We start from the raw sequence: 218188 nt of genomic DNA, 5'->3' as shown, positions 1-218188 counted from the left end.
GGAGCCAGAGAGGCGATCACACGCTTTGGGCTGGGCTTCCTCACCACCTCGAACTGGGACCCGATCGGCGAGCACTACGGAGCCTTCACCGCCATCTACGGAACGGTGGTGAGCTCGCTGCTGGCCCTGGCCATCGCAGTACCGCTGGGCGTCGGCACCGCGATCTTTCTCACCGAGAACTTCATCCCTCTGCCGGTCCGTCAGGTTTTGGGTCTGATGGTGGAACTCCTGGCCGCGATTCCCTCGGTGGTGCTCGGGCTCTGGGGCATCTTTGTGATGGAGCCCTTCCTGAGGCCGGGGCTCATGGGCCTGCATCAGCTGCTCGGCTGGCTCCCCTTCTTCTCCACCACGCCACTGGGCCCTGGCATGGCCCCAGCGGTGTTGATCCTTGTGGTGATGATCCTGCCGATCATCACGGCCATCTCCCGCGACTCGCTGCAGCAAGTGCCGCTGGCCCTGCGTCAGGCTGCCTACGGCGTGGGCACCACCCGCTGGGGCGCGATCGTGCACGTGATTCTGCCGGCAGCCATCTCAGGCATCACGGGTGGCGTGATGCTCGCTTTGGGCAGGGCCATGGGCGAAACCATGGCCGTGACCATGCTGATCGGCAATTCCAATAACTTCAGCCTCAGCCTGCTGGCTCCGGCCAACACGATTTCGTCGATGCTGGCCAACCAGTTCGGTGAAGCCGATGGCCTGCAGGTGTCGGCGTTGATGTACGCCGCCCTCGTGCTGATGCTGCTCACCTTGGTGGTGAACCTCCTCGCCCAGGTGATCGTGCGGCGCCTGAGCCTCAAGTACTGAGCCCTGATGACCTCCTTCAGCCGCGGCTCCCTCACGCTCCAACCCTCGCTGGCGCGCAACCGCTGGAATCTGCTGCTTACGCTCACAGCTGGCCTGTTCACGGCCCTGGCGGTGCTGCCACTGATCGTGGTGATCGCCTATGTGCTGTTAAAGGGCGGTTCGCTGATCACCCTGCAACTGCTCACCGCACTGCCACCCCCTCCCGGACTCGATGGCGGTGGCATTGGCAATGCCATCCTCGGCACCTTGATCGTCACCTTGGTGGCAGCACTGATCGCCGTACCCGTTGGTGTGGGAGCAGGGGTCTACCTGGCCGAATTCGCCTCAGCCGGCTGGTTCGCCCGCTTCGTTCGTTTTGGCACCAACGTGCTGGCCGGGGTGCCTTCGATCATCTGCGGGGTGTTTGTTTACGGCCTGATCGTGAGCACCAGGCTGTTCTTCAACCAGAGCTACAGCGCCCTGGCCGGGGGGATCGCCTTGGCCGTGCTGATGCTGCCCACGGTGATCAAAACCACCGATGAAGCGCTCAAGCTGGTGCCACAAGAACTGCGCTGGGGCGCCATGGGTGTGGGCGCATCCCGGTTCATCACGATCACCCGTGTCACCCTGCCAGCCGCCTTCTCCTCGATTGCCACGGGTGTGGTGCTCGCGGTAGCGAGAGCTGCCGGTGAAACGGCTCCCTTGATCTTCACAGCCCTGTTCTCACCCTTCTGGCCAGAAGGGTTGTTCAACCCGATCGCTTCGATGTCGGTGTTGATCTACAACTTCGCGATCATGCCCTACGAAGCTCAGATCGCTTTGGCCTGGGCCTCTTCGTTTGTGTTGGTGGTGATGATTCTGTTGGCCAATCTGCTGGCCCGCTGGCTGGGCCGCTTCAGCAGCACCTGAACGCACCGGTTCGCCTCCTCCCCCCAGCCCCAAACACTATGTCGCCCAGCTCCTCCAGCCCTTGCTTCACCCTCGAGAACGTGAGCATCAGCTACGGCACCAATGTGGCCGTGCGGGGTGTCTACATGGAGATTCCCCGCGGCAAGGTGACGGCCTTCATCGGGCCATCGGGCTGCGGCAAAAGCACGGTGCTGCGCTCGCTCAATCGCATGAACGATCTGATCGAGGGCTGCTCGCTCAAGGGTCGCGTGCTGTTTGAAAACCAGGACCTCTACACCCGCGACGTTGACCCAGTGGAGGTGAGGCGGCGCATCGGCATGGTGTTTCAGAAGCCCAACCCCTTTCCGAAGAGCATCTACGAAAACATCGCCTTCGGTGCTCGGATCAATGGATTCCGCGGCGATATGGATGAGCTGGTGGAGCGTTCCCTGCGCAAGGCCGCGATCTGGGATGAAACCAAGGACAAACTCAAGGTGAGTGGTTACTCCCTCTCCGGCGGCCAGCAGCAACGGCTCTGCATCGCCAGAGCGATTGCCATCGAGCCTGAGGTGATCCTGATGGATGAACCCTGTTCAGCCCTCGATCCGATCTCCACGCTGAAGATCGAAGAGATGATGCATGAGCTCAAGAAGAGCTACACGATCGTGATCGTGACCCACAACATGCAGCAGGCGGTCCGGGTGAGCGACATGACGGGCTTCTTCAATGTCACCGCCAACCCCGACAGCGACGGCAAGGTGGGCTGCCTCGAGGAGTTCGCGGACACCGAGATGATTTTCAACTCACCCAAACAGAAAGCCACGCAGGATTACGTCACCGGACGATTCGGCTAACAGCAGTAGCTGAGGGCGGGCGATTTCAAGGCACAAAAAAAACCGCCCATTGGGCGGCTGGTCTGTTGAATCTGAAAATCAGGTTCGTTGACCTTGTGAACGGAGAGGGAGGGATTCGAACCCTCGATAGAGTTGCCCCTATACAGCATTTCCAGTGCTGCGCCTTCGACCACTCGGCCACCTCTCCGCGGGAGGGGGGCTTTTGCTGCGTTGCAACGCCAACCCACGAAGAGCTGGTTTTGAAACGCGGCTGCGCGGGGCAACAATGAGAATGTAGCAGTCACCACGTCCTTCGCTGGTTGCGGCTATGCGCACCTATCCGATCACGGTCCATTGGCGGCAGGAAAACCGCACCATTGCGCTGGACGTGCCGGAAGGGGAGTACATCCTGCGCAGTTTTGAGCAGCAGGGCGAGCCGCTGCCCTTCAGCTGCCGCAATGGTTGTTGCACAGCCTGTGCGGTGCGGGTGCTGGAGGGCTCCATCGATCAGCGCGAAGCCCTGGGTCTTTCGCGGGAGCTGCGCAGCCAGGGCTACGGCCTGCTGTGCGTCGCTCGGGCCACGGGCGCCCTCGAGGTGGAAACCCAGGACGAGGACGAGGTCTACGACCTGCAGTTCGGGCGCCACTTCGGACGTGGCAAGGTGCGTGCCGGCCTGCCCCTCGACGAGGAATGAGCGCACCGGATCTTCAGCGACTCACAGATCAGAGCGCCCAGCAGTGCGGCCTTACGGCTGGGGAGATCGAACGCCTGGCTGGGGTGGCTCGCCGTGCCGCCGAAGCGGGTGCCTCCCAGCTGCTCACCCATTTCGGCCGATTGGAATCGATCCGGGAGAAGGGCCGCGCCGGCGATCTGGTGACCGAGGCCGATGTGGCCGCCGAACAGGCAGTGCTCTCGGTGCTCGAGCGCGAGACCCCGGAATTAGGAGTGTTGGCGGAAGAGAGCGGCCGCCGTCCGGGCCGTGGCTCTGAGCTCGAATGGTGCGTGGATCCCCTCGATGGCACCACCAACTACGCCCATCGTTATCCCTTCTTCGGCACCTCGATCGGGCTCACCTGGAGGGGCCAACCCCTGCTCGGAGCACTGGCTGTGCCTGCACTGCAACAGCTCTACTGGGCGGCACCAGGGCTCGGTGCCTGGTGCAACAGCAGTCGGATTGCGGTGAGCGACTGTTCCAACCTGGCCAGCTCGTTGCTGGTGACCGGCTTTGCCTATGACCGGCATGACCGGCTCGACAACAACTACGCCGAATTCGCCTGGTTCACCCATCGCACCCGGGGCGTGAGGCGTGGCGGAGCCGCAGCGGTGGACCTGGCCTTTGTGGCCGACGGGCGACTGGATGGCTACTGGGAGCGCGGCCTCTCCCCCTGGGATCTGGCGGCCGGTGTCGCCCTCGTGGAGCAGGCGGGGGGAGTGGTGTGTGCCTACGACGGTGGGCCGGCCAGGCTGGCGGAAGGTCGGCTGATCGCCTGCACACCCGGCCTGCGTCAGGCCTTACTGGATGGATTGGGGGCCTGCCGCCCGCTGAGTGGTGCCAGTTTCGGTGCACCGGAGCTCGATCGGGCCGCTCCATAGGATCAGCGCCAATACGAGCGCTGTGATCCGATGGCCCTGAAACCCGCTGCCGGCGCCAGGGATCTCAACCCGCGGGAAGTGGACAGCAACCGCTGGCTGTGTGAACAGTTGGCGGAGGTGTACCGGCGATGGGGCTATGCCGAGGTGGCTCCACCCCTGGTGGAGCGCTTGGAAACGCTGGAAGCCGGCGGGGGCATCCGCGATCGCGAGCTGGTGCGGCTGGCCTCCGATGAGCCGCTGGGCCTGCGGCCGGAGATGACCGCGTCCATCGCCAGAGCCGCTTGCACGCGCCTGGCCAGCCGCCCGCGGCCCCTGAGGTTGTGGAGCAGTGGGCCTGTCTTGCGCAGCGCGATCAGCGATGTGGGGCAACCTCGCTTGGAGGAGCGGCTTCAAAGTGGCGTGGAGCTGCTGGGTGCCGATGCCAGCCAGGCGTTGGTGGCGGATGCCGAGCTGTTGCGGCTGCTGCTGGCCTGCCTGCGCCAACTTCGGATCACGGCGGAGCACAAGCCCACGCTGCTGATCGGCCACCACGCTGTACTCAGCGCCCTGCTCGATCAGGTGCCGGCGGAGCAGAGGCTGGCCACCCGCCAGGCCCTGGTGAGCTTTGATCCGCTCGCCCTGGCCGAGCTGCAGCTGCCGGCCCACCAGCGCCAGGGCTTGCAGCAGTTGCTGCGGCTTCGGGGCGACACCAAGGCTGTGCTGTATCAGCTCGAGCAGCTGCTCGGCCCCTCGGAATTGCTGGAGCAGCTGGCGGGCACCCTGAACAGCGTGGCTGCCACGGCCGCTGCCCAGGGGGTGCGAGTGCAATTGGATCCAAGCTTCCAACCCCATTTCGACCTGTACGACGGCCTGGTGCTGAAGCTGGTCTGCCAGGGCCCGGTCGCGCCCCTGGCTCTTGCGAGCGGTGGGCGCTACGACGCCCTGGTGGCCCGCTTCGGCGGCGTAGCCGGAGGGATGGGCTTCGGTTTCGACGTGGAAGCCATCCGCGACCTGTTGGGCACTGAGGCCACGGCGCCGCAGCGCCCCGGCACCACCTTGGTGGCTTACGCCGAGGCCGGCCAACTCAGCGCGGCTCTGGATCAACTCGAAGGCCTGCATCGCCAGGGCGAGCCTGCGGAGCTGCTGCAAAACCCCATCGCCACCCGTGAAGACGCTGAAGCGATCGCGGCCGAACGCGGTTGCGCCGCCTGCCTCTGGGTCGCTTCCTAGGATCCGCCCACCTGAACGGCAGTACCGATGGCCCACACGATCGTCACCGACATCTGCGAAGGGGTGGCCGATTGCGTGGATGCCTGCCCCGTGGCCTGCATCAACCCCGGCAGCGGCGCCAACGCCAAGGGCACAGCCTTCTATTGGATCGATTTCGACACCTGCATCGATTGCGGCATCTGCCTGCAGGTCTGTCCTGTGGCAGGCGCGATCGTGCCTGAAGAGAAACCGGATCTGCAGCGCGCCGGCTGAGATCGAGTCAGCTCATGTCGAGTCAGTGGGACAACTTTCTCCGCAACCTGGGAGAGTGGCGCGGCAGCTTTGCCAGCCTTGATGCCAGCGGCGCCGTGGTCGACTCAACGCCCTCCATCCTCACGTTGGAGCAGGGGGAGGAAGAGCGGCTGGTGCACTTTCGCCTACGCCGCTTCGCCGATGGTGATCTGAACGGCGAACCCAGCCGCGACATGAGCGAGGACTACCGCAACCTCGGGCGGCAGGTGGTGTTCTTCGAGAGCGGCACCTTCTGCAAAGGGCGCCTGCAGGTGGCACCGGGTACACCCTTCGGCGGCGAATTCGGATTCATCAATGGCGACCGCCGCCACCGCCTGGTGCAGCTGCACAACGACGACGGCGCCTTCGCCAACCTGGTGCTGATCCGCGAATTTCGGGCGGGCAGCAACGCCCAAGAACGGCCTTCACTCACGCTCGATCAGCTGCAAGGAAGCTGGAGCGGCAACGCCTCCACGATCACAGCCGATTGGCCCGAACCCGACCAGGCCAGCTGCCGCTTTGAGGTGAGTGGCAGCGGTCAGGGCGGCCTACGCATCCAAACCAGCACCGGTGCCAGCAGCGAGAGCGTGGAGGCGGGGAATACAGACCCGCTGCTCCAACTCACCTGGATGGCGGATGGCGGCTATCACCTCACACCGCGCCGCGTGGATCACCGCACTGCCTTTGCGGTCGAGGCCGGATGGCTCACCGCTCCGAATCGGCTGGAACGGCTGATCCGCCGCTACGACGCCAGCGGCGCCTGGACATCAGCCACCCAGATCATCGCCACGCGTGACTGAAGCCACCGGCCAAGACCGGCTGCAGCAGCTGGGACGCTTCGGACTGCGAGCCCTGCGCATCGCCGCCAGCACTGTGTCGCTGATTGAGCTGCTCCGCTCTGAGTGGACCGGTGGCATCGCCGCCGGCGTGGCCTGGCTGGTGTTCGTTCAGGTGGAACGCCGCTTGCCACCCCAGACACCAGGTGCGTAATTGATCCCAAATGGGAGCTTGTGCTCCATCCGCGGCCGGAAGAGGGTTGCTGCGTCTGGAGCGAGGTTCCATGTCCGCACCCACCTTCACAGCCGCGCTCACCGTTGGCGAACTGGAGGCGAGCTATCCCCTCTACTGCAAGGCGTTGCGCATCCTCATCCGTGATGGCGTCACGCGCAGCAAAGCAAGCCGCACGGTGTGCTGGAGCCGCCTTGAAACGCTGCACCATTCGCTGCCTCGCCAATATCGCCACCCTGAGCAGCTGTTCTTTCTGTTGAGCCGCGAGGTCAAAACAGCCAGCTGAGCTACACCAACCGAACAACGCCCGCTGAGTGGTCGGTTTCCTGCCCATGGCAGCCCCTTGGCGGGCTGGCCTGCCCCGGGTGAGTCTGGATCCACGTTGCTTTTTCACGCTGTGGTGCTGCAGGCGGAACAGGGCCAGATCCAGATCCACACCGAGAACATCTTCCCGATCATCAAAAAGGCCGTCTACAGCGGCCATGAGGTGTTCCTGCGGGAGTTGGTGAGCAACGGCGTGGATGCCATCAGCAAGCGCCGCATGGCGGCCATGGCCGGCGACTGCAGCGAAGGAACTGAAGGCAAGATCTCGATCCGCATCGATCGCGACGCCAAGACCCTCACCATTTCCGACAACGGCATCGGCATGAGCGCCGACGAGGTGAAGCGCTACATCAACCAGGTGGCCTTCTCCAGCGCCGAAGACTTCCTCGAGAAATACAAACAGGAAGACGACGCCATCATTGGCCACTTCGGCCTGGGCTTCTACTCCAGCTTCATGGTGGCCAAGCAGGTGGAGCTGGTCACGCTGTCGGCCCGCGATGGCAGTGAAGCCGTGCGCTGGAGCTGTGATGGTTCCCCCAACTTCATCCTGGAAGCCGCTGAGCGCAGTGAGCCCGGCACCGACGTGATCCTGCATCTGATGGAGGAGGAGCTCGAATACATCGAGCCGGCCCGCATCCGCACCCTGATCACCACCTACTGCGACTTCATGCCAGTGGAGGTGCAGCTTGAGGGTGAAACCGTGAACAAGCGGGAAGCCCCCTGGCGCAAGAGCCCCCGCGACCTGAGCGACGACGACTACATCGAGCTCTACCGCTACCTCTACCCCTTCCAGGGCGACCCACTGCTGTGGGTGCACCTCAACACCGACTACCCCTACAACCTGCAGGGCATCCTCTACTTCCCCAAATTCAGCGGCCGCGCCGACTGGGAGAAGGGCGAGATCAAGCTCTACTGCAACAACGTGTTCGTGAGCGACTCGATCAAGGAGGTGGTGCCCCGCTACCTACTGCCCCTGCGCGGCGTGATCGATTCTCCCGACATCCCGCTGAATGTGAGCCGTTCAGCCCTGCAAACCGACCGCCGCGTGCGCTCCATCGGCGGCTTCGTAGCCAAGAAGGTGGCAGATCGGCTCAAGCAGCTGCACCGCGATGAGCCCAAGCGCTACGCCGAGATCTGGGAATCCCTGGCCCCCTTCATCAAGATCGGCGCCATGGAGGACGACAAGTTCGCCGAGCAGGTGGCCGACCTCGTGCTGTTCGGCACCACCGCCGCTGCCGGTGAGGGCGACAGCCCTGATCCGATCCCGGGCGACAACAACAAAACCTTCACCACCCTGGCGGGCTACCGCTCACGCCTGAGCGCCGACAACGACAAGCGCATCCTGTACTGCACCGATGAGGCCGGTCAGGCCGGTGCTCTCGCCCTCTGGAAGGGCCAGGGCGCTGAGGTGCTCCTGGCCGACACCTTCATCGATACCCAGTTCATTCCCTGGCTGGAATACCGCCACGAGGAGCTGAAATTCCAGCGCGTCGACAGCGAACTCGACGACTCCTTGCAAGAGAAGGAGAGCGAACTGGCCGATGCCGATGGCAAAGACAGCTCCGAAAAGGTGCGAGACCTGTTCAAGAACGCCTTGAACAACGACAAGGTGACCATCCAGGTGCAGGCCCTCAAGGGCGACAACGCTCCCGCCGCTCTGATCCTGCTGCCGGAGCAAATGCGCCGCATCAATGACATGGGCGCCCTGATGGAGCAACGCCTGCCCGGCCTACCCGATCACCACGTGCTGCTCGTGAATCGCAAGCACCGGCTGGTGGAGGGCCTGCTCAAGCTCTCGGCTGGCTCGGTGATCACCGGCGCCAGCGGCAGCTCTCCCAGCCAGCAGTTGGCCGACGATCTCAGCCGCCATGTGTACGAAATGGCACGGCTGGCCGTGGGCGGCCTGGAGCCCAACCAACTCGCCGGCTTCCAGCAACGCAGCTGCGATCTGATGGGCCAGCTGATGGAGCGCGGTTTGTAAACCAACTGGTGGTTGGACAGGCTCAACAGTTCAAAGAAGGTGGAAGGAGCCACTCCGATCCACCTTCTTTTTTTGCACCCAATTTGGCTGCATGCAGGAAGGGAATGGACAGCAGACTGGCGTCGTAGGACATAGCAGCAGGATCCGGTGCGATGAAAGGCGCTGTGCTCACCACCCCTGGTTCGCATCGCCGCATGGATGAGGCAATCGAAGCGGCGCTGGCGATGCCAATGGCTCTGCAGATCAAACCGTTACGGGCGACCCAGCCGGAAAACCAGGCACTGGCTCGCTGATGGCGTTGCGCTGGCGCCTGCTGCTGGTCACCCTCACGGCGGCACTGCTGATCGGCTTCGGAGCGCTGGCTCGAGCGAGGGTTGAGCCTGTGTCTGTGTTGATGCCAGCGCCCTTTGCCGATGCCAGCGCTGACCTGGTGCAGGAGTTCAACAGCAGCCATCAAGGCATTCAGCTGACAGTTACGCGGGGGCCGCTGGAAACGGAAGCCGTTTCAGACCTAGCCATCAGCAGCCTCCTGCTGGAGAACAGCCCCTACGACCTCCTGCTGATGGATGTCACCTGGACCCCGAAATATGCAGCAGCTGGATGGCTCGAGCCCTTAGAGAGCTGGCTGGGCACCGATGCCATGGAGGATCTCGCCGCAGGTGCTGAACTCGGCAATGCCTTCAGCGGTCACCTCTGGCGGTTTCCGCTGGTGGCCGATATGGGTCTGCTCTATTGGCGAACCGATCTGATGGAGGCTCCACCGCGGACGCCGGCGGAGCTTGTGGCGATCAGCCGCCGATTGCAACGCGAGAGCCGTGTGACCTGGGGCTACGTGTGGCAGGGCAAGCAATACGAGGGGCTGAGTTGCGTGTACCTCGAAGTGCTGCGCGGCTTTGGCGGCAGTTGGCTGATGGACGACCAACCGCAGCTCGATTCCCCTGCTGCCCTGGCCGCCACCGGCTGGCTGCAGGATCTCGTGCGCCAGGGCGTGACACCAGCCGCAGTCGCCAACATGGGCGAACCGGAAGCGCTGCAGCTCTTCCAGGCCGGTGATGCCGCCTTCATGCGCAACTGGCCCTACGCCTGGGCCGAACTCAACAAGCCGGAGTCGCCGTTGCGGGGCAAGGTGGCCTTCACCACGATGGTGAGCGACGTTGGCAACCCCCATGCCGCCACCCAGGGCAGCTGGGGGTTCTCGCTGCTGGCGGGTTCGAAACACAAGGCGGCCGCCGTGGAAGTGCTGCGCTACCTCACCAGCGCGGAGGCCCAGAAACAACTCAACCTGCGCTGGGGCTATACCCCTACGCGGCTGAGTGTGTTTGAGGATCCAGAGCTCTTGGCCGCCAACCCTGCCTTGGGGGATCTACAGCAGGCCCTAGCGGCATCGGTGCTCCGCCCCTTGAGCCCCGTGTATGCCCAGCTCAGCGATCTGCTTTACCGCGAGCTCAACACGGTGATCACAGGCGATCGCGCCGATCAAACGGCCATGCAACAGGTGCAGAGCAACAGTGAACGGCTCCTGCGCACTAGCGGAGGCCAAGGCTGATGCGCTGGCGCCTATGGCTGCTGATGGCACCGGCTCTCGCGCTGTTGCTGGCGGTGTTCGCGGCCCCATTGCTGCACTACTTGTGGCTGAGTACCCAGGCCCAGACCGTGCTCACCGGCCTGAGGCCCCAACCGATTGGCGCCCAGCAATGGCTGCGGCTCTGGAACGATGGCCGCTTCTGGCAGGACACCTGGCAGACGCTGCGCTTCAGCGCTGCCTCAGTGAGCTTGGAGATGCTGTTGGGCCTGGTGGTGGCACTTCTGCTGAATCAACCGCTGCGAGGGCGAGCCCTGTTACGCACCATCAGCCTGTTGCCCTGGGCACTGCCCACCACGGTGATGGCTCTGGGCTGGCGCTGGATCTTCAACGATCCCTATGGCCCGATCAACCGCCTCTTGGCCTGGTTGGGGCTCGGTGCGATCCCGTTTCTCTCCAATCCAGCCATCACCTGGATGGCGGCGGTGGGAGCCGACACCTGGAAAACCACGCCGTTTGTGGCGTTGCTGCTGTTGGCGGGTCTGCAAACCATCCCGGCCGATCTCTACGAAGCAGCTGCGCTGGAGGGTGCCACCCCCTGGCAAGCCTTGCAGCGCATCACCCTGCCACTGCTGACCCCGTATGTGCTGATTGCCCTGCTGTTCCGCCTGGCCCAGGCATTGGGGGTGTTTGATCTGATTCAGGTGCTCACCGGTGGCGGCCCCGCCGGCAGCACCGAAAGCCTGGCGCTGTACGCCTACCTCAACGCCATGCGTTTTCTCGACTTCGGCTACAGCGCCACGCTGCTGCTGGGGTCGTTCGCGATCCTGCTGTTGCTCTGCAGCACGGCGGCGCTGGCTTGGCGGTGGAGTAGCCGCCTGCAAGGGGAACTGCGCTGATGGCCAGGCTGCTGTTGCTCCTGTGGAGCCTGGGACCAATGCTCTGGCAGCTCTATTCCTCGTTGCGGCCCAGCGAAGCCCTGAGCGGCGTGGATGCCGGTGGCTGGACCCTTGAGCACTACCGGCAACTGCTCCAAGGCGATCCACCCTTTCTCACCTATCTGATCAACAGCGTGGTGGTGGGCGGGAGCAGCACGGCCCTCACCCTGGCGCTGGCGGTGCCCTGCGCCTATGCCCTCAGCCGTCTTGGCCGCCGTCAGGCCCGTTCTCTCACCGCGCTGGTGGCGGCGGCCGCCGCCTTTCCGGCGGTCCTGCTGTTTCTGGCGCTGCTGGAGCTCGCCCGCGACTGGCATCTGGCTAACCAGCTCATGGCCCTCAGCCTTCCCTATGCAGGCTTATGCCTTCCCCTCGCGATCCTGTTACTGCAGGCGGCCTTTGCCGACATCCCAATGGAGCTGGAAGAAGCCGCCTTGATCGAGGGGATGGGGCTTTGGCAACGGCTGCGCTGGATCCTGCTGCCGCTGATGGCACCGGCCATCGCGAGCAGTGCTCTGCTGGTGTTCCTGTTCAGTTGGAACGAATACCCGATTGCCCTCACCTGGTTGAGCCGAACTGAGCTGCTCACCCTGGCGCCGGCCATGGCCCGCATCGCAGGATCCTCCGTGTACACGATTCCCTATGGCGCCTTCGCCGCCGCCACGGTGCTTGGCAGTGCGCCCTTGATCCTGCTGATGCTCCTGTTTCAGCGGCAGATCATCAGTGGACTCACTCAAGGAGCCATCAAGGGATGAGCGGCTCCATCTCCGATGACGACGGCTTCAAGGGCCTGGAGCTGCGTCAGCTCAGCCGCCGGGTGGACAACCACACACTGGTGGATCAGCTCAGCCTGACGGTGGCTGCCGGCGAAATCCTGGCGGTGCTTGGCCCCAGCGGCTGCGGCAAAAGCAGCACGCTGCGGCTCATCGCCGGCCTGGATCCCGTCAGCTCCGGCGACATCCGGCTGGGCGGGCGCTCCATCACGGCTCTGCCGCCGGCTGAGCGGCAGGTGGCGATGGTGTTTCAGAGCTATGCCCTGTTTCCCCACCTCAGCGTGGAGCGCAACCTGAGCCTCGGCTTGGAGCTGCGGGGGGTGGACAAGGCCGAGATCAAACGTGAGCTGGATCAGGTGCTGACCCTGATGCAGCTGGAAGGGCTACGCCAGCGCAAACCCGCCGAGCTTTCGGGCGGGCAACGGCAACGGGTAGCCCTGGCACGGGCCCTGATCCGGCGGCCAGCGCTGTTCCTGCTGGATGAGCCGATGAGCAATCTTGATGCCCAGTTGCGCGACAATCTGCGCGCCGAGTTGCGCACCCTGCTGCGCAGCACGGGCGTTCCAGTGGTGTACGTCACCCACGACCAACACGAGGCCATGGGCTTAGCGGATCGGATCGCTGTATTGCGTGAAGGCCGGCTGCAGCAGCTGGGCAGCGCTGAAACGCTCTATCGAGATCCGGCCAATCGCTTTGTGGCCCGCTTCCTGGGCAGCCCCTCCATCAATCTGATCGAGCGGGGCGCCACGCAGCTGGGCTTAAGGCCGGAGCTGCTGGAACTGGCGGATGCGGGCAGTGCGGTGCCTGCAGGGTGGGAAGCCCTGGAGGGGCAGCTCAGCCACAGCGAATGGTTGGGCGATCGCGTGATCACTCACGTGCAGTGCCCCGGCCAGGCAACCCTCAAGGTGCTGAGCCGCGAGGCGCCGGCCAGCGAAACCCTGCAAGTGCGCTGGCGAAAGTCTCAGGCGTTGCACTTTGACGCCCGCAGCGGCGAGCGGCTGCCAGGCTCGAGCGACCCGCACACCGTCTGACCAAGCCCACCATGGCCATGCCCATCACCATCGTTCTTCCAGCCCTGCTGACGCTGGTGGGTGGAGGCCTGCTTGGGATGCTGCTGGCCAAGCTGGTGCAGCGCGCCACCAGCAGGCTCAGCCGGCGCAGCACCGAGGCTGGCGAGGATCTCGTGGCAGCGATTCTGGTGGACACGATCCCACCGGTGGCCTGGGTGCTCAGCGCCAGCCTGGCCTGGCAAATCCTGCCCACGGATGCCGCCAGCGACCGGGTTGTGTACGGGTTGGCCAAACTGATCCTGGTGGTGCTGATCGTGCGGGTGGTGAACCGCATCGGTCTGCGCCTGTTGCAGCGCTGGGCCAACCGCGCCGGTGACACGGAGGTGGCGAACCTGATCCGCTCCCTGGCACCGATGCTCAAAGCCCTGGTGTGGTGCCTTGGGGCGGTGGTCTACCTGCAGAACATCGGTGTGCAGATGGCCGCGATCTGGGCACTGCTCAGCGCTGGCGGCATCGGAGCCGGCCTGGCCTTGAAGGAGCCGGTCTCCCAGTTTTTTGAATACATCACGATCCTGCTGGATAAACCCTTTCAACCGGGCCAATTGATCCAGGTGGGCCAGGTGTGGGGCACGGTGGAGAAAGTGGGTGTGAGGAGCACCCGCCTGCGCAGCATCAACGGTGAAGCGATCGTGATGAGCAACAGTGCTCTCACTGGAGCTGTGGTGGCGAATTTTGGCGAGATGCAACGCCGGCGTCTGATCGTGCGCCTGGGGGTCTGCTACGACACCCCTCTGGAGCAGCTGCAGCGCATCCCACCCATGCTCGAAACCATCGTGAACGCCGGTGCTGATGCCAGCTTTGACCGCTGCCATTTCGTCAGCTTCAACGACAGCAGCCTTGATTTCGAGCTGGTGTATTACGTGCCAACCAACGATTTCAACCGAGCGATGGATGTGCAGCAGCGCATCAACCTGGAGATCATGCGCTGCTTCGCTCATGCAGGGATTGCCTTCGCCTTTCCCACACGAACCCTTCAGATGGTGGGGCAGAAGCCCGGCTGATAAGCTTTTGCCTTGGCTCCAAGCGGAGTCGAGTCGTCAACATCCTTTGAACGGTCGGTCATGTCCCGGGTCTGCCAACTCACCGGCAAGCGCGCCAACAACGGCATGGCCGTGTCCCACTCCCACGTGCGGACCAAAAAGCTCCAGCAGGTGAACCTCCAGGAGCGACGCCTGTGGTGGGCTGAGGGCAATCGCTTCGTGAAGCTGCGCGTGTCCACTCGCGCCCTCAAGACCATCCAGAAGAAAGGTCTGGGTGCCTATGCGAAGGAGCTGGGCATCAACCTGGCCAAGATCTGAATCACGGATCCTTCGATGCAGCGCCGCCAGATTCTGAGCGGACTCTCCATCACCGCACTGGGCCTGCTCGGATTACCCCGGCAGGCCTTTTGCCTTGGAGGGGTTCTGCCCGCTATTGACCAAGCAGCTCCCGGTTTCACCCTTCAAGGCGTGGTGCCCAGCAGCAGTGGCGAAGCTGAAGCCGCACAGCGCAGCCTCAGCGACTTCGCCGGCCGCTGGCTGGTGCTGTACTTCTATCCGCGCGATTTCACGGAAGGCTGCACGATCGAAGCCCGCGGCTTCCAGCGCGATCTCAAGGCGTTCCACCAAGCAGGCGCCGACGTGGTGGGCATCAGTGCCGATACCGCTGAATCCCACGCCGAGTTCTGCGGCAGCGAAGCGCTGGCCTACCCACTGCTTTCCGATCCAGGCGGACGCGTGAGCAAGGCCTATGGAAGCTGGATTTCGCCCTTTTCGCAGCGCCACACCTTTCTGATCGACCCCCAGGGGGTGCTGCGGCAGACATGGGTGGCGGTGCGCCCCAGCGGCCACAGCCAGGAGGTTCTCGCCAGCCTCAAGCAACTGGCGGCAGACCATCCGAGCGCCTGAAGGTCATCAGCCAGCCACTGCCAGGGCCTTCCACCTCCCAACGGGGCAGCCAGTGGCGCCAGCTGTAGACCACGTTGTGGCCGCCTGATCCCACCCGCACGTAGCCGCCGTTGATGGTGTCGAGCTCGCCGTAGGGGTCGTTGAAGATCCCGGCGCCAGGCTCAAACCCCACCGCCAGGATCCAATGGCCCCCGCCGTGCGGGGCCGAGGAGGGGCCATGGTGCAGAAATCCTGTGCCAACGGGATAGCCCGCCTTCAGCTCAGCCTCCAGCAGGGCGCGATCGCCGGTGGTGCTGTAGCGAGCGATCACCCCGTAATCGGCGCAGGCCTGAATCTGTGCCTGGGCTGAGGTGGTGTCGCCATAGCGGCGCAGGGTGTGCAAGTAGGTGTCGTCGGCATTGGAGCCCTTGAGGGCATCAGGCCGCAGATACTTGACCGCCATGGCGCAGGTGCTGGAAAAACACATGCGGTAGGCCTGGCCGGGGATCCGGCTATCGGTCTGCACGTAGTACTGGCGCACGGGCAGCAGCAAGCGCTGGCCGGTGGAGAGAGTCATTGGCCTTCAGGCCGCTTCTTTCCTGGTAGCACGCTCCATCCGATTCAGGTGCGCCAGACCCACATGCAGGCTGTCGCAGTAGAGGCAGGTGCCCTGAAAGCACACCTGAAATAACTCACCGCCACTGGCTTTGAGTTGATGGATCGTGCCTCCGAGGGCACCAATCAGCACCGGTTGAGAGGCCATGCTGCACGCCGAGCAACCAACGGCCAGAGCGTCGCGTGGCGATCAGGCGTGCACCATCGGTAGAAATACCGGCGCTGACCGTTCAGCCATCCAGCCCCACCTGGCGCTCCCAATCGGTGAGCTGTGAGCGGAACCGGCTCCACTGGCGCCGGCGCAGTTGTTCATAAGCCCCGCAGAACCCCTCCCCGAGGCCGCTCCGCAACCTTTGATCGGCTGCGAAGGCATCGAGCGCTTCCCCAAGATCACGCGGCAATCGTCCAAAGGTGCCGTCCGGCAGGGGATCGGCGTAATTGTCGTTGTCATGGCGGGGGCCAGGATCCAGCTGGTGCTCAATCCCATCGAGCCCCGCCGCCAGAACGGCGGCCTGCAACAGGTAGGGGTGGGCAGCGCCATCCGGCAACCGCAATTCCAGCCGCTGATCATCGGGAATGCGCACCATATGGGTGCGGTTGTTGCCGCAGTAGCTGATGCCGCCGGGGCTCCAAGTGGAACCGGAGGCGGTGGGAGGCGCCGCAAGCCGCCGGTAGCTGTTCACCGTTGGGTTGGTGAGACAGGCCAGCGCCGGTGCATGGTGCAGCAGACCAGCGAGGAACTGATAGGCGAGATCGGAGAGCCCCAGCTCCCCGGCTGGATCGTGAAAAGCGTTGCGGCCAGCCTGGTCCCAGAGCGAGATGTGCGTGTGACAGCCATTGCCGGTGAGCTGCTGGAACGGCTTGGGCATGAAGGAAGCCCGCAGCCCCTCCCGCTCCGCCAGCGACTTCACCATCACCTTGAAAAAGGCATGGCGATCAGCGGTGGTGAGCGCATCGGCATAGGTCCAGTTGAGTTCGAACTGGCCGTTGGCATCTTCGTGGTCGGCCTGATAAGGCCCCCACCCCAACTGCTCCATGCCATCCAGCAGAGCTGACACCAGCGGATAGCGGCGCATCAACGCCAGCTGGTCGTAGCAGGGTTTCTCCTGGGAATCAGCCCCATCAGCCAGCGCATCGCCGCTGGGATCCAACAGGAAAAATTCAGCCTCCACGCCACTGCGCAGTTCGTAGCCGAGCGCTGCGGCCCGTTGGATCTGGCGCTGCAACACCCGCCGCGGACACTGATCCATTGGCTCACTGTTGAGCGTCAGCTCGGTGGCCACCCAGGCCACATCGCTTTGCCAGGGCAGGGGTGTGAAGCTGCGCGGATCCGGGATCGCCATCACATCGCCATCGGCCGAGCTGAGATCCAACCAGGCGGCAAAGCCGGCAAAACCAGCCCCGTCGCGGCTCATCCCGGCAACAGCGGAACACGGAACCAACTTGGCCCGCTGAATCCCGAACAGATCGGTGAAGGAGAACAGCAGAAAGCGAACGCCACTCTCGAGGGCAAGGCTGATCAGATCGGTCATGGAGGTCTGGCGGTCAGCTGTCGAGCAGCTGATCCACGATTCGGCGCAGGTGCTGCTGCTCGGCAGGGCTGCTGTGGGGATTACCAGCGCGATGGCCGAGCACTGAATCGATCACATGGAAGTGCGCACCAGGAATCGCAGCGGCGTCGGCGGCCATGTCGTCAACCGTGAAGTAGAGGTCACGGTTGCAAGCCACCACGGCGGTGCGCGCCTGAATCTCAGCCAGTGCCGCAGCGAGATCCCCACCGGGCGCCACATCGTGAGCCAGCCACGTATCGAGCATGGCGATCAGATCGCGTGGGTCATGGCGGCGGTAGTTGGGCAGCCAGTGTTGCTCCACGTGCTCCTCCACCGGCTGATCGAGGGTTTGGAAAAACGGCTGTGAGGCAGCCCAGCTTGCATAGATCAGCGCATAGGTGCGCAGCCCCTGATCCGGGACCCCATCGAATCCAGATCCTGTCCAGCTGGCATCGGCCGTGAGGGCCTGACGCAGGCTCAGGCAGAACAGACGGTTATGCGGTGAGGTGCGGCTGGTGCCGCACACGCAACACAGCCGTTGGACCTGATCGGGATAATCGACAGCCCATTGATAGGCCTGCTGCGCGCCCATCGACCAGCCAAAGATCAGTGGCAGGGTCTCCACGCCGAAACACTCGGCCAGAAATCGCCGCTGGGCTGCGACGTTGTCGCGGTGGTGCACGAGCCAACCCTGCTCCGCCAGACCCATGCCGCCATGGCTGGGGCTGGTGGAATCACCATTGCCGAACATGCCGGCGATCACGATGCACCATCGCGATGGATCGAGCACCGGCCCCGCCAGCCAGGACAGATCCACAGGCCTGGCGCCGTAGGAGGTGGGGATGAGCACCAGATTGGAGCGATCCCGGTTGAGCTCGCCGATCTGCACGTAGCCAATGCGGGCGTCCTCAATGCGGTGGCCGCAGTGCAGGGGCGCAGAACCGAGGGCAAAGTGCCGAGGTCGATGCCGGCTCATGCCGTCGGGGCGAGGCTGGGCAACCGCTGGAGCAGTTGGCGATGCACCGCGAGGTAGCCGCGGTCGAGGTGCCGAAGCTGAGGCGCGAGCTCTAGATGCGCCAGCGCCAGGGCATGGAACGGCAACGAGGGGTAGAGGTGATGCTCCGCGTGGAACGGCATGTTCCACATCAGCCAACGCACAGGAGCCACGGTGAGGGTGGTGCGGGTGTTGGCGAGGCCATCAGCGCTGAAACTGCAGCCGCTGTGCTCCGCCAGCAGAAACACCCGCAGAAAGGGCTGGCCCAAGGCCAGTGGCAGTAGCCACGACCAGAACAAAAAACCATTGGCCTGCCAGAGCGATGCAGCCAACGCGATCGCATACACCGCAAACTGCAGCCGCACTGAGCGGCGCACCTGAGGAATCAGCTCAGGGCTGAGATAGGGAAGTTGGGAGAGATCACCGAACAGCAGCCGCTGATAGCCGCGAACCTTGCCGATCCACCAGTTGATGCCGCTGATTTCGAGGGCATAGCTCATCAGCGTGGTGGGAACGGGATCGTCAAGCTCCGGATCCAGGCCGGGCTGGTGCGTAAAGCGGTGATGCCATTGGTGATAGCGGCGATAAAACGTGGCGTTGTAGAAACTCAGCAGCCCCATCAACCAAGCCACACGGTCGTTGGTGGCCTTGGAGCGGAAGGCCGTGCGGTGGCAGCACTCGTGCAAGCCGGAGAAGCAGGTGGCCAGGGCGACCCCACTGAGCACCAGGCAGACCAGCCGCAGCAGCCAGGGCAACTCCGGCTGACGCCAGAGCACCCCAGCAACGCCAATCACCATCAAATGGCCGCTGAGCTGGAGCCAGGCGGGCCGGTCCTGCAGTTGATTCAGCTGCGCCAGGCGTTCGCGGGAAATCAGGTGGGAACTGCTCATCCCGCCAGTTCATCAGCGGGAGCAGCCAGGCTTCGGTAGGGAATGCAACGGTTTAGGCGCTGCGTGGTGCGGCCCTCAACCGGTGCGACCCTCAACCCCAGCCGCTCAACACCAACTTGCCGACTGTGCGGCCACCCTCCAGCTGGCGATGGGCAGAGCGGAGATGAGCAGCATCGATCGGACCCAGCGATTGAGTCGCGGTACTGCGAATCAAGCCGCGATCCACCAGAGCTGCCAGCTCCGCCAACAGCTCGCCCTGGCGTGCCATGTCCGGCGTGTGGAACAGCGAGCGGGTGAACATCAACTCCCAATGGAGCGACAAACTTTTGCGCTTCATGGCCAGCACATCAATCGCCTGAGGCGGCGGATCATCGATCAAGGCCAATGCTCCCTGGGGCTCGAGCAGATCCACCAGCTGGTGGAAGTGATCGCCGGTGTGGGTGAGGCTGATCACCGAGCGCAGCGGCGGCAAAGCAAGCCTCGCCAGTTGATCCGCCAGCGGAGCGTGGTGATCCACCACATAGTCCACACCCAGCTGTTGCAGCCAGGCCTGGCTCTCGGGCCTGGAGGCGGTGGCCACCAGCACAAGGTCTGTCAGTTGACGCACCAACTGCACCAGGATCGAGCCAACACCGCCTGCAGCCCCAACCACCAGCAGGCTTTGGTGCTCACCGCTCTGCCCCTGGCGGGGCAACTTCAGGCGATCGAACACAAGCTCCCAGGCGGTAATCGCCGTGAGCGGCAGGGCAGCGGCATCCGCTGCGCCGAGGCTCTGAGGAGCACGCGCGGCCAATCGGTGATCGACGCAGTGCAGGCTGCTGTTGCAGCCAGGACGCTGCAGCGCCCCGGCGTACCAAACCCGATCTCCAGGCGAAAAGCCCTGAACCGCCGAGCCGCAAGACACCACCGTGCCAACGGCATCCCAGCCCAGCACCCGCCAGGCACCGGCAGCGGGCTGCTCGCGGCGACGCACCTTGGTATCCACTGGATTCACGCTCACAGCCTCCACGGCCACCAGCAGGTCGTGCTCCAGCGGGGAGGGATCTGGCAGGGTGATGTCGAGCAAACAGTCGACATCAGTGCTGATCCGCTCACTGCTGTAGCCAATCGCCTTCATCCTTCAGGCCTCGAGGGTGGTGAGCAGATCGCGATGCACGGTTGTGGCCTGAGCCATGGCCTGCAGGGAGGCCAGTGCAGGTGGGTGCTCAAAGGCCTCAAGCCAGCTGCTGAGCAAAGCAGCCGCTGCGGGGGCTGAATCCGCCAGATCGATGCAGCTGCAGCCGAGCTCGGTGGCACAGGCCTGCACCTTCGGGTCATAGCTCAGTGCACTCACCGGGCTGCCGGCCAGGGCGGCCAGGATCAGGGCATGCAGCCGCATCGCCAGCACCAGCGATGCACCACGGAACAGGGCCATCGCTTCGCTGGGGGTGGTGGCCTCCACCACTCGGCTGCGCCGCGCTAAAGCGGCACCCACCACCCCCTGCTGCTGCAATTGATCCAGCAGCGACTGATCCTGATCGCGGTGGAAGGGAAGCCAGATCACATCACGCTGGGTCTGCTCCGCCAGATCCTCCAGGGCTTGGAGATAGGGCTTCCAGGCCTGGCCCTGCAGATGCGGGGTGGGGCGCCAGCACACCACGATGGGCCCTCCCAGCCCCAACCAGTGCTGCCGCGGCAGGCTCCAGACCGCATCAGTGCCATGGGGTGCCGACACACCCAGCTGCCGCGCCAAGTGCGCGGAGGCTGAATCCCGCCAGGTGATGGCCGTGGCCAGCGGCAACAACAAACGCACCAGGGCACGGCTACGCCGGCGCCGCAAGGGGCCAAGCCCCTGGGCCCAGAGCAACACCGGCTTGCCTTGCAAGCGAGCGGCCGTGATCAAGGCGGCGTAATAGAGAAGGCTGCGGAAGCTGGTGGAGTCTTGGAGCAGGCTGCCGCCGCCCAGCACCAGGGCACGGCAACGGCTCAAGGCATCGACCACCGCCCGAAGGCTGCGGCGATTCACGCTGGCGACGCCGTGCTGCAGCGTGATCTGCTCTTGATCAAACGCGGTCACCAGCGGTGTGACGGACGGCGGGAGCTGCGCCAGCAAAGCGTTCAGCAGCGCATCGTCTCCGAGGTTGTGCTCGCCGTAGTAACCGCACAGCAGCACGGATGTCGTCACACGGGTCGGCGCGGAACCGGACCAGCTTGACACCAGCCTTCAGGCTCAGGCTGCGGCCGCCAGCCGTTGCCGCAACAGGGGGATCTGTTCATCGATCAGCAGGCGGGCAGCCGTCAGGCTGGCCGTACGACCAAGCACGGCGCCGCTGCAGTGCTGAATGAGGTAAGCGCCCTCGCAGCGCGGATAGCCGATCAGCTGGATGCGGCAACCGCGGTGGAGCCAGCAGGGCGTGGGCGTTGGAGCAGGCATGGTCGGATGCAGCTGCACCCGCACTGCAACGCAGCCCAGTCAGAACACAATCACCCCTGTGCCCGTTGGGCAGCTGGCTTCAGCGTTGGCCCAAGAGCTCCAGCCAGGTCAGGCGATCGGACTGGGTGGCCATGGCGGGATGGCTGGGGCAGGGGATGGTGATCACCGGCTCAGGGTGCTGAAACACGTCTTGGCTGTGGCAGGGCTCGAGGGTCACAACCACAGGCCAAGGGGCAGCGGGTGCAGGAGTCATGGGGGTGCTGTCATAGGCCCATGCTCAAACGAAACAGCAGCGGTCCACGCTGCCTGGATTGCTGCACGGGGTGCTCAGGCACACAGTCGAAATGCGCTAGGGGATCAGGCGATCGGAACGCCGGCATGCAGCCGTTCAGCCAAGGCGAGAGCCTCCTGAGCCAGACGCTGTTCATGGGCAACGCGATCGGTCACGTCGCGCTGCACGGACACCCAATGGGTGTGCCAACCCGTGGGGTCGGCCAGGGGAGCCACCTTCAGGTCGATCCAGCAGGTGGAACCGTCGCGCCGGTAGTTGAGCACCTGCATCCGGGATGGCTGCCACTGATCCATGGCGCGCCGTAACCGGGCTGTGCTGTCGCGGCAGGTGTCTGGCCCTTGAAACAGCCTTGGACTACGCCCCAGCACTTCATGCAGGCCATAGCCGGTTTGATCGAGGAGCGATTGATTGGCAAACACAATCAGCGGCCCGGGAGAATCCAACGGTTCGGCCAGGGTCACCAACACCGCGTCCTGGGCCGTATCGAGAACCGCCTCCAGCAAGAGGCGATAGGTGTCTTCCGGCGCATCGGGTTCGACGTCATGCAAACGCTGGGTGCGGCGCCGCAGGATGCCGGCACCGAAGCCGCAATCCGTGCGGAAGAGGCGAATGCGTGTGGCCAACTCAATCTGGGTGGGTTGGGCCAGCGCCACCACGTGGTCGCGGGGGCCCGCCCGCAGCCGGTCCCGTTCCTGAATGATCAGGTCGGCCAACGCAGGCCAGACCTGCTTCAGGCTCTGGCCGCACCAACTCTCCGCCTTGATGCCGAGCCGAATCGCGGCGGTGCGGTCCAGATGACTGATCGAGCCATCGGGACCGCAGAGCAGCAGCCCATCTCCAGGTTCGAGCAGGAAGTAAGGACGCACGCAGCCGAAGGAGCAGGTCAGACGCTAATCAGAACGCCACTGCTGCGGCTCCAGCTGCCATAAAAAACAGCCCATGCGGGCTGTGTGAGGAGGCTTCGGCGCCAGCAAAGCGGGCCAAGCGAAGAGCAGCCATGAGCACCACTACCTAAAGATTCAGCGCGCGTGAGCTTATTGAACTTCCAAGCGGTTGGTGACATCCGCCATCGCCTTGCCGTCGCTCCCCCAGGAGCCCTGCGGCAACAACGGTGCGGCGCCGGGACTGGGCTTCACCGCAGTGCCGGCTGCAAAGGCGCGATTGGTCCACTCCAGCAGCAGCGGTGCCACGGGCCCACCGCCGCTGGATTGACCAGGCCGCAAGTTGAAGTGATCTCCCCCTTGCACAAGCACCAGCTGGTTGCCCTGGGGGTTGGAGGTTGTGAAGGGCTCCACCGCTTCCGGATCCGGGGGAACCACCCAATCGTGGGTGCCGCTCACCAGCAGCACGCGAGCGGTGATTTGCTTGGCAGATCCCTTGGGAAACAGCAACGACACCGGAGGGCTCACCGCCGCAACGGCGATCACACGCGGATCATCCACTGCGGCTTGATCCACCGCGGAGATCCAACTGCATTGCAGCGTCCAGCTGAGATTGCGATCGGGATCGGAAAGGTTGTCGCAGCGTGCCTTCAGGGCGCGATCCTCCGGTTTCACACCCGCCAGTTGAAGCGCCGTGGTGGCACCCCAGGAATGGCCGATCACCACCACCCGATCGGCGTTCACCCCAGCCAACGCCGGCAGGCGGCCCTGAGCCACCCCATCGTTGATCGCAGTCACATCCTTGGCCCGCAGCGCGAGCTCTGCCGGTGAAGGCGGTGGTGCCTGGCCGGAGAGCACCTCGTGCTGTTGATGCTTGTCGCTGCCTGGATGGCGGGGCAGCACCACCGCATAGCCCTGCTCGGCCAAGCGTTGCCCCCAGCCCTCGAAGTTGGTGGGGCTATCCCAGAGGCCATGGGAAATCACAACCAGGCCGCGCGGGGAGCCGCTGCTGGGTTGCATCACCACCAAGTCCAGCGGATCAGGTCGATGCGACACCGCCAGGGTTGTGCGGCTCACGGCAACGGCGGAGCGGGGTGCAGCGGGCGTAGCCACCGGTGCGGGAACCGCCGCAGCCATCAACTGATCCGCACGGCGGCGATGGCGCAGCATCCGCGCCAGAACGACCTGCGCTTGCGACATGTTGAGCCGCACCCGTTCACCGGGAATCGCTTCCATCAATTGAAGAAGCGTGGGCTGACCATCCGCTGATGCCGCCGTGGCCTTCTCCAGGGCTTGCTTGAGCGTCTCGCCAGTGAGGTCGGGGCTGCGGCCTTCCACCGTGCCGAAGGACGACACCAGCAACAGGGTTTGCTCCAGCAGCGGTGAGCCAACGGAACTCTCCGCCAACTGGCGAAAACTCACCGGAACTGGGTGGTTGAGCAACTTGAGCAATTTGCGGCCCAGCTCGCCATCACTGGCACGATCCAGTTCCGCCAAATCGCTGCTGCCCTGCATCAGAGCTGCGGGATCCTTCAACTCGCTCAGCTTCACCGTGAGCGTGTTCTCCACCAGCGGCAGCTCCACCACCACCTCTTCCAGCGCCCGCACCGGCGCCGTGGAGATCACCAGAGCCGCCAGGGCCAAGGCTGAACGGAACAGGTTGCGCATCACCAGGCCCAAGGAGGAGGCAGGTTAGGCGGGGTCGACGGGCTCGATCCGGTAGTACTCCCGATCATCCGAGCAGCACAGGTCGGCGTAGTAGCGCTCGAGCACGGCATAGGCCTCTTCATAGGTGGCAAAGCAGCGGCCGGCGATCGCGTCGGTGGCGCCGTCATCGCGGCAGATGCGATAGCGCGAGGAAGCTCCAGAACGCGTCATCAACACACCATGGCGTCAAGGGCAGCGCCCAGATCCTCGTGGCTCAACCCCTCGCCATGGGCGCGCATCAAGGCAGACACTCCGATGCTCTGGCGATCAGGGTGCAGCTGATGAAAGGGCACCAGCCAGAAACGCCACTGCTCTGGATCGAGCGGATCGATGCCAAGAGAGCGCGCAGCTCTCTCCCCTGGATCGAGCAGACAAAACAACTGAGCCCGCAGGGAACGATCTCCCAATCGAAACGATGCGGGCCGCTGTTCAGACGCTCTGGCGGAGGCAACAGCCAGCAGGCAGCCGCCCCACTCCAAGTGGCTCAGAGGCCAACGGGCCGGAGGCGGGAGATCAGCGGCAGGTGCCGCCAATGCTGCCTTCACCTGCCAGAGGGCAGAAGCATGCAGCAGGCGCTCCTCGAGCAGATCGGGATGGCACCAAGCCAGGAAGGCAGCTCGCGTCATCGCAGCAACAGCCAGAGAACAAGCACCACCAGCAGAGCCATCAGCGCCGCAACGGCAGCCACAACACCCATCAGCAGGCGACGGGTGGTAACCGGCCACCAGAGAAACCCAAGCCAGAGCGGCACCAATGGCCAGAACAGCGGGATCAACAGCGACAGTGCCGCCAGCAGCAGCAACGTGCGCCGCCTCTGGGCACGACGTTGCTCACTGACTGCCAGTTCGGCGCGCTCGTCATCACTGAGCCAACGGCCCTGTTGACGCGCCAGTTCGAGCTCGTGTTCAAGGTTGCCTGAACGGCCCTGAGGAGCAGCCAGCTCAGCGACGGCATCGAGAACACCGGCACTCGCTTCCCGCAACAGCGAAGCTCCAACGAGCACGGTGTGGCGCATCCCGTGGCGCAGACGACTCATCGGCAGTGATAGCGATGATTGAACCAACAATGACCATGCTGATGCCAAGGTTCTGGATCCGGCGAGCCCTGGCGGCCCTCACCGGATTGCTGATCAGCCTGGTGTTGATGCTGCCGGGGCTCACTCAGGTTCGAGAAGCACCGCGAGCGCCTGTGGCCGAGGGTGTACCCCTGAGCAGCCAACCCTTCTATCCCGCCTTGCTCGAGGCGGTGGAAACCTGGGAAGCAGTGCCTCTCGGCGAGGTGATCGGCGATAACCCCCGTTCGACCCTGCTGAATTTCTATGTGGTGATGGCCGAAGTGGGCCATCAGATGCGCACCATCAGTGCCAGCGCCGAAAAGGATCCAGGGTTCAATTGGAGCCCGGCAGCCCAGCAACGCATTAACAGACTGCAGAAGCGGTTCAATCTGGCTGTCGAAGCACTGAACAGCTCTGATTTCGCGAAGAGCGTCAGAACCGACCGCGCCGAAGAAGCGGCAATCCAGCTCAAACAGATTCTAGATTATGTCTTCGGCAATAGTCGAAAGACATTTAACATCCCCAACCACGATGCCATTCTCAGACTGAATGAATCACTCGAGAAAGATGTCTCCGAATGGCGCCTGCCTGGCACAGCCATTGTCTTAAGACTGGACGACGGCAATGATTCCCAAAGCGGCAACTACCTGTTCTCAGCAGGCACCGTTCAACAGGTCGAACGGATGTACGAGGAGATCAGCACGTTGCCCGTCAGATCGACACCGTTTACAACTCCAGGCCTGTACGACTTCTATTCACTCACGCCGGGTTACCTTGTTCCACCGAAGTGGTACCTGCGTCTACCCAGCAACCTAAGACAGCTGATTGAAGTGCAGATCTGGGGACAAACACTTTTCCAGATCCTATTTTCCCTGCTAACCATCTCTTTACTTCTATTGATCATCGCCTGGCTCGGTCGGCGGTTGATCGGGACCTACCGCGACCCAGCCAGCAGCAAGAGCGGGGAACCATGCGGGCTCCAGGCCGACAACATCGCCTGGTGGAGGGTGTTGCTGATGGTTCCGATCCTGCCCTTGACCCGATTGAGCTTGATCACCGTTGACTCCACCATCAACATCACTGGCACGCCGCTGGTCGTAGCAACCTTCGGCTTTTACATCATCTACTTTCTGTCGGCGAGCGTGTTGGCCTACCTCTTTTTTGAGGCCCTCGGACGCACCAGCGCTGAATGGATGATGTATCTCAGAGGCGGCACCTCAACGCTGCGTCTGCAACGGATCAGCAATTTCGTCATGCCGATCTGCCGCACGCTTGGGGCTGTCGCGATGGTGGGACTGATCTACCAACTACTGTTGTTTCTGGGATTACCCGCGGAAACGGTTCTGGCCTTTTCGGCCGTCCCCGGTCTGGCGATCGGCCTAGGCGCCTCCAAGCTCCTGGGCAATCTCTTTGCAGGCCTCTCGATCCAAACCGATCGGCCGCTGCGGGTCGGCGAGTTTTGCCGTGTGGGAGACAACCTTGGCTTTGTGACCAAGATCGGCCTGCGATCCCTGGAGCTGCAGACCCTCGATAGCCGGATCACGATTCCCAACGCCATCGCCGATGACGCCACGATCGTGAATTTCTCACAGCGATCGCAGCGATCAGACCTGGCGCCCAGGCAGGGCATCGAGATGCGCTACGCCCTCAACCAACCGCTCACCCCGGAACAGGTGGAAGACCTGCTGCACTACACCCGTGCCGAGGTGAAGCAACGGCCCGAGCTCCTGCACAGCCTGATGAGCGTGGAACGCAATCAGGAGGATGGCCTTGAGCTGGTGTGCTTCGCCACCGTTGAGCTGCACGGCTGGCAGGCCTACCTGGAGCTGCGGGAATCGGTGCTGTTGCGCATGCAGCAGATCGAGGATCAGGTGGCGAAATCAAGGGTGGTGATCGGCGTGTCGTACGACACAACCGCCGAACAGCTCCGCCAGATTCCGATCTGGATCAAGGAGGTTGTGGAATCAGACCCCGCCTTCACGCTGCGCTCCTGCCGGCTAATGGCGATCTCGGACTTCAGTTACGACTACGAGTTTGATTTCCGCAGCAGCCACAGCAGCTATGCCGCCTTCAAAGATGGGATCAACCGGATGAACCAAGACCTACTGGCCAGCTTTGCCCTCCATCAGGTGGAGATTCCGTTCCCAACCCAGATGGAGATCCAGAAGGACTGAACACCCCAAACAGGTCCATCCCACGGCGAGCTGTGTTCGACAACACGGCACTCCTTCAACGATGGATGTTGGAGTGAGTCCATTGCCCGCAGGGAGCCGCAGCGGTGATTCCAGCCGGATTTCTGATCCTGGTCAGAGCACTGCCCTGGATCGTGCTGTGCAGTGTCGTGGCTGCAGCGGCAGCCCTGAGCCTCGAACTGGCTTGGTCCGCCTGGAGTGCCTGAACCACCCAGCGCAGGGGCTGCCGCCCAGATCTCTGTAAAGAGATCGGAAGCCCGCCCCCATGGCGGGGGCAAGAGGCGACAAACGCCCACCACCCGTCTTAAGGTTTTCTCAAGACCTGACAGGTTCCGTTGAACGAAAACAACCCCGTGCTCCACGCCATGCGCCAGGAGCTGCACGAGCTGAGGGGTCGCTATCACCGCCAGCCCAGTGACTTCAACCGTTACCAGCTGGTCCGCCATGAGCAGCGCCTGGCTCAGTGGGTACCCTCGGAGCTCATCAGCGCCTGATCAGTCATGCGGGCTCTGCCCATCCATCTCGAAGCGGGCTCAGATCTGCGGGCCAGCCTCGAGCAACTGGCGGCACGCGAGAGCTCTTCGGGTTTTGTGCTCAGCGTGGTCGGCAATCTCAGCCAGGCCTCCTTTGCCTGCCCTGGGCTGGATGAGCCCACCGTGTTGCGCGGTGAGTTGGAGATCATCACCCTGCAGGGAACACTGTCTCCCCAGGGTGTGCACCTTCATCTGAGTTTTTCTGACCCCGGCTGTCAGGTGTGGGGCGGCCATCTCGAGCACGGCAGCCTGGTGCTCAAGGGCGCTGATCTGTTGGTGGGTTTCCTGGAAGCAGGCGGAGCCCAGACCGAAGCCGCTGCACCGGTCAGCCAGGCCCGAGTTCAGGTGTCCCTCGCCGAGGGATGTGCCTGGTCGCGCCGTACGGAACGGTTGCTCCAGGGACTTGGCCTTCCCTACGACGTGGTGGCTGCAGGCCCTGGCCCCCTGCCGCAGATTCGGATCGATGGCCAATGGATCGGTGGTTACAACGAGCTTGCCGCCCTGCACGCCCGAGGATCCCTGCAGGCTTTGCGCCATGGCTGAGTGTCAGCTCACAACCCTGGAGGGCTGTGAGCTGGTGATCGGCCGCTACCCCCGATTTCTCTACAACGCCCGGGGAGGCAGCGCGGCGGGTGAAGCCCAGCGCGCTGATCGAGGGGATATCAGCCTGAGCTTTGCGTCAGAAACCACGGCCATTCCGGCCTTAAGCGGGCGCACCGCCCGCTTTCTGGGCCTGCCGCTTCCGCCCGGCCTCTCCGTGGAGATTCACCCGATCCGCTTGAACGGAACCCTGCAACCAGCCACAGGCCAACTCGAGCTGCAGTTCTGCGCACAGTTCCGCTTTCAGGTTGGCTTCGGCCCGGGCCTCCGTTACTGCGCACCTGATCTGTTGGTGAACGCGCTGCTCACCACCGAAACGATCTGCAGCCAGCGCCACGACCGCCAAGGCGTCCGCCTCGAGGGCACCAACACCGGCGTGTTGGTGGGAGCCGCCGTGATCGAACCCACGGGCGAGGCATGGCTCGATCGTTTCCTGGGCTTGCCGGATGAAGCACTTGCCGTTCTGGAATGCCAGCTGAGCCTGGCTGGAGGCCTTGATGCCTGAGAGCCTCGGACAACGGCTGGACCGGAACCTGGCCCGGCTTGGCACCAACCTGCTCATCCCGCCATTGCTGCTGGTGATCCCCTGGGCGCAGGAGTTGATCGATCAGCTGCTGTTCGGTGGCCACTGGAATCTGCCGATGACACCGCGGGGGCCCATCTGGGGGGTGCTCACAGCGCCCTTCAGCCACAGCGGGTTTGGCCATCTGCTGGCCAACAGCCTGATGTTCCTGCCCCTCTCGTGGTTGGTGCTCGCCAAAAGCCGTCGCGATTACATCGCAGTGTGGCTCGGGGTGTACGTCACCGCGATTCCGATTTGGCTGTTCTGGCCCACGGCAAGCCATGGCCTCTCGGGCGTTGTGTATGGCTTGCTGGGCTATTTGCTGTTAATCGGATGGCTAGAGAAGCGGCCTCTATCGCTGCTGCTTTCAGTGCTGTGCCTGGTGAGTTACGGCGGTGTGCTGCCGAGCCTGATTCCGCTGTTCTCACCGGCAGGGGTGAGCTGGATCGGCCATACCAGTGGCTTCGCAGGGGGTTTGCTGGCGGCCTGGGCTGTGCAACGGGGAGCTGAGCCCGCGGGCGGCAGCGGACGGTAAAACGTGCTGCAGGCACCCACCTCAGGCATGCCCCGATTCAGCCGTGTTCTGGGCACGCTGCTGCTAGCAGCCATCAGCGCTCCATCGAATCTGCTGGCGCAGCCCTGGGCTCCAGGCCAGGGCCCGCCGCCGGGATTGAACCTGCCAACCGCCGCAGAAGCCCGGCAACTGGAGCAGTTGCGCCTCAGCGCTGAGCCGCAGGGGCTGCGGGAGCGCTACCTGCGCGAGGCCCATGCGCTCTTACACCGCTTCTGGAGCAGCCATGAGCAGCCCAAATTGCTGCTGCCGGGGGATCGCGCCGAGGGCTGCGGCGTGCAACGCGTGGCGCACCCAATGGCCTACTACTGCCCGCCCAGCCAGGAACTCGCCATGGGGCTCAACCTGCGCAAAAGCGTGCGCAGTGCTCGGGGCAAAACCGATCGGGAGCTCCTGCTGCTGGATCTGGCTGTGCTGGCCCACGAGTGGGGCCACCACGTGAACCGGGAGAAGGGCCGCGGGCCCTTCCAAGGGGGCATGGGCCTCACCGTGAAACAGGAGGAACTGGCAGCCGACTGGAGAACAGGGGTGTTTCTCGGCTGGATGCTCAACACTGGCGCCCTCGGTGTGGACGACTTCACCCAGACGGCAAACCTGATGTTCGAAATGGGGGATTACGAACGACTTGCGGCGCAGCATCACGGTTACCCCAAGGACCGCTTTGAAGCCCTCACCCGCGGACTGACCAGCCAGCTCAAGGTTGGCCAGCAACTGGGCGGTTGGCGGATCGACACCGCCGAAACCTTCAGCCGGCCGCTCCAACTCAGCGCCGACGATCTTCAATTGAACCGGCGCCGGTATGAAGTGCGCCGCTTCGAAATTGATCGAGGTCAGCAGATTGCCACCAACCTGATCGGTGGCTTGCTCGGTGCTGCCAGCTGCGTCTGGGGGAACCAGCAGCAGTGCATCGGCATGGCCGCCCAACAGGGCAAGGGCCGAGCTGATGGCACCTACACGCAGCGGCAGCTCACGCTGCACTGCGCCACACGCACCTTTGATGTGAGCGACGACGCCTTTGACCCCCAACCCGCCGAACGGGATGGCAAAGGCCAAGCGGCGGTGCTGCTGGATCGGGATTGCCCCAAGCCAGGCAGCCTCAACTGAAGCGGGTGTGCCGAGCCTCCAGCAGCGACTGCACAAAACGGCGGCGTTGAAAACGGGTCCACAGATCAGCCGCTGCAAACGCTGGCCGTTGCTGATACCGCTGCCACCAGCTCTGGAGATCTGCTCTGCTGAGCAACGCGAGTTCGCCGGCCATGGCCAGGCGCGAGCAGAGCACGGCGAGCACCACATCAGCTGAGCTGATGCGAGCACCAAACAACCAGCCGCTCGCCACCACCGGCGGCAGCGATGCCAGATAAGCCGCCACCTGATCCTGTTGCTCGGCCAACACGGCTGGGGCTGGCCGGTCGCGGAACACAGCCAGCCGTGCCCGGTTCTGCTGCACCTTCGCCTCCAGAAGCGCAGCCTGATCGGGCTTGCCAGCGATGTCGCGCTCAAGCTTGGCGTTGATGCCGCTGAGCATCCGCACCATCACCGCCTTGAACCAGGGGCGAGTGGCCAGCACCTTGCCGAAGGTGAGCGTTTCGATCGAGAGGGCGTAGTGCCCCGCCACGGCACGCTGAATGGCCTCGGCGCGGCTGGCATCGACATCAGCCCAGGACTGCTCCGGCCGTTGCGCGGCCTGCTGGGCTGCATAGATCAGGATCTGCGCGCTGTCGGTGAGCAGCAACCCGGGGCCCCGCAGGGTCGGCACGGTCATGTGGGGGTTGAGCTTCCGGTAAGCCGGGCTCAGCTGCTGCTTGGCCAGATGGATGTCCATCAGCCGACTGACGTAAGCCACGCCCGCTTCCGCCAGGGCCAGGCGCGCCACCATCGAGTAGTACGACGGTGCTGCGTGAAAGAGTTCCAACATCGGGCTCAAGAGAGATGCAGCAGCAACTCCAGCTGCAGCTTGTCGGCAAGACCTGCATCGATGGCGCGGAACTGGGCAAGGGCGCGGCGGCGTTGCTGGGGATGCAGCATCAGCAGATCGGCCAGGGCCAACTCCAGACAGTGTTGATCGAGCTCTCGGTTCACAGGATGGGCTCAGCGACCGGATCACATCAGCCGGCGGGGGCAGCGGCCAGGGGCCAGGGCCAGATCAGCAGGCTGCCTGCATTGGCTTGCCGGCGCCTTTTGCTACGAGCTGTGTCCACTTCCACCGTGATGGGCCGGTGATCTCTTATCAACAACCTTGCCGCAGTCCGGCGGATGGGCTTCTTCGTTCAACTCACTGAAGCCATCGCCGAGCGCCAGTCGCTCCTGATGACGGGTCTTGACCCGAACCCGGAGATGCTGCAGAGCTGGGCGCTGCGCCACGGCATGGGCAACCGCTCCTTTTTGAGCCAGGCTCGCCACTGGATCAAAGCCGTGGTGGAAGCTACGAGCCCCCATGTGTGCGCGATCAAGGCCAGCCTCGGCTTCTACCAGGCCCTGGGGCCATTGGGCCTTGAGCTGCTGCTGGAGGTGCGCGATCTGGTGCCGCGGGATCTGCCCCTGATCATCGACGCCAAGCACGGCGATCTCAACTCCTCCACGGCCCTGGCCCACTACCTGTTCAAAGACTTGGGGGTGGATGCGGTGACCCTGTCGCCCCTGGCCGGGCAGGACATCGCTGCACCGTTTCTGCTTTATGCCGACAAGGCGGTGGTGATCACCTGCCGCAGCTCCAACCCAGCTGCCAAACGCATCCAATACCACCCCAGCGAGAGCGATCCGCTGTTCCTGCAGATCGTGCGCGAGAGCCAGCTGTGGGGCACGCCCGATCAATTGCTGCTGGAAGTGGGCACCAGTGATCCAGCCGTGTTGGCGCAGGTGCGCCAGGCAGCGCCGGAGCGGGTGTTGATGCTGCGCAGCATCTGGAGCGAAGAAGAGCGGCTCGATGGTCTGCTGGAGGCGGGGCTCAACCAGGCGGCCGATGGCCTGCTGCTGCCGCTGCCGCAGAACCTGCTGGTGGAAGACGACCTGAGTGAACAGGCCGCCGCACTCAAGGGACTGATTAACCGTCGCCGGCAACGCTGGCTGGCGAACCAGCCAACCGACACCAACACCAGCTGCGACGTCTGGCTGGCAGGGCCGCCTGAACACCCTGGCAATCAAGACCCCATGGCCGACCTGATCCTCGATCTGTTCGACATCGGCTGCCTGCTGTTCGGGGAGTATGTGCAGGCATCCGGAGCGGTGTTCAACTACTACATCGACCTGCGCCAGATCATCTCCGACCCGAACCTGTTCCATCGGGTGTTGCATGGCTACAGCGGCCTGCTGGAGCAGCTGGATTTCGATCGCATCGCCGGCATTCCCTACGGCTCACTGCCCACGGCCACGGGCCTCTCACTGGCGCTGCACAAACCGCTGATCTATCCGCGCAAGGAGGTGAAGGCCCACGGCGCCCGGCGCCTGATCGAGGGCGACTTCAACGAAGGCGATCAGGTGGTGGTGGTCGACGACATCTTGATCACCGGCGGCAGCGTGCTCGAAGGCATCGCCAAGCTGGAGAGTTCAGGCCTGGTGGTGAACGATGTGGTGGTGTTCATCGACCATGGCGGCCGCAAAGACCGCAAAGCCCGCGAGCGACTGGAAAGCCAGGGCTACCGGGTGCATGCGGTGCTCGACATCGAGCGGATCACCCAGGTGCTGCTGCAGGCCGGCCGCCTCAGCCCCGAACAAGCCGCGGTGCTGGGCTGACAATGGTGGGCATGACCTACCGGCTCAAGCTGCTGTTGTTAGCGGCCCTGGCCTGCAGCATCAGCGCCTGCACACCCAAGCCCAAGCCCCCGGCTGATCCAGCGACCGCGCCGGTGGTGCCCGCTGCACCCAAACCCAGCCCCGAGGACGCAGCCACCACGCCGCGGCTGCTGGAAGCGGTGGAGACGGCGACCGATCTGTTCAACCGCGGTGAGAACGACCTGGCCTGCGAACAGGTGAACCGCGCTGAGGGGGTGAAGGGATCGGGTTCCCCTGCGGACGCCGAGCTCACCAAGCGGTTGGAGCGCTACCGCCAGGCCTGCGAGCCCAACGAATGAGCGAGGCGATCGTGCTCGCCGAGGGGCTGAGCAAGAGCTTCCGGGTGGCTAATAAGCAACCGGGGTTGGCGGGCACCGTGCGCCATGCGTTGCGGCGTCGCTACCGCGATGTGGAGGCGGTGCGGGAGTTGAGCTTTGCCATCCAGCCCGGTGAGGTGGTGGGTTTTCTGGGTCCCAACGGCGCCGGCAAAACCACCACGCTGAAAATGCTCAGTGGCCTGATTCACCCCAGCGGCGGCCGGGTGCAGGTGGCGGGCTGCCAGCCGCAGCGGCGCCAGGAGCGATTCCTGCAGCAGATCACGCTGGTGATGGGCAATCGCCAACAGCTGATCTGGGATCTGCCGCCGCTCGATTCCCTGCGGGTGAATGCAGCGGTGTACGGGATCGATGCGATCGAAGCCAAGCGGCGCATCACAGAACTGGCCGAGATGCTCGAGCTGGGGGAAGAGCTGCATCGGCCTGTGCGCAAGCTCTCCCTGGGCCAGCGCATGAAGGCGGAGCTCCTGGCGGCGCTGCTGCATCAGCCGGCGGTGTTGTTTCTGGATGAGCCCACCCTGGGGCTGGATGTGAACGCCCAGGCGCGAGTGCGCGATTTCCTGGCCGACTACAACCGCCGCACCGGCGCCACGGTGCTCCTCACCAGCCACTACATGGGCGACATCACCGCACTGTGCGAGCGGGTGCTGCTGATTCATCAGGGCCGTCTGTTTCATGATGGATCCCTTGATGCGCTCACCAGCCGCCTGGCCCCCTGCAGGGAGGTGCGGCTCGAGCTGCGGCAGGCGCATGCGCGCGAGGCGTTTGAACGCTTCGGCACGGTCGAGGCCCATCAAGGCCACCAGGTGCGGCTGCTGATACCGCGCGATCAGCTCACTCAGCAGGTGGGATTGCTGCTGTCGCGCTTCGAGGTGGTGGATCTGGAAGTGAGCGATCCACCGATCGAAGAGCTGATCGGTGGCCTGTTCCGGCAGCAGGGCTGAGATGGCGCGCCGCAGCGTTCTCCAATCGGTCCAACGCGCCATGCGGATCGCCGCAGCGCTGCTCTCGAGCCAATACGCCTACATGCTCGAGTACAGGGCTGAGATCGCCCTCTGGGCCCTCTCAGGGGTGTTGCCGCTGATCATGCTGGCGGTGTGGCAGGGCTCCGATGGAGCCGCCGCCGCGGGGCTCACACCCCAGGGATTGGGGCGATATTTCCTGGCTGCCTTTGTGGTGCGGCAGTTCAGCGTCGTGTGGCTGATCCACGTGTTTGAAGAAGACGCCTTGCAGGGCAAGCTCTCGCCCCAATTGCTGCAGCCCCTTCAGCCCCTCTGGCGCTACCTGGCGGCCCATGTGGCAGAGCAGGCCACACGCGTGCCGTTTGTGGCGCTGATGCTGGCAGGGGTGGTGGTGCTGCAGCCCGAGTGGCTGTGGCTGCCCTCGCTGGGGCAGCTGCTGCTGGGGATCGTGGCGATTCAAGCAGCGTTCGTGATGCGCTTTCTGCTGCAAACGCTGGTGGCCATGCTTTGTTTCTGGAGCGAGCGAGCGGCCGCCCTCGATCGGCTGCTGCTGATTCCTTATCTGTTCCTCTCGGGATTGGTAGCGCCGCTGGAGTCGTTCCCGCCGGCCGTGCGTCGCCTCGCGGAGTGCACGCCGTTTCCAGCGATGGTGTCGTTCCCGGCAAAGCTGCTGGCCGGCGAGAGCGTGGATGTGGGAGCTGGCTTTCTCAACATCGCCCTGTGGTGCGCCGTTCTGTTCCCGCTCAGCCGGCTGCTGTGGCGCGCTGGTGTGCGCCGCTATTCGGCGATGGGGGCCTGATGGCACACCGTGTTCGCCGTTACTGGCGCAGCCTGCTCAGCTTCTGGGCGACCTCGATGGAAGCAGAGCTCGAATACCAGCTGAACCTGGTGATCGAACTGGTGGCGGTGCTCGGCAACCTGGCCGGCAGCCTGTTTGTGCTGGTGTTGCTGGCCGGACCCAGGGGCGAACTGGGGGGATGGAGCTGGAACAGCGCCCTGGTGGTGCTGGGGATCTACACGCTGCTCGACGGCTTCACCAGCTGCGTGCTGCAGCCCAACCTCAGCAAGATCGTGAGCCATGTGCAGAACGGCACCCTCGATTTCGTGTTGCTCAAACCGATCGACAGTCAGTTCTGGCTGTCGACCCGCAGCTTTTCTCCCTGGGGATTGCCGGGGGTTGTGGCAGGCATCGCTCTGATCGGTTGGGCCCTGGCCCACAGCGAGGAGGCGCTGTCGTTGGAGGGCATGGCCCTGGCATTGGCGCTGCTCACGGCTGGAGGCCTGATCCTCTACAGCCTCTGGTTTCTGCTGGCGGGGCTCTCGATCTGGTTCGTGAAGGTGTGGAATGCCACCGAGGTGCTGCGCTACACGCTGGTGGCAGGCCGCTATCCGATCAGCGCCTACCCACCGGCATTACGGGTCTTGTTCACTCTCGTGCTGCCGGTGGCCTTTCTCACCACGGTTCCCGCAGAGGCCCTGTTGGGGCGAGCCTCAGCAGCCTGGGCCCTTGGTTCGCTGACAGCGGCGTCGAGCAGCATGGTGGCAACACGGCTGTTCTGGCAGTTCGCACTCCGCCACTACACGTCGGCATCAAGCTGAGGCGTTCCTGGGTGATCCCCCTTGCGTTTCAGCCCAAGCAGGTGTTCGCGGCTGTGATGTGAATGGCGATCAACAGCTCTTGCGCCTGCCGCTCCCCAGGCTGAGGCTATGGGGGTTGATCCCTTCTGCTCAGGGGCCATGCACAGCGCCGATGACCTGCGTGATCGCTACCTCCAAGGGGTCAGCAGCCCGGGCGAGATCAATGCGATCGCGCGCACCTATGCCGCGCTGCGGCAGATTCCGTTCGCCCAAGCCCTTGAAGATGTGCACGAAGGGCTGGGCAGCGAGCTCAGCGGTGATGGTGATGCAACCGGGCAAGCCTTTCCATGGTGCGAGGTGAGTCGCTCGCTGGTGCCCCTGGGCCGGCAGTGGATCAACGGCCTCTAAGGCGTGGGCGGGCGAGAAGGCCGTTCTGGCCTCTTGCGGCCCTGGGCCTGATCGGGCTCAGCAGCGGCTCACCCCTCCTGGCTCAGATCACCCCCAGCCAATCGCTGCAGCAGCGCCTGCAGGAAGACCAGCTCCGCCTGAGATTGCTCGAGCTTGAAGACGACGACGCAATCGAAGACAGCGCTCCGCTGATCCAGGGCGCGCCCCAAGGCCCATTGACCTGGAGCGGCTCCCTCGAACTCAGGAGGCTCGAGCTCCAGGGCACACTCCCCGAGATTGAGGCTCTGGAGCAAAGCCTGCAGGGGTGGATCGGCCGCCGGATCGAGGCTGAACAGCTGCGGGAGATCCAGCGTGCCATCGAAGCCTGGTTCTGGCAGCGCGATCAGGTGGTGGGCATCCATCGGATCGCGGCGGACCCTGAACAGGGTGTGCTCACACTGGCGATCGCCCCCCTCACCCTGGCGGCGGTGACGGTGGATCCAAGCAACGCCCACCAGTTCAACGAGGCCCGGGCCATCGGCTTTGTGACCGCCGCTGTTCCGCTCGGCACAGCCCTGAGACCGGGAAAACTGGAATCAGCCCTCCTCAAGCTCAACGATCTCTGGGGCGTGCAGGTGCGCGGCCGCTTGCAGAGCGGCGCTGATGCCGATACACGCATCCTGGTACTCGAGCTGGCGGATCTCAAGCGGCAGAGCGTTCTGTTGGAGGTTGATAACGATTTGAACCGCTACGTGGGCACGGTGCGCACCCTCGCAACGTGGAGCTCAGCCAACAACCTCGGCCGCGGCGAGCGCTTCTGGCTCAACCCCTCCTCGTGGGGCAGTGGGCAAGGCACCGGCACGGCTCCGCTGCAGTGGGGCCTCGATTGGCCCGTGGGCCTCGATGGCCTGCTGTTCAGCGCCTCAGCGAATGCGGGGCGCTACCGGTTGGTGAACACCGGCGAGGTGCTCTACACCGGTGAAACTGGCGGAGTGAGCCTGAGCCTGCAGCAACCGCTGTGGCGCCGCGATGCCCGCAGCATGTGGCTGCGGCTGAGCACAGAAGGCTTTCACTTCCGCGATGAACGCAACCGGCTCAATCTCGATGACAAGCAGGGAGGCGTGCTGCGGGGCTCCTTGGTGGGCACCAGCAGCGATCAGTTTTGGGGTCAGGGGAACACCACCTTGGTGCTGGGCGGCTCGTTCGGCTCGATCAACCTCAACGGAAACAGCTCCTTCAAGCAGTTCGATCAATTCACCACCCGGCTACAGGGCGACTACGGCGCGCTCAACCTGAGCCTGCTTAGGCAACAGGTGTTCAGCGAGAACTGGAGCGCCAGCTGGCTGCTGCTCGGCCAGATGGCGGCCACCAACCTCTCGGGCTACGAGCAGTGCGGCCTCGGATGGCCCAACGGTGTGCGGGCCTATCCGCCTGGGGAAAACTCCTCCAGCAGCTGCCTTGTGAGTCAGCTGGATCTGATGTGGCGATGGAAGCCGTGGCTGAAGTTGGTGGGCTTCGCCGATGTGGGCTGGGGTGAGCGCTGGCGCCAGCCCTTTCGCGGCTCGCTCCAACCGAACACCTACAGCCTTGCGGGCGCAGGGGTGGGGATCGATCTGGGCCGTGTCAGCCGCTGGCTGGTGTCGCTGCGGGCAGCCTTTCCCATCGGCGGCAATCCCGCTCAGAGCAGCCTGATCGATCTGGAGGCGAGCAGCCCAAGCCCACGGCTGTGGGCGGCCTTGCAGCTGTGGTTGTGAAGCTGAAGCGGAGCCTGCGCCGAACAGTGCTACAGCACACCTGCATTTCCCCAATCAGCCCCCTCAGCTCGCGTACGGTGAGACAACCGCAACGCCGGGCAGGCCTCCGATGAGCGACAGCCAAGGACTCACCATCGCTGAACTGGAGGCCAAATACTTCCTGTACCGCAAGGCACTCAAGCAATTGCTCCTGGAAGGAAGGCCCGCTGCAAACATTGAAAAAACACTCTGTTGGAGCCGGCTGGAAACCCTGCATAACTGCCTGCCCCGCCAATACAAATCACCGGATCACATTCGCCATCAACTTCGGCGTGAAATCGAGCGGGAACAGGGTGAGAAACTCGAGCGCGAAGCTCTGACGCGCTGAATCCGGCCCAACGACTGGCCCTCGCACGCCGATAAGGCGAGGGTGTACTGGCAGGTTGAAGTCAAGTCCTGTCCAAACGTGTGCCTGCACCGTCTCAGCCTGAGCTGATTGCCATCGCCGAAGCATTCCATGGCGGCGGCAGCGTGCATGCGGTGCAGCCCCTGGGCAACGGCAATGTGAACGACACCTATCTGGTGCAGTCCGTCGATGGTCCGTCGGTGCTGCAGCGGATCAACACGCAAGTGTTCACCGAGCCCCAGCTGGTGATCCAGAACCTCCAAGTGCTGGGTGAGCACATCGAACGCAAGCTCCAGGAGGGGGGCGCCCATCCCTTGCTGCAACAACGCCGCTGGCAATTGCCGCAGGTGGTGTGCACTAAAAAGGAGGGCAAAGCCTGGCATTGCTGCACCGCCGGTGGTGTGTGGCGCACGATCACCTACGTGCCCGACAGCCACTGCGTCGATGTGGTGGAAGGTGCTGATCAGGCGCGGGAGCTGGGGCTGGGCCTTGGGCTGTTTCACCTGTTGATCAGTGATCTCGCCCCATCCGCCCTGGCGGACACCCTGGAGGGCTTTCACATCACGCCCGGCTACCTCGCGGCCTACCACCGGACCCTGGTGAAGACCGATCGCCAGCCCAGCGCCGGCAGCGATCGCTGCATGGCCTTCATTCGCGAGCGCGAGGTGTTGTGCGATCTGCTGGAGCGTGCCAAACAGCGCGGGGAGCTGCCGCTCCGGCCCATTCACGGCGATCCCAAGATCAACAACGTGCTGCTCGATCGCCACACCGGTGAGGCTGTGGCGCTGATCGACCTGGACACCGTGAAACCAGGTCTCGTGCATTACGACATCGGCGACTGCCTGCGCTCCTGCTGCAATCCGCTGGGCGAAGAAACCGATGCGATCGATGCGGTGCACTTTGATCTCAAGCTCGCCGAGGCTGTTCTCGAGGGGTATCTCGGGGTAGCCGGTTGCTTCCTCACTGAGGCCGAGCTGCGCTACATCCCCGATGCAGCCCAGCTGATCAGCTTTGAACTGGGGCTGCGCTTCTTCAGCGATTACCTGCAGGGCAACACCTACTTCAAAGCCAACCACCCCGATCACAACCTGCAGCGGGCCCTGGTTCAGTTCCAACTCACCGCCAGCATTGAATCCCAGATGCCGGCGCTCAGACATCTGGTGGAGCGTCATGCAGCCCCTGCATCCGTTTGAGCCAAGGACCGAGCTGGCCTGCATCGAGCTCAAGGGCGAAGCCATCTGGCGCGGTGGACTGCTGCACGGGCGTTTTGAGCTGCGCAGCCCGGAGAGCAGCGTGCGCTGGCCGAGGATCGCGCTGCCGCCCGCTCGGCGCGATGGGTTGTGGCAAAGCACCTGCCTGGAAGCCTTCATCGCCGCCAAGGGCCAAGCCCCCTACTGGGAGGTCAACCTGGCAACAAATGGGAACTGGAACGTTTACGCCCTCTCGGGATACCGGGACAACCTCCAGCCCGTAGCCGAGGTCACCAGCCTTCCCTACACCTTGCGGCGATTGGAGGGCGCCCTGCAGATGCACTTCCAGCTCGATCTCAGCCACTGGATCCCAGCCGATCAGTCGCTGGAGGTCTCCCTCACCGCTGTACTGGAGCATCCCAAGCGGGGCCTGAGCTATTGGGCCTGGCAGCACAGCGGCGATCAACCCGACTTTCACCGGCGCGACAGTTTCCAGCCACTGCACCCCGAAGGATGTGAACGCGTCGGCGCGTGATCCCAAAGCGGAAATGAACCTGCAGATTTCGGCAGGCGCTCTCACACTCCGTAGCGTGCGATACATCCACACCCGGTTCCGTGCGCGTTACCCACTGCGGCGATGAGCATCTGATCCAGCTCAGCAGCGCTGAGGCCGCGCAGCTGGTGGATGCCTGTGCCCTGCTGCTGTTGGCTTCGAACAGCGCTCCAGGTTGCACGCTCAACAGCGGCATGAGCCGGCTGCTGCAAACGGTGTTCGAGCAGTTCAGCAGCCACAGCGTGTAAGACGGGCCCCTAGAACGAGAGCATGCACGCGCTCTCCCTGCCCACCTGGTGGATTCATGTGGCTTCGGTCCTGGAGTGGGGCCTGGCGATGCTGGCCATTCAGCGCTGGGGGGAACGGCGCCAGGAACCGGAGTGGAATTGGTTGGCCCTGGCCATGACTCCGGCACTAATCAGTGCGATGGCCGCCTGCACCTGGCATCTGTTCGATAACCCCGCTGAGCTGCAGGGGCTGGTGGTGTTGCAGGCCGCCTGCACCACCGTGGGCAACACCGCCATGGCCGGTGCGGCCTGGAATCTGGCGCGGCGCAGCCAATGAGCCTATTCACCCCCGAAGGATTGCTCGAGGCCCTGGCTGGCGTGGATCCAGCACCGTTCTTTGGGCTGTCGCTCCTGCCTTACCTCGCCTTTCTCTGGTGGAGCTGGCGCTCCAGGCGGATGCCGCGGCTGGCGTTCTGGGGCTTCTGCCTCACGTTGCTGTTTGTGCTCGTCACAATCGCCGCGGCGATCGTGGCGGAGCTGCGTTACGGGCGGCAGCTGGCCGATGTGGATCCGCTGCACGGCGGAGCGGAGCTGTTTCTCACCCTCAGCAACGTGCTGGTGTTGCTGGGCTTCAGCCGCTCACCGGGCCAGGAGGAGCAGTGAACAAGTCTTAAGCGGAGCGTGCAGCAGGGCGTTCTCGCTCGGAAGATGAAGCGTCGCCCGTGAATCCGATGCTCGCTCCCCTGCTGGCCATCGCCCCTGCATCTGTGTCCTGGTCGCCCAAGGTGGGCCTGGTGATGATCGTTGCCAACGTGATCGCCATCGGCATCGGCAAGGCCACCATCAAGTACCCCAACGAAGGTGCGCAGCTGCCCAACGCCGCCATGTTCGGTGGCATGAGCCATGCCTCGCTGCTGGCCACCACCTCCTTCGGCCACGTGCTCGGCATGGGCGCGATTCTCGGTCTGGCTGCACGCGGCGTGCTCTGAAACCCGCGGATCAGCCCGCCAACTGAACCGGTTCAGCGCCAGCCCAGCAGATAGGGCAGGGCTTTCAAGCCGTAGCGCTCGAAGCGGTAATCGAACAGCAGTGCCGAAAGCTCTTCGGCACTTCTGTTTTGTTGGAGCCCCACCAACAGGCGCTCCAAGCGTTGATCCCCCGCAGGGCTGTGCAGGCCCAGCCAGGTGCGGCGAGCCAAACGCCCACTGAGCGACCAGCGCCAGCCGAGGCGCCGCTTCAGCCTGGGGGCATAGCGCCGCAGCCGCCCTGGCCGGCCGGCCAAGGCCTCGAGCAGCAACGGGGCGAGCACCTCACTGCTAGCCATCGCGTGGCGAATGCCTTCACCACCGAGCAGATTGCCGGTGCTCACGGCATCACCGAGCCCGAGCAGGACCCCCCGCTGATGCGGTTCGCGGCGCCTGATCGTGCTGCGGATCAAGCCACCGTGGCGATCGAGCACCGTTGCCCCCTCCAGCTCCAACCGTTGCTGCAGGCCACGCAGCAGCTGGTGCAGGGGTGGTTGGCTGCGGCGACCGTCGTGCAGGCGGCACACCCCGAGCTTGAGTTGGCCGCACTGCATCGGAAACACCCAGCCGTACCCCTGGGGAACCCAGCTGCTGCCAAGCATGAAACTGAGGCGATGGGCCCAGCGCTGCCACTGCGGCGTGGGCACCTGCAACAGCCACTCCACCCCCTCGCCCGACACCAGCGAACCAGCCGCCGCCGGTGGATCGCCGAGCAAGGCCCGCCGTTGCCCGGTGGCATCCACCAGCCAGCGGCAGTGCTGGATCTGCTCCACACCACCGGGCCCGCGCAAGCTGGCGCTGGCACCACAACCGCTGGCCTGCCACTGGCGAACGGCCCAGCCCAGCTGCAACCGGGCGCCTGCCGCTTGAGCCTGAGCCGCCAGCCAGTGGCGCAGCTCACCAAAATCGAGCACAGCCCCCAGGCTCTGCTCGGCGAACCACCTGTAGGGCTCTTCGCCAGGACCATGCAGTTCCCATCCCTGCCAATGAGCCGCCTGCACCTGCTCGGGCAACTGGAAATGCCGCACCGCCTCAAGCGGTAGGGCCGCACTGCTGAACGCACCGTGGCGAAGATCCCACAACGGATCCACCACGAGCACCGAAACCCCGCCCTGAGCCAACAGCCGAGCCAGCAGCAAACCCGCCGGCCCGGCTCCAGCGATCAGAACATCACACGCCTGAAGATCAGACACCCACCGGCTGGCGGCGGAGGGAACCAAAACGCTTGAGGATGCTGTCGGCCATCTGGGCCGGGGTGAGCCCAAGGGCCTGCTTGCTCTGATCCGGGGTGGCGTGATCCACAAGCTGATCGGGGATGCCGATGCGGTGCACGGGCACCAGCACGTCGTGATCGTTGAGGGTTTCCACCACGGCGGCGCCGAAGCCACCGGGCAGGCAACCCTCTTCCATGGTCACCACCCGGCCGATCCGGCGAGCCATCGGCAGAATCAGCGCCTCATCCAGCGGGCGCAGGAAGCGGGCATTGATCACGGCAGCCCGCACGCCCTGCTCCTGCAGCAAGCCAGCCGTGGCCATGGCGGGGTACACCATGGCGCCATAGGCCACGATCAGCAGATCATCGCCATCGGCCAGCAGTTCCCCGCGGCCGATTTCCAGTGGCTCCCAGCCCTCTTCCATCAGAGCGGCGCCTTCGCCTTCCCCACGCGGGATGCGCAGGGCGGTGGGGCCGTTGTGCTGCAAGCAGGTGATCATCATCCGTTGCAGCTCGGCCTCATCCTTCGGTGCCATCACCGTGAAGTTGGGCACGCAGCGCAGGTAGCTGATGTCGTACTGGCCCTGGTGGGTGGGGCCGTCGGCGCCAACGATGCCGGCCCGGTCCATCACAAAGGTGACGGGCAGCTTCTGGATGCCCACATCGTGAATCAGCTGGTCGTAGGCCCGCTGCAGGAAGGTGCTGTAGATGGCACAGACGGGGCGCAGGCCCTCACAGGCCATGCCAGCCGCCATGGTGACGGCGTGCTGCTCGGCGATACCCACATCGAAATATTGGTTCGGTCGGGCCTTCTCCAGGAGATCTAGGCCGGTGCCGGTGGCCATGGCGGCGGTGATGCCCACCACGCGGGGATCCTGCTCGCAGATCTTCACCAGCGTTTGGCCAAAGACCTTGCTGTAGCTGGGGGGCTTTGGCTTGCTGGAGGGATAGGCCTTACCGGTGGCCAGGTCGAAGGCGCTCTGGGCGTGGTAGCCAACCTGGTCTTCCTCGGCGTAGGCATAGCCCTTGCCCTTGGTGGTGGCCACATGCACCAGCACCGGCCCCTCATGGGCGTGGGCCTGCTGGAACACCTGGATCATCCCGGCGATGTCATGCCCATCGACGGGCCCCATGTAGGTGAAGCCCAGCTCCTCGAACACGGCGCCCAGTTTGGGCACCGCCAGGCGCTTCATGCTCTCCTTGAGGTTCTTCAGCTCGGTGGGCAATTCACCGTGCAGGAAGGGCAGATGCTTGATCGCCTCCTCGGCGTTGTCTTGCAAGAACTGCAGCGGCTTGCTGTGCCGCATGCGGTTCAAGTGAGTGCTCAGCGCTCCCACCGGGGGACTGATCGACATGTCGTTGTCGTTCAGCACCACCAGCAGGCGAGTGTGGGGCAGGTGGCCGGCGTGGTTGATCGCCTCCAGCGCCATGCCGCCGGTGAGCGAGCCATCACCGATCACAGCAACACACTTGAAGTCTTCGCCGCGCTGGTCCCGGGCCAGGGCCATCCCCAGGGCAGCGGAGATCGAGGTGCTGGCGTGGCCAGCACCGAAGTGATCAAACCGGCTTTCGCAGCGCTTCAGGTAGCCCGCCACACCGTTCTGCTGACGCAGGGTGTGGAAGTCGTTGTAACGACCGGTGATCAGCTTGTGGGGATAGGCCTGGTGCCCCACATCCCACACCACCCGGTCGTGATCGAGATCAAGGGTTTGGTACAGGGCGAGGGTGAGCTCCACCACACCCAGGCCGGGGCCCAGGTGGCCGCCGCTGGTGCTCACCACCTCCAGGTGGCGTTCACGGATCTGACGAGCGATCCCTTCGAGCTCCGCCATGCTCAGGCCGTGCAGCTGATTCGGATGCGTCAGCTCGCTGAGATGCATGCCCTGGGCCTTGATTGCGGTTCAGCCTACGGTCTGCACTCAGGCGATTGGTTGTGCTTAGCCCGATTCCCAGAGCCTTGTCAGGGGGTTGTCACACTGGGGGAACGGTCAGGCAGCGATGAGCGACACCACCAGTCAGGACGGTTCCCTGCCGATGCTGCTGCGGATCCTGCGGGCGCGTGTGTACGACGTGGCGTTCGAATCGCCGCTCGACCCAGCCCCGAATCTGTCGCGGCGGCTGGAGAACACGGTGCTGCTGAAGCGGGAAGACCTGCAGCCCGTGTTCAGTTTCAAGCTGCGCGGCGCTTACAACAAGATGGCCGGCCTCAGCCGCGCGGAGCTGGAGCGGGGCGTGATCGCAGCCAGTGCTGGCAACCACGCCCAGGGCGTGGCGCTCGGAGCCCAGCGCCTGGGCTGCCGGGCCGTGATCGTGATGCCGGTCACCACACCGGAGATGAAAGTGCGGGCCGTGGCGGGCCGCGGGGCCGAGGTGGTGCTCCATGGCGACAACTACGACGCCGCCTGCGGGGAGGCCTACCGGCTGGCGGAAGAGCGCGGGCTCACCTTCATCCATCCGTTTGATGACCCGGATGTGATCGCCGGCCAGGGCACGATCGGCCTGGAAATCCTGCGCCAGTGCTCCGCGCCGCCCGATGCCATCTATGTGGCAGTGGGCGGTGGCGGCCTGATCGCCGGCATTGCCGCCTACGTGAAGGCGCTCTGGCCTCAAGTGGAGGTGATCGGTGTGGAACCGGAGGATGCCGATGCCATGACCCGCTCGCTCGCGCTCGGCGAGCGGGTGAAGCTGGAGCAGGTGGGCCTGTTCGCCGATGGCGTGGCCGTGCGGGAGGTGGGTGAACAAACCTTCGCGCTGGCGCGGCAACACGTGGACGCGATGGTGACGGTGAACACCGATGCCATTTGCGCCGCCATCAAGGACGTGTTTGAGGACACCCGCTCGATCCTTGAACCCGCCGGTGCCCTGGCCGTAGCCGGCATGAAGGCCGATGTGGCCCGGCGCGGGCTGCAAGGCCGCACGTTGGTGGCGGTGGCCTGCGGCGCCAACATGAACTTCGATCGGCTGCGCTTTGTGGCCGAGCGCACCGAGATCAGCGAAGACCGTGAAGCGATGCTGGCGGTGGAGATCCCGGAACGGGCCGGCAGCCTGCGGGAGTTCTGCACGTTGCTGGGCAACCGCAACCTCACCGAGTTCAGCTACCGGTTGGCCGATCCTGCTCGGGCCCATATCTTCGTGGGCGTGCAGACCAGCGGCAGCACTGATGAACAGGATCTGATTCACGATCTCAACAGCGCAGGCTTCCCCTGCCTCGATCTCTCCAACGACGAGCTCTCGAAGCTGCACCTGCGCCACATGGTGGGGGGACGCATGCCGGCGGCAGCGGCTGAAGCCTGCAGCCACACGCGCGAGCTGCTCTATCGCTTCGAATTCCCGGAGCGGCCCGGCGCGCTGATGCGCTTCCTCACGAGCCTGCATCCCAACTGGAATATCAGCATTTTTCACTACCGCAACCACGGCGCCGATGTGGGTCGAATCGTGGTGGGTGTGCAGGTGCCGCCAGAGGAATCCGCCGAGTGGCAAACCTTCCTCGACGGGCTGGGCTACCAATACGTGGATGAAACCGAGAACCCCGCTTACCGCCTCTTTTTGGGAGAAGTGGCCGGCACGGTGGGCGTGGGATAAGTTGCGAACACAGCTGGGGGCGTGATGGACGACACAACCCAGGACGCCCCGGCCGCTAAGCCCCCCTCCGCCGAGCTGTCACTGCCGGCACGCCTGGAGGCGATTCTCTACCTGAAGGGCCGCTCGATGACCCTCGGCGAGTTAGCCGAGATCAGTGGCGTGGCCAGGGATGCGGTGGAAATGGGCTTGATCACCTTGATGGCCGATTACGCCCATCGCGACACCGCCCTGGAGATCCGGCAGGAGGGCCAGCGCTACAGCCTGCAGCTGCGCGATGGCCTGGGAGAACTGGTGCAGAACCTGCTGCCGGTGGATCTCTCCACCGCCGCCTTGCGCACCCTGGCCACCATCGCTCTGAAGAAGCGGATCCTGCAATCGGACCTGGTGGAACTACGGGGTTCCGGGGCCTACGACCACATCAAGGAGCTGCTGGCCCAGAACTTCATCGAGCGCAAACGCCAGAGCGAAGGCCGCTCCTACTGGCTCACCCTCAGCGAAAAATTCCACCGCACGTTTGCGATCAAAACCGATGAACTCAGGCCCAAGCGGGCTGAGCCTGTCGCGAAAGCTCCCACTGACGACGAGGCCTGGGAGCAGGCCGCCTGATCGGCCATGAGCCAGGCCGGCAGCCCGCGGCCCAGCTCCATACACTCGGTCTAAGGCGCACCCTTCCCATGTCTGCTTTGGTCGGCGATCTGATCGGCGTTCTCGCCCAGACCATCTCGATCTACACGCTGATCCTGCTGGTGCGAGTGCTGCTGAGCTGGTTCCCCAACCTCGATTGGGGCAACCCGGTGCTCTCCACCGTGAGCGCCGTCACCGATCCCTATCTGAATGCCTTTCGCGGATTGATCCCCCCTCTGGGTGGCCTCGACCTCTCCGCGATCCTGGCCTTCCTGGCGCTGCAGCTGATCCAAACGCTGCTGGAGCAGAGCCGCGGCTTCTTCTATCCCAGCTTCTACTGAGCGTCAGCCACGGCCTGCTCCAGCGGGAGCAGATCGTCGAATTCACCAGCGCGGGTGCGTACGGGAGAGGCAAATCCGCGCGCTTTCACATTGGAGAAGGTGAAGGGCCCCGGGGTGCCAGCCGGAATGGCCAACCGCAGGGCGAAGCTCGAGTCGCCGGGGGGCACATCCCCGATCGAGCCAACGCGAGAGCGGTTCTGCAAGACCGGCTCGCCGCTGGCATCCAGGATCTGGGCAAACACATCGGTGTCGACCACCGGCTTGCGGCCCGGGTTGTTCACTGTGCCCCTGAGCACGTAGCAGCTTGCACCGCTGGGGCGACGCAGCTGCGGCTGCGCACCGATATCGGCGCTGGGGCAGGGCTCGAGGCTCACCTCACCCACGCTCAGATTGGCGGCCAGGGCCGGCTCAACCCAGACACCAGCCAGCACCAGCCAGATGACAGCAACAGCACCGAGCAGGGAACGGAGCGGCCGGAAATGCACAGAACACACGGTGAACAACCTGGCAGCCCACCCCGCAATCAGCGATGGTCGCCACTGCCTCCGATCACGTTACGGGCGGCGCGGCTGGCCAGCTTGCTGAGGTTCGCCTCGGCCACGTCGTTCAGCTCGAAGCCGAGTTCACTGGCGAGCTGAGCCACGTACCAGAGCACGTCGCCGAGCTCGAGCTTGAGCGCTTCACGCACGTCCGGCGTGAAGGTGCCCCCCTGATCGCGCAGCACCTTCTTCACTTTGTCGGCCACCTCACCGGACTCACCACAGAGGCCGAGAGTGGGGTAGATGGGATTGGCGCCCACATCGGGATAGCGGGCCGTGCTGCGAGCACCCTGCTGATAGTCATTCAGATCCATTGGCAGAACAGGGCTGGCGGCCGTCGATGATAGGGTCGCTGGCATCTTTGGCTCTGCCGAATGGCCCTGCCCGATCTCACGCGTCGCACCAAGATCGTGGCCACCATCGGCCCTGCCACCGAGTCTCCGGAACAGCTGCGCCGGCTGATTGAAGCCGGCGCCACCACCTTCCGGCTCAATTTCTCCCACGGCGATCACAGCGAGCACGCCGCCCGCATCCGCACCATCCGCCAGGTGGCGGAGGAGATGCGCGTGCACATCGGCATCCTGCAAGACCTGCAGGGCCCGAAGATCCGCCTCGGTCGGTTCAAGGAAGGTCCGATCACCGTGGCCAACGGGGATGCGTTCACCCTCACCTCCCGCGATGTGGCCTGCACCCAGGACATTGCCACTGTCACCTACGACAAGCTGGCGGACGAGGTGGTGAGCGGCAGCCGCATCCTCTTGGATGACGGCCGCGTGGAAATGGTGGTGGATCGCGTCGACAAGAGCGATCAAACCCTCTATTGCACCGTCACCGTGGGGGGGGTGCTCTCCAACAACAAAGGGGTGAATTTCCCCGATGTGCAGCTCTCGATCCGCGCCCTCACCGACAAAGACCGCACCGATCTGGCCTTCGGCCTGGAGCAGGGCGTCGACTGGGTGGCCCTCAGCTTCGTGCGCAATCCCTCCGACATGGAGGAGATCAAGGCCCTGATCGCCTCCCACGGCCACAACACACCGGTTGTGGCGAAGATCGAGAAATTCGAGGCCATCGATCAGATCGACGCGATCCTGCCGCTCTGCGATGGCGTGATGGTGGCGCGCGGCGACCTGGGCGTGGAGATGCCGGCCGAAGAAGTACCGCTGCTGCAGAAGGAACTGATCCGCAAGTGCAACGGCCTCGGCATTCCGGTGATCACCGCCACCCAGATGCTCGATTCAATGGTGAGCTGCCCCCGCCCCACCCGCGCCGAGGTGAGCGATGTGGCCAATGCGATCCTCGATGGCACCGATGCCGTGATGCTCTCCAATGAGAGCGCCGTGGGTGATTTCCCGGTGGAGGCGGTGGCCACGATGAGCCAGATCGCCCGTCGCATCGAGCGCGACTATCCCCGCCGGGAGAACGACAGCCAGCTGGCCTCCACAATTCCCAATGCCATCAGCCATGCCGTGAGCGCGATTGCCCGGCAACTGGAAGCTGCAGCGATCCTGCCCCTCACCAAGAGCGGTGCCACGGCCCGCAACGTGAGCAAGTTCCGCCCGAGCACCCCGATCCTGGCCATCACCAGCGAGAAGAAGGTGGCCTCCCAGTTGCAGCTGGTGTGGGGTGTGCACCCGCTCCTCGTGGACGATGCCAAGAACGCCACCGCCAGCTTCAACCGCGCCATGGAGATGGCCACCGAGGAGGCCCTGCTACGGGATGGCGATCTCGTCATTCAGACCGCCGGCACCGTGGCTGATGTGAGTGGCTCCACCGACCTGGTGAAGGTGAGCATCGTGGGCAAAGGCACCGTGCTCGACCCCACAATCATGTGAGTTGAGCTGCAGGATGGTTGTCCTGCACCAACCGCCGACCATCCCGGCACCCAACAGCATGGCCGCCAAACTGGCGATGGGCGAGACCGTGGGCATGGCGCTTGCCACCCTCCGGTCGAACCGCCTCCGTTCCTTGCTCACGATGCTCGGCATCGTGATCGGCAACGCCTCCGTGATCACCCTGGTGGGGGTGGGCCGCGGTGCTCAGAACCTGGCCGAGGGGCAGCTGAACACCCTCGGCGCCAATGTGCTGTTTGTGGTGCCTGGCAACAACGACAGCCGCCGACAGGGCATCGACTTCCCAAAAACCCTCGTGCTCGAAGACGCCGAGGCGATTGCCGAGCAGGTGCCATCGGTGAAACGGGTGGTACCCCAGATCACGCTGAGTGCGGTGCTCCAGGCCGGCTCCAAGAGTTCCAGCGCCACCGTGTCGGGCATCACGCCCGACTTCCTCACCGTGCGCCGCTTCGAGGTGGCACAGGGCCGCTTCATCGACAAGCGAGATCTCGATGGAGCGCGCAACGTGGTGGTGATCGGCCCGGATCTTCGCGACAAGCTGCTGCCGATGGGGTCCGCCATCGGCAAGCAGCTGCGCATCCGCGATCAGAGCTTTGAGGTGATCGGTGTGATGGCGCCCAAGGGGGCCGTGTTCGGCCAGAACCAAGACGAGGCCGCTTACATCCCGCTCTCCACCATGGTGAGCAAACTCTCGGGCCGCGATCCCACCTACGGCGTGAGCCTCAACTTCATCAGCGTGGAAGCGCGCGATGAAGCGAGCACCGGCGCGGCGAAATTTCAGATCACCAATCTGCTGCGCCAGCGCCACAACATCCTGCGGGAAGACGATTTCGCCGTGCGCTCCCAAAAAGATGCCCTCTCGATCGTGGGAACGATCACGGGTGGCCTCACCTTGATGCTGGGTGCAATCGGCGCGATCTCGCTGCTGGTGGGCGGCATCGGGATCATGAACATCATGTTGGTGTCGGTGAGTGAGCGCACCTCCGAAATCGGTCTGCGCAAAGCGATCGGAGCCCGCAGCAGCGATGTACTGGCGCAGTTCCTGGTGGAAGCCCTGGTGCTCTCCAGCCTCGGCGGCGTGATCGGCAGTGCTCTGGGCCTCTCTGCCGTAGCGGCCGTGGCGGCTCTCACGCCGCTGCCCGCCGCCATCGGCGGCACCAGCGTTTTGATCACCGTGGGACTCTCCGGCTCGATCGGCCTGGTGTTCGGCGTGCTTCCAGCCCGGCGGGCAGCACGGCTTGATCCGATCACGGCCTTGCGGAGCCTGTGAACCCGCTGCAGCACGCCTGCCTTACCACCCCAACGCGCAAAGGCGAAGAAATCCCAAAGAAGCCCGCCAGCCGCTCAAACGGTTTCAACTGCGACCAACTGCGCCGCTGGCGGATGGCTTGATAAGGGTCCCTTTCGGCAAGCCTTCCCTTGGCGCAGCTCACCTGTGGCTACCGCAACAGCAGCGATCGCATGGTGATCGTTCGCTGCATCGGCCCGGATGAGTTTTTCCTGGAACGGGTGGTGTTCCCGTTCGAGCTGCTCAGTTTTCTGGCGCCACCGGAATCCGTGGTGCAGATCTGGACCCACAGCCTGGGCGGGGCTGAGCTGCGCGAAAGCCTTGCGGTTGAGGATCTCTGTGTTGATCGATCGGGCCTGGAGGCAGCAGCTGCAGGCCATGCCGAAACAGAAGCGGTAGCACCTCCGGTCGTCGAAGCGCCGGCCATGCAGATGGATTGGCAGAAAGCCTCCTGAATGAGAGGCATTTCGGGCCGAAAATCCCGATCCAGGCAGGAGCCGCTTTACACTTGTTAAACATCTCCACCTGTTTCTGAGGCGGCCATGAATCAGCGCTGGCGCACGATTGCCCTCTGGGTGCTGCCGATCGGGGTGGCCCTTTTCCTCGGTTGGCAGGTGCTCGGCAGTGGCGCCAGCCGCCTCAGCGCTCCCAATGGCCCCACCGTGGCCCCGAGCAATGCCGCCGTGGCGCGGATGAGCTACGGCCGCTTCCTCGATTACGTGGACGCGGGTCGCGTCACCGCTGTCGACATTTTTGATGGCGGCCGCACCGCTGTTGTCGAAGCCGTCGATCCCGACCTCGACAACCGCGTGCAGCGCCTGCGCGTGGATCTTCCCGGCCTCGCCCCTGAGCTGGTGAACAACCTCAAGGAACAAGGCATCAGCTTCGATATTCATCCTCCTCGTCAGGCGCCGCCGGCCCTCGGCCTGTTGGGGAACCTGCTCTTCCCGCTGCTGCTGATCGGCGTGCTGGTGTTCCTGGCTCGCCGCGGGAATGGCATGCCCGGCGGCCCCGGCCAGGCCATGCAGTTCGGCAAAACCAAGGCCCGCTTCCTGATGGAAGCCGAAACCGGCGTCAAATTTGACGATGTGGCCGGTGTGGAAGAGGCCAAGCAAGACCTCCAGGAGGTGGTCACCTTCCTCAAGACCCCTGAGCGCTTCACCTCCGTGGGCGCCAAGATCCCCAAAGGCGTGCTGCTGGTGGGCCCTCCCGGCACCGGTAAAACCCTGCTGGCCAAAGCCATCGCTGGTGAAGCCGGTGTGCCCTTCTTCTCCCTCTCCGGTTCGGAATTTGTGGAGATGTTCGTGGGCGTGGGTGCCAGCCGTGTGCGCGATCTGTTCAAGCGCGCCAAGGAAAACAGCCCTTGCCTGATCTTCATCGACGAGATCGATGCAGTGGGCCGTCAGCGTGGCGCCGGTGTGGGCGGCGGCAACGACGAGCGGGAGCAGACCCTCAATCAGCTCCTCACGGAGATGGACGGCTTTGAGGGCAACAGCGGCATCATCATCATTGCCGCCACCAACCGCGCCGACGTACTCGATTCAGCGCTGCTGCGCCCCGGCCGTTTTGATCGCCAGGTGCAGGTGGATGTGCCCGACATCAAGGGCCGCCTCTCTGTGCTGAAGGTGCACTCCCGCGACAAGAAACTCGCAGAAGACGTGAGTCTCGAGGCCATCGCCCGCCGCACCCCCGGCTTCTCCGGTGCCGACCTGGCCAACCTGCTCAATGAGGCCGCCATTCTCACGGCACGCCGCCGCAAGGAAGCCACCAGCCTGGCTGAGATCGACGACGCCGTCGACCGAATCATCGCCGGCATGGAGGGCAAGCCCCTCACCGATGGCCGCAGCAAGCGCCTGATCGCCTATCACGAAGTAGGCCACGCCCTGGTGGGCACCCTGGTGAAAGCCCACGACCCTGTCCAGAAGGTCACCTTGATTCCGCGCGGCCAGGCCCAGGGCCTCACCTGGTTCTCCCCCGACGAGGAGCAGATGCTGGTGAGCCGCGCGCAACTCCGGGCCCGGATCATGGGAGCCCTGGGCGGCCGTGCTGCAGAAGACGTGGTGTTCGGCCACGCTGAAGTGACCACCGGCGCCGGCGGCGACATCCAACAGGTGGCCTCGATCGCCCGCCAGATGGTGACCCGTTTTGGCATGAGCGAAGTGGGCCAGCTCTCCCTCGAGGCTGGTAACCAGGAAGTGTTCCTGGGCCGCGACCTGATGACCCGCAGCGACGGCTCCGATGCCACCGCCGCCCGCGTCGACCTAGCCGTCCGCCAGATCGTGCAGAACTGCTATGAGGAAACCGTGAAGCTCGTGGCCGCAAACCGCGCCTGCATGGACCGCGTGGTGGATGTGCTGATCGAGAAGGAAAGCCTCGATGGTGATGAGTTCCGTGCCCTCGTGGGTGAATTCACGGCCATCCCTGAGAAAGAGCGTTTTTCTCCCTTCATCAGTGATGGTGAGGTGGTGAGCGAAACCAAGGCTGAGCCGGAAGCTGCACAGGCCTAAACCCTCCTCTCACCCCAACCAACAGCCCGTGCTTTGACGCACGGGCTTTTTTTGTGCACCATCAAGGGCACTGAAACCAACCGAGAGGATCCAGCATCCACCATGGGATTCCGCTACCTCAATCAGATTGCATCCAAAGAGCACATCGCTGAATTTCTCGAACTGGCCGACCTAGCAGCTGGAGGCGGGGAGAGTGCCAACAATGTGTTTGAGCTGTCGCGGCGGATCACCGGCAATCCGATGGTGGTGTGTGAGCGCAAACTCAAACAGGATCCAGCTGCGGCTGCCTTGATCAGGCAACGCCGCTTAAGTGGGCCCTACAACGTGGAGGCGATGAAGCAACTCCCGAAGGGAAGCCTCGGGTACACCTACGCCAAGGTGATGGAAGCGATGGGCTACGACATCGATTTTTTCCCTGATCCGGCGTTCTACAACAGCCTTGAAAGTGATGCTGATTACATCAACTACAGGGTCTACGCCACCCATGACCTACACCATATTCTGAGCGGCTTCAGTCTCGACAACTTTGGCGAGATCGGTGTGGTGAGTATCAGTGTGAGCCAGTTCAGCTTTCCCGGTTTCCTCTTTCTCGATCTGGTGAGTCTGATGCTGAGCTTTTTCCAGACCGACAAGCTTGACGAGGAGTTCACCAATGAACTGGAGCGTGCAGGCAGCATCGGCTACAGCTTTGACCTGATCACCCAGGGCATGGACATGGGGATCAAAGCCAAACCCCTCTTTCCGATCATTTGGGAAGAGCGCATGGCCGACAACCTCGACGATCTGCGCCATGAACTCGGAATCGAGCCGGTTCGTGAAGGCCCCTACAGCTGGTACAGCAATGCTGCCATTCAGGACGCCCTGAGTTAGGGCGCCCCTCATCATGACCAGCAGATTCAGGGAGATGATTCCGCATGCCCTTGTGATGGCGATCGATGCCCTCTGGGGGTGGACGCTCTCTGCCTTCGGACAGCCCCTGTTGATCGAACTGCTTGATCACCGTCAATGGAAGGCCGTCGAGGTGTTTGACGGCCTGATTCTTCCGAGGCTGTGGGTGTCGTATGTCGTGGTGCTGAGCACTCAGCTTGTGTGGGTGATGCTGGTGTCACCCCGTCAGCTCCAATCCAGAAGCCTTCGACAGCTTTGGTGGCTCGGGTGCGGCATCAGCTTGGCCAGTGCACTGACCGTGCAGGTTCAACTCAATCTGCCTGGATCCGCCTCAATCCTTCTGCTGGCGGCGCAGCTGATGGATGTCACCTTGCTCTACTGGCTCTCCACAGCTCTTCTCACCCCGTCCGCAAAGCGCAGGGGGGTCATTCCTGGCTGGGGATGAACATCATTCGGATGCGCATCGCAAGGGATGTCATCTGTCGACTTTCATCAACACACCCACAGCCTTGATGGAACGCTAGCCAAACTTTTAAGCGAATAACACAAACGCTGTTGTGACCGTCACTCGCCGCAATGCCCTGCAGATGTTCGGAGCCACTGCAGGCTTTGGGATGGCGGGAGCCCTGGGGCTCGCACCATCCGCAAGAGTGAGAGCGGCTGGTGCCTCAGAGAGCCGCGATCTCGAACTCGCTTACATGACGGCGACGGAGCAGCTCCAGCTGTTCCGCCAGAAAAAGCTCTCACCGGTGGAGGTGCTGAAGGCGCAGCTTCGGCTCACCGAGCAGCGCGGCAAGGTGGTGAACTGCTTCACCTACCTCCATCCCAAGGAGGCGATGGCGCAGGCCCAGGAATCTGAACAGCGCTGGCAGCAGGGCAATCCGCGCGCGCTTGAGGGCATCACGGTGGCCCTCAAAGATGAGATGGCGGTGAAGGGCTGGACCATGACGTCCGGCTCGAAGGTGTTTCGGGATCGGGTGATGACCACGAACGACCCCATCGTGGTGAAACTTCTCGAAGCAGGGGCTGTGTTGCACGCACAGACCACGGTGCCCGAGATGTATTTCCTGATCGTGACCTGGAGTGAACTCTGGGGCGTCACGCGCAACCCTTGGAATCTGCAGTATGCCGTTGGGGGATCCTCGGGCGGTAGCGGCGCTGCACTGGCAGCAGGTCTCACCACCCTGGCCACTGGCTCAGATCAAGGAGGCTCCATTCGAATTCCAGCGGCGTTTAACGGCCTGTGGGGCTTCAAGCCGCCCTACGGACGGGTGCCAGTGGAGCCCACCTACGTGAGCCTGCTTCCTTCTGTGCTGGGGCCCCTGGCGCGCACCCTGCCGGACATGATCCGCCTGGAGAACGTGATTTCCGGCCCAGCGCCCGGCGTGATGAACTCCCTGCGCCCGAAGCTGGACCTCCCCCTCACCTATGCCGGGGTGAAGGGCATGCGAATTGCCTACTCACCGAATCAGGGCTGGGCCCGGGTGAGTGAGAACGTGCGGCGCAACACCGAGGCCGCGCTGGCAGCACTGGAACGACAGGGCGCCGAGATCACCAAGGTTGACCTGGACTTGGGTGTGGATGGCAGTGACATCCGCAAGGTGTTGTTTGAAGTGTTGCTCACGGGGATTCAGGGAGCCGACATGGCCGATCTGCTCAGCCAGAAAGAGCAGCTCACCAGCTATGCACGCCACTTCGCCGAACTCGCTGCCACGTCGATGGGACCCAAACAGGCCCGTGATGCAGCACAGGTCTCGGCAGAGATCTATCGCCGAGTTGACGCTCAGGTGTTCCAGAGCGGATATCAGGCACTGATCATGCCGACACTCACCACCAGCGAAATCCCTGCTGATCTCGACCCCTTCCGGGACAAGGTGCTGGTGGATGGTGTGGAGGTGGATGCCCTTGGAGGCTGGGCCCTCACCCCCCTCTGGAACCTGCTCAATTGGAACCCCGTGCTGGCTGCACCCACAGGGCTGGATCCCGACAACATGCCCACCAGCATCCAGATCGTTGCGCCCACCTATGAGGACGCCACCTGCATGCGTGTGGGATCAGCCCTGGCCTCGGCGATGCCGCAGCTCTACACCGGCAACCGCTTCCCCACCCTCACCAGCAGCTGATCCTCAGCGGCGTTTGCGGCAACGGTCGGAGCAGTAGATCACCTCCTCCCACACCGTTGCCCATTTCTTACGCCATGAAAAAGGCCTGCCGCACACGGGGCAGACCTTGCTGGGCCGCTCCGAAGGAGGCCGGCCCTTGCCCATCGGGCGCTGCTTAGACGGCACGCACCGGACGCTTGTCGATCACCTTGTCGATCAAGCCATACTCGGCGGCTTCAGCCGGCGACATGAAGAAGTCGCGGTCGGTGTCTTCTTCGATGCGGCTCAGGGGTTGGCCGGTGCGATCGGCGAGCTCCTGGTTGAGCTTCTTCTTGAGATAGAGGATCTCATCAGCCTGGATGCGGATGTCGCTGGCCTGGCCGCGGGCACCACCGAGGGGCTGGTGGATCATGATCCGGGAATGGGTGAGGCTGCTGCGCTTGCCTTTGGCACCAGCACAGAGCAGGAAGGCACCCATCGAAGCGGCCAGGCCAACACACACCGTGTGCACATCCGGCTTGATGTGCTGCATGGTGTCGAAGATGCCCAGACCGTCGTAAACAGAGCCGCCGGGGGAATTGATGTAGAGGAAGATGTCCTTCTCGGGGTCTTCTGCTTCAAGGAAGAGAAGCTGAGCCACGATCCGGTTTGCGGACTCGGAGGTGACAGGCTCACCGAGGAAAATGATCCGCTCGCGCAGCAGGCGCGAATAGATATCGAACGCCCGCTCGCCCCGGCCCGACTCTTCGATCACGATCGGGATCATCGACACAAGGGGCTCAGCAGCTGGCGGGATCCTACTGAGCTCCAGCCGAGTTCAGCGATCCTCGCGAGCTAGGGTCCCAGCACGTCGATCGATGAGAACGTGGGCGTGAGCCTCACTGTTGCGGATAGCAAGCGTGCCTTCCACAACGCTTTCCCCTATGTGATCGCGCCGATCTACCGGCGCCTGGTGGATGAGCTGCTGGTGGAACTGCACCTGCTCAGTCATCAGAAGGGGTTTCAAGCCGACGGCCTGTTCGCTGTGGGCCTCACCCAGGTGTTCGACAGCTTCTCCAAGGGCTACCGCCCCGAGGAACAGCGCGAGCCTCTGTTCGAAGCGCTGTGTAGCGCCAATGGTTTCGATGGTGGTGCGCTGCGCTTCCAGGCGCAACAGGCCCGCGACCAGGTGGGCCACCACAGCCTTGAAGACGTGAAGGGCTGGCTCTCCAACCAGGGCCAGGGCGCACCGGAGGTGATCGCCTCTCTGCTGGGCAGCGTGCAGCGGGATGATTTCCACTACTCCCGCTTGGTGGCGGTGGGCCTGCTGAGCCTGCTGCAGAGTGCCCAGGGCGCCGATGCCCTGGATCCACAGGCGTTGCGCAGCTCAGCCCATGAGATCGGCGAGGCCATGGGGTTGATCAAAGACCGCCTGGACAAAGACCTGAGCCTTTACGCCGGCAACATCGAAAAGATGAGCCAGGCTGTTGAGCTGATGGAAGAAACGGTGGCCGCCGAGCGCCGTCGCCGCGAGCGTGCCGCCGAGGGGAGCGCTACCTGAGCTCCAGGCGTCCTGCCAGGGCTGTGGATCCAGAACCACGGCCCAGCAACACCAGCTGTGCAGCGCGTTTCACCACCAGCGGTAAACCCGGGGGCAGCAATTGCAGCGCTTCAAGCTCCGCGGGCTGCACCGCCAATTGCCAGTCGCCCTCTGCTGGTGCCTGCAGGGTTGGAGCCTGGACGGGATTGGGGCCCAGGAACAGAAGCAGTTGATCAGGTGCCAGCCAGCGCCAACCTCCCACCACAGCGCCATCCTCACGGTTCCAGAGACTGAGCGCGGGCTGCGGTTGCAGGCGGGTGAGCCCCTGCTGTTCAAGGGCGGTGCTCAGGTCGAGCAGCCAGCGCTCCCACAGCTTGCGATCACCGGGTAAACGCACAACCAACTGGAGGCCAGCGCGGTAGGCCCCTTTGGGCTGGGCCTGAAGCCGCAAGCTGAAGGGAGCGCTCTGCAGCTGGCGCAGTTGCTCAGCACCGAGGCCATAGCGCTCGGCCAGGGCGGTGCGCAGCAGGGCCGTACTGAGCAGGCCTCGCAGCAACAGATCGAGCCGCTGGCCGCGTAGCTCCAGCGGTTGGGCCGTCGAGGGATTGAGTGGCAGGGCAGGCACGCTGAGCCGATTGGGGGCGGCGCCGTGGGCATCGGGGCTGGCCTCAGCTTCCCCCTGCCAGAGCAGCGACGAACGCTCACTGCGCAGGCTGAGGCAGCCCTGCTGGAGTGTCATCGCCAGAGGTGCCAGGGGGCCCAGCATCTGGGCCAAGGCTGCGGGGTTCCAGTGCACCGCTTCCTCTTGCAGCAGCGCCTGGCTGCAGCGCAGATCAAGGCCCCTTGGCGGGCGTCGCCGGAGCTTGAGTTGCTCCTGCAGCAGCTGGCGAGCCAGGGGGCTCGGAGCCACCACGATCAAATCATCGACCCGCAAACCATCTGTAGGGAGCGGCTCAGTGGACGACGCCGAAAACACCAAATAGGCGCCGGCATCACCATGGGGGCCCCAGAACTGCCACCACAGGCGCCGCTGGGCACGCCAATAGCGCTGCGCGAGCTCTGGTCCAAGCCGTTGCTGCCAAAGGGCTGGCGCTGGTTGCGCTGGCCGGGCCGCAAAGCTCTGCAGCAGAGCTGCGTCGGGCATCAGCCGGTCGAGGCCGCTGGCCAGGCGACGGGGCACGAGCAGAACCAGAGTTGCGGGCACAACTAGCAGCACCGCGCTGGTGAGGGCCGTGACCCGCAGGGGTAGATCCTTCAGACGCACGCTGGCACAACCCCATAGAGGGTGGTGCGCTCCCGCACTGGGCGCTGCAGCGATCTGGCAGCCGCCCGCAGCGCTGCCACCGATTGCGCTGTACCGCCCAAGGCGCCGGCCGCACTGGTGATGCTCTCTTCCATCAGGGTGCCGCCGAGGTCGTTGCAACCCCAGCGCAGCGCCTCGGTCGCTCCGGCCAGGGTGAGCTTCACCCAGCTGGGCTGGTGATTCACAATCCAGCGCTCCAGCAGCAGCCTCGCCTGAGCCGTCAGCGCGAGCATCGCGGGTCGATCAGGCTGATCACGACCCACGCGCTGGCGCAGCGCTGCCGGAGCCTGCGCACCGATAAAAGGGAGCAACACGAACTCGCTGAAACCAGCCTGTGAATGCTGCCAGGCCACCTGCTGAAGAGCCACCAGCGTGAGCAGATGCCCCGCGCGTTGGCGACTGGTTTCCAGATGGCCCGCCATCAATGTGGCTGTGCTGCGGAGACCACTGCGGTGCACCTGAAGCACCACAGCGCACCACTCACGGGCGGTGAGCTTTTCAGGGCAAAGCCGTGCGCGAACCGCCTCATCGAGCACCTCAGCCGCCGTGCCCGGAATCGAGCCAAGGCCGGAAGCCATCAGTCCATCGATCACCGCCTGCAGCGGCACCTGATCCTGCTGCGCCATGAACAGCAACTCCTGGGGGGAGAAGGCATGCAGATGCAACCCCGGCGCTGCCTGCTGAAGCGCTTGAAGGAGAGCCTGGTAGTAGCGCAGAGCTGATCCATTCAGCCGCGCTTCTGGGTTGAGCCCACCTTGAATGCATAGCTCCGTGGCACCGAGCTGGGCGGCTTCAGCGGCACGCTCCTGCAGCGTGTCAAAACTGTGCCAGTAAGCCCCGTCAGCGCCGGGATCGCGGCGAAAGGCACAGAAGCTGCAGTGCTGCAGGCAGTGGTTGGTGAAATTGAGATTACGGTTCACCACGTAGGTGACCGTGTCACCCACCAAGCCGCGGCGAAGCCGATCAGCCTGCTGCTGCAATGACTCCGAAGGCGGCTGAGCCAACAGAGAAGCCGCCAATGCGAGCGAATGAGCGCTTGTGGGGGCAGCCGCGACGTGGTCGGCAAGCTGCTGTTGCAGGTCGACGTTCCAGACCACTGAGGTGGCGGGAGACGCTTCTGATGCGAGCTGTGACGGCGCCAACACCGCCTTCGAGGTGCGCCAAGCCCAGGGGTCGAACGACTCCTGCGTTGCGATCACCGAAGGGCCTTGGCTTTGGTGCGGGGCTTCGGTGAGGCAGCCACGGGTTGCTGCCGGCGCCTGCGATCGCGCCATTCAATGGTGGAGAGGTAGATCACCCCCCCACTCACAAACACAAGCAGAAAAGCCGCCAGGATGGCCAGCACGTTGTTGAGCGTGAGGCCAGCAACAACAACGTCGGTCACATTCAGAAGTTGATGGAACCGTCGCCGTTACGACCCCACACCACCATGGCGATCGAGAAGGTAAAGACGGCGCAAAGGGCGGCCCAACCCACGGTGACCAGCATGGTGCGGTTGCAAAGGTGTGTGGAGTTTAGCCAGCGCCGGGGGCCAGACTGATGCTCCCAAGCGGCTTGTGATCTGATGGCACAACAGGCGGTTCAGGAGCGGCAGCGGGTAGAGGCCCCCTACCCGAATGGCCGCGTGATCGTGCTCGATGACGACCACAACACCTTTCAGCATGTGGTGGAGGTACTGGTGCGTTACATCCCAGGGATGGGTGCCGATCGCGCCTGGGAGCTTGCGCACCAGATCGATGGCCAGGGATCAGCTGTGGTGTGGAGCGGACCACTCGAGCAGGCCGAGCTCTATCACCAGCAGCTGGGAGCTGAAGGGCTCACCATGGCCTCGCTGGAGCGCGGCTGATCAGCGGCGGCTGCGCAGGAGCAGATCAAACAAGGGCCTGGTGCGAAGCCGCTGCGATTGGGCATCCAGCACATAACTGAGCACTCGCCCTGAGCACACGGCCAGGCCGCGCAGATGCCCTTCATCGGGCTGCTCGCAGCTGATCAGTTGCGACGGAGAACCCAGCTCCCGCAGCAGTTCTCGCCGCAACAGCTCGCGCATCTCCGGATTGGCCCGGGCTGCCATCGCAATGACAAAGCGGCTCATGGTTTAGCAGGAATCCCTAGGGTTGACGACCACATGCGGCAGCGATGGGCCGGCTGGTGATCACCCACAGCACCTACCTGGAGGGGCTGATCCCACTGCTCAAGCGGCTGGTGCAGGATCCGGCCATCGACACAATCACTCCAGCGGTGATTGCGAGGGTGAAGGGCCGATCGCCGGAGCTGCGACTGAGGGTGTCCACGCCAATCACGGGGGGCTGGAAGCTGGTGGCCCGGCGCGGATCGAGCGCACAGGAGGTGTTTGTGGTGACAGCTCTGAATGCCGAAGCCCTCGAAGAGCGGATCGATCAGGTGCTCAGCCGCTGAGCCCAGCCAGCGCTCAGGACTCAACGCTCCCGATTCCCCGGATACTGGAGGGTTGGCACAGCCATTCAGCCCCACTACGGTTGAAGAGCAAGAATTCAGGCGATGCAGCAGTACGCGATCAGCGGAGACTGGGACCGCGAAGGCACAAGCAAACGCAGGCTGGAATGGTCGAAAGGCGAAACGGATGCGATCACCGGCTGGTTTGAGGTGAAAGGGCGCCGCATCCGGATGTTCAGTAGCGATGCAGCCGGCAGACCCGAGAGCCGTATTGCCAGCGGCAGGGTGGAACAACCCAAGCTGTTGCGCTCCCTCGACGACGGCTTTTGGGGCAGCAACCCAGCCGCGCTGGGCGCCAGCGACGCCTCACGAGCCGTTGTGGATGTATGGGGCGATGGCATCAACAAGTTGGCCAGCCTGGTGGTGACCAACGAGCAGCTTTACAACGCAATCTTTGGTATCTGAGAAGTCTCAAGAGCTGTATTGAGAGCTTAAAAACAGATTGAAAGAGGGTGAACCGCTGTGCCGTTCTGCCCCAGATTCCGACCTGGATAAACCAGAAGGGGAGTCAAAGCGAAGATTCGTTTCCGGCTACGAGGCCGGTCTACGGCACTGTCGCGACAGACGCCCCAAGTCGAAAAGGGAGTCAGATCAGAAAACTGTAGAAGGCAGTCACCAACACAGCAGTCCGGCGAAATCCTAGGACGACTGCCCCGCGTCAGAACCGGGCGGCAGAGGCCAGATCTGCCGCACCTGTTCGAGGCGCTGCATCGCTTCCTGCCGCCGAGCCGCAGGGTCCTGCTGCTGCAGAAGCAGGGTGACATGGCCCAGCTTGCGTCCCACCGATGCGCCTGCCTTGCCGTACCAATGCAGGTGGGCATCCGGCAATGCCGCGAGCGCCTGTCGCTGCAGCTCGTAGGCGGCAAGGGGATCCTCGGCGCTGCGCTGCTCAAACCCCAGCAGATTCACCATCAAGGCACCAGGAGCCTGCAGGGCTGGTTCCCTCAGCTGCTGACCCGAGACAGCCAGGAGTTGGAGGTCGAACTGGCTGAGGTCGCAGGCTTCGATCGAGTAGTGGCCTGAGTTGTGAGTGCGCGGCGCCAGCTCGTTGATCATCAGGCCGCGAGGCCCATAGAACAGCTCAATCGAGAGCACACCCACGTAGTTCAGCGCGGTGAGCAGGGAAGCGGCCATGTTGCGCACGGCCTGCTGCAGGGCGTGGTTGGCCTCATAGGGAGCCAGGACCCAGTCACACACCTGCTGATGTTGGTGGGTCTGGACCACAGGCAGGCACACCACATCGCCCATCTGATCGCGGGCAGCCACCACGGCCAGCTCCAGATCGAAGGCCACGAACTCCTCGACGATCCAGTTGCTGGCTTCGACCCGCTCCAGCAGCGCCTCCAGATCGGCATCGCTGCGCAACACAGCAGTGCCCTTGCCGTCGTAACCACCGCTAGCAGCCTTGGCCATCAGCGGATAGGCAAAACCTTGAGGCAACTGGGGGGGAGCCTCAGTTGCCGGTGGGGCAGAAGCAGCAGCGGGATCCTCCCCAGCAGCTGGCACTTCGGGGAGCTCCATCACGCGATCCAGCGGGAACCAGGCCGGTGAGGGCAGGTTGAAGCGGTTCAGTAACTCGCGCTGGCTGCGCTTGCACACCAGCGGCCGCAGGGCCTCAAGATCAGGCACAAATGGCACGCCATCGGCAGCCAGGGCCTTCAGGCCCTCAAGATCCACCCACTCGTTTTCAAAGCTGATGGCGCTGCAGCGGCTGGCCAGCTCACGGGTGGCCGCCACATCGCGCACCTCGGCCTGCACCACACTGGAGGCCAGGCCAACGGCCGGATCCTGAGGGCCAGGGGTCTGCACATGCAGCTCCACACCACGCCGGCGGGCGGCCTGCGCCAGCATCCAGGCCAGCTGGCCACCACCCACGATTCCGATCGAGGTGGCTGGGCCCATCAATGCGCGTGATCAATGGATCAATGTCGCATCCACAGGGCCGAAGCCGTGGAAGCGCGGGTTAGCTGAAACCTTTGTCGCCGGCGAAGGCAAAGCGCACCAGGCTGAGCAGCAACACGATCACAAACAGGGCCAGCCCCACCGTGCAGGCGTAGCTGATCTCCAGTTCGGCAAAGGCCTGGTCATACACGTAATACACCAGGGTTTTGGTGGCATCAGCCGGACCGCCCTGAGTCATCAGATACACCTCCTCGAACACCTTGGTGGCGGCGATGGCGGAGATCACCGCCACCAGGGTCACATAGGGGCGCAGCAGCGGCAGGGTGATGTCGAGGTGCTTACGCCAGCCCTCGCTGCCATCGAGCTCAGCAGCCTCGTAGAGATCAGCACTGATGCCCTGGAGCCCCGCCAGGAAGATCACCATGTAGTAGCCGAGGCCCTTCCAGAGGGTCACCACCATCACCGAGGGCAAGGCGAGCAGCGGGTTGGTGAGAAAGCCAATGGGCTGAAAGCCAGCGGGGAAGAGCGCGCTCAGCCAGCCGTTAATCAGGCCGGTTTCGGCGTAGAGCCAGCGAAAGGCGATGGCCGCCACCACAATCGACACCAACACCGGCGTGTAGAAAGCGGCTCGGAACCAGTGGATCCCCGGCAACTGCCGATTCACCAGCACCGCCAGGGCCAGCGAACCGAGCACCACCGGCGGCACCACGCCCACCAGATAGAGCAGCGTGGTGCCGAGCACCTTGAAGAACATCGGGTCGCTCAGTAGGCGATGGATGTTGGCCAGCCCCACAAACTGCAGGGGTTCGCTCACATCGAGACCGCTCTGGGTGAAGCTCATCACCAGGGCCATGGCGGCAGGGATCAGCACCGAGAGGCTGATCAACGCCAGCCCCGGCGCCAGGAAGCCCCAGGCGGTTGCGGATGCAGCCCCGGTGCGGGGGGAAGGCTCAGACATGCAACCAGCCGTGATCGCGCCATTGTGGGAGATCCATTCCGACCTGCCAGCCGCCCGATGTTGAGCAGCCCAGCCGCGCTGAGCAGCGATCCGCTCGAGGTGCTGCAACGGGTGTTCGGCTACGCCAGCTTCCGCGGCCCGCAGGAGGCGATCGTGCGCCACGTGATCGCCGGCGGGTCGGGCCTGGTGCTGATGCCCACCGGCGGCGGCAAATCGCTCTGCTATCAGGTGCCGGCCCTGTGCCGGCCAGGGCTGGCGGTAGTGATCTCGCCGCTGATCGCCCTGATGCAGGACCAGGTGGAAGCGCTGCAGCAACTCGGCATCGCGGCCGCCGCCCTGCACTCCGGCCTCGAGGCCGAGGAGAACCAGCGGGTGTGGCGGCAGCTGAACGAAGGCCAGCTGGATCTGCTCTACGTGTCGCCGGAGCGGCTGCTGAGCGGCGATCTGCTGGAGCGGCTGGGCGGCGCACCCCTGGCGCTGTTCGCCATCGATGAAGCCCATTGCGTGTCGCAGTGGGGACACGACTTCCGTCCGGAATACCGCCAGCTCGATCAACTGGCGCAGCGCTTTCCCCATGTGCCGCGCCTGGCCCTCACCGCCACCGCCGACCCGCGCACCCAGGCCGACATCCGCGAACGCTTGCAGCTGCAGCAGGGCGAGGTGTTCCTGGCCAGCTTCGATCGGCCCAACATCCGCTATCTGCTGCGCCATAAACAAAGCGGCAACGCTCAGCTGCTGCAGTTCCTGGCGGAACACCGGGGTGTATCCGGGATCGTGTATGCCCGCTCGCGCAGCCGGGTGGATCGGGTGGCCGCGGAACTCAAGGCCGCGGGCTACGACGCAATCGGCTACCACGCAGGCATGGACGCCGAGGCGCGGCGCCAGGCATTGCAGCGCTTCCGTTTAGGCAGCGGCGTGGTGGTGGTGGCCACGATCGCCTTCGGCATGGGGATCGACAAACCCGACGTGCGCTTCGTGGCCCACGTGGATCTGCCCAAGAGCCTTGAGGCCTACTACCAGGAAACAGGCCGGGCGGGCCGCGATGGTTTGCCGGCGGTGGCCTGGATGGCCCATGGCGCCGGCGATATCCCCCAGCTTCGCCGCTTCATCGACGACTCGGGCGCCAGTGAGGAGCAGAAGCGGATCGAGCACGGCAAGCTCGAGGCACTGATCGCTTACAGCGAAGCCAGCGGCTGCCGGCGCCAGGTGCTGCTGCGCCACTTCGGCGAAGGGCTGGCCAAGCCCTGCAACAACTGTGATGGCTGTCTGGAGCCACAGCAGCGCAGCGACTGCCGCGTGGCCGCACAGAAAGCGCTATCTGCCGTGTATCGCACCGGGCAGCGCTTCGGTGCAGCCCACGTGGTGGATGTGCTGCTCGGCGGCAACACCGAGCGCATCCGCACGCTGGGGCACGACCAACTGAGTGTGTACGGCATCGGCAAAGAGCTGGACCGGGGGCAGTGGCGGGCGCTGCTGCGTCAGCTGGTGAGCCTCGGGGCGCTCGTGTCACCGGCAGACGCCAAAGGGGGCCTGTGTTTTGGTCCACCCGAGCTGGTGCAACCGCTGTTGAAAGGGGAGCGGGATCTGGAGCTGGTGCTGCCGCCACCAGCGAAGGAGCAGCGCCGACGCAGCGCCGGCAGCGCCGGCAGCGCGGTGGGCGCAAGCGCGGCCGTGGATGCCGACGATCCGCTGCTGGCCGCCTTGAAAACCTGGCGACGCGAGCAGGCCCGCGATCAGGGGGTGCCGCCCTATGTGGTGTTCCACGACCGCACCCTGGTGGAGCTGGCGGCCGTGCGTCCCGGATCCCTGAGCGAGCTCGGAAGCGTGAGCGGCATCGGCACAGCCAAGCTGGAGCGCTACGGCACCGCACTGCTGGAGGTGCTGGCAGCCGCAGGCGACCGATAGCCTCAGGCGACAGCAGCGTTGTTTCATGAGCGCCACGGCCGCCGCGATCCGCACCATCGAGGTGGCGCTCAGCGCCAATCCCTATCCGGTGGTGATCGGGCGGGGTGCGCTCTCGGCCCTCGGCGAACAGATCCTGGCCCAGGGCATCAAAACGGGCACCAAGGTGCTGGTGGTGACCAACCCGGTGGTGCATGAGCACTACGGGGCCAAGGCACTGGCGAGCCTGGAAGCGGCAGGCTTGAACGCCAGCCTGCTGGTGATCGAGGCCGGTGAAGACCAGAAAACCCCTGCAACCGTTGGGCTGATCCACGACGCCGCCTTTGCGCGCAAGCTGGAGCGCGGTTCGCTGATCGTGGCCCTCGGTGGCGGCGTCGTGGGCGACATGGCGGGATTTGCTGCGGCCAGCTGGCTGCGGGGCATTGCCGTGGTGCAGGTGCCCACCACCCTGCTGGCGATGGTGGATGCCTCCATCGGCGGTAAAACCGGGGTGAACCATCCCGGCGGCAAAAACCTGATCGGCGCCTTCCATCAGCCGCGCCTGGTGCTGATCGATCCCGACACCCTCGCCACCCTGCCGGAGCGGGAATTCCGCGCTGGCATGGCGGAAGTGATCAAGTACGGGGTGATCGGCGATCCCGAGCTGTTCCGCGAGCTGGAAGCAGCCGGGGAGCGGCTGACCTCGATGGACACCCTCCCGGCCGCCTTGCTGCAGAGCGTGCTCGAGCGCTCCGCCGCCGCGAAAGCCAAGGTGGTGGCAGCGGATGAAAAGGAGGGTGGCCTGCGGGCGATCCTCAATTACGGCCACACCCTCGGGCACGTGGTGGAAGCCCTGTGCGGCTATGGCACCTACTTGCACGGGGAAGCCGTGGCCATTGGGATGGTGGCCGCCGGCGAGTTAGCCCTGGAGCTGGGCCTGTGGAGCGCTAACGACCAAGCCCGCCAGCGGGCGGTGATCGCCGCCGCCGGGCTACCAGGCCGCTGGCCGGAGCTGGAGAGCTCAGCCGTGCTGGAGTGCCTGCAGGGGGATAAGAAGGTGCGCGATGGCTGCGTGCGCTTCGTGCTGCCCACCAGCCTGGGCACGGTGGAGATCCGCAGCGACGTGAGCGGCGAACAGGTGTTGGCGGCACTGGCGCGCTGCCACGACTAGCGCCCAGCCACGCTCAGTTGATCGAACTGGCCGCTCTGGCAATCAGCACGGTGAGGATCAGGATTGCCAGCAACACCTGAAGCGACATCACCAGCTTGGCTGGCCGCGACACCAGATCCTCACTAGTCGGGCCGTAGGTGGAATTCACGTTCAGTGAAATGAACAAATAATCGATCAGATGGGGAACAGGTGGCGGTTCACCTTCTCGACTGGGCCACACAAACGCCCCTCCAGGAGTGCTCACATCAATGAAGACATAGATGAACATGAACACCAGAACGCTCTCCATGTACACCGCAGCCACATCCCAGAGACTGGTGAGTCCGGCACCTTGATGATGGCCGCTGGTGAAGATCATCGCCATCACATTGGCAATCACCTGCAGCACGGAAAATGATAAGTACACCAGCCCCCAACGAAACAAAGAGCGGCGCAGACCACGCAACAAGGCGATCACAAGTCCAAGGGTGACCACGACAAACACCAGCGTGCCCGCTCGCTCAATGCCTGTGACCACAGCCTTAAGCGACGGCTCAATCACCTGATCGCGTTCCAGATGCTGCGCCAGCAGCAGATCCATCAGCCACACCAGCGTGGTGGCGGCAATGACCGCCATTCGGCCCCCACCGCGGGTGAGCCGATCGCGCAGCAGATCGGCAGGGGCCTGGGCAGGTGCAGTGGACTCTGAATGCACGGCGAAAGGCCTGAATGCAGCTCTGAGCCGCAGGATGCCGCGGTTCAGGTCAGAGGGGGATCCTGGAGAAACAAGGCGTCGCTCGGGCCCGGATCACCGGAGGCAGCGGACCTTGCAAACGCGGCCCAGCGGAAATCACCGAGGGTGTGGGGATCCACCAGGCGCAGCAGCGCTTCGCGGCGCCCGAGCAAGGCATCGAGGCCCACACCGCTCTGCTGCTGAAGCCCATGCAGCCGCTGCGCCAACCCCAGCGCCAACAGAGCCTCCCCCTGGCGGCGCTGGCCGAGCGACCGCCAGCCGGCTTCCGCCGCCGCTTGCTCCAGGGTCTCTAGGCAGAGATGAGCCGTGAGATCCCAGCAACCCGGCTCCTGGAGGAGCTCAGTGCTGGCCTGTTGGTTGCGGTAGGCCATCAAGGTGCCATTGCTGCGCTGGGGGGCGTAATAGCGCCAGGCCTCATGGGCGTAATCAATCACCAGCAGCACACCAGAACCCAGCGCGGCGGCGGCGGCCTCCAGCCAGAGGGCCTGCTCGGGATGGAGCTCGGTGCACCAGCCTGGCTGTCGCTGGGAACCCGGCTGGAGTAGCCCGAGCGGTTCGAGCTGGGCGAGCTCCTGCGGCGCCAGGGGTTGGCCGGGCTCGAGTCGCAGGGAGAGCTCAGCGTTCGGCACTTCGTGTAGAGCCACCTGCTGGCGACGCCAGAGGGTTCCGTCCCACACGATCCGCTCCACCGCCAGGGCATCCAGCACCTCATGGGCCAGGAGCACGCCGCACACGGGCTGAGCAGCCAGCTCCGCGAAGCTCTTCCAGCGGCAAGGTAGCGGGCACTCACGCAGGCGCTCCCGCTGCCGCTCGGCCATGCCGGCATTGGGTTCGATCAACACCAGCGTGGTCCGCGCCGCCAGCTCGGGCCAGCCAGCCACCAGCTCCCGGGCCAGTTGCAGAGCCAAATCGCCTTCACCCGGGCCGGCTTCCAGAAGGGCCAGTGCCTGATCAGCAGATTGCTGCTGGAGCCACTGAGCGATCTGGGGGGCCAGCAGGGCAGCGAAATCCGGGCCGAGGGAAGGAGAGGTGACGAAATCGCCGCGGGGGCCCACCTGCAAACGGCCGCTGCCATAAGCGCCGTGCTCGGGGTCATGCAGCGCCCACTGCATGTAGGTGCGGAAAGGCACGGCGCCGCCAGCAGCCCGAAGGCGCTCCGCCAGCCAGGCGGGCGCGGGATGGGCAGGAGCGGCAGCAGAGCTCACGGGCGGGCGATCGACTCAGGGAGAATGCTCGCCACTGAAGCAGGCGCGATGGCTCGAGTGATGGGCTGGTTCACCGGAGCGATCCTCAGCCTGGTGCTGCTGCTGGGCCTGGGCGCCGGGCCGGCACTGGCCTACGACAACCCCGACCTCCTGCCCGATCACCCCACCCCGGTGATCGACCTGGCCAAGATCCTCACCGACACCCAGCGCGCGGCCCTCGAAGCCGAACTCAACGACTTCGAGGCAGTGAGCGGCTGGAAGCTGCGGGTGCTCACCCAGTACGACCGCACGCCCGGCCTGGCGGTGAAGGATTTCTGGGGCCTCGATGAGCGCAGCCTGCTGCTGATTGCCGATGAACGCGGCGGCAACCTGCTCAACTTCAACGTGGGCGATGCCCTGTTCGCCCTGATGCCCCGCACCTACTGGGTGGAGCTACAGACGCGCTTCGGCAACGTGTACTACGTGCGCGACCACGGCCAGGACGCTTCAATCATCGACTCCCTCCACACCGTGAAGGGTTGCCTGGAGATTGGCGGCTGCCAGGTGGTGCCAGGGCTACCCCAGGAGCAGTGGCTGCTGACGCTGGCCACATCCGTGATCGGCGGGCTGATCGTGGGCTTTGCCGCCTACCCCCGCAAGCCGGAGCACACGGTGGAGTGGGCCTGGGTGCTGCTGCTCTCGCCGCTGTGGGTGATTCTCTTCGGCGTGTTCGGGATCGCCCCGATCATCACGCGCACCCCGGATCTCCTGCCCCTGCTGCGCAATGCCCTGGGATTTGTGGGGGCCATCGTGGCGGCCTACCTGATCGCGCAGAACACCGTGGGCAAGCAGAGGCTCAAGGACAGTGAAGGCTGATCTGCCCCTTCAGCGGCCCTGAGCCACGCTGCGTGGACCGACGCGATCGAGCTTCTTCAAGCGACAGCGCAAGGAATCAACCGGTTCGCAGGCCGGCTCTGCAGCAATCGGTGTGGCCGAACCAGCCAGGGCGCGCAGCTCAGCCAGGTTGGCTTCGTAGAAGGCTTTAAGGGCTACATAACGCTTCACCGGCTGGCCGTAGTAGCTCTGGCCCGCCAGGGTGGGAAACGAGGCCCATTCGGGAGCCAGCTTGGCGGCCAGATGGGCCGTGAACTCGCCGCGATCAGCGAGGTGCAGAGCTCCACGGCGCTGGATCAAAAACAGGGCGGCCTGATCCTGGACCTCAGGGCCGAAGCCCTGAAGGCTGAGGCTGCGGCTGGCCAGGGCCCAGGTGAAGGGCATGAACTGGTAGGCACCGGCAGCGGCGCTGGCGTAACGCCCCGTGGAAATGACCCGATCAGGATGGCGATCCAGGCCCGGCATCAGACCACCACCAAACATGATCCGGTAGCCCACATCGTCACCGCGGGCCCAGGTGCCCTCGGCGTAGCGGATGGTGTTCAGCAGAGCGCGCCGCTCAGGGGTGAGGGCGTAACGAAAGAAGCGCTCGAGCGCTGAAGGTCCATCGCTCCCATTGAGCATGGCGAGCTGAGAGCGAGGGCGGCCGAGCTCAAGCGCCGAAGCGGGGCGAGCTGCCATCAGCAACTCCGTTGAGGTGTTAGCCCTGGCAGGCACACTCAGCGCTGCACCCAGCAGCACAAGCCCACCAACCAAAAGCGCAGAACTAGAGCGCAGCGAGTGAGAAAAAACAGACAGCAAAGCCAATCAAGAGGTGAACAACAAACCTTGCGAGCGGATCAATGCCACAAGAAAACGACAGTTGTGCAGCTCCTGATCAACAACCAGAAGAACAACAGCAGTTCAGAAGAACTGAGCCGAGAGCCACAAACAACCAGTCATGCAGAAGCTTTCTGAAAAGAAGATGCTGATGCGACTAGCATTTGAATGTGCAGAGTTTGACTCACAAACCAGCGCATGGGAATCTCATTCGTGCCAGCGAAAAAACCGTCTACCACCATCAAGAACACGAGTGGCAGATTCAAATCACTGAACTGCACTGGGTTTCGTAAGAGAACCCGCAAGTGAATTCCTATTGCGCAGATGCCGCATTTGCGCGTTGCGCTGTAGCCAAAATCACAGCAGCAGCTTGCTCGGCCCCTTCACGGCCAAGCGGGGAGCCACTGGGTGCCAGCAACGGCTGATCCAGCTGCCAATCCCCCCGCTCGAGCTGTTCGCGGCTGAGAAGCCGATTCCAGCTGTGTTGCTGCAGCGCTTTCTCCAGCACCGGTGCCTCGGCAAAACCCTCACGCCGCACCAGGTGAATGCCGATCCCGGCGGCCATGGCCTCGCAGAACGTGCTGTAACCGGGTTTGGTGAGAATCCGGCTGCAGAGCGGCATCAATTCGAGCGGCCGTAGATCTGGCGGGATCAAGCTGGCGTTAGCGGCCTGGGCCAAGGCGGTGTCGCTGACCAGGAAATGGTGCTCCGGCCAACGCTGCAGCAGCTGCGGCTCGAGGGCCAGCCCCAGCCCGCCGAACCCCACCAGCACCGTGCGCTCCGGCGCCGACTCGAGCTGCAATCGCTTGAGCAAGGTCTCTGGAGCATGGCGGGCGCGCCCAGGAGTGAGTCCCACCTCCGTCACCGGAACATCCCAGGGCATGGGCATGGCAAAGGGGCAGCGGATCACGGCGTCGCCCTGGCGGTAAGCCGCAAGGGCGCGATCGGCCCAGGCGGTGAAGGCACCGCCCATGGGCCGGTAGATGGCATCCCAGCCGAAATTGGCCATCCACACCAGCGGTGCCCCCAGCTGGCTAGCCAGCGAGGCTGCCGCTGGAGCTACGTCCCCGAGCACCAGGATCGGTTGCCGCTGGGCCCTGAGCCAGCGCACCTCCGCCTCGATCTGCGCAGGCAACTGCTGCTCGAGATGGCTGAGGGCGGCCAGGGTGGATTCAGCATCAGCGCCCAGGGCATCGGCCTGGATCACCCCGACATCCCAACGGCAGGGGCGCTGCTCAAAGGGAACCGATCCGAAAGCGAGGTTGAGGAACGCTGGTGCCAGGGGGGTGGAGAGCACCAGGCGCCAACGGGGACGCACCTGATGGAGTGCGGTGAGCACCGCGGCCACCCGCGAGCCATGGCCGAAGCCATGGCCGCTCACACAGGCATAGATCAGCACGGCTGCAGCTCCGGGGCCCGCATCAGGGTCTGGCGGTAACGCAGGGCGCCATCAGGGGCGTACCAGCGATGGCTGATCTCATGCAGCTGGCCCCCGCGCAGCTCCACCCAGCTGAAATGGCGCAGCGGCCGGCCTTGCTCATCGTGGCTGTGGCGCGGCACGAAGGCGGTGTTGAGATAGGCGGTACCAGCACGATCCATGCAATAGCTGAGGCGGTCGCCCTGGCCGCGCTTGAGCTTGTGATGCATGTGGCCAAACACCACCAGCGGCACAGGCCTGTGGCGTCTGATTTGGTCGATCGCCAGGGCCAGATCCTGATCGCCCCAATCGCAAGCCGGTGCTTTCCAATCGCGGCCGCAGGGGTCGGCGGCAGCACTGCCGAGGCCACTGGGGCCGCTATGGGCCAACAGGATCAGGGGCAGGCTTGGATCAGCGCGCAGGGCCGCCGCTGTGATTCGCGCCGCCGACTCCTGCAGCGTGACGGGTCCGAATACGGCCTGCGCCGCCTGGTTGAGGTGAAAACCGCCGCCGGCACTGGCCGGCCGGCCGCCCACCACGGCGAGGCCAGGGGGCTCCAGCTCGCGCAGATCCCAGCCGCAGTGGCGGCTGCCCAGGGCGTCGAGTTGGAGTTGCAGGGTGCGGCCACTGGCATCACGGCCGGTGTCGTGGTTGCCCAGGATGCAGGCGAGCGGCAGGGGCAACTGGGCCAAACGCGCCGGGATGCGGGCCTGACCATCACTGAGGTCGCCCACCACCAGCAAGGCGTCGGGGGCGAGCTGCGCCAACAGCTGTTCATCCACCCCGTCCCATTGCCCATGCAGATCTCCGGCGATGGCGATGCGGAGCTCTGCCAAACGGATGCCTAGGCTCACGCCATCCTGCATCAGGTAGGGCCTGAGCCTTGGTTTTCGCGGCTGCCCAGAACACCACCGGCGGTTGCCCGCCTCACGCCGAGCTACCGGCGGCCATTGCCGAGCTGAAGCGGCAGCGCAAGGCCGTGATCCTGGCGCACTACTACCAGGAACCCGAAATCCAGGACATCGCTGATTTCATCGGCGATTCGCTTGAGCTCTCCCGCAAAGCGGCTGCCACCGACGCCGAGGTGATCGTGTTCTGCGGCGTGCACTTCATGGCGGAGGTGGCCAAGATCCTTAGCCCGGAGAAAACGGTGTTGTTGCCGGATCTGGAGGCGGGCTGCACGTTGGCGGATGCCTGCCCCGCCGATGCCTTCGCCTCGTTTCGCGCTGAGCACCCCGATCACCTGGTGGTGAGCTACATCAACTGCTCAGCGGCGGTGAAGGCCCAGAGCGACCTGATCTGCACCAGCAGCAACGCAGTGGCGTTGGTGAAGCAACTGCCCGCCGATCGCCCGATCCTGTTTGCGCCCGATCAGAACCTCGGGCGCTGGGTGCAGAACCAGAGCGGCCGCGAGCTCACCCTCTGGCCCGGCAGCTGCATCGTGCATGAAACCTTCAGCGAGCAGGCCCTGCTGCAGCTGAAGCTCGAGCACCCCGGCGCAGAAGTGCTCGCCCACCCGGAGTGCCAGCAGCACCTGCTCGATCACGCTGATTTCATCGGCTCCACCAGCGCTCTGCTGCGCCGATCAGAAGCCAGTGAAGCCAGCAGCTTCATTGTGCTCACCGAGCCGGGGATCCTGCACCAGATGCGCAAGGCCGTGCCCGGCAAACAGTTTTTTGAGGTACCCGGGGCTGACGGCTGCAGCTGCAACGCCTGCCCCTACATGCGCCTCAACACCCTCGAAAAGCTCTGGCAGTGCCTCACCGACATGGCACCGGCCATCGAACTCGATGAGGCCATGCGGCAGCGCGCCCTGGCTCCAATCCAGAAGATGCTCGAGATGAGCCGCTAGTAGCTGTAGTTGGCCACAAACAAGCTGGCGTCATCCGACGGCTCAGAACCGGCCACGTACGTGCCCTGGCTGGCCGCTCCATTGGCACGGGCGCGCGCCATCAGCGCAGCCTGGCCCGCCGCCACATCACTGCCGCCCCAATGTTTGATGCAGGAGTGCTGCAGGGCTCGGCCATAGGAAAAACCGAGGTGCCAGGGCGCATAGCCCTGGGCTGCGGCCTGGTTGACGGCGTTGAGACATAGGCTGGCGTCCTCCTCACTGAGGCCGCCGCTCAAAAACAAGATGGCGGGTACGGCGGCCGGCACCGTGCGGCTGAGGGTGCGCACAGTGAAGGCACCCACCTCTTCAGCGGAGGGTTGCTGGGGGCAATCGGCCCCGGCGCACGTCATCGAGGGTTTGAGCAAGCTGCCCTCGAGAAACACACCATTCACCGCCAGGGCCTCATAGGTGGTGCGCAGCACCCATTCCTGCACCGAGGCGGTGGTGGTGATGTCGTGCTCACCATCCATCAGAATCTCAGGCTCCACGATCGGCACCAGACCGTGCTCCTGCACGGTGCGGGCGTAGCGAGCCAGACCCCAGGCGTTCTCGCGCACGGCGAGCTCGGAAGGCGCCCCATTACCGCTGATCTGCAGAACAGCCCGCCATTTGGCGAAACGGGCGCCGCGGGCGTAGTAGCGAGCAGCGCGCTCGCCCAGCCCCTTGAGGCCGGTGCACCAGCTCTCGCCCACCACACCACCGGCGAGGGGTTCCACCCCCTGATCCACCTTGATCCCGGGCACGATCCCCTGCTTCTGGAAGAGCTCCACGATCGGGGCGCCTCCCACCTCGGCCGTGCTGTCTTGAAAGAGCGTTTCCTCGTAGAGGATCACGCCGGAGATGTGGTCGCCCAGGCCCTCCGTGGTGGCCAGCAGGCTGCGGTAGGCACGTCGGTTCTCTTCGGTGTTCTCGAGGCCAATGGCATCGAAGCGCTTGCCGATCGTGCCGGTGGATTCATCGGCTGCCAGCAGCCCTGTGCCCGGTGTTGCCAGGGCCGCAGCAGTAGCCGCCAGTTCATCGCGAAAATCGTTGAGGGCCATGGCGGCGGGCCGCAGGGGTTCACCCCCTGGCTAGAGACGGTGGCCGCAAGCGTCAACCGGGCGACGCAGAGGTGCAACGCGGCTGGTCATGATTCAGTCCCGAACCCACACAACACGCCCCACCGCTGATGCCCCTCGCCCCAGGCGGCCTGCTGCAGCTCAGCCCGGAAGGGCTCTACTGCCCGGCAGCGCGCGCCTGGATCGATCCCTGGCGGCCCGTGCCGCGCGCCTTGATCACCCACGCCCATGCCGACCACGCCCGGCCGGGCTGCGGCGAGTACTGGGCGATCGGGGCGAGCGAAGGAATCCTGCGGGAGCGGCTCGGCGCCGAGATCCAGCTGCTGCCGGTGGACTACGGCCAACTCCATCGCATCGGTGATGCGCGGGTGTCGTTTCATTCAGCCGGCCATGTGCTGGGCAGTGCCCAGATCCGCTTGGAGGCCGGTGGCGAGAGCTGGTTGGTGAGCGGCGATTACAAACGTTGCGCCGATCCGAGCTGTACGCCGTTTGAGCCGGTGCAGGCGGATGTTCTGATCAGCGAAGCCACCTTCGGCCTGCCGATTTACCGCTGGCAGAGCGGCGCGGAGGTGGCGGCAGAGATCCTCGAGTGGTGGCGCACCGCTCCCGAGCGGCCATCGGTGCTGTTCTGTTATGCCTTCGGCAAAGCGCAGCGAGTGCTGGCGGAGTTGCATCGCCTCGGCGTCGGCGACGAGGTACTGCTGCATGGCGCCGTTGACCGGCTGATGGGGCCTTACCGGGATTCCGGAGTGGCCATGCCGCCAACCCGGCCGCTGACGCAACTGGAGCGCGGCGCCGATCTGGCTGGCCGCCTGCTGATCGCCCCCCCGGCGGCCCACCGCAGCCGCGGTTTGGGGCGCTTCGCCAAAGCTCAGAACGGCTTCGTGAGCGGCTGGATGGCGGTTCGCGGCGCCCGGCGGCGGCGCGGCTACGGCCGCGGCTTTGTGATGAGCGACCACGCCGATTGGGGCGGCCTGCTGCAGAGCGTGAAAGACAGCCAGGCGCAGCAGGTGTACGTGACCCACGGCCAGAGCAGCGTGCTGGCGCGCTATCTGCAGGAGGTGGAGGGCATCAGCGCCGAACCGCTGGAAGGCCACTTCGAGGCCGAACGCTTCGACGACGACGAGGCCACACCCGCAGGCGCTGAGGCGGCTGCCATCGCAGCCAGTTCTCCAGCGAACTGATGCAAGCGTTCGCCGCCCTTTTCCGTCAGCTGGATGGCACCGGCAGCACGAGCGCCAAGCTGGAGGCGCTGCAGGCCTATTTCCTCAGTGCGGCTCCCGCCGATGCCGCCTGGGCTCTGGCGCTGCTATTGGGCAAGCGGCGCCGTCGCCTGATCACCGGCCGGCGCCTGCGGGAGATCTGCCTGGCGGGTACGGAGCTGCCGGAGTGGTTGTTTGAGGCCTGCCACGCCCAGGTTGGCGATTCGGCAGAAACGGTGGCGTTGCTGTGGCAACAGCGAGCCGACGGCACGGGCGAGCCAAGCCGCTGGGATAGCAACCCTGGCCGCGTCACCTTTGAAGATCCCCTGGCCCTGTGGATGGACGAACGGCTGCCTCAGTTGGCGGCTCTGGATGGGGAGAAACAGACCAAAGCAGTGCAGGCCTGTTGGCGCAGCCTGCCGCCAGATCAGCTGCTGCTGGTGAACAAGCTGCTCAGCGGGGGATTCCGAGTGGGAGTCTCCACGGGACTGGTGACCCGGGCCCTGGCCCAGAGCGCCGAACTGGATGAAGCATTGGTGGCGCACCGGCTGATGGGTGGATTCACGCCCAGTGCCGCGGCGTTTGCAGAGCTCACGGCCGCTGATGCCCAGGGCGAGAGCCTGTCTGCCCGGCCGTATCCCTTCTTTCTGGCTAGCCCCCTTGAGGCCGGCCAACTGGAGCAGACGCCACCGGAAGGTTGGCAACTGGAGTGGAAATGGGATGGCATCCGCGGCCAGCTCATCCACCGCTCCGGCGGCTGCAGCCTGTGGAGCCGCGGCGAGGAGCTGATCAATGAGGCATTCCCTGAGCTGATCGCCCTGGCGGAGCAGTTACCTCAGGGAACGGCGCTGGATGGGGAGGTGATCGTGTGGCACGGCGATGCCGAAACACCGGAAGCCTTTACCAGCCTGCAGCGAAGGCTGGGGCGCAAAGCACCGAGCCGCAGCCTGCAGCGCGACTGCCCGGCCGCTTTCGTGGCCTACGACCTGCTGGAAGATCAGGGGACAGACCTGCGCCAGCAACCGCTGCAGCGTCGGCGGGAGCAGCTGGAGCAGCTCTATGAAAACTGGCAGGACGTGCAGGGCGCCGAGGGGAAGGGCCGCATGCGACTCTCCCCAACCCAGACGCTGCGGAGCTGGGGCGACTTGGATCATCTGCGCGATCAGGCCCGTGGGCAGCGGGCGGAGGGGCTGATGCTCAAGGCGCTCGACTCCCCCTATCTGGTGGGGCGCAAACGCGGCCACTGGTGGAAGCACAAACTCGAGCCATTGCGGCTGGATGCCGTGCTGCTGTATGCCCAGGCAGGTAGCGGTAAGCGCGCCAACCTCTACACCGACTACAGCTTTGGCCTCTGGAACAGCGACGGGGAGTTGGTGACCTTCGCCAAGGCCTACTCCGGCCTCGACAATGCCGAGATCCGCGAGCTCGATCGCTGGATCCGCGCGCACACCACCGAGCGGTTCGGGCCTGTGCGGGCGGTGGAGCCGTTGCAGGTGTTTGAACTCGCGTTCGAGGGCATCCAACCCTCGAAACGCCACAAATGTGGCTTCGCCGTGCGCTTCCCGCGCATCAGCCGCTGGCGCACCGACAAACCCGCCAGCGAGGCCGACAGCCTGGCCAACGCCATGGCCCTGATGGAGCAGCAGCCGTGAGCGAGGCCCTGGCGCCGATCGAGGCCTGGTTCACTCAGCAAGGCTGGACGCCGATGGCCTTCCAGCGCCAGTGCTGGCGGGCCTACCTGGCGGGCGAGAGCGGGCTGCTACAGGTCCCCACCGGCTCCGGCAAGACCTACGCCGCCGTGATGGGACCGATCGCGGAACTGTTGGCCGCGGAACAACAGCCAACCCAACAACCACAGCCGCCGAGCAGCGCAGCAAGCGAGGCCATGCACGCAAGCGCCAACGCCTCGGGTTATGAACAGGATGCACAGAAAACCGGATATCAGTGTGAGCGCGTCCTCCCAGCGCTTCCGGAGCCAGTGGCCCCCCAGGGAGTTGAGCTCCAGAACGCTGAAACCAAGCCGCGCCGCAGAGCCCGTCGCACCACCACTCCCTCCCGCGGCCTGCGCCTGCTGGTGATCACACCGCTGCGGGCCCTTAGCCGTGATCTGGCCCTGGCGATTGAACAACCGATTGCGGCGATGGGTTGGCCGCTGCGGGTGGCGATTCGCAATGGCGATACCAGCACCCATGAGCGCAGCAAACAGCTGCGCACACCGCCCGAGATCCTGATCACCACGCCGGAATCCCTCAGCGTGCTGCTGGCAAACGCCAAGGCACCGGAGCTGTTCGCCCAGCTGCAGGCGGTCGTGCTCGATGAATGGCACGAGCTGATGGGGAGTAAACGCGGCTCGCAAACGGAGCTCTGCCTCAGCTGGCTGCGGCGCCATCGCCCGATGCTGCGCACCTGGGCCATCAGTGCCACCATCGGCAATCTCGACGAAGCCGCCCGTGCGGCCCTCGGCCTACCGACAACCCCGCGGATCATCACCGCCGACATCCAGCGGGCAACGGCGATCCGTTCGCTCCTGCCCGACACGATCGATGGTTTCCCCTGGGGCGGTCACCTGGGGCTGCGCATGTATGAGGAGCTGGTGGCGGGACTGGAGCCCGGGGTGAGCACGCTGCTGTTCACCAACACCCGCAACCAGGCCGAGCGGTGGCACCAGTGCCTGCGCTTTGCCTGCCCGGAGATGGAAGATTGTCTGGCGCTTCACCACAGCGCCATCGACCGCGCCGAGCGTGAAGCGATCGAAGCCCGCGTGAAAGCTGGGGAGCTGCGCTGGGTGGTGTGCACCAGTTCTCTGGATCTGGGGGTCGACTTCCAGCCCGTGGAGCGGGTGGTGCAGATCGGCAGCGCCAAAAACCTGGCGCGGCTGCTGCAGCGGGCCGGCCGCAGCGCCCACTGCCCGGGAGGCACCTCCCAGGTGCTGTTTATGCCCACCAACGCCCTTGAGCTGCTTGAGGTGAGCGCCATGCGGCGGGGCCTGGAGAACGGCCTGGTGGAGCACCGCCGACCACCGCAGCTTCCCCTCGATGTGCTGCTGCAGCACCTCACCAGCCTGGCCTGCGGAGCCGGTTTCCAACCGGAGGAGGAGCTGGCCACGGTGCGCCAGTGCTGGAGCTTTCGCCACCTCACCGACGCCCAATGGCAGTGGTGCCTCGATTTTCTGGAGCACGGCGGCCAATGCCTCAGCGCCTATCCCCGCTACCGCAAACTGGTGCGCTGCCGCCTGCACGACGACGAGCCGGCCGCTCCCGCAGAACCCTGGCGCTTCCGCGTTCTCGACAAAACAATCGCCCGGCTGCATCGCTTCAACATCGGCACGATCACAGCCGATCGATCCGTGACCGTGCGCTTCGTGCGCGGCGCGGTGATTGGCCATGTGGAGGAGGCCTTCATCGGACGGCTCAAGCCGGGGGATGTGTTTTTCTTCGCCGGCCGCCAGCTGGAATTCGTGCGGCTGCGGGAAATGACGGCCCAGGTGAAGGCCACGAGCAAGAAAAGCTCCACCGTGCCGGCCTGGGCTGGCGGACAGATGGCGCTGTCGGATCTGCTCAGCTCCCATCTGCGCCAGGAAGTGGACCGCTGCGCCCGCGCCCTCGATGGCGAAGCCAGGCTCGACACGCCGGAACTGCAGGCGCTCGAACCGCTGCTGCTGAGGCAGGCCAACCTCTCCGGCCTACCGCGCAGCGATCAGCTGCTGGTGGAGCTGTGCCGCAGCCGCGAAGGCAGCCATCTGTTTGTGTATCCCTTCGAGGGGCGCTTCGTGCACGAAGGCATCGGCTTCCTCTGGGCCTGGCGGCTGGCGAGGCAGCAGGCCAGCACGATCACGGTGTCGGTGAACGACTACGGCTTCGAGCTCCTGGCCCCGAAGACCTATCCCTTTGAAGAGCTGCTGGATCTACACGGCGACGATCTGCTCGATCTCAGCAACCTCGAGAGCGACCTTCAGCAGGCGCTGAATTTTTCTGAGCTCTGCCGGCGCCGCTTCCGCGCCATCGCCCAGGTGAGCGGCCTGATCAGCCAGGCGATGCCGGGGCAGAACAAAACAGGTGGGCAGCTGCAGATCAGCGCGGCGCTGCTGTTCGATGTGTTCCAGAAGCACGAACCCGGCAGCCTGCTGCTGGAGCAGGCCCAACGCGAGGTGCTCGAGGAGCAACTGGAAGCGCAGCGGCTGCAGGCGGCGCTGGAGCGAATGGCATCGTGCACCTGGCGGGTGGAGCGCATCGCCCGGCCAGGACCCTTGGCCTTCCCACTGCTCGTCGAGCGGTTGAACAGCCGCCTCAGCAATGAATCACTGCTGGATCGCGTGCAACGCCTGATCAACGAAGCGCAACGGGCCGAAGCGCTTTGAGCGGCTCCAAGAAGAAGATGGCGTGATGGTCAGCGCCCTTCTCAACATTCTCTGGGTGGTGCTCGGCGGCCTGGTGATGGCCCTGGGTTGGTGGCTGGCGGGCCTGGTGTGCGCGATCACCATCGTGGGCCTGCCTTGGGCCCGTTCCTGTTTTGTGATCGGCGCGTTCGCGCTGTGGCCGTTTGGCCAGGAAGCGATCAGCCGGCGTGATCTCACCGGCCGCCACGATCTGGGCACCGGGGCGCTGGGGCTGATCGGCAATGTGGTGTGGTTCCTGGTAGCCGGCTGGTGGCTGGCGATCGGCCATCTCACCTCAGCGCTGGCCTGCTTCATCACGATCATTGGTATTCCCTTCGGCATCCAGCACATCAAGCTCGCGCTGATCGCCCTGGCGCCTGTGGGGATGACCGTGGTGCCGGTGCGCCGCTGATCGCAAGGGCGTTGATGAAGTTTCTGCAGGAAACGCTTCAGCCCGAAGCGATTGCATAAAGCTGGCTGCATGAGCCTGATGCACTGCCCCCTCTGCCTTGGCCTGGCGGTTTTATCCGTGTGCAGAGCCATGGCCCATCTCAGCCTGGTAGCCCTCACGCCGCTGAAGCGGCTGGCCTGAAGCGATCAGGTCGTCCTGATTGCGACAGTGTGCGCATCGATCGAGGCGACGATGCGCACACTCACTTGGCAGGATTTCGAGCGGGCGGTCGACACGATCGTGGAGCGTTGCCAAGGCCAACGGTTCTGCGGCGTGCATGGCATTCCCCGCGGCGGCTTGGTCCTGGCGGTGACGCTCAGCCATCGCCTGGATCTGCCTCTACTGAGCAGCGCACAGCCGGGCTGTCTGCTGGTAGACGATGTGTATGAAACGGGGCTCACCCTCGAGGCCTATCGCCAGCTCGAGAACTGCACAACCATGGTGTGGTTGAGCAAGGTCGAGCCGCAGTGGTGGCAGGCGGTGGATGTGACCGAAACGGATGAATGGATTGTGTTTCCCTGGGAGAACGCTGCCGCGGCGGCGCTGGATGAACAGCTGTATCGCGCTTCCCGCTGATGGGTCAGCCCACGTTGTATCTGGCCTCTCCTTACGGGTTTTCACCCCACTGGCGTGAGCGACTGTTGCCGGATTTCATCACCGCACTGGAGCAGCTCGGGCTGGAGGTTTGGGAACCGTTCAGTCGGAATGGTCAGGTGGATCTAGCGCAGCCTGGTTGGGCCTGGCGTGTGGCCCAGGCGGACCTCCAGGATGTTCGCGATGCCGATGCTCTGCTGGCCATCGTGAATGGAACACCCCCGGATGAAGGGGTGATGCTGGAACTGGGAGCGGCGATCGCACTGGGGAAGCCGGTGTTCCTCTATCGCGACGACTTTCGGCGCTGCAGCGACTCAGAGGACTATCCACTCAATCTGATGGTGTTCAGTGGATTGCCACAACACGGCTGGCAGGACTGGCTCTATGGCTCGATCGCGGAGTTGAGCGATCCGGCAAAAGCACTGATGCGCTGGATCAGCAGCTGTTAGGCGATCAGTCGTCGAAGTCTTGATCGTGCTTGTTCATGGCCTCCACCACCATGTCCTGGATCATGTGGCGGGTATCCTCACGGCTGTGATGCCCCGCGGTGCGTTGAATCGTGTAGTAGGCGATCAGAAGCAGCGGCAGGATCGCGAGACAGGCGATCAGAAACATGACGGAGATCATTGGTCAGGGGATGGCACAGTACCGCCCGAGCGTTATTGTTGGATTGATTCAATTCCGATCCATGCTCACCGGCTCTGAACTGCTGGCCAAGGTCAAAGAACTTGGCGACGTGTCCAAATCCGATCTGGTGCGCAGCTGCGGCTATGTGAGCACCAAGAAGGATGGTGGCGAACGCCTGAACTTCACCGCCTTCTACGAAGCTCTGCTGGAAGCCAAAGGTCTCAGCCTCGGCAACGATGGCGTGGGCCGTGGCAAAGGTGGTCGCAAGCTGAGCTACACCGCCACAGTGCAGGGCAACGGCAACCTGCTGATTGGCAAGGCCTACACCGCCATGCTCGACCTCAAGCCCGGCGACGAGTTCGAGATCAAACTGGGTCGCAAGCAGATCAAACTGATCCCCGCCGGCGCCACCGAAGAAGAGTGATTGCCGTCTTGGCCATTCACCTCAAGCAAAGCCCCGGCAGTTGCCGGGGCTTTTTTGTTGGCACGCCTTAAGCCGCCAGGGGAGCCGGCTGGCGCAGGGTGCGCCACTCACCTGAACGCGTACACACCTCCACCCCGATCGCAGCCTGAGCCGACGACGTATGAGACGCCAACCAGGCCGCCGCATCCGTGAGCGCATCCTCGAGGGAGTCGTAGATGGCATCGAGGTGAGGATGTACCTCGAAGCTGGCGTTGATCAGCCGATAACGCTTAGCGATGGGCTGTCCGAATTGAGCCAGTAATGAGTGGGATGGCATCAGCGACCCTCCTTCAACAGCCCAAAGCTCCCAGATTCCAGCGGCAGAGATCTGTGTCATGAGGCACGCAGGAGCGGATCGGTTCGTAGTGACGGTGACCATCGCCCCAGGAGCGATCCCCTTGAGTGCCCGAAACGGTTCGCACCATGGTGCTGCTCTCCACTGAAACAGCTCTGGTTGGGAAGGCACCACGACAAACCGAACTGCGTGGCCTTGAGCTGCTACGCCAACCAGCCCTCAACAAAGGCACGGCCTTCAGCGCGGAAGAACGCCGGATCTTTGCCTTGGAAGGGTTGCTCCCGGCCCAGTGTGAACGTCTGGACCAGCAGGTGGAGCGCTGCTGGCAAGCGTTTCAATCGATCAACCAGCCACTGGAGCAATTCACCTTTGTGGATGGATTGCGGCGCAGCAACGTGGTGCTGTTCCACGCCTTCCTGCGCACGCACCTCGAAGCCGTGCTGCCGGTGGTCTACACACCAACGGTTGGAGCTGTGATCCAGCGCTTCAGCCAGACCTACCGAACACCCCAGGATGGACTGTTTCTGAATGCGAGTCAGGCTGGACGCCTGGAGCAAGTGCTGCGCACTGGATCCAACGCTGGAATCGGCCTGGTGCAGGTGACCGATGCGGAGGGCATTCTCGGAATTGGCGATCAGGGCGTTGGCGGCATTCATATCTGTCAAGGCAAGCTTGCGGTGTACACGCTGTGCGCTGGCCTGAACCCGGAATCTGTGCTCCCCGTGGTGCTGGATGTGGGCACCAACCGGGAGAGTCTGCTCAACGATCCTCTGTATCCAGGCCTGCGGCAACCGCGATTGCAGGGTGCTGCTTACGCAGCCTTCATTGATGAGTTCGTGGAGGCAGTGGCAGCGGTGTTGCCAGGTGCCTGCCTGCACTGGGAAGACTTCGGCCGCAACACCGCAAAAACGATCCTGGATCGCTATCGCAACCGGCTTCCAAGCTTCAACGACGACATTCAGGGCACCAGTGGCGTGGCGAGTGCGGCCGTACTTGCCGGATGCCAGGGGCTAGGCCAACAGCTCAAAGATCAGCGGATTGTGATCTTCGGTGCGGGCACAGCAGGCTGCGGAATTGCAGAAGGTCTACTCAGGTTGCTGCAAGCCGAGGGACTGAGCGCATGCGAAGCAAGGCAGCGGATCTGGGCGGTCGATCGATGCGGCCTGGTCACCCGGGAGAGCGTGGATGTGAGCCCAGCAGCTCTGGAACTCGGGCGGGATCCAGCGGAAACAGAGGGGTGGCCGCGCAGCAGCAGCGGGGTGATGGATCTGCAGACCGTGGTGGATCAGGTAAAGCCAACGGTGCTGATCGGAACATCCACCGTGGCTGGAGCCTTCAGCCAGCCAGTGGTGGAAAGCATGCTGAGCGCATGCGAGCACCCGATCATCCTGCCGCTCTCCAATCCAACCCATCTGGCCGAAGCAGCGCCGGCCGATGTGTGGCGTTGGACAAGCGGTCGCGCACTGGTGGCGACCGGCAGCCCGTTCAAACCGGTGAATGGACGGGTCGTGGGGCAGTGCAACAACTGCTTCCTCTTCCCGGGGCTGGGATTTGCGGCTGTAGCCCTCGGCATCACGCGCATGACCGATGCGTTGATTGATTCGGGCCTGCATGCCCTAGCGCAGCAGATTCCCGCCAGCCGGGATCCATCCGAGGCCTTGATGCCAGCCTTGTGCGATGCCCCCCGCATCGGCCGGGTGGTGGCTGATGCGGTGGCCATGGAAGCCGTAGAAGCGGGGCTGGCCAGGTTTGCCCGCACACCCGACGAGGCGATGCAATGTCTGGATGCAGCTGAATGGACGCCGACTTATCAACCCTTGATCGAGAAGGTGTAGTGGCAAACACACCACAGCCCAGACAAGAACAACAGCATTGAATCAAGATCTGAATTCAGGATCGTCATGGCCACATTCACAATCACGCTCGAAAGCGGCGAATCCTTCAGCTGCGCTGACGATGCGTACATCCTCGATGCCGCTGAAGAGCAAGGGATTGACCTCCCTTACTCCTGCCGGGCTGGAGCCTGCAGCACGTGCGCCGGCAAGCTCCTGGTGGGCAGCGTGGATCAACAGGATCAGTCGTATCTCGATGATGAGCAGATGAGCCAGGGTTACGCCCTGCTCTGCGTGAGCTACCCCACCAGCGACTGCACAATCCGCCCGAACGCAGAAGAAGAACTGATCTAAAAAGGCCCAAGCAAGGCCACTTCTGTAGCGGTTAGCACCAGTTAGGGGTCGAACCGATCCATAGGGTCAAGGCCGTGAAGAACAGCCATGGTTCAGTCCCGCTCCACCAACCAAGAACCCACCCCAGGCCTTGAACGGGAAGCCGATCCGCAATCCGCGCCCATGGCCCAGTTCAGCCAGGCCACGGCGGAAGGCGGACGGGCGGCTGCGATCCGAGGCCGTCGCCCCCTTGGCGCAGACCTGGTGCACTACATCACCACCTCCTGGTGAAGGCGGGCTCAGAGATCGGAGTGGAGAGCATCCATCACCCGCATCACTTCAAAGGTGAAGTCGTCGCTGAGCTGAAGCACGCCGGCAAGGTGACTGAGGATATTGAGTTCATCCTGTTCATAACGGCCATCTGAGCGCATGATCTGAGCGGCAACAGCAAAGGCCGTCATCCGCTGTTCAGGCTTCAGCACTTCGGCCGATTCCACCATCATGTGCTGAGCTCCTTTTTGTCGGAGCTCAGCAACCAAGGAATCCATCAAGGCAACCATGGTGGTGTCGTCGTAGCTCTTGAACGGCTGGCGATAGTCGAGGGCATGCCGCAGGGCCCGGGAGCCCGCCATGGTGAGGCGGCCATCCCAGAACACAGCGGCCAATGCGATCGCAGCAAACGCGGTAGAGGGTTCCATCGGCATCACAAGACCACGACGACAAACAACGATCAGCGCTGGAAGAGCATCTCCTGATAAGTGGGCAACGGCCATTGCTCATCGTCGACGAGCACTTCCAGAGCATCAACGGCACCACGCACCTCGCTCATCAACGGCAGCAGCACATCCGCGCAATGGCGGAGATGGTGATGGGCGTCCGCTGGCGTAGCCACGAGCGCATCCTGCAAGCGTTCACAGGCCGACAACAGCTGCTGTGTGACTGCCGCCATCTGATCCAGCATGCTGCGGTCAACCACCAAACCGAGCGACTCCTGCGCGCCAATCGAGCCAGCCAGTTGCTCGAGAGAAGCCATCACCGCGGGATAGATCTGGGTGCGCGCCATCCGCAGCACCAACTTGGCCTCCACATCAATGGCCAGGTTGTACTGCTCGGCATAGACCTCAAAGCGGCTTTCCAACTCAACGGCACTGAGCACGCCCGTGCGCTCGAACAAGGCACGAATCTCAGGGCGTTGCAAGACAGGCAACGCATCCGCACTCGTGCGCAGATTCTCCAGACCGCGCTGCTCCACGGCCATCTGATGCCATTCAGCTGAATAACCATCACCGCCGAACACCACGGCACCGTGGTCCTCCATGGTGCGTTGCAGCACTGCGAAGGCCGCTTCCTCCAAGGGCATTCCGCTCTGCAGCCGTTGCTCCAGCTGATCGGCAATCCATTGCATGGAATCCGCCAGGATCGTGTTCAACACCACCAGTGGACCAGCCACCGACTGACCGGATCCCACAGCCCGGAATTCAAAGCGGTTGCCGGTGAAGGCAAATGGTGAGGTGCGGTTGCGATCGCCGGGATCCTTGTTGAGGTCTGGCAATGTATCCACCCCCAGCGACATCAGCGCCGCCTTGGCCGAACCCTGCAGGCTGCCGCTGCGGATCTGGCTGAAGACATCCTCGAGCTGGCTGCCGAGGTACACCGAAATGATCGCCGGTGGGGCTTCATTGGCACCAAGGCGGTGATCATTGCTCGCCGTGGCAATCGCGGCGCGCATCAGTGGTCCGTATTGATGCACGCCACGAATCACGGCCCCGCAGAAGAGCAGGAATTGGAGGTTCTCGTGTGGCGTGCTGCCGGGATCGAGCAGATTGCCCTGGGTGCTATTGCCGATCGACCAGTTCACGTGTTTGCCACTGCCGTTCACACCGGCAAAGGGCTTTTCGTGCAACAGACAGGTGAAGCCATGCTTCTTGGCCGTGGCCTTCAGCACGGTCATGATCAGCTGTTGGTGATCCGTGGCCACATTGGCGGCCTCGTGGAACGGGGCGATTTCGAACTGACCAGGTGCCACCTCGTTATGGCGGGTCTTGGCGGGAATGCCCAGGCGGTAGAGCTGATGCTCCACGTCTTGCATGAACACCTGCACCCGCTCCGGGATCGCGCCGAAATAGTGATCATCAAACTGCTGCCCCTTGGCCGGTGGCGCGCCAAACAGGGTGCGCCCGGCCAGCTGGAGATCGGGCCGCAGGGCTGTGAACGCGGCATCCACCAGGAAATATTCCTGTTCGGCGCCGCAGCTGGAATTCACCGGAGCAATCTCGGTTTCCCCCAACAAGGCCAGCAAGCGCTGCGCCTGGCGATCCATGGCGGCATTGGAGCGCAGCAAGGGCGTTTTCTTGTCGAGCGCTTCACCGGTCCAGCTCACAAACACCGTGGGGATGCAGAGCGTGGTGCCGTTGGGCGTCTGCATCAGATAGGCGGGGCTGGTCACATCCCAGGCCGTGTAGCCACGCGCCTCAAAGGTAGAGCGGATCCCGCCATTCGGAAACGAGGAGCCATCGGGCTCACCCTGCACCAACAACTTGCCGGTGAATTCGCTGATCACCGAGCCATCCGATTGGGGCGCGATGAAGCCATCGTGCTTTTCAGCGGTGAGGTTGGTGAGTGGATAGAACACGTGGGCGTAATAGAGCGCCCCACGACTCGTCGCCCAGTCCTTCATGGCCTGAGCGACCACATCAGCCACAGAGGTGTCGAGCTTGCCGCCGCGGGTGATGGTGCGCTGCAGCGACTTGAACACAGCCTTGGGCAGCGCTGATTTCATCGCGGCCAGGCTGAACACATCACTGGCCCAGAGCTCCTCCAACGCACCAGGGGATGCCGCGGGCGTTGCCGCACGATGCTGAATGGTTTGAAGAGCCTGTAGGCGAGCGCTGGAAGGCATGAAGCGAGCAATCAGTGCAACCACCTAACGCAGCCGAGGCCGTCTGTCCAGGCAGCTATCGCTACCGAATCACCATTCAGATGCCGTCCTGGTAGCCGTAGGTACACAAACCATCGATCCAGCAGGGAATGCTTGGAGCTCACGCCGGCTGCCCGAAGCGGGCTGCCCTCAGCAACGATCTCGGATGGCTCTTCTCTATAAAAATCCCGCCATTGCAACCCTGGTGCACAAGGAGACGCCTTATCGCGGCCAGTGGGTGATTTATCAGGTGCCGAATCTGCTGTTCAGCGCCTGCCACGAGGTGGAACAGCTCAATGGAGACCGTAGAGTGGTAGAGGAAGTGGCGCTCCACTCGCTGGCCGATGCCCAAGCGTTCTCCAGCTATCTGAGCAGCTATGGATGGTCGCGGGTGTGGAAACCCTGAGCACCCGGATGACGAGCCAGGTTGATCCCAATTGAGGCCTTAAGGATTCGGGCATCAAGCTTCGCCATCGGCATGGTGAAGCAAAGATCAAAGATCCATGTATCGCCTGGAGATCCAACGGGAGAACCAGTGGAAGCCCGTGGCCCGCGGCCTGTATCGCACCCGCATCAGGGCAGTGACCGCGGCCCTCTGGCGCACAGCAGAAGCAGGCTCCGCCCACCGCGTGGTGGATGTGGAGCTGAAAGCCATCACCGATGTGATTCCGGAGGGATCCATCCAACGGGGCAACCAGAGCTGGCGAGGCACTGAACCTCCGTCCTAAAAACTGCGTTTTGGTGCGGATAGGCACAGCACCAACCGCCGCACTCCGTTTCGGTGGATGGATCAATGTCGTCGACGCTCAACGTCGACGCGAGGAGGCGATCGAATGCCATCCAACGACCCCGGAATGACCGTGGCAGTGCAGGGTTCCCTGGCGGAACAAATTCGCCGCCATCTGTTTTACAGCCAGGCCAAGTCACCCACCCTGGCCAGCCAGCACGATTACTACATGGCGCTGTCGCTGGCGGTGCGAGACAGGCTCCTGCAGAACTGGGTGGAAACCGCCGAGGCCTACACAACAACAGGGGTGCGCACAGCCGCCTACCTCTCGGCCGAATACCTACTGGGGCCCCATCTCGATAACAATCTGGTGAATCTGGGCCTGCGGAGGGAAGCCGAGGAAGCCTGCGAGGAACTCGGGCTTGAGCTGGAGGTTTTGCTCAGCTGCGAACCGGAACCGGGGCTGGGTAATGGTGGCCTGGGTCGCCTGGCGGCCTGTTTCCAGGAATCACTGGCCAGCCTTGAGTTGCCAGCCATCGGCTACGGCATCCGCTACGAATTCGGCATCTTTCGGCAGAGCATCACCCACACCGGGCAGCACGAAAGCACCGATGCCTGGCTGGCGCAGGGCAATCCCTGGGAGGTGATCCGCCCGGAATGGTGCTATCCGGTGCAGATCGGTCAGCACACGGTGCTTGGTGTGGCGCATGACACGCCGATCACGGGCTATGGCGTGCGAACAGCCAACACGCTGCGGTTGTGGTCGGCGATGGCGCCGGAAGCGTTCGATTTCGCCTCCTTCAATGCCGGTGATTACACCCGTGCCGTGCTGGCCAAGGTGCAGAGCGAAACCCTGAGCAAGGTGCTCTACCCCAACGACGAACTGGATCAGGGCAAACGATTGCGCCTCAGCCAGCAGATCTTCTTCGTGTCGTGCTCCCTGCAAGACATGCTGCGGATCCTGAAGAAGCAGGGCCTGCCGGTGAGCGACTTCCACCGCAAATTTGCGGTGCAGCTCAACGACACCCACCCAGCGATTGCGGTGGCTGAACTGATGCGCCTGCTGATTGATCAAGAAGGGCTCGACTGGGATGCGGCCTGGTCGATCACCACCGCCAGCCTCAGCTACACCAACCACACCTTGCTGCCAGAGGCCCTGGAAACCTGGGGTGTGGAGCTATTCGAGCAACTTCTGCCGCGGCAGCTCGCGATCATTTACGAGATCAACGCCCGTTTCCTGCGGATGGTGCGGCTGCGCTACCCCGGCCAGCCGGAGGTATTAGCCAGAGTGTCGTTGATTGAGGAAGGGCCGAAACAGCGGGTGCGCATGGCCCATCTGGCCGTGGTGGGTAGTCACCACACCAATGGCGTGGCCGAATTGCATAGCCAATTGTTGAAGGATCAGGTTCTTGCCGATTTCGCCCAGCTCTGGCCGGAGCGCTTCACCAATGTGACCAACGGCGTCACACCCAGGCGTTGGCTCGCCGTCGCCAACCCCTACCTCTCGGGCCTGCTCGATGAGGCGATCGGTGATAGCTGGCGGCGCGATCTGCAGCAACTCGAGCGGCTCGAACCACTCCTGAACGACGCCAACTTCCTGGAGCGCTGGCGCGGCGTTCGGGCGCTGGCCAAGCAGCGACTCGCCGACCACATCCATCAGCAGCTCGGGGTGCTCGTGGATCCCACCTCTCTGTTTGATGTGCAGGTGAAGCGCATTCACGAGTACAAACGCCAGCATCTGGCGGCGCTTGAGCTGGTGCAGCGCTACCTGCGCCTACGAGCCGGCGAGGATCTGCCGCCGCGCACGGTGATCTTCGGCGGCAAGGCGGCCCCGGGCTATGCCATGGCCAAGTTGATCATCCGGCTGATCGTGGGCATCGCCGAAATGGTGAACATTGACCCCTCCATGCGGGGGCGGCTGCGGGTGGTGTTTTTGCCCAATTTCAGCGTGAGCCTTGGCCAACTCACCTACCCGGCGGTGGACCTCTCGGAGCAGATCTCCACCGCTGGGAAGGAAGCCTCCGGCACGGGCAATATGAAAATGGCTCTCAACGGGGCACTCACCATCGGCACGCTCGATGGTGCCAACATCGAGATCCGCGAGCGGGTGGGGGGAAAGAACTTCTTCCTGTTCGGGCATACGGCTGCCCAGGTGCAGGAGATCACTGCCAGGGGCTATCACCCCTGGACCTGGCTGGAGCCAAACAGCAACGCCCGGGAGGCCCTGGCACTGATCGCCTCGGGCCATTTCAGCGAAGGCGATCGATCGCTCTACCAGCCTCTGCTCGACAACCTCACACGCAGCGATCCGTTCCTGGTGATGGCGGATGCGGCCGATTACAGCCGCGCCCAGAATCAGGTGGATCAGGCCTGGCAAAACCCAGACGTTTGGGCGAGGGCGTCGATCACCAACACGATGCGCTGCGGCTTCTTCAGCAGTGATCGCGCCATCGAGGACTACGCCACGCGCATCTGGAGGCTCAAGCCGCTCACGATCGGCAATGCCGCACCCTGAGCCCGGCCTCAGCCAAAGGTGCGGCCATCCCAGCCCCAGCTGGCGGCTGCCACATCCTCGAACTGGATGTAGATGCGGTTGGTGGGAATTCCCGTGCGGGCGCTGATCAGATCACAGAACGCAGCCGTCATGGCGGGAGGGCGCAAGGAGCCGATCGATTTGATCTCCACAAACACGCTGGGCTCCGTGCTGGCACCGAAGGTCATCGACACAGCGGTTTCCAGCATCGTCATCACGTAGCCCTCGGGCTTGCCGGTCTGCTGAGCCAGGGCGGCGGAGAGCTCCTTGAGCAGGGCCTCCGCGTGATCCACCGAAGCTAAAGAGGTGCGCACGTTGATCAGCGGCACGGCGAAACGGAAGCTGGAATCCGCATCGTGCCACGGGTCAGCCGAGCTCGGCGACCCGGCACGAGCTCATTTACCGGCCGGGATGAAATCGAGCACGAGGTCACCCACCTCGTCGCGCTCGATCACAAATCTGAAGGCATCCAACGTGCCGCTCCAACGCCCCGCCTCGGGATCGGCGCTTTCCCCGACCACCTCAGCAAGACCGTGATCGAACAGCTGGTCGAAGACATGAGCAGCCACGATCGCCGCCTGTTGTTCATCCATATCGTCGAGCTCGTGGGGCTCAACGGCGCAACCCTCCAGCATTTCGGCATCAAGCACATTGCCGCTGCCGAGGTCAGCCACGAGAGCCTGCAGTGCGTCGTCCATAACTGACCGATTCAGTAGTAGTAGGCACCATCAACAGGACTCTGCCGCACGGCACCACAACGGGTGGCCACACGCCAGAGCGCCTGGTGAATCGGCGTGGGGTCGTAGCGCACAAGCTCCGGGTAGCGCTGACGGAGTAGCGCCGTGCCACGCCAGGCGTTGTAGTGAGGAATCGTCGACTTGATGTGATGGCACACGTGGGTCGAGCCGATGCCGTGGTGCAACAGATTGAGCACGGGACCGTAAGGGCGATCAACGGTCTGCAGGGCTCCCTTCGCCCAAGACCACTCCTGATTGGAGAAGTGGGGAATGTTCAGGTCGGTGTGTTGAAGCCAGGTGTAGACCACCAGCCAAACGTTCACCACCAGATAAGGCAGGCCGTAGACGCAGAGCACCCGCAGCAAGGAAAACTGGATCGCAGCGCAGCCCAGGGCCATCAGCACCGCGATCAGCCCGAGGTTGGACCGCAGCATCAGCCCTCGAAAGGACGCAGGGAAGAGAAGCCGCTTGCGCTCGATGCCGCCTGCAAGGATCCGGAAGTGAGAGGTGGGGCGTCCGTAGTCCTCCCCGCCGGTGGCACCGAAGAACAGATACAGCGGCCAGCCCAACACCAGGTGGTTGAACAGAGACACCCAGCCGAAGAGCCTGAGACCGAGCTTCTGTTTGAGCGCTTCGGTGATCTGCCCTGTAGGCGAGGAGACCCTGGGAGGCACGTGGGTTTCGCCCTCTTCCAGGTGGTTGCAATGGGCGTGGTGTACCGCATGGCTGCGGGCCCAGCAGTGATAAGGCACCAGCAACAAACTGTGGAGCACAAAACCCACGCAAGCCTCAAGGCGCCGGTTGGGGTGGAAGGCGTTGTGCCCGCATTCGTGGGCGATCACCCAGCAGCCCATCGCCACCGTGCCGGTCACGGCGCCGTAAAGCAGCCAAAGCGGAAGGGCCGCCCACTGGAGAGGGATCTGCGTGCCCACCCCGTAGGCCAGCAGCGACAGACCGACTGACATGCCCAGGCTGCCCCAGGCTTTGAGGGGGTCAAAGCGGTTGAGCTCGGGCGGAAGACAGCTCAACAGCTCCGCCTTGGTGGGGTAGGGCTCTGAGGAAACCTGCTCGAAGCGATGGCTCTGCGACAGCGCCGGGGGGACCAAAGCGATCAAACGCCGCACCGCATCGAAAGGAGCACAGGAAACTTCACAATTCATTCATAATCTATGCCCCCGCTGCTCCGAGAAGGCTGAGCAGCTCGCCAGGATGGTCCCCTCAGCCGCAACAGCCGTGCCCACACCTGCGTCAGCGACCACGTTTGAGGAGTTTGCGCAGCGGGCCGACTATTCCCTGCTCGAATCCCTGCGGCCCGACCCCGACGCCACCCTGGACGGCAACGACCATCGGGCCCGCCAGGTGTTCTCCGGGCACTACGTGCCAGTGACGCCCACCCCACTGCCGCAACCGGAATACGTGGCCCACAGCAGCGGCCTGTTCGCTGAACTGGGGCTGAGTGACGCGCTGGCGCACGACGAGGCCTTCCGCCGCTTGTTTTCCGGCGACAGCACAGCCGCCAGCGGAGCGATGCGCCCCCATGGCTGGGCGACGGGCTACGCCCTTTCGATCTACGGAACCGAATACACCCAGCAGTGCCCCTTCGGCACGGGCAATGGCTACGGCGATGGACGCGCCATCTCCATTTTTGAGGGGGTATTCAAGGGCAAGCGCTGGGAGATGCAGCTCAAAGGCGGCGGGCCCACGCCTTACTGCCGCGGCGCCGATGGCCGGGCTGTGCTGCGCTCGAGTGTGCGCGAGTTTCTGGCGCAGGAGTTCATGGATGCGCTGGGGGTTCCCACCTCCCGCTCGCTCACGCTTTACATGTCGCGCGCAGAAGGGGTGCGGCGGCCTTGGTACAGCGAAGGATCCCGCTCGTTTGATCCTGATGTGATGGTGAACAACCCAGCGGCGATCACCACGCGGGTGGCGCCGTCATTTCTGCGGGTGGGTCAGCTGGAGTTATTTGCCCGTCGGGCACGCAGCCATGCCCATGCCAATGCCTTGGGCGAGCTGCAACTGATCACGGAGCATCTGATCGCGCGCAACTACCGCGGCGAGATCAATGCCGCATTGCCGTTGCAAGCGCAGGTGCTGGAGCTGGCGCGCCTGTTTCGTGGGCGGCTCACCGCCCTGGTAGCGAACTGGATGCGCGTGGGCTACTGCCAAGGCAACTTCAACAGCGACAACTGCGCCGCCGGTGGCTACACGCTCGACTACGGCCCCTTCGGATTCTGCGAGCTGTTTGATCCACGCTTCCAGCCCTGGACCGGTGGCGGCGAACACTTCTGCTTCTTCAACCAGCCGGCCGCCGCAGAGGTGAATTACGGGATGTTCGTGAAATCGCTGCGGCCGTTGCTGGAAGGCGACAGCGACGCTTTGGCCCAGCTTGATGCAATCCAGGAAGGCTTTGCCGCTGCCATGGCTCAGGCCCTCGAAACGATGTGGGCCAGCAAGCTTGGACTCTCCAGCTACGACGCCGAATTGATGCAGGAGCTGCTGCAGCTGCTGGTGAGCTCGAGGGCCGACTGCGCCATCGTCTTCCGCCGCCTCTCGGCCATCCCCGAGAGCGTGGAGGATCTCAAAGCGAGCTTCTACGTGCCGAGTTCCGAGGAGCTCGATCAGCAGTGGCAGGCCTGGCTGCAGCGATGGCGCCAGCAGATCGGCGACCCAGCGAAAGCAGCAGCAGCGATGAAGCGGGTGAATCCCGCCATCACCTGGCGCGAATGGCTGGTCGCCCCCGCCTATGAGCAGGCAGCAGTTGGCAACTTCAGGCTGATTCAGGAACTGCAAACCCTGTTCCGCGATCCCTACAGCGAACCTTCGGCGCAGCTAGCCGCGCGATACGACAAGCTCAAGCCGCGGGAGTTTTTCAACGCCGGGGGGGTGTCGCACTACAGCTGCTCGTCGTGAGCCTGGTGGAGCTCGCGGTGGTGCTCTCGGTCGGCGGGGGCGACAGACTCGCGCGAGACGCAGTTCCGTCATCGTGGATGGCATGAACCAACCTCTGGTGTTCGTCATCGCTCCATCCGACTGCCTTCCGGACGAGGAAGCCAGCTGGCAAGACCTGCTGACAGCCCAACGCCAGGGGCCCGGCGGCGCCTTTGCCCTGCGCCTGTTCACCGCGGCGAGCACCTCCGCCGATGACCTCGCGCAGCTGCCCTGGGAGGGCACCTTGGAACCGGAGAGCGGCGTCCAGCCGCGCCGGCTGATCTGTGATGCGGTGGTGCCCCAGTTCGACCCGCGCAGCAATGCCATCGGGGTGTATCAACGCAACGCTGAGGCAGACACCTATCGCTGCCTAGATCGCTTTCCCCTCACAGAGGCCAGCAACGAAACCTGCTGGTTCTATCCCACTCACGACGGCTCCTTTCTGAGCTGGGAGCGTGCCCTCACCGTGGGCCTGGATCCTGGCGTGGTGGCCGCTGAAGCCCAACCCCAGACGCCAACCACCTACGAGCGGAGCCAGCTCAAACTGCTTTGGAGCCTTCTGGCCGACGACGTGAGCCTCACCTGCGTGGGCCTCACCTATGGCGGGCAGCGCATCGAATGGCCCAAGGCCCACAGCTGCCCCGAACCGATGGCCACCTGGAGCCTGTTCACCGTCGACACCCAGGCCGATGTGGCCCTCACCGTGGAGGCCTCACAGACGGTGTTTTTCAACGCATGATCGAGGCCTCTGAGCCAAATCGCCAGGAACTGCTGCAGCTTCTGCAGCAAGAACCCCGCGGTAGCGCCAACCGGCATGGCGATCGCATCAAGGTGCTGATCAACGCTCTCGACCAGGCACAACCGGTCGATCTCTCCAGGCCGGAGGCGCTGGAGCAGCTGGAGGGGGTATGGGAACTGCGTTGGAGCAGCAGCAACCAGCCCTACCTAGCGGTGGCACCCTGGCTGGAAAACCTGCAATGCCTCGCCCCATCTCAAGGGCGTGGCATGAACCTGCTGCGGTTGAGTGGCCCCCTGGCAGCCCTGGCCGGGATCGCCGTGGAAGCGTCCATTGCGGTGGTGCCAGCGGAGCAGCCACCCAGCCAGCGGGTGGAGGTGCGCTTTCGACGCGGCGGATGGCTGGGGCCAACCCTGGGCGCCAGCCGGTTGCAATGGCTGCGCAACGTGAACCAGAGCTTCCCTGCCTGGCTCGACATCACCGTGCTCGATGCCAACCTGCGCGTGTGCCGAGGCAATGCCGGCACTCTCTTTGCACTGACGCGCCGCGATGACCTCAACCTGGCGGATCTGCTGCTGACGCCCCAGAGCTGAGCGAAGCAAACACCTGCTCGATGGATGTCAGGTCAAACGCCGTGTTGGTGAGCACAGCGGCTTCGAAATCCTCCTGAAAGTCGGAGAGGCTCTGGCGAATCTCCTCCGCGCTGCCTTCACCGGGCATCGGTGCCGTGGATCTGCCGGCATCGTCACGGGAAAAGATCCGCCAGAACGCCAACACCGACTGCTGCCCCGGCGTCAGGGGTTGTGCCCCCAACGTCCAGGGATGGGCTGCTGCTAACAGCTTCACCTGCTGCCAGCTGGGATTTGCAGCAAACTCGGCATCCACCGCAGACAGCGCAGCCAGAAAATCGTCGTCAGTCATGGTGAAAACAGCATGGCCTGCGAGCTCAGGGCGTACAAGGGCCATTCGCCGTCACCACGACCTCATCGCCCAGCTTCACTGAGCTGAGCAGGGTCTTGAGAATGGGCTCGGCCACATTCACACACCCACCAGTCACTTTCTGGCCGATGCGCTGATCGTTGTTGCTCCCGTGAATCGCGAAGCTGTACCAGCGAAACTTGCCGTCGTAGGTGTTGAACTTGAACGGCTGTTTCACACTGTTCACAGGCGCCAAGCTCACATAGCCAATGCCGTATTCACCAACTTCGCCATCACCGCTGAAGTCGATGGAGTTCATGCTCTTGAACAGCGATGCCTTCAGCTCCGCTTCGCTCTTACCGGATTGCTTGATCAGAGCCGGATCCATCACAAAGCGGTCGTTGCTGAGAATCGCATTCACCTTGAACCGGCCCAGGGGCGTGTAGCCCTCCTCAAAGCGGGTCCCTGCGCAGGTCACGCCAAGGCGTCCATACCCCACCTTGAAGATGGTGCGGTCGTTGCCCAGAGGCAGCACGCCAAAGCTTTTGGAGGGGTCGTTCAGATCAAGCTCGATCCGGATCGGCCCAGAAAGCGGCTTAGGACCTGGCTTCGCGGGATGACTCGAGGTGCAGCTGCTGAGCACCAAGGCCAGACCCACCAGGCCAAGTGACGGGAGTCGGCGCATGAGGGCTAAGCAGCGTCGCGCCCATGATGCCGGCACGTGGCCAAAATCGCCTCCTGCCATGACGCACCAGCTCTTCAGCCTCGCCAGCCAACAGGGCTTCCAGTGCCTGGCGATCACCACGCAGGTGCGTGACTTTGTGCGCCAGCACGGCGGGCGCGACGGTGCGGTGGTGGTGTCGAGCCAGCACACCACAACCGCCGTGATCATCAACGAGATGGAGGAACGGTTGCTGCTCGACCTCGAGCAGTGGCTCCATCAGATCGCCCCTGCCGCAGGACCCTGGAAGCACAACGACCTCCACCTACGCCCCAACATCCCGGCCGACGAACCCCGCAACGCCCACGCCCATCTGCAGGCGCTGCTGCTCGGCAACCAGGTGATCGTGAATGTGAGCAAGGGCGCGCTCGTGCTCGGCACGTACCAAGACGTGATCGTGGTGGAACTCGACGGCCCGCGCCAACGGCAGGTATCGCTGCAGTGGCTGAGCAGCTAGGCCGCGATCACCAACAAGCCATCCCGCGGGCTCGGGCTGGGAATGAGCGCCAGGCTGAGGTCTTGATCCGGTGCAAGCTCGAGCGAAACCTGCTGCAGTAGACCCACCGCCATCAACCGGATCTCCAGTTCCGCCAGGGCCTTGCCCAGGCACACCCGTTCGCCGCCGCCGAAGGGCAGCAGGGTGAGACCGTTGCCTGGTTCCAGGTGCCGCTCCGGCCGAAACACGTCCAGATCGGAGGCCCCATTGCTGCTGGTGCGATGCGAGGCCGCCAGAGCCACCTGCACAACACGCCCCTCGGGGACGAGCACGCCATCCAGCAGCAGAGGCCGGGTGGTGCGCCGAAAAAAACCACCCACCGGTGGGTTGAGCCGCATCACCTCTTGCACCACTGCATCCAGGCGTGGTGCGGCGATCGCTTCCGGTGGCGGCCAGGCCAGCGTTTGCACCTCGTCCTGAAGCCAGTGCAGCACCGGCGGATGCTGCAGCAGGGCCGCCATCAGGCAGCTGAGTGAGGAAGCAGTGGTTTCGTAGCCCGCAAACAGGAGGAGCAACAACTGCTCCATGAGGTCGTCGTCAGTGAGGGGAAGACCCGCCTCATCCAAACCACCACTGAGCAGATCCAGCCCACCGGTGGGGCAATCCTTGGCACGCTCCAACACACCCCGCAGCCGCTCCAGCAGCCGCGCCCGGGCCTGCAACGCCTTGGCGAAAGGGCTGCCGGGAATGGCGATCGGCAGCGAAAACAAGGCTCGCGTCCAGATCTCAAAATCAGCGAACAGCGCCTCAATGTCATCGCCCTCGAGGCCGAGCACCACCGAAGCGATCACGGCAAAAGCGAAGCGCCGCATCCGATCCACCAGGCGGACCGGCCCGGCTGCTGCGTTCAGCTCCGCGGCCAGTTGATCCACCAGCTGAACAATCGCCGGGCTGTAGCGGCGCAGCGCCGCCGCTGAAAACAGCTGCCCCACCACCCGGCGCCGAGCGCGGTGGTCGGCGCCGTTGCGATTGGCCAGCGAACGACGACCCAGCAGCTGCGCACACTCTCCGGCCACCAGCCCTCGGTGCCGTCGCTCTGGCTGAACAGATCGCTGATCGCTCGCTCCCCGCGGACGAAGACGAGCTGCTGGCCAAGCAACTTGGTTTCGAACACATCACCGAGGCGCTCAAAACGCGAGCGCGCGAAGTCCGCATCGCGGAAGAAGGCCAACGCCTCCAGCACCCCACTCACCGCACCGCTATGCGGCAACGTCCGCCCACTCAGGGCCTTGGATTCACCAACCATGGCAGTGACCCTAAATGGGGGTAGTGGCTGGGGTGCAGCGCAACGGAGACTGCACGCATCAGGAGAAGAGGACAAGGCCATGACCTGCCTCAAACCGCCTAGCCAAGAGCACAGGTCCAACCCAACTTGCCTGGGATCCACCTGCATGAAGTGGACGTCCAGCGGAGAGCTCTCCGAACTGGACCTCAACACCATCCTCGAGCGGCTAGCTCGCGTGGATCCCAACCTGGCGCGATCAGAAGATGCCGAGGGTCTTTTTCTTGCAGTACCCGGCGCCGATGTTCATCCAACCTGACGGGCAGGCCTGGCCACCCGTGGGCTGCACCTCGTAGTAAATCGGCGAATAGCAGCTCTGCTTGAGGTCGTTCACGTAACCCAGCGGGCACTGGTCGTAACCGGGAAGCTTGGGAATACGGTTCTGAGCCAGCGCTGCACCGGAACCCAACATCGGTGTACCCACAAGGGCCAGGGCTGCGATGGAGCGAAGCGAGTTCACCGATAATCAGGCAACTGGCATCACCCTAGGCAGATGGCCGAAAGCTGCCAGGATCCCCGTTATGACGTATTCCGTGCTCAGCCACGATGCCTGGGGGAGCGCCAACGTGGGCAGCTTTCCCAGCTTGGAGCAGGCCCGTGAGGTGTTTCAGGCCCTGCAGAAGGATCGTTGGTTCCTGGCGGACGGCACGGTGCGGGGCCTCTCGATTGTGGAGACCAGCTCCGAATCCGAAGCCCTGACAGCCGAGGCCCGCACCGTGGAGAGCTTCAGCTTCCCGCAGGCCTAAAGATTGCTGAAGCGATTCTTAAAACAGTTGGATCGAACACCATTCGATCCGCATCAGCCCCATCAGCATGGCCTTCCGGAGGAAGACACGGAGAGCTGAGCGGCGATGGAACGGATTTATCGGCTGATTGATGCCTGCTTTGAGCCCCATCAGCATCTGGATGATTGCTACAGCAGCCTTGATGAGGCGATCACCGATGCGGTGGAGTGGCTGGAACAGATCTGCGCCGAACCCCAGCAACAGCTGATCGGGGTGGAGGTGTGCGCTGCCAATGGCGATTGGCGTACCTGCCGGCTCCCCACTCAGCTGTTCTGCAACCTGCCCAGCTGAAACGCCTCAGGCCGCCAGCGATTGCCGCCAGACCCGTTGACATTGCACCCGAAAACGCATGGGCGTCATGCCGTAGCAGTGGCGGAAGATGGAGCAGGCCTGAAACACACTGTCGAAGCCCACCTGCCGCAGCAACAGCTCGAGGTCGGCGCCGGGATCATCGGCAATCGTGGTGTACAGCACAGAGGCCTTGATCGACCAGATCTCCTCCTGCAGGCAGGTGCCAGCCAACTCAGCCAGGATCGCTTCAGCCCGCGATCGTGGAATTCTCAACCCAGCGCAAAGGCTCTCAGGCGTGAGCCACTCAAAGCGACGCTGATGAATGGTGTGACGGATGGCGGCCAGATCAGCCTTGGCCTGGAGGGCAGTGATTGTGTTGCCGTCCATGGTTTCACCTCGTTGCGATGCGTCAGCTGAATCAACGTTGAACCAACGAAACCGTACGCCGAAAAGGAAGAGATGAAGCGCCGATGTTTGCGGGCGAAGACATCACAACCAACAAGGTGATGTAGCAAAAGCTACGCACATCACCCCCGTTCCATGTGGGTGCGTCTCCCGATCAGCCCGCGCTGGGTTTGGTCCAGTAGCGATACAACCAAACGCCGCCGCTGCCCCAGAGCACAGTCCACAACACAAACGTGGTGGCAGTGCCCAGCTGGCCGGTTTCCAGCGAATACACCCCTGCATGGATCAGGCCCGCATCGATCAGCGAAGCGCCGATCCCCCAGCCCAGCACCCAGGTGATCAAAAAGCCGATGGCCTGCAGATTGCCCGTCATAGCGATGCGTTGAAGCGGCGGTTCACTTCGTTCCAGTTCACCAGATCCCACCAGGCACTGATGTAGTCGGGCCGGCGGTTCTGGTAGTTGAGGTAGTAGGCGTGCTCCCACACGTCGAGGCCGAGCAACGGCGTGCCGCGCTCGATGTCGGGCAGATCCATCAGGGGGTTGTCCTGATTGGCGGTGCTGGTGATCGCCAGACCCCCATCGGGTGTGCGAATCAACCAGGCCCAACCCGAGCCGAAGCGCGCAGCAGCCGCCTGGCTGAACTGGGTTTGCATCGCCTGCAGCGACCCGAAGCTCGCCTCAATCGCCGCCAGCAGCTCCGCCGATGGTTCACCGGCCTGTCCCACAGGCGCCATTACCGCCCAGAACTGGCTGTGGTTCCAGTGGCCGCCGCCGTTGTTGCGCACCGCCACCGGGAAGCGCGAGATCTGCCCCTGCAGAGCATCGAGGCTGAGCTTGGCCAGCTGCGGGTTGCCCTTGATCTGGCCATTGAGGTTGGCCACGTAGGCGCCGTGATGCTTGTCGTGGTGGATGGTCATCGTGGTGGCGTCGATCGCCGGCTCCAGCGCATCCGGGGCGTAGGGCAACGGCGGCAGCGTGAACTCAGCGAAGGCCGGCAAAGCCTGACCCAGCAGGATCACCGCTGTCGCCAGGCCACTGAGGATCGCTCGCTTCATCGATGCACGAATCAGATCAATCCAGCCTGACAGCCACGCGCAGCCCGGTGCCGGCTTCGACAGAGTGGTGATCCAGCCACTGCGGCCATGCTTCTCCTCAATCCCTTCTGCCCGATCAGTGCAGCCCGGATCGCCGGCCTGAAAGCCACGGTGATGCTGCTGTTGGTGCTGCTGATCAAGTCGAAGCTGCTGCGCGTGAAGATGTCGCTGCTCGGCTCGCTGCTGGGCCTGTTCATGCTCACGGGCTTCCTGATCAGTACTGGGCTGCTCACGGTGGTGGCCGGCGGCGCCGTGCTCTACGCCGCCAGCCAGAAGCGCGCATGAGCGATGCCCGCCCCGGCATCGGGGCCGAGGCTGTTCTCCACTTCTGGTTCAACGAGAGCAAACCGCGCCAATGGTTTCGCCGCAGCGACGCCTTCGACGCTGTGGTGCACCATCGCTTCGGCGCACTCACCAAACAGGCCTGCGCCGGAGGTCTCGGCAGCTGGGAAGCGGAGCCAGAGAGCGCCCTGGCCTTGGTGCTGGTGCTCGATCAATTCAGCCGTCAGATCTGGCGCGATCAGGCCCGGGCCTTCAGCGGTGATGCCCGCGCCCTGGCCCTCAGCCAACGGGCCTTCGAACTCGGCTGGATTGAGGCTGAACCGGTTCGAGTGCGGCGCCAGTTCTGGCTGATGCCGCAGTTGCACAGCGAATGCCTTGAGGTGGTAGAGGCCAGCGTGGGGCTCTTCGATCGCTACAGCGATCCCGCCACCACCGCCATCGCCAAACGCCATGCGGATCTGCTGCGGCGCTTCGGGCGCTACCCGCATCGCAATCTCGCCCTCGGCCGGCGCTCCACGCCGCCGGAACTCGAGCTGCTGCAACCTCCAGCCGCGCCAGCGGAGACGATGTGCTGCGAGCGCTGCCAGGCCCATGGGCCGATCCACTACCGGGTGAGCACGGCGTTGGATCCGCAATGGCAACTGGTGTGCCCGCAGTGCTGGCCCAGCCTGCGCGCGCAACCCGGCTACCGCTACGGCGGTACGCGCAAGGCCAATCGCCGCCGCCGCACTTAGCTAGAACCCCAACCAGCCTCAACGCCACGGATGCCGCTCGTTCCCCGCTGGAAATACATGACCGACGAGGCCAAAGCGCTGACGCGCCGCGTGGCGGTGTCGGCATTGGCGGTGATCGGCGCACTGGTGTTGTTGCGGGCCTTGCTGCCCTGGGTGATCGTGGGAGTGATTGCCTGGTGGATCTGGACAACTGTGAAGCGCTAAAACCGCTGCCCCCAATTGCTGGCCGTGAAGCTGAACTGCGCGCCCTGATGGCGCAAGCAGCGCCGGCCAGCCCAGCGCAAAGCCTGGCGGGGGTGAACGCCTGCTTTGCCTGCGCGCTCCACATGCATCAGCCCACCATCCCCGCCGGGGCCCATGGTGAGCTGATCAGCCATCTCCAGTACATGCTGGAGCACCCCGGCGAAGGCGATAACCACAACGCTGAACCCTTTGCCCAGTGCTACCGCCGCATGGCGGATCTGATCCCGCAGCTGATTGCAGAGGGCTGCAATCCGCGGATCATGCTCGATTACTCCGGCACCTTGCTGTGGGGCTTCGAGCAGATGGGCCGGCGCGACATTCTCGATGCGCTGCACCAGCTCGCCTGCGACCCCAGCCTGCAACTGCATGTGGAGTGGCTCGGCACCTTCTGGGGCCACGCCGTAGCAAGCTCCACACCGGTGGCCGATTTCGCCTTGCAGATCCAGGCCTGGCAACACCATTTCGCGGCCCTCTTCGGTGAGGCGGCCCTGCAAAGGGTGCGCGGTTTCTCCCTACCGGAGATGCACCTGCCCAATGACCCCGATGTGCTCTTCGCCCTGGTGGTGGCCCTGAAACAGGCGGGCTACCGCTGGCTGTTGGTGCAGGAACACAGCGTGGAGAACACCGATGGCTCCGGGCTCAGCCATGCGGAATGCCTCGTTCCCCATCAACTTGTGGCCCGCAATCGCGCCGGCCAGCTGGCCGAGATCACGGCGCTGATCAAAACCCAGGGGTCTGACACAAAGCTGGTGGGGCAGATGCAGCCCTTCTATGAAGCGATGGGGTTGCAGCCTGTTGAGCTCGGATCCACCACGATCCCGCCGCTGGTGGCTCAGATCGCCGATGGCGAAAACGGCGGCGTGATGATGAACGAATTCCCACCGGCTTTCATTCAGAGCTACCAGCGCCTGCGCGACGACGCTGATGGCCGCACCACTGCGATCAACGGCACGGAATATCTCGATCGGCTGGCGGCCAGCGGTGTGTCGGAGCAGGATTTCACCCCGATTCAGGCGGCCGGCCAACACCGGTTCTGGAAAGAAGCGGATTCAGGCGGCCCTGTGAACCTGGAGGGCTCGTCCTGGACCAACAACATCAGCTGGGTGGAGGGTTACACCAACGTGCTGGAGCCGATGCAAGAGCTCAGCGCGCGCTTTCACCAACGCTTTGATGCAGCTGTTGCAGACGACCCCGGCACAACCCGCAGCCCCGCCTACCAGAACGCGCTCCTGCATCTGCTCTTGCTGGAAACCAGCTGCTTCCGCTACTGGGGCCAGGGCACCTGGACCGACTACGCCAGGGAGCTGTTTCGCCGCGGTCTTGCAGGGATCGAGCAGCCCCACTAACCCAGGCGCATGAACGGAGGGCACGGCTGAGCCCTCGGCCACGAGAAGCGGTCGCGCAATCTTTCGTTACACTTCTCAGGAACGCTTCCCGCCTCAGTGGTCGCCACCGTTGCCATCGACTTTGTGAGCCTGCTGTTCGGCATTCCCCTGCGTCAGCTGGCCACGGCAGCGACCCTGCTGCGCCTCATCCCTGGCTGAACGCCGCCACGATCGCCATCACCAGCAGGGCGATCGAACACAGGAAGCTGATGCCGAAGCCCGGGCCGCGCTTGCCCGGTGCCAACCGGTATCCCACGCCGTAGGCGACGCGACCACCCACCCAGATAAAGCCGAGCAGGCAAGCCCAGGTTTCGCTTCCCATCAAGGCGGCCAGCCAGAACACCGGCAGGAAGAACACCAGCTGCTCGAGGGTGTTCTGCTGCACCCGCAGAGCGCACTCAAATGGCTCCGGACCGGATGTGGCCGGGGGCATCACCTTGTGCTTCACCCGCGCCTGACCCACAGCCATCGCCGTGCCCTGATAGGTGATCAGCGCCGCAAGGCTCACCACCGCCGGCAATGCAGGAACGCTCATCACAGATATTGATCAGGAGCCCCGTGTTTAGCGCATAGAAGGCAGCGGCCAGGGGCGGTCTAACGCCAACGCACGGCCATGAACGTGGTGAAGGCCACCTTGCTCAGTTGCTCATTCGTGACAGCTGCTGCCGTTCCAGCTTTCGCCGATATCGACCCCGAACTGCACAAACTCTGCGTGGATGCGCGTGATTACGCCGGTTGCATCCAGATGCATCAACAGGGAACGGAGACTCCAACCAAGCTCAGCCTCAATACCTGCCCGGCGGGGCATGCCTACTCAGGAGCTGGCTATTGCACCCGCGTGATCGGCGATTCACCACGCGGAGGAATGCTGACCCGCATGGTGCTCAGTTCAGACGGCCATGACCCTGAACTGGCGGGCAAAGGCAACAAATGTCCGAGGACCGGTCTCTTCTCCCGCAACGGCTCCCTGCGCTGGGGCACCGACACAGTGGCCGCAGCCCATGACCCCGCCTGCCCCCACCTGCCCGTGCAGGTGGGCTGGCAAAACGCATGCCTGATGGAAACCGGCGAGATCAAACCAACGGCGCTGGGGGCTCGTTAAAGGCGGCACACCAGCCTCATCTCCTGGAGAGCATCCGACGAAGGCCTCTCGCGATTGATCGGCAGTGTTGCAGCAATCATCTCGGCTTCGGCAGCGAGAACGGCGGTGTAGCAGCGCCAGCGCTTTCGCGCTTCAGCCCAGTTCTTGAGGCGATGGGATTGCTCCAGAGCCGCGCGGCATGCAGCGGGCGAACCCGAATCACCGCAGCGCTGCGCCAGGTGGCCGTAGGCCGCCATGTCTTGCGCTACCCCAGCCACGGGCCAGAGAAGGGGAAGCAGCAGCAACGGGCGAAGCCAGACAGCGGGCAAACACTCCATCGTCAACCGTTCCGGCATCCTGACTCAAACCCCTAGGGAGAGTCTGGGAAACCCGAGCGATCCACGCGACAATGGCCCTGTAATGCCAGGCCGGGACAGAGTTGATGGGTGGCAAGCAGCTCGGCTTCTCGGATTACGAGCTGACCACGGCCAAGAAGCAGACCAAGCGTGAGAAGTTTCTCTCTGAGATGGAGGCGGTGGTGCCCTGGCAGGCACTGATCGATCTGATTGAGCCCCACTACCCCAAAGCGAACAAGAAAGGCGGCCGCCCTCCTTACCCCCTGGCGACGATGCTGACCATTCACTTGCTGCAGCAGTGGTATTCCCTGAGCGATCCAGCGATGGAGGAGGCCCTGATCGAGGTACCCACCATGCGTCGCTTTGCCGGTATCGAGCTGATCAGCGATCGGATCCCGGATGAGACCACAATCCTCACCTTCCGCCACCTGCTGGAGAAGCACAAGCTGGGCGAGCAGGTTTTTGAAACCGTCAAGGCCCACCTCAGTGCGCGGGGCATGACGATGCGGCAAGGCACGATCGTCGATGCCACCCTCATCGCCGCACCCAGTTCCACCAAGAACAAGGCAGGGAAGCGGGATCCGGAGATGCACCAGACGAAAAAGGGCAACCAGTGGTATCACCGCTTCGCGGAAGGCTGCGCCTACGGCATGAACGTCCACGCCGGTGTGGACAAGGACTCGGGCCTGATCCATTCAGTGGTCGTCACCGCCGCCAACGTGCATGACCTCACTCCCGCGGCAGAGCTCCTCCACGGTGATGAGGAGGTCGTTTACGGCGATGCCGGCTACCAGGGAATCGCCAAGAGACCTGAGATGGCACGCAAGGCAACGGAATTCAGGGTGGCGATGCGACCTGGCAAACGCAGGGCTCTACCGGATACACCAGATGGAAAGCTGCAGGATCTGATCGAGACGGCCAAAGCTCATATCCGCTCCAAGGTCGAGCATCCCTTCCGCGTGATCAAGCAGCAGTTCGGCTTTCAGAACACCAGGCTGCGCGGCCTGGCCAAGAACCGCTGCAAAATCCACATGCTGGCAGCACTATCGAATCTTTTCCAGGCCCGAAGGCAATTGCTCGCAACAGCCTGAGTATGGGATTGGTATGGCTGAAACGAGCGATTCAGCCTCAAGAACCAGCCCAGAGTGGATGAATACGAGGCCAGAAGTCATCAGAAAATCGTCTCAAAAGCAATTCATGGTCCAAGGCACTCTTTCGTGCTCACTGCCGCCGCTTTGCCCCGTTTATCCAGAGATTCCCTAGAACAACGTTCCTGAAAACACAACAAAGCCCGGGACCTGAGCCCCGGGCGTTTGCCTGCTCAGCTGATCTGCCCGCGGATTGGGGCCAGCGTTGCCATCGTGATGCTTGTGAACAACCTCGATCCAGCGATCGAGGTCTGAAGTCTTTGGTTGTGGGGCGGAGCTGCCGGCGCTGGCACCTGGGGCCAGGTGTCTAGGGGGACGTCCCACTGAGTCCGGGGCACCTCAGGCGGCGCAGTGGACGGCGCGACACCGTCGCGCTCGGGGGACATCAGAGATCCGTTGAGAGTGTTGGAGCAGGGGCCGGATCGTCAGCGCGCTCCTCTCTGGTGCTCAGGGGGGGTGTCGTCCATCAATGGCGCCTCCGAATCCCGATGTGCTCACGATGGATCCGCCAAAGGGCCCTGGCAACCGCCAAAGCCGCATCGACACTGCTCTTCATCCAACGCAATCGGTATTCATGAAGTGGGCTTCATGAACGCTCGAGCCAGGCGCACCACTGAGGCGATACACGTCGTGCCGGCGCTGGTGGCTGGTGGGAATGGCCTGGCGTGCCAGCGCCACCTGGCTGAGATCAAGCTGCGCCTGCAACACCTGCTCCCCCTCTCCGGCCTCGGCGATCACCGTTCCCCAGGGATCCACCACCAGCGAATGGCCGTAGCTGGGATATCCACCACCCAGAGGCCTGGCACTGGAGCAGGCGAGCACAAAGCACTGGGTATCGATGGCGCGGGCCCGCATCACCAGATGCCAATGCCGCGGCCCGGTGGTGGTGTTGAAGGCGGCCGGACAAGCGAGCAGCGTGCAGCCGTGGCGCTGCTGCATCAGCAAGGCCAGCTCCGGGAAGCGGATGTCGTAACAGATCAGCAGGCCCAGGTTGGGCGGTTCTTGCAGCCCGGTGCCGAGGGGGTCGCTGGAGCCGCTGAGCACGGTGAGGGCCTCTCCTGCCGTGAGGCTGTCGGATTCGCGAAAGCAGATCCCGCCGAGCACATCCACATCGAACAGATGCAGCTTGCGATGCTTCGCCAGCAGCACCCCACGGGGATCCACCACCGTGGCCGTGTTGTAGATGAGCCCTGCTTCGCCCTGCTCGGGAATCGAACCAGCGATCACCGCCACACCATGGCGGCGGGCCAGGCTCGCCACCATGGCCAGCGAAGGCGATGGCCCCTGCGTGAGATCGGCGCCGGGCTCCGGGATTGGCTCGGCAAAGGCGGCAAAGCGATCCACTGCATAGGGCGCATTCCACACTTCGGGAAGCATCAGCAGCCGCGGCCGACCTCCGCCGGGCGCTTCCAGCACAGCGCGCTCCAGCCAGGCCTCGGCCTGGCGGCGATTCAGGCCGGCATCCTCTGTGGCGCAGAGCTGCACCAGGGCAACCGGCAACGCCGAACCGATCTCGCTCATAGCCGCTGCTCCATTAGCTCCTTCAGATACCTGGAGAGCCGAAACGATGGCTCCCGCAAGTAGACGATGTCGGCGATACGCCAACCTGCCTTCGGCGTTGGGCGAAGCACATAACCCAGCTGCTGGGCTGGCTCGGCTGCACGCCCCCGAAGCCCCGCCCGAACAGCCACCCGAGCCATCAGGCGGCCCGCCTGATCAGGGCGGCACCCCTGCAGCGTGGCCCCCACGGTGCTCGCCTGCGTGCCGCTGAAGGGATCGAAATCCACAAAGCGCCCATCCGCAGGGGTAAGGGCGACGGCCCGCTCCAGCAGCGAGAACAGCTCCGGGGTGAAGCGATCACGCTGGCTCCCCATCGCGATCGGCCCCGGATGCTCCTGCCGCGCGAGTTGCCAGCGGTAGAGCCCATCAATCTGGGCTCGCACCGCAGCCGGACACGCCAGCCCCGCATCCGCTCGCAATGGCACCACGATCCGGTTGCCGTTTTGCGCATGGGTGAACACGGCATTGCCCTGCACCAGCACCTCCCGCTGCCAGAGGCCCCCCAGGGAATCCCGCAGGGTTGAGCGGGTGGCGCCCTCACGCACAAGCGTGTAAGTCATCGCCAAACCATCCCGCCATTCGATCGTGAGGCTGCCATCGCCTTGATGCCGATCGCGGCAAGCCATGGGCTGATCGTTGAACCAGCAGGTTTTCCAGGGCTCGGCAGCCACAGGAGGCATCATGGCCATGAGCGCTGTGAGGCCGCAGAGCAACGCTGCGCCGCCCATAGTGAGCAGGTGAGCGCTGCCGCCCGTGAAAGAAATCAGCCTGCTGGAACTGGTCCTACGCGCCGCGGGCCGCATCGCAGCGGTATCCGGGGTCATTGGCCTGCTGGTGTGGCTCACCTGGGTGATGCTCGACTTCAAGAGCATGCAATCGGGCTTCACCCTGCCCTACTGAGCTTCCTGCTCGAGCTGCTGGTGCTCCTGCCAGGCCCGCTGCAGATCGATGCGCGTGATGCGGTAGCCCAGACGCCGGGCCGCCAGGATCAGTTCCTTGCGGGATCGGCAGTGCTTAAGCGCACGCTGCATAGCGGCGTCGGCCTCGGAGTCGCAGACCAGCCGCTCCAGCTCTGACCAGCTCATGGGAACCAACCCCTGGGTCTCTCACCATGCCAAGCCTGAGGAGGATGCGCCAGGTTCCGCAGAACACACAAGCTGAACGCAGCCATGAATCAGGGGGCGCACAGCGCGCCCCCTGGCCCCTGACACCTGATTCGACAAGCGGTCCTGCGGATCAGTTGCTCAGCTTTCGAACGGTAACGAGGAGTGGTGGAGCACGATGCGGATGGAGCCATCGGGCTCCTTCATGAACGACCAGGTCTTGTCGACGGTGGTGGTTTTGCCGGAGGCATCAACGAAACGAACGTTGCCCATGGTGGTGGCATAGCTCCCGTTGAGCTGAATCACCTGATTGATCACCTCGCAGGAGCGCCAGGGCTTGAGGGCAAAGCCTTTGTCGTTGGGAAAGGCGGGATTGCCCCCAACGAAATAGGCCAGAGCACCGGCACGGGTGGGGCGGAAGGTCTGCGATCCCGAGGCCAAGGTGGGCTTGAACGCCACCGGTCCGTACTGATAGGCATAGGCCTGATCGATCACCGCCTCAGCCGTGACCTTCGCCTTGCTGAACCCACCACTGGCATAGGCGGCACTGATCTTGAGCAGCGCATCACACCAGCCCTGCTGAGCGGCGACCACCTCAGCCTGGGTGAGGTTGCTGTTCAGCACATGCACGGTTGGCGCGGCGTAACCCTGGAGGCTCAACCCCAGCGCGAAGACGGGAGCGATCTGAAGAAGACGGGAACGCAGCACGGGCTCGTGGCGGCACTGCTCACAATCTGCGCATCACCGCCCACCCCGACAACCCAAGCGCGAGACACCCACACACAACGGCATCAGTACATTTGGACTAAAACCCGAAGCAAATGGGCGGACCCGTGAGCGAACCCCGGTTTCTGGCGGTGCAAGTGGGCGATCTGGTGGCCGTGCGCCGAACCCCCGATTGGTGGGTGGGTCAGGTGATCCATGCCGAAGGCGGAGCGCGCTGCAACGCCAACTCGCTGTTTCAGATCGCCTGCGTGGACACCGGCGTGATCCGCACCGTGAATGCCGATGCCGTGATCGACATCCTCTGCCCGCGCGATCAGCAGCGTTCAGGAACGCTCGAGCCGGCGCACAATCACAGCCATCAGGCCGAGCGAACCGGCCAGTGCGATCAGGAGGGCAATCGTCATGGAGCGGTCCGGCAACGGCGCCGATTCTGACGCCTTGCTGTTCGTGTACGGCAGCCTCAAGCGCGGCATGGCCAACCACCCGCAGCTGCAGCAGGCCGTGTGGGTTGGCTGCGCACGCCTCGAAGGGCTGGCGCTCTACGACCTGGGCCCCTACCCCATGGCCATCCCCTGCAGCGAACCGGGCAGCGCGATCGAGGGCGAGCTCTACCGGGTGAATGCTGCGCTGCTCGAGCAGCTCGATCGATTCGAGGGGGCGCCGCGCCTGTACCAACGCAAGCTTCACCACGGGAGCCGCCGCGAGGCGGTGTGGGTGTATGTGGGGCGCGCACACCAGGTGCGCCACGTGAAGCGACTGAGCTCCGGGTGCTGGCAGGGGCCAGCTGCAACCTTCAAGCGAAGGGGAGCGCCACCAGCCAACGACCTGCCGCCGCCAGCAACACCGCCAAAGCCGAAGCCCCCAGCCAAGCCCGACGCGTGCGGGCCAGTTGACGGCGGAGCAGCACTACCGCCCAGCTGAGCCCCAGCACCACGGCGACGCTCTGGCAGAACGCGATCACATGGGGATCAGCACTCCAGGCCGGAGCAGCCACCAGACCCGACACTGGAAGCAGGGTTCCGGCTTCGGCCATGCCGATCGGCAGGTGGCGCGCCAGTAGCAGAGCCCAGACCAGGGGCAACAACCCGTAGAGGGTGCGGATCAGCCGGGCCTGAGAAAACCAGATCCGGGCCAACAAAAAAAGCGCCGAGGGCACAGCCAGCGCCAGGGTTGCCGCCGCCAATCGAGGCAGCCAGGGCCCCTCCACCAGGCTGGCCGGTGCCAGCGCACTCCAACCCAGCAGGCGCTGCCAGTGGTGCAGGCACACATCACCGGCAAGCACGAGCAACAGAGCAGGCTCGCCAGGGGGCAGGGTCATCTCCCGCTGGATATCGGCCGCCGGGGGCCGCAGAACGAGCTGCACGGAGCGATGCGGACAGGCCTGAACGCAGGTGAGGCAGAGCACACAGTTGCGGTTATCGGCCAGGTGAGCCGGATGGGTGCCGAGCGGGCAACCGGCGGTGGCCAGGCCTTCACCGTCGGCGGGGCCGCCCTTGAAGCAGGCGTAGGTGCTGCAACTCCCGCTGCAGGTGCCCACCTGGGCGCGCAATTCGGTGATGGCGAGCTTGGCGAATAAACCGTTCATGCCGCCCACCGGGCAGAGGTAACGGCACCAGAAGCGCTTCTCGAAGCACAGCGAACCGATCACCGCTCCCGCGGTGATCAACAACAGCAGACAACTGCTCAACCAGGCGGTGTTCTGCAGGTTGCAGAGCTCCTCCCACAGCAGGATCAGCGCAAAGCCGGCCGCCAGCAGCGGCGAGGCCCAGCTGTCGCTATCGCCTCTCGGCCAGCGCTGCAGCTGCCAGCCCAGGCGCCGGGCCAGTCGCTGGCTGATCTCCCCCCACACCATGAACGGACAAAAGGAGCACCAAAGGCGTCCGACCAGCGGAAAACCCAGCAGGATCAGCGGCCACCACCAGGCCCAGAACAGATTGAGGGCGCCGTTGTGCTGCCGCTCCTGCGGACCCAGCCACAACCACAGGTTGATCAGCACAAACACCCAGCTCACCAGAGCGAACAGCAATCCGTTCCAGAGCCATGGCGCCCGCATCCACTCCCTGAGCTGAGGCTTCCAGCGCCAGATGTCGAAGCGCAGGCGCTGCTGGCGCGGAGCTGTCCAGAACACGTCGTCGGGCAGCACAGACGGCCAGTCCTGCCCCTGGCGGCGCACCTGCTGCAGGGCGCGATAGATCAGGACCTCCAGCTCCCGCAGGTTGTTGGGGAAGTCGTAGCTCTGCAGACGCTTCACCACCGCCTCCGGAACCTGGGGTGGCGCAGGCCAGCCGAGCTTGCGGCTGCGCTGACGCACGCCGTAGCGCAACCATTCGCCCAGGTCCTGACGGCGCACCCGCAGCGGCGGCACCCGGATCAACGTGCAGCAGCGATCCAGGGCCGGCAGGCTGCTCTCCGCTGTGAAGAACAAGCGCCCCGCAAACGTGTGCACGGTGCCGCCCGCATACCACTGCCCGCTCCGCGCCAGCTCCAGCAACTGTTCCTGCAGCGGAGCGGGCACCTGATCGATCTTGTCGATCAGCAGCGAGCCCTCACCCAACAACTCCAGCAATGGCGGTTCCGCCCCATCGGATCCCGCGCCGAACACCTCGCTGCCATCTGGCTTCAGCAGCGCGCCATCAAATCGCAACATCAGCTGCTGGCGCTGCGGGGAGCCGTAGTGGATCAGCGCCGCCAGGTTGTCTTTCTCCAGCCCGGGCTCACCGCTGATCAACACCGGACGCCGCTGCGGATCCTGAGCGGCAAGGCGCACGGCATCGCGGAGGCTGCGGGCATAGCGGCTGCTGCCCACCACGCCGCGGCGGGGCTGCGGAACGAGCAGGGGAGCCAGGCGCAGCAGCGCGGCGTTCTGCAAAACCACAGGCGGGAGGTGCGTTAACACCACTGTGATGCCATTGAGGCCGGCGGGCCACAGCAGCGGCAACCCAGCCCGATACTGAGCAGCCCGCCTCTGCTTGATCGCATCCATGGCCCTCACCCTCTACGGCGGTGCCCGCAGCCGGGCATCCATGCCCCGCTGGTACATGGAGGAGAAGGGCATCCCCTACACCTGGCAGCTGCTCGACATGGAGGCCGGCGAGCACCGGCAGGAGCCCTTCACGGCGATCAACCCCTTCGGCAAGGTGCCCGCCCTTGTGGATGAAGATCCCGCCCTGCCCGGCGGGCGCCTGCAGCTGTTCGAGAGCGGAGCCATCCTTCTGTACCTGGCTGAGCGCTATGGCGGCGAATGCCAGAACGCGGCCGAGCGCGGCCTGGCCCAGCAGTGGGTGCTGTTCGCGAACGCCACCCTGGCCACAGCGCTGTTTGTGCCCTCAAATCGCGAGCGCGAATTCCCGCGGCTGATGGAGGTGCTGGATCGCAAGCTTGGCGAAGGCCCCCTGATGGGCGGCGCCTGGAGCGTGGCCGACTGCGCCGTGAACGCTTACCTCGCGTACCTGCCGATCTTTTTCCCCCAGATCGACCTCAGCCCCTTCCCCCAGGTGCAAGCCACGATCGCTGCCACCCAGCAGCGCCCGGCCTATCAGCTGGTGATGGGCCAACGTTGATGAAGACCGCGCCGGCGAGCGGGAACGGCACCCTTATCTGGCAGCGCAGCAGCCTGGAGCTGCTGCCCCAACGAGCCCTATGGGATGGGGCCAGCGGCTGCCTGCTGGTGGCGGATCTGCATCTGGGCAAAGCCGAGAGCTTTCAGGCCAGCGGCATTCCACTGCCCAGCGATGGTGATCTGAGCACGCTCAATCAGCTGCTCGATCTGGCGGCGCAGCACCAACCGCAGCGGGTTGTGGTGCTGGGCGACCTCATCCACAGCCGTGTGGGGCTCACCGCAGAGCTACGCGCCAAGATCCGAGCCCTACCCGAGCTGCTGGGCTGCCCGCTGGAGCTGATCGGTGGCAATCACGATCAGGGGAGCTGGCTGGAGGGGCTGAGAGCAGGGCCGCCACAGCGCTGCGGCGACCTTTGGCTCAGCCATGAACCCTGCACGCCCCACGAACCTGACCTGCTGAATGTGGCGGGCCATGTGCACCCGGTGGCGGTGCTCGGCCAGGGGGCCGATCGCTTGCGCTTGCCTTGTTTTGCACTGCACCACACCACCCGCCAACTGCTGCTGCCGGCCTTCGGCCACCTCACCGGCGGCTGGGCCGTTTCATCGGACTACCAGCGCTGGGTGATCGCCGATGGCCACGTGCTGGCCGTGCCCTGAGGGCGACTCAGGGCACGGCCCGTAGATTTGCAGCATCGGGCTGTCGCAACTGGATACCGCTTCCCCGCCACCGCCAGCCGCCCGTCGCAAAGACCCGCGGCCCCAGTGGCAGCGCAAGCGCTGGCTCACCATCGGAGTGCCGCTGGCAGGACTGGCCTTTCTCGTTGCGATCGCACCACCGCTGCCCGAAGCTCCGCCCGCCGCTGAGCTAACGCAGCCAGCCGCCAGCGGAGAAGCCTTCCGTTATCTCCCCAACGACGAGGTCTACGCCCTCGACTTCGACCCCCGCCAGGTGCAGCTCGATCTGCTGGAAGGCTGGGACCGCGAACAAGACGCCTTTGAAGACAGCGCTGCCCTGGCCTACGTGTCGGGGCCGATGTACGAGCGGCATGTCAACGACAACGGGCAGGAGATCACCGTTCCGCTCGGCGACATCAAGCTCGGCGCCCGGGTGTGGCGCGGCCGCAACCGCACCGCCGCGCGCCAACGGGCCTTCATCGGCATCCGCCACAACGGCCAGGTGGACTTCGGCTATGGCGAACTCACCCCGGAGCGCGCAGCCCTCTACGAGAGCTTCATCGGCGGCCTCCACAGCGTTTACAACGACCTCGAGACCCCGCCCGGCAGCTACCGCGGCGCCTACAGCATCTCGATGGGGCAGCAGATCCGCTACTACCTGCCGCGCATCCGCATGGTGATGGGGTTGCGGCCTGATGGCCGCCTGGAGGTGTTGATGAGCCGCGACGGCCTCACCCTTGAACAAACCAAATCCCTGGCCCGAAGACGTGGACTGCGGGCCGCCTACCTACCGGACCACGCCTCCAAGAGCCGCCTGATCATCCCCGGCGTGAAAGGGTTCACCCAGGACGATGCCAACTGGATCAGCGGCGGCGCCACCAGCTTTGTGCACGTGCCCTATCTGCTGCGGCTGAGCCAGCGCGCCGTGCCCTTGCAGGGCAACCTGATCGACGCCATCGCCAAACGCACCAGCAACCGCAGCTGCGGCAACCCGCTGGAATGCGGCCAGTCGCTGGGGACACAGATCCTCGATCGAGCGCTGGCGGGCTTTAACCGGCTGATGGAACAAGGGGTTGAACCGCTGGCAAGACTGATCTGGGAGCCGAAGGGCCAGCGCTCACCCAAGCGCGAAGGCCTGCAATCGCCGTTGAGGGAACCGCCGATCACCGCCGACCCGATGGCCCTGCGGTTGCTGCAGGACAGCGAAGCAGCTGCCACCAGCGAGGACACCGCACCCTTGGCTCCCGACCTGCCGCCACCGCTACTCCTGCAGGAAGGGATGGAGCTGCCAGCCGATCCAGAGGCCACGACGGCCGATCCGGCTTTGGTGCCAGAACAGCCCCAGGCCGATGCCCTCAACCCCGCTGTGAACCAGCAGCCCGGCACCCTGCCGCAGGGTGCTCCGCCGCCACCGCCCTTGCTGCCGCCCGTTCAGCCGCCACCGCCACTGCCCTAGGCGCCGGCCAGGGCGCGCACCACATCGCCGCGGGTGAGCACGCCCACGGGCTTGTTGGCACCGTCCAACACGAACAGGCGCTGGGTGCTGCGGTCATGCAGAAGCCGCGCCGCGGCCTGCAGGGAGAGATCACCCGAGCAGTGGTGAGCGTTTTTGCTCATCACCTCACCCACAGTGCTGCCGAGCACCTGGTGCACTTCCTTATCCCAATTGAGGGGATTGCGGAGATAGATCACCGAATCGAGCAGCAGCACGTAGGGGCCTGCCTCAAAGCCGCTCTCGCGCACCATCAGATCCTGCTCGGTGAGCTCACCCACCAGGGCGCCATCGGCATCGAGCACCGGCAGACCGCTCACGTGGTGCTCGCTCATCAGCTGCACCGCCTCCTGCAGCGGTGTGGTGGTGGAGACACTGCGCACCGGCGTGGTCATCACTTCGGAAACGCGGCGTTCAACGACCATGGCAGGCTCGGGACTGGCGCCATTGTGACCCGCCATGAACGCATCTCAATGCCGCCGTCTGGCGGATGGCCTCACCGTGGGTCGCGCTGTGATCGGCTTGCCGCTGATCCTGGCGCTGGCCGCAGGCTGGAGCAGCCTGGCCTGGTGGCTGCTGCTGCTGGGCGGGCTCAGCGATGCTGCCGATGGCTGGCTGGCCCGCCGCGCTGGCGGCGGTTCGGTGTGGGGAGCTCGCCTCGATCCCCTTACGGACAAGATCCTGATCCTGGCGCCGCTGCTCTGGCTGGGCGCCGCCCGCGCCTTGCCCCTATGGGCGATCTGGCTGCTGCTGGCCCGTGAGCTGCTGATTTCTGGCTGGCGGGCGGGGCAAGGCAGTGGCGGGCCGGCCTCCTGGAGCGGCAAAGCCAAAACAATCCTGCAGTTCCTGGCCCTGTTGCTGCTGCTCTGGCCCCAGAGCTGGGGCCCCGCCGCAGCGATCGGCGCTCTGCACGGTCTCGGTTTCTGGTTGTTCTGGCCCTCGTTGCTGCTGGCGCTCAGCTCCGCCTGGGGCTACCTGCGCAAAGCCTGATCAGGCTCCTCCGATCAGGCCCGCATCACCACTGAAGTCAGGGCTGGTGGGCATGCGGCCGGCGTAGTCGTTGGCATAGCTGTCGGCCATGGCCGCTTCGACGCTGTAGGTCGGCGTCCAGGCCAGCTCGCGCTGCACGCGGGTCACATCGGTGAGGAAGTGGGCCATCCGCAGCGGGAAGGCCTTGCGCGCCTTCTTCTCCAGTCCGGAGGGATCGAAGCTGCGAATCTCCACCGACGCGGGATCCTTGCCGCAAGCGCGGGCAGCAGCAGCCACTAGCCCCCGGAAGGTGATGCCCTGCACGCTGCTGCAGTTGTAAACGCGATTGGCGGCAGCATCCACGCCGAGGCTCAGGGCCATCGCCGTAGCCAGATCGTTCACATGGCCGAGCTGCGTGATCGTGCTGCCGTCGCCGGGCAGGGGCACGGGCCGGCCATGCACGATGCGATCAAAGAACCAGCTCTCCACCGGGTTGTAGTTGCCGGCACCAACGATGTAAGTCGGGCGAAAGCTGGTGAAGGGAATCTTCTCGGCCGTGAGCCAGGCCTCGGTGTCGAGCTTGCCGCTGTGGCGGCTCTGGGGATCGGTGGGGGAGTCTTCAGTGAGCGGCCAGAGCTCACTGTCGGCGTAAACACCGGCGGAACTCACGTACAGAAAGCGGTGGCTGGGGGCACCGGTGCGCTCGATCACAGCGCGGCTGTCGTCGAGGCTGCGGCCGGAACTATCGACAATCACATCGAAATTGCGGCCCTGCAGCGCCGCGAGGCCTTCAGCGGTGCTGCGGTCGCCGCAGAGGTGCTCCACGCCGGCGGGAACAGGGTTCTTGCCGCGGGTAAACAGGGTGAGCTCATGGCCCTCGGAGAGCAGCTGCGCCACTAAGGGCTTACCCACAAAGCGGGTGCCGCCCATCACGAGGATCTTCACGCCGGAGCTGATCAAACAGGCGGTCATTCAAAGCCTTGCCGCCCCACACTGGGTGCCAATGGGCAGACGGCCGAATGGGACGGTTTCAAGAGGTTGTGCAGGCGCTCAACAACCTCAAGCTCCTGGCTGCGATCGGCCGCAGCGGCGGTGATCTCAGCAGCGTGGCTGACCTGGTGGATAGCTTCCTCGACAGCCCCCAGATGGCCGACTGTGTGCGCCGTTTCCGGGCGCTCCCCGGGGGCGCGGAGCTGATGGATGGGCGCTACCCACCTCTGCAGCCCGACATCCAACACATGGTCCAGCTGCCGCCGGAAACCCTCGGGGGGCGCTACGCCCGTTTGATCACCAGCCTCGGCTACGACCCGGAGTTCTTCCGTCCGCGGCCCACCACCAGCGAAGCCCAGTGGCTGACGCAACGCATCGCAACCACCCACGACATTCACCACGTGGTGTGTGGTTTCGGCACAGCAGCGTCCGGCGAAAGCGGCGTGCTGGCGGTGACGGCCGCTCAAATCGGCTTTCCCGCCTACGTGCTGCTCACCAGCGCGGGGCAACTGGCCAGCTTCCGCTTTCAGATCGAACGCTTTGAAGCGATCAGCTGTGCCGTGAGCCACGGCCATGCCATCGCTCGCCAAGCCAGCTGTCTGGCGGCGGCCCGCTGGGAGGAGGGCTGGGAGAAACCCGTGAGCCAATGGCGCCTTGAGCTGGGCCTCAGCGATCCGGCCGACCACGAGTCCTACGGCCTCGCGGCCCAGCTGCCATGAAACTGCCCCAATCCTGGACCGCCCAGCCCGCCAGCCTCGGCCTCACCCAGGGCTACCGCCATTTCCAGCTGCTGGGGGAGCAGGGCAAAGGAGCCGACCGGGCGGCCCGGCTGGAGGCGGTGCTCGATCGCCAGTGCCGGCTGCTGGTGCCGCTGCACCAACTGCGTGATCGGGGCCTCTGGCAGCCTGGCTGGCAGTCGTTGAGCCGGCCGGCCGCCATGCAGATCATCCCCGCCATCGACCTGCTCGACGGGCACTGCGTGCGCCTGCACCAGGGCGACTACGACCAGGTGACCCGCTTCAACGACGACCCCGTAGCCCAGGCCCTCGATTGGCAACGCCAGGGCGCCCAGCGGCTGCACCTGGTGGATCTCGATGGCGCCAAAACCGGCCAGCCGATCAACGACCAGGCGGTGAAGGCGATCACCGCCGCCCTCTCAATTCCGGTGCAACTGGGTGGTGGTGTGCGCAGCGCCGAGCGGGCTGAAGAACTGTTGGCCTGCGGCCTCGACCGGGTGATCCTCGGCACTGTGGCGATCGAGAAGCCTGAGCTGGTGAAGGAGCTGGCGGCACGGCACCCCGGCAAGGTGGTGGTGGGCATCGACGCCAAAGACGGCCTGGTGGCCACCCGCGGCTGGATCGAGACCAGCACCGTGAAGGCCACCGACCTGGCCAAGAGCTTTGAAGGCTGCGGCGTGGCCGCGATCATCAGCACCGACATCGCGACCGACGGCACCCTGGCGGGCCCCAACCTCGAAGCCCTGCGGGCCATGGCGGAGGCCAGCTCGATTCCGGTGATTGCCTCCGGCGGCATCGGCACGCTCGAAGACATCCTTTCGTTGCTGTCGATCGCACCGCTGGGGGTGGAAGAGGTGATCGTGGGCCGTGCCCTCTACGACGGCACCGTGGATCTGGCCGAAGCGCTGCAGGCGATTGGTCCGGAACGCTTACAAGACGCACTCACTTCGCCTACGGGTTCTATAACGGGATAAGCCACACACGCCTGTCTTGGCGGTGACATCTCCCACGGACGCAACCAACCCGATCGCCGCTGGAGGTCTTGAGGCTGCGATCGGCCGTTGCCGCGATCTGGGCATGCGCCTCTCGCGCCAGCGCCGCATGGTGCTCGAACTGCTCTGGGACGTGAAGGATCACCTCAGCGCCCGCGACATCTTCGAAAAACTGAATGCCCGTGGCCGCAACATCGGCCACACCTCCGTCTATCAGAACCTCGAGGCTCTGCAGAGCGCCGGAGTGATCGAGTGTCTCGATCGGGCAAGCGGCCGGCTGTACGGCTACCGCAGCGACCCCCACAGCCACCTCACTTGCCTGAACACCGGCTCCATCCAGGATCTGGATGTGGAACTCCCCCCTGATCTGCTCCGTCAGATCGAAGAGCACACCGGTTTCTCAATTGAGAGCTACACCCTTCATCTGAGCGGGCGGCCCCGCTGACCTGGAAAGCCGGTCGAGGCCCGTTAACGTGCGCCCCAGATTGCATCAGCTGGCGCACGTGCCCGAGGCCAAGGCTGCACCCCAATTGCTGATCCTGGCCGAGCCGCTGCTGCGCGAGGGCCTCGTTCGGCTGCTTGAACCAGAGTTCAAGGGGGCCCTCGACCCAGAAGACGTGAGCGGAGGTGTCCGTCTGGTGATCTGGAGTGCCGGAGGGAATCTTCCGCTGGCCACCCTGCAGCGCGAGCTTCATCAACTGCGGGATCGCTGGCAGCCCGCACCGCTGCTGCTGCTGATTCCAGGCGAGTGCCCCTACAGCAGCGATCAACTGCTGCAACTGCCCTGTGAAGGCCTGCTGCAGCAGGCCGAACCTGCTGAGATCCCCGCAGCCGTCAGCACCTTGCTGGCCGGTGGACGGGTGGTGGAGCTACGCCCCCTGGCAGCAGAACGACCTGAACCTGATGCGATCGGCCTCGGCCAGTGGCTTCTGCGCTCCGGGCTCAGCCAGATCGACAGCGAGCAGCGGCGCTGCCACCACTGGCTCAAGCAGGGCTGCGGCGGCCTCACCCGGCTGCTCCTGCACGGACGTCTGCGGGAATTGGCTGCTGCCCGGCGGTTGCTGCTTTGGTTGTGGGGGCCGATCAGCATGGCCTTCCCCCAAGCCGCTGCCGCCACCAACCAACCAACCACAAGCAGCACCGCGATCACCGTGCGCCAGCGCACGGCTGAAGGGGTCTGGCAGGCGATCCAGCTGCGGCTCACAGCCGCCATCGAGAGCGGGGTGTCGAACAGCAGCGGGCAACTGTTGGCCCTCGACGGGCTGAATCCCGATCACCGCCGTGATTTGCTCCTGGCCCTGATCAGCCAGCTCGATCTTTTGATCACCCGCCTGCGCCATGAACAGCTACGCGGCAACGAGCTGGAGCAGCGCTGGTTGCAGCAGCAGCCCGAGCTGCGGCGCCTCTCCCTCCGGAGCATGGCCGGTGAATACGTGCAGCTGCCCCAGCAGGGCGGCCTGCTGCCGGTGGCCGAAAGCCTCAGCGGCGCCAGCGAGTTGAACGCGATCGACCCTGATCTCCCCTTGGCCCTGCCGATGCTGGCGGCTCTCGTGCAGGCCCAGCCCTTGCTGGTGGAGGGCCGTTTGTTGGCACCGGATGAGCCCCAGGCCCTGCTCCATCTCGAGCTGTTGATTGGCAACTGGCTGATCCGCAGCGCCGAGTTGATCAGCGCCGAAATCCTCAGCTGCTGCAGCACCTGGCCGGAGCTGCGCCGCTACCTGCTCAGGCCCGATCTGCTCGCCACCCGCAACCTTGAGCGCCTGCGCAACCAACTCAACTCCCAGCAGCGCTGGGGGAACCTGTTCGAGCGGCCGGTGCAGCTCTACGAAAGCCGCCGGCTGCTCTATGGCCTCCAGAACGGAGCGATCACACCCCAGCTGCTCACCGAACCCCGCGACAGCGAGCTGCGCCAGCTGAGCTGGGGCCAGCAGCTGATCACCCTCAGCCTGGAGGCGCGCGATGCTCTGGCTCCGCAACTGCAGAGCTTCATCCGCAGGCTCGGCGATCTGGTGGTCGTGGTGCTCACCCAGGTGATCGGTCGGGCTATCGGGCTGGTGGGCAAGGGCGTGCTGCAGGGAATGGGCCGCAGCATCAGCCGCGGCTGAGGCCGCATCGCCAGAGGATGAACCTCGAAGGTCACAATGGCCTCACCCTTACCGTGGTCTTGATGCCCGGCCTCCTGGCCCGGTTGCTGAAACCCCTGGCAGCCCTGGTCCTCTCCGCCCTGCTGGCCCTGGGCCTGGCTCCCGGTGCGGCCGATGCCGCGCGTGATACCAACAGCTACGACGGCAACATCTACGCCCTTTACGCCGGCAACGGCTCCCTCGTGCCGCCCCGCAGCACGCTGGCCGATGCCATGGCCAACCATCGGCCGATCGTGCTGGGCTATTTCCTCGACGACAGCGCCGCCAGCAAGCAATACGCCGTGGTGTTCAACGAGCTGCAGCGCCTCTGGGGCCGCAGCGTTGAGCTGATCTTGCTCTCCACCGACCCGATCCAAAATCGCGACACCCACGGCCCCACCGATCCCGCCAGCTATTGGAAAGGCGTGATCCCCCAGGTGGTGGTGTTCAACAGCGAGGGCAAACCGGTGCTGGATGAAGTCGGCCCGGTGAGTATTGATGCCATCAATGTCGCCCTCACGGAGGTCACAGGCCTCAAACCCCAGGGCGACGTGAAGCTCAGCCTCAGCCGCGAGGTGAACGAACTCAACAGCGAGATCGTGGCCTCCCGATGAGCACGCGCCAGGAAACCGACAGCATGGGTGCCCTGGCGGTGCCCGCCGAGCACTACTGGGGGGCCCAGACCCAGCGCTCGATCACCAACTTCCCCTTCGGCCAGCGCATGCCCCTGGCGATCGTGCATGCCTTCGGCCAGCTGAAGGCAGCCTGCGCCGAAGCCAATCGCGATCTGGGCAAGCTGGACCCCGGCCTCTGCGCCGCGATCGTGGCGGCCGCTGAGCAGGTAGCCCGCGGCGAGCTGGATGGGGAGTTTCCGCTGAAGGTGTGGCAAACGGGCTCTGGCACCCAGAGCAACATGAACGCCAACGAGGTGATCGCCAACCGCGCGATCGAATCCCTCGGTGGGGAGCTGGGCAGCAAGAGCCCGGTGCATCCCAACGACCATGTCAACCTCAGCCAGTCGAGCAACGACACGTTCCCGGCGGCGATGCATATCGCTGTGGTGCTCGAGCTGGAGAACACCCTGCTGCCGGCGGTGGAGCAGCTGGCAGCAGCGCTGCAGGCCAAAGCCACGAGCTACGCCGGCCTGGTGAAGATCGGTCGCACCCATCTGCAAGATGCGGTGCCTTTGAGCCTCGGTCAGGAATTCAGTGGCTATGTGGCCCAGCTGCACCTGGCGCTGGAGGCGATCCGCCTCAGCCTGCCGCGGGTGCGCGAGCTGGCGATCGGCGGTACAGCAGTGGGGACAGGGCTCAATGCCCCGAAGGGATTCGGCGAGGCGGTGGCGGCCCGATTGAGCGAACGGCTCGGCACCGCCTTCAGCAGCGCTCCCAACAAATTTCAGGCCCTGGCCGGCCATGAGGCGCTGGCGTCAGCCCACGGAGCACTCACGGTGCTGGCCGGCAGCCTGATGAAGATTGCCAACGACATCCGCTGGCTCGGCAGCGGCCCGCGCTGCGGCCTCGGCGAACTGGTGCTGCCGGAGAACGAACCGGGCAGCTCGATCATGCCCGGCAAGGTGAATCCCACCCAGTGCGAAAGTCTCACGATGGTGGCCGTGCAGGTGATGGGCAACAACACCGCCGTGCAGATGGGGGCCAGCCAGGGCAACTTCGAGCTGAACGTGTTCAAGCCCCTGATCGTCCACAACGTGCTCGAGAGCATCGAGCTCCTAGCCGGCGCCTGCAGCAGCTTCCGCGAGCACTGCATCGAAGGCCTGCGCGCCAACGAACAGCGGATCGAGCGCCTGCTCAACCAGAGCCTGATGCTGGTCACCGCCCTTACCCCCGCCATCGGCTACGACCGCGCCAGCGGCATTGCCAAACACGCCCACAAACATGGCCTGAGCCTGCGGGAAGCGGCACTGGTGCTGGGCGAGATCAGCGGCGAGGAATTCGATCAGTGGGTGCGGCCCGAGCAGATGGTCTGAACTGGTCTGAACCGGTGCGAATCGCCGCTACAGCAGGTTCGCCGCCAGTTCAGCCAGTTCGCTGCGTTCACCGCGGATCAAGGTCACATGGCCGGCCAGTTGCTGGCCTTTAAAGCGCTCCACCAGCCAGGTGAGACCGTTGCTTTCAGCATCCACATAGGGGTTGTCGATCTGATACGGGTCGCCGGTGAACACGATCTTGGTGCCCTCGCCCACGCGGGTCACGATGGTCTTCACCTCGTGGGGGGTGAGGTTCTGTGCCTCATCCACCACCATGAATTGCCGAGGGATCGAGCGGCCACGGATGTAGCTGATTGCTTCCACCTCCAGCAGTCCCATGCCCTTGAGGTCGGTCCAGTTGCTGCGGTTGCCGCGCTGGGCACCGGGGCGGCCTGCGGCAGATCCGCCGCGTGCAGCCCCGCGCCCCTCATCAGCATCGGCGCCGCCCAGCAGGAAGTCGAGGTTGTCGATGATCGGCTGCATCCAGGGGCCCATCTTTTCCTCGAGGCTCCCGGGCAGGAAGCCGATCTCCTTACCCAGGGAGATCACCGGCCGTGTCACCAGCAGGCGCTCGTAGAGATGTTCATCGGCCACCTGATGCAGGCCCGCCGCTAAAGCAAGCAATGTTTTGCCGGTACCGGCTTTACCCACCAAGGTGAGCAGCTGCACCGCAGGATCCAGCAGCAGATCGAGGGCGAAGGTTTGCTCACGGTTGCGGGCACTCACCTTGCCAAGCCGCACCTTGCCGGCGCGCTGGAGTGGCAGCAGACGCCGGCTGGCTGCATCGAAGCGGGCCAGGAGCGTGTGGTTGGGCTGGGCCTGATCCACCAGCGTCACTCCCTCATTGGCCTGGAGCGCCACAGCATCAGCGGCGGGCAGCGCCGCCAGAGCCAGGCCACCCTCGCTCTTGAGCTGCTCCATCGCTGTGGCACTGGCCATCAGCTCGCACACACCGGGGTAAAGGTCGGCGATGTCGACCTTGTCGGTGGTGTAGTCCTGAGCGGTGAGGCCCACGGCATCGGCTTTGATGCGCAGGTTGGTGTCCTTGGTGACCAGCACCACCGGCGGCTGATCGCTGATCAGACCCGAGCGCAGTTGCTCCAGCGCCACCGCCAGGATGTTGTTATCGCCATTACCACCCTTGAGCTCCGGCGGCAGCTGAGCCAGCGTTTCGCTGCGGCAGAACACCACCTGGAGCGTGCCGCCACTGCCGTCATCAATCGGTACGCCATCGGCCAGGTTGCCCTTCTCGCGCAGGGCGTCGAGCAGGCGGGAAATTTGACGGGCGTTGCGTCCTTTTTCGGAGGGATCGCGCTTGAAGCCGTCGATCTCCTCCACCACTTCGATCGGGATCACCACCGCGTTGTCTTCAAAGCGGGTGAGCGCCTGAGGGTCGTGGAGCAACACATTCGTATCGAGAACGAAGGTCTTGCGCATCACAGCCCTCTGATCGAGATGCACGCACGCTAAGCGGCTTTTTCGACTGCAAGCCCTACGCTCCCGCAGAACTCAAAGCGCCGGCTTTGCACCCTTTGCTCGCTGTGTTGTTGATTGCGGCCCTGGTCTTCGGGCTCGCCCTGCTCTGGCTGGAGGCGCGCCACCGGCTGCGGCCCGCCTCTCCCTTGCGCCTGAGCAGCGGCCATTGGAGCGTGAAGCGCAGGGGCGACGAGACCCTTGAGGTGAAGGGAACAATCACGATCACCAACCCCCATGCCCGCATGGAGGTGTTCGTACCGGAGATCGAACTCCGCCCCACCCTGCTGGGCCGTGGCGATCTGCACAGCCTCGAGCTGAGCACAACGCTCACCCCCCAACATCCCGATGAAGAAGCCAGGGCGGATGGCTACTGGTTCGCTTACATCGTGAAGGGGCACAAGAGCACCCAAGCCGAGGTGCGCATCAGCATCAACGCGCCGGCTGGCACCGATCTGCGCAAGCTGGTGGACACCCTCTGGCTGGAGATTCTCTGGACCCATTACGGGCCCTTCGGGCGACTGCAGAAGCGCGATGGCGTGCTGATCCCCCTGCGCCGTCCGGCGGCGGCCCAACCCGACACCGCCCATTGGCGCAGCGGTGATCGCTGCTCGGTGTTGCCAATCCGCACCCATTTGCTCGGCACGCTCGACGATCCCGCCGAAGTCCTGCGCCATTACGCAGGAGCAGTGCTACAGCCCGACGACGTGCTCACCATCGGCGAAACCCCCCTGGCGGTGATGCAGGGGCGCTACAACCACCCCGCCAACCTGCAGCCCTCCTCACTGGCTCGGCTGCTGTGCCGGGTGTTCCACCCGACCAGCTCCCTGGCCACCGCCTGCGGCCTGCAAACCCTGATCGACAACGTTGGCCCGGCGCGGGTGCTTTGCGCCTGGCTGCTGGGCACCGCCTTGAAACTGGTGGGATCGAAGGGCTGGTTCTACCGCCTGGCCGGTGAGCAGGCCCGCCTGATCGACGACGTGACCGGCACCACACCGCCCTACGACCAGACGATCGTGCTGGGCCCAGCCGACAGCACGGCGGTGTGCCGGCAGCTGGCTGCCGACCTCGGTGTGGCCGTGGCGGTGGTGGATGTGAATGATCTGGGCCGGGTGAAGGTGCTGGCCTCCAGCCCCGGCTGCGACGAGGCACTGCTGATGCGGGCGTTGAAGCCCAACCCGGCAGGCAATGCCAATGAGCGCACTCCCCTGGTGCTGGTGCGCCCATAACATGGGCTCATGGCCTATCAGGCCGAGCGCCGTGTCTTCAGCTGCACCAGCCCAGCGACCCGCTCAGGCCCCGTGCCTGCACATTGTTCCCCTGCGCGGTTGGCACCTGCCGCTGTTGCAGGACCCCTTCTTCGCCGACCTCCTGCCCCTGCTGCAGCGCGCGGTGCTGCTGCAGGGCCCTGAACGGCTCCTGAACAGCCTCACCGCCAGACCCCCGCTGGTGCCCGATGTACTGCTGGCCTACCGGGAGCCCCAGCACCCCCTGGGCCTGCTCCTCAGCCAACGGCTGAACCGCAGCGGCAGTTGCTGGCAGCTGCTGCAGTTACGCAGCAGCGAAGCGAGCCTGGCGGCCGGAGAGGCGGGCCGCATGGCCATCGAAGCGGCGCTGATCCGTGAAGCGATCCAACGCAGCCGTGGCGCCGCCAGTTGGATCGCCACGGCCGCCACCACCGACAGCGACCGATTAGCCCTGCTGCGCCAACAAGGCTTCCAGCCCCTGCGCCGTGAAACCCTCTGGCGCTGGGAACCCCCATCGGAGCCGGAGCAACGCGCTCTACCGCATGACCTGCAGCTCAGGGCCCTCAACCGCCGCACGGCTTTGGCCATGTGGCAGCTCGAGCAGGCCGCGCTGCCGGCGCAGCTGCGCCAACTGCTGGATCGACGCGTCGACGATCTGCTCGATCAAAGCGAGCAGCCGAGTCTGATGCTGTTCGACTGCACCCGCCAGCAGGCCGTGGCAGGCGCCCGGCGGCTTCGCCCCGGCAACCGGGGACTGCCTGAACTCGAACTGAGCGTGCATCCCGGCTGGCAGCACCTGCTGGGTGAGCCGCTGCAGCTGCTGCTGGAGCACAGCGCCGCCGGCGCAGACAACCTGCTGGTGCGCAGCGACGTACTCGACAGCGAGCGCAGCACCTGGCTGCAGAGCCTCGGCATGGCACCCGAGGGTGAAGAGGTGGTGATGGCACGGAGCGTGTGGCGGCGTCACGCGCCCCAGCACAGCACTCAGATGGCCCAACGGCTCGAATCGATGCTCGGCCGGCTGCAACCCGGGCAGCGCCCGATCCCGACCCCCCTGGGCCGGCCTTGAACCGCCCGGCACCTCGCTCTGTGCTGGCCCTGGATGTGGGCCGTAAACGCATCGGCCTGGCCGGCTGTGACCCGCTCGGCCTCACCGTGACGCCCCTGCCGGCATTGCGGCGCGGCCGCTATCCCGCCGACCTGGAACAGCTGCGCCTGCTGGTGAGCAAGCGGCGGATCACCGCGCTGGTGGTTGGCCTGCCCCTGGATGCACAGCAACAGCCCACCGAGCAGGCCGAGCACTGCCGCCGCTACGGCGAACGGTTGGCGCGTCACCTGGAGCTGCCCCTGGCCCTGGTGAATGAGTACGCCAGCAGCTGGTCCGCCGCTGAGCGCCACGGCCTCCACGGCGACCGCAGCGGCGCCCTCGACAGCGCCGCAGCAGCACTGCTGCTGGAGCAGTGGCTTCAGGAGGGTCCTGAACCGGCGCCGGTGCACGCGCAGGCCCCTGCCGTTGGCTCAGGGGCCGACGCCCAGGCATCCTGAAGACACCAAGGAACCACCCATGAGCTCAGACGGTCCCAGCGCCAACGGTGCCGGCGATGTCCCCACCGTGCTTGTGCGCGACAGCGAAGGGCGTCAGTTGCTGTGCTTCCTCGAGCAGCTGATCCCGCTCGACGGCAATGACTACGCCCTGCTCACCCCGGTGGATACCCCGGTGTGCCTGGTGAAGATCGCCGCCGATGACGACAGCGACGACGAGGTGATCGATGAGCTCAGCGGCGCCGAACCGATTCTCTCGGTGGCGGATGTGGTGTTGCAGGAGCACGACCTCACCCTGGTGCGCTCGGCTGTGACCCTCACCGTGAGCGGTGAACTGGAAGAGCCCGATCCCGAAGAACTCGACGACGAGATCGATGCCGACGACGAGGACGAGGAAACCGATCTTTACGAAATGCTGATCCAGTTCCGCGCCGAGGGCGAGGAATACGGGCTGTTCATTCCCCTGGATCCCTTCTTCGTGGTGGCACGCATGGAGAACGGTGAAGGGCGACTGGTGGAAGGCGAGGAATTCGAGCGGATCCAGCCCCGCATCGAGGCCGAACTCGACGAGCGCGAGCTCGGTGAAGGCTGATTGGTCGCCGCACACCGTGAGCAACCTGTCTCTGCCACAACTGCTGCAGCCCAACCTGGTGGCCCCCGGCACCCTGGCTGCGCTGCCGCTGCATCAACTGCTGGCCCAGGGCATCCGTGCCCTGGTGCTGGATGTGGATCGCACGCTGTTGCCGCGCCGAGGCAGCGAACTGCCTCCGGCAGTGGAGGCCTGGTTGCGACGCGCCCAGCAGACCCTGCCCCTGCACCTGTTCAGCAACAACCCCTCCCGCAGCCGCATCGGCGCGGTAGCCGATCAGTTGGGGGTCAGTTACACCACCAGTGCGGGCAAACCACGGCGCGGGCCGCTGCGGCGCGTGATCGAGCAGCTCGATCTGCCCCACAGCCAGGTGGCGATCGTGGGCGATCGGGTGTTCACCGATGTGTTGGCGGGTAACCGCCTCGGCCTCTACACGGTGCTGGTGAAGCCGGTGAATCCCGAGGGTGAGCCCTGCCCCCACGATCACTGGCAGCGGCTGGAGGTGCAGCTGGCACGGCTGGCGGGGGCCACCCTCAGCTGAGATGACGATGCGGCGGGTGGTGAAGGTGGGCACCAGCGTGCTGCGGGGCGCCGGCGGACGCGACACCGAAGAGGTGATCGCCGATCTGGCTGCCAGTCTCTGCAGCCTCTGGGAGCGCGGGGAGCCGGTGGTGATGGTGACCAGTGGTGCGGTAGGTCTGGGCTGCACGGCCCTGGGCCACAGCGAACGCCCCACGGAACTGGAGGGTCTTCAGGCCGCTGCAGCGGTGGGCCAAGGGCGGTTGATGACCCTGTACGACCAGGCCTTCGCCCGCCATCAGCGCTGCGTGGCCCAGGTGCTGCTCACTCGCGGCGATCTGGCCTCGCGCCGCCGCTATCAGAACGCCTGCCGAACCCTCGAGCAATTGCTGGCCTGGGGGGTGACACCGGTGATCAACGAGAACGACACCCTCGCCACCGACGAACTGCGCTTCGGCGACAACGACACCCTCTCGGCCCTGGTAGCGGTGGCGGTGCAGGCCGATGAACTGGTGCTGCTCACCGACATCGACAGCCTCTACTCCGGTGATCCCCGTAGCGATGCCGACGCCCGCCCGATCGCCACGGTGAACAACCTGGCTGAACTGGAAGCACTGAGCGGTGTGGCCAAGGGGGGCGGCCGCTGGGGCACCGGCGGCATGACCACCAAGCTCTCAGCCGCCCGCATCGCCACCGCCAGCGGCATTCAGGTGCGGTTGGCTGATGGCCGCGACCCGGCCGTACTCAATGCCCTGCTCGCCGGTGAACCGCGCGGCACGCTGTTCCGCCCCAGCGAAAAACCCCTGAGCGATCGCAAGGGCTGGCTCGCCCACGCCTTGCTGCCGAAGGGCTCGATCACCATCGATGCCGGCGCGGAGCGGGCCCTCCTGGATCAAGGAGCGTCGCTCTTGGCGGTGGGCGTGCACCAGGTGGAGGGCGACTTCAACCGACGCGATGCCGTGCGGCTGCTGAGCCTGGATGGCCGTGAACTGGCCCGCGGCCTCTGCGCCATGGACAGTGACGAGCTCCAGGAGCGCAAAGGCCAGCGCGGTCTGGTGGTGCACCGCGATCACCTGGTGATCACACCCGGCGCCAACAGCACCTGATCCCAGGGCTGCATGGCCCAGTCGGCTTGCGGTGCTCCCAGCCCAATCCACCTACGATCCGGCCGACCTCCAGGTTTCAGCGGCTCCCATGCGCTTCAGCCAATTGCTCAGCCACCTGAGCGAGGTGCAGGCCGCAGGCGGCACCCAGGGCCTGAGCCACAACCTGGCGGATGATCCAGAGCTGCGCGGCGCGGCTGCTCTCGATCAATCCGGCCACGGTGAGCTGAGCTTCCTGGAACCTGGCAACGCCCTTTCAGCAGCCTTAGCTGCGAGCGGTGCGAGTGCAGTGCTGTTGCCGGCCAAGGGCGATGAAGCTGAGGCCCTGCAGCAGCAGGCCACAGGGCGCAGCCAGGCCTGGATTGCCCTGCGGGATCCTCGCCTGGCCTTCGCAGAAGCGCTGGATGTCTTGTATCCGCGCAAGCCCAAGCCCCCGGGCATCCACGCCAGCGCTGTGGTGGATCCCGATGCCGTGGTGGGCATGGGAAGCCATGTGGGAGCTCACGTGGTGATCGGCGCCCAGGTGCAGATCGGATCGAGCTGCACGATCCACCCCAATGTGGTGATCTACGACGACGTGCAAATCGGCGATGGCTGCGAACTGCACGCCGGGGCGGTGCTGCATCCCGGCTCACGCTTGGGCCGCGCCTGCGTGGTGCATTCCAATGCCGTGGTGGGCAGCGAGGGCTTCGGCTTCGTGCCCACAGCTCAGGGCTGGCGAAAAATGCCGCAGACCGGCCTGGTAGTGCTTGAAGACGGCGTTGAAGTGGGCTGCGGCAGCACGATCGACCGCCCGTCAGTGGGCGAAACCCGCATCGGCGCCGGCACCAAGATCGACAACCTGGTGCACATCGGCCACGGCGTGACCACCGGCAAAGGTTGCGCCCTGGCAGCCCAGGTGGGCATCGCCGGCGGCGCCCGCCTTGGCCATGGTGTGATCCTGGCCGGCCAGGTTGGCCTGGCCAATAAAGCTGTGATGGGGGATCGCTCGATCGCCTCCTCCAAATCCGGCATCCATGGCGAAGTGGCCGCCGGCGAGGTGGTGAGCGGCTACCCCGCCATCCCCAACCGCCTCTGGCTGCGCTGCTCCGCCGCCTTCAACAAACTGCCCGAGCTGGCCAAGGCGATCCGCAGCCTCGAGAAGAGCCGCACCCCCTGAGCCAGATCGGGTGAGCACCTCACGCATCGCCGCGTAGCCTCGCGCCCAGCACCAGCGCGACCATGACCTCCAGCTACCGGATCACCCTGCTCCCCGGCGACGGCATCGGTCCGGAGATCACGGCTGTGGCCCGCCAGCTGCTGGATGCTGTCAGCTGCAAGCACGGCTTTGAGCTCGTCTACGACGAGCAGCCCATGGGCGGGGCCGCCATTGACGCCACCGGCGAACCCCTGCCTGCCAGCACCCTAGAGGCCTGCAAGGCCGCCGATGCCGTGCTGCTGGCCGCCATCGGCTCCCCCCAATACGACACCCTGCCCCGCGAGAAGCGCCCCGAAACCGGGCTGCTGGGGCTGCGGGCCGGCATGGGGCTGTTCGCCAACCTGCGGCCGGTGAAGATCATCCCCGCCCTGATCGATGCCTCCACCCTCAAGCGCGAGGTGATCGAAGGGGTGGATCTGATGGTGGTGCGTGAGCTCACCGGTGGCGTGTATTTCGGCACGCCCAAAGGCCGCGTCGAGGCAGAAGGCCGCGTGCGCGGCTTCAACACCATGGCCTACTTCGACGATGAGATCGATCGCATCGCCAAGGTGGGCTTCGATCTGGCCCAGCAGCGCAGCGGCCGCCTCTGCAGTGTGGACAAAGCCAACGTGCTGGATGTCAGCCAGCTCTGGCGCGACCGGGTGGAAGCGATGCACGCCGCCAGCTATCCGGGCGTGGAGCTCAGCCACATGTATGTGGACAACGCTGCGATGCAGCTGGTGCGCAACCCCCGTCAGTTCGACGTGCTGCTCACCAGCAATCTCTTCGGCGACATCCTCAGCGATGAGGCCGCCATGCTCTCCGGCTCGATCGGCATGCTGCCCTCCGCATCCCTGGGCACCAGCGGCCCGGGCCTGTTTGAGCCCATCCACGGCTCAGCTCCCGACATCGCCCGCCAGGACAAGGCCAACCCGATGGCGATGGTGCTCAGCGCCGCAATGATGCTGCGGGTGGGCCTCCACCAGGACGCCGCCGCCGCCGACCTGGAGCAAGCCGTCGACACGGTGCTGGCCGGCGGTTACCGCACCGGTGATCTGATGGCCGAAGGCTGCACCCAGTTGGGGTGCAAGGCGATGGGCGATCAGCTGCTGGCGGCCCTGGCCGGCTGAGCTGAACCAGCGCTGATCACGATTCCGGGGAGCTGGCACCGCGACCTGCCAAACTCCCCCAAGTTCTGCTGATCTCGCGCATGTCGAAGCGTCACCCGGTCGTGTCGGTCACCGGTTCCTCCGGCGCGGGAACCAGCACTGTGAAGCGTGCCTTTGAGCACATCTTCAAGCGCGAAGGCATCACTCCGGCCGTGGTGGAGGGCGACAGCTACCACCGCTACGAGCGCGGCCCCATGAAGGAAGCCATGGCCTCAGCCATGGCCAAGGGCGAGAACTTCAGCCACTTCGGCCCTGAGGCCAACCTGTTCGACAAGCTCGGCGAACTGTTCAAGAGCTACGGCGAAACCGGCACCGGCGAGAAGCGCTACTACTTGCACTCGGTCGAGGAAGCTGCCGAGCACAACGCCCGTCTCGGCACGAACCTTGAGCCTGGTCAGTTCACCCCCTGGGAACCCATCCCTGCCGGCACCGACCTGCTCTTCTATGAAGGCCTGCACGGCGGCGTGAAGGGTGACGGCTACGACGTGGCCGGTCTGGCCGACCTGCTGGTGGGCGTGGTGCCGATCGTGAACCTGGAGTGGATCCAGAAGATCGCCCGCGACAACAAGGAGCGCGGCTACTCGGCCGAGGCCACCGTGGACACGATCCTGCGTCGCATGCCGGATTACATCAACCACATCTGCCCGCAGTTCAGCCAGACCGACATCAACTTCCAGCGTGTCCCCACCGTGGACACCTCGAACCCCTTCATGATCCGCGACATCCCCACCCCGGATGAATCGTTCGTGATCATTCACTTCCGCAAGGGAGCCCGTGAGAAGTGGGGGATCGACTTCACCTACCTGCTCGACATGATCCACGATTCGTTCATGTCCAGCCCCACCTCCATCGTGGTTAACGGCGGCAAGATGGGCTTCGCCATGGAGCTGATCCTCACCCCGATCATTCATCGCATGATCGAGGAAAAGAAGCGCCTGGCCTGAGCCTCCACTGCACCTAGGCTGGGGCTCAACTGGCGGACACGGTCCACCCATCTCGGTTGCTCCTCAGCCCGAACGCACTGGGATACCCCGGCGCAACAACCCACCGGCCTCCCCATCCTTTGTGATTCGGGGGGCGGTGGGTTCTTCTGTGCAACCGCTCACGCCGCAACCACGCTGGGATCGGATCAACAGTGCCGAGGTGATCGCCTCAGCCCGGCGGATCTATTTCCACTTCCTCGAATGCTCTCCAACCCATCCGGATCCTCTGGGTGTGGTGATCGGCCCACAGCAGGGCCGGGTGGTGTTCGAGTTGCCGGTGTTGCTGCCTGAGGAACAATTCATACCGCTGGAGCTGGTGCGCGGCCGCAGTGGTCGCAGCCGCTCCTCCCGCTCCCCTCTGCGCGGCTGATGCAGCCTCCCCTGTCTCCTGAGCTCGCCCTGCTCGCGGCCCTGCTGGGGGCCTGCATCGGCAGCTTCCTCAATGTGGTGGCCTGGCGCCTGCCCCGCCAGGAATCGGTGGTGCGGCCCCGCAGCCATTGCCCCCGCTGCGGCACCACCCTGCGCTGGTTCGAGAACATCCCTGTTCTGAGCTGGCTGCTGCTGCGGGGCCGCTGCCGCCACTGCGGAACGGCCATCGCCGTGCAGTATCCCGCCGTGGAGCTGCTCTGCTCCGGGTTGTTTGTGGCCGCCGCTGCTGCGCCCGCCGCTGTGAGCGCAGCCGGATCCAGTCTTGCCGGCGCACCCGCCTGGCTGGTTGTGCTGGCGGGCTGGCTGCTGATCAGCCTGCTGCTGCCGATGGTGCTGATCGACCTGGATCAGCTCTGGCTGCCGGAGCCCCTCTGCCGCTGGGGAGTGGTGCTGGGGCTGGTGGTGAGCGCCATCGCTGGCTTCAGCCAAGGTGATGGTCCCGGGCGCGAGCTGCTGCTCTGGCACTTACTGGCGGCCAGCGCCGGCCTGCTGGGCTTTGAAGCCACCAGCGCCCTGGCCCAGAAGCTGCTCGGGAAACCGGCCCTCGGACTAGGTGACGCGAAGCTGGCGGCCCTGCTCGGCGCCTGGCTGGGCCTGACCGGGCTGGGTCTCACGGTGATGCTCTCGGTGTTTGGCGGTGCCCTGTTGGGGGTGATCGGCCTGTTGAGCGGTCGCCTCAAGCGCGGCCAGCCCTTCCCCTTTGGCCCCTTTCTCGCTGGAGCCGGGCTCGCCGTGTGGTGCGCCGGCAACAGCTTCTGGCTGCAACGCTTCAGCCTCTGGCTGGGCTGGGGCGCCCTTTAATGGACTGACCTGTAGTTGCGGACACCGCTGGCTCGATGTCGCTGTTCGACTGGTTCGCCGATCGCCGCAAAACCGCTCCGGCCGTGCGTGTGGCCCAGGAGGTCAACGAGGACGACGGCCTCTGGAGCAAATGCCCTGAGTGCGGGCTGGTGGTGTACCGCAAGGACCTGGCCGCGAACGCCAGCGTGTGTGGCGGCTGCGGTTACCACCACCGCATCTTCAGCGAAGAGCGCATCGGCCTGATTGCTGATGAAGGCAGCTTCGAGCCCCTTGATAGCGATCTAAGCCCCACCGATCCGCTGGCCTTCAAGGATCGCCGCAGCTATGCCGATCGCATTCGTGATACGCAGCGCAGCACCGGCCTCAAGGATGGGGTGATCACCGGGCTCTGCCGGGTGGAGGGCCTTCCCCTGGCCCTCGGTGTGATGGATTTCCGCTTCATGGGCGGCTCGATGGGCTCGGTGGTGGGCGAGAAGCTGGCACGCCTGATCGAGGAGGCCACCGCCCGCCGCTACCCGGTGCTGATCGTGTGCGCCTCCGGCGGCGCCCGCATGCAGGAGGGCATGCTCTCCCTGATGCAGATGGCCAAGATCTCCGGAGCTCTGGAGCGCCACCGCCAGGCTGAGCTGCTCTACATGCCCCTGCTCACCCACCCCACCACCGGTGGCGTGACCGCCAGTTTCGCGATGCTGGGCGATCTGATCCTGGCGGAGCCCAAGGCGCTGATCGGCTTCGCCGGCCGCCGCGTGATCGAACAAACCCTGCGCGAGAAGCTCCCCGACGACTTCCAAACCGCGGAATACCTGCGCGACCACGGCTTCGTGGATCACATCGTGCCCCGCACCAAGTTGCGCAGCACCCTGGTGAGCCTATTGCGCATGCACGGCGTGACCAAGGCTGTGGCCGCATGAGCAGCGGCAGCGGCTTTAACGGGAGTGTCATCCACCGGCGGCTGGGCTCTGCACTCGCCTGTGTGCTGGGCGCGCTGCTGCTCTTGGGCAGCATGAGTGCATTCGGCAGCGCACCAGCCTGGGCCGGACCGGTGGATTGGCATGAAGTGCCGGCCAGTGATGACGGCCGACAGTGGTGGGATGCCGGGAGCCTGCGGGTGAACCGCAACGGCAACCTCACCGTGCTGAGCCGCTTTCAGCCGGCGCCACCCGCCGACCAGCCCCGCAAGGCCGATGGCAGCGAGCCACGCCAGCCTGCCAGCGATCTTTACGTGATGGAAATCGACTGCGGCCAGACCCTCTACCGCGACACCTCGATCAACGGCATTCCGCAGTGGGGCAGCACTTGGCAGGCCGCCAGTGGTGACGATCTGATCAGCTCCACGATCACGGAGGCCTGCGCAGCCGGGGGGACCCTGCTGGCAGGCTTCTGAGACGTGACCATCCGCCCGTGACGGCAGCCCCCTCCTCGCAGCGTTCCCTCGGTGTGGCCCTTGTGGGCCTCGGCTTCGGCGAGAAGGTGCACCTGCCAGCCCTGCGTGACTGCGCGCTCACCGAGCCTGTTGCCCTTTGGCATCACAGGCCGGAGCGGCTCGAGCAAGCCTGCGCCGCGAGCGGCTTGCCAGGGTTCAGCAGCTTTGACGACCTACTGGCCGATCCCCGCGTGGAGGCGCTGGTGATCGCCACACCACCAGAGCCGCGTTTCGCTCTGGCCGAGGCAGCGATCGCCGCCGGCAAGCACCTGCTGCTGGAGAAACCAGTAGCCCTGGAGGCCAGTCAGATCGAGGAGCTGCAGCGCCAGGCCCTCAGCGCGGGCGTGGCGGTAGCAGTGGATTTCGAATACCGCGCCGTGCCGGCCTTCATGCAACTGGCAGCCCTGCTGCAGCATGGCGCCATCGGCACACCCTGGCTGATCAAGCTCGATTGGCTGATGGGCAGCCGCGCCGATGCCAGCCGCCCCTGGAACTGGTATTCCCAGCGAGCCGCGGGCGGCGGGGTGCTGGGATCCCTAGGCACGCACGCCTTCGACACCCTGCACTGGCTGCTGGGGCCGGCCCGGCAGGTGAGCTGCCTGCGCAGCATGGCCATTCCCCATCGCCCCCTGGCCGATGGCAGCGGCCGCCTGGCTGCGGTAGATGCCGAAGACATTGCCCTTCTGCAGCTTGAGCTGGAGACCGCCGAGGGCCACAGGGTGCCAGCCCAGGTGAGCCTGGCCTCGGTGACGCGGCCAGGCCGGGGCTACTGGATCGAGGTGTATGGCAGCGAAGGAACGCTGGTGCTCGGCTCCAGCAATCAGAGCGACTACGTGCACGGCTTTCAGCTGTGGCGCTCCTCTCAAGGCGGACGGCTCGAGGAACTGAGCCCCGATCCGCAGCTGGCCTTTGGCCACACCTGGCCCGATGGCCGTGTTGCCCCGGTGCGCCGTCTGATCGAGTGGTGGGCTGAAGCGGCACTGGACGGCCGGCCGATGCGGCCGGGGCTTTCGGAAGCCGCGCACAGCCAGCTGATCTGCGACCGAGCTCTGCAGGCAGCCGACAGCGGCATCCGCCAGGCGATTTAGACGAAAAAGGCGCCAGTTAGGATCGCCCGCATTCACTCTCCCGGTGTCCCCATGGCGCTCGTCCCGCTTCGGCTGCTGCTCGACCACGCCGCTGAAAACGGCTACGGCATCCCTGCTTTCAACGTGAACAACCTGGAGCAGGTGCAGTCGATCATGGAGGCGGCCTACGAGACCGACTCCCCGGTGATCCTGCAGGCCTCCCGCGGCGCCCGTCAGTACGCCGGTGAGAACTTCCTGCGCCACCTGATCCTGGCCGCTGTCGAGACCTATCCCGACATCCCGGTGGTGATGCACCAGGACCACGGCAACAGCCCCGCCACCTGCTTCGGTGCTGCCGCCAACGGCTTCACCTCGGTGATGATGGACGGCTCCCTGATGGCCGACGCCAAGACCCCCGCCAGCTACGAGTACAACGTGGCTGTGACCAAGGAAGTGGTGGATGTGGCCCACGCCATCGGCGTGAGCGTGGAAGGCGAACTTGGCTGCCTGGGCTCCCTGGAGACCGGCATGGGTGAGGCCGAGGACGGCCACGGTTTCGAGGGCAAGCTCGACCACAGCCAGCTGCTCACCGATCCCGCTGAGGCTGCCGACTTCGTCGCCAAGACCAAGGTGGATGCCCTGGCGATTGCCATCGGCACCAGCCACGGCGCTTACAAGTTCACCCGTAAGCCCACCGGCGAAGTGCTGGCCATCAGCCGCATCGCTGAAATCCACAAGGCCATCCCCAACACCCACCTGGTGATGCACGGCTCCTCCTCCGTGCCCCAGGAGTGGCTGGACATGATCAACAAGTACGGCGGTGCCATCCCCGAGACCTACGGCGTGCCCGTGGAAGAAATCCAGGAAGGCATCCGCAACGGTGTGCGCAAGGTGAACATCGACACCGACAACCGCCTCGCCTTCACCGCCGCTGTGCGTGAAGCCGCCGCCAAGGATCCCGCCAACTTCGATCCCCGCCACTTCAACAAGCCCGCCCGGGCCTACATGAAGCAGGTGTGCCTGGATCGTTACCAGCAGTTCTGGTGCGCCGGCAACGCCAGCAAGATCAAGCAGCGCGACATCAACTACTACGCCGGTCTGTACGCCAAGGGCGAACTCGACCCCAAGACTGCTGTGGCTGCCTGATCGCCGGGATCACTGAGTCCTGATCACGGATGACAAGGGGGCCTAACGGCCCCCTTTTTCATGGCTGAAAGGCAGGCGCAGCTCCGGGCTCCGGCAAGGTGAGCGCCTGAGGCAGCGGGCGTGGCTGGGCCGATACCAGCTCCTGCAACGCCGCATCGAGATTGCGCTCCATCACGAAGCGGCGGCCATCGGTGACCACCACCCGCACCAAGGTGGGCAGAGCATTGTTGGTGCTCTGCAGATAGATCGGCTCCACATAGAGCAAGCCTTTGCCCACCGGCATCACCAACAGATTGCCGCGAATCAGCTTGGATCCTTCGCGATTCCAGAGGCCGAACTGATAACTGATCGCCGGGTCCTGCTCGATCAGTGCCGACACCTGCTGAGGGCCCAGCAGCAGGCGCTGCTGCGGGAAGCGGGCCAGCAGCAGTTCGCCGTAGTGCGGGGTGTCGTTGCGGGCAGCCAGCCAACCCACCATGTTGGCCCGCCGCAATGGGGTGAACGGCAGCAGCAATACAAACTCCGGCCGTGTCTCCCCAGGTAGCTGCATCGTCACGTGGTAGGGACGCACGGGGGTTGTGCTGCTGCCGTAGATCTCCTGGGGGATCGCCCACACATCGTCGCCGTTGTAGAAGGTGCGCACGTCGGTGACGTGGTAACGAAGCAGCCGCTCCGCCTGCACCTGGAACTGGCTCTGGGGCACCTGAATGTGAGCCAGCAGCTCAGGCGGCATGGCTGACAGTGGCTTGAACAGATCGGGGAAGGCCCGTTTCCAGGTGCGCAACACCGGGTCGGTGGGGTCGCTCACGTAGAGCCAGACGTGGCCGTTGTAGGCATCCACCACCGCCTTCACCGGATTGCGGAAGTAGCGGATACCGCTGGGGTTGGGGTCGGAATAGGGATAGCTGCGGCTCACGGTGAAGCCATCCAGCAGCCAGTACTGGTGATGGTCGTTCTGGAAGCCCGGCTCGCTGTTCACCCGGGCGGTGACCAAATAGGGCTTGCTCTCGAAGCGCAGGAAGGGGGCCAGGGCCGTGAGCCGCTGGTTCACCTGGCGACGCATCAACAGGCGGGAGTCTGGGGTGAGCGAGCCGGTGAACAGCAACCGTGGCTCCCACAGATAAAGGGCAGCCATCACACGGTCGATGGGGCCATGGATCGGCACCCCGGCCCGGCCGTCGTAGTGGGAATAAACGTTGAGATCACCCTCGGGGTAATCAAATTCCCGCACCTGAGTGGGGGCGATCGCGTAAGGCGCGCGGTCGGACGCGAAATACAACTTGGGGCGACCCACCGGCAGAGCCTGCTGCGCCTGGGCATCGCTGATGCCCAGCTGGGGGATGCCCTGCACCTTGCCGCTGCGGCCCAGGTCTTTGACGAAGTAGAGCGGAAGCCCATCGGGGCCGGAGGCATTCACCGTGGACACGGTGAAGCCGTAGCCGTGGGTGAACACCAGGTGGCGGTTCAGCCAGGTGCGGGAGTTCTTCGCCAGGGCAGAGGTGTCGAGCTCACGGGCGGCGATCAGCACCTGCTGCTTGCCCTGGCGTTCGGGGTCGGCATTCAAGGGGTAGCGATCCACCGCTGCCGAGGGGAAGCGGTAGTAGAGGCGCAGCTGCTGCAGCTGACGGTTGGCCTCCAGCAGCGGGCCGCTATCCCAGAGGCGCACGTTGGCGAGGGTGCCCGGGGCTGATTGGAGATCAGCGGGTGTGAGCTGCTGCCGCGGCGAGAGATCCACGCTCCGCACAGCCTCCAGCCCAAAAGCACGGCGCGTGGCATCGATGGTGCGGCGCAGATAGGGGGCTTCCAGCGCCAGCTCCCGGGGCTGCACCCAGATGCGCTGCACCACAGGCGCCACCACCCATTCCGCAAAGGGCACCAGCACGGTGGTGGAGAGCAGAGGCAGCAGCGCCCCGCGCCGCAACCAGCGGCGCGGAATCGGCACCAGTAGGCCGATGCCGGTGAGCAGCAACAGCAGCGCGAGCAGCAGGCGCAGAGGGAGCCGCACGTGCAGATCCACGAAACCGGCACCGGCAGCCACACCGCTGCCGTGCAACATCAGATCAAAGGGCGCCAGAGCATTGCTGAGCGCAGCCATCAGCGCCAGCACCGCCAGCTGCGGCTGCAACACCTGCTGCTGCTCGCGGCTCAGGCCTGGAAAGCGCAGCTCCGAGAGGCTGTTGCCTTCACTGAAGGTGAGCCAGAGGCAGCCGGCCAAACCCACCAGCCCCTGCACCAGCACCACGCTCACCAGCAGATGCAATGCGGGGAGGCGCAGCACCGTGAAACTCAGATCAAAGCCCGTGAGCGGATCGCGTTCACCAAATGGCACCGCCAGGAGCGCCGGCAACCAGAGGCTCCAACCGCGAGCCACCGCCGTGGCCGAACCTGCCAGGGCAGCAGCCAGCGCCACCCGCAGGCTGGTGTAAGGCCAGAGCAACAGCAGCGGTAGCAGTGCCGCGCCCAGCCCGAGGAACAACAACGGAGGCAGATCCGCTAACACCGGGATCCCGGTGATCACATCGCCGCTGAACGGTGCCGCGATCAGATCACTGGCCTGCACCATCAAATAGGTGAGCCCACCGGCCAGAAGCAGGAGCAGGCCAACAAACAAGCCCACCAGCAGAGGCGGGCCCAACGGCACCAACGGAGCAAGCGGCAGCGTCTTGCGCGTGACCTGCTGGCGCAGCCGCCAGCAGCGCTGCAATTGCTGCAGCTGCAGGGGAACCCCCAGGCCGAACACCAGCGCGAAGGCAAGCAGCTGGAACAACCAGCGGCGCAGCACCACCGACTGGCCCTGAAACTGAGCAAACCACTGCGCCTCGATCACCAGGCGCGGCACCAGCACCAACAGGCCCAGGCCGATGGCCAGCCAGCCCAGCCAGCGCAGGTCCCGCTTCAGGGCATCAACGGAAAGCCGCAAGGAGTGAACCGAGCACTGCCTGAGGCTAGGCAGCGCCGAGAGCGGGTCAAGGCGGCCAACAGCGACAAGCAGAACACCACTCAATACCCGATCCACAGAATCGGGTATTAATCAACGGTGCAAACAGCGCTGCTAGCTTCCACTCACCTCAACGACGTGATCGTGACGGCGACCCTTTCCCTCTCCACCGCTGGCCCCACCTTCACGGGCCTGCGCTGCAAGGAGTGCGGCCAGCCCTACGAAGCAGGCGCCCGCCACGTTTGCGAAGACGTGTGCTTCGGTCCGCTGGAGGTGGTCTACGACTACGAGGCGATCAAGAGCCGCGTCAGCCGCGCCACGATCGAAGCCGGCCCCGCCTCGATCTGGCGCTACCGGGAATTCCTGCCAATCGCCGGCGATCCGATCGATGTGGGCACCGGCTTCACCCCGCTGCTCAAAGCCAACAATCTGGCCAAGCGCCTGGGGCTCAAGAGCCTCTACATCAAGAACGACGGCGTGAACATGCCGACGCTCTCCTTCAAGGACCGTGTGGTGAGCGTGGCCCTCACCCGCGCCCGCGAACTGGGCTTCAAGACGGTGAGTTGTGCTTCCACCGGCAACCTGGCCAACTCCACCGCCGCCATCGCCGCCCACGCCGGGCTCGATTGCTGCGTGTTCATCCCCAGCGATCTGGAGCTGGGCAAGGTGCTCGGCACCCTGATCTACAACCCCACCTTGATGGCGGTGAAGGGCAACTACGACCAGGTGAATCGCCTGTGCTCGGAGGTGGCCAACACCTACGGCTGGGGCTTCGTGAACATCAACCTGCGCCCCTACTACTCCGAAGGCTCCAAGACCCTCGGCTACGAGGTGATCGAACAGCTGGGTTGGGAACTGCCTGACCACATCGTGGCGCCACTGGCCTCCGGCTCCCTGTTCACCAAGATCCGCAAGGGCTTCGATGAATTCATCAAGTGCGGGTTGGTGGACGAGAAGGCTGTGCGCTTCAGCGGCGCCCAAGCCGAAGGCTGCAACCCCATCGCCACCGCCTTCCGCGAAGGCCGCGACTTCATCACCCCGGTGAAGCCCAACACCATTGCCAAGTCGATCGCGATCGGCAACCCCGCCGACGGCCCCTATGCCATCGACATCGCCAATCGCACCGGCGGCAACATCACTGACGTGACCGACGCCGAGATCATCGACGGCATCAAGCTGCTGGCGGAAACCGAAGGCGTGTTCACCGAAACCGCCGGCGGCACCACGATTGCGGTGCTCAAGAAGCTGGTGGAGCAGGGCAAGATCAACCCTGAAGAGCGCACCGTGGCCTACATCACCGGCAACGGCCTCAAGACCACCGAGGCTGTGGTTGATCACATCGGCCAGCCCTACACAATCGAAGCCCAGCTCGACAGCTTCAACGCCGCCTGGCAGCAGGCCCAAGCCGCCCAGGCCGGCTGATCCTCAAGCCCATCCCGTCCTCCGCAACCCTCATCTCCCGACCATGCCCGTTCAGGTTCTGATCCCCACCCCCCTGCAGAAGTTCACCAACGACGAAGCCAGCGTTGAGCTGGATGCCAGCAGCGTGGACAGCCTGATCGAGGCCCTCGACGGCCGCTACCCCGGCCTGAAGGGGCGCCTGTGCGATGAAGCCGGCAAACTGCGCCGCTTCCTCAACGTGTACGTGAACAGCGAGGACATCCGCTTCCTCGACAACCAGACCACCGCCCTCAAGGACGGTGATGAAGTGAGCATCGTTCCCGCCGTCGCCGGCGGCTGATCCGCAACAGTGGTTCCATGACCCAGGCCCCCGAGCGCAAGCGTCACAACGAGCCCGCTGCCAGCAAGGCTCAGCTGTTCGATTACCGCCAGGCAGCCAACCCGGTGCGGCCTGGGCTGACCGATCCGATCCCCTACCGCAGCTGGGGGCCTGAACTGCATGAGCAGGGCCCCACAGGCGTGCTTCCCCTCGACCTGAGCGCTGAGCTAGGGGTTGCAGGTCCGGCCACCAGCCCAGCTCTGGCGGCCCATTTCATTCGCATCGAGGCCGGCGAAGGCGTGCGCGCCGCGGCTGAAGTCACCAGTTCGCTGTTCTTTGTGCTCTCAGGCAGCGGCGTGTGCCGCGTGCGCCCGGCCGATGGCAGCAGCCCCAGGGATGCAGAGATCCACTGGCAGCAGGGCGATCTGTTTGTCTTGCCCGCCGGCGGCACTCCCCTGCTGGAAGCCAGCAGCACCAGCGTTCTGTATTGGGTGCACGACGGGCCTCTGCTCAGCTATCTGGGGGTGAGCCCATCCGCTGCACGGTTTGAGCCCACCCACTACAGCGCTGCCTGGATGCAGGCCGAGTTGGAGGAGCTAGCGCGCCAACCGGGCAGTGTCAGCAGCAACCGCGTCAGCCTGCTGCTGGCCAACCGCGACCTGCCCAGCACCCGCACCGTGACCCATGTGCTCTGGGCGATGTTCGGCATCGTGCCCGCTGGCGCCACTCAGGCTCCACACCGGCATCAATCGGTTGCCCTCGATCTGATCATCAACTGCCACCCCGGGGTGTACACCCTGGTAGGCACGGAGCTCAACAGCGACGGCAGCATCCGCAACCCCCGCCGCATCGACTGGCAGAGCGGTGGCGCCTTCATCACCCCTCCAGGCCACTGGCACTCCCACGTGAACGAGAGTGGCGAGCCGGCCTGGCTGTTGCCGATTCAGGATGCCGGCCTGCACACCTATCTGCGCAGCCTCGACATCCGCTTCGCCTAAGCCACGGCCGCTTGGCTCCGCCGCTGCTCGTATTGCTCCACCAGGGCGGTGAAATCCGCTCCCTCGATCGTTTCGCGTTGGATCAAGAGCTCCACGAGCTCGTCCATCAGAGCGCGGCGGGGCGTGAGCAATGCCACAGCCTGATCTAAGGAACCCCTGGCCAGCTGCTGCACCTGCGCATCGATGCGGCTTCCGGTTTCCTGGGAGTAGTGGGGTTCAGAACGCAGCCAATCGCGGCCAAGGAACACCTCATGCCCCTCGCCTTCCAGCGAGACGGGCCCCAGGGATGAAAAGCCATAGCGGGTCACCATCTCGCGGCCGATGCGGCTCACCATCTCCAGATCACCGGCAGCACCCTGGGTGATCTCGCTGGGACCAAACACCACCAGTTCAGCGGCACGACCACCCATCGCCACAACAAGGCGAGCTTGCAGGTAGGCCTTGCTGATCAGCCCGGAATCGAGCACGTCTTCATCCGGCATCGTGCGGGCAAAGCCACCCACGCCCCCTACCCGCGGCAGCAACGTGACCTTATCGAGCCGATCGGCGGCGGGCAGCAGGGTGGTGAGCAGGGCATGGCCGATCTCGTGATACGCGATCAGGCGTTTCTTTGCGCTGTCCTGCAGGGGGGCAGCGGTGAGCCCCATGGTGATGCGCTCGAGGGCATCGCCAATGGCGGCGTCATCGATGCAACTGCGCTCACGCCGCGCCGTGAGGATGGCCGCTTCATTGAGCAGGTTGGAGAGATCGGCTCCTGAGAATCCCGGGGTGCGACTGGCCCAGTCAGCCAGCGACACCTCAGGGTCGAGCGGTCTGGAACGGGCATGCACGGCCAGAATCGCCTCACGCCCGCGCCGATCGGGCAGATCCACATGGATGCGGCGATCAAAGCGCCCTGGGCGCATCAACGCCGCATCGAGCACATCCGGGCGGTTGGTGGCGGCCAGGAGGATCACGCCGGAGTTTTCGGCGAAGCCATCCATTTCTGTGAGCAGCTGGTTGAGCGTCTGCTCACGCTCATCATTGCCGCCACCGATGCCGGCTCCGCGCTGGCGGCCCACCGCATCGATCTCATCGATGAACACGATGCAGGGAGCCTTCTCTTTGGCCTGGCGGAATAGATCCCGCACCCGGCTGGCACCCACGCCCACAAACAGCTCCACGAACTCGGAAGCGGCCATCGAAAAGAACGGCACACCCGCTTCCCCGGCGATCGCCTTGGCGAGGAGGGTCTTACCCGTGCCTGGAGGCCCCACCAGCAGCACACCTTTGGGAATCCGTGCGCCCACAGCGGTGAACCGTTCCGGCTCCTTCAGGAAGGCCACCACCTCTTGGAGTTCTTCCTTGGCTTCCTGAATGCCAGCTACATCTTCAAAGCGCACGGCCACTGCGGCTTCGCTTTGGGCCATGCGCGCCTTGCTGCGGCCAAAGCCCATGGCGCGATTGGCCACCTGGGCGGAGCGACGCAGCAGCAAGGCCAGGCCGCCAAACAACAGCAACAGCAACAAGCCGTTCGACACCAGACTGGCCGTTGCTTGGTCCTGGCGCTCATCGCGCACGGTGAGCGGAACCTGCGCCTCCTGAGCCGTGCGCAGCAACAATTGATCGTTGCTGAACACCGGCACGGTCACCTGTTTGCCATCGGCATAGGTGACCTTCACTTGCCGCTGGCCGGGAGAGAGCAACAACTCCTTCACCGTTCCAGCACGCAGCTGTTGCAGCAGCTGCGTGTAACTGGGCTGCGGTGCACGCACCAGGCCCAAATCCGCCGGCAGATCAGAAGAAACGCTGCTGCTCACACCGGCCTGAATCTTGGATTTGAGCTTAGCGATTTGACGAAAGGGAAGGCGGCGATGGAAACTCTTGGTTTGGCTGAAATCAAGCGGGATGGCTGTTCCCAAGAAGAAAACGTCCAAGGGCAAGCGCAATCAGCGCCATGCCACCTGGAAGGGCAAGGCTGCCATTGCCGCCCAGAAGGCCCTATCCATCGGTAAGGCTGTGCTGAGCGGCCGCGCTCAGGGCTTCGTTTACCCCGTGGCTGAGGACGAGACCGAGCAGGGCTGAGCCCAGTGCTGCAGGGCAGCCTCACCGCTGCCCTCCCACACACATCGCCTGCGGCGATCCAGTACCCGTACGCCATTGGCACGAGCCAAGACGGGGCCCTGATAGAGATCCGGCGGCAACGACTTCAACGTGGCCTGCACCAAGCGGTCGAGCTCCACTGCAGGCATCCAACCGCCGCCGCTGCGGCGTTGCCGCGCCTCGGCCTGCAGGCGCCAGCGGCGGGGCCATCGCCAGTCACTTGGCCAGAGCATCAGCAGCTGATCGAGCTCCTGCCAGAGCGGCTGATAGGCCACTAGAGCCTGGTTACAGCGCAGGAGCCAGGCCTGCTCCGCTGCATTGAGATGCGGCTGCAGCTCCTTCAAGGCCTCGGAGGAGAGCCGGGAATCAGGCAAGGGCTGGCAGCCCAGCATCCAGCCCTCCAGCAGCAGCGCATCGGCCGCGCCACGCCAGGGAGCCACGCGATCACCCTGCCCAGCGCGCAGGGTCTTATCGAAGCGGGGCAGCTCAAGCTCCTGGTCGGCTCCGCTCCGCCATGGGCGCACACCCGCCAGCAGGGCCGAAGGATCATGGCTGCCTGGTGGAACGCGGTTTACGCCGTAGGGATTGCCTTGCATCGCCTCCAGCCGCTGCTGCCAGGGCAAGTAGGCGTCATCGATGGAGGCCACCGCCAACTGCAAATCGGCGGCGGCAAAGCGCTGCTGCAGGCCGCGGGCCAGGGTGCTCTTGCCCGCACCCACCGGGCCGTTCAAGCCGATCACCGGCCGGCGGCCGCTGCGCGTTTCCCCTTGGCACCAGGCCAGCAGGGCATCCTCCAGGCTCATGAGCCGAGCTTGAACGCTTCCAGCACCACGGCGTACACCACACCCAGGCGCAGGTTGTCGGTGAGGATCCAGCCAAGCCCGGGCCGCTCTCCCACCAGGCGGGTGCGCAGCCGCACCATCAGCTCGAGCAACAGCACCAGCAACAGCACCACCACCGGCCGCTGCCCCACCCGCTCCAACCACAGCGCCGTGATGTTCTCCCCGGCGTAGAAGCCAAGCAGCAGGGCTAACACCGCCAGGCTGCGCCGCCGCCAGCTGCCCCGGAAACCGCCCAGCAACAACCCACCCAACCGGCGCTGCAGGCCATCAAAACGGGTGCGCTGAAGCGGGAGCGTCATCAGGCCGGCAGCAGCTGTTGCAGATAGGAGAGCGTGACCTGGCCCAAGGGGCAAGCGGGGCCGCGCTGCACAGAGTTCGGTTGATCCGGATCACCCAGGTGATCCAGCACAACAGAGGCAGCGGCAAAGGCTTCCGGAGCCTCGGTAGCACTGGAACCGCTGCGGGTCACCACCGTGGTGAGGCCAGCCCCCGTGGCAGCGGCCACGCCATTGCCGGAATCCTCCAGAGCGATCGCACCTTCGGCAGGCAGGTTCAGCCGTTCCAGGGCCAGGGCATAGGCGGCCGGATCAGGCTTCTTGCGCGGCACATCCTCACCGCACACCCACAGGCCAAAACAGGCAGCGTGATCGGGCAACAGCCGATCCAGCAGAGCCTGCACCGCCTGGCGGCTGCTGGTGGTCACGATCGCCTGTGCCAGACCCGCCTTGCGAGCACTGCGGATCAAGCGCTCCACCCCGGGGCGCAAGCGCAAGGCGCCCTGCTCCACCAGCGCGTTGTAGTGGCGTTGCTTGGCCAGCTGCAGCCGCTCCACCCGTTCTGGATCGGGCACCGCGCCTTCCACATCACTCAGATAGGCGCTGATGCGCTCGCGCCCCCCGCTGATGCGCACCAACTGCTGATAGCAGGCCACATCCCACTGCCAGCGCAGGCCGGCCTCAGCAAAGGCGCGGTTGAAGGCCAGGCGGTGCCCGTCCAACTCCGTTTCAGCGAGGGTGCCATCCACATCCCAGAGCAGCGCGGAAGGTCCACTCACCATCTGCAGCTCCATCAGGCCTGCAGGCTAAGGAGTGGACCGAAAGCCAGCCCAAGGCGGTGGACGCTGCGGCAGCGCCCCGCAGAATGGAGACGGTCCGAGCCCCTGGCGTTGCTCCCTCTTCCTTCTGAGCAGCGCTGGCAGTTACCGGCTCCGGTTCAGATCAATCCCGAGCTGCGCGGCAGCGGCTTGTGTGACCCGCTGCTGGCGGTGCTGCAACGCCGCGGCTACAGCGATGGCGCAGCGATCGAGGCCTTGCTCAATCCGGCCCCCGCGCCGGACCCGCGCCGCCATTTCCCTGATCTGGGCAAAGCGGTGCAGCGGTTGCGCCAGGCCTGCAAACAGGGGGAGCGCTTGGCCATCTGCGGCGATTACGACGCCGACGGCATGACCAGCACCGCACTGCTGGTGGGGGTTCTGCGCCATCTGGGGGCGAAACCGCAGGCGGAAATTCCCAGCCGGCTCGACGACGGCTACGGCCTCAACAGCGGCATGGTGGAACGGCTAGCCGACGACGGGATCCGCCTGCTGGTCACGGTGGACAACGGGGTGGCCGCCCGCGAGGCCCTGCTGCGGGCGCACGAGCTGGAGATGGACGTGGTGGTGACCGATCACCACACCCTGCCGGAGGAGCTACCGCCCTTGCTGGCCCTGCTCCACCCCGCCTGCACCCCTGATCACTCGCCCTACAGAGGTCTGGCGGGGGTGGGGCTGGCCTACGTGTTGGCCATGGCTTTAGCCCGCAACTGTCGCTCCGAGCAAGGGCTCGCGATGGCCCGCGACCTCTTCTGCATCGGCACCATCGCCGACATGGCTCCGCTGCAGGGGGTGAACCGGCGCTGGTTGATCGATGGCCTGCCGGCGCTCAAGCGCAGCGGACTGGCCGGGCTGCAGGCGCTGCAACAGGTGGCCGGGTTGGACGATGCGCCGGTGGATGCCGGAGCCGTGGGCTTTCAAATCGCACCGCGGATCAACGCCGTGGGGCGCCTCGGTGACCCCCAATTGGTGGTAGAGCTGCTCACCACCGCCGACGACGACGAGGCCCTGGAGCTGGCGCGGCAATGTGAGCAACTCAACCGCCAGCGCCGCGACCTCTGCGATGCCATCGAAGCGGAAGCGCGGGCCCTAGTGGAGGCCGATGGCGAGCAGCGCAGCCCATTCCTGCTGCTGGCCCAAAGCCATTGGCATCACGGGGTGATCGGCATCGTGGCGGCACGACTGGTGGATGCCTTCGGGCTCCCGGTGGCCCTGCTGGCTTCCGAGGGGGATGGCCGCCTGCGGGCCTCCGTGCGCGCTCCAAAGGGCTTCGCTGTGGATGCAGCCCTACAGGCCTGCAGCGATCTGCTGGAGCGCCACGGAGGCCACCCAGCTGCCGGCGGCTTCACCGTGCGGGCCGAGCAGATCACGGCCCTGCATGAACGCTTGAATGAACGAGCTGACACCTGGCTGAAACAGCAGGGTGGTCTGCGCCTGGTGGAACCGGAAGCCCTGGTGCAACTCCACGAGCTGACGCCGCAGTTCTGGCAGCAACTGCAGCAGCTCGAACCATTCGGCAGTGGCCACCCCGCTCCGCTGTTCTGGAGCAGCCGCTGCCGCATCAGCCAACAGCGGCTGCTGCGCGGCGGACATCTGCAGCTCACCCTGCGCCAGGGCGATGCCGCGATGCGGGCCATCGCCTGGCGTTGGGGCAGCGAAGAGAACCTGCCACCCGAGGTGGATGTGGCCTTCCAGCTGCGGCTCAACCGCTGGAATGGCACCGAACAGCTGCAGCTCGAACTCGCTGCCCTGCGTTCCAGCTCAGGCGATGGACTGCTGCTGGAGCGTTGCAACCGTCATTACTGGGTGAGCCGCGATGGCGACACGCTGGTCATCCGCAATGCCGCCGGCGAGGAGCTGCGGGGCCAGCCGGATCGCACGGGCGTTTGCACGCTCAGCAGCGACCACCCCAGCGGCACCCACCCCTACGTGCAGGCCCTGCTGCAGGACGCTGCGATGGCGATGGGCCTAGCGGCTTAGTTCTGCTTCAACAAAAAACCCAGGTCCCGTCTGGAACCTGGGGCATCAGGGTGACGCGATGGCTGCGTACAGCTCAGAGCGCACCGCGGCGATAGAAGAGGATGAAGATCACGGCAGGGCCAGCAATCGTGATCAGGAAAAGGGCCGCAAAGTTAGCGATCAGATGGAAATCGATTCCCATGGGTGAGCGGCTCTGCAGGCTGAACGTTCGTTCCCAAGCCTACGGTCCGCACTCCTGCAGATCGAGCGCTGCTGCAAGCTGCTGTGACGGGTTGTCACAGCTGGGCCGATGAGCGAAACGCTGCACTGGCGCTGCATCAGCGGTTGCGGTTCCTGCTGCCGACTGGATCCGGGCGAACGCAATGAGGCCCTAGAGGCCCTGAGCCCCGAGCAGCAGCAGCAATACCTCGAGATGGTGGGCCCGGATGGCTGGTGCATTCACTACGACACCGGATCGAGCAGCTGCCGGATCTACGACGAACGGCCGTTCTTCTGCCGGGTTGAAAACCTTGCGGGCCTGTTCGGCGTTGCCGCTGAGGAGGCCAACGAATTCGCCATCGCCTGCTGCCGGCAGCAGATCCGCTGCGAACACGGCGGTCGTGGCATGGTGATGAAGCGATTCGAGCAGGCGATCCGTCAGCCGGCTCCCTGAGATCCGCGCCACCTTCAGCCCCGCCGATGGCCGAACCCAGCGACGAACCCAAGCCGCCCACAAGCCCTGAAGCCGACGCCAGCCCTGAAGCCAGCAACGCTGCCGACAAGGCCGGCAGCTTCGGAGCGGTGTTCCTCACCACTTTCACCACGGTGTTCCTGGCGGAACTCGGCGACAAGACACAGCTCGCCGCGCTGCTGCTCTCCGCAGAATCAGGCCGGCCGGTGCTGGTCTTCGTGGGTGCCTCTTTGGCCCTGATCAGCTCCAGCCTGGTGGGCGTGCTGCTGGGGCGATGGCTCTCGCGGGTGCTGCCGCCGCAACAGCTGGAGCGCTTGGCCGGGATCCTGATGATCGCCCTGGGCCTATGGCTCGGTCGGCAAGCTGCCATGAGCATGTTTCCCCTCGTCTAGTCCCCTTCAACGACGCCTCTGAGGTCCCTCACCATGCAGTTGCCGCTTCTGGCCTCCACCTTCGCCACGGTGTTTCTCGCCGAGCTGGGCGACAAAACCCAGCTCGCGATCGTGACGATCAGCGGCACCTCCAGCCGGAGCGGCGCGGTGTTCGCCGGCAGCTCCGCGGCCCTGGTGCTTGCCAGCCTGCTGGGAGCCGGTGCTGGGGGATCCCTTTCGGCTGTGATTCCCGCCGATGCCCTGCAGCTGGCCGCTTCGGTGGGGTTTCTGGTCATCGGCACCCGCCTGCTGCTCAAGGCCGGACAGGAGTCCGAGCCAGAGGGTTGATCGCGCTCTAGATTGAATTGGTTCGTGCAGTTCCGGGGGCGTTGGCCGTCTCCAGAACCAGGCACCCAGATCGTCGGGGCGCCAAGGCCACCGATGCCCCCTGAACATCATGAAATTCACGGTCGCCGACCTGATCGACCAGCTCCCAGCTCAGGAGCAACGCAGCCTCAGCGCCCTGGAGAAAGCCCTGGGACTCGGCAGCAAAGCCGATCAGGAGCAACTGCGCATCGCCCTCAGCGCCCTGGTGCGCGTTGGGGTGCTCGAGGAAACAGAAGCCGGCATCAGCCGCGTTGAGGATGAAGGGCTGATCGAAGCCCGCCTGCGCTGCAGCAGCAAGGGCTTCTGCTTTGCCCTGCGGGACGACGGCGGCGAAGACATCTACATCCGCGACAACCAGCTGAACCACGCCTGGAATGGGGATCGTGTGCTGGTGCGCATCACCCGCGAGGGGGGCCGGCGTCGCTCACCCGAGGGTGGGGTGCAGTGCATCCTCGAGCGCAACACCACCAGCCTTCTGGCCCAGGTGGAACAACAGAACGAGCGCCTCCTCGCTGTTCCCCTCGATGACCGGCTGCTCGCCACCATCGAGCTGCCCGCCAGCGACAGCCAATTCCTCAAACCCGCCGACGAAGCGGTCGTGGAGGTGAAGGTGGATCGCTATCCGGTGGGCCAGCTGCCCTCACAGGGTCACGTGGCCCGCAGCCTGCCGGTGAATGCCGGGCCGGAAGCCGACCTGGATCTGCTGATCACCAAACACGGCCTGCGCGAGCAGCCCGCCGCCCCCAAGGCAACCCTCAAGAGCCTCGAGGCCAAGGACAGAGACGACCTCACGGCGCTGCCCACCCTGCTGCTGCAGCCCTGGAGCAGCACCGAGGCATCAATCCTGCCGGCGGTGTCGCTGGAAAGCAGCGAAACAGGGCATCGGTTGTGGGTGCATGCCCCAGCCGTGGCCGAACGGGTGGGCTTCGCCGGTGCGCTCGATCAACATCTGCGCGATCAGGCCGAAGCCCTTTGCCTGGGCAGCAGTTGGCTGCCCCTGCTGCCAGCCGCCCTCACCAAAGCCGCTGCGCTCAAGCCGGGCAGCAGTGAAGCCGCTCTATCGGTGGTGCTCGAGCTCAATGCGGAAGGCGCCTTGGAGCATTACCGCTTCTGCCGCAGCACCATCCGGGTGGATGCCGTGGTGGACGCCAAGGCCCTGCAGGCCCTGGCCGAGCGCAAGCCCAAAGCCCGCACCACGCCGGCGGCGCTCAAGACCCTCAAGGATCAGCTGCCGCTGCTGGAGCAGTTGATCGAGCTGGCCCAGCTGCTGCGTCAGCAGCGCCTGGCCAGTGGCTCGATTGATCTCGATCTGGCCAGGCCCGCCATCGATGATCTGGCCGATCTGGCCATTCCCGAACCGGATGAAAGCCGCCAGGGCTGGCTGGTTCAGCTCGATCCCGCCACCGAGCCCTCCGGCTTGCTGCGCGAACTGGTGCTGCCCGCCCATCGCGCCCTCGGCCGCCACCTGGCGGCGCTGGAGCTGCCCGCCATCTTTGCGGTCAACCCCGCCCCCGATGCAGAGGCCCTCAACGATGTGGCCAAAGCGGCCTTGGCCCTGGAGATCCCCCTGGAGCTCTCCGCCGATGGCAACGCCACCGCCCAGGAGCTAGCCCAAGCTTTTGCCGGCAGCGATCGCTGCCGGGTGCTGCAACAGCAACTGCGCGAACCGCTCAAGCCCGTCACCTTCAGCAGCGAAGCCGGTGCGAATGCCCTGGCCGGCGAAGCGGTGGCCCTGGCGCCTTGGTGCTGCCCCGGCCTGCACTACGCCGACCTCTGGAACCAGCACGTGCTCAGCCTGCTGCTGAGCGAAGGCAAAGACAGGCCCTCTGTACGCCACAAAACACGGGTGGACATCGCCGGTGACAGCAGCCACGGCCTGATCGATTGGCCGCTGATGCCGCCAAGCCAGATCCAACCCCTCGAGGAGGGGCGCAGCGCAGCGCTACTGCATCGCCTCAACGGCCGCTGCCGCTTCGCCGCAGACCTCCAGGCCGATGCCCTGGCGATGGCCCAGGCGCGCCAGGCCGAGCCGCTGGTGGGTCAGACCCTCACCGGTGTGATCAGCGGTGTGCAGAGCTACGGCTTCTTTGTGGAGGTGCCCCCCTCCCAGGTGGAGGGCTTGGTGCACGTGAGCTCCCTCAAGGACGACTGGTACGAGTACCGCTCGCGCCAGAACCGACTGGTGGGCCGCAAGAACCGCCGCACCTACATGCTTGGTGATGCTGTTGAGGTGACCATCCAGAAGGTGGATGTGCTGCGTCACCAGATCGATCTGGCGGTGGTGCTCCCCGAGGGCTACGAGGAATACGTGCCCGATAGCGACGGCGATCACGGCGCTGACGACAGCGACGCCGGCGAGGAGTGAACGCTTGAGCCACCCTCAGGGGCACGATCCGATTGTGTTGGCCGTCTCAGGGGCGAGCGCCCAGCCCTTGGCCCAGCGTGCTCTGCAGCTGCTACTGCAGGCCAAAGAGCGCGTGGAACTCGTGGTGAGCCGCGGTGCCATCGGCGTCTGGCAAGCGGAGCTGGGTGTCCGGGTCCCGAGCGAACCCGACGCCCAAGAGCGTTTCTGGCGCGAGCGCACCGGCTGCGAGAGCGGCTCCCTGCGCTGCCACCGCTGGAACGATCAAGCCACCGGCATCGCCAGCGGCAGCTATCGCACCCGGGGGATGGTGATCCTGCCCTGCTCAATGGGCGCCGTAGGCCGCATCGCCTCCGGTGTGGCCACCGATCTGCTCGAACGCTGCGCCGATGTGCACCTCAAGGAAGGGCGGCCGCTGGTGATCTGCCCGCGGGAAACCCCCTGGAACCTGGTGCACCTCCGCAACCTCACGGCCCTGGCCGAAGCCGGTGCCCGCATCGCGCCACCCGTGCCGGCCTGGTACCACCAACCCACCAGCATTGAAGAGATGGTGGACTTTCTCGTGATCCGGGTGTTCGATTGCCTCGGCTATGACCTGGGCAACCTGCAGCGCTGGAGCGGCCCGATCCAGTCCTGAGCCCTGCCCCCTGTGCCTGTGCTGCAACGCCTCCTGCTGGTTCCGCTGCTCTCCCCCCTGCTGGCGGTGCTGCTGGTGTCGGCCATCAACCCGAGACCCGGCGTGAGCGTGCGGCTCCTCACCTGGAGCTCACCGGCCTGGCCCCTCGGCGGCTGGCTGGCCGCCGCCGCAGGCCTGGGGGCAGCGATGAGCGCTGGCGGCACAGCCCTGGCCCTGCAAGGTCAGGTCGCAGCTGTGGCACCGCGCCGCCAGGTGCGCCGGCGAAGTGATGACGAACGCGACGACTGGCAGGAATCGCGCAGCGAGCCAGTCCGTTCCAATGGGTCCACCAGCGATTCCGCTCAGCGCCCGTTTGCCTGGGCTGGCCCCGCTCGCAGTGCCGGCGAACCAGCACCAACGGTGTCGGTTCCATTCCGGGTGATCCGCAAGGGATCATCAGCGGCCGGCAGCACCCAAGCCGTCAAGAGCCCAGCACCGGCCCAAGCCCCAGCCGCCACAGACGACAACAGCGACTGGAATACCGCGCTCAGCGAGGACTGGTGATCTCTAAAGTTCGCCTGCGTCTTCCCCGAGGCCTGCGACGGTGACCGATTCCGCCCAGCCAGCCCAGGCCAAGCCCGCTGAAGCGGCCCCCGCCAAGCCGGCCAAACCCCCGGCACCGGAGGAGAAGCCTTTTGCCGACTTCGTCCCCAACCTGCTGATCCCGGCCATCGCCAAGGAGATCGAGGCCTACGGCGGCCCTGCCTGTGAGCTGCGCTTTGAGCAGGGACCGATGCCCGTGGTGGGCAGCCCCTGCTGGATGGTGGTGGGCGAACTCCCCCAGGCCCGCCGCTTCTGGCTGTGCTTCACCAGTGATGCGATCAGCTCCGCCAAAACCATTGCCGTGGCCGAAGCCGGCGCCGAGCCCAGCCTCCTGGAGTCGTTCCTGATCGACGAGAAGAAGATGACCCTGGCGCTGCTGGTGTCGCGTCTGGTGCAACGCCTGAACGGCCAGAAGTGGCTGGGGGCCAACTAAGCCCCTCGCCAGAAGCTCAGTTCCAGCTGGTGAAGCTGAGCCTCAGCACCACCGCGGGTCCCCCTACGATGGAGTTTCCGTCCGTAGACCCATCCCGATGGTGCCTCCAGCCGTTGCTACGCCCGATACCGCAACAGCCATCGGCACACCCGACGCGCCGGCCATCAAAGACCCGGTGAAGGACACGATCCTCACCCCGCGCTTCTACACCACGGATTTCGAGGCCATGGCGGCCATGGACCTCAGCCCCAACGAGGCTGAGCTCGAGGCCATCTGCGAAGAATTCCGCAAGGACTACAACCGCCACCATTTCGTTCGCAACGAAGAATTCGAAGGCGCAGCCGACAAGCTCGATCCCGACACCCGCCGGGTGTTTGTTGAGTTCCTCGAGCAGAGCTGCACCTCCGAGTTCTCTGGCTTCTTGCTCTACAAGGAGCTCAGCCGCCGCATTAAAGAGAAGAACCCGCTGCTGGCCGAGTGTTTCGCCCACATGGCCCGCGATGAGGCCCGCCATGCCGGCTTCCTCAACAAGGCGATGAGCGACTTCGGGCTGCAGCTCGACCTCGGCTTCCTCACCGCCAGCAAGGCCTACACCTACTTCAAGCCCGAATACATCTTCTACGCCACCTACCTGAGCGAGAAGATCGGCTACTGGCGCTACATCGCCATCTTCCGCCACCTCGAGAAGAACCCTGACAGCAAGATCTTCCCGATCTTCAATTTCTTCGAGAACTGGTGCCAGGACGAGAACCGCCACGGCGACTTCTTTGATGCGCTGATGAAAGCGCAGCCCAAGAGCGTGACCGGCCTGCGCGCCCGCCTCTGGTGCCGCTTCTTCCTACTTGCCGTGTTTGCCACCATGTACGTGCGCGACGTGGCCCGCAAGGAGTTCTACGAAGCCCTTGGCCTCGATGCCCGCGAGTACGACAAGTACGTGATCGCCAAAACCAACGAGACCTCCGCTCGGGTCTTCCCGGTGGTGCTCAACGTGGACCATCCGAAGTTTTACGAGGGTCTCGAGCAGCTGGTGCGCAACAACAACGAGCTGGCTGCCGCCGACGCGAGCAACGCCATTGCGCCGGTGAAGCTGCTGCGCAAGCTGCCTTACTGGGTGGCCAACGCCGCTGAGATGGCCAAGCTCTTCCTGATGAGCCCGATCCGCAGCGAGCAGTTCCAGCCGGCCGTGCGCTGATCTCTCGAACCTGCCTCTGCGCTGAAGGCCCCAGCCCCTGTGGCTGGGGCCTTTTTGCTAGGAAATCAACAGCTTCAAGCCCGGTAGGGCTCCACCCTCACCACCCGCAACCGCGTGATCGCTGCAGCACCGCCAACCACTGGCGTCCTCGATAGCCACTGGAGCCCAGCCCTGGAAAATCTGCTGGCCAGCGGCCGTGCCGCCGGTGCGGATCTGGTGGAAGTATTCCTCGAGCGCACCGATCACCTCGGCGTTCTGGCGGAGCAAGACACGATCACCAGCGTGACCCCCGCCTTCGGCATGGGAGCCGGGATCCGGGTGTTCCTGGGCAAGCGCGATGGCTTCGTGAGCACCAACGACCTGAGCCCAGCTGGTCTGCGCCGCGCCCTCGAGCAAGCCCTGGGCATGCTCGGCTTGGCCACCAGTGCCAACGGCCGCAGCGGCTTTGACGGTCTGCCGGCGCTGCGGGATTTCGCCGCCAGCAAGGGTGACTGGCTGCAGCGCTGCCCCCAGATCCAGGAGGCCACCGCCCGCCTGCTGGAGGGCACCGATCAGCTGCAGCGCCAGGGCAGCCACCTGCAGGCCCGCCGAGGCAGCTACGCCCGCGACTGGCAGGAAGTGCTGATCGCGGCCAGCGATGGCACCTTCGGCCGCGACATTCGCCTGCACCAATCGGTGGGGCTGAACGTGCTGGCGGCCGACGGTGAACACCGCGCCGGCGTCGGCCGCCGCTACGGCACCTCCGATCAGCCTGATGATCTGCGCCGCTGGGATGCCACGGCGTCTGCCGCCGAGGTGTGCGGCAGTGCCGGCACGATGCTCTATGCCGACTACGTGGAAGCCGGCCAGATGCCGGCGGTGCTCGCCAACCGCTTTGGTGGCGTGATCTTCCACGAGGCCTGCGGCCACCTGCTGGAAACCACCCAGGTGGAACGGGGCACCACCCCCTTCGCAGAACGGGTGGGTGAGTCCATCGCCCATGAGGCCGTGACCGCCATCGATGAAGGCCTCACCGGTGGCGCCTTTGGCTCCCTGTCGATGGACGACGAGGGCATGGAAGCCCAACGCACGGTGCTGATCCAGAACGGCGTGCTGCAGCGCTTCATCAGCGACCGCGCCGGTGAACTGCGCACCGGCCATGCCCGCACCGGCAGCGGCCGCCGCCAGAGCCACACGTTTGCGGCCGCCAGCCGCATGCGCAACACCTACATCGATGCAGGGCCGCACACGCCCGAGCAGCTGATCGCCTCGGTGGACAAGGGCCTCTACTGCAAATCCATGGGCGGCGGCAGCGTGGGCCCCACCGGCCAGTTCAACTTCGCGGTGGAGGAGGGGTACCTGATCGAGAACGGCCAACTCACCAAGCCGGTGAAGGGCGCCACCTTGATCGGCGAAGCCAAGGAGGTGATGCCGCGCATCTCCATGTGCGCGAACGACCTCGAACTCGCCGCCGGCTTCTGCGGCTCCGTGAGCGGCAGCATTTTCGTGACCGTGGGCCAACCCCACATCAAGGTTGATTCGATCACCGTGGGAGGCCGTTGAACATGAGCAGCCATCAAGCCACCAGCGGCAACGGCCTCAACGCCGAACAGCTGCGCAACAGCCTGGCCAGCATTGCCGCCAGCAACGGCATCCGCCGCTGGGATCTCGGCGCCGCCTGCTCCACCGACATCTCCGTTCAGGTGGATCGCGGCGAACCCAAACAGATGAAGGGTGCCCAACGCAGCTCGATCACCGTGCGGGTGTGGAACGACGCCGGCCTCGTTGGGGTCACCAGCACCTCCGACCTCAGTGAAACAGGCCTGGAGCGCGCCCTGACCGGTGCCAAAGAGGCGAGTGCCTTCGGCAACCCCGACGACATCCCAGCCTTCTCGCCCCTGGCAACCGCGCCGCTGGCCACGCTCGATCAACCGATCCATCAGCCCCAGGGGATCCTGCGGCTGCTCGACACGCTTAAGGGGGCCGAGCAAGAGCTGTTGGCCCGCCACGACGCCATCGCCACCGTTCCCTACAACGGCCTAGCCGAGCGCAGCAGCGAGCGGATCTATCTCAACAGCGACGGTGCCTGCCGCCAGCAGCAGCTCAGCACCGCCAGCCTCTACCTCTACGCCCGCGCTGAAGAAGCCGGCCGCAAACCACGCAGCGCCGGAGCCGTGCGCCTGGCCTATGGCGCCAGTGATCTCGACGTGGCCGGTTGCATTCACGAGGCAGCCGAGCGAACGATCAGCCACCTCAACTACGCCCCGATTGAAACCGGGCGCTACACCTGTGTGTTCAGCCCCGAGGCCTTCCTCGATCTGATCGGCGCCTTCAGCGGTCTGTTCAATGCCCGCGCCGTGCTGGATGGAGTAAGCCTCAGCAACCGCGACTCCATCGGCGAAACCCTGGCGGTTCCCTTTCTCGACATCCACGACAACGGCCTGCATCCCGGCAACATCGGCGCCTCGGCGTTCGACGGCGAAGGCACCCCCACCAAGCGCTTGGCGCTACTGGAAGGCGGCGTGCTGCGGAACTTCCTCCACTCCGAAGCCACCGCCCGGGCCTTTGGCGTGAGCCCCACGGGCCACGCCGGCATGGGCGCCAAGGTGTCGGTGGGACCTGACTGGTTCGAGATTGGCACCACTCCCGGCAGCGACGGAGGACAGGCCGGGCTGGATCGCTTCAAGGCTGGGGAGGCAATCGTTTGGATCGATTCCCTCTCCGCACTGCATGCCGGTGTGAAGGCGAGCCAAGGCTCCTTCTCCCTTCCATTTGATGGCTGGTTGATCCAGAACGGCGAACCCCGCTCGATCGAAGCGGCCACCGTGGCCGGCGATATCCGCCAGGTGCTGAAGGCGATCGTGGGCTTTGAGGGAGAAGCCAAGATCACTCCCGACGGCCTCTGCCCGATGGTGTGGGTGGAGGGTCTCTCGATCACCGGCGAGGCCTGATGTCGGCGTGAAGGTTCTGTTCTGGGGCACCCCGGCCTATGCCGTGGCCAGCCTCGATGCCCTTGTGGCGGCTGGCCATCAACTCGTGGGCGTTGTCAGCCAACCCGATCGCCGCCGCGGCCGTGGAAAAACCCTGGTGGCCTCTCCGGTGAAGGCCCGCGCCCTCGAGCTGGGCATCCCCGTGTTCACTCCTGAGCGGATCCGGCGCGAACCCGAATGCCAACAGCAGCTCGCCGATCTAGGGGCCGACATCTACGTGGTGGTGGCCTTCGGCCAGATCCTGCCGCCGGAGATCCTGCAGCAGCCGCCCCTGGGCTGCTGGAACGGTCATGGATCACTGCTGCCGCGTTGGCGTGGCGCCGGACCCATCCAATGGAGCCTGATCGAAGGCGACAGCACAACCGGTGTGGGCGTCATGGCGATGGAAGAAGGGCTCGACACCGGCCCGGTGTTGCTTGAGCGCTCCATCCAGATCGGCTTGCTGGAGAACGCCTACCAGCTAGCCGAACGCCTCGCCGCTCTCACTGGCACCTTGCTGGTGGAAGCGCTGCCGCTGATCGAGGCGGCCGGCCCGGGCGCTGAGGCCGAACGGCTGCAGCGGCTGGGGGTCAGGGCGCAAAGCGAAGAGGGCATGACCTACGCCCGCATGCTCACCAAAGAGGATGCCCAGATCGATTGGGACCAGTCGGCCTTGCACATTCACCGCAAGGTGATGGGGCTCTATCCAGGGGCCACCAGCAGCTGGCAAGGAAAACGGCTGAAACTGCTGGCCACCGAACCGTTGGTGAAGCGCCTGGCGGCTGAGCTGAGCCCGGAAGCTGCCGAGCTCGCCGAGCGTTGGGGTCAGCGGCACGATGGCCAACCTTCTAGCGATGCAGCGAAGCCAGGCACGGTGTTGGCTGTGATGTCGGGCGTCGGGATGGTGGTGGCCAGCAGCGGCTGCCCGCTGCTGGTGCGGGAAGCCCAGCTGGAGGGCAAGGCGGCCGCCAGCGGCACCCAGCTGTTGCAGCAACTGCAGGCCAAGGCTGGGGATCTGCTGGGGTATGCGCAGCCTGATCCAGCTCAGGCCATCAGCAATTGATAGGCGTCGTTCACGCGGCGGAAAGCCTCGGCCTCACCACCCACGTCGGGGTGATGTTGCTTCACAAGGCGGCGATGGGCCTTTTTGATCGCGTCGCGGGAGGCACCCCAGGCCAAGCCCAATTGCTGGTAGGCCGCAGCTCGGCGCGGATCGCTGCCGGGGGGCGGCCCAGGGGGTGCCTCGTTTGCGGTTTGTGCCTGGCGGGAGTGAGCGCCGGCCCCGGGTGAGCGGCGGCGCTGCTCCAGCCGCTGGCACTGCTGACGCAGCTCCGCCACCACGCGGCGGGATTCATCGGCCAACCACTCGCGAGCGCTCACGCCATAAACGGCAAAAGCCGCCCGCAGCGCCAGCTGCTGCTTGCTGCTGAGGCCATCCAGGGCCTGCTGCAGATCACGCCCCAAACCAGGTGCCAAGCGATCGAGACGCTGCTCAAGGCTCAGATGTGGCAGAAAGCTGGAGCGGTTGAGGTGGGCAATCAAACCCATCAGCCCATGGCCTTCATCCCCGGCCCGCAGCTGGGACCAACCCGGTTGCTGCATCAGCTGGCGGGCCCAGTGCGCAGCCTCAGATTGGCTCAGCCACTGGGGTTTTGCCGTGGTGGCACGCGGTTCACGCTCCAGCCGCTCATAGCGATCGAGCAAGCGGCGCAGACGCAGCACCTCCTGCTTGAGGGCTGCGTTCTCCTGGAGCAGGGCATCGAGATTGCCGGTGATCGGCCGGGAGGGGCTTCTGCCAGACGGCCAATCCCGTGGATCAAAGCCCATTGCCCCCTGCCTTCAGCCTCAACGCTGCCGCGAGCGCGCCGCAGGAGCACGCCCACGCCCCGCTGCACCACCAGCACCGCCGCCACCGTTCCCACCGCCGCGACGGCCACCACCACCGCCACCACGACCGCGGCCACCACTGAGATCCAGCGGCGGAGCCGAGTGGATGGTGCGCTCAAAGCCCGGCACCTCCTGCTTGGGCAGTGGATTGCCGATCAGGCGCTCGATCGCCCGCAGCAACTCATGCTCCTCGGCGGCCACCAGCGACACGGCATGCCCATTGCAACCGGCACGGCCGGTACGCCCGATGCGGTGCACGTAGTCCTCCGCCTGGTTGGGGAGATCCAGATTCACCACGTGGGGCAGCTGATGGATGTCGATGCCACGGGCGGCGATGTCCGTCGCCACCAGCACCCGCAGCTCGCCGCTCTTGAACCCGGCCAGCGCACGGGTGCGAGCACCCTGACTTTTGTTGCCATGAATCGCTGCAGCCGCCATTCCCTCCTGAGTGAGGCGATCGGCGATGCGATTGGCGCCGTGCTTCGTGCGGGAGAAGACCAACACCTGCTGCCAGTCGTTGCTTTTGATCAGGTGGCAGAGCAGATCCGGCTTGCGCGCCATGTCGCAGGGATGCAGCAGGTGCTCCACCGTGGTGGCGGTGCGGTTCTCCGGGGTGGCCTGCAGTTGCACCGGATTGTGCAGCAACCCAGTGGCCAGCTTCTTGATCGAAGCCTCAAAGGTGGCCGAAAACAGCAGGTTCTGGCGCTTGGCGGGGAGCAGGGCCAGGATTTTCTGGATGTCGCGGATGAAGCCCATATCGAGCATCCGATCAGCTTCATCGAGCACCAGGATCTCCACCCGGTTGAGTTTCACGGCGTTCTGCTGCGCCAGATCCATCAACCGCCCTGGTGTGGCCACGAGCACATCGGCGCCACCGCGGAGGCGCATCATCTGGGGGTTGACCTTCACCCCGCCAAACACAACATCCGAGCGCAGATCGAGGTGGCGCGAATAGGCCGCCACGTTCTCGCCCACCTGAGCGGCCAGCTCACGGGTAGGCGTGAGCACCAGGGCCCGCACCACGTTGTTGCGAGCGTGGGGGCCATGCCGCAGCCGCTCGAGCATCGGCAGGGTGAAGCCAGCGGTCTTGCCCGTTCCCGTTTGTGCGGCCGCCATCACATCGCGGCCTTCCAACACCGCGGGGATGCATTGGGCCTGGATGGGCGAGGGGTTGGTGTAACCCTTCTCCAGCACCGCCTGCACGATCGGGCGTCCCAGACCGAGAGCGGCAAAGGCCGAGCTGCTCAGCTCCTCCTCAGACAAGATCCGGGCAGGCGAGGAGTTCGCGGCGCTGGCCCTCGTAGCCCCTCCCATAGCAGCTCCAGAAGGGCTTCCGGTTGCCGACGGGCTGATGCGCCTGATGCGCTGCCGCGACGTGCGTCCGGTGCGCTGCTCCTGTCCCGGAGCTGGGTGGGTGGAGGAGGAGATAGGGAAACAGCGCTTGGAACCTCACCCTACGGGCGAGGCGGCATCGGCAATTCTGTGTAGAGGGCGCGGGCCTGATCCAGGGTGAGGGCCAGATCCTGATCACTGAGATCACAGGCTTCCGGCCAGTGGGCCTGCAGCCAGCGGCGGAAGCCATCAGCGTCATCCCAGAAGAACGCCTCCTGGGCCGCCAACACCCGGAACTTGAGGAACTCCAACAGCCGTGAGCGCAGCCGAGCTGGCTGAATCAGGCGGCAGCAGCGTGCATCCACCCACAGCTGGAACCGTTCACCAGGCAAAACCGATCCCAGCGGAGGGGCAAGCACTTCCACCAATCCAGCCGGCTGGTGATGGGCCTGCTTCGTTTCAGGGTGGGGGTAATAGATCAGAGCATCAACCGCTGTGATGCGCGCATCCAAGGGCTGCAGCCGGCAGCGCCAGAACGAGAAGGTCTCGGGGGGATGGCGATCGCTCCAGAGCAGTTGCTCCACGTGGTGATCGGGTTGACGCAATCGCCATTCGCCGGGGCTGAAATCAAGGTTGAGCGTGGCCGGCTGATACGGGCTGAGATCGACGCCGTGCCGTGCAAACAGCGGAGCCTGAAGACTGATGGTGCCCGCGGGATAAGGGCTATCTGCAGCACGGCCTGACGCCACACCATGCCCGGCCACGCAACAGCCAACGTGCGCCGTGGTGCATTCGGTTGCAGTGTTCATCTCAGCCATCAAGGTTCCACTGAGGCAGTGGAGTGATGCGCGCAGCGATCACAGGGCCCATCCGGCAGCACAGCGCAGCGCAGCAGCGGGCTATGGGCGTTGTAGCGGCAACTCGGATCGCCGATCACCCAGCGCCCCTGCCACCAGCGGGCATCGGCGGGCTGTTTCTGCGCTTTCACCTGCAGAGCGATGGAGCTGAGCTCATAGCGACCACTGCGCAGCTGATAGCGGTGATGACGCTGCAACACCAAAAAACTGCGGTCGTCGACCACCAACCAGCGACCAGGCTGGGGGATCTCGTCGAGATCAAGGCGTTCGAGCAAACGGTTGCTGCCGGCCTGACGCAGTTCCACGTGCATGCCGTTCAGGGTGTGAGTTCGCTGGTGTCAGGACTGGGGAAGCGACTGGAGAACCCCCAAACAAAGAGCATCCCTACCAGCGCCAAAAGGACCCATTCCGGGGGCACCAGGTTCGGCGCCGCCAGGCGAATCAGGAGACGCACCCCCACCAAACCCACCGCCAGATAGCCCGCCGTTTCGAGGTGACGAAACACGCTCAGCCAACGGATGAACAGGGCGGAGGTGAGCCGCAGCGCCACCACGCCGATGACACCGCCGGCCATGACCAGCAGCAGGTTGTCGCTCACCGCCACCGCAGCGGCCACGCTGTCGAGGGAAAAGGCGAGATCCGTGAGGGCCAGGGTGCCCACCACCGCCAGCAGGCTGCGGTCGTGATGGGCAGAACCCGGTTCTAGAGCTTGGTCTGCCTCCGCTTCGGCAGCCGGATCACCGGAGGGAAGCAGGTTGCTGATGCAGAGCCAGAGCAAATAAGCCGAAGCCAACAGCTGCAGCGGCCAGAAATCCAGCACCCAGCGCGCCACGGCGATCAGCAACAGCCGAAACACCAGCGCCAGCCCAAGGCCGAAGTTCAGGGCCTGCCCCTGCTGACGGGGATCGCGAAGCTGCCGGGAGATCGCAGCGAGGGCGATGGCGTTGTCGGCCGAAAGCACCGCCTCCAGGGCCACCAGCAACGGCAGCAGCAGGAGCAGTTCACCCCACTGATCCGCAGCCTGAATCAGGGGTGTAAGGGAAGGAATCGACTCCGCTTCCATCGCGCCGTGCAGAGGATTCCTGAAGCGGGCAGTCTAGAAACGATCAACGCCCCGCCCCGCTGATGCAGATCCCACCGGTGCTCAAGGTGCGGCTCGTGCATGCGGAGCCCGGCCAGCGGGTGGTGCAGGTGAGCGCGTGGCAGGGCAACAGCTGCGTAGGCAGTGCCCTCGGTGAAGCGGCCGGTGCCGAGGACGCAGAAGAGCGGGCGATCGCCCGATTGCAGCAGCGACTGGCAGCAGCAGCACCGGCTGGGACCCCAGAGCCTGCTGCAGCCCCAGCAGCGAATGCGGCGGTTCGCCATCCGGTGATTCGGCCAGCAGCCTTGCCGGCGCCTACCCCGGTGGCTGAAGACAACAGTCCGGAGACGCAAGAGCCTCCCCAGCCCAGCCTGTTCAGCCCCGCCGAACCACAACCCCCAACTGAACCCCTGCCGCCAGCAGCGGGTGTGGAACCACCGGCCGATCCCGATGACTGGAGCGATGAGCTAGCTGAGCTCGATGTGCAGCTGCAGCGCATCGGCTGGGATCGCAACCAGGAGGGGCAGTACCTGCAGCGGGCCTTCGGCCATCCCAGCCGCAATCGGCTCACGGCCTACGCCGATCTGGTGAGCTATCTGCGTTGCCTGCGCAACCTGAGCAGTGGATGTGATCCCAACAGCGCGCCGGTGCCCCTACGCCGCAAAGACTTACTCGAGCAATGCGACCAACTGCTGCGCAGCCTGCAATGGGATGCAGCCCGCGGCCGGCAGCTCCTGGAGCAGCAGTTCCAGCTGAGCAGCCGTCAGCAGCTGAGCGACGAGCAGCTGCTGCAGTTCAACATGCTGCTGGAGGAGTCGCTGATGAGCCCGGTGGAGGCCTGAGCCAGCCCATGCCCCGCTACGCCCTGCTGGAGCACACCGGCGCCCCAGACGATCCCAGCGGCTGCCACTACGACCTGCTGCTCGAGGACGGCGACCATTGCCGCGCCTGGCGTCTACCCCACAGACCCGCCGCCGGAGAGGCCGCGCAAGCCGCTGTCGAACTAGCCCCCCATCGCCTGGTGTGGCTAACGCCGCGCAGCGCCGCCGTTTCCGGTGGACGAGGCTGGGCCCGCGGCATTGCCCATGGCCACTACGCCGGTGCCTTGCCCCGCGAAGCCAAGGCCCCAGTGATTGTTCGGCTGCTCGATGGTGCACTGGAGGGCTGGTTGCGCCTGGAGAGTGGCTGCTGCGTGCTGGAGCGATGCACTACCCCAACCGGCAATGCGCCGTGATCAGCCGAATACCGATCTGGAGGTTGTCCTGGTTCGCGTAGGCCTCTTCCTCTAAGGCACGCTCCAGAGCACTGCTGTTGCGGTAGAGGGGTTCTTGGAGATGACGCCGCGCTGAACCCTGCACTTGCCGCGATAAGCCGAGCAACTTTGGATAGGCGCTCAGGCCCCCGTTACGACAGCTCTGGGCAACATGAATGGCTTCATGGTTCAGCACCCGAGCGAATTCACGGCTGCCTTTCGAAGGAATGTCGGGCCGAATCCGCAACACGCCACGAGCCGGTTCCCATTCACCGGCCGCGCCCTGCTTGCGCGGTGGGCCGAGCAGCAACGTCACACCCGATTGCCGCATCTGCGTGAGCAACTGGCGGATCACGGATCGCTCCAGATCGAAGCGCGGGGGATGACGCATCAGGGCCTTGATCTGATCCAGCGTCAGCGGCTGATCATCCGGGCGTTTTTGATAGACGTAGCGCGTGCCACCGCCGGGGATCGGCTCTGCCCGAGGCACCCAGGCCCGATCAGCAGACCCCAGCTGAGCGAAGAGACCCGACTCGCGCTCAGGGGTGAGCACAAAATCGCGACTTGATGCCAGAGCCTGGGGGTTCGGGCCCTTCGCCAAGACGCCCTCGGCGGCTGGTGCCGCTGCTCCGTGCAGAGCATCACCGCGCTCCGCCAGACGGCTCAGGGCCAAACCAGCCACCAACAACAGCGCAAGGGGGGCAACCCTGCTCAGGCAACCGCAGCGAGGAGGAGCGCTAGCCATCCACCCATTCTTGCGAGGATGGGCCGGTGTGCCGATTGAGCTCCATGCCCCTCACCGCCCTGGTGCGCCAGCTGCAGCAGGCTCCACTCACCGGGGAAGTGCTGCAGCGCAGCCAGCGGGACGAGCGGCTGCGGATGAGCGGTGCCGGTCGTGGGGCCAGGGCTCTGGTGAGCAGCGCCCTGGCGGCCGCGGCCGATGCACCGTTGCTAGTGCTGGTGCCCACCTTGGAAGAAGCGGGCCGCTGGGCGGCGCTACTCGAGCTAATGGGCTGGAGCAGCGCTCAGCTGTATCCAACCAGCGAGGGCAGCCCCTATGAGCCCTTCGATCCCACCAGCGAGATCACCTGGGGGCAGCTGCAGGTGCTCAGCGAACTGCTGGATCTGCCGGGTGATGGCGATAGCAGCAAGGCCGGCGGTCAGCGGTTGGCCATCGTGGCCACCGAACGGGCCCTGCAGCCGCACCTCCCGCCACCGGCAGCCCTGAAAGCCCAGTGCCTGAGCCTGCGCAAGGGCGACACGGTGGATCTCGAGGAGCTGGGCGAAACACTCACGCGCCTGGGCTATGAGCGCGTCACCGCGATCGAGCAAGAGGGCAGCTGGAGCCGCCGCGGCGACATCGTCGATGTGTTCCCGGTGAGCGCCGAGCTGCCGGTGCGCTTGGAGTTTTTCGGCGAAGACCTGGAGAAACTGCGGGAATTCGATCCCGCCAGCCAGCGCTCCCTCGATCCCATCGAGGTGGTGCGCCTGACTCCCAGTGGCTACGGCCCGCTAATCGCGGCAGCGCTGCGTGAGGCGATGCCCGATGGGCTCGATCAGCTGCTCAGCCCGGAGGCACTCGAGCAACTGCTGGAGGGGGGCACACCGGAGGGGATGCGGCGGCTGATGGGCCTGGCCTGGAATGAGCCGGCCTCGCTCCTCAGCTATCTCCCCGCCAACACCCTGATCGCCGTGGATGAACGGCGCCATTGCCTGGCCCACGGCCAGCAGTGGTTCGATCACGCCAGCGACCACCACAGCGAAGTCAGCGCCGAGCTGGGCGCGGAGCTACCGGCGGTGCTGCATCGGGCACCCGAGCAGGCGCTGGCCACCACCGAGGCCTTCGCCGGCTTCGATCTGGCGGAGCTGCATGAAAGCGATAGCCATGCCAACAGCTTCGATCTGGCCAGCCGGCCCGTGCCGGCCTACCCCAATCAGTTCGGGAAGCTCGCTGAGCTGATCAAGGGCTTCCAGCGCGACAAGGCCAAGGTGTGGCTGCTTTCAGCTCAGCCCACCCGGGCCGTGGCGCTGCTCGAAGAGCACGACTGCATCAGCCGCTTCGTGCCCAACCCCGGCGATGTCGCCTCGATCGAGCGGCTGATCGAGCAGAACACGCCGGTGGCCCTCAAAACCAAGGGCACCGCCGAACTGGAGGGTTTGCAGCTGCCGGCCTGGAAGCTGGCGCTGATCACCGACCGCGAATTCTTCGGGCAGCAGTCGCTCACCGCCACGGGCTATGTGCGCCGGCGCCGTAAGGCCGCGAGCCGCACGGTGGATCCCAACAAGATGCGCCCCGGTGATTTCGTGGTGCACCGCAACCACGGCATCGGCAAGTTCCTCAAGCTCGAGAAGCTGGCGATCAGCGGCGAATCGCGCGACTACCTGGTGGTGCAGTACGCCGATGGCCTGCTGCGGGTGGCGGCCGACCAACTCGGCAGCCTCGGCCGCTACCGGGCCACCACCGAGCAACCGCCGGATCTCAACCGGATGGGCGGCACGGCCTGGAGCAAGGTCAAGGAGCGGGCCCGCAAGGCCGTTCGCAAGGTGGCGCTGGATCTGGTGAAGCTCTACGCCGAACGCCACCAGGCCGCGGGTTTTTGCTTCCCCGCCGATGGCCCCTGGCAAAGCGAACTGGAGGAGTCGTTCCCCTACGAACCCACCCCCGATCAGCTCAAGGCGATCGCCGATGTGAAGCGCGACATGGAAAAGCCCCAGCCTATGGACCGGCTGGTGTGCGGCGATGTGGGCTTCGGCAAAACCGAAGTGGCGATCCGCGCCATCTTCAAGGCCGTCACCGCTGGAAAGCAGGTGGCGATGCTCGCCCCCACCACCGTGCTGGCGCAGCAGCACTGGCGTTCACTCTCCGAACGCTTTGCGCCCTATCCGATCAAGGTGAGCCTGCTCAACCGCTTCCGCACCGCCGGCGAACGCAAGGCGATCCAGGAGGGCCTGGGGGAAGGCACGGTGGATGTGGTGGTGGGCACCCACCAACTGCTGGGCAAGGGCACCGCCTTCAAGCAGCTGGGGCTGCTGGTGGTGGATGAGGAGCAGCGCTTCGGCGTGAACCAGAAGGAAAAGATCAAGGCCCTGCGCAAAGACGTCGACGTGTTGACCCTCTCGGCAACCCCGATCCCGCGCACCCTCTACATGAGCCTCTCCGGCGTGCGGGAGATGAGCCTGATCACTACGCCGCCGCCCCTGCGCCGCCCGATCAAAACCCACCTCGCCGCCCTGGATGAGGAGGCGGTGCGCAGCGCCATCCGCCAGGAGCTCGATCGCGGCGGCCAGATCTTCTACGTGGTGCCGCGGGTGGAGGGCATCGAAGACGTGGCTGAGGGGTTGCGGTTGATGGTCCCGGGCCTACGTCTCCTGGTGGCCCACGGCCAGATGGCCGAAGGCGAGCTGGAGAGCGCCATGGTGGCGTTCAACGCCGGCGAAGCCGACCTGATGCTCTGCACCACGATCGTGGAGAGCGGCCTCGACATCCCGCGCGTCAACACGATCCTGATCGAAGACGCCCACAAGTTCGGCCTGGCTCAGCTGTATCAGCTGCGGGGCCGAGTGGGCCGCAGCGGCATCCAGGCCCATGCCTGGTTGTTCTATCCGGGTGATGCCTCGTTGAGTGAGGCGGCGCGGCAGCGGCTGCGGGCCATCCAGGAATTCGCCCAGCTGGGCAGCGGTTATCAGCTCGCCATGCGCGACATGGAGATCCGCGGCGTGGGCAACCTGTTGGGGGTGGAGCAGAGCGGCCAGATGGAAACCATCGGCTTCGACCTCTACATGGAGATGCTGCAGGAATCCCTGGCGGAAATTCAGGGGCAAGACATCCCCGCCGTCGACGACACCCAGATCGATCTACCGATCACCGCCTTCATCCCCGGCGACTGGATCGCCGACAACGACGAGAAGATGGCGGCCTACCGCGCCGCGGCTGACTGCGGCAGCCCCGAAGCTCTGCTGCAACTGGCCACCGACTGGGTGGATCGCTATGGCGCCATCCCGGCACCGGTGATCTCACTGCTGCAGCTGATGGAGCTGAAGCTGCTGGCCAAGCACTGCGGCTTCTCACGTATCAAACCCGAGAAGCCCAACATCGCCCTGGAAACACCGATGGAGGAGCCCGCCTTCCGCCTGCTGCGCCAGGGCTTGCCACAGCACCTGCACGGCCGGTTGGTGTTCCAGGCCGGTTCCGGCACCACCTCCAAAGTGCTGGCCCGGGGGCTGGGGGTGCTGCCGATGGAGAAGCAGGTGGAGGAGCTGATGACCTGGCTCAAGCAAATGGCCGAACAGATTCCCGGCGCCGATGGCCTCACCGATGCGCAACGCGCCGAGCAGCTCAAGGCGAAAAACGAAGCTGTGCTGGCGGTGTGAATCCAGGCGAGATCGAGGGCTGTCGCTGAATCGTGGAGGCCCTCTCAGACGCGCAAAAGTCCGTTACAATTGTGAGAACTTCTGTAACGGGCTCTCATGGGCGCTGGTCTGGGCGAGGTGATCGATCTGAGTTCCAGCTTCGGCGGCGGTGGCCTGAGTCTCATCTCCTCGCTCGTAGGACTGGTGGCCCTAGGTGTGTTCGCCCTGCTGCAAGGCGATACCGGCAACGACGACGACGACTCCACTCCCGGTGGTGGCCTGATGCAGCCGGTCGGCGGCGCCGCCTGAGAGCCAGCAGGCCGAAGCCTCAGCGGCTGCTGCCTGCCCCATTCAGTGCTGCCGGCACGTTGGCACTAGCCGGGTTGTAGAGCTTGGCCTTGGTCACACCGTTGCTGGCTTTCACCTGCTTGAGCAGGGTTGACTCCGCGGCGCGATACTGGCTGTCCTTGGCGGTACCCAGATCTTCGAGCCGCAGCTTCTGGGCTTCCTGGGCCGAGAGCTTGGCGCGCACATCCGGGTCAATGCCGTGCTTATGGATGTCGCGGCCGTTGGGGGTGAGGTATTTGGCGATGGTCACGGTCATGCCGGAACCATCCGAAAGCCCGCGCACGGATTGAACCAGGCCTTTGCCAAAGGTCTTCTCACCCACCACCACAGCGCGGTGGTTGTCCTGCAGGGCACCGGAAAGAATTTCGCTGGCACTGGCTGAACCTTCATTCACCAGCACCACCAGCGGGCGCTGGGTGAGGGCGCGGCCATTCGCTCGTTTGGTGTCCTGAATGCCGTCTCGGGTCTTGGTGGACACGATCACCCCCTCATCCATCCACTGGCGCGCAATGGCAATGCTGGCCATCAGCAAACCGCCGGGATTGCTGCGCAGATCGAGCACATAACCCTGCACGTTCTCGCCCTCCAGCTTTTTGAGGGCATCCGCCATGTCCTTGGCGGCATTGGCATTGAACTGCTTGAGGCGGATGTAGCCGATGCGGGTGCCATCGGCACTGGTGTTCACCTGGCTGTCAACGGCGTGCAGCTCGATGCGGGCTCGCACCAGTGGCGCATCCACCACCTTGCCGTCGCGGCGCAGCTGCAGATTCACGGTGGTGCCGGCCTGTCCGCGGATCAGCTTCACCGCGTCCTCCGTCGACATGCCCTTGGTGCTCTTGCCGTCGATCGAAAGGATCACGTCCTTGGGCATCACACCAGCCCTGGAGGCGGGCGAGCCCTCGATCGGACTCACCACCACCAGCTCTTTGGTCTCCTTGTCGAGGCTCAGCTGGATGCCCACCCCGGTGAGTTCACCGGAGGTGTCGATCTGCATCTCCTTGAACTCACGCGGATCCATGAACCGCGTGTAGGGATCATCCAGGCTGGCGAGCATGCCGCGGATGGCTTCGTAGCTCTCCTTGGAGCTGCCATAGGTTTTGGAAAGCACCTGGCGCCGCAGGTTGCGCCATTTCTCCGGCGTGTACTTGCCGTTGATATCCAGGTAGTCCCGGAAAACGATCTGCCAGGTCTGATCGATCACCTCCTTGGGGCTATCGGTGACCAACGAGGCGGAGCTGGGCGCCAGCAGCGGCGGCAGGGCCACCGCCCCGAGCGCACCCACACCCACCAGCACCAGGACCCGCTTACCCCGAATGCTGCCCATCAACGAGCTCCTGAGCCCTTGCAATGAACTCAAACTAGCCCCTGATTCGGGCCTTGGAAGGAGGGAAAACCGGAGAATCCATCAGGGATCCACCCAGCGGCCGTCCTCCTTGATCAAGGCAATCAGCGCCTCCACACCTTCGGCCTCCGGCACCCGACGGATTTCCTCGCGGCCGCGGTAGAGGGAAATCACGCCCGGGGTCTTGCCCACATAACCGTAATCAGCATCCGCCATTTCGCCGGGACCGTTCACGATGCAGCCCATCACGGCGATGTCCAGGCCGGTGAGATGGGCGGTGGCACTGCGCACCTTGTGGAGCACCTCTTCAAGGTTGAACAGAGTGCGGCCGCAGCTGGGGCAGCTCACGTACTCCACCATCGTTTTGCGCAGGCCCAGGGCCTGGAGGATGGAGTAGCAAACCGGGATCTCCTTCTCAGGAGCTTCGGTGAGCGACACCCGGATCGTGTCGCCGAGGCCTTCGCTGAGCAGGGTGGCGATGCCGGCTGTGCTCTTGATGCGGCCGTAGTCGCCATCACCGGCTTCGGTCACCCCCAGGTGCAACGGGTAGTGGAAACCTTCGGCATCCATCCGATCGGCCATCATCCGGTAGGCGGCCAACATCACCGGCGCCCGCGACGCCTTCATCGAGATCACGATGTTGTGGAAGTCGAGCCGGTCGCAGATGCGGATGAACTCGAGGGCGCTCTCCACCATGCCCAAGGGGGTGTCGCCGTAGCGGAACAGCATCCGCTCCGCCAGGGAGCCATGGTTCACGCCGATCCGCAAGGCTTTGTCCTGCTCCTTCAGCAGCTTCACCAGCGGCTCAAACGTTTCGGTAATGCGATCGCCGATAGCCGCGATCTCCGCATCCGAAAACTCAGTGCGGTTGGGATCGGGCTTGTCGAACACAAACAGGCCCGGGTTGATGCGCACCTTGTCCACGTGCTGCGCCACTTCCAAGGCGATCTTCATGCCGTTGTGGTGCACATCCGCCACCAGCGGCACCGGCTTGTAGGTGCTCTCCAAGCGTTGGCGGATCTCGCCCATGGCCTTCGCATGGGCCAACGACGGCACCGTGACGCGCACGATCTCGCAGCCGGCTTCATGCAGGCGGCGAATCCCAGCGGTGGCCCCCTCGATGTCGAGGGTGTCCTCGTTGATCATCGACTGCACCACCACCGGGTGGTCGCTGCCCATCCAGAGGTCGCCGACGCGCACGCTGCGGGTCTTGCGGCGGCGGATCACCGTGTCGTAACGGGGGTTGTTCGCTGCCTCGGTTGCCGGAGCGGAAGCCAGAGAGGCGGTCATGGCAGCAGCGCGCGCTAGGGCCGAAAAGGTTGGCGCAAGCCTGTCACAGCGGAGCGGTCAATTGGGCCAGACGCCGCTGCACATCCTGCAGGTCGTGCCAGGTGAGCCATTTCGGTGACCCTCGCTCCTTGGAGGCGTTGCGGAGCAAGTAGGAGGGATGCAGGATCGGCATCAACCAGCGCCCCTCGAGGCTGCCCCCTTCACCGCGGCGCCACTGACCGCGCAATTTGGTGATCCCGCCCTTGATGCCCAGCAGGCCCTCCACCGCCGTGGCACCAGCCAGCAGGATCACGGGCGGATCCACCAGCGCGATCTGCTGATCCAGCCAGGGCCGGCAGGCCGCCATCTCCAGGGCTGTGGGCTTGCGGTTCTCCGGCGGGCGGCACTTCACGATGTTGCAGACGTAGGCATCGCGGTTGCTGTCGATTCCCACGCTCTCGAGCATCCGATCGAGCAGCTGACCAGAGCGCCCCACAAACGGCTTGCCCTGCTCGTCTTCCTGGGCACCGGGGCCCTCACCGATCACCATCAGCGGGGCTTGGGGATTACCGCGGCTCACCACCACCTGGGTGCGGCTGCTACCCAGGCCGCAGCGGCGGCAACCATCACAGGCCTCGGCCACCTGCGCAAGTTGCTGCTCCTGCTCGGACACAGACAGGCGGCTCGCTGCTGGCGGAAACATCGTCATGGGGGCGACTTTATGAACCGCTCACCAGCAGCAGCAGTCCATTGCCCTCTGGATCCAGCAGCCACACCTCGCAGCCGAAGGCTTCCTGCCGCGGCGCTTCCAACCGCTGGGCACCCAGCGCCAGCGCCTGCTCCATCCACAGCTCCAGCGCAGCGCCATCTCCCTGCCGTTTCAGGCACACCGCCAGCCGTCCGCGCCCGGGCGGTAGCGGCCGCTCACGGCTCGGGTGATACAGCTCCAGCCAGCCCATCCCCGGCAGCGACACCCGCCAATGGGCAGCGCTGAAACCCGGCGCAGGCGAAGCCTCCACGAGGGCGGCATAAAAGGTCGCAAGAGCCTCGGGGTCATCGGCTGCGAGCACCAGCGCCGCCGAGAGCGGCTCCATCGAATGCAACGAGGCCGGATCAGACATCACAGGGACTGGAGCCAGGTGCGCACTCACCAGGCTGAGAGATGGGGCCTACCAGGCTGGGCAATACCAAACAGTGTGCGCTGAACGCTTGCGCGGATAGGGAATACGGCAGGATGCACACCACACCGGCAAAGCCCTGCGGCGTTGCCCCTTTCGTCGCTGCGCCGATGCTGCGCCCGCCCTCTCAGCGCACCCTGACGCTGTCCGCCCGGGCCGAGGCTCTTCAGCCTTCCCTCACCCTGGCCATCGCCGCCAAAGCCAAGGCGCTCAAGGCCGAAGGCCACGACATCTGCAGCCTCAGCGCCGGTGAGCCGGATTTCGACACCCCGTACTTCATTTGTGAGGCCGCGGCCGCGGCCTTGCGCAATGGCCAGACCCGCTACGGTCCCGCCGCCGGCGAGCCAGCCCTACGGGAGGCGATCGCCGCCAAGCTGAGCCGCGAAAACCACGTGCCCACCCGCGCCGAGCAGGTGCTGGTGACCAACGGCGGCAAGCAGGCGCTCTACAACCTGTTCCAGGTGCTGCTTGGCCCCGGTGATGAGCTGCTGCTTCCCGCCCCCTACTGGCTGAGCTATCCAGAGATCGCCCGACTGGCAGAAGCCTCGGTGCGCCTGCTGCCCAGCTCGGCCGCTGAAGGGTTCCGGCTCGATCCCGCCCAGCTGGAGGCCGCCATCACCCCGGCCAGCAAGCTGCTCGTGCTCAACAGCCCCAGCAATCCCACAGGGATGGTGCTGAGTCGCCAGGAGCTTGAGGCCATCGCCGCTGTGTTGCGCCGCTATCCGCAGGTGGCGGTGGTGTGCGATGAGATCTACGAATTCCTGCTGGCCCCTGGCCATCAGCACCACAGCCTGGCGGCTGTGGCCCCGGATCTCGCCGATCGCGTGTTCAGCGTGAATGGCTTTGCCAAGGGTTGGGCGATGACCGGCTGGCGCATCGGCTGGCTGGCCGGGAATGCCGAGGTGGTGAAGGCCGCTATTGCCCTGCAGAGCCAGAGCACCAGCAACGTGTGCAGCTTTGCCCAATTCGGAGCCCTCGCCGCCATCGAAGGCTCCCGCGACTGCGTGCACGCCATGGCGGAGCAGTTCAACGAGCGCCGCCAACTGCTGAGCGATGGGTTGCAGGCGATCGCCGCGCTGCAGCTGCTCCCACCCGAAGGGGCCTTTTATGCCTTCCCGGATGTGAGCAGCACCGGCCTCGACTCCATGACCTTCTGCAACCGACTGCTCGATGAGCACGGGCTGGCGGTGGTACCCGGGGTTGCCTTCGGCGACGACCGCTGCATTCGGCTCTCCTGCGCAGCCGCCAACAGCACCATCGAAGACGGACTGCGCCGGCTGGAGCGGTTCATCCACAGCCTTTAATCCTGCTCTCCAGGCTGACCAGCCCACTGGGAGAATCAGCTGGCACCTGTTGCGGTGATTCCGCAACTGATTCAGCAATCGAGCATGTTCAAATTCCCCCAAAGCGGCCGAGAACGTTCGGCCGCCGTGCTGGTCGGCATCGGCCTGGCCCTGGCTCCGGCGGCCTTCCCCTCACTCAGTCCGGCTCTGGCTCCCCTGCCAGCCGTGCAGGCCCAGCAAAGCAGCAAGCCGGTTCTGCGCATCAGTGCCATTCCCGACCAGCAGCCGGAGAAGCTGAACCGGCTCTACGGGCTCGTGGCCAATGAGCTGAGCAAACAACTCGGGGTGAAGGTGCAGTACGTGCCCGTCACCAACTACGCCGCAGCGGTGAGCGCCTTCCGCACCGGCAATCTCGATCTCGTCTGGTTCGGTGGTCTCACAGGCGTGCAGGCCCGCCTACAGAAGCCCGGCGCCAAGGTGCTCGCCCAGCGCGACATCGACGCCTCCTTCCACACGATCTTCATCGCCAACGCCAAGAGCGGGCTGAAGCCGGTCACCAACGTGCAGGGGCTGAGCCAGCTCAAGGGCAAACGCTTCACCTTTGGTTCCGAGAGCTCCACCTCCGGCCGGTTGATGCCGCAGTACTTCCTCGGCCAGGCCGGGGTGAAACCCAGTCAGTTCGCCGGGGGCGCACCGGGGTTCAGCGGCAGCCATGACGCCACCATCGCCCTGGTGCAAAGCGGCGCCTACGAAGCCGGCGCCGTGAATGAACAGGTGTGGCGCTCCAGCCTTCATAACGGCAAGGCCAATCGCTCCAAGGTGATGGCGATCTGGAAGACACCGGGCTACCCCGACTACCACTGGATCGCCCAGCCCGATCTCGACAAGCGCTTCGGCAAGGGCTTCACCAACCGGATCCAGCAGGCGATCCTGAGCTGGCGGCCAAGCAATCCCGAGCAGAAACAGATCCTCAGCCTGTTCGGGGCGCAGCAGTTCACGAGTGCCAAGGCCAGTGCCTACGGCCGGATCGAACAGGTGGGGCGCCAGATCGGCCAGATCCGCTGAGCGCGGGCGTCTGAGGCCAGCAGGCAGCAGAATCGAGGGGCGACCGATGCGCCCCTCACCTCCCGATGACGCTGCTGCTGGATCTGGTGCTGGTGGTGGCAGGGTTGCTGCTCTGGCAGCGCAGCTGCAGCGAGGGCGATGACGTCTGGGTGCTGTTCCTGCGCTCGCTGGCGGCCATCGATCTAGCCGTGATCGCCCTGGGCAATGGCGTGCTCTGGCTGGAAATTCCCCTGCTGGTGTTGGCCCTCACCCTGCCCTCGGTGAAGCGCATCGAAGGGGAGGAGAGCCGCTGATGAATCCCCGCGGGCCCGACATCATCGAGCTGATGCTCGTGGGGCTGATCCTGGCGCTACTGGCCTTCCGGTTCAGCACGCTCTAGCCCGGCAGGCACAGTGGGAAGCCATGAGCGACCCCGGCCTCAACGAGAGCGCAAGCCAGCACCATCCGGTGCTGGAGCTGCGCAACGTGACGGTGCCTGGCCGGCAGCACCCGCGCCTGGAGGGCATCCATCTACGGCTAGAGGCAGGCGAGCGGGTGGCGCTACTGGGGGCAAGCGGTGCCGGCAAAAGCACATTGCTAGCGGTCGCGAATGGCCTGCTGCAACCCGCCCAGGGCGAGGTGCACTGGAGCGGCGAACGGCGGGCACGCAGCGCCCGGGCCCGCCGCCGCCAGCAGGCCCGCATCGGCACCCTCTGGCAAGACCTGCGACTGATCGAAGAGCTCAGCGTGCAGCAGAACCTCAACTGTGGCCGTCTGGCGAGCTGGGGCTGGCCGCGGGCACTGCTCAACCTGCTGCTGCCTCTCGAAAGCGAAGCCTGCGCGCAGGCGCTGCGCCAGGTGGATCTCGATCCCGTGCTGCTCAGCCAATCGGTGGGCGAACTGTCGGGCGGCCAGCGGCAACGGGTGGCGATCGGTCGCTTGCTGCGGCAGCAGCCGCAGCTGCTGCTGGCGGATGAACCGCTGGCCAGCCTTGATCCCCGCCTGGCCCAGGAGTTGCTGCAGCTGCTGTTGACCCAGGCCGTAGCACCGCGGGCGCTGCTATTAAGCCTGCACAGGCCAGATCTGCTGCAGGGTTTCGATCGAGTGATCGGCCTGCGCCAGGGAAGGATCTGCTGGGACCTCCCCGTGGCGCAGCTGCAGGCTTCAGACCTTGAGGCTCTGTACGCCGGAGTGGCAGAACCCAGCATCGCCCGATGAAACCCGCTGCGCCGCTGCTGCTGCTGTTGCCCGCGCTGGTGCTGCTGCCGCTCCTGGTGTTGCTGCCCACGCTGGTGCATGGCGGCGGCTGGGATCTGATCGGCCAGTTTCTGCTGGCTGCTGTGCAGCCCTCCACCGATCCGGTGGTGCTGGAGTCGCTGGTGCGGGGCCTGGGGATCACCGCGGGGATGGCCCTGCTCGGCTGGTGCGCCAGCCTGCTGATCGGCATCGCCGCGGGCCTGGCCAGTTCCCGCCTGCTCTGGCGCACCCTGATCGGCCACAGCTGGCCCGCGGAATGGATCCGCCGGCTGCTTGCGATTCCGCGCTCGATTCATGAATTGATCTGGGGCCTGCTGCTCCTGCAAGTGACCGGCCTGCAACCGGTGATCGCCGTGATCGCCATCGCCATTCCCTACGGCGCTCTGGTGGCGCGGGTGGTGAGTGATCTGCTCGAAAGCCTGAACGAGCGCAACCTGCAAGCCCTGATGGCCGCCGGCTGTGCCCCACCCGCAGCGCTGCTCTCGGCGATGGGACCGCCGCTGCTGCCGGGCCTGATCAGCTACGGCGGCTACCGACTTGAATGCGCCCTACGCAGCGCCACCCTGCTGGGGGTGTTTGGCCTGGGGGGCCTGGGCAATGAACTACTGCTGACCCTGCAATCGCTGCAGTTCCACGAACTGTGGAGCGGTCTCTGGCTGCTGTTGGCGGTGATGCTGAGCCTGGAGGCAGTGATCGGAGCGCTGCGGCGGCGCTGGGGCATGCCGGGCCGCTTCAGCCTGCGGGCTGTCGGTGTGGGGCGCCAAGGCCGGGAACTGCTGCTGGCTGCCCTGCTGTTGGTGCCGCTGGTGTTTGGGGTGGGGAGAGCTCTAGCGATCGAGCCGGCGGCCCTGCTGCATTGGCAGGCGCTGCCGCCCCTGGCGCCGGCCGGCTGGCAGGAAGCTCTAGCCCTCCCCTGGCCTGGCCTGGTGTTCAACACTGTGCTGCTCACGCTGCTCGCGGCAGCCCTGGCCGTCGGGGTGGCGCCGCTGCTGTTGCTGCTGGTAGCCCCATGGCCCTGGGGGCAACGCCTGCTGCAGCTGATCTGGGCGATTGGTCGGCTCTGGCCGCCGCCGCTTACAGCCCTTTTGCTGCTGTTTGTGCTCAAGCCCGGCGTGATCACCGCTGCCTTGGCTCTCGGCTTTCACAACCTGGGGATCCTGGGGCGCCTGCTGCTTGAAGGCAGCGAAGCGGCCGGGCCGCAGCGGCAGGAGGCCCTGCGCTGCGGCGGTTGCGGCCCCCGCCTGGCGCTGCTATACGGACGCTTCAGCGGCCTGGCGCGCTCCTACCTGGCCTACGGCGCCTACCGCGCCGATGTGATCCTGCGGGAAACGGTGGTGGTGGGCCTAGTGGCGGGCACCGGCTTGGGCAGCCAGCTCAACCAAAGCCTCAGCGCCTTCGCCTTTGATCAATTGCTGCTGCTGCTGGCGGCCTACGCGGCGCTCACCCTGCTGGGGGAAGATCTGAGCGACCGCGCCCGCCAGCGGCTGCTACAGCCATGAGTCTTCCGATTCCCCGCAAGCTGATCGTGCTGGGCGACAGCGGTGTGGTGGGCTGGGGCGATCCGGAAGAGGGCGGCTGGTGTGAGCGCTTGCGCCGCCACTGGATGGGGCTGCCCAACGGCCCTGTGCTGTATCCGCTGGGAGTGCGCGGCGATGGCCTGGAGCGGGTGACGGCACGGCTCCACAGCGAAGTGAGCTGCCGCGGCGAACTGCGCCGCCAACAGCCCCAGGGGATCCTGCTGGCCATGGGCCTCAACGATTGCGCCCGCGTGGGGCGTGCCGATGGCCGCCCGCAGCTGGATGCCGATGGCTTTCTGTTTGGCCTGCAGCAGTTACTCGCCCAGGCCAAACAGCTGGCACCGGTCCTGGTGCTCGGGCTGACGCCCGTGGATGAGGCGGTGATGCCCTACGCCAACGTGCTCTGGTACCAGCTCGATCAGGTGCACCGCTACGAAGCGCTGCTGGAGGAGGCCTGCCTGGAGGCAGATGTGCCGTTCCTGCCGCTACTCAACGGGCTACTGCAAGACCCCGCCTGGCTGCAGTGGTTGTGCAGCGACGGCATCCACCTCAACAGCGCGGGGCACCGCCAGGTGTATGAGGTCGTGCGCCACTGGCCGGCGCTGTTGCAGTGGGCCGATCTGCAACCGCTCGGCATCAGCAGCGTCAGCCTCTGAGCACCGCTCTGGCCTCAGGGACCTCCCCCATGCGGGGGAACCGGCCTCCACCAGCAAGGGGAGGCTGATTCCGGGCGCGGCGAACGAGCGTGAAAACACGCAACCGCTCCAAGCCCGATGCACACCTTCGAGCCCCGCACCGACTTCAGCCAGCGCAACGCCGCCCTGATGGCGGCCTACCAGCACTGCCGCAGCACCACCAATCGCAATGCGCTGATCCACGCCAACCTGCCGCTGGTGTGGCGGGTGGCACGCCAGGAATCCCAACGCAGCGGCCACAGCTTCGAGGACCTCAGCCAGGAAGGCTGCCTGGGGCTGATCAAGGCGGTGGAGCGATTCGATCCCGGCCGCGGCCACAGCCTCAGCACCGCCGCCGTGCCCTGGATCCGAGGCGCCATCCGCCACTACCTGCGCGATCGATCCCACCCCATCAGCGGCAGCCATCACCTGCTCGATCTGCACCGCCGCGGCCAGGCCCTGCAGCACGAACGCCAGCAGCAGGGCCTTGAGCCACTCCCAGAAGCAGCACTCGCCGCCGCCGTGGGCTGCAGCCTGGAGCGCTGGCAACTGGCCCTGGCGCGGCAGCGCAGCCTGCAGCTGGCCAGCCTTGAGCAACCGCAGATCGACGACGAGGGCGAGCTCTCCTGCCTGATGGAGCAGCTCAGCGACACCCGGGCCAGCGAGCTCTACGCCCGGGTGATTGGCTGGGAGCAGCGGCGGCATCTCTGGCGCGTGCTGCGCCGCCTGGAACGGCGGCAGCGGCGCCTGATCCTGGGCCGGTTGCTGCAAAACCTCACTTGGCGCCAGCTGGCTGAGGGCAGCGGCCTGAGCCCCAAGGTGGTGCAACGCCGCGGCGAACGCCTGCTGCTGGAACTGCGTCAGCAGCTGATGCCCCTCTTGACCAGCTGAGCAGCTCAGCCCAAGCCCAGCCACTCCGCCGCCGCCATGGCCAGGACGGCGGCGATCGTGGTTTGCAGCGCGTTCACCAGCTCATTGCTCAGCCAAACGCAGCGCTGCTGCAGCCCCGCACCGATCAGGCTTTCCAGCAGGGTGGCCAGCAAACCCACCAACGCGACCAACCACCAGGCCCCTGCCCCCTGCAGCAGGCCAAGCTGCAGCATCACCAGCGCCATCAAGCCACTGCCCAGCAAGCTGGCGGCGGTGCCCTCAAGAGAGATGGCCCCCTCAGTGCCGGGAGCCACCGGCTTGAGCGTGGTGATCAGCACGGTGTGGCGGCCCCAGCGCTTGCCGATCTCGCTGCCGAAGGTATCGGCCAACTTGGCGCTGAAGCTGGCGGCGAACCCGAGCCGCAGCAGGGTCACAGGCGCTGAAGGCAGCAGGCTGAGCAGCGCCAGGGCGGCGCCGGTGGCCGCTGATCCCCACACATTTTCAGGGCCGCGCCGGCCGCCGCGGGATTCCGCCAGCCCCTCCGCCTGCTTGCGGCGGAAGCCAAGCCGCGTCACCAACGAACCGAGGCCCAGATAGAGCACCACGGCCCACCAGCCAGCCCAATCCAGGCTACCCAGCAGCAGCGTGCCCAAGATGCCGGCATGCACCCAGCCCGAGCGCGTCAGCAAGGGCAGGCGCTGGGCGGCGGCGATGAGCGCAGCATTGACCAGGAGCGCGAGGGCCCAGTGCTGCAGCCGATCGCCACTGAGCAGAACCTGAAGCTCCAGCATCCCCAGCAGGCCCGCATGGGGCCGACGCAACACAGGCCCCAGCTCAACACAACCGCGCCCGCTTCTGTTGCACTGCCCTAAGGGACAAGCCTGTGAGCGCCTCTGGCAACGGATAATCCAGCCATCAGCCTCACAACTGGCGCCATGGTGTTCAACCGCAAGGGCAGCTTTTTCCTCAACCTCGATGAGAAGGCCCCCGCGACGCCGGCTGCCGTGGCCCCTGTCGCCAAGCCCAGCAAGGCTGCTGAAACGGCCCAATCCAAATCAGCTGCACCGGTGAAGGCCGCCGCCAAGGCTGAGGCTCCGGTGGCTGAAGCCCCCGCCGCTGCCGCACCGAGCGGCAAGGTGCTCACCACCGCCGAAGCCATTGCCGCCGAGCTGGCTGCTGAGCAGGCCGCCAAGCCCGCCGCCACCCTCTCCACCTTCGCTCCCGAGTGCGTCACCGCCGGTGGTGCGCTGCCGATGCGCCGCCGCCGCGGCGGAGCCAACCTGGCAGGGTTCCGCAGCATGGCCGGCGGGCTATTCGGCAAGAAATAACTCCGAACCACGAGATGCCGTTCAGCCGGCGGCGGCGCGCCACTGGCTGAGCAGGGCAGCCCCGGCGACACAGGCCGTGGAGCTGCGCAGGATCGTGGAACCCAGCTGGACAGGGGTCCAGCCGGCTTCAGCAGATCGCGCTTCTTCCGCAGAACTCCAGCCACCTTCCGGCCCGCAGGCCAACCACAGTTCCTGCAGGGGTTGGCTTGCTCCCTCAGCCGCGTTGTGGAGCGCTTGGGAGAGCAGCGGCAAGCCCTCCTGCCGGGTGGTCGCCCAAAACCGGGCCACCGCCCGTTGTGAAGCAGGCGGCTCCAGGCTCAACAGCTGCGTCAGCGGGATGGGGGGATCGAGTTGCGGCAGCCACAGCCGCTCGCATTGCTCCGCCGCTTCCTCAGCAATGGTTTGCCAGCGCTCGGGCCGCAGTTGGCCGAGTACGGCCGTGCGCTCACAGGTGATGGGCACCAGGCGATCAACACCCAGCTCCACCGCCATCCGCACCACCAGCTCGAAATCCCTTTTCACCACGGCAGCCACCAACACCAGAGCCGGCCTGGGCAAAGCCTCCTGAAGGAAGGGCTGCTCGAGGGGTTGCAGCAAACGGGCCTGGTGGTGATCCAGCAGCTCCGCATCCCAGAGATGGCCGGCACCATCCACCACCGCAAAGCGGTCGCCTGGGCTGTAGCGCAGCACTTTGCGGAGGTAGCGGCTGTGCTCCGGGCTGAGGGCCAAGCAGCCCTGGGCGTCCATCTCCCGCAGCCGCACCGGTGGGATCAGCACACGCCGGCATTCCCGGGCCATCTTCAGGCGTCGGGGTCCGAGAGGCTGGTGAAGGGGTTATCGGGGTGATCCTCCACGGGCCAGTCGTCGTTCACACCACCGATCAGCAACTCCTCGATTTCCACCACATCGGTGTCGAGCTGGCGCAGGGTGTTAATCAGCACATCGAGGGCCAGGGCATCGCTGGTGCCGAGGTCGAGCCAGCAGCGGGCCCACTCGCTGCGGTATTCCATCTCGCCCATGTTGTGCATGAGAGCCGGCATGGCCCGCGCTGCCATGTCGGTGTCGTAGGCCATGCCGCTCAGCTCAGCGCCCTCGTCCTGCACCTGCAGGTTTTCAGCGTTGAACCCCCCCAGCTTGCCGAGGAAAAACCAGCTGTCGAACACCGTGTCGATGTAGCCCCGCTCCCCTTGACCGGGGGCATGGCGGAAGCGCAACCAGATCCAGCAGTTGAAGGGATCAAATTCGCGAAAGCGGATCTCCATCGGGGCGGGCGCAACGCAGCGTTGCCTCCATCAAACATGCTGGTGGCACCTGCAGACCATGGCGCCGTCGATGCTTGAGCTGAGGTCGCTGCACTACCACCCGGCTACGGCGGCGCAACCGGTGCTGCGCGGCCTCAATCTGCAGTTGCAAGTGGGCCAACCCGCCCTGGTGGCCGGCCGCAGCGGTTCGGGTAAATCCACGCTGCTGGAGCTGATCTGCGGACTCGCAGAACCCAGCAGTGGCCGCAGCGGCGGCTCGATCCTCTGGAACGGTGCGGTGCTCAGCGCCCGGCAGCGGCGCTGGCTGTGCGGCTTGCTCTTTCAGTTCCCCGAGCGGCATTTCCTCGGCCTGAGCGTGGGCCAGGAGCTCAAGCTCGGCCAGCGCCGCGTGCCTTCGGAACAAGTAGAAGCAGTGCTGCACCAGGTGGGGCTGGAAGGCATCTCGCTGCAGCAGGCGCCGGAAGCCCTGAGCGGCGGCCAGCAACGCCGGCTGGCACTGGCCGTGCAGTTGCTCCGCAACCCCAGAGTGTTGCTGCTGGATGAGCCCACCGCGGGCCTGGATTGGTCGGTGCGGGGCGACATCCTCGGTTTACTGGCCGAACTGGGGAGGGAGCGGGTGCTGCTGGTAGTCACCCACGAACCCGAGCTGTTTGAAGCCTGGGTGGCACCGCCGCAGCGCTACCGGCTGGTGGAAGGCCTGCTGCAGCCGCTGGAGCAGGCCGTGCGCTGAATACAGTGCCCTCTCTGGGTGCAGACGGACAGGCGATGGCGGATCAGTTGGTGCGGGCAACGGCAGCCGGCGGCGGCATCCGCCTGGTGGCAGTGAGCACCAGCACCACCGCCCGCTACGCGCGGCGGCGCCACAACCTCTCTTTCCTCACCACCGCGCTGCTGGGCCGGGCGATGACCGCGGGCCTGCTACTGGCCAGCTCGATGAAGGTGCGGCACGGGCGGGTGAACCTGCGCATCGCCTCCGATGGCCCCCTGCGGGGCCTGATGGTGGATGCCGGCCGCGATGGCACCGTGCGCGGCTACGTGGGCAACCCTGAACTGGAGCTCGATCTGGTGGAGGAACCGGATGGGCTGCACCACTTCGATTTCAAGCAGGCCACCGGCACCGGCTACCTGCATGTGGTGCGCGATCTGGGGGAAGGCGAGCCGTTCAGCTCCACCGTGGAATTGGTGAGTGGCGGCATCGGCGATGATGTGGCCTCCTATCTGCTGCACTCCGAACAGACCCCTTCGGCGGTGTTCGTTGGCGAGCAGATCGACAGTTCAGGCCTCAAGCATTGCGGCGGTGTGCTGGTGCAGGTGCTGCCCAAAGCAGCCCGTGAGCCGGCCCTGGTGGCACTGCTGGAGGAGCGCTGCAAGGAAATCAGCGGCTTCAGCGAAAAGCTGGCCGCCTGCGAGGGCAACCTGGAAGCCCTGCTCCGCGAGATCTTCCCGGATCTCGATCCCCAGCTCCTGGATGACGCTGAAGCCAGCCAGGAGATCACCTTCCACTGCCCTTGCAGCCGCAAACGCAGCGTGAATGCCCTGAAGCTGCTGGGCCAGAGCGAACTCAGCGAGATGCTCGCGGAAGACGGCAAGGCCGAACTCACCTGCCACTTCTGCAACGAGATCTACGAAGTGGGCAGCGGCGAGCTGCAGGAACTGATCAACGAGCTCGCCGCCGCCTGAGGCTCAGGCGATCAGCAGGGCACCCAGCACCAGCAGCACCAGCGCCGGCAAGCTCTGAACCTGTGGCGGTGCCAGCGGCAATCCCAACGGCAGGGAAGGATCAATGGCGCTCACAAGCAGGCCACCGAGCAGCAGTCCGGCGCTGAGCAACAGCACGCTCCAGCCCACGGCCGGCAGCAAACGGCCCAGGCGCCGTTGCAGGTTCACCACCGTGAGCACCGTGGCGAACGCCAGCACCAGCTCGGCGTTGGCGGCCGGCGTGAGCAGCAGGATCCCCAACAGAACCGCGCCACCGGCAATGGGGAACCAGCGTTCGCGGCCTTCGGCCAGGGCAAAGCGCGGTAGGGCGGGCGCGGTGAGGTTGAGGGCAGGCCGCGGCAGGGCGGGCAGGCTTGGCATCGACGGGAGCGCTGGCTTGCCGGCCGCAGGCTTGGCGGCTGGTTTGGCCGCTTCGCGCTGGGAGGCGTTGAGCGCTGCGGTGCTCACCTTGCCCTGCTGCCGCTCCTTGAGCCGATCCATCAGCACGGCGTCGTAGGCGGCTTCAATGCGCGCCCGCAACATGGGGTCTTCGCCCACCTCAGCGAGGCGGGCCTGCTTGGCTGCCTGCACATCATCGAAGCTGGCATCGGGACTGATGCCAAGGCGCTCATAGGGATTCAGCGAGCCGGGCTGGGCAGGGCCACCGGTTGGATCAGTTCCCTGGGTCATGCCGCGGCTGGAGATGTCAGTGCGATGGGTTCAGCCTAGAGAGGGAGCGCGAGCAAAGCCTTGGATCAGAACAAGGGTTCGCTGTGACGAAATCCCCCTTCGAGCTGCAGGCGGCGACGCTGCTGCTCCGCTTCATCGCGCTGCAGCCAGCAGCGGCGCTTGAGCAAGGGCATCTGAGGCGGGAGGTGGCTGCCTTCGCGCATCTCAACAGCGGCTGAACCCGGCGTGGAGCCGGGTACGAAGTTCACGTAATCACACCCGCCATCGTTGCGGGGTCGTACAAGCCAGAGGGGCCTCGCCATCGCCAGAACCGCCGTTGTGACCTTTCTTCGTAAAGATTCTGGCGGGGCTTGCGGGCCGCCGTGGCTTGCGGGCGGGATCCGTGGGGGATCAGCGGGAAATTGGAGCGCGATCAGAGCGAAATCGGCTCCACCCCACTCACCACCGGTGCCACGGCGCTCAGCTCGAGATCGGGATGGTCCTCGCCCAGCTGGTTGAGGTTCCACTCGTTCTTGAACAACAGCACCGGCCGGTCCCAGGCATCACGCACGGTTTTGCAATTGAAGATGCGACCCACCCGTTCCAGGGCCGGCCAACCGCCCACCACCCAGCGGGCCACGGAGAAGCCCAGGGGTTCAAGGCGGGTCTGCACGCCGTATTCGTTCTCGAGGCGGTATTGCACCACCTCCAGCTGCAGTTGCCCCACCGCCGCCAAGATCGGATCGCGCTTGCTCTGGTCGGTGTCGTAGAGGATCTGCACGGCGCCTTCTTCCCGCAACTCATTCACCCCCTTGCGGAAGCTTTTGAAGGCAGACGGGTTGGGGTTGCGCAGCCAGGCAAAGATCTCCGGGCTGAAGCAAGGAATCCCCTCGTATTCCACCTTGGGGCCGAGATACAAGGTGTCGCCGATGGCAAACATCCCCGGGTTGTTGAGGCCGATCACGTCGCCGGGGTAGGCGTCGTCCACCACTTCACGGTCCTGGCCGAAGAGTTTCTGGGGACGCGAAAGGCGGATGGTCTTGCCGGTGCGGGCGTGCTGCACCGTCATGTCCTTCTCGAACTTGCCGCTGCACACCCGCACAAACGCCACTCGGTCGCGGTGGCGGGGATCCATGTTGGCCTGGAGCTTGAACACAAACCCGCTGAAGCCCGGCCGCACCGGCTCGATCTCACCGGCGCTGCTGCTGCGGGGGATCGGTTTTTGAGCCAGCTCCAGGAAGGCGTCGAGGAAGGGCCGAACGCCGAAATTGGTCATGGCCGACCCGAAGAACACCGGACTCAGCTCTCCGGCATGCACCAGCTCAAGATCCAGCTCATTGCCGGCGGCTTCGAGCAGCTCCAACTCCTCGAGGGCCGCATCCAGCAGCTCGGGCTCCACGGCGCCGCTACTGCGCGCCTCCTCCACGCTCAACACCTTCTCTTCGGAGGTACGGCCGCGCTCGGCCCGCAAAAACAGGATCACCTCCTTGCTACGCCGATCGATCACGCCGCGGAAGCGATCGCCGCTGCCGATCGGCCAATTCACCGGCAAGCAGGCCAGGCCCAGCTCCTGCTCAATCTCATCGAGCAGCTCCAGGGGCTCGCGCCCCGGCCGATCCATCTTGTTGATGAAGGTGAAGATGGGGATGCGCCGCATGCGGCACACCTCAAACAGCTTGCGGGTTTGGGGCTCGAGGCCCTTGGCCGCGTCTTCGAGCATCACCGCGTTATCAGCGGCGGCGAGGGTGCGGTAGGTGTCTTCCGAGAAGTCCTGGTGGCCAGGGGTATCCAGCAGGTTGATCGTGCTGCCGCTGTAGTCGAACTGCAGCACGGTGGAGGTGATCGAGATGCCGCGCTGCTTCTCGAGCTCCATCCAGTCGGAGGTCACCTTGCGCTGCTCGCCCTTGGCCTTCACGGCACCGGCCTGCTGAATCGCACCCCCGTAGAGCAGCAGCTTCTCGGTGAGGGTGGTCTTACCCGCGTCGGGGTGGGAGATGATCGCGAAGTTGCGGCGGCGCGCTACCGCTTCGGCCAGGGCCTGAAGCTCGGGAGTGGTGGCGGGAGCTGTGGTGCTGGTCATGGGGCCAGCCTCTCAGAACAGCTGTCCCCACACCTCGAGGTAGCGGTCCTCCAGCGCCGCCACGTGCAACTGATCCGCCAGGCCAGCTTCCTGCAGTTGCAGCGCCACCTCCTCGGGAGTGAAGGCGGCATGCAGCGAGGCGACGTAGTCGTGTTGGAGCACCGCCGGGGCATCGGCCAGGTAGAACCGCTGCAGCTCCAGGGCCGCCTGGGCGCTGGCAGGCCGGCGCAGATCCTTGATGTACACGCAGGCACCGGGCCCCGCCAGCTGAACCACGCTGCGCCAGAGCACCTGCGGATCGTGGAGGTGGTGCAGCAGGCTGTTGCTGACAACGGCCGTGTACCCCCCAGGCAGATCAGCAGCCGGCAGGCAACGCTGCTCGAAACGCAGGCGCCCCTCCAGCAGCGGCTGCTCGGCCAAGCGCTGAAGTGCCGGCGCGAGCATGGCGGCAGCACCATCGATCCCCAGCACGGCGGCGCCGCTGTAGCGCTCCGCCAGGCGAAAGCTGATGTTGCCGGGTCCGCAGCCGAGATCCACCAGCCGCTCTCCCAGGCCCTGGGGGAACAACACCGCGAGCCGCTCGATCAAGGCCTGATCGCCGGCGGCGAAGTTGGCGGCGGCATAGGCCTGGGCCTGCTCCAGACCTTCCATCAGCTCAGGCTCAGGCGTGCGATTCATCGGAAGCGACCCAAAACCCTGCAGTTCAAGCATTCTCGGAGTTGCACCGCCAATGGTGGCAACGACTGCTTGCGGACCCCACCGGTGGCGTTATGGTTCGACCACCGCCTAGTTCAAGCTCCGTGACCCTGTCAGTACCTGGCCCCAGCACCGCCGCCATGGGCGAGCCCCTCAAGGGACCCAGACCTGACTTCCCAGCCACGGCCCCCGCCGCCAACCCCGTCTTCTACCGCACCTATTCGCGCAAGACGGCCAGTGGCCGCGAAAGCTGGAAGCAGGTTGCCGAGCGCAACCTGGAGGGCCTGCGCAAGCTGGGCGATCTGAATACCCAGGAAGTGGAGCTGCTCCGCCGCATGCAGCTCGAGCAGAAGGCCCTGCCCTCTGGTCGGTGGCTGTGGATTGGCGGTACCCCTTGGATTGAACAGAGCGAGAACTTCTCCGGCTCCTACAACTGCACGTCCACCAACCTGGTGGATTGGGAAGCCTTTGGTCTGATGATGGACCTGGCGATGATGGGCTGCGGCACCGGCGCCATCATTGAGCCCAGGCTGATCAGCCGGTTGCCCGTGGTGCGCAACCAGCTGGCGATCAAGGCCGTCACTGAAATCGGCGCGACGCCCGCTGGCCAGCGCCAAGAGCACACCAGCCACCGCATCGACGGCCAGCAGGTGTTCATCAAGGTGGGCGACACCCGCCGCGGCTGGGTGGACAGCTACCAGCTGCTGCTTGAGCTCTGCAGTGATGAGCGCTTTGACGCCAGCACGCCGATTGAGATCCATGTGGATCTGGCCGATGTGCGCCCCGTGGGCGAAACGCTGAAGGGGTTCGGCGGCATGGCCAACCCGGTGAAGCTGAAGGATCTCTACGGCCGCGTGGCCCAGATTCTGGGCAAGGCCCAGGGCCGGCAGCTCACCTCCGTGGAGTGCTGCCTGCTGATCGATGAGGCAGCCGTGACGATCGTGGCGGGCAACATCCGCCGCAGTGCTGGCATGCGCCAGTTCGCCGCCGAAGACCTCTCCGCCGCCGGCGCCAAGGAAAACCTCTGGCAGCAAGACAGCGACGGCAACTGGCGCATCGACCCCGAGCGGGATGCCCTGCGCATGGCCAACCACACCCGTGTCTTCCACACCCGCCCCGATCGGGCCACGGTGCTGGAGGCGGTGACCAAGCAGTTCCACTCCGGCGAGGGCGCCATCCAGTTCGCCCCGGAGGCGATCGCCCGCTCCAACGCCGATCTGCTCAGCACCCCCGAGCTGCGGGCTGAGTTCATCGAGATCTACTGCGACCAAGGCCGCGAGGAAGCCGGCCGCTGGCTCACCACACATCACCCCGAGATCAGCGCCGCTGAGCTGGAGCACCGCCTCGGCCGCTATGGCCTCAACCCTTGCGGCGAAATCCTCGGTGCCGACTTCCACTGCAACCTCGCTGAGATCCACCTCAATCGGATTGATCCCGACGATCACATCGCCCAGGAAGAAGCCTTCACCGCCGGCGGCCTCGCTGTGGCCTGCCTGCTCAACCACCGTTTTGAGGTGGAGCGCTACCGCCAGAGCCGCGCTTGGGACCCGATCGTGGGCGTGAGCTTCACAGGCCTGTTCGACTTCTTCGTGCACGCCTTCGGCACCCCCTGGCTGAACTGGTGGGAAGCCGGCCGGCCCGACAGCGAAGAGGGCCGCGCCTTCAAGGCCAAAGAGGCTGAGTATCTGAGCCGTTGGAAGGAGATCGTCAACAAGGCGGTATGGGATTACTGCGATCGCCACGGCCTGCGCCGCCCGAACCGCTGCACCACGGTGCAACCCGCCGGCACCAAGAGCCTGCTCACCGGCGCCTCCCCCGGCTGGCACCCCCCCAAGGCTCAGCGCTTCATCCGCCGCATCACCTTCCGCAAGAACGATCCGGTGGCGCTCGCCTGCATGGACTACGGCTACACGATCGTGCCGTCGCAGAGCGACAAGGATGAGCAGGGCCGGCTGCTCAACGACCCCTTCGATCCCCGCTGCACCGAATGGCTGGTGGAGATCCCCACCGAAGTGAGCTGGGCCAACATCCCCGGCGCTGATGCCGTGGAGATCAACAACTTCTCCGCCATGGCCCAGTTCGACTTCTACATGCAGGTGCAGCAGCACTACACGGCCCACAACACTTCGGCCACCGTGGAGTTCCGCGAGCATGAGATCGAGCCGCTCACCGATGCGATCCACGCCGCCATCGACAAGGGCGAGGGCTACATCTCCGCAGCCCTGCTGGCCCGCTTCGATGCCAACGCCACCTTCCCGCGCCTGCCGTTCGAGCCCATCGACCACGCCACCTACGAGCAACTGCAGAGCGAAGTGGTGGGTCGCCGCCGCACCAGCGACTTCTTCGAAGCCCTGCAGCGCTACGACGGCGGTGAGCTGATGGAAGCTGGCCCTGCCGGCTGCGACTCAGACAAGTGCCTGCTGCCTCTGGCCAAGCCGGAGAACTGATAGGAGGCGTGTCGTCGCTGATCCGCATCGGGCCGGCCCTGCTGCTGGCCCTGCAATGTCTGCCTGCCATGGCGGCTGAAGCCACGGCTCCAGCCACGAGTCTGCGCAGCGCAGCATTCGCTGCCCTGAACCGCTGCAGCTCGACGCGCCGGCAGGAAACCTGCCTCGAAGCCCAGAACGCGCTGGAGGTCCTGATCCGCCAGGAGGAAGGGCCAGAGCAACGCCTGAACCACCCCCGTTGTCTCGGGGCGCTCACCCATGTGGAAACCGTGCTCGCGGCCTTTCGCTGGCGCCTGGAGAACAGTGACAACCTTCAGCAGGTGATCGATGCGGCCGCTGGGCAGTGCCCAACGAACACCACCTCAGCGGCTGTCGGCCAGTAGATCCAGGGCGATGGCGAGCTGCTCGAGCAGCTCGCAGCAGCGCTCGTAGTGCAGCTCAGGCGCCAGGCTCACCGGCAGGGTTTCGATCAGATCGGCCAGCTCGCGCGTGCGCAGAGCCAACAGGTTGGTGGAGAGAACAGCCATGACAGCAACGACAACCCAAGCGGCGCCAACCCAAGCTTGAATCCCGTTCTCATGAGTCTTAAACGAGAGCCCCCTGAGGTCTGTGGTCATGAGACACTCGTTGCGGCCCCATGGGTCGACCGCTGGAGAGGTGGTCGAGTGGTTGATGGCTCCGGTCTTGAAAACCGGCGAGGTGAAAGCCTCCGTGGGTTCGAATCCCACCCTCTCCGTTGCTTCAGCCGCCCCTTGCACCACCCGCAAGGGGCTTCCGAACTCCAGAAATTCTTAAGGCTCCCAGCCCGGATTGCAGCCGTTGACACACCGCCGGCACCAGCGGCGCGATTCCATGGTGCTGGTCCCCACCCATCTATGGCCTACGAACCCGGAACGACCGATTGCCGTGTGCTGATAGACAGCAAGGCCCAAATCGAGGCGATCCTGCTCAACCTCGCCAAGCTCGAGAACACCGAACACATCCGCCAGCAATTGGTGGCAGTTCACAACCAACTCGAGGGCCTGCACGAGCTCAGGCGGCAAAAGCGCAGCGCCACGCTCAGTGCGGCCTGAACCAGCCAGGCCGCTTAGGCTCTGCCCATGATCTTCGACAACGACAAACGGCCCGCCTGGCTCAACTGGGTGTTCCTGGCCGTTTTTCTTTGGTCCAGTTGGCAACTGGCCGGCATGTGGTTCAGCCAGCTGCATCAGGGGTAGGCGTCCGGCACAAAGAACTGTTCGTTGATCGGCGGTCGTTCGTAGCCCTTGGCCTTGCGCCGCGCCGGCAACTTCAGAGCCGGCGGCGTCATGTCTTCGTAGGGCACCTTGCTCAGCAGGTGGCGGATGCAGTTGAGGCGGGCGCGGCGCTTGTCGTCGGCCTCCACGGTGAACCAGGGCGCTTCCGGGATATTGGTGTGGGCGAACATGTCGTCCTTGGCCCGGGAAAACTCCACCCAGCGATCGCGCGACTCCAGATCCATCGGGCTGAGCTTCCAGCGGCGGGCGGGATCATCGATGCGGGCCTGGAAGCGCGCCTCCTGCTCCGCGTCGCTCACCGAAAACCAATACTTGAGCAGAACGATCCCGGAGCGCACCAGCATCCGCTCAAACTCCGGGCACGACTGCTCAAACTCCCGCAGCTCCGCCTCGCTGCAGAAGCCCATCACCCGCTCCACACCGGCGCGGTTGTACCAGCTGCGATCAAACAGCACGATCTCCCCGGCTGAGGGGAAGTGCTCCACGTAGCGCTGGAAATACCACTGGCTGCGCTGCTGATCGCTTGGGGTGCCCAGCGCCACCACGCGGCAACCGCGGGGATTGAGCGGCTCGGTGATGCGCTTGATCGTGCCGCCCTTACCGGCGGCATCGCGCCCTTCAAACAGCACCATCAGGCGAAAGCCCGTCGCTTTCACCCAGTACTGCATCTTCACCAGCTCCACCTGCAGGCGGGCCAGCTCCTTGGCGTACAGCTTGCGGTCCAGGCGCGAGGAGCTGCCGGTCACGCCGCTCACATCGTTGAGCAGCACTGAAGGCTTGTAGCGATCCTGCTCAGACGGCTGCTGTTTGGCCTTCTTGCCCATCCCTGCCTCAGCGGCGCGGCAGGCGAGCGGCCTTGACGGCGCCTGCCCCGAACAAGGCCCGCACAAAACGCACCAGGCCGGCCACAAGCAACAGCAACGCCAGCAGGGCAATCGCCACCAACACCAGCACCGCCAACAACTGCAAGACACCCATCAGCAGCTGCGAAAGGCCGCCGATCAGATGGCCAATGGCGGTGCTGATCAGCAGGAGGCTATCGAGATCGATCAGCTCCGGTAGCTGCAGCAGCAACACCAACAAACCAACTCCAGCCGCCATCAGCAGCAGAGCCTCCAGGATCCGGCGGGGCCGCGGCGGCCTGCGGCGCTGGCGGAACACCGTGCGCGGCGGAGACGGTGGCTGGCCGCGGCCACCACGCACCACCTGCAACCCGCGGCGACGGCTCATGACTCGATCCGGTATCCAGCTCCCCGCATCCAGCGTTCGAACTCCACCAGCACCAGCTCGTTGGGGCAATCCACCAAGCTGAGATCGCCCACGCTGCAGTCACCCTGACCGCCGTGGTGGAGCGAGAGGTGAAACTGCTCGCCGCTGAGGCCGCACACCTCCGGATCGCTGCGCACCACCACGTCGAGGCAAGCGCCTAGGCGGGTCACACGGCGACGCAGTTCAGACCAGCTCAAATCGCTCATCGCGCTAGTGCAAGTGTGGTGGGGAATGGGGTGGCGTCAACCACCGCGCGAGGGGGTGCTCACCGCTGCCGGCGCGCTGGAGGGTGGCTTCGGTGTGGGCAGCAACGAGGCAAGAACCCCGGCCACCAGCAGCGCGGCGATGCCGGTGAGGGGAGCCGCCACCCGACGGGCCAACGGCAGACGATGGCGCAACTCCGATCGGCGCAGCGGCTGCGGCGCCGGCCACTCCAGCGGCACCGCCACCTGCGGATCGAGCTGCAGGCGATCGAGGCAGCGAACCAAATCGCTCAGCTCGGCGTCATCGAGGGGAAGGCGCAGCGGTGGGGTGTTGGGCTGGCTGCTGCGCAGCTCCAGCTCATGCTGGCCGTCCACAGGCCGGATCACCACAGGCACATCCTGGGCGCCCTGGGGCCTGGCCACACCGCTGATCAAACCGCGGGCGTAGGGGAGCACCACATTCAGCAGCGCCTGGAGGTGATCGCGCTGACCTTCGAGCTCGGTCTTGCCAGCAAGAGCCAGGCTGAAACCGGTGAGGATGCCGATGGTTTGGCTGCTCTGGCCGGCTGAGAGATCAGGCAAACCCTCAAGCACCAGCCGGCAGCTGGTTTGTTCGTAGCGGCTGGTCAGTTTCATCGCAGGGTTGCTGTCGTGCCGCGGATCAGGCCGCTGCGTCCATCAGACTGGCCTTCAGCCGGGTGAATCCGCCAGGACCAGCGCTGAGGGCCATGGTCTGGATCAGTTCACGGCACAGCTGCGGGCCCTCCTGGGGATCCAGCAACCGCTGCACCCCACCGCGACGGGGATTAAAGCGCTCCTTGAGCAGCTCCTGCAGGCGGCCGCGGAAGAGGGCCCAACGCTGCTCGCTCAGCTGGGGGGGCTCGGCGGAGGAGAGCAGGCTGCGCAACATCGGATACAGGCGATCCGCCAGGGCATTGAGGATACGAATCAGGCCATCGGCCTCGGCTTCCGTGATCCGATCACGGCGGGTGGTGCGCCGCAGGGGGTTGCTGCAGCGGCGCTTCCACAGCTCCACGCGGTTGGGGAAGAGCTCGGTGAGACCCATCTCCTCGCTCAGCCACACCATCGCCTCACCACCGTTGAGGTCGAGTGCTTCAGCGGACAGGAGCAGGAGATCAAGCCGCTCCACACCCCGCCGGGAGAGCGCGCGCTGGGGTTGCACAGGAGCATCAGCCATGGCTGCGATACTGCCAGCTGCGCACCCGATCCGTCGACCATGACCACCCTTGATCTGCGTGGCCTGGTGCGTGACATCCCCGACTTTCCCAAGCCGGGCATCCTGTTTCGCGACATCACCCCGCTGATGCGCAGCCCGCTGGCGTGGCAGGAAGTCATGCGCCAGATGGGCTCCGTGTGCGATCGGCTGGCCCCGGATCTGATCGTGGGCATCGAGTCGCGCGGCTTCATCGTGGGCACGGCTCTGGCCACGGCCCGCAACATCGGCTTCAGCCCGGTGCGCAAACCCGGCAAGCTGCCTGGCGAGGTGATCGGGGTGGATTACACCCTCGAATACGGCAGCGACCGGCTCGAGATCATCCCCGATGGTTTTGAGCACCGTCCGCGGGTGCTGATCGTGGACGATCTGCTGGCCACCGGCGGCACCGCCGGTGCCTGCGCAGAGCTGGTGCACCGGGTGGGCGGTGAACTGTGCGGCTTTGCCTTCATCGTGGAGCTGGCTGACCTGGGCGGCAAAGCGAAGCTGCCGGAGGCAGTGCCGGTGGAATCACTGATCGTGTACTGAAGGCGCCGCGCCTCATAGATCCAGGGCGGCCTGCCAGCCGAGCACCTGATCGAACTGCTCAAGGGTGATCAGGCCGAAACGCCACAGCACCACCGGCAGGGGTGCCTGCTCCTGCTCCGATTGCCTCAAACCGAGCTGCAGGGCGTTATCGCTAAGCCCCAGCTCATGGCGCAGGTAGCGCAGCAGCGCAGGGCTCGGCGGTGGCTGGGGAGAACTGCTGATCACCATGGCCCACCCCTCACCGTGCCGCCATCCTGATCAGGGCCAGCGCAGGCGGCAAGGGCCGTCGCTCATGGCGCTGAGGCTCATGGCCCGCAACCAGGTGAACCGCCCCAGCAGCGCCAGTGCCAGCCGGCGGCAGGGCAACAGCAGCGGTTGGCGGTTGGAGAACAGGCGCACCAGTGCGTCGGTGGCCAGCAGCACCAGGGTGATGTCGAGCCAGCGGCGGGCGGCGTAGCGCCGCGGCAGCTGCTGGAGCGGTAGGTGCCCAGATGCCGCGCGGGCCGCCAACTGCTGCAACACCGCTACATCGCGCCAGCAGAGATTGAGGCCTTGGCCCCCCACGGGATGGGAGCGATGGGCCGCCTCGCCCACCAGCACCACACCCTTGCGCTGCAGCGGCCAGGACCATTCCAGTGCCACAGGAAACGCCCGCGGCCGATCGAGCAGCACCTCCGCCTGCAGCTGCTCCGGCAGAGCGGCGCTGAGGGCATCCAGGAAGGCCGCCGGTTCGAGGCGCTCGAGTTGCTGCAGGCGTTGCAGTGGCGCACTCCACACCAGTTGGAAGGCGTCGTCTCCCAGGGGAAGAACGGCAAAAGGACCTTCCGGGCGGAACAATTCCCAGGCTTGATCGGGCTGCGATCCCCGCAGCCTCACCTGCACCGTGAGGCACCCTTGGCGGTAGGGGCGATGCCAGTGGCGGATGCCTGCGGCGCGGCGGCGCGGCGAGTGATGGCCATCGGCGGCCACCTCCAGATCCACCAGCTCTGCAGGCCCAGGGCCTATGGGATCACCAAGGTGCAAACACAGGCCCGGCTGCCCTTCGAGCTCCTGCAGCAGCAGGGCCATCAAGGGGTGGTGCTGCAGGATCCAGCCCACAGCATCAGCGGCCTTGGCCCCAGGGCGGCTGGGCAGATCGCCTCCCAGAAACGACACCCGCCGCTGCAGGGCCTGATCGCAGAGCTCCAGCCGGCAAAACGGTGCCAGATGCGGCTGCAGGGGCTGCCAGAGATTCAGGCTCTGCAGCAGCTCAGCACTGGAGTGGGTGAGGGCATAGGCGCGGCTGCGCTCGAGCAGCGCCGCGAGGGGCAGAGGATCCCACAACTCCACCACCCAACCACTGCGGGCCATAGCCAAGGCCGTAAGCGCACCGGTGGGACCAGCCCCATACACCCGCGCCCGCAGCGCGGCAGCTGGAGCAGCAGCAGTGATGGCAGCAGTGATGGCAGCAGTGGCGGTGCGGCGCATGGGCAGGGCAACAAAAAACCGCAGCACGATTGTGTGCTGCGGTTGAGTCAGGGGTGAACCTGGCGTGGAGGCTGACGATCAGCCGATGCCGAGCAGACCGCGGGTGAAGGATTCACCGCCCAGGGCCAGTTCGGTCGCCAGCAGGGCGATGAAACCGAGCATCGCCATGCGGCCATTGAGCTTCTCAGCGCGCTCGTGGAAACCCCAGCCGTTCTCGGCTTCCACAACCTGCATGCGGGGCTCAGACGCGAAGGCGTTGAGACGGCCGCCGTCTTCTTGGGTCACTGTGGCGCCACGGATGGCGGGGGTGTTGGCCTGGGTCATGGCTGCCTCGTCGAATAAACGAACTGTAACGCAATGTTGCGCGTTGTTGCACGCTGTTAATCCGCATCAGCGCAGCCGCTTCAGGCACAGCTCTTCAAACGCCGGCCGTAACAGATAGGGATAGTCACCCACCCAGAGCTTCAGCTGCGGCAACCAGGCATCGCTCAGGGCTCCGATGCGCGAGAAATCCTTGCGCTCGCTCAGCACCAGGCAGCGGATCACCATGCCGCGGCGGATCAGCTTGTGCTTTTTGTCGTAGGGAAAGCGAAGGCTGCCCAGATACCCGTCTTCATCCTCAAGCTCAAGGCAGAGCCAGGTGCGGCGGTTCTCCACCAGCTCCAGCCGACCCTGACGGTCGGTGGTTTCCTGGCGCCCTTCCACCAACTCCTTGGTGTAGTAGTCGGCCACTTCGCCTTCAAAGATGGCTGCTGCGGGATAGCGGCGCAGGGTGGCGTTCTTGCGACCGGCCTCCACGATCGGGCCCCAGAGCATGTAGAGGAGGAAGACGAAGCCCACCACCAACAGAATTGGGGACGCCTGGCTGCTCATGGCCACCCCCTGACTGATCAGCAGGCTGATCACCCCGCCGATCACGGAGATGAACAGGCGCTGCAGCACCTTCTGCGGATTACCGCTGCAGGAGTTGAATTGCGGGCCTGTGGCCACCGCCGGAATCAGGCGCGGCAGCTCACCAGGGCGAAGCGGGATCAGCATGGGGCCAGTGTCGAGGCCGCGCGGGCTCAGAGCAAGCGCTCGAGGCCATACACGAGCCCGGGCAGCTGGCGCACCTTGCGCACGCTGAGCAGCACACCGGGCATGTAGGCGGAACGATCGATCGTGTCGTGGCGGAGGGTGTAGGTCTCCCCAGGGGCGCCGAACATCACTTCCTGATGGGCCACCAGGCCCGGCAGGCGGATCGAGTGCAGACGCAGGCCGCTGGGGCGCTCACCACCGCGGCAACCCGCCAGGGTTTCATGCTCCTCCACCTGCTGGGGGTTGAAGGATTTGCCCAGCTCCTCCATCAGCTCGGCGGTTTTGATGCAGGTGCCGCTGGGGGCATCGGCCTTGCGGTTGTGGTGCAGTTCCGTGAGCTCGGCGAAGTCGTAGAAGCGCGCGGCGGCTGCGGCGGCCTGCTGCAGCAGCACCATCCCCACCGAGAAGTTGGGGATCACCGCGCCACCCACCGAGGCCTTCTCAGCAAACGAGGCCAGATCCTGCAGTTGCTCTGGGCTCAGGCCGGTGGTGCCGATCACCGGATGCACGCCGTAGGCAATCGCGCCGCGGGTGTGCTCATAGACCACGGAAGGATGCGTGAAATCCACCAGCACCGCGCCGGCGCCGGGGCCGTCGTTGCGCACCGCCTGGCTGGCCTGGCAGAGGCAGCCTTCAAAGTCGGCCGTGATCGCCACCTCCAGCTCACCGAGGCCCAGCTCCAGACCCACATCAGCGCCCTCTTTGCCTGGGGTGGTGTCGATCGCGCCGATCAAACGGCAGTCAGGGGCGTTGGTCACCGCCTTCACAACCTCAGCGCCCATGCGCCCCAGCGCACCAGCCACCACCACCGCAATGGGCTGACTGCTCGAGGAGCTGGCGGGAGCCGAACTGGCGGTCATCGAAAGCGGGGCGTTAAAGCAAGGGCCTGAGCCTATGGGCTAGGGCCACCATGGCTGTAACAGCTTGGAATCTGAGCTCGCGGCGGTGCCTTGGCCTACGTAGGCTCCTTCACATTGCTCAATCCAGCGCGCATGTTCACGCAGGTCCGCTCCGCCTCCCGCCGCGTCAGCCCCGGTGAGGTGAACGGCCGGGCCGTGATGAAGGCCGTATATGTGGTGCTGGAGCCGCAGTATCAGAACGCGCTCACCCAAGCCGCCACCTCGCTCAACGACCAGAACGGGCCTCTGGCGATCGATCTGTGCGGCTACCTGATCGAAGAGCTGCGCGATCCAGCCAACTACGCCGATTTCTGCGCCGATGTGGCCGAGGCCGATGTGTTCATCGCCTCGCTGATCTTCATCGAGGACTTGGCCCAGAAGGTGGTGGATGCCGTGGCACCCCACCGCGATCGCCTCAAGGCCGCAGTGGTGTTCCCCTCCATGCCGGAGGTGATGCGCCTCAACAAACTGGGCACCTTCTCCATGGCCCAGCTCGGCCAGAGCAAGAGCGCCATTGCCGGCTTCATGAAGAAGCGGAAGGAGGCCGGCGGCGCCGGTTTCCAGGACGCGATGTTGAAGCTGCTCAACACGCTGCCCACCGTTCTCAAGTATTTGCCGGTGGAGAAGGCACAGGACGCCCGCTCCTTCATGCTCAGCTTCCAGTACTGGCTGGGCGGCACTCCGGACAATCTCCGGAACTTCCTGCTGATGCTGGCGGATAAATACGTCTTCCCACGCTCGGCCGACGATCGCCCTGAGCTGCAGGTGGCCGATCCAGTGGTGTTCCCGGATCTAGGCATCTGGCACCCCTTGGCCCCCTCGATGTTTGAGGATCTCAAGGAGTACCTCAACTGGAACGCCAGCCGCAAAGACCTCCCCGAGAAAGCGCGCAAGGGCCCGGTGATCGGCCTAGTGCTGCAGCGCAGCCACATCGTCACCGGCGATGAAGCCCACTACGTGGCTGTGATCCAGGAAATGGAATATCGCGGTGCCACCGTGATTCCAGTGTTCTGCGGCGGGCTCGACTTCACCAAGCCGGTGAACGCCTTCTTCTACGACCCGATCAACCCCGACGTGCCGCTCGTCGATGGCGTGGTGTCGCTCACCGGCTTCGCCCTGGTGGGCGGCCCTGCCCGCCAAGACCACCCCAAGGCGATCGAGGTGCTGAAGAAGCTCAATCGCCCCTACATGGTTGCGCTGCCTCTGGTGTTCCAAACAACCCAGGAGTGGGAGGAGAGCGATCTCGGTCTGCACCCGGTGCAGGTGGCCCTGCAAATCGCCATCCCCGAACTCGATGGCGCCATCGAGCCGATCGTGCTCAGCGGCCGCGACGATGCCACCGGAAAGGCCCACACCCTCCAAGACCGCGTGGATGCCATCGCGGAGCGCGCGATCCGCTGGGCTTCGCTGCGGGTCAAGCCCCGCAGCGAGAAGAAGCTGGCGATCACCGTGTTCAGCTTCCCGCCCGACAAGGGGAACGTGGGCACCGCGGCCTACCTCGACGTCTTCGGCTCGATCTACCGGGTGCTCGAGGAGATGCGGGCCAAGGGCTACGAGGTGAAGGATCTGCCCGCCACGCCTAAAGCCCTGATGGAGGCGGTGCTGAAGGATCCCGAAGCGCTTGAAGGCTCACCAGAGCTGGCGATTGCCCACCGTATGAGCGTGGAGGAATACGAGCGCCTCACGCCGTATTCGGAGCGCCTTGAGGAGAACTGGGGCAAGCCGCCCGGCACCCTCAACACCGATGGCACCAACCTGCTGATCTTCGGCCGCCACTTCGGCAACGTGTTCGTTGGCGTACAGCCCACCTTTGGCTACGAGGGCGATCCGATGCGCCTGCTCTATTCCCGCAGCGCCAGCCCTCACCACGGCTTCGCCGCCTATTACACCTACCTCGAGAAGGTGTGGGGCGCCGATGCCGTGCTGCACTTCGGCACCCACGGCTCCCTGGAGTTCATGCCCGGCAAGCAGATGGGCATGAGCGAAACCTGCTACCCCGACTCCCTGATCGGGGCCCTGCCCAACCTCTACTACTACGCCGCTAACAACCCCTCGGAAGCCACCATCGCCAAGCGGCGCGGCTACGCCGAAACCATCTCCTACCTCACCCCGCCCGCTGAGAATGCCGGTCTCTACAAGGGTCTGAAGGAATTAGGCGAGCTGGTGGGCTCCTACCAGCAGCTGCGGGAAAGCTCTCGCGGCATTCAGATCGTGAATGCGGTGGTGGAAACAGCCCGCCAGTGCAATCTCGACAAAGACGTGCAGCTGCCCGAGGTGGATGGCTCCGAGCTGGATCTCGATGCGCGCGACGCCGTGATTGGCGCGGTCTACCGCCAGCTCATGGAGATCGAAAGCCGGCTGCTGCCCTGCGGCCTGCACACCATCGGCAAGCCCCCCACCGCCGAAGAAGCGATCGCCACCTTGGTGAACATCGCCGCCCTCGAGCGTGATGACGACGGACTCCGCTCCCTGCCCGCCCTGCTGGCCGAGAGCAAAGGCCGCACCATCACCGACGTGTATGCCGGCAACGACAACGGTGTGCTCGCCGATGTGGAACTGAACCGCGTCATCACCGAGACATCCCGCGCCGCCGTCGGCGCGATGGTGCAAGCCGTCACCGGCAGCGATGGGCGGGTCACCCTGCGGCGCAATTTCGCTTGGTTCTTCAACCTTCTCGAGCAGTTCGGTTTCAAGCTGCCCAGCCCCTGGCTGAGCGCCTGCCGCAGCGCTGGTTTCCCGGATGTCGACCAGGCCGAGCTCGACAAGCTGTTCGGTTATCTGCAGTTCTGCCTTGAGCAGGTTTGCGCGGATCTCGAAATGGAGAGCCTGCTCCGCGCTCTCGATGGCGAATACGTGCTGCCCGGCCCTGGCGGCGACCCGATCCGCAATCCGGGTGTGCTGCCCAGTGGCAAGAACCTGCACGCCCTTGATCCCCAGGCGATCCCCACCAAAGCCGCCATCGCAGCAGCCAAGGGTGTGGTCGACAAACTGATCGAGCGCCAAAAGCAGGAGCAGGGCACCTGGCCCGAGACCATTGCCTGCGTGCTCTGGGGCACCGACAACATCAAGACCTACGGCGAGTCGTTGGCTCAAATCCTCTGGTTCATCGGCGTGAAGCCTGTGCCCGATTCCCTGGGCCGGGTGAACAAGCTCGAGCTCCTCTCTCTCGAAGAGCTGGGGCGCCCCCGCATCGACGTGGTGGTGAACTGCAGTGGCGTGTTCCGCGACCTCTTCATCAACCAGATGGCCCTGATCGACCAGGGCGTGAAGATGGCCGCCGAGGCCGATGAGCCCCTGGAGATGAACTTCGTTCGCAAGCATGCGCAAGAGCAAGCGGAGAAGGAAGGCATCTCCTTACGTGACGCCGCCACTCGCGTGTTCTCCAACGCCAGCGGCAGCTACAGCTCCAACGTGAACCTTGCGGTGGAGAACAGCACCTGGGAGGAGGAGAACGAACTGCAGGAGATGTATCTCTCCCGCAAAACCTTTGCCTTCAACGCCGATAACCCCGGCGAGATGAACCAGAAACGCGAGGTGTTCGAATCGGTGATGAAGACCGCCGATGTGACCTTCCAGAACCTGGATTCCGCCGAGATCTCGCTCACCGATGTGAGCCACTACTTCGACAGCGATCCCACCAAGCTGATCCAGGGTCTGCGCGACGACGGCAAGGCGCCGGCGAGCTACATCGCCGACACCACCACCGCCAACTCCCAGGTGCGCTCACTGAGCGAAACGATCCGCCTCGATTCGCGCACCAAGCTGCTCAATCCCAAGTGGTACGAGGGCATGCTGAACTCAGGCTATGAGGGCGTGCGTGAAGTGGCCAAACGCCTCAACTTCACCCTGGGCTGGAGCGCCACCAGCGGCGCGGTTGACAACTTCGTGTACGAAGAAGCCAACGAAACCTTCATCAACGACCCCGAGATGCGAAAGCGGCTGATGGAGCTCAACCCCCACAGCTTCCGCCGCATCGTGGGCACGCTGCTCGAGGTGAACGGCCGCGGTTACTGGGAAACCTCCGATGAGAACATCCAGCAACTGCAGGAGATCTACCAGGAGATCGAAGACCGCATCGAGGGCGTGACCAACTAAGCCCCACAGGCGCATGACATCCGCTCAAGCCATGCGCCTCAAGCTGCTGCTGAAGGATGACCCCCTCCTTCAGCAGCAGCTTTTGCGTTGCAACAGCCCTGATGAGGTGATCGCTGTCGCCGCCAAGCTTCAGCTCGAGCTGAATATGGCCGATCTGCTGAGAATGGAAGCGCTGATGACCCTCACCCTCAACGATGAACAACTGGATGACTGGTACACCACGCCTTACTGGAAGCGTGTGCTGACCAGCCTCGGGGCCTTAACTCCGTAGTCCAAGAACGATTGTTTCAAAGCAGCACTCTGCAGCGTGGACAGGCTTGGATAGCCGCGTGCACTGTTGTTTGCGTGGAAACAGCAGCTCTGAAGGGCTGGTTCGAAGAGGTGAGCACCAAGCTTCCTGAGAAGCGATGGCGCCGACTAGCCGGTGGAGGACTCGTCGGGTTGATCGTGATCACGGGTGGCTCTGTGCTGCTCCGCAAACGCTCAATCGAGGCTTACACAACGGCCGATGTTGTGAGTGTGTATAGCCCGATTCAAGGAGTCGTCAAACAGCAGAGCCTCACGGCAGGTGAGCAATTCAGCGGTGGTGAGACGCTACTAGACATCCAGGCGAGCCGTAATGATGCGTCCAAGCTCGCCACGACAACGCTCAAACTTCGTCAAACCGAAGCCGAGCTGAATGCAGTCACCCAGGAGCTGCAACGGTATAAGCAGATCAATCTATCGCGACTTGAAAGCGAGGTGGATCGAGCCGAGCGCACGCTTCAAGACCTCCAGGCTCAGCAACAACGCTATGCAAGCCAGGCGAATCGCTATCGGGATCTGGTGAAGACTGGTGCCATGGATGAAGACACCCTGATCGGCTCCGAAATGATGGCGACCAGCTTGGCGCAGCGCGTTGGCAATCAACGCCAGGATCTGGAGAATCTGAAACTGGAGCTCCAATCAGCTAGGCAGGGAATCAATACGCTGATGGAAACGCCATGGCGATCGGCTCGACGGATGGAAATCATGGAAGTGGAGTTGAATCGCCTAGCCAGCCGTCGCAAAGAACTACTGGATCAACGCAACCAACTCCAACAAGAGGTGACCGCAGCTCAAAAACGCTCGACCTTCATTTACAGGCCCCAGTTCCCCGGAATGATTCTCACCAGTCGAACCAGCGTGGGGGATGAAGTGAATGACGGCAACCTCCTGCTCACAGCAGTGAACTGCAACAAACTAAGGGTGGAGGCATTATTTGAAGCGAGCAAACTCAAAGATCTGAGGCTCGGCCAAGACGTGCGGATTGAGTGGCCTCTGAGCGGCCGAACCGGTACAGGAAAAATTGTGAGCCTTCGCGGCGAACAAAGCCTGAATGGACTGGACAGCATTGGTGCTGCGAAATTCAGACCCGCCCACGCTGATCGCAGTCGGGTGTTGATCGAACTCAACCCCAACGACCTGAAGGCTCAGCAATGCCGGTTGGGGAACGAGTCCGCGTTGATCTCTAAGTTGAATGGGCCTGGAGATCGCGTTCTTAGCTCTGGCCATCCCCACAGCGCTGGCGCTGTTGCTGCCTGCAGGCAACAAGCGTCGCGTTCTGCTCGTCCTGGTGATCGCCCTGTTCACAGGTCGCTATGTGAGTTGGAGGATTGGCAATTTTCCATTCGATTCCTTCTTCACGAGCCCTGAGGGTTGGTGGATGGCCGCCGTTCTGGTAGTGGAGATGCTGGCGATCCTGGAATACATCCAGTTCCTCGTCACCATCACCTGGCTCACCGACCGACGCGCAGAGGCGGATACGGCAGAGCAACGCCTGCGCGAGCGCTATAAGCGGGAGGGAGCGGAAGCCATTCCCAGCGTGGATGTGCTGATCCCGTCCTATAACGAAGGCCCCGAGGTGGTCACCAAAACCATCCTGGCCGCCCTTCAGCTCGACTACCCCCGTTTCAAGGTCTACGTGCTGGATGACGGCCAGAGGCCCTGGCTGCGACAGTTTTGTGAGCGAGTGGGAGCCCACCACATCATCCGATCGGATCGCAAGGGCGCCAAAGCAGGCAACATCAACCACGCGCTGAACATCATCGATGGAGACCTCAATCTCCTGCTCGATGCCGATTTCATCCCTTATCAAAACTGCCTCTGGCGCTTAGCTGGTTTTTTCGACGATCCAGCGATTGCCACCGTTCAAACGCCTCAGAACTTCTACAACCCCGATGCGATTCAACACAATTTGAACATCAGCGGGAGTTGGGGCTGTGAACAGGCCTTCTTCTTCCAGATCATCATGCCAGGGCGCGATGCCGTTGGTGCGGCCTTCTGCTGCGGGAGCTGCTGCATGCATCGCAATGCAGCGCTGAGAGCCGTCGGAGGATTTCCAACCACATCGATCACAGAAGATATCCTCTTAACCGTGTCGTTTGTGAAGCGCGGCTGGAAAACCATTTATCTCCGGGAAGCCACAACCATGGGACTGGCTGCGGAGACGATGGAATCATTTTTTGTACAGCGCAAGCGCTGGGGCCGTGGCAATATCCAGGTGGGATACATCATTGCGCAGGAAAAAGGGCTAAGCCTGATCAACAAAATCCTCTTCTTCCCCTTCTACTGGATGATTCAGCACGGATCACGCATCTTTTTTCAGCTGATCCCCTTAATCTTTTTCATGACAGGTGTTGGGCCATTGCCAGCTACCAAGGGGCAAGAGATCCTTGATTTTCAATTGCCGTTCATCCTGGCTGTGAGCAGCTGCATGTTCATCTTGATGCGGCCGTTCTACCTACCAATCTTCACCGAAGCGATGAGCCTATTCAGCGCCTTTGCCCTGCTGCCGGAATTGCTGCAGTCATTAGTGAGACCCTACAGCAAGGGTTTCAGTGTGACTCCCAAAGGCACAGCCAACTCGGATCTGACACAGGCCCTCTTTAAACAAACCTTTTTACCCAGCTGCGCGCTCCTTATTTTGAATGTCGTAGTGCTTCTCCAGATTATTTTCGACCTCAGCAGCGCACCCAACAGCGTGGGATGGCAGCTGGCACTGTATGGAGTGATCTGGTGTGCGATCAATATCACTCTGCTGGTGATGTGCGTGTTGATGTCTCAGGAGCGACCGCAGCCAAGGCAAGAACACCGCATCAACGTGCAACGACCGGCACGAATGATCACCACGACAGGAACCATCATTGAGGGGCTCCTGGATGATCTCTCGATGAGCGGAGCACGCTTTACCGCCCATCGCGACCCTCATCGGGCACAAGAAGACTGCGCCAGCCTTGAACTAGCCACAGGACTTCAGGTGCCGATTCAGGCACTCTGGAGCAACCACCGCAACGACTGGGTGATGAGCTTTGCTGATCTCAGCCTGGAACAGCAAAAAGGGCTCATTGGGTATGCTTTCAGTGGAGAATTTGAATCAGCAGAACAACCCCAGAGAGTTCAGTTGAGACGCACCTTCCAACAACTCTGGCGAGATGTGATCGGATAAGCCCTGAAAGCGTGGGCAAATCAGGGGAACAGTCCTAGATTGACCATGAGGGACTGGTTCTTGCCATGCGACTCCCAGTCTTCCTGAGCAGGATCCTCAACCTGAAGGCGCTGCCCTGGGTCGTGCTGGGCTCTGGACTGCTAACCACGGCATTGTGGTGCTCCAGCCAGCTCAAGACCAATCAGCTGGAACACGAGCGCCTGGAGCTGGCCCTGGGCCGTGAGATCACGCAGGCCATCACCACGCGCCTGCAAACCAACAGCGCCATTCTTGATTCCGTCGTAGGGCTATTCAATGCCTCCAGCGAGGTCAGCCGAAAGGAATTTTCCATCTTTTACCAAACGCTAAGCAGTGGAGGCACCACCCTGAAAGGCATTCAGGGTCTTGGGTATGCGGCTGTTGTACCGAACAACAATCGTTCAGCCTTTGAGAAGACCATCAGGGCAGATGGCCTGCCCGACTTTGCAATCAAACCACCTGGCGTTCGCGCACTCACAACCGCCATCATCTATCTCGAGCCCAATGACTGGCGCAATCAACGCGCTCTGGGCTTCGACATGTATTCACAGGTGACGCGGCGGGAAGCGATGCAGTTGGCCGCATCCAATGGCGAACCTGCCCTGAGCGGACCAGTGCGATTGCTTCAAGAAACAGCCCTACGTCCCCAGGTGGGTGCCTTGCTGTATCAAGCGATCTACAGAGAACCAAACACGGGTTTCACTTCGCCGCAGGATCGCTTGCGACGGCTACTGGGATGGGCGTACTCACCACTCCGGATGGATGATCTGATCCAGGGGGCGCTTGCAACCGTGAGCCATCCAGCGCTGCAGGGATCTGGGGTGTTGATCTATGACACCAATCGCAAGAACCCGGATAACCTACTGTTTGACAATTTAGATCTAGCCAACAGTGATCGACTCAGCCACCCCACTTGGCGTGATGTGACGATCGCCAATCGAACCTGGCAAATCGGCATTCAGCTCGATAGCCGGTTTATCGGTGCCGGCGGCTGGACTCAAAGCCTTGCGCTGCAAGCCTTCTTGGGAGTCAGCCTCAGTTTCTTGGCCGGCTTGATCAGCCAAGGGTTGTTGAACAACCATTTGGTTCTGCGACAATCGCTGGCCCGTGAGCTGGAAGCCTCCAAAGAACGTGCTCTCGCGGGGACTGTGTTCGACAGCAGCCCCATTGGCATTGTGGTCACCGATGCCAGCGGCATGATCCTGCAAGTGAATGCAGCGTTTAGCCAGTTAAGTGGCTATTCAGAACTGGAAGCGCGAGGTCAGAAAACAAATCTATTGCGATCAGGGCGCCATGAGAATAGTTTTTACGAACAGATGTGGTGTGCCATTATCCAAAAGGGATATTGGAATGGCGAAATCTGGAACCGGCATCGCAATGGACAGGTGATGCGCCATGAACTCGCCATCACAGCCGTGTTAGATCAGCAACAACAGATTACCAATTTTGTTGGACTCCTACGTGATGTGAGTGAGCGCTACAGCCAGCAAGAGCAAATGCGCTACTTGGCCACCCATGATCCACTCACGGGGCTGGCCAACCGTGCTCTCTTGATCGAAGAATTGAATCTCAGCCTGGCTTTGGCCAAACGCCAGGGGCATGGGGTTGGCCTTCTCTTTTTGGATCTCGATGCGTTCAAACCGGTCAACGACCGGTACGGCCATGGCACAGGCGATGTGCTGCTCCAAGCAGTGGGCCATCGATTGAAGGGTTGTGTGCGTGAAAGTGACACCGTCTGCCGCCAAGGTGGTGATGAATTTGTACTGTTGATTCCAGATGCCCCATCCCTGGAGCAACTTCAACTGATTGCCAGCAAGCTGAACCAAGCGCTTCAACAGCCCTTCGACGACCAGCCCGAACTCCCCGAGGGGATCCTAATCAGCGCCAGCATCGGCGTGGCGCGCTGGCCAGATCACGCCAACGATGCCGATGGCCTCCTGGAAGCAGCCGATACCGCCATGTATCGCGCCAAACAGATGGAGGAGCCGCGGATCGCGACCGCGCCGGCGCCGATCAGCAGCTAGCGGAACCTCAACGCCACAGCGCATCCGCCATCCGCGCCACCTGCACGATCGGGCCGCCATCGTGCACGCGCACCACATCCACACCCGCTGAGACGCACTGCGCCACCACCGCTGCGGTGCCCCACAACCGGGCCTTAGCCCGTGGCTCGTTGAGCACCGCTCCGATAAAGCGCTTGCGCGAGGGGCCCACCAGCAGCGGAATGCCCTCCTCACGCAACCGCGGCAAGCCGCGCAGCAGCTCGAGGTTCTGCTCGGTGGTTTTGGCGAAGCCGAGGCCGGGATCCCAGATCAGCTGCTCACGTTGCAGGCCGGCCGCGATGGCGCGCTCACTGGTGTGTTGCAGCTCCCGGAGCACCCCATCCACCACCCCGGCTGCGCCGTACTCCGTCAGGCCGTCCATGCTCTGGCTGTCGCCGCGGGAGTGCATCAGCACATAGGGGCATCCGGCCTGAGCCACCAGGGGCAGGATCGCCGGATCACGGCGGCCACCGCTCACATCGTTGATCCAGTCGGCTCCAGCCGCCAGTGCCGCTTCGGCCACGGGAGCACGGAAGGTGTCCACCGAAATCAGGGGGGACTGAGGCGCCTGTTGCGCACCCGCCGCAGGGCAGAGCAACTCACCGGCTGCAATCGCCTCACGGATCAGCTTCAGGGCTGGCAGCAACCGTTGCTGCTCAACCACAGCACCCACATCGTCAGCTCCTGGGCGGGTGCTCTGGGCACCGAGATCCAGGATCTCCACCCCTTGGGCCACAAGCCGGCGGGCTTGAGCCAAGGCACGCTCGGGCCGATCGAACTGACCGCCATCACTAAAGGAATCGGGGGTGACATTGATCACCCCCATCACATGGGTGCGCTGACCCCAGCGCCAGGCCATCAAGCGGCGACAGGAACCTGGTAGTTGGCGATGCGAGCAAAGCCTTCGGGATCCAGCGAAGCGCCGCCCACCAGCACGCCGTCGATATCGCTCTGGGCCATCAGCTGGTCGATGGTGGCGGGGTTCACCGAGCCGCCGTACTGAATCACCACCTCGGGGTAGCCCACCCACTCACGAATCAAACCGCAGATGCGGTTGGCTTCCGCAGCTTCACAGGTCTTGCCGGTGCCGATCGCCCAGATCGGTTCATAGGCCACGATCAAGCGAGCGGGATCGAGGCCATCCACCCCCTGCTCCACCTGACGGCGAATCACGCGCTCAGCCTCACCGGCCTCCCTCTGGGAATCGCTCTCACCCACGCAGAGGATCGGGATGATGCCGTGCTTCTGGGCGCTTCGGGCGCGCAGGTTGATCTGCTCGTCGGTCTCGCTGTAGTACTTGCGCGGTTCGCTGTGGCCCACGATCGCGTGAGTGACGCCGTGCTCCAGGAGCATCGGGGCCGAGATCATCCCGGTGAAGGCACCCTTCTCCTGCCAGTGGATGTTCTGGGCGGAGATGTGGATGCCGCTGCCGGCCAGGGCACTGCTCAGGGTGGCGATGGCCGTGAACGGCGGTGCCAAGACCACTTCGCGATCTTTGGGGAGGTTGGCCACCAGGGGCTTGAAGGCGTCGGCAAAGGCCTGCGCTTCGGCGCAGGTCATGTGCATCTTCCAGTTGCCTGCGATGACGGCCTTACCCACAGCGTCCTGAACGAATCGACCCACCAACCTAGAGGCTGCCCGGTTCAGGCCTGATTGGTCGTGTCCTGCGGCACCAGATGGGTCTGACCGTCGATCTCGACGCGATCGCCGGGTTTGAGCTTGCGGCCCCGCTGCGTTTCCTGAAAGCCATTCACCCGCACCTCACCGCCCTGGATGCGCTGTTTGGCCTCGCCGCCGGTGAAGACCAGCCCCTGCCATTTGAGGAATTGATCCAGGCGAATCGGCTCAGGTGCGGGGGAGGTCGCCAAAAAAGCGCTGATAGCTTGCCCTGATGCTCGCACCCCCTTCGGCCGGCTTCCGGCGGCTCCTGCCGCTGCTGATGCCCTACCGCTCCGCACTCCTGGCCGGTGGGGTGTGCATGCTCGTGTTTGTGGCCTGTTGGCCGCTGCTGGCCTGGTTGGCGGGCCAACTGATCCCGGCGATCGGCGCCGGTGATTTCGGCCGGGTGCTGCAGGTGATCGGCCTAGCCCTCACGATGTTCATGCTGCAGAAGCTGGCCCAGTTCGGCCAAGACACCCTGCTGGCGGGCCCAGCCCTGCAGGTGAGCCAGGAGCTGCGCCGCCGCCTGTTCGCGCGCCTGCAGAAGCTCGATTTCGGCGTGCTGGAGAAGCTCTCCGCCGGCGATCTCACCTATCGCCTCACCGAAGACGCCGACCGCGTCGGCGAGGTGATCTACAAAACGATCCAAGACACCACCCCTTCAGCTCTGCAGCTGGTGGTGGTGTTTGGCTACATGGTGTGGCTCGACTGGAAGCTGTCGCTGGGCACCCTGCTGCTGGCGCCGCTGGTGGCGGTGTTGGTGAGTGTGTTCGGTGCCAAGGTGATGGGAGCGGCCGAGAAAAGCCAGAAGCAGGTGAGCGAGCTGGCCTCCTTGCTCGGTGAGGCCATCGGCGGGCTGCCGCTGGTGCGCGCCTTTGCCGCCGAACCCTGGTTGCAGCAGCGCTTCGAAACGGAGATCGATCTGCACCGCCGCGCCCGCTACCGCACCCAGCGGCTGCTGGCGCTGCAATATCCGGTAGTGGGCTTCCTGGAAGCGGCAGGGATCCTGGCGGTGCTCCTGATGGGCGCAGCCCGGATCCAGAGTGGCGACCTCAACGGCCAGGGCTTCAGCAGCTATGTGGCGGCCCTGTTTATGCTGATCGATCCGATCAGCCACCTCACCACCAACTTCAACGAGTTCCAGCAGGGGCAGGCCTCACTGCGGCGCCTGCGCGAGATCGAGCAGCAGGCGATCGAACCACCCGACAAGCCCCATGCCCTGGCCCTCGAGCACGTGGCCGGTGAACTCACCCTCGAGCAGGTGAGCTTCAGCTACGAACCCGAGCAGCCGGTGCTGCGCAACCTCAGCCTGCGGGTGAAACCCGGCCAGGTGGTGGCCTTGGTGGGACCCTCCGGCGCCGGCAAGAGCACCCTGTTTTCACTGCTGTTGCGCTTCAACACGGCCCAGAGCGGCCGGGTGCTGCTCGATGGGTGCGATCTGGGCGATCTCAAGGCCAGTGAATTGCGCAAGGCCGTGGCGCTGGTGCCCCAGCAGAGCGCCGTGTTCTCCGGCACCGTGGCCGAGGCGATCGCCTTTGGCCGGCCCGCCACGCTCGAGCAGATCCGCGCCGCTGCCCGCCTCGCCAATGCCGACGGCTTCATCGAAGCGATGCCCGGCGGCTACCAAGCACGGGTGGAAGAGCGTGGCAGCAACTTCTCCGGTGGCCAGCTGCAACGGCTCGCCATCGCCCGGGCGGTGCTCGGCGATCCGGCGGTGTTGCTGCTCGATGAAGCCACCAGCGCCCTCGACGCCGAATCTGAGGAAGCCGTGCAGCGGGGCCTGGATCAGGCCATGGCGGGGCGCACCGTGCTGGTCATCGCCCACCGCCTGTCCACGGTGCAGGAAGCCGATTCGATCGTGGTGCTCGAGCACGGCCAGATCGTGGATCAGGGCAACCACGACCTCTTGATCAGCCGCCCCGGCCGCTACCGCGACCTCTGCGAGCGCCAGCTGATCCGCGGGGCGTGATCGCCACCTGAAACGTTCCTAACTTGGGGGGCATGGCTACATCCATGCCCCTCTGGGAGTACCGCGTGGTTCACATCAATGTGGACAGCACGCCAGAGTCAGGCTCATCCAAAGGCGATTCATCCACCGATACGAAACCCAACGCGCCGGCCTCACCCCAGCAGGCAAGCGAACACCTGCATGGGGTTTTGAGCCCCAGCTCCATCGCCCGCGAATTCCCTCAGCACTACAGCGGCAGCACTGGCGCCAAACCCAAAGGCACCCATCCGGCGGAGCAGTTGCAGCAATTTCTGAACCAGCTGGGTCGCGATGGCTGGGAGATGACCACCACCGCCCAGGTGGGGCCAGTGCTGATGTTCTTCTTCAAGCGACCGGTTCGTGCCCTTCCCAAACTGATCGCCTCGTCGGAGCAAGACGACACACTCAAAGCCCCATAAGCTGGCGACGACTGACACCTGTCTTGTGACCGACTCCGCCGCCCAGCAGCCCCCCGTGCTCACCTTCGAGGGCAAGCGCTACGACCTCAACGCCCTGCCTGACGACCTCAAGGAACTGGTGCGCGGCATGCAGGTGGCTGATGCCCAGCTGCGCATGCATGAAGACACCCTGAAGGTGCTGGCCGTGGGTCGTCAGTCGATGGCGATGCAACTCAACGAGCGCCTCAAGGGCGTCACCCCTCTGGCCGACTGAGCCAACTGGGCATAAGGGCCCGCCTCAGACCGGCAGGCCCCGCTCGTTGAAGATTCCTTCAAACAGCACGGAACTGAGGTAGCGCTCGCCTGAATCAGGCAGCACCACCACGATGGTTTTGCCGGCCATCGCGGGTTCCTGGGCCAAGCGCAGCGCCGCCACGGTGGCTGCCCCGCAGCTGATGCCGGCGAGGATGCCCTCCTCGCGAGCCAAGCGGCGAGCCATCGCCACCGCCTCGTCATCGCTCACCTGTTCAACCCGGTCCACCAGGTCGAGATCGAGGTTGCCGGGCACAAAGCCGGCGCCGATGCCCTGAATCTTGTGGGGGCCGGGCTGCAGGGGTGCTCCGGCTTTGGTCTGGCTGATCACCGGGCTATTGCAGGGTTCCACCGCCACGCTCAGCAGCGGCTTGCCGAGGGTGGATTTGATGTAACGGCTCACGCCGGTGATCGTGCCGCCAGTGCCCACGCCCGACACCAGCGCATCCACCTGACCATCCGTGTCGTTCCAGATCTCAGGGCCGGTGGTGTCGTGATGGATCTGCGGATTGGCGGGATTCACGAACTGCTGCAGCAGCACCCAGCGATCGGGATCGCTGGCGGCTATCTCTTTGGCGCGATTCACGGCGCCGGTCATGCCGAGGCGGCCTTCCGTGAGCTCGAGGTGGGCGCCGAACGCGGTGAGCAGTTTGCGCCGCTCCAGGCTCATCGTTTCGGGCATGGTGAGCGTGAGCGGAATGCCCTTGCTCGCGGCCACAAAGGCCAGGGCGATCCCGGTGTTGCCGCTGGTTGGTTCAATCAGCGCCTTGCCGGGGCCCAGCAACCCTTCGCGCTCAGCCGCCGCCACCATCGCAGCGCCGATGCGGCACTTCACCGAATAGGCGGGATTGCGTCCCTCAATCTTGGCCAACACCCGCGCTCCGCAGCCCTCGCTGAGGCGGTTGAGCTGCACCAGAGGTGTCCGGCCGATGGTGAGGCTGTTATCGCTGAAGATCGCGGCCATCGATCGGCGGGTGAACACAGACAGTGCCCGCACACTAATGAGGGCTCGGGCGGGCGGGCAAAACCCACCTAACCTGTTGCGTTCCAGCCTTCTCCCCGGTGAATCCCACAACCCTTCGGCGCATCACGGCCGTTCTGCTGTTCCTGGCGGCCGCTGCTTCGATCGCACTGCCCTTCCTCTCCGCCACAGCGCTCACCTTAAGCATCGGCGTGATCGCGGCCGTCGCGGGTGTGACCCAATTGCTGCGTCTGGGCCAGGCCGAAGGCACCAAAGGCAAGATCTTCCGCGCCCTGTCCGGCATCTTTTACGTCGTGGCCGGCATCTGGGTGGTGGCTTACCCGATCGAAAGCGAGATCAGCCTCACCTTGTTTGTGGGTCTGCTGCTGATCTTCGAAGGCGTGATGGAACTGGCAGCGGCTGCAGCCAGCCAGGGCGAAGCCCGCGGCCTGGTGCTGATGGATGGTGTGGTCACGGCGATCCTTGGTGGCCTGCTGGTGGCGGAGTGGCCGAGTGACAGCCTCTGGGCTGTGGGCACCCTCTTCGGGATCTCGATGTTCTTCAGCGGCTTCCGCCTGCTCACCGCCCCTGCCGAGGCCTGAGCCTCAAGCTCACTCCAGCTTCACCACATCCACGGGTTCGCCGAACACGCTCGCCAAATCGCGAGCGACAGCAACGGCGCGCTCGTGGGTGTGAAACATCCAGGCCCGATGGGGATCCGGCACTGTTTCGATCCGTTCGTTACGGGCCGCGATCCCCAAAAACTGCGCATCCCCACCGCCGCGCAGCACATAGCGCTCCGGCTGAGAACCTTCGCCGCAGCGATGGGGATCAATCCAGGGCCTCCAGAACTTGAGAGACATCGCGTGGTGAGACTCAGCTGTACCCCCGCTCTAGCCACGCGGGCCCGCGACCACCAACAGTTTCATCCCCAGCTGCAGACCGCTTGATGAACCGGTTCGTGGTGGTGGGAGCAGGGCCTGCCGGGTTGACCCTTGCACTTCAACTGGCTCGCGCTGGCCATCACGTGGCGCTGGTGGAGGCCAGCCGGCAGTTCAGCCGCCAATTTCGCGGCGATGCGCTGATGCCCTGCGGCCAGGAGGCCATCGCGCGCATGGGGTTGAGCGCTCTGCTGGAGCGGCTACCCCAGCGGCCCCTGGAGGGCTGGAGCGTGTGGGTAAACAAGCGGCAGCTGTTCGCCGTGAGTGAACCCATGCAATCGCTGCAACCCTGCCGGTTGGTGCAGCAGCGCTTGCTGCTGGAGGCCCTTCTGGAAGAAGCCGTCCAGGAACCGCTGCTGCAATGGCATCCGGGCGTAGCCGTGCGCGGGCTGAGGCGAAGGGGCGAGCGCATCAGCGGGGTTGAGCTGGCGGGGGGGGGCTGCCTGGAGGGCGACCTGGTGCTGGGCTGCGATGGCCGCCAATCGCTGCTGCGCCGCGAAGCCGGGATCCAACTGCTCGAGCGCGGCCAAGGCTTGGAGTTGCTCTGGTTTGAGCTGCCTGACCCCCTCCCCGCAGATCTTGATGGCGGCTTCAGCACCCATCTGGCCGGCGGGGCCATCGGCAGTGCCTGTGTGGGCGCCAGCGGCAACTTGCAGCTGGCCTGGTTGCTTGAAAGGGGCGAAGCGACGCCGCAACGCAGCCGCGAGCAATGGGCGCAGGCGCTAGCTGGATTGCTGCCACCGCAGCTGGCCAATCTGGTGCGGCAACGCTGCGGGGAGCTGCAGGGGCCGCTGAAGGTCTCGGTGCAGGTGGGACTGGCCCGCAGCTGGCGACAACCAGGCCTACTCCTGCTCGGGGATGCAGCGCACCCGATGAGTCCGGTGCGGGCCCAGGGGATCAACCTGGCGCTGCGTGACAGCCTGGTGGCCGCCCATTGGCTGGGCCGCGCCAAGACTGATCAACTGGACGCGGCCGCTGCGGCCGTGGAGCGGCAGCGCCTGCCGGAGATCAGACGCATGCAGGCTCTGCAGAGCGCTGAGGCTCGCCAGGGACATCTCATTGGACACTCGCCACTGCTTCGCGCCACGCTGAGCAGAACAGCCGCCATCGCTGGACCGTTGGCAAAGCAGGTGTGGATGGCACGCCAGGGGCCGATGCGCGAAGGGCTGGCTGAAGCGATTCCCAGCGCCAGGATCACGCCTTGATGCGAAGCGTGTTGGGATCAGTTTGGCCCGCTAGAACGATCACAACAACGCCGCATCTGAGGGCATGTCCGGAACGACCGAGCTGATCTACACGGGCAATCTCAACCAAGACGGCTATGGGCCCATTGAGGTCTATGTGAATCTCGGCTATGAGCCCTATCCAGACAATTTCAACCCCCTTCCTGATTCAGCCTTTGAGAGCTATGTGCCCGACCCTGGCTACAGCTTGAATACGGGCCTGCGCACACCTCTGTTCACCGGCAAATTTCTGGGTAGCCCTCTGCTGCCCGATGGCGAATACACCTACATCACGGACAGCCACGGTTACACCTGGCTGTACAACACCGTGAACACAATGGCCATTGAGCCATTCAACCCAGACGACTACGAGCTTGGGGTCACCCGCAGGGCTGATTCAAAGTGTGTCACAGGCACTCTTGCCGGGGTTGCGCGCATG

251 protein-coding genes, 2 tRNA genes, 1 other RNA gene and 3 pseudogenes (1 of these 257 cut by a window edge) are annotated in these 218188 nt (G+C 64.8%); 157 read left to right on the top strand and 100 right to left on the bottom strand.

The genetic code is table 11. The features are described 5' to 3' along the window. The 3 genes in view from pstC to pstB are tightly spaced (at most 38 nt apart) and all read left to right on the top strand, a layout consistent with a single transcriptional unit that may run on beyond the window. Positions 1-804, top strand: partial view of a phosphate ABC transporter permease subunit PstC gene (gene pstC / locus H9532_RS05520; protein WP_296366226.1) — the 3' portion only. Its footprint begins 150 nt before the window's first position; 804 of the gene's 954 nt are visible here — the last part of the coding sequence; the start codon falls outside the window, past its left edge; it ends in the stop codon at positions 802-804. Positions 805-810: 6 nt separating this feature from the next. Then, complete coding sequence (gene pstA, locus H9532_RS05515) at positions 811-1692, top strand: phosphate ABC transporter permease PstA (RefSeq protein ID WP_296366225.1); 882 nt, start codon at positions 811-813, stop codon at positions 1690-1692. 38 nt (positions 1693-1730) lie between these two features. Further along, the gene (gene pstB / locus H9532_RS05510) at positions 1731-2525 is read left to right on the top strand and encodes a phosphate ABC transporter ATP-binding protein PstB (protein ID WP_296366224.1); all 795 of its coding nucleotides are present in this window, start codon (positions 1731-1733) and stop codon (positions 2523-2525) included. A gap of 100 nt (positions 2526-2625) precedes the next feature. Here the strand turns inward: pstB and H9532_RS05505 are convergent. Next, positions 2626-2712: transfer RNA gene (locus H9532_RS05505), tRNA-Ser, on the bottom strand. A gap of 120 nt (positions 2713-2832) precedes the next feature. Between H9532_RS05505 and H9532_RS05500 the strand changes: the two genes are divergently transcribed. The 16 genes from H9532_RS05500 to H9532_RS05425 all read left to right on the top strand — a co-directional run bounded on the left by H9532_RS05500 (position 2833) and on the right by H9532_RS05425 (position 15075). After that, entirely contained in the window at positions 2833-3198 is a 366-nt protein-coding gene (locus H9532_RS05500; protein ID WP_296366223.1) for a 2Fe-2S iron-sulfur cluster-binding protein, read from the top strand. Beyond that, a complete protein-coding gene (locus tag H9532_RS05495; RefSeq protein ID WP_296366222.1) occupies positions 3195-4097 on the top strand; it encodes an inositol monophosphatase family protein in 903 nt (300 codons plus the stop codon). Before H9532_RS05500 ends, H9532_RS05495 begins: the two co-directional genes overlap by 4 nt. Positions 4098-4127: 30 nt before the next feature. Next, complete coding sequence (locus tag H9532_RS05490) at positions 4128-5306, top strand: ATP phosphoribosyltransferase regulatory subunit (RefSeq protein WP_296366221.1); 1179 nt, start codon at positions 4128-4130, stop codon at positions 5304-5306. A 27-nt stretch (positions 5307-5333) separates the two neighbouring features. Next, positions 5334-5558, top strand: a complete 225-nt coding sequence (locus tag H9532_RS05485) for a ferredoxin family protein (protein WP_296366220.1) — start codon at positions 5334-5336, stop codon at positions 5556-5558. Between the two features lie 14 nt (positions 5559-5572). After that, entirely contained in the window at positions 5573-6376 is an 804-nt protein-coding gene (locus tag H9532_RS05480) for a DUF3598 family protein (RefSeq protein WP_296366219.1), read from the top strand. Then, positions 6369-6566 (top strand): hypothetical protein, encoded by a 198-nt coding sequence (locus H9532_RS05475; RefSeq protein ID WP_296366218.1) that lies wholly within the window; start codon positions 6369-6371, stop codon positions 6564-6566. The genes H9532_RS05480 and H9532_RS05475 overlap by 8 nt, the downstream gene beginning before the upstream one ends. Before the next feature lie 70 nt (positions 6567-6636). Next, positions 6637-6870 carry a DUF3136 domain-containing protein gene (locus tag H9532_RS05470; protein ID WP_296366217.1) on the top strand — a complete coding sequence of 78 codons (234 nt, stop codon included), beginning with the start codon at positions 6637-6639 and terminating at the stop codon, positions 6868-6870. Positions 6871-6981: 111 nt separating this feature from the next. Beyond that, positions 6982-8889, top strand: a complete 1908-nt coding sequence (gene htpG, locus H9532_RS05465; protein WP_296366662.1) for a molecular chaperone HtpG — start codon at positions 6982-6984, stop codon at positions 8887-8889. 152 nt (positions 8890-9041) lie between these two features. Beyond that, positions 9042-9182 carry a hypothetical protein gene (locus H9532_RS05460; RefSeq protein ID WP_296366692.1) on the top strand — a complete coding sequence of 47 codons (141 nt, stop codon included), beginning with the start codon at positions 9042-9044 and terminating at the stop codon, positions 9180-9182. After that, positions 9182-10435, top strand: coding sequence for an ABC transporter substrate-binding protein (locus H9532_RS05455; protein ID WP_296366216.1), 1254 nt, complete (start codon positions 9182-9184; stop codon positions 10433-10435). The genes H9532_RS05460 and H9532_RS05455 overlap by 1 nt, the downstream gene beginning before the upstream one ends. Positions 10436-10458: 23 nt before the next feature. Beyond that, entirely contained in the window at positions 10459-11310 is an 852-nt protein-coding gene (locus tag H9532_RS05450; RefSeq protein WP_296366215.1) for a sugar ABC transporter permease, read from the top strand. Continuing rightward, positions 11310-12101 (top strand): carbohydrate ABC transporter permease, encoded by a 792-nt coding sequence (locus tag H9532_RS05445; protein WP_296366214.1) that lies wholly within the window; start codon positions 11310-11312, stop codon positions 12099-12101. The genes H9532_RS05450 and H9532_RS05445 overlap by 1 nt, the downstream gene beginning before the upstream one ends. Continuing rightward, positions 12098-13150, top strand: coding sequence for an ABC transporter ATP-binding protein (locus H9532_RS05440; RefSeq protein WP_296366213.1), 1053 nt, complete (start codon positions 12098-12100; stop codon positions 13148-13150). The genes H9532_RS05445 and H9532_RS05440 overlap by 4 nt, the downstream gene beginning before the upstream one ends. 17 nt (positions 13151-13167) lie before the next feature. Beyond that, entirely contained in the window at positions 13168-14190 is a 1023-nt protein-coding gene (locus H9532_RS05435; protein ID WP_296366212.1) for a mechanosensitive ion channel family protein, read from the top strand. 60 nt (positions 14191-14250) lie between these two features. Next, on the top strand, positions 14251-14487 hold the full coding sequence (gene rpmB, locus H9532_RS05430) for a 50S ribosomal protein L28 (RefSeq protein ID WP_010308706.1): 237 nt from the start codon (positions 14251-14253) through the stop codon (positions 14485-14487). Between the two features lie 15 nt (positions 14488-14502). Further along, positions 14503-15075 carry a peroxiredoxin gene (locus tag H9532_RS05425; protein WP_296366211.1) on the top strand — a complete coding sequence of 191 codons (573 nt, stop codon included), beginning with the start codon at positions 14503-14505 and terminating at the stop codon, positions 15073-15075. Here the strand turns inward: H9532_RS05425 and H9532_RS05420 are convergent. The 14 genes from H9532_RS05420 to H9532_RS05355 all read right to left on the bottom strand — a co-directional run bounded on the left by H9532_RS05420 (position 15041) and on the right by H9532_RS05355 (position 25432). Further along, the gene (locus tag H9532_RS05420; protein ID WP_296366210.1) at positions 15041-15631 is read right to left on the bottom strand and encodes a C39 family peptidase; all 591 of its coding nucleotides are present in this window, start codon (positions 15629-15631) and stop codon (positions 15041-15043) included. The genes H9532_RS05425 and H9532_RS05420 overlap by 35 nt on opposite strands. A gap of 6 nt (positions 15632-15637) precedes the next feature. Then, positions 15638-15817 (bottom strand): hypothetical protein, encoded by a 180-nt coding sequence (locus H9532_RS05415; protein WP_296366209.1) that lies wholly within the window; start codon positions 15815-15817, stop codon positions 15638-15640. Between the two features lie 82 nt (positions 15818-15899). Next, on the bottom strand, positions 15900-17201 hold the full coding sequence (glnT, locus tag H9532_RS05410) for a type III glutamate--ammonia ligase (protein WP_296366208.1): 1302 nt from the start codon (positions 17199-17201) through the stop codon (positions 15900-15902). 13 nt (positions 17202-17214) lie between these two features. Beyond that, positions 17215-18195 (bottom strand): alpha/beta fold hydrolase, encoded by a 981-nt coding sequence (locus H9532_RS05405; protein ID WP_296366207.1) that lies wholly within the window; start codon positions 18193-18195, stop codon positions 17215-17217. Then, complete coding sequence (locus H9532_RS05400) at positions 18192-19103, bottom strand: fatty acid desaturase (RefSeq protein WP_296366206.1); 912 nt, start codon at positions 19101-19103, stop codon at positions 18192-18194. Before H9532_RS05400 ends, H9532_RS05405 begins: the two co-directional genes overlap by 4 nt. Positions 19104-19194: 91 nt before the next feature. Next, on the bottom strand, positions 19195-20220 hold the full coding sequence (locus H9532_RS05395) for a zinc-binding alcohol dehydrogenase family protein (protein ID WP_296366205.1): 1026 nt from the start codon (positions 20218-20220) through the stop codon (positions 19195-19197). A 3-nt stretch (positions 20221-20223) separates the two neighbouring features. Beyond that, positions 20224-21267 carry a polysaccharide pyruvyl transferase CsaB gene (csaB, locus tag H9532_RS05390; RefSeq protein ID WP_296366204.1) on the bottom strand — a complete coding sequence of 348 codons (1044 nt, stop codon included), beginning with the start codon at positions 21265-21267 and terminating at the stop codon, positions 20224-20226. 45 nt (positions 21268-21312) lie between these two features. Then, positions 21313-21516: a hypothetical protein gene (locus H9532_RS05385; protein ID WP_296366203.1), complete on the bottom strand. Its 204-nt coding sequence runs from the start codon at positions 21514-21516 to the stop codon at positions 21313-21315. Between the two features lie 79 nt (positions 21517-21595). Beyond that, on the bottom strand, positions 21596-21769 hold the full coding sequence (locus H9532_RS05380; protein ID WP_296366202.1) for a hypothetical protein: 174 nt from the start codon (positions 21767-21769) through the stop codon (positions 21596-21598). 104 nt (positions 21770-21873) lie between these two features. Then, a complete protein-coding gene (locus H9532_RS05375) occupies positions 21874-22674 on the bottom strand; it encodes a PAS domain S-box protein (protein WP_296366201.1) in 801 nt (266 codons plus the stop codon). A 168-nt stretch (positions 22675-22842) separates the two neighbouring features. Further along, positions 22843-24357 (bottom strand): alpha/beta fold hydrolase, encoded by a 1515-nt coding sequence (locus H9532_RS05370; RefSeq protein ID WP_296366200.1) that lies wholly within the window; start codon positions 24355-24357, stop codon positions 22843-22845. A gap of 24 nt (positions 24358-24381) precedes the next feature. Beyond that, complete coding sequence (locus tag H9532_RS05365) at positions 24382-24567, bottom strand: hypothetical protein (RefSeq protein ID WP_296366199.1); 186 nt, start codon at positions 24565-24567, stop codon at positions 24382-24384. Next, complete coding sequence (locus tag H9532_RS05360; protein WP_296366198.1) at positions 24567-25022, bottom strand: hypothetical protein; 456 nt, start codon at positions 25020-25022, stop codon at positions 24567-24569. The genes H9532_RS05365 and H9532_RS05360 overlap by 1 nt, the downstream gene beginning before the upstream one ends. Continuing rightward, a complete protein-coding gene (locus H9532_RS05355; RefSeq protein WP_296366197.1) occupies positions 25019-25432 on the bottom strand; it encodes a hypothetical protein in 414 nt (137 codons plus the stop codon). The genes H9532_RS05360 and H9532_RS05355 overlap by 4 nt, the downstream gene beginning before the upstream one ends. Positions 25433-25473: 41 nt before the next feature. Here H9532_RS05355 and H9532_RS05350 point away from each other — a divergent pair, with 41 nt between their 5' ends. The 6 genes from H9532_RS05350 (at position 25474) to H9532_RS05325 (ending at position 31012) form a co-directional block, all read left to right on the top strand. Further along, a complete protein-coding gene (locus H9532_RS05350; RefSeq protein WP_296366196.1) occupies positions 25474-27624 on the top strand; it encodes a mechanosensitive ion channel family protein in 2151 nt (716 codons plus the stop codon). Positions 27625-27977: 353 nt separating this feature from the next. Then, positions 27978-28136: a hypothetical protein gene (locus H9532_RS05345; protein WP_296366195.1), complete on the top strand. Its 159-nt coding sequence runs from the start codon at positions 27978-27980 to the stop codon at positions 28134-28136. A 6-nt stretch (positions 28137-28142) separates the two neighbouring features. Further along, the gene (locus tag H9532_RS05340) at positions 28143-28718 is read left to right on the top strand and encodes a DUF296 domain-containing protein (protein WP_296366194.1); all 576 of its coding nucleotides are present in this window, start codon (positions 28143-28145) and stop codon (positions 28716-28718) included. Continuing rightward, on the top strand, positions 28711-29280 hold the full coding sequence (locus H9532_RS05335; RefSeq protein WP_296366193.1) for a hypothetical protein: 570 nt from the start codon (positions 28711-28713) through the stop codon (positions 29278-29280). The genes H9532_RS05340 and H9532_RS05335 overlap by 8 nt, the downstream gene beginning before the upstream one ends. Beyond that, entirely contained in the window at positions 29273-29872 is a 600-nt protein-coding gene (locus H9532_RS05330) for a rhomboid family intramembrane serine protease (protein WP_296366192.1), read from the top strand. The genes H9532_RS05335 and H9532_RS05330 overlap by 8 nt, the downstream gene beginning before the upstream one ends. 27 nt (positions 29873-29899) lie before the next feature. Then, the gene (locus H9532_RS05325; RefSeq protein WP_296366191.1) at positions 29900-31012 is read left to right on the top strand and encodes a zinc peptidase; all 1113 of its coding nucleotides are present in this window, start codon (positions 29900-29902) and stop codon (positions 31010-31012) included. Here H9532_RS05325 and H9532_RS05320 read toward each other — a convergent pair. Together H9532_RS05320 and H9532_RS05315 are read right to left on the bottom strand one after the other, a co-directional pair. Next, positions 31005-31823 carry a glutathione S-transferase family protein gene (locus H9532_RS05320; RefSeq protein ID WP_296366190.1) on the bottom strand — a complete coding sequence of 273 codons (819 nt, stop codon included), beginning with the start codon at positions 31821-31823 and terminating at the stop codon, positions 31005-31007. The genes H9532_RS05325 and H9532_RS05320 overlap by 8 nt on opposite strands. A 5-nt stretch (positions 31824-31828) precedes the next feature. Continuing rightward, entirely contained in the window at positions 31829-31987 is a 159-nt protein-coding gene (locus H9532_RS05315) for a hypothetical protein (RefSeq protein WP_296366189.1), read from the bottom strand. Between the two features lie 174 nt (positions 31988-32161). On the opposite strand from H9532_RS05315, the gene H9532_RS05310 reads away from it, so the two are divergent. The 14 genes from H9532_RS05310 to psaK all read left to right on the top strand — a co-directional run bounded on the left by H9532_RS05310 (position 32162) and on the right by psaK (position 42036). Continuing rightward, complete coding sequence (locus H9532_RS05310; protein WP_296366188.1) at positions 32162-33637, top strand: bifunctional orotidine-5'-phosphate decarboxylase/orotate phosphoribosyltransferase; 1476 nt, start codon at positions 32162-32164, stop codon at positions 33635-33637. An 11-nt stretch (positions 33638-33648) separates the two neighbouring features. Beyond that, complete coding sequence (locus H9532_RS05305) at positions 33649-33975, top strand: hypothetical protein (protein WP_296366187.1); 327 nt, start codon at positions 33649-33651, stop codon at positions 33973-33975. Further along, positions 33972-34955, top strand: a complete 984-nt coding sequence (locus H9532_RS05300) for an ATP-binding cassette domain-containing protein (RefSeq protein WP_296366186.1) — start codon at positions 33972-33974, stop codon at positions 34953-34955. Before H9532_RS05305 ends, H9532_RS05300 begins: the two co-directional genes overlap by 4 nt. Positions 34956-34995: 40 nt before the next feature. Further along, positions 34996-35772: an ABC-2 family transporter protein gene (locus H9532_RS05295; RefSeq protein ID WP_296366185.1), complete on the top strand. Its 777-nt coding sequence runs from the start codon at positions 34996-34998 to the stop codon at positions 35770-35772. After that, positions 35772-36572, top strand: coding sequence for an ABC-2 family transporter protein (locus H9532_RS05290; protein ID WP_296366184.1), 801 nt, complete (start codon positions 35772-35774; stop codon positions 36570-36572). The genes H9532_RS05295 and H9532_RS05290 overlap by 1 nt, the downstream gene beginning before the upstream one ends. A gap of 108 nt (positions 36573-36680) precedes the next feature. Continuing rightward, positions 36681-36959 carry a hypothetical protein gene (locus tag H9532_RS05285; RefSeq protein ID WP_296366183.1) on the top strand — a complete coding sequence of 93 codons (279 nt, stop codon included), beginning with the start codon at positions 36681-36683 and terminating at the stop codon, positions 36957-36959. Then, positions 36899-38692, top strand: coding sequence for a hypothetical protein (locus tag H9532_RS05280; RefSeq protein ID WP_296366182.1), 1794 nt, complete (start codon positions 36899-36901; stop codon positions 38690-38692). The genes H9532_RS05285 and H9532_RS05280 overlap by 61 nt, the downstream gene beginning before the upstream one ends. 109 nt (positions 38693-38801) lie before the next feature. Then, the gene (locus tag H9532_RS05275) at positions 38802-39059 is read left to right on the top strand and encodes a DUF3136 domain-containing protein (protein WP_296366181.1); all 258 of its coding nucleotides are present in this window, start codon (positions 38802-38804) and stop codon (positions 39057-39059) included. 80 nt (positions 39060-39139) lie between these two features. Continuing rightward, positions 39140-40270: an aminoglycoside phosphotransferase family protein gene (locus H9532_RS05270; RefSeq protein ID WP_296366180.1), complete on the top strand. Its 1131-nt coding sequence runs from the start codon at positions 39140-39142 to the stop codon at positions 40268-40270. Further along, positions 40248-40802: a DOMON-like domain-containing protein gene (locus tag H9532_RS05265; RefSeq protein WP_296366179.1), complete on the top strand. Its 555-nt coding sequence runs from the start codon at positions 40248-40250 to the stop codon at positions 40800-40802. Before H9532_RS05270 ends, H9532_RS05265 begins: the two co-directional genes overlap by 23 nt. 80 nt (positions 40803-40882) lie before the next feature. After that, positions 40883-41068 carry a hypothetical protein gene (locus H9532_RS05260; RefSeq protein WP_296366178.1) on the top strand — a complete coding sequence of 62 codons (186 nt, stop codon included), beginning with the start codon at positions 40883-40885 and terminating at the stop codon, positions 41066-41068. A gap of 22 nt (positions 41069-41090) precedes the next feature. Beyond that, positions 41091-41384, top strand: coding sequence for a DUF2499 domain-containing protein (locus H9532_RS05255; RefSeq protein ID WP_296366177.1), 294 nt, complete (start codon positions 41091-41093; stop codon positions 41382-41384). Beyond that, positions 41381-41710, top strand: coding sequence for a DUF3593 domain-containing protein (locus tag H9532_RS05250; RefSeq protein ID WP_296366176.1), 330 nt, complete (start codon positions 41381-41383; stop codon positions 41708-41710). Before H9532_RS05255 ends, H9532_RS05250 begins: the two co-directional genes overlap by 4 nt. A 68-nt stretch (positions 41711-41778) precedes the next feature. Further along, complete coding sequence (gene psaK / locus H9532_RS05245; RefSeq protein ID WP_296366175.1) at positions 41779-42036, top strand: photosystem I reaction center subunit PsaK; 258 nt, start codon at positions 41779-41781, stop codon at positions 42034-42036. Between the two features lie 32 nt (positions 42037-42068). Here the strand turns inward: psaK and H9532_RS05240 are convergent, their stop codons facing one another. Together H9532_RS05240 and dxs are read right to left on the bottom strand one after the other, a co-directional pair. Continuing rightward, entirely contained in the window at positions 42069-43265 is a 1197-nt protein-coding gene (locus H9532_RS05240) for an FAD-dependent monooxygenase (protein ID WP_296366174.1), read from the bottom strand. Beyond that, positions 43258-45165, bottom strand: a complete 1908-nt coding sequence (gene dxs, locus H9532_RS05235; RefSeq protein WP_296366173.1) for a 1-deoxy-D-xylulose-5-phosphate synthase — start codon at positions 45163-45165, stop codon at positions 43258-43260. Before dxs ends, H9532_RS05240 begins: the two co-directional genes overlap by 8 nt. A 118-nt stretch (positions 45166-45283) precedes the next feature. Here dxs and ilvA point away from each other — a divergent pair, with 118 nt between their 5' ends. The 3 genes from ilvA to H9532_RS05220 all read left to right on the top strand — a co-directional run bounded on the left by ilvA (position 45284) and on the right by H9532_RS05220 (position 47832). Next, positions 45284-46867: a threonine ammonia-lyase, biosynthetic gene (ilvA, locus tag H9532_RS05230; protein WP_296366172.1), complete on the top strand. Its 1584-nt coding sequence runs from the start codon at positions 45284-45286 to the stop codon at positions 46865-46867. Positions 46868-46891: 24 nt separating this feature from the next. Next, positions 46892-47473: an SMC-Scp complex subunit ScpB gene (gene scpB / locus H9532_RS05225; RefSeq protein WP_296366171.1), complete on the top strand. Its 582-nt coding sequence runs from the start codon at positions 46892-46894 to the stop codon at positions 47471-47473. A 68-nt stretch (positions 47474-47541) separates the two neighbouring features. Further along, on the top strand, positions 47542-47832 hold the full coding sequence (locus H9532_RS05220) for a YggT family protein (RefSeq protein WP_010308839.1): 291 nt from the start codon (positions 47542-47544) through the stop codon (positions 47830-47832). Here the strand turns inward: H9532_RS05220 and H9532_RS05215 are convergent. Both H9532_RS05215 and H9532_RS05210 read right to left on the bottom strand, forming a co-directional pair. Beyond that, complete coding sequence (locus H9532_RS05215) at positions 47826-48317, bottom strand: hypothetical protein (RefSeq protein WP_296366660.1); 492 nt, start codon at positions 48315-48317, stop codon at positions 47826-47828. The two genes, H9532_RS05220 and H9532_RS05215, sit on opposite strands and share 7 nt — an antisense overlap. Before the next feature lie 38 nt (positions 48318-48355). Continuing rightward, on the bottom strand, positions 48356-48685 hold the full coding sequence (locus H9532_RS05210) for a nucleoside triphosphate pyrophosphohydrolase family protein (protein ID WP_296366170.1): 330 nt from the start codon (positions 48683-48685) through the stop codon (positions 48356-48358). A gap of 60 nt (positions 48686-48745) precedes the next feature. On the opposite strand from H9532_RS05210, the gene pyk reads away from it, so the two are divergent. The 7 genes from pyk to H9532_RS05175 all read left to right on the top strand — a co-directional run bounded on the left by pyk (position 48746) and on the right by H9532_RS05175 (position 57027). Next, the gene (gene pyk / locus H9532_RS05205) at positions 48746-50203 is read left to right on the top strand and encodes a pyruvate kinase (protein WP_296366169.1); all 1458 of its coding nucleotides are present in this window, start codon (positions 48746-48748) and stop codon (positions 50201-50203) included. 58 nt (positions 50204-50261) lie between these two features. Next, positions 50262-51491 (top strand): ABC transporter permease, encoded by a 1230-nt coding sequence (locus H9532_RS05200; RefSeq protein WP_296366658.1) that lies wholly within the window; start codon positions 50262-50264, stop codon positions 51489-51491. Between the two features lie 149 nt (positions 51492-51640). Further along, entirely contained in the window at positions 51641-51964 is a 324-nt protein-coding gene (locus H9532_RS05195; protein ID WP_296366168.1) for a DUF1830 domain-containing protein, read from the top strand. Between the two features lie 87 nt (positions 51965-52051). Next, positions 52052-54016 carry an ATP-dependent zinc metalloprotease FtsH gene (gene ftsH, locus H9532_RS05190; protein WP_296366167.1) on the top strand — a complete coding sequence of 655 codons (1965 nt, stop codon included), beginning with the start codon at positions 52052-52054 and terminating at the stop codon, positions 54014-54016. Between the two features lie 102 nt (positions 54017-54118). Then, positions 54119-54886 (top strand): Coq4 family protein, encoded by a 768-nt coding sequence (locus tag H9532_RS05185; protein ID WP_296366166.1) that lies wholly within the window; start codon positions 54119-54121, stop codon positions 54884-54886. 34 nt (positions 54887-54920) lie between these two features. Next, the gene (locus tag H9532_RS05180; protein ID WP_296366165.1) at positions 54921-55349 is read left to right on the top strand and encodes a hypothetical protein; all 429 of its coding nucleotides are present in this window, start codon (positions 54921-54923) and stop codon (positions 55347-55349) included. A gap of 112 nt (positions 55350-55461) precedes the next feature. Further along, positions 55462-57027: an amidase gene (locus tag H9532_RS05175; protein WP_296366164.1), complete on the top strand. Its 1566-nt coding sequence runs from the start codon at positions 55462-55464 to the stop codon at positions 57025-57027. Positions 57028-57030: 3 nt separating this feature from the next. Here the strand turns inward: H9532_RS05175 and H9532_RS05170 are convergent, their stop codons facing one another. Beyond that, positions 57031-57171: a DUF2256 domain-containing protein gene (locus H9532_RS05170; protein ID WP_010308870.1), complete on the bottom strand. Its 141-nt coding sequence runs from the start codon at positions 57169-57171 to the stop codon at positions 57031-57033. A gap of 10 nt (positions 57172-57181) precedes the next feature. Next, positions 57182-57772 carry an ATP-dependent Clp endopeptidase proteolytic subunit ClpP gene (gene clpP / locus H9532_RS05165; protein ID WP_296366163.1) on the bottom strand — a complete coding sequence of 197 codons (591 nt, stop codon included), beginning with the start codon at positions 57770-57772 and terminating at the stop codon, positions 57182-57184. 99 nt (positions 57773-57871) lie between these two features. On the opposite strand from clpP, the gene psb29 reads away from it, so the two are divergent. Then, positions 57872-58546 carry a photosystem II biogenesis protein Psp29 gene (gene psb29 / locus H9532_RS05160; RefSeq protein ID WP_296366162.1) on the top strand — a complete coding sequence of 225 codons (675 nt, stop codon included), beginning with the start codon at positions 57872-57874 and terminating at the stop codon, positions 58544-58546. Here the strand turns inward: psb29 and H9532_RS05155 are convergent. Genes H9532_RS05155 through petN form a run of 4 tightly spaced genes read right to left on the bottom strand, consistent with a single transcriptional unit; the run spans position 58539 to position 61316 of the window. Next, a complete protein-coding gene (locus H9532_RS05155; protein ID WP_296366161.1) occupies positions 58539-59789 on the bottom strand; it encodes a hypothetical protein in 1251 nt (416 codons plus the stop codon). The two genes, psb29 and H9532_RS05155, sit on opposite strands and share 8 nt — an antisense overlap. Continuing rightward, on the bottom strand, positions 59780-61027 hold the full coding sequence (locus tag H9532_RS05150) for a CofH family radical SAM protein (RefSeq protein WP_296366160.1): 1248 nt from the start codon (positions 61025-61027) through the stop codon (positions 59780-59782). The genes H9532_RS05155 and H9532_RS05150 overlap by 10 nt, the downstream gene beginning before the upstream one ends. Next, positions 61024-61212, bottom strand: coding sequence for a hypothetical protein (locus H9532_RS05145; protein WP_296366159.1), 189 nt, complete (start codon positions 61210-61212; stop codon positions 61024-61026). Before H9532_RS05145 ends, H9532_RS05150 begins: the two co-directional genes overlap by 4 nt. 2 nt (positions 61213-61214) lie before the next feature. Continuing rightward, the gene (gene petN, locus H9532_RS05140) at positions 61215-61316 is read right to left on the bottom strand and encodes a cytochrome b6-f complex subunit PetN (protein ID WP_296366158.1); all 102 of its coding nucleotides are present in this window, start codon (positions 61314-61316) and stop codon (positions 61215-61217) included. 76 nt (positions 61317-61392) lie between these two features. On the opposite strand from petN, the gene clpS reads away from it, so the two are divergent. After that, positions 61393-61674 carry an ATP-dependent Clp protease adapter ClpS gene (gene clpS / locus H9532_RS05135; protein WP_296366157.1) on the top strand — a complete coding sequence of 94 codons (282 nt, stop codon included), beginning with the start codon at positions 61393-61395 and terminating at the stop codon, positions 61672-61674. Here the strand turns inward: clpS and H9532_RS05130 are convergent, their stop codons facing one another. Beyond that, entirely contained in the window at positions 61675-61920 is a 246-nt protein-coding gene (locus H9532_RS05130; protein ID WP_296366156.1) for a hypothetical protein, read from the bottom strand. Positions 61921-61964: 44 nt separating this feature from the next. On the opposite strand from H9532_RS05130, the gene H9532_RS05125 reads away from it, so the two are divergent. Both H9532_RS05125 and H9532_RS05120 read left to right on the top strand, forming a co-directional pair. Next, positions 61965-62243 (top strand): DUF2103 domain-containing protein, encoded by a 279-nt coding sequence (locus H9532_RS05125; RefSeq protein WP_296366155.1) that lies wholly within the window; start codon positions 61965-61967, stop codon positions 62241-62243. A 102-nt stretch (positions 62244-62345) separates the two neighbouring features. Continuing rightward, on the top strand, positions 62346-62705 hold the full coding sequence (locus H9532_RS05120) for a hypothetical protein (protein WP_296366154.1): 360 nt from the start codon (positions 62346-62348) through the stop codon (positions 62703-62705). Between the two features lie 45 nt (positions 62706-62750). Here the strand turns inward: H9532_RS05120 and ssrS are convergent. The 3 genes from ssrS to H9532_RS05105 form a co-directional block, all read right to left on the bottom strand. Next, positions 62751-62933: non-coding RNA, 6S RNA (ssrS, locus tag H9532_RS05115), on the bottom strand. A gap of 6 nt (positions 62934-62939) precedes the next feature. Continuing rightward, a complete protein-coding gene (locus H9532_RS05110; RefSeq protein ID WP_296366153.1) occupies positions 62940-64202 on the bottom strand; it encodes a 5-(carboxyamino)imidazole ribonucleotide synthase in 1263 nt (420 codons plus the stop codon). A 61-nt stretch (positions 64203-64263) separates the two neighbouring features. Beyond that, entirely contained in the window at positions 64264-65160 is an 897-nt protein-coding gene (locus tag H9532_RS05105) for a sugar ABC transporter permease (protein ID WP_296366152.1), read from the bottom strand. A gap of 57 nt (positions 65161-65217) precedes the next feature. Between H9532_RS05105 and recQ the strand changes: the two genes are divergently transcribed. Further along, positions 65218-67065, top strand: coding sequence for a DNA helicase RecQ (gene recQ / locus H9532_RS05100; RefSeq protein WP_296366151.1), 1848 nt, complete (start codon positions 65218-65220; stop codon positions 67063-67065). A gap of 25 nt (positions 67066-67090) precedes the next feature. Beyond that, positions 67091-68212, top strand: a complete 1122-nt coding sequence (gene aroB / locus H9532_RS05095; RefSeq protein WP_296366150.1) for a 3-dehydroquinate synthase — start codon at positions 67091-67093, stop codon at positions 68210-68212. Between the two features lie 13 nt (positions 68213-68225). Here the strand turns inward: aroB and H9532_RS05090 are convergent, their stop codons facing one another. Further along, positions 68226-68906: a hypothetical protein gene (locus H9532_RS05090; protein ID WP_296366149.1), complete on the bottom strand. Its 681-nt coding sequence runs from the start codon at positions 68904-68906 to the stop codon at positions 68226-68228. A 44-nt stretch (positions 68907-68950) separates the two neighbouring features. Next, positions 68951-70150: an SAM-dependent methyltransferase gene (locus H9532_RS05085; protein ID WP_296366148.1), complete on the bottom strand. Its 1200-nt coding sequence runs from the start codon at positions 70148-70150 to the stop codon at positions 68951-68953. 48 nt (positions 70151-70198) lie between these two features. On the opposite strand from H9532_RS05085, the gene H9532_RS05080 reads away from it, so the two are divergent. After that, entirely contained in the window at positions 70199-71005 is an 807-nt protein-coding gene (locus H9532_RS05080) for a TPM domain-containing protein (RefSeq protein ID WP_296366147.1), read from the top strand. 9 nt (positions 71006-71014) lie between these two features. On the opposite strand, the gene H9532_RS05075 is transcribed toward H9532_RS05080, so the two are convergent. The 3 genes from H9532_RS05075 to H9532_RS05065 form a co-directional block, all read right to left on the bottom strand. Continuing rightward, positions 71015-71704, bottom strand: coding sequence for a glycoside hydrolase family 104 protein (locus H9532_RS05075; RefSeq protein WP_366664523.1), 690 nt, complete (start codon positions 71702-71704; stop codon positions 71015-71017). A gap of 451 nt (positions 71705-72155) precedes the next feature. Beyond that, positions 72156-73241 carry a hypothetical protein gene (locus H9532_RS05070; RefSeq protein ID WP_296366146.1) on the bottom strand — a complete coding sequence of 362 codons (1086 nt, stop codon included), beginning with the start codon at positions 73239-73241 and terminating at the stop codon, positions 72156-72158. Next, positions 73235-74125: a TIGR04168 family protein gene (locus tag H9532_RS05065; protein ID WP_296366145.1), complete on the bottom strand. Its 891-nt coding sequence runs from the start codon at positions 74123-74125 to the stop codon at positions 73235-73237. The genes H9532_RS05070 and H9532_RS05065 overlap by 7 nt, the downstream gene beginning before the upstream one ends. A 17-nt stretch (positions 74126-74142) precedes the next feature. Here H9532_RS05065 and nadA point away from each other — a divergent pair, with 17 nt between their 5' ends. Continuing rightward, positions 74143-75111, top strand: a complete 969-nt coding sequence (gene nadA / locus H9532_RS05060) for a quinolinate synthase NadA (protein WP_296366144.1) — start codon at positions 74143-74145, stop codon at positions 75109-75111. On the opposite strand, the gene H9532_RS05055 is transcribed toward nadA, so the two are convergent. Next, positions 75108-76190, bottom strand: coding sequence for a class I fructose-bisphosphate aldolase (locus tag H9532_RS05055; protein ID WP_296366143.1), 1083 nt, complete (start codon positions 76188-76190; stop codon positions 75108-75110). The genes nadA and H9532_RS05055 overlap by 4 nt on opposite strands. Positions 76191-76318: 128 nt before the next feature. Between H9532_RS05055 and H9532_RS05050 the strand changes: the two genes are divergently transcribed. The 6 genes from H9532_RS05050 to H9532_RS05025 all read left to right on the top strand — a co-directional run bounded on the left by H9532_RS05050 (position 76319) and on the right by H9532_RS05025 (position 83279). Beyond that, on the top strand, positions 76319-77392 hold the full coding sequence (locus H9532_RS05050; RefSeq protein ID WP_296366142.1) for a ligase-associated DNA damage response exonuclease: 1074 nt from the start codon (positions 76319-76321) through the stop codon (positions 77390-77392). Then, positions 77392-79062: an ATP-dependent DNA ligase gene (locus H9532_RS05045; protein WP_296366141.1), complete on the top strand. Its 1671-nt coding sequence runs from the start codon at positions 77392-77394 to the stop codon at positions 79060-79062. The genes H9532_RS05050 and H9532_RS05045 overlap by 1 nt, the downstream gene beginning before the upstream one ends. Beyond that, complete coding sequence (locus H9532_RS05040) at positions 79059-81767, top strand: ligase-associated DNA damage response DEXH box helicase (protein WP_296366140.1); 2709 nt, start codon at positions 79059-79061, stop codon at positions 81765-81767. The genes H9532_RS05045 and H9532_RS05040 overlap by 4 nt, the downstream gene beginning before the upstream one ends. A gap of 25 nt (positions 81768-81792) precedes the next feature. Next, a complete protein-coding gene (locus H9532_RS05035; protein WP_296366139.1) occupies positions 81793-82197 on the top strand; it encodes a YccF domain-containing protein in 405 nt (134 codons plus the stop codon). A 231-nt stretch (positions 82198-82428) separates the two neighbouring features. Continuing rightward, a complete protein-coding gene (locus H9532_RS05030) occupies positions 82429-82812 on the top strand; it encodes a phosphoribosyltransferase (RefSeq protein ID WP_296366138.1) in 384 nt (127 codons plus the stop codon). Next, a complete protein-coding gene (locus H9532_RS05025; protein WP_296366137.1) occupies positions 82812-83279 on the top strand; it encodes a nucleoside 2-deoxyribosyltransferase in 468 nt (155 codons plus the stop codon). Before H9532_RS05030 ends, H9532_RS05025 begins: the two co-directional genes overlap by 1 nt. Before the next feature lie 4 nt (positions 83280-83283). Here H9532_RS05025 and H9532_RS05020 read toward each other — a convergent pair whose 3' ends face one another. After that, a complete protein-coding gene (locus H9532_RS05020; RefSeq protein WP_296366136.1) occupies positions 83284-83445 on the bottom strand; it encodes a hypothetical protein in 162 nt (53 codons plus the stop codon). A gap of 73 nt (positions 83446-83518) precedes the next feature. Between H9532_RS05020 and H9532_RS05015 the strand changes: the two genes are divergently transcribed. Continuing rightward, positions 83519-83881, top strand: coding sequence for an AbrB family transcriptional regulator (locus H9532_RS05015; protein WP_296366135.1), 363 nt, complete (start codon positions 83519-83521; stop codon positions 83879-83881). 67 nt (positions 83882-83948) lie between these two features. On the opposite strand, the gene H9532_RS05010 is transcribed toward H9532_RS05015, so the two are convergent. Then, positions 83949-84197, bottom strand: coding sequence for a hypothetical protein (locus H9532_RS05010; RefSeq protein WP_010308970.1), 249 nt, complete (start codon positions 84195-84197; stop codon positions 83949-83951). A 125-nt stretch (positions 84198-84322) separates the two neighbouring features. Between H9532_RS05010 and H9532_RS05005 the strand changes: the two genes are divergently transcribed. From H9532_RS05005 to H9532_RS04995, 3 genes are all read left to right on the top strand, one after another. Then, positions 84323-86050 (top strand): NAD-dependent malic enzyme, encoded by a 1728-nt coding sequence (locus H9532_RS05005; RefSeq protein WP_296366134.1) that lies wholly within the window; start codon positions 84323-84325, stop codon positions 86048-86050. A gap of 66 nt (positions 86051-86116) precedes the next feature. Next, positions 86117-86401, top strand: a complete 285-nt coding sequence (locus tag H9532_RS05000; RefSeq protein WP_296366133.1) for a 2Fe-2S iron-sulfur cluster-binding protein — start codon at positions 86117-86119, stop codon at positions 86399-86401. 87 nt (positions 86402-86488) lie between these two features. Continuing rightward, the gene (locus H9532_RS04995; protein WP_296366132.1) at positions 86489-86671 is read left to right on the top strand and encodes a hypothetical protein; all 183 of its coding nucleotides are present in this window, start codon (positions 86489-86491) and stop codon (positions 86669-86671) included. A gap of 8 nt (positions 86672-86679) precedes the next feature. Here the strand turns inward: H9532_RS04995 and H9532_RS04990 are convergent, their stop codons facing one another. Both H9532_RS04990 and H9532_RS04985 read right to left on the bottom strand, forming a co-directional pair. Continuing rightward, positions 86680-87153 carry a tellurite resistance TerB family protein gene (locus H9532_RS04990; RefSeq protein ID WP_366664522.1) on the bottom strand — a complete coding sequence of 158 codons (474 nt, stop codon included), beginning with the start codon at positions 87151-87153 and terminating at the stop codon, positions 86680-86682. Continuing rightward, a complete protein-coding gene (locus H9532_RS04985; RefSeq protein WP_296366131.1) occupies positions 87111-89279 on the bottom strand; it encodes a glutamine synthetase III in 2169 nt (722 codons plus the stop codon). Before H9532_RS04985 ends, H9532_RS04990 begins: the two co-directional genes overlap by 43 nt. A 184-nt stretch (positions 89280-89463) precedes the next feature. On the opposite strand from H9532_RS04985, the gene H9532_RS04980 reads away from it, so the two are divergent. The 3 genes from H9532_RS04980 to H9532_RS04970 all read left to right on the top strand — a co-directional run bounded on the left by H9532_RS04980 (position 89464) and on the right by H9532_RS04970 (position 92539). Further along, entirely contained in the window at positions 89464-89703 is a 240-nt protein-coding gene (locus H9532_RS04980) for a hypothetical protein (RefSeq protein ID WP_296366130.1), read from the top strand. Positions 89704-89800: 97 nt separating this feature from the next. After that, positions 89801-90025 (top strand): hypothetical protein, encoded by a 225-nt coding sequence (locus H9532_RS04975; RefSeq protein WP_296366129.1) that lies wholly within the window; start codon positions 89801-89803, stop codon positions 90023-90025. A 105-nt stretch (positions 90026-90130) separates the two neighbouring features. Beyond that, positions 90131-92539: a glycogen/starch/alpha-glucan phosphorylase gene (locus H9532_RS04970; RefSeq protein WP_296366128.1), complete on the top strand. Its 2409-nt coding sequence runs from the start codon at positions 90131-90133 to the stop codon at positions 92537-92539. Between the two features lie 8 nt (positions 92540-92547). On the opposite strand, the gene H9532_RS04965 is transcribed toward H9532_RS04970, so the two are convergent. The 3 genes from H9532_RS04965 to H9532_RS04955 form a co-directional block, all read right to left on the bottom strand. Next, positions 92548-92886 (bottom strand): phenylpyruvate tautomerase MIF-related protein, encoded by a 339-nt coding sequence (locus H9532_RS04965; protein WP_296366127.1) that lies wholly within the window; start codon positions 92884-92886, stop codon positions 92548-92550. Between the two features lie 66 nt (positions 92887-92952). Continuing rightward, the gene (locus H9532_RS04960) at positions 92953-93255 is read right to left on the bottom strand and encodes a hypothetical protein (RefSeq protein ID WP_296366126.1); all 303 of its coding nucleotides are present in this window, start codon (positions 93253-93255) and stop codon (positions 92953-92955) included. 11 nt (positions 93256-93266) lie between these two features. Then, positions 93267-94418, bottom strand: coding sequence for a fatty acid desaturase (locus H9532_RS04955; protein ID WP_296366125.1), 1152 nt, complete (start codon positions 94416-94418; stop codon positions 93267-93269). An 85-nt stretch (positions 94419-94503) separates the two neighbouring features. Here H9532_RS04955 and H9532_RS04950 point away from each other — a divergent pair, with 85 nt between their 5' ends. From H9532_RS04950 to H9532_RS04940, 3 genes are all read left to right on the top strand, one after another. Next, on the top strand, positions 94504-96204 hold the full coding sequence (locus tag H9532_RS04950) for a protein adenylyltransferase SelO family protein (RefSeq protein WP_296366124.1): 1701 nt from the start codon (positions 94504-94506) through the stop codon (positions 96202-96204). A gap of 82 nt (positions 96205-96286) precedes the next feature. Beyond that, positions 96287-96961 carry a hypothetical protein gene (locus H9532_RS04945; RefSeq protein ID WP_296366123.1) on the top strand — a complete coding sequence of 225 codons (675 nt, stop codon included), beginning with the start codon at positions 96287-96289 and terminating at the stop codon, positions 96959-96961. Then, positions 96958-97551, top strand: a complete 594-nt coding sequence (locus H9532_RS04940; RefSeq protein WP_296366122.1) for a PAP/fibrillin family protein — start codon at positions 96958-96960, stop codon at positions 97549-97551. The genes H9532_RS04945 and H9532_RS04940 overlap by 4 nt, the downstream gene beginning before the upstream one ends. Here the strand turns inward: H9532_RS04940 and H9532_RS04935 are convergent. Both H9532_RS04935 and H9532_RS04930 read right to left on the bottom strand, forming a co-directional pair. Continuing rightward, positions 97514-97879, bottom strand: coding sequence for a hypothetical protein (locus tag H9532_RS04935; protein ID WP_296366121.1), 366 nt, complete (start codon positions 97877-97879; stop codon positions 97514-97516). The two genes, H9532_RS04940 and H9532_RS04935, sit on opposite strands and share 38 nt — an antisense overlap. A gap of 25 nt (positions 97880-97904) precedes the next feature. Next, positions 97905-98561 (bottom strand): L,D-transpeptidase, encoded by a 657-nt coding sequence (locus tag H9532_RS04930; RefSeq protein ID WP_296366120.1) that lies wholly within the window; start codon positions 98559-98561, stop codon positions 97905-97907. Between the two features lie 58 nt (positions 98562-98619). Between H9532_RS04930 and H9532_RS04925 the strand changes: the two genes are divergently transcribed. Further along, entirely contained in the window at positions 98620-99054 is a 435-nt protein-coding gene (locus tag H9532_RS04925; RefSeq protein ID WP_296366119.1) for a secondary thiamine-phosphate synthase enzyme YjbQ, read from the top strand. Here the strand turns inward: H9532_RS04925 and H9532_RS04920 are convergent. Both H9532_RS04920 and H9532_RS04915 read right to left on the bottom strand, forming a co-directional pair. Then, positions 99051-100339, bottom strand: a pseudogene (locus H9532_RS04920) (cytochrome P450). The gene H9532_RS04925 and the pseudogene H9532_RS04920 overlap by 4 nt on opposite strands. Before the next feature lie 235 nt (positions 100340-100574). Continuing rightward, positions 100575-100787, bottom strand: a complete 213-nt coding sequence (locus H9532_RS04915; protein ID WP_296366652.1) for a hypothetical protein — start codon at positions 100785-100787, stop codon at positions 100575-100577. 109 nt (positions 100788-100896) lie between these two features. Between H9532_RS04915 and H9532_RS04910 the strand changes: the two genes are divergently transcribed. Both H9532_RS04910 and H9532_RS04905 read left to right on the top strand, forming a co-directional pair. Further along, positions 100897-101121 carry a hypothetical protein gene (locus H9532_RS04910; protein WP_296366118.1) on the top strand — a complete coding sequence of 75 codons (225 nt, stop codon included), beginning with the start codon at positions 100897-100899 and terminating at the stop codon, positions 101119-101121. A gap of 105 nt (positions 101122-101226) precedes the next feature. After that, positions 101227-101451 (top strand): hypothetical protein, encoded by a 225-nt coding sequence (locus H9532_RS04905; protein ID WP_296366117.1) that lies wholly within the window; start codon positions 101227-101229, stop codon positions 101449-101451. A 6-nt stretch (positions 101452-101457) separates the two neighbouring features. Here H9532_RS04905 and H9532_RS04900 read toward each other — a convergent pair whose 3' ends face one another. The 3 genes from H9532_RS04900 to H9532_RS04890 all read right to left on the bottom strand — a co-directional run bounded on the left by H9532_RS04900 (position 101458) and on the right by H9532_RS04890 (position 102912). Next, a complete protein-coding gene (locus tag H9532_RS04900; protein ID WP_296366116.1) occupies positions 101458-101838 on the bottom strand; it encodes a hypothetical protein in 381 nt (126 codons plus the stop codon). A gap of 172 nt (positions 101839-102010) precedes the next feature. After that, positions 102011-102229, bottom strand: coding sequence for a hypothetical protein (locus H9532_RS04895; RefSeq protein ID WP_296366115.1), 219 nt, complete (start codon positions 102227-102229; stop codon positions 102011-102013). Beyond that, complete coding sequence (locus H9532_RS04890; RefSeq protein ID WP_296366114.1) at positions 102226-102912, bottom strand: superoxide dismutase; 687 nt, start codon at positions 102910-102912, stop codon at positions 102226-102228. Before H9532_RS04890 ends, H9532_RS04895 begins: the two co-directional genes overlap by 4 nt. 87 nt (positions 102913-102999) lie before the next feature. On the opposite strand from H9532_RS04890, the gene H9532_RS04885 reads away from it, so the two are divergent. The 4 genes from H9532_RS04885 to H9532_RS04870 are packed head-to-tail and all read left to right on the top strand — an operon-like array spanning position 103000 to position 105556. Continuing rightward, positions 103000-103236: a hypothetical protein gene (locus tag H9532_RS04885; protein WP_010309096.1), complete on the top strand. Its 237-nt coding sequence runs from the start codon at positions 103000-103002 to the stop codon at positions 103234-103236. After that, complete coding sequence (locus H9532_RS04880) at positions 103233-103967, top strand: DUF924 family protein (protein WP_296366113.1); 735 nt, start codon at positions 103233-103235, stop codon at positions 103965-103967. Before H9532_RS04885 ends, H9532_RS04880 begins: the two co-directional genes overlap by 4 nt. A gap of 30 nt (positions 103968-103997) precedes the next feature. Beyond that, complete coding sequence (locus H9532_RS04875) at positions 103998-104171, top strand: hypothetical protein (RefSeq protein WP_296366112.1); 174 nt, start codon at positions 103998-104000, stop codon at positions 104169-104171. 47 nt (positions 104172-104218) lie between these two features. After that, a complete protein-coding gene (locus H9532_RS04870) occupies positions 104219-105556 on the top strand; it encodes a glycosyl hydrolase family 57 (RefSeq protein ID WP_296366111.1) in 1338 nt (445 codons plus the stop codon). Positions 105557-105740: 184 nt separating this feature from the next. Here H9532_RS04870 and H9532_RS04865 read toward each other — a convergent pair whose 3' ends face one another. After that, a complete protein-coding gene (locus H9532_RS04865) occupies positions 105741-106130 on the bottom strand; it encodes an MAPEG family protein (RefSeq protein ID WP_029552982.1) in 390 nt (129 codons plus the stop codon). Between the two features lie 78 nt (positions 106131-106208). Here H9532_RS04865 and H9532_RS04860 point away from each other — a divergent pair, with 78 nt between their 5' ends. Next, positions 106209-106697, top strand: coding sequence for a hypothetical protein (locus H9532_RS04860; RefSeq protein WP_296366110.1), 489 nt, complete (start codon positions 106209-106211; stop codon positions 106695-106697). Here the strand turns inward: H9532_RS04860 and H9532_RS04855 are convergent. Then, positions 106694-107005: a hypothetical protein gene (locus H9532_RS04855; protein WP_296366109.1), complete on the bottom strand. Its 312-nt coding sequence runs from the start codon at positions 107003-107005 to the stop codon at positions 106694-106696. The genes H9532_RS04860 and H9532_RS04855 overlap by 4 nt on opposite strands. A gap of 113 nt (positions 107006-107118) precedes the next feature. Between H9532_RS04855 and H9532_RS04850 the strand changes: the two genes are divergently transcribed. Further along, positions 107119-108123 (top strand): IS5 family transposase, encoded by a 1005-nt coding sequence (locus tag H9532_RS04850; protein ID WP_296366108.1) that lies wholly within the window; start codon positions 107119-107121, stop codon positions 108121-108123. A gap of 609 nt (positions 108124-108732) precedes the next feature. Here H9532_RS04850 and H9532_RS04845 read toward each other — a convergent pair. Together H9532_RS04845 and H9532_RS04840 are read right to left on the bottom strand one after the other, a co-directional pair. Continuing rightward, positions 108733-109701, bottom strand: a complete 969-nt coding sequence (locus H9532_RS04845; protein ID WP_296366107.1) for a carbon-nitrogen hydrolase family protein — start codon at positions 109699-109701, stop codon at positions 108733-108735. Continuing rightward, entirely contained in the window at positions 109698-110420 is a 723-nt protein-coding gene (locus H9532_RS04840; RefSeq protein WP_296366106.1) for a hypothetical protein, read from the bottom strand. The genes H9532_RS04845 and H9532_RS04840 overlap by 4 nt, the downstream gene beginning before the upstream one ends. Before the next feature lie 73 nt (positions 110421-110493). Here H9532_RS04840 and H9532_RS04835 point away from each other — a divergent pair, with 73 nt between their 5' ends. After that, positions 110494-110640, top strand: coding sequence for a hypothetical protein (locus H9532_RS04835; protein WP_296366105.1), 147 nt, complete (start codon positions 110494-110496; stop codon positions 110638-110640). Here the strand turns inward: H9532_RS04835 and H9532_RS04830 are convergent. Together H9532_RS04830 and H9532_RS04825 are read right to left on the bottom strand one after the other, a co-directional pair. Continuing rightward, entirely contained in the window at positions 110634-110825 is a 192-nt protein-coding gene (locus H9532_RS04830; protein ID WP_296366104.1) for a Nif11 family protein, read from the bottom strand. The two genes, H9532_RS04835 and H9532_RS04830, sit on opposite strands and share 7 nt — an antisense overlap. Positions 110826-110984: 159 nt before the next feature. Next, a complete protein-coding gene (locus tag H9532_RS04825) occupies positions 110985-111551 on the bottom strand; it encodes a phosphoribosyl-AMP cyclohydrolase (RefSeq protein WP_296366103.1) in 567 nt (188 codons plus the stop codon). Between the two features lie 125 nt (positions 111552-111676). Between H9532_RS04825 and H9532_RS16010 the strand changes: the two genes are divergently transcribed. Both H9532_RS16010 and H9532_RS04815 read left to right on the top strand, forming a co-directional pair. Beyond that, entirely contained in the window at positions 111677-112003 is a 327-nt protein-coding gene (locus H9532_RS16010; RefSeq protein WP_366664521.1) for a DUF3104 domain-containing protein, read from the top strand. Then, a pseudogene (locus H9532_RS04815) lies at positions 111972-112334 on the top strand (gamma-glutamylcyclotransferase family protein); the annotation flags it as partial. The gene H9532_RS16010 and the pseudogene H9532_RS04815, both read left to right, overlap by 32 nt. Positions 112335-112362: 28 nt before the next feature. Here the strand turns inward: H9532_RS04815 and H9532_RS04810 are convergent. Then, a complete protein-coding gene (locus H9532_RS04810) occupies positions 112363-114552 on the bottom strand; it encodes a sigma 54-interacting transcriptional regulator (protein ID WP_296366102.1) in 2190 nt (729 codons plus the stop codon). On the opposite strand from H9532_RS04810, the gene H9532_RS04805 reads away from it, so the two are divergent. The 3 genes from H9532_RS04805 (at position 114551) to H9532_RS04795 (ending at position 117259) form a co-directional block, all read left to right on the top strand. Continuing rightward, positions 114551-115129 (top strand): glutathione S-transferase family protein, encoded by a 579-nt coding sequence (locus tag H9532_RS04805; RefSeq protein WP_296366101.1) that lies wholly within the window; start codon positions 114551-114553, stop codon positions 115127-115129. The genes H9532_RS04810 and H9532_RS04805 overlap by 2 nt on opposite strands. After that, positions 115129-115785, top strand: a complete 657-nt coding sequence (gene pdeM, locus H9532_RS04800; protein ID WP_296366100.1) for a ligase-associated DNA damage response endonuclease PdeM — start codon at positions 115129-115131, stop codon at positions 115783-115785. Before H9532_RS04805 ends, pdeM begins: the two co-directional genes overlap by 1 nt. Before the next feature lie 130 nt (positions 115786-115915). Next, positions 115916-117259, top strand: coding sequence for a hypothetical protein (locus tag H9532_RS04795; RefSeq protein WP_296366649.1), 1344 nt, complete (start codon positions 115916-115918; stop codon positions 117257-117259). Here the strand turns inward: H9532_RS04795 and H9532_RS04790 are convergent. Next, on the bottom strand, positions 117256-117720 hold the full coding sequence (locus tag H9532_RS04790; protein WP_296366099.1) for a CBS domain-containing protein: 465 nt from the start codon (positions 117718-117720) through the stop codon (positions 117256-117258). The genes H9532_RS04795 and H9532_RS04790 overlap by 4 nt on opposite strands. A 34-nt stretch (positions 117721-117754) precedes the next feature. Here H9532_RS04790 and H9532_RS04785 point away from each other — a divergent pair, with 34 nt between their 5' ends. Beyond that, positions 117755-118285 carry a CDP-alcohol phosphatidyltransferase family protein gene (locus H9532_RS04785; RefSeq protein WP_296366098.1) on the top strand — a complete coding sequence of 177 codons (531 nt, stop codon included), beginning with the start codon at positions 117755-117757 and terminating at the stop codon, positions 118283-118285. Here the strand turns inward: H9532_RS04785 and H9532_RS04780 are convergent, their stop codons facing one another. After that, on the bottom strand, positions 118286-119209 hold the full coding sequence (locus H9532_RS04780) for an NAD-dependent epimerase/dehydratase family protein (RefSeq protein ID WP_296366646.1): 924 nt from the start codon (positions 119207-119209) through the stop codon (positions 118286-118288). It lies immediately after the preceding gene. A gap of 74 nt (positions 119210-119283) precedes the next feature. Here H9532_RS04780 and H9532_RS04775 point away from each other — a divergent pair, with 74 nt between their 5' ends. The 7 genes and pseudogenes from H9532_RS04775 to fumC all read left to right on the top strand — a co-directional run bounded on the left by H9532_RS04775 (position 119284) and on the right by fumC (position 125093). Further along, complete coding sequence (locus H9532_RS04775; protein WP_296366097.1) at positions 119284-119973, top strand: Coq4 family protein; 690 nt, start codon at positions 119284-119286, stop codon at positions 119971-119973. Further along, positions 119970-120158, top strand: a pseudogene (locus H9532_RS04770) (TIGR02450 family Trp-rich protein); the annotation flags it as partial. The gene H9532_RS04775 and the pseudogene H9532_RS04770, both read left to right, overlap by 4 nt. A gap of 33 nt (positions 120159-120191) precedes the next feature. Beyond that, positions 120192-120965, top strand: a complete 774-nt coding sequence (gene hisA / locus H9532_RS04765) for a 1-(5-phosphoribosyl)-5-[(5-phosphoribosylamino)methylideneamino]imidazole-4-carboxamide isomerase (protein ID WP_296366644.1) — start codon at positions 120192-120194, stop codon at positions 120963-120965. A 103-nt stretch (positions 120966-121068) separates the two neighbouring features. Continuing rightward, the gene (locus tag H9532_RS04760; RefSeq protein ID WP_296366642.1) at positions 121069-121428 is read left to right on the top strand and encodes a transcriptional repressor; all 360 of its coding nucleotides are present in this window, start codon (positions 121069-121071) and stop codon (positions 121426-121428) included. Between the two features lie 58 nt (positions 121429-121486). Beyond that, on the top strand, positions 121487-123088 hold the full coding sequence (locus H9532_RS04755; protein ID WP_296366096.1) for a DUF3685 domain-containing protein: 1602 nt from the start codon (positions 121487-121489) through the stop codon (positions 123086-123088). 62 nt (positions 123089-123150) lie between these two features. Then, complete coding sequence (locus tag H9532_RS04750; protein WP_296366095.1) at positions 123151-123720, top strand: thylakoid membrane photosystem I accumulation factor; 570 nt, start codon at positions 123151-123153, stop codon at positions 123718-123720. After that, positions 123717-125093 carry a class II fumarate hydratase gene (fumC, locus tag H9532_RS04745; protein ID WP_296366094.1) on the top strand — a complete coding sequence of 459 codons (1377 nt, stop codon included), beginning with the start codon at positions 123717-123719 and terminating at the stop codon, positions 125091-125093. Before H9532_RS04750 ends, fumC begins: the two co-directional genes overlap by 4 nt. Positions 125094-125120: 27 nt before the next feature. On the opposite strand, the gene H9532_RS04740 is transcribed toward fumC, so the two are convergent. Further along, positions 125121-126530, bottom strand: coding sequence for a PhoH family protein (locus H9532_RS04740; protein WP_296366093.1), 1410 nt, complete (start codon positions 126528-126530; stop codon positions 125121-125123). An 86-nt stretch (positions 126531-126616) separates the two neighbouring features. Between H9532_RS04740 and H9532_RS04735 the strand changes: the two genes are divergently transcribed. The 15 genes from H9532_RS04735 (at position 126617) to fba (ending at position 139761) form a co-directional block, all read left to right on the top strand. Continuing rightward, on the top strand, positions 126617-127795 hold the full coding sequence (locus tag H9532_RS04735; RefSeq protein WP_296366092.1) for a F420-0:Gamma-glutamyl ligase: 1179 nt from the start codon (positions 126617-126619) through the stop codon (positions 127793-127795). A 31-nt stretch (positions 127796-127826) separates the two neighbouring features. Continuing rightward, positions 127827-128882 carry a hypothetical protein gene (locus H9532_RS04730; RefSeq protein WP_296366091.1) on the top strand — a complete coding sequence of 352 codons (1056 nt, stop codon included), beginning with the start codon at positions 127827-127829 and terminating at the stop codon, positions 128880-128882. After that, a complete protein-coding gene (gene ruvX / locus H9532_RS04725; RefSeq protein ID WP_296366090.1) occupies positions 128879-129358 on the top strand; it encodes a Holliday junction resolvase RuvX in 480 nt (159 codons plus the stop codon). Before H9532_RS04730 ends, ruvX begins: the two co-directional genes overlap by 4 nt. A gap of 19 nt (positions 129359-129377) precedes the next feature. Beyond that, a complete protein-coding gene (locus tag H9532_RS04720) occupies positions 129378-129947 on the top strand; it encodes a DUF3727 domain-containing protein (RefSeq protein WP_296366089.1) in 570 nt (189 codons plus the stop codon). Between the two features lie 16 nt (positions 129948-129963). Further along, positions 129964-130485, top strand: a complete 522-nt coding sequence (locus H9532_RS04715; protein WP_296366088.1) for a YqeG family HAD IIIA-type phosphatase — start codon at positions 129964-129966, stop codon at positions 130483-130485. Position 130486: 1 nt separating this feature from the next. Then, positions 130487-131569: a glutamate 5-kinase gene (gene proB, locus H9532_RS04710; RefSeq protein WP_296366087.1), complete on the top strand. Its 1083-nt coding sequence runs from the start codon at positions 130487-130489 to the stop codon at positions 131567-131569. A gap of 88 nt (positions 131570-131657) precedes the next feature. After that, complete coding sequence (lpxD, locus tag H9532_RS04705; RefSeq protein ID WP_296366086.1) at positions 131658-132725, top strand: UDP-3-O-(3-hydroxymyristoyl)glucosamine N-acyltransferase; 1068 nt, start codon at positions 131658-131660, stop codon at positions 132723-132725. A gap of 62 nt (positions 132726-132787) precedes the next feature. After that, complete coding sequence (leuB, locus tag H9532_RS04700; RefSeq protein WP_296366085.1) at positions 132788-133873, top strand: 3-isopropylmalate dehydrogenase; 1086 nt, start codon at positions 132788-132790, stop codon at positions 133871-133873. 80 nt (positions 133874-133953) lie between these two features. Further along, positions 133954-134856, top strand: a complete 903-nt coding sequence (locus H9532_RS04695; protein ID WP_296366084.1) for a phosphoribulokinase — start codon at positions 133954-133956, stop codon at positions 134854-134856. Between the two features lie 136 nt (positions 134857-134992). Continuing rightward, complete coding sequence (locus H9532_RS04690) at positions 134993-135265, top strand: hypothetical protein (RefSeq protein ID WP_366664518.1); 273 nt, start codon at positions 134993-134995, stop codon at positions 135263-135265. Beyond that, complete coding sequence (locus H9532_RS04685; RefSeq protein ID WP_296366082.1) at positions 135265-136125, top strand: A24 family peptidase; 861 nt, start codon at positions 135265-135267, stop codon at positions 136123-136125. Before H9532_RS04690 ends, H9532_RS04685 begins: the two co-directional genes overlap by 1 nt. Positions 136126-136160: 35 nt before the next feature. Continuing rightward, positions 136161-137036 carry an acetyl-CoA carboxylase, carboxyltransferase subunit beta gene (gene accD / locus H9532_RS04680; protein ID WP_296366081.1) on the top strand — a complete coding sequence of 292 codons (876 nt, stop codon included), beginning with the start codon at positions 136161-136163 and terminating at the stop codon, positions 137034-137036. After that, positions 137033-137509, top strand: coding sequence for a hypothetical protein (locus tag H9532_RS04675; RefSeq protein WP_296366080.1), 477 nt, complete (start codon positions 137033-137035; stop codon positions 137507-137509). Before accD ends, H9532_RS04675 begins: the two co-directional genes overlap by 4 nt. A gap of 17 nt (positions 137510-137526) precedes the next feature. After that, complete coding sequence (locus H9532_RS04670; RefSeq protein ID WP_296366079.1) at positions 137527-138636, top strand: Gfo/Idh/MocA family oxidoreductase; 1110 nt, start codon at positions 137527-137529, stop codon at positions 138634-138636. A gap of 51 nt (positions 138637-138687) precedes the next feature. After that, a complete protein-coding gene (fba, locus tag H9532_RS04665; protein WP_010309272.1) occupies positions 138688-139761 on the top strand; it encodes a class II fructose-bisphosphate aldolase in 1074 nt (357 codons plus the stop codon). A gap of 58 nt (positions 139762-139819) precedes the next feature. On the opposite strand, the gene H9532_RS04660 is transcribed toward fba, so the two are convergent. After that, positions 139820-142681 (bottom strand): UPF0182 family protein, encoded by a 2862-nt coding sequence (locus H9532_RS04660; protein WP_296366078.1) that lies wholly within the window; start codon positions 142679-142681, stop codon positions 139820-139822. Between the two features lie 162 nt (positions 142682-142843). Here H9532_RS04660 and thrC point away from each other — a divergent pair, with 162 nt between their 5' ends. The 3 genes from thrC to H9532_RS04645 are packed head-to-tail and all read left to right on the top strand — an operon-like array spanning position 142844 to position 145417. Next, positions 142844-144121 (top strand): threonine synthase, encoded by a 1278-nt coding sequence (gene thrC, locus H9532_RS04655; protein ID WP_296366077.1) that lies wholly within the window; start codon positions 142844-142846, stop codon positions 144119-144121. A gap of 43 nt (positions 144122-144164) precedes the next feature. Further along, on the top strand, positions 144165-144440 hold the full coding sequence (locus H9532_RS04650) for a MoaD/ThiS family protein (protein ID WP_296366076.1): 276 nt from the start codon (positions 144165-144167) through the stop codon (positions 144438-144440). Between the two features lie 17 nt (positions 144441-144457). Further along, positions 144458-145417 carry a cupin gene (locus H9532_RS04645; RefSeq protein WP_296366075.1) on the top strand — a complete coding sequence of 320 codons (960 nt, stop codon included), beginning with the start codon at positions 144458-144460 and terminating at the stop codon, positions 145415-145417. On the opposite strand, the gene ftsH (H9532_RS04640) is transcribed toward H9532_RS04645, so the two are convergent. Beyond that, on the bottom strand, positions 145414-147216 hold the full coding sequence (gene ftsH, locus H9532_RS04640; protein WP_296366074.1) for an ATP-dependent zinc metalloprotease FtsH: 1803 nt from the start codon (positions 147214-147216) through the stop codon (positions 145414-145416). The genes H9532_RS04645 and ftsH (H9532_RS04640) overlap by 4 nt on opposite strands. Positions 147217-147304: 88 nt before the next feature. On the opposite strand from ftsH (H9532_RS04640), the gene rpmF reads away from it, so the two are divergent. Continuing rightward, the gene (gene rpmF / locus H9532_RS04635) at positions 147305-147481 is read left to right on the top strand and encodes a 50S ribosomal protein L32 (protein WP_010309295.1); all 177 of its coding nucleotides are present in this window, start codon (positions 147305-147307) and stop codon (positions 147479-147481) included. On the opposite strand, the gene H9532_RS04630 is transcribed toward rpmF, so the two are convergent. Genes H9532_RS04630 through H9532_RS04620 form a run of 3 tightly spaced genes read right to left on the bottom strand, consistent with a single transcriptional unit; the run spans position 147445 to position 149395 of the window. Further along, the gene (locus H9532_RS04630) at positions 147445-148302 is read right to left on the bottom strand and encodes a hypothetical protein (protein WP_296366073.1); all 858 of its coding nucleotides are present in this window, start codon (positions 148300-148302) and stop codon (positions 147445-147447) included. The genes rpmF and H9532_RS04630 overlap by 37 nt on opposite strands. Further along, entirely contained in the window at positions 148299-148640 is a 342-nt protein-coding gene (locus tag H9532_RS04625; RefSeq protein ID WP_296366072.1) for a DUF565 domain-containing protein, read from the bottom strand. The genes H9532_RS04630 and H9532_RS04625 overlap by 4 nt, the downstream gene beginning before the upstream one ends. Next, complete coding sequence (locus H9532_RS04620) at positions 148640-149395, bottom strand: HAD-IA family hydrolase (protein ID WP_296366071.1); 756 nt, start codon at positions 149393-149395, stop codon at positions 148640-148642. The genes H9532_RS04625 and H9532_RS04620 overlap by 1 nt, the downstream gene beginning before the upstream one ends. A gap of 111 nt (positions 149396-149506) precedes the next feature. Between H9532_RS04620 and recJ the strand changes: the two genes are divergently transcribed. After that, positions 149507-151411: a single-stranded-DNA-specific exonuclease RecJ gene (gene recJ, locus H9532_RS04615; RefSeq protein WP_296366070.1), complete on the top strand. Its 1905-nt coding sequence runs from the start codon at positions 149507-149509 to the stop codon at positions 151409-151411. 73 nt (positions 151412-151484) lie between these two features. Here recJ and H9532_RS04610 read toward each other — a convergent pair whose 3' ends face one another. Further along, a complete protein-coding gene (locus tag H9532_RS04610) occupies positions 151485-151592 on the bottom strand; it encodes a photosystem II reaction center protein Ycf12 (protein ID WP_094589557.1) in 108 nt (35 codons plus the stop codon). 108 nt (positions 151593-151700) lie between these two features. Here H9532_RS04610 and H9532_RS04605 point away from each other — a divergent pair, with 108 nt between their 5' ends. The 11 genes from H9532_RS04605 (at position 151701) to fmt (ending at position 162056) form a co-directional block, all read left to right on the top strand. Beyond that, positions 151701-152063 (top strand): YkgJ family cysteine cluster protein, encoded by a 363-nt coding sequence (locus tag H9532_RS04605; protein WP_296366069.1) that lies wholly within the window; start codon positions 151701-151703, stop codon positions 152061-152063. Between the two features lie 26 nt (positions 152064-152089). Then, a complete protein-coding gene (locus H9532_RS04600; RefSeq protein WP_296366068.1) occupies positions 152090-152473 on the top strand; it encodes a TMEM165/GDT1 family protein in 384 nt (127 codons plus the stop codon). A 33-nt stretch (positions 152474-152506) separates the two neighbouring features. Continuing rightward, a complete protein-coding gene (locus H9532_RS04595; RefSeq protein ID WP_296366067.1) occupies positions 152507-152800 on the top strand; it encodes a TMEM165/GDT1 family protein in 294 nt (97 codons plus the stop codon). Between the two features lie 109 nt (positions 152801-152909). Then, the gene (locus H9532_RS04590) at positions 152910-155204 is read left to right on the top strand and encodes an RNB domain-containing ribonuclease (protein ID WP_296366066.1); all 2295 of its coding nucleotides are present in this window, start codon (positions 152910-152912) and stop codon (positions 155202-155204) included. 4 nt (positions 155205-155208) lie between these two features. Then, positions 155209-155838 (top strand): flavin prenyltransferase UbiX, encoded by a 630-nt coding sequence (locus H9532_RS04585; protein WP_296366065.1) that lies wholly within the window; start codon positions 155209-155211, stop codon positions 155836-155838. 12 nt (positions 155839-155850) lie between these two features. After that, entirely contained in the window at positions 155851-156381 is a 531-nt protein-coding gene (locus H9532_RS04580) for a hypothetical protein (protein ID WP_296366064.1), read from the top strand. A 40-nt stretch (positions 156382-156421) separates the two neighbouring features. Beyond that, a complete protein-coding gene (locus H9532_RS04575; RefSeq protein ID WP_296366063.1) occupies positions 156422-156853 on the top strand; it encodes a DUF2996 domain-containing protein in 432 nt (143 codons plus the stop codon). 97 nt (positions 156854-156950) lie between these two features. Further along, entirely contained in the window at positions 156951-158045 is a 1095-nt protein-coding gene (gene acsF / locus H9532_RS04570; protein WP_296366062.1) for a magnesium-protoporphyrin IX monomethyl ester (oxidative) cyclase, read from the top strand. Positions 158046-158159: 114 nt separating this feature from the next. After that, positions 158160-159587: a TldD/PmbA family protein gene (locus tag H9532_RS04565; RefSeq protein WP_296366061.1), complete on the top strand. Its 1428-nt coding sequence runs from the start codon at positions 158160-158162 to the stop codon at positions 159585-159587. Between the two features lie 2 nt (positions 159588-159589). Then, positions 159590-160975: a TldD/PmbA family protein gene (locus tag H9532_RS04560; RefSeq protein ID WP_296366060.1), complete on the top strand. Its 1386-nt coding sequence runs from the start codon at positions 159590-159592 to the stop codon at positions 160973-160975. A gap of 7 nt (positions 160976-160982) precedes the next feature. Further along, entirely contained in the window at positions 160983-162056 is a 1074-nt protein-coding gene (gene fmt / locus H9532_RS04555) for a methionyl-tRNA formyltransferase (protein ID WP_296366059.1), read from the top strand. On the opposite strand, the gene H9532_RS04550 is transcribed toward fmt, so the two are convergent. The 5 genes from H9532_RS04550 to H9532_RS04530 all read right to left on the bottom strand — a co-directional run bounded on the left by H9532_RS04550 (position 162038) and on the right by H9532_RS04530 (position 166132). Beyond that, on the bottom strand, positions 162038-162820 hold the full coding sequence (locus tag H9532_RS04550) for a DnaJ domain-containing protein (protein ID WP_296366058.1): 783 nt from the start codon (positions 162818-162820) through the stop codon (positions 162038-162040). The genes fmt and H9532_RS04550 overlap by 19 nt on opposite strands. An 18-nt stretch (positions 162821-162838) precedes the next feature. Further along, on the bottom strand, positions 162839-164074 hold the full coding sequence (locus H9532_RS04545) for a DEAD/DEAH box helicase (RefSeq protein WP_296366639.1): 1236 nt from the start codon (positions 164072-164074) through the stop codon (positions 162839-162841). A 260-nt stretch (positions 164075-164334) separates the two neighbouring features. Continuing rightward, complete coding sequence (locus H9532_RS04540) at positions 164335-165021, bottom strand: hypothetical protein (protein WP_296366057.1); 687 nt, start codon at positions 165019-165021, stop codon at positions 164335-164337. Between the two features lie 8 nt (positions 165022-165029). Further along, complete coding sequence (locus tag H9532_RS04535; RefSeq protein WP_296366056.1) at positions 165030-165380, bottom strand: DUF6464 family protein; 351 nt, start codon at positions 165378-165380, stop codon at positions 165030-165032. Between the two features lie 5 nt (positions 165381-165385). Continuing rightward, complete coding sequence (locus H9532_RS04530; protein WP_296366055.1) at positions 165386-166132, bottom strand: TerC family protein; 747 nt, start codon at positions 166130-166132, stop codon at positions 165386-165388. Between the two features lie 62 nt (positions 166133-166194). Here H9532_RS04530 and H9532_RS04525 point away from each other — a divergent pair, with 62 nt between their 5' ends. Both H9532_RS04525 and H9532_RS04520 read left to right on the top strand, forming a co-directional pair. After that, positions 166195-166992, top strand: coding sequence for a hypothetical protein (locus H9532_RS04525; RefSeq protein WP_296366054.1), 798 nt, complete (start codon positions 166195-166197; stop codon positions 166990-166992). Between the two features lie 8 nt (positions 166993-167000). Continuing rightward, positions 167001-167384, top strand: coding sequence for a hypothetical protein (locus H9532_RS04520; RefSeq protein WP_296366053.1), 384 nt, complete (start codon positions 167001-167003; stop codon positions 167382-167384). Here H9532_RS04520 and H9532_RS04515 read toward each other — a convergent pair. Further along, positions 167359-168084 (bottom strand): hypothetical protein, encoded by a 726-nt coding sequence (locus tag H9532_RS04515; RefSeq protein WP_296366052.1) that lies wholly within the window; start codon positions 168082-168084, stop codon positions 167359-167361. The two genes, H9532_RS04520 and H9532_RS04515, sit on opposite strands and share 26 nt — an antisense overlap. A 107-nt stretch (positions 168085-168191) precedes the next feature. Here H9532_RS04515 and mfd point away from each other — a divergent pair, with 107 nt between their 5' ends. Both mfd and H9532_RS04505 read left to right on the top strand, forming a co-directional pair. Beyond that, entirely contained in the window at positions 168192-171773 is a 3582-nt protein-coding gene (gene mfd / locus H9532_RS04510; protein WP_296366051.1) for a transcription-repair coupling factor, read from the top strand. 96 nt (positions 171774-171869) lie between these two features. Further along, a complete protein-coding gene (locus H9532_RS04505; RefSeq protein WP_296366050.1) occupies positions 171870-172061 on the top strand; it encodes a hypothetical protein in 192 nt (63 codons plus the stop codon). Between the two features lie 19 nt (positions 172062-172080). On the opposite strand, the gene H9532_RS04500 is transcribed toward H9532_RS04505, so the two are convergent. The 4 genes from H9532_RS04500 to H9532_RS04485 form a co-directional block, all read right to left on the bottom strand. Continuing rightward, positions 172081-173424 carry a S41 family peptidase gene (locus H9532_RS04500; protein WP_296366049.1) on the bottom strand — a complete coding sequence of 448 codons (1344 nt, stop codon included), beginning with the start codon at positions 173422-173424 and terminating at the stop codon, positions 172081-172083. Between the two features lie 81 nt (positions 173425-173505). After that, positions 173506-174732, bottom strand: coding sequence for a (E)-4-hydroxy-3-methylbut-2-enyl-diphosphate synthase (gene ispG / locus H9532_RS04495; protein ID WP_296366048.1), 1227 nt, complete (start codon positions 174730-174732; stop codon positions 173506-173508). A 43-nt stretch (positions 174733-174775) separates the two neighbouring features. Then, positions 174776-175420, bottom strand: a complete 645-nt coding sequence (locus H9532_RS04490) for a uracil-DNA glycosylase (protein WP_296366047.1) — start codon at positions 175418-175420, stop codon at positions 174776-174778. Positions 175421-175430: 10 nt separating this feature from the next. Beyond that, a complete protein-coding gene (locus H9532_RS04485; protein ID WP_296366046.1) occupies positions 175431-175832 on the bottom strand; it encodes a VOC family protein in 402 nt (133 codons plus the stop codon). A gap of 167 nt (positions 175833-175999) precedes the next feature. Between H9532_RS04485 and H9532_RS04480 the strand changes: the two genes are divergently transcribed. From H9532_RS04480 to H9532_RS04450, 7 genes are all read left to right on the top strand, one after another. Beyond that, on the top strand, positions 176000-177193 hold the full coding sequence (locus H9532_RS04480; protein WP_296366045.1) for a pyridoxal phosphate-dependent aminotransferase: 1194 nt from the start codon (positions 176000-176002) through the stop codon (positions 177191-177193). 84 nt (positions 177194-177277) lie between these two features. Further along, complete coding sequence (locus H9532_RS04475; RefSeq protein WP_296366044.1) at positions 177278-178237, top strand: putative selenate ABC transporter substrate-binding protein; 960 nt, start codon at positions 177278-177280, stop codon at positions 178235-178237. A 65-nt stretch (positions 178238-178302) separates the two neighbouring features. Next, positions 178303-178530 carry a hypothetical protein gene (locus H9532_RS04470; protein ID WP_296366043.1) on the top strand — a complete coding sequence of 76 codons (228 nt, stop codon included), beginning with the start codon at positions 178303-178305 and terminating at the stop codon, positions 178528-178530. Between the two features lie 109 nt (positions 178531-178639). Beyond that, positions 178640-179434, top strand: coding sequence for an ATP-binding cassette domain-containing protein (locus H9532_RS04465; protein WP_296366042.1), 795 nt, complete (start codon positions 178640-178642; stop codon positions 179432-179434). Continuing rightward, positions 179431-180972 carry a phosphonate ABC transporter gene (locus H9532_RS04460; RefSeq protein WP_296366041.1) on the top strand — a complete coding sequence of 514 codons (1542 nt, stop codon included), beginning with the start codon at positions 179431-179433 and terminating at the stop codon, positions 180970-180972. The genes H9532_RS04465 and H9532_RS04460 overlap by 4 nt, the downstream gene beginning before the upstream one ends. Beyond that, on the top strand, positions 180969-181646 hold the full coding sequence (locus H9532_RS04455; protein ID WP_296366040.1) for a GDSL-type esterase/lipase family protein: 678 nt from the start codon (positions 180969-180971) through the stop codon (positions 181644-181646). The genes H9532_RS04460 and H9532_RS04455 overlap by 4 nt, the downstream gene beginning before the upstream one ends. A gap of 117 nt (positions 181647-181763) precedes the next feature. Continuing rightward, complete coding sequence (locus H9532_RS04450; protein WP_296366039.1) at positions 181764-182555, top strand: sigma-70 family RNA polymerase sigma factor; 792 nt, start codon at positions 181764-181766, stop codon at positions 182553-182555. 5 nt (positions 182556-182560) lie between these two features. Here the strand turns inward: H9532_RS04450 and H9532_RS04445 are convergent, their stop codons facing one another. Beyond that, positions 182561-183325 carry a DUF92 domain-containing protein gene (locus H9532_RS04445; protein ID WP_296366637.1) on the bottom strand — a complete coding sequence of 255 codons (765 nt, stop codon included), beginning with the start codon at positions 183323-183325 and terminating at the stop codon, positions 182561-182563. Between the two features lie 144 nt (positions 183326-183469). Here H9532_RS04445 and H9532_RS04440 point away from each other — a divergent pair, with 144 nt between their 5' ends. Then, a complete protein-coding gene (locus H9532_RS04440; RefSeq protein ID WP_296366038.1) occupies positions 183470-183862 on the top strand; it encodes a hypothetical protein in 393 nt (130 codons plus the stop codon). A 21-nt stretch (positions 183863-183883) separates the two neighbouring features. On the opposite strand, the gene H9532_RS04435 is transcribed toward H9532_RS04440, so the two are convergent. Beyond that, the gene (locus tag H9532_RS04435) at positions 183884-184660 is read right to left on the bottom strand and encodes a 16S rRNA (uracil(1498)-N(3))-methyltransferase (RefSeq protein WP_296366037.1); all 777 of its coding nucleotides are present in this window, start codon (positions 184658-184660) and stop codon (positions 183884-183886) included. 2 nt (positions 184661-184662) lie between these two features. Continuing rightward, on the bottom strand, positions 184663-185124 hold the full coding sequence (locus H9532_RS04430; RefSeq protein ID WP_296366036.1) for a DUF3531 family protein: 462 nt from the start codon (positions 185122-185124) through the stop codon (positions 184663-184665). Positions 185125-185194: 70 nt separating this feature from the next. Here H9532_RS04430 and H9532_RS04425 point away from each other — a divergent pair, with 70 nt between their 5' ends. Beyond that, the gene (locus tag H9532_RS04425) at positions 185195-185854 is read left to right on the top strand and encodes an ABC transporter ATP-binding protein (protein WP_296366035.1); all 660 of its coding nucleotides are present in this window, start codon (positions 185195-185197) and stop codon (positions 185852-185854) included. Positions 185855-185889: 35 nt separating this feature from the next. Next, positions 185890-186804, top strand: coding sequence for an Hsp33 family molecular chaperone HslO (gene hslO, locus H9532_RS04420; protein ID WP_296366034.1), 915 nt, complete (start codon positions 185890-185892; stop codon positions 186802-186804). Positions 186805-186807: 3 nt separating this feature from the next. Here hslO and H9532_RS04415 read toward each other — a convergent pair whose 3' ends face one another. The 4 genes from H9532_RS04415 to H9532_RS04400 all read right to left on the bottom strand — a co-directional run bounded on the left by H9532_RS04415 (position 186808) and on the right by H9532_RS04400 (position 190249). After that, entirely contained in the window at positions 186808-187512 is a 705-nt protein-coding gene (locus H9532_RS04415; RefSeq protein ID WP_296366033.1) for a CPP1-like family protein, read from the bottom strand. Between the two features lie 65 nt (positions 187513-187577). Further along, the gene (locus H9532_RS04410) at positions 187578-187760 is read right to left on the bottom strand and encodes a hypothetical protein (RefSeq protein ID WP_366664516.1); all 183 of its coding nucleotides are present in this window, start codon (positions 187758-187760) and stop codon (positions 187578-187580) included. Positions 187761-187924: 164 nt separating this feature from the next. Beyond that, positions 187925-189571: a peptide chain release factor 3 gene (locus H9532_RS04405; RefSeq protein WP_296366031.1), complete on the bottom strand. Its 1647-nt coding sequence runs from the start codon at positions 189569-189571 to the stop codon at positions 187925-187927. Between the two features lie 12 nt (positions 189572-189583). Beyond that, positions 189584-190249, bottom strand: a complete 666-nt coding sequence (locus H9532_RS04400) for a class I SAM-dependent methyltransferase (protein ID WP_296366030.1) — start codon at positions 190247-190249, stop codon at positions 189584-189586. Positions 190250-190407: 158 nt separating this feature from the next. Here H9532_RS04400 and nrdJ point away from each other — a divergent pair, with 158 nt between their 5' ends. Both nrdJ and H9532_RS04390 read left to right on the top strand, forming a co-directional pair. Then, a complete protein-coding gene (gene nrdJ, locus H9532_RS04395) occupies positions 190408-192714 on the top strand; it encodes a ribonucleoside-triphosphate reductase, adenosylcobalamin-dependent (protein WP_296366634.1) in 2307 nt (768 codons plus the stop codon). An 8-nt stretch (positions 192715-192722) separates the two neighbouring features. Next, on the top strand, positions 192723-193097 hold the full coding sequence (locus tag H9532_RS04390) for a hypothetical protein (RefSeq protein WP_296366029.1): 375 nt from the start codon (positions 192723-192725) through the stop codon (positions 193095-193097). On the opposite strand, the gene H9532_RS04385 is transcribed toward H9532_RS04390, so the two are convergent. Next, entirely contained in the window at positions 193077-193241 is a 165-nt protein-coding gene (locus H9532_RS04385) for a hypothetical protein (RefSeq protein ID WP_217795892.1), read from the bottom strand. The genes H9532_RS04390 and H9532_RS04385 overlap by 21 nt on opposite strands. Before the next feature lie 124 nt (positions 193242-193365). Between H9532_RS04385 and H9532_RS04380 the strand changes: the two genes are divergently transcribed. Both H9532_RS04380 and H9532_RS04375 read left to right on the top strand, forming a co-directional pair. Further along, positions 193366-193450: transfer RNA gene (locus H9532_RS04380), tRNA-Ser, on the top strand. Positions 193451-193589: 139 nt separating this feature from the next. Then, positions 193590-193787, top strand: coding sequence for a hypothetical protein (locus tag H9532_RS04375; protein ID WP_296366028.1), 198 nt, complete (start codon positions 193590-193592; stop codon positions 193785-193787). A 134-nt stretch (positions 193788-193921) separates the two neighbouring features. Here H9532_RS04375 and ppk2 read toward each other — a convergent pair whose 3' ends face one another. Genes ppk2 through H9532_RS04350 form a run of 5 tightly spaced genes read right to left on the bottom strand, consistent with a single transcriptional unit; the run spans position 193922 to position 196640 of the window. Beyond that, positions 193922-194794 carry a polyphosphate kinase 2 gene (gene ppk2, locus H9532_RS04370; RefSeq protein ID WP_296366027.1) on the bottom strand — a complete coding sequence of 291 codons (873 nt, stop codon included), beginning with the start codon at positions 194792-194794 and terminating at the stop codon, positions 193922-193924. Positions 194795-194801: 7 nt separating this feature from the next. Beyond that, a complete protein-coding gene (locus H9532_RS04365) occupies positions 194802-195200 on the bottom strand; it encodes a hypothetical protein (protein WP_296366026.1) in 399 nt (132 codons plus the stop codon). After that, positions 195197-195445, bottom strand: coding sequence for a hypothetical protein (locus H9532_RS04360; protein ID WP_296366025.1), 249 nt, complete (start codon positions 195443-195445; stop codon positions 195197-195199). Before H9532_RS04360 ends, H9532_RS04365 begins: the two co-directional genes overlap by 4 nt. Positions 195446-195481: 36 nt before the next feature. Continuing rightward, on the bottom strand, positions 195482-196078 hold the full coding sequence (locus H9532_RS04355) for a DUF4335 domain-containing protein (RefSeq protein WP_296366024.1): 597 nt from the start codon (positions 196076-196078) through the stop codon (positions 195482-195484). 25 nt (positions 196079-196103) lie between these two features. Further along, positions 196104-196640 (bottom strand): DUF3038 domain-containing protein, encoded by a 537-nt coding sequence (locus H9532_RS04350; protein ID WP_296366023.1) that lies wholly within the window; start codon positions 196638-196640, stop codon positions 196104-196106. Between the two features lie 39 nt (positions 196641-196679). Here H9532_RS04350 and H9532_RS04345 point away from each other — a divergent pair, with 39 nt between their 5' ends. Next, entirely contained in the window at positions 196680-197204 is a 525-nt protein-coding gene (locus tag H9532_RS04345; protein ID WP_296366022.1) for an adenine phosphoribosyltransferase, read from the top strand. A gap of 12 nt (positions 197205-197216) precedes the next feature. On the opposite strand, the gene H9532_RS04340 is transcribed toward H9532_RS04345, so the two are convergent. The 5 genes from H9532_RS04340 to dapB all read right to left on the bottom strand — a co-directional run bounded on the left by H9532_RS04340 (position 197217) and on the right by dapB (position 200608). Continuing rightward, positions 197217-197432 carry a DUF2949 domain-containing protein gene (locus tag H9532_RS04340; RefSeq protein ID WP_296366021.1) on the bottom strand — a complete coding sequence of 72 codons (216 nt, stop codon included), beginning with the start codon at positions 197430-197432 and terminating at the stop codon, positions 197217-197219. 30 nt (positions 197433-197462) lie between these two features. Further along, positions 197463-198698: an FAD-dependent monooxygenase gene (locus H9532_RS04335; protein WP_296366020.1), complete on the bottom strand. Its 1236-nt coding sequence runs from the start codon at positions 198696-198698 to the stop codon at positions 197463-197465. Between the two features lie 51 nt (positions 198699-198749). Further along, on the bottom strand, positions 198750-198995 hold the full coding sequence (locus H9532_RS04330) for a high light inducible protein (RefSeq protein WP_296366019.1): 246 nt from the start codon (positions 198993-198995) through the stop codon (positions 198750-198752). A 66-nt stretch (positions 198996-199061) separates the two neighbouring features. Next, the gene (locus H9532_RS04325) at positions 199062-199709 is read right to left on the bottom strand and encodes a hypothetical protein (protein WP_296366018.1); all 648 of its coding nucleotides are present in this window, start codon (positions 199707-199709) and stop codon (positions 199062-199064) included. A gap of 26 nt (positions 199710-199735) precedes the next feature. Beyond that, positions 199736-200608, bottom strand: a complete 873-nt coding sequence (gene dapB / locus H9532_RS04320; RefSeq protein WP_296366017.1) for a 4-hydroxy-tetrahydrodipicolinate reductase — start codon at positions 200606-200608, stop codon at positions 199736-199738. Positions 200609-200740: 132 nt separating this feature from the next. Between dapB and H9532_RS04315 the strand changes: the two genes are divergently transcribed. The 5 genes from H9532_RS04315 (at position 200741) to H9532_RS04295 (ending at position 210250) form a co-directional block, all read left to right on the top strand. After that, positions 200741-204742 (top strand): magnesium chelatase subunit H, encoded by a 4002-nt coding sequence (locus H9532_RS04315; RefSeq protein ID WP_296366016.1) that lies wholly within the window; start codon positions 200741-200743, stop codon positions 204740-204742. A 13-nt stretch (positions 204743-204755) separates the two neighbouring features. Further along, positions 204756-205013 carry a Nif11 family protein gene (locus H9532_RS04310; protein WP_296366015.1) on the top strand — a complete coding sequence of 86 codons (258 nt, stop codon included), beginning with the start codon at positions 204756-204758 and terminating at the stop codon, positions 205011-205013. A gap of 176 nt (positions 205014-205189) precedes the next feature. Beyond that, positions 205190-206416 carry an HlyD family efflux transporter periplasmic adaptor subunit gene (locus H9532_RS04305; protein ID WP_366664536.1) on the top strand — a complete coding sequence of 409 codons (1227 nt, stop codon included), beginning with the start codon at positions 205190-205192 and terminating at the stop codon, positions 206414-206416. A gap of 10 nt (positions 206417-206426) precedes the next feature. Beyond that, positions 206427-208208 (top strand): cellulose synthase catalytic subunit, encoded by a 1782-nt coding sequence (locus tag H9532_RS04300; RefSeq protein ID WP_366664535.1) that lies wholly within the window; start codon positions 206427-206429, stop codon positions 208206-208208. A gap of 65 nt (positions 208209-208273) precedes the next feature. Beyond that, positions 208274-210250, top strand: a complete 1977-nt coding sequence (locus tag H9532_RS04295; RefSeq protein ID WP_296366013.1) for a CHASE domain-containing protein — start codon at positions 208274-208276, stop codon at positions 210248-210250. A gap of 7 nt (positions 210251-210257) precedes the next feature. Here H9532_RS04295 and folP read toward each other — a convergent pair whose 3' ends face one another. The 3 genes from folP to H9532_RS04280 are packed head-to-tail and all read right to left on the bottom strand — an operon-like array spanning position 210258 to position 212136. After that, the gene (gene folP / locus H9532_RS04290) at positions 210258-211127 is read right to left on the bottom strand and encodes a dihydropteroate synthase (RefSeq protein WP_296366012.1); all 870 of its coding nucleotides are present in this window, start codon (positions 211125-211127) and stop codon (positions 210258-210260) included. Continuing rightward, on the bottom strand, positions 211127-211867 hold the full coding sequence (gene tpiA / locus H9532_RS04285) for a triose-phosphate isomerase (RefSeq protein WP_296366629.1): 741 nt from the start codon (positions 211865-211867) through the stop codon (positions 211127-211129). The genes folP and tpiA overlap by 1 nt, the downstream gene beginning before the upstream one ends. 44 nt (positions 211868-211911) lie before the next feature. Next, a complete protein-coding gene (locus tag H9532_RS04280; protein ID WP_296366011.1) occupies positions 211912-212136 on the bottom strand; it encodes an RNA-binding S4 domain-containing protein in 225 nt (74 codons plus the stop codon). 23 nt (positions 212137-212159) lie between these two features. On the opposite strand from H9532_RS04280, the gene H9532_RS04275 reads away from it, so the two are divergent. From H9532_RS04275 to H9532_RS04265, 3 genes are read left to right on the top strand one after another with little or no spacing between them, the layout of a single operon-like run. Next, positions 212160-213896 (top strand): ABC transporter ATP-binding protein, encoded by a 1737-nt coding sequence (locus H9532_RS04275; protein WP_296366010.1) that lies wholly within the window; start codon positions 212160-212162, stop codon positions 213894-213896. 44 nt (positions 213897-213940) lie between these two features. Continuing rightward, a complete protein-coding gene (locus H9532_RS04270; RefSeq protein ID WP_296366009.1) occupies positions 213941-214333 on the top strand; it encodes a hypothetical protein in 393 nt (130 codons plus the stop codon). Positions 214334-214358: 25 nt separating this feature from the next. Beyond that, entirely contained in the window at positions 214359-214586 is a 228-nt protein-coding gene (locus tag H9532_RS04265; RefSeq protein WP_217795909.1) for a DUF6447 family protein, read from the top strand. Between the two features lie 24 nt (positions 214587-214610). Here H9532_RS04265 and cysK read toward each other — a convergent pair whose 3' ends face one another. Continuing rightward, entirely contained in the window at positions 214611-215588 is a 978-nt protein-coding gene (gene cysK / locus H9532_RS04260) for a cysteine synthase A (RefSeq protein ID WP_296366008.1), read from the bottom strand. Between the two features lie 98 nt (positions 215589-215686). On the opposite strand from cysK, the gene H9532_RS04255 reads away from it, so the two are divergent. Further along, positions 215687-216187 (top strand): DUF308 domain-containing protein, encoded by a 501-nt coding sequence (locus H9532_RS04255; RefSeq protein ID WP_296366007.1) that lies wholly within the window; start codon positions 215687-215689, stop codon positions 216185-216187. A gap of 9 nt (positions 216188-216196) precedes the next feature. On the opposite strand, the gene H9532_RS04250 is transcribed toward H9532_RS04255, so the two are convergent. After that, the gene (locus H9532_RS04250) at positions 216197-216448 is read right to left on the bottom strand and encodes a hypothetical protein (RefSeq protein ID WP_296366006.1); all 252 of its coding nucleotides are present in this window, start codon (positions 216446-216448) and stop codon (positions 216197-216199) included. An 86-nt stretch (positions 216449-216534) separates the two neighbouring features. On the opposite strand from H9532_RS04250, the gene H9532_RS04245 reads away from it, so the two are divergent. After that, positions 216535-217731, top strand: coding sequence for an FAD-dependent oxidoreductase (locus H9532_RS04245; protein ID WP_296366005.1), 1197 nt, complete (start codon positions 216535-216537; stop codon positions 217729-217731). Between the two features lie 64 nt (positions 217732-217795). Beyond that, positions 217796-218188, top strand: a 393-nt coding sequence (locus H9532_RS04240; RefSeq protein WP_296366004.1) for a hypothetical protein, incomplete at its 3' end; no start/stop codon positions are given.

Source organism: Vulcanococcus sp. Clear-D1 (assembly GCF_014654725.1).
In the GTDB taxonomy this organism is placed as follows: domain Bacteria; phylum Cyanobacteriota; class Cyanobacteriia; order PCC-6307; family Cyanobiaceae; genus Vulcanococcus.
This window is presented reverse-complemented; position numbering and strand designations above follow the sequence as displayed.

Bases quoted from the DNA above. Each gene is read 5' to 3' on its own strand.
- pstA (WP_296366225.1), top strand. From the start codon at position 811: ATGACCTCCTTCAGCCGCGGCTCCCTCACGCTCCAACCCTCGCTGGCG.
- pstB (WP_296366224.1), top strand. From the start codon at position 1,731: ATGTCGCCCAGCTCCTCCAGCCCTTGCTTCACCCTCGAGAACGTGAGC.
- H9532_RS05500 (WP_296366223.1), top strand. From the start codon at position 2,833: ATGCGCACCTATCCGATCACGGTCCATTGGCGGCAGGAAAACCGCACC.
- H9532_RS05495 (WP_296366222.1), top strand. From the start codon at position 3,195: ATGAGCGCACCGGATCTTCAGCGACTCACAGATCAGAGCGCCCAGCAG.
- H9532_RS05490 (WP_296366221.1), top strand. From the start codon at position 4,128: ATGGCCCTGAAACCCGCTGCCGGCGCCAGGGATCTCAACCCGCGGGAA.
- H9532_RS05485 (WP_296366220.1), top strand. From the start codon at position 5,334: ATGGCCCACACGATCGTCACCGACATCTGCGAAGGGGTGGCCGATTGC.
- H9532_RS05480 (WP_296366219.1), top strand. From the start codon at position 5,573: ATGTCGAGTCAGTGGGACAACTTTCTCCGCAACCTGGGAGAGTGGCGC.
- H9532_RS05470 (WP_296366217.1), top strand. From the start codon at position 6,637: ATGTCCGCACCCACCTTCACAGCCGCGCTCACCGTTGGCGAACTGGAG.
- H9532_RS05460 (WP_296366692.1), top strand. From the start codon at position 9,042: ATGAAAGGCGCTGTGCTCACCACCCCTGGTTCGCATCGCCGCATGGAT.
- H9532_RS05455 (WP_296366216.1), top strand. From the start codon at position 9,182: ATGGCGTTGCGCTGGCGCCTGCTGCTGGTCACCCTCACGGCGGCACTG.
- H9532_RS05450 (WP_296366215.1), top strand. From the start codon at position 10,459: ATGGCACCGGCTCTCGCGCTGTTGCTGGCGGTGTTCGCGGCCCCATTG.
- H9532_RS05445 (WP_296366214.1), top strand. From the start codon at position 11,310: ATGGCCAGGCTGCTGTTGCTCCTGTGGAGCCTGGGACCAATGCTCTGG.
- H9532_RS05440 (WP_296366213.1), top strand. From the start codon at position 12,098: ATGAGCGGCTCCATCTCCGATGACGACGGCTTCAAGGGCCTGGAGCTG.
- H9532_RS05435 (WP_296366212.1), top strand. From the start codon at position 13,168: ATGCCCATCACCATCGTTCTTCCAGCCCTGCTGACGCTGGTGGGTGGA.
- rpmB (WP_010308706.1), top strand. From the start codon at position 14,251: ATGTCCCGGGTCTGCCAACTCACCGGCAAGCGCGCCAACAACGGCATG.
- H9532_RS05425 (WP_296366211.1), top strand. From the start codon at position 14,503: ATGCAGCGCCGCCAGATTCTGAGCGGACTCTCCATCACCGCACTGGGC.
- H9532_RS05420 (WP_296366210.1), bottom strand. From the start codon at position 15,631: ATGACTCTCTCCACCGGCCAGCGCTTGCTGCTGCCCGTGCGCCAGTAC.
- H9532_RS05415 (WP_296366209.1), bottom strand. From the start codon at position 15,817: ATGGCCTCTCAACCGGTGCTGATTGGTGCCCTCGGAGGCACGATCCAT.
- glnT (WP_296366208.1), bottom strand. From the start codon at position 17,201: ATGACCGATCTGATCAGCCTTGCCCTCGAGAGTGGCGTTCGCTTTCTG.
- H9532_RS05405 (WP_296366207.1), bottom strand. From the start codon at position 18,195: ATGAGCCGGCATCGACCTCGGCACTTTGCCCTCGGTTCTGCGCCCCTG.
- H9532_RS05400 (WP_296366206.1), bottom strand. From the start codon at position 19,103: ATGAGCAGTTCCCACCTGATTTCCCGCGAACGCCTGGCGCAGCTGAAT.
- H9532_RS05395 (WP_296366205.1), bottom strand. From the start codon at position 20,220: ATGAAGGCGATTGGCTACAGCAGTGAGCGGATCAGCACTGATGTCGAC.
- H9532_RS05385 (WP_296366203.1), bottom strand. From the start codon at position 21,516: ATGCCTGCTCCAACGCCCACGCCCTGCTGGCTCCACCGCGGTTGCCGC.
- H9532_RS05380 (WP_296366202.1), bottom strand. From the start codon at position 21,769: ATGACTCCTGCACCCGCTGCCCCTTGGCCTGTGGTTGTGACCCTCGAG.
- H9532_RS05370 (WP_296366200.1), bottom strand. From the start codon at position 24,357: ATGCGCAACCTGTTCCGTTCAGCCTTGGCCCTGGCGGCTCTGGTGATC.
- H9532_RS05365 (WP_296366199.1), bottom strand. From the start codon at position 24,567: ATGACGCGTTCTGGAGCTTCCTCGCGCTATCGCATCTGCCGCGATGAC.
- H9532_RS05360 (WP_296366198.1), bottom strand. From the start codon at position 25,022: ATGACGCGAGCTGCCTTCCTGGCTTGGTGCCATCCCGATCTGCTCGAG.
- H9532_RS05355 (WP_296366197.1), bottom strand. From the start codon at position 25,432: ATGAGTCGTCTGCGCCACGGGATGCGCCACACCGTGCTCGTTGGAGCT.
- H9532_RS05350 (WP_296366196.1), top strand. From the start codon at position 25,474: ATGCCAAGGTTCTGGATCCGGCGAGCCCTGGCGGCCCTCACCGGATTG.
- H9532_RS05340 (WP_296366194.1), top strand. From the start codon at position 28,143: ATGCGGGCTCTGCCCATCCATCTCGAAGCGGGCTCAGATCTGCGGGCC.
- H9532_RS05335 (WP_296366193.1), top strand. From the start codon at position 28,711: ATGGCTGAGTGTCAGCTCACAACCCTGGAGGGCTGTGAGCTGGTGATC.
- H9532_RS05330 (WP_296366192.1), top strand. From the start codon at position 29,273: ATGCCTGAGAGCCTCGGACAACGGCTGGACCGGAACCTGGCCCGGCTT.
- H9532_RS05325 (WP_296366191.1), top strand. From the start codon at position 29,900: ATGCCCCGATTCAGCCGTGTTCTGGGCACGCTGCTGCTAGCAGCCATC.
- H9532_RS05320 (WP_296366190.1), bottom strand. From the start codon at position 31,823: ATGTTGGAACTCTTTCACGCAGCACCGTCGTACTACTCGATGGTGGCG.
- H9532_RS05310 (WP_296366188.1), top strand. From the start codon at position 32,162: ATGGGCTTCTTCGTTCAACTCACTGAAGCCATCGCCGAGCGCCAGTCG.
- H9532_RS05305 (WP_296366187.1), top strand. From the start codon at position 33,649: ATGACCTACCGGCTCAAGCTGCTGTTGTTAGCGGCCCTGGCCTGCAGC.
- H9532_RS05300 (WP_296366186.1), top strand. From the start codon at position 33,972: ATGAGCGAGGCGATCGTGCTCGCCGAGGGGCTGAGCAAGAGCTTCCGG.
- H9532_RS05295 (WP_296366185.1), top strand. From the start codon at position 34,996: ATGCGGATCGCCGCAGCGCTGCTCTCGAGCCAATACGCCTACATGCTC.
- H9532_RS05290 (WP_296366184.1), top strand. From the start codon at position 35,772: ATGGCACACCGTGTTCGCCGTTACTGGCGCAGCCTGCTCAGCTTCTGG.
- H9532_RS05285 (WP_296366183.1), top strand. From the start codon at position 36,681: ATGGGGGTTGATCCCTTCTGCTCAGGGGCCATGCACAGCGCCGATGAC.
- H9532_RS05280 (WP_296366182.1), top strand. From the start codon at position 36,899: ATGGTGCGAGGTGAGTCGCTCGCTGGTGCCCCTGGGCCGGCAGTGGAT.
- H9532_RS05275 (WP_296366181.1), top strand. From the start codon at position 38,802: ATGAGCGACAGCCAAGGACTCACCATCGCTGAACTGGAGGCCAAATAC.
- H9532_RS05265 (WP_296366179.1), top strand. From the start codon at position 40,248: ATGCAGCCCCTGCATCCGTTTGAGCCAAGGACCGAGCTGGCCTGCATC.
- H9532_RS05255 (WP_296366177.1), top strand. From the start codon at position 41,091: ATGCACGCGCTCTCCCTGCCCACCTGGTGGATTCATGTGGCTTCGGTC.
- H9532_RS05250 (WP_296366176.1), top strand. From the start codon at position 41,381: ATGAGCCTATTCACCCCCGAAGGATTGCTCGAGGCCCTGGCTGGCGTG.
- psaK (WP_296366175.1), top strand. From the start codon at position 41,779: ATGCTCGCTCCCCTGCTGGCCATCGCCCCTGCATCTGTGTCCTGGTCG.
- dxs (WP_296366173.1), bottom strand. From the start codon at position 45,165: ATGCATCTCAGCGAGCTGACGCATCCGAATCAGCTGCACGGCCTGAGC.
- ilvA (WP_296366172.1), top strand. From the start codon at position 45,284: ATGAGCGACACCACCAGTCAGGACGGTTCCCTGCCGATGCTGCTGCGG.
- scpB (WP_296366171.1), top strand. From the start codon at position 46,892: ATGGACGACACAACCCAGGACGCCCCGGCCGCTAAGCCCCCCTCCGCC.
- H9532_RS05220 (WP_010308839.1), top strand. From the start codon at position 47,542: ATGTCTGCTTTGGTCGGCGATCTGATCGGCGTTCTCGCCCAGACCATC.
- H9532_RS05210 (WP_296366170.1), bottom strand. From the start codon at position 48,685: ATGGATCTGAATGACTATCAGCAGGGTGCTCGCAGCACGGCCCGCTAT.
- pyk (WP_296366169.1), top strand. From the start codon at position 48,746: ATGGCCCTGCCCGATCTCACGCGTCGCACCAAGATCGTGGCCACCATC.
- H9532_RS05200 (WP_296366658.1), top strand. From the start codon at position 50,262: ATGGCCGCCAAACTGGCGATGGGCGAGACCGTGGGCATGGCGCTTGCC.
- ftsH (WP_296366167.1), top strand. From the start codon at position 52,052: ATGAATCAGCGCTGGCGCACGATTGCCCTCTGGGTGCTGCCGATCGGG.
- H9532_RS05185 (WP_296366166.1), top strand. From the start codon at position 54,119: ATGGGATTCCGCTACCTCAATCAGATTGCATCCAAAGAGCACATCGCT.
- H9532_RS05180 (WP_296366165.1), top strand. From the start codon at position 54,921: ATGATTCCGCATGCCCTTGTGATGGCGATCGATGCCCTCTGGGGGTGG.
- H9532_RS05170 (WP_010308870.1), bottom strand. From the start codon at position 57,171: ATGGGCAAGGGCCGGCCTCCTTCGGAGCGGCCCAGCAAGGTCTGCCCC.
- clpP (WP_296366163.1), bottom strand. From the start codon at position 57,772: ATGATCCCGATCGTGATCGAAGAGTCGGGCCGGGGCGAGCGGGCGTTC.
- petN (WP_296366158.1), bottom strand. From the start codon at position 61,316: ATGCTGGTCACCGTGGGTTGGGCCGCCCTTTGCGCCGTCTTTACCTTC.
- clpS (WP_296366157.1), top strand. From the start codon at position 61,393: ATGGCACAACAGGCGGTTCAGGAGCGGCAGCGGGTAGAGGCCCCCTAC.
- H9532_RS05130 (WP_296366156.1), bottom strand. From the start codon at position 61,920: ATGAGCCGCTTTGTCATTGCGATGGCAGCCCGGGCCAATCCGGAGATG.
- H9532_RS05125 (WP_296366155.1), top strand. From the start codon at position 61,965: ATGGGCCGGCTGGTGATCACCCACAGCACCTACCTGGAGGGGCTGATC.
- H9532_RS05120 (WP_296366154.1), top strand. From the start codon at position 62,346: ATGCAGCAGTACGCGATCAGCGGAGACTGGGACCGCGAAGGCACAAGC.
- H9532_RS05110 (WP_296366153.1), bottom strand. From the start codon at position 64,202: ATGGGCCCAGCCACCTCGATCGGAATCGTGGGTGGTGGCCAGCTGGCC.
- H9532_RS05105 (WP_296366152.1), bottom strand. From the start codon at position 65,160: ATGTCTGAGCCTTCCCCCCGCACCGGGGCTGCATCCGCAACCGCCTGG.
- recQ (WP_296366151.1), top strand. From the start codon at position 65,218: ATGTTGAGCAGCCCAGCCGCGCTGAGCAGCGATCCGCTCGAGGTGCTG.
- aroB (WP_296366150.1), top strand. From the start codon at position 67,091: ATGAGCGCCACGGCCGCCGCGATCCGCACCATCGAGGTGGCGCTCAGC.
- H9532_RS05080 (WP_296366147.1), top strand. From the start codon at position 70,199: ATGGCTCGAGTGATGGGCTGGTTCACCGGAGCGATCCTCAGCCTGGTG.
- H9532_RS05075 (WP_366664523.1), bottom strand. From the start codon at position 71,704: ATGGCAGCTCGCCCCGCTTCGGCGCTTGAGCTCGGCCGCCCTCGCTCT.
- H9532_RS05065 (WP_296366145.1), bottom strand. From the start codon at position 74,125: ATGCAGGATGGCGTGAGCCTAGGCATCCGTTTGGCAGAGCTCCGCATC.
- H9532_RS05055 (WP_296366143.1), bottom strand. From the start codon at position 76,190: ATGGCCCTCAACGATTTTCGCGATGAACTGGCGGCTACTGCTGCGGCC.
- H9532_RS05050 (WP_296366142.1), top strand. From the start codon at position 76,319: ATGCCCCTCGCCCCAGGCGGCCTGCTGCAGCTCAGCCCGGAAGGGCTC.
- H9532_RS05045 (WP_296366141.1), top strand. From the start codon at position 77,392: ATGCAAGCGTTCGCCGCCCTTTTCCGTCAGCTGGATGGCACCGGCAGC.
- H9532_RS05035 (WP_296366139.1), top strand. From the start codon at position 81,793: ATGGTCAGCGCCCTTCTCAACATTCTCTGGGTGGTGCTCGGCGGCCTG.
- H9532_RS05030 (WP_296366138.1), top strand. From the start codon at position 82,429: ATGCGCACACTCACTTGGCAGGATTTCGAGCGGGCGGTCGACACGATC.
- H9532_RS05025 (WP_296366137.1), top strand. From the start codon at position 82,812: ATGGGTCAGCCCACGTTGTATCTGGCCTCTCCTTACGGGTTTTCACCC.
- H9532_RS05020 (WP_296366136.1), bottom strand. From the start codon at position 83,445: ATGTTTCTGATCGCCTGTCTCGCGATCCTGCCGCTGCTTCTGATCGCC.
- H9532_RS05015 (WP_296366135.1), top strand. From the start codon at position 83,519: ATGCTCACCGGCTCTGAACTGCTGGCCAAGGTCAAAGAACTTGGCGAC.
- H9532_RS05010 (WP_010308970.1), bottom strand. From the start codon at position 84,197: ATGCCATCCCACTCATTACTGGCTCAATTCGGACAGCCCATCGCTAAG.
- H9532_RS05000 (WP_296366133.1), top strand. From the start codon at position 86,117: ATGGCCACATTCACAATCACGCTCGAAAGCGGCGAATCCTTCAGCTGC.
- H9532_RS04995 (WP_296366132.1), top strand. From the start codon at position 86,489: ATGGTTCAGTCCCGCTCCACCAACCAAGAACCCACCCCAGGCCTTGAA.
- H9532_RS04990 (WP_366664522.1), bottom strand. From the start codon at position 87,153: ATGGCCGTTGCCCACTTATCAGGAGATGCTCTTCCAGCGCTGATCGTT.
- H9532_RS04985 (WP_296366131.1), bottom strand. From the start codon at position 89,279: ATGCCTTCCAGCGCTCGCCTACAGGCTCTTCAAACCATTCAGCATCGT.
- H9532_RS04980 (WP_296366130.1), top strand. From the start codon at position 89,464: ATGGCTCTTCTCTATAAAAATCCCGCCATTGCAACCCTGGTGCACAAG.
- H9532_RS04975 (WP_296366129.1), top strand. From the start codon at position 89,801: ATGTATCGCCTGGAGATCCAACGGGAGAACCAGTGGAAGCCCGTGGCC.
- H9532_RS04970 (WP_296366128.1), top strand. From the start codon at position 90,131: ATGCCATCCAACGACCCCGGAATGACCGTGGCAGTGCAGGGTTCCCTG.
- H9532_RS04960 (WP_296366126.1), bottom strand. From the start codon at position 93,255: ATGGACGACGCACTGCAGGCTCTCGTGGCTGACCTCGGCAGCGGCAAT.
- H9532_RS04950 (WP_296366124.1), top strand. From the start codon at position 94,504: ATGGTCCCCTCAGCCGCAACAGCCGTGCCCACACCTGCGTCAGCGACC.
- H9532_RS04945 (WP_296366123.1), top strand. From the start codon at position 96,287: ATGAACCAACCTCTGGTGTTCGTCATCGCTCCATCCGACTGCCTTCCG.
- H9532_RS04940 (WP_296366122.1), top strand. From the start codon at position 96,958: ATGATCGAGGCCTCTGAGCCAAATCGCCAGGAACTGCTGCAGCTTCTG.
- H9532_RS04935 (WP_296366121.1), bottom strand. From the start codon at position 97,879: ATGACTGACGACGATTTTCTGGCTGCGCTGTCTGCGGTGGATGCCGAG.
- H9532_RS04930 (WP_296366120.1), bottom strand. From the start codon at position 98,561: ATGCGCCGACTCCCGTCACTTGGCCTGGTGGGTCTGGCCTTGGTGCTC.
- H9532_RS04925 (WP_296366119.1), top strand. From the start codon at position 98,620: ATGACGCACCAGCTCTTCAGCCTCGCCAGCCAACAGGGCTTCCAGTGC.
- H9532_RS04915 (WP_296366652.1), bottom strand. From the start codon at position 100,787: ATGTTGGGTTCCGGTGCAGCGCTGGCTCAGAACCGTATTCCCAAGCTT.
- H9532_RS04910 (WP_296366118.1), top strand. From the start codon at position 100,897: ATGACGTATTCCGTGCTCAGCCACGATGCCTGGGGGAGCGCCAACGTG.
- H9532_RS04905 (WP_296366117.1), top strand. From the start codon at position 101,227: ATGGAACGGATTTATCGGCTGATTGATGCCTGCTTTGAGCCCCATCAG.
- H9532_RS04900 (WP_296366116.1), bottom strand. From the start codon at position 101,838: ATGGACGGCAACACAATCACTGCCCTCCAGGCCAAGGCTGATCTGGCC.
- H9532_RS04895 (WP_296366115.1), bottom strand. From the start codon at position 102,229: ATGACGGGCAATCTGCAGGCCATCGGCTTTTTGATCACCTGGGTGCTG.
- H9532_RS04890 (WP_296366114.1), bottom strand. From the start codon at position 102,912: ATGAAGCGAGCGATCCTCAGTGGCCTGGCGACAGCGGTGATCCTGCTG.
- H9532_RS04885 (WP_010309096.1), top strand. From the start codon at position 103,000: ATGCTTCTCCTCAATCCCTTCTGCCCGATCAGTGCAGCCCGGATCGCC.
- H9532_RS04880 (WP_296366113.1), top strand. From the start codon at position 103,233: ATGAGCGATGCCCGCCCCGGCATCGGGGCCGAGGCTGTTCTCCACTTC.
- H9532_RS04875 (WP_296366112.1), top strand. From the start codon at position 103,998: ATGCCGCTCGTTCCCCGCTGGAAATACATGACCGACGAGGCCAAAGCG.
- H9532_RS04870 (WP_296366111.1), top strand. From the start codon at position 104,219: ATGGCGCAAGCAGCGCCGGCCAGCCCAGCGCAAAGCCTGGCGGGGGTG.
- H9532_RS04865 (WP_029552982.1), bottom strand. From the start codon at position 106,130: ATGAGCGTTCCTGCATTGCCGGCGGTGGTGAGCCTTGCGGCGCTGATC.
- H9532_RS04860 (WP_296366110.1), top strand. From the start codon at position 106,209: ATGAACGTGGTGAAGGCCACCTTGCTCAGTTGCTCATTCGTGACAGCT.
- H9532_RS04850 (WP_296366108.1), top strand. From the start codon at position 107,119: ATGGGTGGCAAGCAGCTCGGCTTCTCGGATTACGAGCTGACCACGGCC.
- H9532_RS04845 (WP_296366107.1), bottom strand. From the start codon at position 109,701: ATGAGCGAGATCGGTTCGGCGTTGCCGGTTGCCCTGGTGCAGCTCTGC.
- H9532_RS04840 (WP_296366106.1), bottom strand. From the start codon at position 110,420: ATGCCTCCTGTGGCTGCCGAGCCCTGGAAAACCTGCTGGTTCAACGAT.
- H9532_RS04830 (WP_296366104.1), bottom strand. From the start codon at position 110,825: ATGAGCTGGTCAGAGCTGGAGCGGCTGGTCTGCGACTCCGAGGCCGAC.
- H9532_RS04805 (WP_296366101.1), top strand. From the start codon at position 114,551: ATGGCCCTCACCCTCTACGGCGGTGCCCGCAGCCGGGCATCCATGCCC.
- H9532_RS04810 (WP_296366102.1), bottom strand. From the start codon at position 114,552: ATGGATGCGATCAAGCAGAGGCGGGCTGCTCAGTATCGGGCTGGGTTG.
- pdeM (WP_296366100.1), top strand. From the start codon at position 115,129: ATGAAGACCGCGCCGGCGAGCGGGAACGGCACCCTTATCTGGCAGCGC.
- H9532_RS04790 (WP_296366099.1), bottom strand. From the start codon at position 117,720: ATGGTCGTTGAACGCCGCGTTTCCGAAGTGATGACCACGCCGGTGCGC.
- H9532_RS04785 (WP_296366098.1), top strand. From the start codon at position 117,755: ATGAACGCATCTCAATGCCGCCGTCTGGCGGATGGCCTCACCGTGGGT.
- H9532_RS04775 (WP_296366097.1), top strand. From the start codon at position 119,284: ATGGGACGGTTTCAAGAGGTTGTGCAGGCGCTCAACAACCTCAAGCTC.
- hisA (WP_296366644.1), top strand. From the start codon at position 120,192: ATGCAGATCATCCCCGCCATCGACCTGCTCGACGGGCACTGCGTGCGC.
- H9532_RS04760 (WP_296366642.1), top strand. From the start codon at position 121,069: ATGCGCCTCTCGCGCCAGCGCCGCATGGTGCTCGAACTGCTCTGGGAC.
- H9532_RS04750 (WP_296366095.1), top strand. From the start codon at position 123,151: ATGCCCGGCCTCCTGGCCCGGTTGCTGAAACCCCTGGCAGCCCTGGTC.
- fumC (WP_296366094.1), top strand. From the start codon at position 123,717: ATGAGCACGCGCCAGGAAACCGACAGCATGGGTGCCCTGGCGGTGCCC.
- H9532_RS04740 (WP_296366093.1), bottom strand. From the start codon at position 126,530: ATGCGCAAGACCTTCGTTCTCGATACGAATGTGTTGCTCCACGACCCT.
- H9532_RS04720 (WP_296366089.1), top strand. From the start codon at position 129,378: ATGAGCTCAGACGGTCCCAGCGCCAACGGTGCCGGCGATGTCCCCACC.
- proB (WP_296366087.1), top strand. From the start codon at position 130,487: ATGACGATGCGGCGGGTGGTGAAGGTGGGCACCAGCGTGCTGCGGGGC.
- lpxD (WP_296366086.1), top strand. From the start codon at position 131,658: ATGCGCTTCAGCCAATTGCTCAGCCACCTGAGCGAGGTGCAGGCCGCA.
- leuB (WP_296366085.1), top strand. From the start codon at position 132,788: ATGACCTCCAGCTACCGGATCACCCTGCTCCCCGGCGACGGCATCGGT.
- H9532_RS04695 (WP_296366084.1), top strand. From the start codon at position 133,954: ATGTCGAAGCGTCACCCGGTCGTGTCGGTCACCGGTTCCTCCGGCGCG.
- H9532_RS04685 (WP_296366082.1), top strand. From the start codon at position 135,265: ATGCAGCCTCCCCTGTCTCCTGAGCTCGCCCTGCTCGCGGCCCTGCTG.
- accD (WP_296366081.1), top strand. From the start codon at position 136,161: ATGTCGCTGTTCGACTGGTTCGCCGATCGCCGCAAAACCGCTCCGGCC.
- H9532_RS04675 (WP_296366080.1), top strand. From the start codon at position 137,033: ATGAGCAGCGGCAGCGGCTTTAACGGGAGTGTCATCCACCGGCGGCTG.
- fba (WP_010309272.1), top strand. From the start codon at position 138,688: ATGGCGCTCGTCCCGCTTCGGCTGCTGCTCGACCACGCCGCTGAAAAC.
- H9532_RS04650 (WP_296366076.1), top strand. From the start codon at position 144,165: ATGCCCGTTCAGGTTCTGATCCCCACCCCCCTGCAGAAGTTCACCAAC.
- H9532_RS04645 (WP_296366075.1), top strand. From the start codon at position 144,458: ATGACCCAGGCCCCCGAGCGCAAGCGTCACAACGAGCCCGCTGCCAGC.
- rpmF (WP_010309295.1), top strand. From the start codon at position 147,305: ATGGCTGTTCCCAAGAAGAAAACGTCCAAGGGCAAGCGCAATCAGCGC.
- H9532_RS04630 (WP_296366073.1), bottom strand. From the start codon at position 148,302: ATGAGCCTGGAGGATGCCCTGCTGGCCTGGTGCCAAGGGGAAACGCGC.
- H9532_RS04625 (WP_296366072.1), bottom strand. From the start codon at position 148,640: ATGACGCTCCCGCTTCAGCGCACCCGTTTTGATGGCCTGCAGCGCCGG.
- H9532_RS04610 (WP_094589557.1), bottom strand. From the start codon at position 151,592: ATGGGAATCGATTTCCATCTGATCGCTAACTTTGCGGCCCTTTTCCTG.
- H9532_RS04605 (WP_296366069.1), top strand. From the start codon at position 151,701: ATGAGCGAAACGCTGCACTGGCGCTGCATCAGCGGTTGCGGTTCCTGC.
- H9532_RS04600 (WP_296366068.1), top strand. From the start codon at position 152,090: ATGGCCGAACCCAGCGACGAACCCAAGCCGCCCACAAGCCCTGAAGCC.
- H9532_RS04595 (WP_296366067.1), top strand. From the start codon at position 152,507: ATGCAGTTGCCGCTTCTGGCCTCCACCTTCGCCACGGTGTTTCTCGCC.
- H9532_RS04590 (WP_296366066.1), top strand. From the start codon at position 152,910: ATGAAATTCACGGTCGCCGACCTGATCGACCAGCTCCCAGCTCAGGAG.
- acsF (WP_296366062.1), top strand. From the start codon at position 156,951: ATGGTGCCTCCAGCCGTTGCTACGCCCGATACCGCAACAGCCATCGGC.
- H9532_RS04560 (WP_296366060.1), top strand. From the start codon at position 159,590: ATGAGCAGCCATCAAGCCACCAGCGGCAACGGCCTCAACGCCGAACAG.
- H9532_RS04550 (WP_296366058.1), bottom strand. From the start codon at position 162,820: ATGGGCTTTGATCCACGGGATTGGCCGTCTGGCAGAAGCCCCTCCCGG.
- H9532_RS04540 (WP_296366057.1), bottom strand. From the start codon at position 165,021: ATGAACACTGCAACCGAATGCACCACGGCGCACGTTGGCTGTTGCGTG.
- H9532_RS04535 (WP_296366056.1), bottom strand. From the start codon at position 165,380: ATGCACGTGGAACTGCGTCAGGCCGGCAGCAACCGTTTGCTCGAACGC.
- H9532_RS04530 (WP_296366055.1), bottom strand. From the start codon at position 166,132: ATGGAAGCGGAGTCGATTCCTTCCCTTACACCCCTGATTCAGGCTGCG.
- H9532_RS04525 (WP_296366054.1), top strand. From the start codon at position 166,195: ATGCAGATCCCACCGGTGCTCAAGGTGCGGCTCGTGCATGCGGAGCCC.
- H9532_RS04520 (WP_296366053.1), top strand. From the start codon at position 167,001: ATGCCCCGCTACGCCCTGCTGGAGCACACCGGCGCCCCAGACGATCCC.
- mfd (WP_296366051.1), top strand. From the start codon at position 168,192: ATGCCCCTCACCGCCCTGGTGCGCCAGCTGCAGCAGGCTCCACTCACC.
- H9532_RS04505 (WP_296366050.1), top strand. From the start codon at position 171,870: ATGGGCGCTGGTCTGGGCGAGGTGATCGATCTGAGTTCCAGCTTCGGC.
- H9532_RS04500 (WP_296366049.1), bottom strand. From the start codon at position 173,424: ATGGGCAGCATTCGGGGTAAGCGGGTCCTGGTGCTGGTGGGTGTGGGT.
- ispG (WP_296366048.1), bottom strand. From the start codon at position 174,732: ATGACCGCCTCTCTGGCTTCCGCTCCGGCAACCGAGGCAGCGAACAAC.
- H9532_RS04490 (WP_296366047.1), bottom strand. From the start codon at position 175,420: ATGACGATGTTTCCGCCAGCAGCGAGCCGCCTGTCTGTGTCCGAGCAG.
- H9532_RS04485 (WP_296366046.1), bottom strand. From the start codon at position 175,832: ATGTCTGATCCGGCCTCGTTGCATTCGATGGAGCCGCTCTCGGCGGCG.
- H9532_RS04480 (WP_296366045.1), top strand. From the start codon at position 176,000: ATGCTGCGCCCGCCCTCTCAGCGCACCCTGACGCTGTCCGCCCGGGCC.
- H9532_RS04475 (WP_296366044.1), top strand. From the start codon at position 177,278: ATGTTCAAATTCCCCCAAAGCGGCCGAGAACGTTCGGCCGCCGTGCTG.
- H9532_RS04470 (WP_296366043.1), top strand. From the start codon at position 178,303: ATGACGCTGCTGCTGGATCTGGTGCTGGTGGTGGCAGGGTTGCTGCTC.
- H9532_RS04465 (WP_296366042.1), top strand. From the start codon at position 178,640: ATGAGCGACCCCGGCCTCAACGAGAGCGCAAGCCAGCACCATCCGGTG.
- H9532_RS04460 (WP_296366041.1), top strand. From the start codon at position 179,431: ATGAAACCCGCTGCGCCGCTGCTGCTGCTGTTGCCCGCGCTGGTGCTG.
- H9532_RS04455 (WP_296366040.1), top strand. From the start codon at position 180,969: ATGAGTCTTCCGATTCCCCGCAAGCTGATCGTGCTGGGCGACAGCGGT.
- H9532_RS04450 (WP_296366039.1), top strand. From the start codon at position 181,764: ATGCACACCTTCGAGCCCCGCACCGACTTCAGCCAGCGCAACGCCGCC.
- H9532_RS04445 (WP_296366637.1), bottom strand. From the start codon at position 183,325: ATGCTGGAGCTTCAGGTTCTGCTCAGTGGCGATCGGCTGCAGCACTGG.
- H9532_RS04440 (WP_296366038.1), top strand. From the start codon at position 183,470: ATGGTGTTCAACCGCAAGGGCAGCTTTTTCCTCAACCTCGATGAGAAG.
- H9532_RS04435 (WP_296366037.1), bottom strand. From the start codon at position 184,660: ATGGCCCGGGAATGCCGGCGTGTGCTGATCCCACCGGTGCGGCTGCGG.
- H9532_RS04430 (WP_296366036.1), bottom strand. From the start codon at position 185,124: ATGGAGATCCGCTTTCGCGAATTTGATCCCTTCAACTGCTGGATCTGG.
- H9532_RS04425 (WP_296366035.1), top strand. From the start codon at position 185,195: ATGCTTGAGCTGAGGTCGCTGCACTACCACCCGGCTACGGCGGCGCAA.
- hslO (WP_296366034.1), top strand. From the start codon at position 185,890: ATGGCGGATCAGTTGGTGCGGGCAACGGCAGCCGGCGGCGGCATCCGC.
- H9532_RS04415 (WP_296366033.1), bottom strand. From the start codon at position 187,512: ATGACCCAGGGAACTGATCCAACCGGTGGCCCTGCCCAGCCCGGCTCG.
- H9532_RS04405 (WP_296366031.1), bottom strand. From the start codon at position 189,571: ATGACCAGCACCACAGCTCCCGCCACCACTCCCGAGCTTCAGGCCCTG.
- H9532_RS04400 (WP_296366030.1), bottom strand. From the start codon at position 190,249: ATGAATCGCACGCCTGAGCCTGAGCTGATGGAAGGTCTGGAGCAGGCC.
- nrdJ (WP_296366634.1), top strand. From the start codon at position 190,408: ATGGGCGAGCCCCTCAAGGGACCCAGACCTGACTTCCCAGCCACGGCC.
- H9532_RS04385 (WP_217795892.1), bottom strand. From the start codon at position 193,241: ATGGCTGTTCTCTCCACCAACCTGTTGGCTCTGCGCACGCGCGAGCTG.
- H9532_RS04375 (WP_296366028.1), top strand. From the start codon at position 193,590: ATGGCCTACGAACCCGGAACGACCGATTGCCGTGTGCTGATAGACAGC.
- ppk2 (WP_296366027.1), bottom strand. From the start codon at position 194,794: ATGGGCAAGAAGGCCAAACAGCAGCCGTCTGAGCAGGATCGCTACAAG.
- H9532_RS04365 (WP_296366026.1), bottom strand. From the start codon at position 195,200: ATGAGCCGTCGCCGCGGGTTGCAGGTGGTGCGTGGTGGCCGCGGCCAG.
- H9532_RS04360 (WP_296366025.1), bottom strand. From the start codon at position 195,445: ATGAGCGATTTGAGCTGGTCTGAACTGCGTCGCCGTGTGACCCGCCTA.
- H9532_RS04355 (WP_296366024.1), bottom strand. From the start codon at position 196,078: ATGAAACTGACCAGCCGCTACGAACAAACCAGCTGCCGGCTGGTGCTT.
- H9532_RS04350 (WP_296366023.1), bottom strand. From the start codon at position 196,640: ATGGCTGATGCTCCTGTGCAACCCCAGCGCGCGCTCTCCCGGCGGGGT.
- H9532_RS04345 (WP_296366022.1), top strand. From the start codon at position 196,680: ATGACCACCCTTGATCTGCGTGGCCTGGTGCGTGACATCCCCGACTTT.
- H9532_RS04340 (WP_296366021.1), bottom strand. From the start codon at position 197,432: ATGGTGATCAGCAGTTCTCCCCAGCCACCGCCGAGCCCTGCGCTGCTG.
- H9532_RS04330 (WP_296366019.1), bottom strand. From the start codon at position 198,995: ATGACCCAGGCCAACACCCCCGCCATCCGTGGCGCCACAGTGACCCAA.
- H9532_RS04325 (WP_296366018.1), bottom strand. From the start codon at position 199,709: ATGCTGATCCCGCTTCGCCCTGGTGAGCTGCCGCGCCTGATTCCGGCG.
- dapB (WP_296366017.1), bottom strand. From the start codon at position 200,608: ATGACCGCCAGTTCGGCTCCCGCCAGCTCCTCGAGCAGTCAGCCCATT.
- H9532_RS04315 (WP_296366016.1), top strand. From the start codon at position 200,741: ATGTTCACGCAGGTCCGCTCCGCCTCCCGCCGCGTCAGCCCCGGTGAG.
- H9532_RS04310 (WP_296366015.1), top strand. From the start codon at position 204,756: ATGACATCCGCTCAAGCCATGCGCCTCAAGCTGCTGCTGAAGGATGAC.
- H9532_RS04300 (WP_366664535.1), top strand. From the start codon at position 206,427: ATGGCCGCCGTTCTGGTAGTGGAGATGCTGGCGATCCTGGAATACATC.
- H9532_RS04295 (WP_296366013.1), top strand. From the start codon at position 208,274: ATGCGACTCCCAGTCTTCCTGAGCAGGATCCTCAACCTGAAGGCGCTG.
- folP (WP_296366012.1), bottom strand. From the start codon at position 211,127: ATGGCCTGGCGCTGGGGTCAGCGCACCCATGTGATGGGGGTGATCAAT.
- H9532_RS04275 (WP_296366010.1), top strand. From the start codon at position 212,160: ATGCTCGCACCCCCTTCGGCCGGCTTCCGGCGGCTCCTGCCGCTGCTG.
- H9532_RS04270 (WP_296366009.1), top strand. From the start codon at position 213,941: ATGCCCCTCTGGGAGTACCGCGTGGTTCACATCAATGTGGACAGCACG.
- cysK (WP_296366008.1), bottom strand. From the start codon at position 215,588: ATGGCCGCGATCTTCAGCGATAACAGCCTCACCATCGGCCGGACACCT.
- H9532_RS04250 (WP_296366006.1), bottom strand. From the start codon at position 216,448: ATGTCTCTCAAGTTCTGGAGGCCCTGGATTGATCCCCATCGCTGCGGC.
- H9532_RS04245 (WP_296366005.1), top strand. From the start codon at position 216,535: ATGAACCGGTTCGTGGTGGTGGGAGCAGGGCCTGCCGGGTTGACCCTT.